The following is a 230,686-nucleotide window of genomic DNA, read 5'->3' on the forward strand; positions in this document are numbered from 1 at the left end:
GATCTCGGATATATCGACTTGGAACAGAGGACTTTGCAAACCATCGACAACCCGTTCGGCACGAGGTTGTTACCTATGTCTTAGGAACAGATTGTTACCTATGTATCCGGGTTGGACATTTTGGAAATGGTGAGAGCGATGGGATTCGAACCCATGACCTACTGATTAAAAGTCAGTTGCTCTACCGGCTGAGCTACGCTCTCTCGAGACGTGGGCGATTGCCCGTCTGAAAGTGGGCGGAACATATTCAGACCTCTCTATCTGGTCAACCGCAAAAATCTTCTTTTCCTGTCTCTTTTCACGTTTTTTGAGTCGCCATTCGACCTACGCATCTAAATGATGATGCCTCCCATTTCCAACCCGACATCCTGTCCGATGAAAAACCCGATCCTCGGCTTTCTCCCTGGCACAAGTTCCGTTATTTCGTTGAGTCGATAACGAGGCGTAGCGAATCCTACATCGATCTTCGAGACGGCCTCTTTTCCAATGCCCGTCAGACAGGTTCTCGGTAAGCTTTGCGCCCACCTATCATCCTTGTCGTCGTGGTCTCCATGAAACGAGAGAATTTATGGCCAATTCTTACAGCCACCTTGCCTACCTTGCGCTCGAACGAGCGATTGTGACGCTTGAGCTTCTTCCGGGGGCAACAGTGACTGAAAGACAGCTTATTGAAATTGCTGGTCTTGGACGCACGCCTGTCCGTGAGGCCATCCAGAAACTCGCTTGGCAGGGGCTCATCTCCGTGCGCCCAAGGGTTGGCCTCGAAATCGCACCTATCCAGGAGAACGATCACGTCCACGTCATGCAGGTTCGCCGTTCGCTGGAGCCTCTTGCGGCGGAACTAGCGGCACAGTACGCGACCGATGAACAGCGAGAAAAGTTGTCGACTTGCGCTGACATCATGAATGGCTGTCTGGGGCAAAATGATCAGCGGGCATTTTTCGCGGCTGACAAGGATTTCGATGAACTCTTGGAAGAGGCTTGTGCCAATCGATTTGTCACGGCCGCTCTTGCGCCTGTCCAAACCCATTCTCGCCGCTTGTGGTTTTCGGCTGGAAACTTCGGCCGCACGGACGCGTCGATTGAATTGCATTTGCACACGATTCACGCGATCAAGGACGGCAAACAAAAAGAAGCAGCGCAAGCCATGACTGCGCTGCTGAATTATCTCGGAGATATTTACTCACAAACGCCGACTGGCAGAGACGAGCGGCAATCTCACGCAAGGTGAAAGAGCCAACGGCTATCCTTAGCCGACGAAGGCACGCTCAATGACAAACTCGGCGGGCTTGCTGTTTGCACCTTCTTCGAGGCCAGCATTTTCAAGCAGCGCCTTGGTATCTTTCAGCATCTCGGCCGATCCGCAAATCATGCCTCGATCCGTTGCTGGATCGAGAGGCGTAAGCCCAAGATCTGAAAAGATCTTACCAGAAGAAATTAGGTCGGTAATACGACCGCGATAGGGGAATTCTTCGCGTGTTACAGTCGCATAATGACGCAACTTATCGCCGACGATTTCCTTCAACAGTTCATCCTCATTGATCTCGCGAATGAGATCGAACCCGTACTGCAGCTCGGCAACGTCGCGCGTGGTGTGGGTTAGGATGACTTCTTCGAACTTTTCGTAAGTTTCCGGATCCCTGATAAGACTTGCAAAAGGCGCGATGCCGGTCCCAGTCGAGAACATATAAAGGCGACGTCCAGGTGTCAGCGCGTCAAGCACCAAGGTGCCAGTCGGCTTCTTGCGCATCAGCACCTGATCGCCAGGTTTAATCGTCTGCAGGTGAGAGGTCAGCGGACCATCCGGCACTTTGATCGAAAAAAATTCAAGCTCTTCCGCCCAGGCGGGACTTGCGATCGAGTAAGCGCGAAAAATGGGCTTGCCCTCGACCATCAGGCCGATCATCGCGAATTCGCCCGAACGGAACCGGAAACCCTGAGGACGGGTCATGGTGAATCGAAAGAGACGATCAGTATAATGCGTCACGTTCAAAACCGTCTCGGCATAAACGTTTGCCGGCGGGGCTGACGTAAATTCATCGGTTTTTGCAGGCGCGTTCATAAAATTCTGGCTCTTTGTCTTTAGGAATGAGAGGCAGTTATTACACTTGGAGCCTTTATGGAAGGCAATCTGTTCCGTTTCGCAGTTGCGAGAGGAAATATGCGTGCGGCCGTGGCAATTCAAGGTCGATCTTCCAGGGGATTGCGCTGGACTGCTTCCTTTTGCGCTAGCGGCTTCGGTTAAAGGATGCATATTAGGCAGGTGCGTAACGAAAGAGCAGACGGATAGACGTCGGGGGATTATGAAGATCTTTAACTACAGACGCGTTCCCTATGCGGAAATGCGCGCCTTCTCTGTGCATATCCTTACGGCGTCCGGCTCTTTCCTGGCATTTCTTGGTGTCGTCGCTGCTGCCGAGAGACGCTTTACTGATATGTTCTGGTGGCTGGGACTGGCGCTTCTAGTCGATGGGATAGATGGTCCTATTGCGCGAAAGGTGAAGGTCAAGGAAGTCCTGCCGAATTGGTCGGGCGACACGCTCGACAATATCATAGACTATGTCACCTATGTCCTATTACCGGCCTTCGCCCTCTACCAGAGCGGGATGATTGGTCAGCCTTGGTCGTTTCTTGCTGCGGGAATGATCGTGGTATCTAGCGCGATCTATTATGCCGATATGGGAATGAAAACCGAAGAATACTTCTTCTCCGGGTTCCCCGTCGTTTGGAATATGGTGATCTTCACGCTGTTTGTTGTGCATGCGAGTGCCACTGCGGCACTCGTCATCGTCACGCTTTCGGTATTCCTCACATTCCTTCCTATCAATTTTCTTCACCCCGTACGCGTGAAGAGGCTGCGTCCTTTGAACCTGACTGTGTTCTTTCTCTGGGCCATTCTGGGGATCTATTCTCTTCTGCAGCATTTTTCGATGCCGTCATGGGCGGCTGTTCTTTTTGTTGCGAGCGGCCTTTATCTTTACTGCATCGGTGCCGTTCTGCAGTTTTTCCCTTCGCTCGGAAAAAGATGACATCTTCGACGAGCCGGTAATAAAAAAATTCAAAGACTTATGATGTGGTTCTCATGCTTGACGTTAGGTTGAGAGCCTATGGACACCCGTTGCGGACAAGCTGCGCGCTGAACGTTTGTGCAGAAGCGGTATTTGCTGTTGTGTTGTGCAACAAACTGCGTATCAATATCTCTCAAGGCTATCCGTGACTGCGAGAGCAGGGCGGGCGTAGGCGGAAGCAACAACAGAAGAACAACCGAGACGGCCACGCTTGAAGTAAAAGTGTAAGGACCGTTTCAACGATGAGGGGAACGTGTCGTCATCGAATATACCGGCATCCGGTGCGTTATTATCGGTCCGGCAGCTGACGAAACTTTTCGGTAGCTTTGCAGCCTGCAATCATATCGATCTGGAAATTGCGCCGGGCGAAATTCACGCTCTTCTCGGCGAAAACGGCGCTGGCAAGTCAACCCTCGTCAAAATGCTGTTCGGCGTTCTAGAGCCGACAGAGGGCGAGATCGTATGGGACGGATCGCCTGTCATGATCGGATCCCCGGCCGACGCGCGGCGTCTCGGTATCGGTATGGTCTTCCAGCATTTTTCACTATTTGAGGCGCTGACCGTTGCTGAAAACATTGCGCTCTCGCTCGACGACTCCATCCCGATCGGGAAGATTGCCGAGGAGGCAGCAAAGCTGTCGCGCGCCTACGGTTTGCCGCTTGATCCCCAAGCGCATGTAGCCGACCTTTCCGTCGGCGAGCGTCAGCGTATCGAAATCGTACGCGCCCTTCTACAAAATCCTAAACTGATCATTCTGGACGAACCGACATCCGTTCTGACCCCGCAGGAAGCTGACCGGCTTTTTGAAACGCTGTTTAAATTGAGGTCAGAGGGACGCTCTGTCCTTTACATCAGTCACCGGCTTGAAGAGGTACAGCGCATCTGCGATCGCGCGACGGTCTTGCGCCATGGTAAAGTGACAGGAGCTTGCGACCCCCGGAAGGAAACGCCGTCATCTCTGGCGCGCATGATGGTGGGCGGCGAGGTGGCGACTGTCTCGCCTAATGGTCTCCTTGAGCAGGGCAAGGTTCTTCTCGAATTGGCTGGTCTTTCCGCGCCAGCGCGCACGCCTTTTGCCGTGCCACTCAGAGACATCAATCTGCGGGTTAAAGGCGGCAGCGTCCTTGCCATTGCCGGGGTAGCGGGCAATGGTCAAAGCGAGTTGTTCGACGCCATTTCTGGTGAATATCCCTCTGCTGTCGATGACGTTGTGTCCATTCGAGGCAAATCTATTGGTACAACAGGCATCAATGAACGACGGCTTCTTGGAGCCTCGTTTGTGCCGGAAGAACGGCATGGACACGCCGCCGTTTCGGTGTTGACCTTATCGGACAATATGGTGTTGTCGCGTCACAAGTCTGATCGGAAAGCCTTTCTGACGGGTGGGCTTTTCAAGATCATCAGACGCAGTGCTGTTACCGCAGCGACACGGCGCGTTTCCCATGTCATGGACGTCCGAAAAAGTGGCGAAAATCCCGCGGCAGGATCTCTGTCGGGCGGCAATTTACAGAAATTCATCATGGGGCGTGAATTGGACAGGCAACCATCGGTCCTTGTCGTCAATCAGCCAACCTGGGGTGTTGATGCCGGCGCTGCCAGTCGCATCCGGCAGGCTTTGGTCGATCTCGCTAAAGCAGGGTCAGCCGTTCTTGTCATCAGTCAGGATCTTGACGAAATCTTCGAGGTGGCGAGCGAGATTGCCGTTATCTCAGAGGGAAAGCTGTCCCAGCCATATAGGGCCGATGAACTTACCCGGGAGAAGATCGGCCTTTTGATGGGGGGCCTTCATGAGGGCAAGCCTGCAGCGGGGACGGCGCATGCGCATTGAACTCGAAAGGCGCCCACAGGTATCGAGGCTTTTTGGTCTCGTATCACCGTTGCTTGCGCTCGGTTTGACCCTTGTCACCGGCGCCATCATGTTTGTTTTGCTTGGTAAGGATCCTCTTGAGGCGCTCAATGCGTTCTTCGTCGCGCCCCTTCTGGAGGTTTGGTCGCTTCACGAGCTGGCAATCAAGGCTGCCCCTCTCATTCTGATCGCAGTGGGACTTTCGGTCTGCTATCGATCGAATAACTGGAATATCGGTGCGGAGGGTCAGTTTACGATGGGCGCGGTCGCAGGCTCGTTCCTGCCGATCGTATTCTACGACTGGCACTCGCCCCTGGTGCTGCCCCTGATGTTGTTGCTCGGAGCTTTGGGCGGAGCTTTGTTTGCCGCGATCCCAGCACTATTGAAAGCACATTTCAACACCAACGAAATCCTCACGTCGCTAATGCTTGTCTACATTGCACAGCTTTTCTTGGATTGGCTGGTGCGCGGTGCATGGCGTGATCCGCAAGGCATGAATTTCCCCGTCTCGCGTGACTTTGCGCCGGAGGCTGTCTTGCCAGCCATATGGGAAGAGTCCGGCAGGGCACACTGGGCCTTTGTGTTCGCCATCGTTGCAGCGATCTTTGTCTGGTTCATGATGCGCTATACCCTCAAGGGGTTTGAGATCGTCGTTCTGGGTCAGTCAGAGCGGGCAGGCCGTTTCGCGGGCTTTTCCTCGCGACGTATGGTCTGGTTTGCATTTCTGTTCTCAGGCGCCTTGGCTGGATTGGCAGGGATTTCCGAAGTCTCCGGCTCGATCGGTCATCTTCAGCCGGCAATATCGCCGGGTTATGGTTTTACGGCGATCATTGTCGCCTTCCTGGGGCGCCTCAATCCGCTTGGCATCATCGCTTCCGGTCTCGTTCTTGCCTTGACCTATCTCGGCGGCGAAGCTGCGCAATTGTCCATCGGCATATCGGATAAGGTCGTTCGTGTTTTTCAAGGATTGCTGCTCTTCTTCGTTCTGTCCTGTGACACGCTGATTTACTACCGCGTACGCATCGTGTGGTCGCGTCTGCGCGGAGGGGCGTCATGAGCATTTTCGAAGCCATTCTCCTGACGGTCATTACCGCTTCTACGCCATTGGTCATCGCGGCTTTGGGAGAGCTCGTGACGGAACGGGCCGGGGTCCTGAACCTCGGTGTCGAAGGCATGATGGTCATGGGGGCCGTTACCGCTTTCATCGGCGCCCAGGAAACAGGGAGCCCCTATATCGGCATTCTATGCGGGATCCTCGGCGGCGCTCTGTTCTCGCTTCTGTTTGCTTTCCTAACGCTGACGCTGATTGCCAATCAGGTTGCCACCGGACTTGCGCTGACGATCCTCGGCATCGGGGCATCGGGAATGATCGGCGAATCGTATGTCGGGTTGCCCGGGATTCGGCTCCCGCCGATCGTCATCCCGTTTTTGTCGGATATTCCGTACATTGGTTCAGCCTTTTTCAAGCAGGACATTATCTTCTACATGTCGATTGCGCTTGTTGTCGGCGTGAACTGGTTTCTGTTTCGCAGCCGGACGGGCCTCAAGATCCGCGCTATCGGCGACAATCATCAGTCGGCACATGCCCTGGGTATCAAGGTTATTCGCACGCGCTACCTTGCCGTTCTTTTTGGCGGGGCCTGCGCCGGTTTGGCGGGTGCGCAGCTTTCTCTGATCTATACGCCGCAGTGGACCGAAAACATGTCAGGCGGACGCGGATGGATTGCACTGGCGCTCGTGGTTTTCAGTTCGTGGCGGCCATGGCGCATACTGCTTGGCGGTTATCTTTTTGGGGCGGTCACGATCCTTCAGCTGCATGCGCAGGCGCTTGGTATCGGGGTTCCCTCGCAATTTCTTTCGATGCTGCCCTACGCGGCAACGATTGTGGTTCTTCTCATCATTTCGCAAAACCGTCGAACCACGTTGATCAACACACCGGCATCACTCGGGCGATCCTTTGTGCCGGACCGATAAACAAACAAACCAACCTCCAAAACTAGGGGATCATGACATGAAGAAAACGGCACTGGCTTTAGCGGCGACAGCTGCGCTTATTCTTGGTTACGGCGGAGCAGCTCAAGCCGCTCCGACCAAGGTCTGCTTCGTCTATGTCGGCGCACGCACGGACGGTGGCTGGACCCAGGCCCACGAGAACGGCCGCTTGCAGGTTCAAAAGGAGTTTGGCGACAAGATCGAGACACCGTTCCTTGAAAACGTCCCGGAAGGCCCCGATGCGGAACGCGCGATCGAGCGTATGGCACGCTCAGGCTGCTCCTTGATCTTCACCACATCCTTTGGCTTCATGGATGCCACCGTGAACGTGGCGAAAAAGTTTCCGAAGGTGAAGTTTGAACATGCGACGGGCTTCAAGTCGGCGCCGAATCTTGCCACCTACAACTCGCGCTTCTACGAAGGCCGCTATATCGCCGGTGTGATCGCCGGCAAGATGTCGAAGAAAGGCGAGGCGGGCTATATCGCGACGTTCCCAATTCCAGAAGTCGTGATGGGAATCAATGCGTTCGAGCAAGGTGCAAAGTCAGTCAATCCAAACTTCAAGATGAAGGTAATCTGGGTCAACACCTGGTTCGATCCCGGCAAGGAAGCCGATGCGGCAAAGGCACTGCTTGATCAGGGCGTGGACATCCTGACGCAACACACCGATACGACCGCACCGATGCAGGTTGCCGAACAGCGCGGTGTGAAAGCGTTTGGACAAGCCTCCGACATGATCAAGGCGGGCCCAAATGTTCAGATGACCGCGATCGTCGATACCTGGGGCAACTATTATGTAAAGCGCGTCAAAGCGCTGCTTGATGGCAACTGGAAGGCTGAGCAGAGCTGGGATGGCCTCAAGGACGGCATTCTGACGATGGCGCCATACACAAACATGCCAGATGACGTGAAGAAGCTTGCCGAAGAAACGGAAGCTAAGATCAAGTCTGGCGAACTGCATCCATTCACCGGTCCGATCAACAAGCAGGACGGTACGCCATGGCTCAAAGCAGGCGAGAAAGCAGATGACGGCACGCTTTTGGGCATGAATTTCTACGTCGAAGGCGTTGACGACAAGCTGCCTAAGTAAGACGAGAATCGACGGGAGAGGGCGCTTTAAAAGCGCCCTTTTTTAATTCAGCGGAAACTAAAAATTCTGATTTACAAAAGTCATACAATATGATTTTTTCTCCTTGGCCGCGCGGAGGCGGCCTGGGAGGAAATCATGAAGTTTAAGACTGCACTTTTGAGTGCCACGATGTTTATTGCTGGCGCACTCGCATCTGCTTCGGCTGCAGACATGACTGTCGGCTTTTCGCAGATTGGTTCTGAATCGGGTTGGCGCGCGGCTGAAACCACGGTGACCAAGCAGGAAGCCAAGAAGCGCGGCATCGACCTTAAGTTTGCCGATGCACAGCAGAAGCAGGAAAACCAGATCAAGGCGATTCGCTCCTTCATCGCTCAGGGTGTCCAGGCGATTCTCATCGCTCCGGTTGTTGAAACCGGCTGGGACGCCGTGCTGAAGGAAGCCAAGGAAGCGAAGATCCCGGTCATACTTCTCGACCGTAACATCAAGGCTCCCGAAGATCTTTACCTGACCGCCGTCACCTCTGACCAGGTGCATGAAGGCAAGGTTGCCGGTGACTGGCTCGTGAAGACGGTTGGCGACAAGAAGTGCAATGTTGTCGAACTACAGGGCACAACAGGCTCCTCACCAGCGATTTCGCGTAAGAAGGGCTTTGAAGAGGCGATTGCAGGCCATTCAAACATCAAGATCATTCGCAGCCAGACCGGTGACTTCACCCGCACGAAGGGTAAGGAAGTCATGGAAAGCTTCTTGAAAGCCGAAAATGGCGGCAAGGACATTTGCGCTCTCTACGCGCATAATGACGACATGGCCGTCGGCGGTATTCAGGCGATCAAGGAAGCCGGCCTTAAGCCAGGCAAGGATATCCTCGTCGTATCGATCGACTCGATCCCCGACATCTTCAAGGCCATGGCTGCTGGCGAAGCTAATGCCACCGTCGAACTGACACCAAACATGGCTGGTCCCGCTTTCGACGCTCTCGATGCCTACTTGAAGGACAAGAAAGAGCCCAAGAAGTGGATCCAGACGGAATCGAAGCTCTACACGCAGGCTGACGATCCGATGAAAGTCTACGAAGCTAAGAAAGACCTGGGCTACTGAGCCAAGAAAAGGTCGGGCCGCATCGCATTCATTGCAATGCGGCCCTCAGCCATGTCAGCGACCATCATGTTCGCAGACGACGTGGCATATTGCGTCCATAGCAGGAAGCGCCTCTTTCATGAGTCACAATTTCGCGAACGTCCTTTCAGCGACGGGGATATGCAAATATTTCCCAGGCGCTGTTGCCTTGGATCATGTCGATTTTCATCTTCGTCGTGGGGAGGTTCACTCTCTCCTTGGAGAAAATGGTGCGGGCAAATCAACCCTGATCAAGTGCATGACGGGCGCCTATCGCCGAGACGGCGGAACGCTTCACCTCGATGACAGTGACATTGATCCTACAGATCCGCATTCCGCACAGAAGCTTGGGATCGGGACGGTCTATCAAGAAGTGAACCTTCTTCCGAACCTAAGCGTCGCTGAAAACCTGTTTATCGGTCGCCAGCCGCGCCGGCTTGGCATGACGAACAACCGCGAAATGAACCGCTTGGCGCGGAGCTTGCTCTCGCAATATGGTCTCGACATCGACGTCACTGCCGAACTGTCGCGCTTTTCTGTCGCCATCCAGCAGGTAATCGCCATCGCGCGCGCGGTCGATCTCTCGGGCAAGGTGCTTATTCTCGACGAGCCGACAGCAAGTCTTGACGCGCAAGAAGTCGCCATGCTTTTCCGCATTATCAGAAACTTGAAGGAAAAGGGCTTAGGCATTGTCTTTATTACCCATTTTCTTGATCAAGTTTACGAGATCAGCGATCGCATAACTGTCTTGCGCAACGGCCGGCTTGTCGGAACGAGAGAGGCTGCAACGCTGCCGCGGACGGATCTTATTTCGATGATGCTTGGACACGATCTGGCTGAAACGGAATCCGTCATACGCCATCGTCACGCCGAAGCGGGGGAAATCCAATATAGCTTCCAGAATTACGGCAAGAAAAACAAAGTCCATCCCTTCGACCTTGAGTTGCGGGCTGGGGAAGTCGTTGGCATTGCAGGGTTGCTCGGCTCCGGGCGGACTGAAACGGCGGAGCTTATCTTCGGGCTCGACAAGGCGGACAGCGGCAAGGCTCTCATCAAGGGCAAGGAGGTTTCTCTTTCCAGTCCGCGTGCCGCCATCCGCGAAGGATTCGGATTTTGCCCGGAAGACAGGAAAGTCGATGGAATTGTCGGCGATCTGTCCGTTCGGGAGAATATCATTCTTGCGCTTCAGGCGCGGCGAGGTTGGACGAGGCCGCTGCCACGCAGCGAGCAGATTGCCATTGCTGATCGGTACATCAAGGCGCTGGATATTCGCACCACCGATCGCGAAAAGCCGATCCGATTGCTTTCAGGCGGCAATCAGCAGAAGGCGATCCTTGGCCGTTGGCTCGCCACCAATCCGAGCTTTCTGATCCTTGATGAGCCGACACGGGGTATCGATGTTGGCGCGCATGCAGAAATCATTCGCTTGATCGAAAATCTCTGCGAGCAAGGCCTGTCTCTGATCGTGATCTCATCCGAATTGCAGGAACTTACAGCCTACAGTTCGCGCATCATTGTTCTTCGCGATCGACGTCATGTTGCAGAGCTTGTGGGCGAGGATGTGACGACGGCGAGAATTGTCGAGGCCATTGCCTCGACACCCGACCGGGCAAAGGAGGCTTGATCAATGGCAATTCTTCGCCGTATTGCGCCGCAGATCATAACGCTCGCGATCATCATCGCGCTGAACTTCATTATGTTTCCGCAGTTTTTTAATCTGGTGGTTCAAAACGACCGTCTTTACGGCAGCTTGATCGACGTGGTGAATCGCGGTGCTCCGGTAGCGCTGCTCGCGATCGGCATGACATTGGTGATCGCAACGCGTGGTATTGATCTCTCGGTTGGGGCGGTCATTGCAATCTGCGGCGCTGTGGCGGCCTCGTCCATCGCGGCCGGCAGTTCCCTGGCCGTAACGCTTCTCATGACGCTCGCGATCGGACTGTTGTGCGGCCTGTGGAACGGTGTTCTTGTTTCCGTGCTCGGAATTCAGCCGATCATCGCAACGCTTGTTTTGATGGTTGCTGGGCGCGGAATTGCGCAAATGATTACGGAAGGTGTAATTCTCACTTTCAATAATGACGCCTTCACCTTCTTGGGCAGCGGCTCGTTCGCCTTTCTGCCGATGCCGGTAATCATTTGGGTCGCCACCGGCATAATCGTTATGGCGCTCGTACGCTGGAGCGCACTTGGGCTGTTGATCGAAGCCACAGGCATCAATTTGCGCGCCAGCCGCCTTGCAGGTGTCGGAACGCCGGTGATCTTGATCGCTGTCTACATGTTGAGCGGTCTTTGCGCAGCCATCGCAGGTATCATCGTGACGGCTGATATCAAAGGCGCGGATGCAAACAATGCGGGACTTTGGCTTGAGCTGGACGCTATTCTGGCAGTCGTGCTGGGCGGTAACTCTCTGTTGGGGGGACGTTTCAGTATTCTCGGTTCCCTAATCGGCGCCATGATCATACAGGCGGTCAACACCGGCATCCTTCTTTCCGGCTTCCCGCCGGAATTCAACCTCGTCATCAAGGCCGTCATCGTGCTTGTCATTCTTTTCGTTCAGTCACCGGCTGTCCAATCGGCGGCAGGCTTCTTCAAGGCGAAGCGCACAACGCCGTCTGCAACAAACGCTTTGACGGAGCAGCGCCCATGAACGCCAGACAGCTTCCCCTTGTGGCCACGCTTGTCATCTTCGTGCTCGCGTATTTTCTTTGTTTTCTTGAATATCCCAACATGCTTTCGACGCGTGTTATAGGCAACCTTTTAACTGATAACGCCTTTCTCGGGATTGCGGCGGTCGGTATGACGTTCGTGATCATTTCCGGCGGCATCGATCTGTCGATCGGTTCGGTCATTGCGTTTACCGGTGTGTTCTTGGCGGTCATTCTGCGCGATACGAGCATCCATCCGCTTCTGGCTTTCGTGCTCGTGCTTCTTGTCACCACGGCTTTCGGCGCGGCCATGGGCGCAACCATTCATTACCTGAAGATGCCGGCCTTCATCGTAACTTTGGCGGGCATGTTTCTGGCGCGTGGTGCCGCATTCGTCCTCTCGATCGATAGCGTGCCGGTCACTCACGAGTACTACGATACGCTGACCTCCATCTACTGGCTGATGCCGGGCGGCGGACGCCTGACATTGATTGGTGCAGTGATGATCCTCGTGTTCATCGTTGGAGCGTTTGTTGCGCACAGAACGCGCTTTGGTACGAATGTTTATGCCCTTGGCGGCGGCGCAAGTACGGCCGAGCTTATGGGAGTTCCTGTCGGCCGCACGACGATCGGTATCTATGCCTTGTCGGGCTTGCTGGCTGGTTTATCAGGAATTGTCTTTTCCCTGTACACTTCGGCAGGCTATTCCTTGGCTGCGGTCGGTGTGGAACTCGATGCTATTGCAGCCGTCGTGATCGGCGGAACGCTTTTGACAGGCGGTGCGGGCTATGTAGCAGGCACTTTTATTGGAATTCTGATCCAAGGTTTGATTCAAACATACATCACCTTTGACGGTACGCTCTCCAGTTGGTGGACGAAGATCGTCATCGGGCTGCTTCTTTTCGCGTTCATTCTTTTACAAAAAGGCATTTTGTTTGCTTCCGGGCTTAAAAGGAAGCATGCCTAGATTTGGGGGGCACTTGCGCAGCAGGTTGTTTGAGACAGGCCACGCTGGCAAGAAGGGCCGGTCGAGTCATGCGCAAGTAGTTGACGAGCTTGGTCGTGAGATCGTCGGCGGTGTGTTTCCCGTAGGAACGCTGCTTCCAGGGGATGCTGAGCTCGTTCAGAGGTTTAAGGTATCACGCACGGTCTTGCGCGAGGCGATGAAGACGCTCGCGGCCAAAGGGATGATCGTTGCCAAAGCGCGCGTTGGCACGCGGGTGACTGAACAGAACATGTGGAACATGTTCGATAGCGATATCATCGTCTGGCACTTCGAAAATGGTGTCACCGAGACGTTTTTAACGCAGCTCTACGATATTCGCCTCGCATTCGAGCCCTTTGCAGCTGCCCTTGCCGCGAAACGAGCCAACACTTCGGATGTGAAATGGTTGACTGAACTGGCAGAGGCCATGGCAGTGCCAGGACATACGCCAGAGAGCCTTGCAATGGCCGACCTTCGCTTCCACCTTGCAATTGCCGAAGCTTCCCGCAATCCCTTCATGCGGACACTCGGAAGTTTGATCGAAGCTGCGTTGATCGGCATGTTTCGAATCAGCACGCCACCTTCGCAAAACGGCTTTTCCAACATTGCGGAGACGCATATGCGCATCGTTCACGCCATCGCAGCGGGAGACGCAGATGGCGCGCGCAGCGCCATGGAGGCTGTGATCATCGATGGCCAGGATCACGTTCACGAGGCTTATGCGGATTTCGTGCAAAGCGCCTAGCTGCTTGTTTCAGGGCTGTTCTCTGTCGATCAGGAATGGCCTCGCTGGGTCTCCTGATAGTGCAGAGCCTTTTCAGGTTGGCGTCGATGCTTTGGCGCGGGAAACTGAACCGCGCAATGAGGCTGTTTTAACGAGTGGGTTGAGCTGCAATTTCGTCTTGGTGCCGCCAAGCTCTTACTGTTAAGAGGCAGACACGCAGTTAGGCGAATTTGGAGCCATCTATGGAACGCACCTGTCTTGCCATCATTCTTGCCGCTGGCGATAGCACCCGAATGCGGTCTTCGAAATCGAAGGTGCTTCATGAAATCGCTGGCAGAGCGATGATTGGCCATGTGGTGGAAGCTGTGGCTCTCGCTGGCGTTTCGACAGTAGCCCTTGTCGTGGGGCGGGATGCCGACGCGGTGCGCAAAGCCGCGGCAACGGCGAATATAGGGGTAGAAAGCTATCTCCAAAAGGAGCGCCTGGGTACAGGGCATGCAGTGCTTGCCGCACGAGAGGCGATCGCACGCGGCTACGACGACATCCTTGTCACCTATGGTGATGTTCCGCTTCAAACAGCGGGACCTTTGACGGCCGCGCGCTCTGCGCTCGCCGATGGCAGCGATGTTGTTGTCATCGGGTTTCATACGGAAAAGCCCACCGGCTACGGTCGTCTCATCGTCAAAGATGGTGAACTGATCGCAATCCGCGAAGAGAAGGACGCCACCGATGCGGAGCGCGCATTAAAATGGTGCAACAGCGGCCTGATGCTCATCAATGGCAAGAAGGCTCTCGACTACTTAACGAGAATTGGGAACGCGAACGCCAAGAGGGAATACTATCTCACCGACGTCGTTGAGATCGCGCGCAGTCTGGGCGGCAAGGTTACGGCCGTTGATGCACCCGAAGCCGAAATGGCGGGATGCAACACCCGAGCAGAACTGGCGTTGATCGAACGGTTTTGGCAAGAGCGCCGCCGCCACGAAATCATGCTCTCCGGTGTCACAATGATTGCTCCCGAAACCGTCTTTCTGAGCTTTGATACGATCATTGGGCAAGATGCGCTCATCGAGCCTAATGTCGTCTTCGGCCCAGGTGTCGTCATTGGTCCTCGCGCAGTCATTCACGCCTTTTCGCATATCGAGGGGGCCAGGGTGGAGGAAAATACTTCGGTTGGCCCGTTCGCGAGGCTGCGTCCCGGCACTGTGCTTAACGAGGGCTCCCGCGTTGGCAATTTCTGCGAGATTAAAAATGCTGATATTGCTGCCGGCGCGAAGATCAATCACCTGACCTATATCGGCGATGCTGAAGTCGGGAGGCAAACCAATATCGGCGCGGGAACCATTACGTGCAATTATGATGGCGTAAACAAGCACAAGACGGTCATTGGCGAAAACGCGTTTATTGGTTCAAACTCATCGCTGGTTGCTCCAGTGACAATAGGCAACGGCGCTTATGTCGCTTCCGGCAGCGTGATCACCGATCACGTTCCCGATGAGGCTCTCGCTTTCGGACGCGCCCGTCAGGAGAACAAGCTTGAAAGGGCACGTCAAATCCGTGAGCGGGCGTTAGCGTTCAAGGCGTCGAGCGCGCCAAAAGGGACGTAGAGCTGACCGCGATAGTAATCTGGCGCAATGTAAAGTGACCGCAATCACGATTGCGGATCGTGATGGAATGATTACCTCTGGCGTAGCGATGACCTTGGAGACGCCATTGTTTCGGCATCCTATCTGCGCAACTCATGAATTTATAAGACTATGAATTTAAGGACATAGACATGTGCGGAATTGTCGGCATCATCGGTGAGAAACCCGTCGCGGCCCGTCTCGTGGATGCACTAAAGCGTCTGGAATATCGCGGCTATGATTCTGCCGGCGTTGCCACGATCCATGACGGGCAACTCGACAGAAGACGCGCCGAAGGAAAGCTCGCCAATCTTGAAGGCCGACTTTCCGCCGAACCGCTAGCCGGCAATATCGGCATCGCACACACCCGCTGGGCCACTCATGGCGTTCCGAACGAGACAAATGCGCATCCGCATTTTGTGGAAGGCGTTGCTGTAGTTCACAACGGCATCATCGAGAACTTTTCCGAACTGCGTGAAGCGCTGACGCATGAAGGCGCCGTGTTCTTGAGCCAGACGGACACGGAAGTCGTCGCGCATCTCGTTGCGAAATATCTGCGTGAAGGCATGACACCGCGAGATGCTATGCTCACCACGTGCAACCGCATCAAAGGCGCCTTTGCACTTGCCGTCATGCTGCGTGACGAGCCCGATATGCTGATGGCGACACGGTCTGGACCTCCGCTTGCTGTGGGATACGGCAAGGGTGAGATGTTCCTCGGTTCGGATGCTATCGCACTTGCCCCGTTTACAAACGAAGTGACCTATCTCGTCGATGGTGATTGCGCTTTCGTGACAAAAAGTGGACTGGAGATTGTTGATCTCAAAGGCAATCCACTGCATCGCGAAAAACAGATCTCCCAAGCGACGGCTTATCTCGTCGACAAGGGCAATCATCGTCATTTCATGGAAAAGGAAATTTATGAGCAGCCGGAAGTCATCTCCCACGCGCTCGCCAATTACGTGAATTTCGCTGACAAGACAGTGGGTGAGAAAGCCCAGGCACTCGACTTCAAGTCACTCACCGGTCTTGCCGTGACTGCCTGCGGCACTGCCTATCTCGCAGGTCTGGTCGGCAAATACTGGTTCGAGCGCTATGCGCGGCTTCCGGTTGAAATCGACGTGGCTTCAGAGTTTCGCTACCGGGAAATGCCGCTATCACCGAGCCAAGCTGCGCTCGTTATTTCTCAATCCGGCGAGACCGCTGATACCCTTGCCTCGCTGCGCTATTGCAAGGAGCTTGGATTAAAGCTTGGCGCGATCGTCAACGTGAGGGAATCAACCATCGCGCGGGAATCCGACGCCGTGTTCCCGATCATGGCGGGTCCTGAAATCGGCGTCGCGTCGACCAAGGCTTTCACCTGCCAGCTTGCGGTGCTTGCCTCGCTCGCAATCGCCGCTGGGAAAGCGAGAGGTCATATCGACCGAGCACGTGAGCGTGAAATGGTTCGGCATCTTGCAGAGATGCCTCGCATCATGAGCAATGTGCTGAATCTGGTCCAGCCTCAAATCGAAAACCTGGCGCGAGAACTGTCGAAATGCCCCGATGTTCTTTACCTCGGACGCGGCACGAGTTTTCCGCTCGCGATGGAAGGCGCGCTTAAACTCAAGGAAATCTCGTATATTCATGCTGAAGGCTATGCCGCAGGGGAGTTGAAGCACGGGCCGATCGCGTTGATCGACGAGAAAATGCCGGTCATCGTCATCGCTCCCTATGACAGGTTCTTCGAAAAGACCGTCTCGAATATGCAGGAAGTCGCTGCGCGGGGTGGCCGTATTATTTTCATTACCGATGAAGCCGGCGCCGCGGCTTCTAGCCTTTCCACCATGGCCAGTATTGTCTTGCCGAATGTGGATGAGATCATCGCACCGATGATCTTCTCACTGCCGATACAGCTTCTTGCCTACCACACTGCAGTTTTTATGGGGACGGATGTGGACCAGCCGCGCAACCTCGCTAAATCGGTTACGGTAGAGTAGGGCAATTCAGTATGCTCTGCTGTGCATTTTGAACCAAGCGGAAACGCCTGGATCTCGAATGATGCGCAAAACCACAGTGAAAGCGTCTTTTTGGACTGTGCGCCGCGAAGATGCTTAGTTTGAGAAAGTAGCCAAGGGAGTTGATCATGCGCGGTGTTATCCACGAGAGCTTCGGCGATCCTGCAAAGGTTTTGAAACTTGGCGAGCGTTCCGTGCCCGAGCCTGCAAGCGGCCAGGTGAGGATAAGAACGATCATGTCGCCGATCCACAATCATGACCTTTGGACGGTGCGCGGCCAATATGGCTACAAGCCTGAACTTCCCGCAGTGGGAGGCAGCGAGGCCGTCGGTATTGTGGATGCTCTGGGAGCTGATGTTACGAACGTCAAGGTCGGTCAGCGCGTCTCGGTCGCTGCCGTGCATGGAACCTGGGCGGAGTTTTTCCTAGCTCCTGCTGCTTTGCTCGTTCCGGTCCCGGACAGTATCGATGACAGCGCGGCGGCCCAAATCATTGCCATGCCGCTTAGTGCCCTGATGCTCATCCACTTCCTGGATGTGAAATCGGGCGCGTGGATTATTCAAAACGCGGCAAATGGAGCTGTCGGCAAGATGGTTGCAGTGCTTGCGGAAGCGATGGGGATCAATGTCATCAATCTTGTGCGTCGGGACGAAGGTGTCGACGAACTCGCTCAGGTAGGTGTGGGCAAGGCAATTTCCACCGCATCGCCCGATTGGAAAGAGAAAGTACAAACGCTGTGCGCATCGGATCCGATTTCTGCGGCAATTGATTCCGTGGGCGGCGAGGCGAGCGGCGAGCTTCTTTCTCTCCTTGGGGAGGGAGGTGCGCTGATCTCATTCGGATCAATGAGCGGTGAACCGATGCAGCTATCGTCGGGGGATCTCATCTTCAAGCAAGCCATCGTGAAAGGGTTCTGGGGCTCGAAAGTAGGCGCGGCACTTTCCGCAACAGACAAAGCCGGCATGATAAGTGAAATTTTCCAAGCGGTGCAGAATGGTAGCCTGAAGCTTACGGTCGATCAAACCTATGCCTTTGGCGAGGCTGCTCAGGCCGCAGCCGCAAGTTTGAGGTCCGGCCGGGGCGGCAAGATTATGCTGCGCCCTTGAAGATCGCGGATGTTTCATGCGTTGCTTGTCGAAGATGACCTCACAAAAAAATCAACAGTGTCTGCAGTTGTGCTGACACTGCAATTCTGTCAGCTTTGCAACGAGGGCAATGAGGGGATGCCTTTATACGGATGCCACGCGAGCAAAGAAATCATCGACGCCTGATGGATCAAAAAGCGCCCCGACTGTCCATTGCGACGCGAATCAGAAACAATTTCCTGACTGGGCTCATCATCTGTGCGCCGATCGCCATTACACTGTGGCTCACATGGTCGGTGGTGCGGTGGGCCGACAGCTGGGTCAAGCCCTACATTCCAGCGCGGTATGACCCGGACAGTTATCTCAATTTTGCTGTTCCGGGCTCCGGTCTGGTCATCGCGTTGATCGCAATCACGGTGATCGGGTTCCTCGGGAAAAACCTGATTGGCCGCAGTATCGTTGAGTTCTCGGAGTCGCTTGTTAACCGCGTACCTTTGGTGCGAAGCATCTACAAAAGTGTCAAGCAGATCTTCGAGACTGTTTTGAAGGAGAGGGGTAACTCCTTCAAGAAAGTCGGGTTGATCGAATATCCAAGTCCTGGTTTGTGGGCGCTGGTCTTTATCGCGACTGACGCTAAGGGCGAGATTGCCACCAAGTTCGAGGCGATGGGACTTGATATGGTCGCGGTGTTTCTCCCGCCAACGCCTGTCCCGACGGCCGGTTTTCTTATCTACGTCCCAAGGGAGAAAATCGTCGTGCTCGACATGACGCCAGAAGAGGCGGCAAAGGTTTTGATCTCCGGTGGTTTGGTATCCCCAGAGGAGCTTGCCTCGAGCAAAGCCGAGGCTGGCAGGGCAAGACCCGTCGCTGCTATCGAACAAGCTAAGGATCCGCTGACATCCTAGACGTTGTCGGCACAATCGCCTTTGTTTTTTGCAAGGCCGGCTTGGTTTTCCAAAGCAAAACGTCGCATAAGCGAATAGTTTTTCCGACAGATACGGGTGGAAAGATTTCAGGTCGTGATGTGAGCGGCGGCTCGAAAGCCGCCGAGGATTTTCGGTGCGACGCCGGTCGTCATGCGCCGGAGAGCTCCTTCGAGCGCTGCATATTAGCTTCGGTTCTTTGCGAGATGCGGGCTGATTAAAAGCAGATCCGCTTCGCTCAACCGATCACTGGCCGTATTGCATTGATGCCAGAAGGGGTAGGCGAGGGGCTGTAGGCTGACATTGTCGAGCCTCTGACGCTCTTCGCTGGAAAGAACCAGATCTGCGGCGGCGAGATTATCTTTGAATTGCTCTTCAGTGCGGCCACCAATGATAAGTGACGTGACTGACTTTCGCCCAAGGAGCCAAGCGAGCGCCACTTGTGCTGCAGAAACGCCGCGGTCCTCGCCGATAGCCACGAGCGCTTCCACGATGTTCCAAAGGCGATCTTCATCGCGGATCGGCGGCTCGGTCCAACCGGCGAATTGGCGTGTACCCTCCGGCGCAGCCTGGTTCCGTCTGTGTTTTCCCGAAAGCAAACCGCCTGCCAATGGGCTCCAAACAAGAACGCCCAGACCTTGATCGATACTGACAGGCAGAAGTTCGCTTTCCGCATCCCGTGCTTCAAGTGTGTAGTGAATCTGTTGACTTACAAACCGCTGGAAGCCATGCCGCTCGCTGACGCCCAGCGCCTTCATGATATGCCAGGCTGCAAAATTGGAGCATCCGATGTAGCGAACCTTCCCCTGCCGCACCAATGTGTCGAGGGCCTCCATCGTCTCCTCGAGAGGCGTAAGACCATCCCACTCGTGCACTTGATAAAGGTCGATTACGTCGGTTTTCAAGCGACGCAGGCTTGCTTCGCAACCCTGAATGAGATGATGGCGGGAAAGCCCGGCATCGTTTGGTCCGGAGCCCATTGGAAACCGCGCTTTGGTCGCGATCAAAAGGCCGTTCTTGCGAGGTCCACCGACTATTTCGCCGAGGATCTCTTCGGAGGCACCTTCGGAATAGACGTCTGCGGTATCGATGAGATTCACGCCCGCATCGATGCAGAGATCAATCAGCCGCCGAGATTCCGATACGCCGAGATCGCCAACTTTTTTTGCCCAGCCCTTGCCGCCAAAGGTCATCGTCCCGATCGTCAATGTCGAAATCTTCAGGCCTGATCGTCCAAGCTGCCGATATTCCATTTTCCTCGTCTCCCAACTTCATGATTGAAACCGATAAGATAGCGGCTATCTATCGACGTCAAGAACGAGACAGCATCAGTACGCTTGTCACAAATTTGTAAAGCGGCCTCTCTAAGGAACGGTCTGAAGCTCTTTTAAGGATAAGCTTATGAAGACCCTCATTGCGACGGCCGCCGTTCTGCTCAGCGCAGTATTTTCGCCTCTGACCGCGATGGCAGAAAATCTGGTTCTCTACACCAGTCAGCCGAATGAGGACGCGCAAGCGACCGTCGACGGCTTCATGGCTGCCAACCCGGAGATCAAGGTTGATTGGGTGCGCGACGGAACGCCGAAGATCATGGCGAAGCTGGAGGCAGAAATAGCCGCCGGAAGTCCCGCTGCGGATGTTTTGCTGATTGCCGATACAGTGACCTTGGAGCGTCTGAAGCAAGAGGGCAAACTCTCGGCTTACAAGTCGCCTGAAGCGGCGCACTTCGATGCAAGCCTTTATGATCGCGACGGCTATTACTACTCGACGAAATTGATCACCACGGGAATTGTTTACAACACTGCAGCGACGATGAAGCCGCAAAGTTGGGAAGACCTCGCCAAGTCGGAGGCAAAAGGCTTGGTAACAATGCCGAGCCCGCTTACATCTGGAGCTGCTTTGATCCATGCTCAAACATTGGCAGCCGTTCCTGGTCTCGGATGGAACTACTACCGGAAGCTCGGCGAAAACGGCGCAGTCGCGGTTGGAGGCAATGGCGCTGTGTTGAAGGCTGTTGCGACCGGTGAAAAGGCTTATGGTATGGTCGTTGACTACCTACCAATCAGGGAGAAGGCAAAAGGCGCTCCGGTGGAGTTCGTCTTTCCTCAAGAAGGCGTTTCCGCTGTGACCGAGCCGGTTGCCATCCTTTCGACTTCAAAAAATATGCCGGCAGCCAAGAAATTCGTTGATTATCTTCTCTCTGAAAAAGGTCAGGAAGGTTTCGTCCAGCTGGGATACATTCCGGCCCGAAACGATACACCCATGCCTGCCGGTTTTCCGCCGCGTAACACGATCAAAGTTCTTCCTATCAATTCAACCGACGCCCTCAAAGATATGAAAGCGGATCTTGAGAAATTCACGTCGATCTACCGATCCAACTAGGCCGAGAGGCGCATGGCGCATCATATCCAGGTAGACAGGCGGCAGCCGCTTTGGCTGCCGTCGCTTATCATTGTCTTCGTTGGTCTGCTCTGCGTCCTACCGCTTGCTCGTCTTGCGGTCGTCGGTATTTCAGCCCTGTGGAATGGCGGGACCGCAGCAATTCTCACCGATCTTGCCGTATGGCAAGCTGTTCGTAACACACTCATTACCGCTTGCCTTGGGACAGGACTCTCATTGGCCATCGGCTGCCTATTCGGATTTCTACTGACACTGACGAACATCCCCAAGAAGGGTCTGCTCAGCTTTCTGTTCGTCCTTCCGATGATGATCCCGCCACAAGTCACGGCGTTGGCATGGGTGCAAATGTTCGGACCATCAAGCGCGCTTCTCAAGATGCTGCATTTGGCGCCGCCGCTTGGCTCGAAACAGCCCCTCTATTCGATTAGCGGCATTTCGCTGCTTTATGGCTTTCAGCACGCCCCGCTCGTCTATCTTGCGTTGCGCGCAACGCTGATGTCATTGCCGCGCGAGGCAATTGAAGCTGCTCGAATTTCGGGCGCTTCCGGTTGGCGTGCTTTCTGCGACATTATCATCCCGCTTGCATTGCCCGGAATTATCGCTGGCGCAGCTATATCTTTCGTTTCCTGCACGGGAAATTTCGGCATCCCTGCGATCCTGGGGATACCGGCTTCGATCTATACACTATCGACGCTGATCTTTACCAAATTCTCTGCATTCACCGGCACAACCTTTGGCGAAGTGGCGTTAATTTCTGCCATGATCGCGGCTATTTCGATCACAGGCCTTTTCGTTCAGGACCGAGCTTTGCGCGGGCGGGACTACCGCATTTTGGGAATAACGGGTTCGATCGCTGCTTTTGATATTGGGCCGTTCAAAAGGCTGGCTGTAAGCGTGCTTGCTCTTCTTCTCGCGTTCATTCTTGTCGGGCCGTTTTTTGCTTTGCTGGCAGCCTCCCTTGTGCCGGCTTACGGCGTGGCGCTGACGTGGCAGTCATTTTCGCTTGGTGCCTATTACGAAGTGATCTTTCGCCAGGCTGTGACAAAGACGGCATTCATCAACTCGCTCGGTCTGGCGGCGGGCGCCGCAATCTGTTTGCTCATCATCAGCGTTTTCACAGCCTATCTTCTCACAAAGCGGCGTGATCGATTTTCTCGCTTCATTGCTGCTTGCATCGAGGTTCCTTATTCGTTGCCCGGAATCGTTGTTGCAATTTCCTTCATTTTGCTTCTTGCGGCGCCGCTTCCGTTCTTCAAGGTGAAACTCTACGGCACGATCTGGATCATCTTTATCGCGTATTTGTCGACCTTCTATGCCGTCAGCCTGAAGCCGGTATTCAGCGCGTTTCGGCAGCTCGATCCTGCTCTCGAAGAAGCAGCGCAACTTGCGGGGGCTGGCATTGGCCGTCGCATGTCGACGATTATCGTACCCTTGATCGCACCGGCGGCAGGCGCGTCGGTCATCCTGGTCTTTTTGATTGCTTGCAACGAGCTCACCGTCTCGGCGCTGCTTTGGTCAGCCGGGACTCAAACGCTTGGCGTTGTCATCTACAATCTCGATGACAGTGGTAGTGCAAACCTCGCATCGGCTCTGTCGGTGCTTGTGGTGATGATGGTTGCAGGCCTAATGCTTGGCCTTGACTATTTGGCACGCTGGCTGCCTCGTGGAGTCGTTCCGTGGAAAAGCTGAGTTTGAGCAACGTCTCCAAACAGTTCGAGTCAGGACGAGCTGCTGTCTCGAACGTTTCTATTGATGTGCGCCCCGGTGCTTTCCTCGCCCTTCTAGGTCCATCTGGCTGCGGCAAGACAACGCTCCTACGCATGATTGCCGGGTTCGATAGCCCCACCAGCGGTGCCATCTATCTCGGCGACCGACTTCTTGCCGACGCGAATCGACTGGTGCCTCCTGAGCATCGCAACATGGCGATGGTCTTTCAATCCTACGCCTTGTGGCCCCACATGACGGTGGCGGATAATGTGGGTTACCCTCTGAAAATACGAGGACTAAGGGGCGAAAACTATAAACGCAGGGTAGCTGCGGCGCTGGATGCAGTTCGCCTTTCCGATTACGGTCACCGTAGGCCCGCCGAACTTTCCGGCGGTCAACGTCAGCGTGTGGCGTTGGCGCGCTGTATTGTCACGACGCCTTCGGTCGTCTTGCTCGATGAGCCGCTGGCAAACCTTGATCGGCACCTTCGCCAGGAGATGGAGGAGACGTTCCGGGATTTTCACCGCCAATCCGGGGCCACGATGATCTATGTAACACATGATCAGGCCGAGGCGATGGCTCTTGCCACGGATGTTGCGATCATGTCGGAAGGACAGATCTTACAGATCGCACCGCCCGCGGATATCTATGCAAAACCGGAGGGAAAGGTGGTTGGGCGGCTGGTTGGAAGAGGCGTGATACTTTCGCTCAGCCTTAAAGGCTTGGAGCCGCGCCTGCTCGACGCACCCACCTTCCAACAGGCGATTCTGTCAGATAATGAGGTCGGATACTTTGCGGATGTCCTCGTGCGTCCTGAACATGTTGCAATTGGCGCTCAGGGAATTGCCGCTGTCGTCGAAGAATGCGTGTTCGAGGGAGAGCGTTATGTTCTTAAAATGCGCGTCTGTCCCGACAAATTTATCCTTGGCTATAGCGATATCTTGTTCAAGCCCGGCGATCAGGTCAATTTGACAATCGAACGGGCTTGGCGGCTTTGACCATTTTCGATTTCAGGTAGATGAGGGCCTTATTGGAATAGAGCGGCCATGTTAACCAAGGCGCTTTCTGGGGATAAATCCCTCGTTTTAGTGGATCATGAAATGAACTCAGCCTCCGAACATTTTGCAGACTGGCCACCAGAGCGAACGGTCTTTCCGCTGAAGTCGATTCAGCTCAAGATCACTGAGACTGGCCATCCTCTCGTTATCCCCAATAGCGTCGCAATCGATGCGCATTGGCATGAGGAGACGAAAGCAAATCCCAGTCTGTTCGATGGGCGCATGCTTTTGATGAGCAGCCTTGTTCTCGAAGACAATCAGCTTTCAGGGGTCGGGCACATCACGCCTTACTCAGCGTTCTTGTGGTGGCGTAAACGGCCACAGCGGCTGGGAGCGGTGCACGTCTTTGCCTATGCCGTGATTGCAAGTTCCGACGGTGCGCTCATCGCCATTCGGATGGCCTCTCATACAGCGAATGCGGGGCAGGTTTACTTCGCTGCTGGCTCGCTCGAGCCAGAAGACGTGCGCGATGGCATTTGCGATCTCTATGCCAATATGTCCCGGGAGGTGAAAGAAGAGACTGGTTTAGATCTAGCGGACGCTCAGGCGGGCGACAGGTTTTACGCGTGCCATCTCAACCACACGGTTCCAATATTCAAGGTCTACCGATTCGATATGACCGCTGATGAAATCGTTTACCGGATCACAAAACACATGGCCGTAGCAGAAGATAAGGAAATCGCCGGCGCCGTTGCCATACGTTCTGCTGATCCAGCGGCCTTTCCTTATAACGTGTCCATGCTTCCGATCATCGATTGGTATTTCTCCGCAGCGAAGTAGCGAAGGCGGGTTGCACTCGGGAAACGGCTCAGGCAGGTTGCGTCAGTGGCAAACGAGAGGAGGCCCCCTTGGCGCGCAGCTACAGCATCTACGACGTCTTTACCGAGGAAAAGCTGAAGGGCAATCCACTCGCAGTCGTGTTCGATGCGGAAGGGCTGAGCACTGAGACGATGCAAGCCATCGCGCGCGAATTCAATCTGTCTGAAACGGTCTTCCTACTTGCTAGCGAGGCTCCTGCGTGTAAAGCGCAACTGCGAATCTTCACGCCATCTGCCGAGTTGCCATTTGCCGGTCATCCGACCGTTGGAACGGCGATTGCGCTTGCCGAGCGCGAGCACGGGGATGTTGAACTCGACGTCGTGTGCATGCTGGAGGAAAAGATCGGGCCAGTGCGATGCGCTGTGAGACTTCGCCCGGGGGAAGTGAGCTTTTCCGAATTTGACCTTCCGAGAAAACCTCAGTCGATAACACTGCCGCTTGATCTTCACGGCATTGCAAATTCGCTCTCGTTAAAATCAAGCGATCTCGGTTTTGAAAATCACGTTCCGTCTCTATGGACTGCTGGCGTGCCTTTCATCATGATTCCCGTGCGGGACCTTGGAGCAGCGGCGCAAATCGAGTTCGATCCGCAAAGTTGGGAGCACACGGCGCCCTTCGTCGATGGCCGCCTTGCTTCAGCCTATGTCTATTGCCGAAGCGGGATACATCATGCGGCAGATTTTCATACGCGTATGTTCACGAGCGACATGGGCCTGATCGAGGACCCCGCGACAGGCTCGGCGGCAGCCGCGTTTTCCGGTGCTGTCGTTCATTTCGACAAGCCGGTCGACGGTCATTATCCGATCTTAATTGAACAGGGTGTGGAAATGGGGCGCGCCTCTTATATTCATCTGCATATCGATCTTGAAGGCGGGCTTATCAATAATGCGCGTATCGGTGGACACGCCTTGAAAGTGGCGGACGGCGTGCTCGACCTTTGAGCCTTCTGCATTCCAGTTATGCGCCGGTTTTTCCAACGGAATGAAGATTTTTTGAGAAGCCCGCTAGACAAGGTCCACGTTCATGTTTATACGCCCCCTCACACCGCGCAGACAAGCACGGACGGGTGATTAGCTCAGTTGGTAGAGCAGCTGACTCTTAATCAGCGGGTCGTAGGTTCGAGCCCTACATCACCCACCAAATCCTCCCACGACGATGAAAAGTGTTTTCAAGCGCGCCGTGGACGCCAAAATATTTGTTACGCCGAAAGCTACATTGATCGTTGCTCATAGGACGAGATAGATTTTCTTCCTCTTCAAATCAGTCCAGCACTCGTTGTACGTTTTCGTGTTGGCGAGACGGTGAATTTTCAGTACTCAAATCAATGTGACCTGTGGCGGGCGAAAGTTATTTGCACTTTCTTGTGCAAAAAACGACCTTGTGAAGGTGAGTATGCTCTAGACCCGACAGGCTTGCAGGATCTCACTTGCTCGGCGCAGCGCAGTAGTCTAGCAGGCGTTTAGACTTTTCTTTTTAAGAATCGTCGAATTCACGCGCTTCAAGATTTTTTCTCGACCGAAGGAACTTTCTGCCATCTCAAGCGTTTAAAAGTGCTTTGTGCTGTGTTCAGTTACATGACGTGGCAGAAGATTGCGCGCGAGAGCTAACTCATTACGTGCGCGCAAGATAGGGCGAATAATCCGCCAGGAATGGAGCAGAGAATGGTTCGGCCGGAAGCGACTCTTCTCGTTGATATGGTTTCCGGAGGCGGAATGACTGAGGGGAAGACGAATGCGGATCGTGATATCTGCATTCTTTACATTGATGACGATGAAGCCCTTGCCAGGTTAATGCGCAAGAACCTTGAGCGCCGCGGCTTCAAGCTGGAGTGGGTCAAAGACGGGGCTAGCGGATTGGCGCGCCTGGCGGAAGGCGGCATAGCGGCTGTTGTTCTGGATCATTTTCTCGACAACGAAACTGGCCTCGATATTTTGCCCAATATCATCGCGATGAAGGATCATCCGCCGGTGATCTATGCGACCGCGTCAGTGGACACTGGCGTTGCAGTGGCCGCATTGAAGGCGGGTGCTGAAGATTACGTTCTGAAGGGCGTATCGCCGGATTATTTCGATCTGGTTATGGCTGCGCTGGAGCAGGGGCTGGAACGAGCACGATTCCGACGTGAAACGGAGCAGGCGCAGGAAGTGATCCGCCAGCAACGCGATCATGCGGAAATGCTTCTTGCTGAGGTCAATCACCGTATCGCCAATAGTTTGGGTCTCGTCGGCGCCTTGATCAGAATGCAAGCCTCCATGACGACTGACCAAGTCGCTATCGATGCGCTGCAGGAAACCCAGATGCGCATCAACGCGATCGCCAGCGTGCATCGCCGCCTTTATACCAACCGTCAGGTAGGAACGGTCCAGATCGACGAGTATTTGGGCAGCCTCCTCAAGGAGATGGAGGCGTCTATGCGTGACGACAAACGACCTCATACGCTAAAATTGACCTCTGATCCTATCAATCTGGCGACTGACAAGGTTATCACTTTGGGTCTTATTGTCAGTGAGCTCGTCACCAACGCGTTTAAATATGCCTATGAGTCGGGCGTGGCCGGGCAGATACGTGTCTCGGTATCGGCGAGAAAGGACAATGTCATCGACGTGAGCGTCGAAGACGATGGTGTCGGTTTTACGCCCGGTGGCCCATCCAAGGGCACAGGCCTTGGCACCAAGATCCTGACGGCGATGGCAGGCAGCCTTAAATCTCAGATCCGCTATGACGGGACCCACAAGGGAACGAAGGCTCTTCTTTCCTTCCCGATGGACTGATATCGTTCTAGCATCTGCGCATCCTCTACCTAGGCCAAACATATTCCCCGCCAAAGTATTTCGTTCTGGAATTGTGCCTTTCTGTCGCCGTTCTTTGCAATAAAAGACGATACCTCCTGACGGACAAATTTCTTGTATCGAGGCTAGCTTGCGTTCAACGTCTGTTTTTCGCCACCTGCTTTTCGCAGTTGTTCTGTGCAGCACCTTCGTCGTCTGCCTCGGTCATGAAGCGACCGCGCAGGCTGATCAGAACCAACAGCCTCAAGCGGGGCAGCAAGCGCAACAACAGGCTCCAGCCGACGGTCAACTGTCGCAAATCTCGGGAGATCTCGAAAAATCGAAGAAGCAGTTCGAGTCGCTGAAAGCAAGCGTTGACGCGAATGGAAGCAATGACGACGCCCTCGTCGATCTCGCGGCTAAAGCGGATGAGCTCTCGCGCAATGTCGCAGCGCTCACCGGCGCACTGAATGGCAGGCTGGAACAAGTTAAAACACGTCTGTCGGCAATCGGCGATCCTCCCAAGGACGGACAGCCGCCGGAGCCAAAATTGGTTTCGGACGAAAGAAATTCCCTGACGTCGGTGCGCTCTCAGATCGGTGCTCTACAGGGAGACGCCGAGAGCTTGTCGGGAGCCGTTGGTCGCCTCAGCAATCAGATAATCGAAACGCGCAGGCGCCTGTTTACGGAAACGCTGTTCCGACAGACCGATGTTTCTCTTCAAGTGCTCGATGACGCCCGCAGTGCCTTTCGCGACGAAGCTCGTGATTTTGGCACCGCGCTTATAAGCTGGTTTCATTTTGTCTGGAAATTTAAGCGGGTAGCCCTGTTTGCCGCACTCGCTTTCTCGCTTGGCGTCGGTGCTGTGATCTTGGTTGGCGGCTACAGGCTTTTTGGGCGATACCTTCAGCAGCAAGACAGGCAGGAGCGACCCTCTTATATGACACGCCTTTCGGTGGCCTTCTGGTCGACCATTGTGCGCGCTGCCTCCATCGGTGCCTTTCTCACGACATCCTACTTTTTTCTTTATAACCTCAATGTTTTGAGACCCGACATCTCTCCAGTCATCGCGGCGCTCTTCGGTTGCATAGGCGCTGTGTATTTTGTGAATCGATTCACAAATGCTGTGTTCGCGCCATACAAACCGCAATGGCGTTTGGTGAGGCTTTCCAATCGCGGCGCGCGTACGATTAGTTTTTGCCTCGTTTCCCTTGCTGCAGTTACCGCGGTCGATTTTTTCCTGAGCAGCATCAGCGAAGCCATGGGCTCGCCTCTCGTGCTGACAGTTATCCGCAGCCTCTTTGCTTCTTTGATTGTTGGTGGAACTCTTTTTGCGGTGTCGTTCGGCAGGCCTATGCTGGCCCGCGATCGCAATCCCGATTCACCCGGACGGCATTGGCCGAAGGGCCTGCGCATTGCTTTGCGGATACTCGGTATCGTGCTCATCGGCGCTGTGCTGACAGGTTACGTAGGACTTGCGCGCTTCATCTCCGTTCAATTGATCATAACAGGCGCCCTCGTTGTGACCATGTATATCGGCATTCTTTCGGGACGGGCGATTTCACAGACAGGTGTTTTTGCTGACACGTTTCTCGGCGAGTTCGTGACGCGACGCTACAACTTGGGTCCTGTCGTCGTCGACCAGATCGGCCTGCTCGTTGGCCTGCTGATTTACGCTGTTGCGCTGATGACGGGCATTCCGCTCATCTTGCTGATGTGGGGTTTCCACATTCAAGATCTTGAGATTTTTGCAATCAAGCTCTTCACGGAGGTCAAAGTCGGGGGCATCAACTTCTCGCTGCTTGGCCTTTTGACCGGAATTCTTGTCTTTGCCGCTGGCTACTTCGCTACCCGGTGGATTCAGCGTTGGCTTGACAACAATATCATGGCGCGCAGTCATGCTGATCTCGGTGTCCGAAACTCGGTGAAAACCGGGATTGGTTACCTTGGGATCGGCATCGTCACGATCATCGCGGTGTCAGCGGCAGGCATTAATCTTTCCAGTTTCGCTCTCGTCGCGTCTGCTTTGTCGGTCGGTATCGGTTTTGGCCTGCAAAATATCGTCTCTAATTTTGTTTCCGGTCTTATTCTGTTGGTGGAGAGGCCTTTCAAGGTGGGTGATCACGTGATCTCAGGAACGGCTGAGGGCATTGTGACGCGCATCTCGGTTCGAGCTACCGAAATCGAGACATTCCGTAAGCAGTCGATCATTGTGCCCAATTCCGACCTGATCAACGGCATGGTCGGCAACTGGACGCATCGAAACAAGGTGGGTCGATCGGAGATTCCTGTTTCGGTTTCCTATGATTCCGATCCGCAAAAGGTCATGGACATTCTCCTGGAGTTGGTTCGGGATATTCCGCAGGTTTTGCGCAATCCGGAGCCGCATGTCGAATTCCTGCGCTTTGGCGCTTACTCGCTCGATTTTGAGCTTCGCTTTATGCTGGCCGATATGGGCGAGGGACTAAAGGTTCGCAATAATCTGCGGATCGCCATTCTCAAGCGCTTTAAGGAAGAAGACATCAAAATGCCCATTCCTCAAAGCGAGGTCCATTTTGATGGCCCTGCGGAGCCGCCTCTTCCGAAGGCGGCGCCATCTGATCCGGCAAAAGCCTGATCATCATTGCTGGTTGAATTTTGCCGTAATCATAGCCAAGGTGAGCCCTCGTCGCGCCGAGCTTTTCGCATGTCGTAAACAGGCATTTGATGACGTCGCGACCACTGCATAGTCGGGCAGATTTCCGGCATTCGCACCGGCTTGTTTGAACAGAGGGAACTTCCATGAAGTCACATGCGCGCGCAGTGGTCATCGGCGGCGGCGTCGTTGGCGTTTCAACGCTCTACCACCTTGCCAAAAAGGGTTGGTCTGACGCTGTTTTGATAGAGCGCAAGGAACTGACCTCCGGCTCGACCTGGCACGCTGCGGGTCTCCTGCCTTTGTTCAACATGAGTTACTCGGTCGGCCAGATCCATAAATATTCTGTGCGGTTCTATCAGGAACTGCAAAAGGAAACCGGGATGAATGTCGGTTTCAGCCAGGTCAGCAATATTCGTCTTGCACGAACGAAAGACCGCTGGGACGAGTTCATGTACTACGCCGGTATTGCAGAAACGATTGGGGTGAAAGTCAACATACTGACGCCAGAGCAGGTCAAGGAAGTCTGGCCCCTCTGCGAAACGGAAGGCCTTTTGGGGGCCATCCAGCATCCTGATGACGGTTATATTCAGCCGGCGGATTTGACGCAGGCTTTGGCCAAGGGGGCGCGCGATCTCGGCGCAACGATCTATCGCCACACCGCTGTCACTGCCATCGAGCAGCAGAAGGATGGCCTGTGGAAGATCACGACCGACAAGGGCGAAATTACCGCCGATCATATCATTTCCTGCACCGGTTCCTTCGCCCGCAAGACGGGGGAAATGGTCGGGATCAACATTCCGGTTGTTCCCGTCGAACATCAGTACATCGTTACCGAACCGCATCCAGCCATCCTTGAGCGCAAAGCAAAGGGACTGCCTGAAATGGGCGTCCTGCGCGAAGCGGACAGCGCTTGGTATATGCGTGAGGAAAATGGCGGCTTGTTGCTTGGTCCCTACGAGCAGGGAGCACCGGCCTGCTACGTCAAAGGCCCTTCGGACGAGAGCGAGTATGAACTGTTCCAGGAGGATCTGGATCGATTGATGCCGCATATCGAAACCGCTATTGCGCGCGTGCCTGCATTCGGCGAAGTCGGCATCAAGAAAGTTTATAACGGTGCGATTGCTTACACCCCGGATGGTAATCCCATTGTTGGACCCGCGCCAGGGCTGAAGAACTTTTGGCTGAACGAAGGCCATTCCTTTGGCATTACTGCAGCGGGCGGCGCCGGCTGGCAGCTTGCTGAGTGGATCGTCGATGGCGAGCCCACCGTCGACATGATGGGCGTCGATCCGCGACGTTTTGGTCCTTATGCGACAGAAGGCTATCTCATCGAAAAAAATGAGGAAGCCTATGCGAACGTCTTCACGACACACTATCCGGATGAGGAGCGCGCAGCCTGCCGTCCATTGAAAACAACGCCTATTTACGACCGTCTGAAAGACCTAGGTGCCGTCTTTGGTTCGGTTTACGGATGGGAGAGACCCAACTGGTTTGCGCCGGAAGGCTACTCTCTTTCCAAGGAGGATCTCGATCTCGGCGCAGACGTTTTGACCAATCACAACTATGCGCCGCCGACCGAAGACGGGCGCATTGTCGAGAAGTGGTCTTTCCGGCGCTCCAACTACTTCCAGCACGTCGGCAACGAGGTCATGAACGTCCAAAAGAATGTAGGCGTTCTCGATATGTCGGCCTTTGCCAAGATGGAGGTATCGGGGCCGGGCGCGCGCGAATGGCTCGAGTCAATTTTCGCGAACAGCATTCCAAAGAAGCGCGGCCGTATTGCGCTCTGCCATATGCTCACCGTGCATGGAGGCGTCAGGGCAGAATTTACGGTCTATGAATGGGCGCCGGGACGCTTCTATCTTGTCTCCGCTGGCGCTTACGAAGCGCATGACCATGATTATCTTCGTAAGCTTGCTCCAACGGATGGGTCGGTCCGCTTGCAGCAAATTACGCAAAAATTTGGTGTTCTTGTGCTCGCCGGTCCGAAATCTCGCGACGTCCTCAAAAAACTGACCCGTACCAGCCTCGAGAATAAGGACTTTCCTTGGCTTTCAGGCAAGGAAATTTCTGTCGGAGCGGCGACGGCCCATGCCCTTCGTGTGAACTTTGTCGGCGAGCTCGGCTGGGAACTTCATCATCCGATTGAGATGCAAGCCTATATTTTCGATAAACTGATGGAGGCGGGCACTGAGTTCGGGATCAAACCTTTCGGTATCCGGGCCATGCTCTCCATGTCCGTCGAAAAGTCTTACCGTTTGATTCCTCGGGAGATGTCGATCGAGTACAATGCCTACGAATCTGCGCTGGATCGTTTCATTAAACCGGAGAAGCAATTCATCGGCCGGGAAGGCCTCCTTGCTTACAAGGAAAAGGGTCTGAAGTGGAACTTCGTTACACTGGTCGTGGACGGAGGTAACGATGTCGATGCACGTGGCTCTGAAGCGATCTACAACGAAGACGGCGAGCTGATCGGCCGTGCAACCAATGGCACCTTTGGCTTCAGAATAAACCGCTCGTTGGCGCTAGCGATGGTTCGACCGGATTATGCGACGGATGGAACTCGGCTGAAGATCAAAATACTTGGTCACCTCTATTCCGCCAGCGTCGTTGCGGAAAGTCCTTATGATCCTGAAAATGCGGCCTTGCGCGCTTAAAGGATATATTAGGCAAAATGCGGCTTCTCAGCCGCATTTTTACTGTCCGAGTAGTTCAATTAATACTTATTCAAGTCACTACTGCTAGCTTTGCCCTGTATCGAGGGGTTCGGAGGTAGTGTCGCCATGGTATTTCTTGGCGTTTCTGGCATGCAATATTCAGGGGGCACGTTTTCATCGGCACGTATTCTGGTGGCCGAGGATTCGAATGTCTTCACATCAATGATCAGTCAGAAGTTGAGGGAGTTTTTTGACATCGAAGTCGAGATCTGCCGCAATTTCGAACAGCTGCAGTTAGCTTACGATAAGTCAACGCAGCCGATTACTCTGGCAATATCAAACATCAATTTGCCGGGCGCGGAAAATGGTGAGGCGCTAGATTATCTTCTGGACCTAAGCATTCCGACCATCGTCTTTACGGGAACGTTCCAGGAAAGTACGCGCGAAAAACTTCTTGCATCCGACATCGTCGACTACGTCATCAAGGACAATGTCTTTGCTGTCGATATGCTCGCCGAATCCGTGTGCCGGTTCCTGACCAATCATCGCCATCATGTGTTGATCGTTGACGACAGTCCGACGGCAAGAGCGCTGCTTTCCAGCCGATTGAAGCGCTACAATTTTCGCGTAAGTGTCGCAGAAAATGGGCAGAAGGCGCTCGGGATATTGAAAGCCAATCCCGATATTGGTTTGATGATCACCGACTACAATATGCCCGATATCGACGGCTTCGAGCTTACCCGCCGGATCCGTGGGTCGCTCGGTTCTCATCAGTTGCGCATCATCGGCGTTTCTTCATCATCCGATCGATTGCTTTCGGCTCGCTTTTTGAAGGCTGGCGGCAATGACTTCATACTACGCCCATTCATCGACGAAGAATTCTACTGCAGGGTGAATCAAAATCTGGATACGCTGCTCCAGATCAGGACGGTACAGAAGACGAAAGCGGTCGCTTAAATCTTAACGGTTGGCCTCTTGAGGCCAACCCAAAGCGCTGCCTTGCAATAGGTCTCGTGGATTTCGCAACCGACTTACCTCATTAGGCTTTGGGAAATGGCTGAACCTTCTTTGCCGATCATTCGCATTGGAACAGGACCTTCACGCTGTCCCTTCCGTGCCGCTCTTTGAGGCAATCGCAATGAGTAGCGATTTCGGCTTTGGCCAGTCAATCGAAGCGCGGCAAGAGTTGCTGTTGATCGAAGACTCGAGGATGTTTTCTCTCGTCCTTCGACATCGCCTTGAGGCTGAACTTGGTCTGTCGGTGACCAGCTGTAGTTCTCTTGAAGAGCTGAATAGGTTGCTGGTCGGAAGGCAAACATCCTACAGGATGGCGATTGTCGACCTAACGCTTCCAGATTGCCCTGATGGAGAAGCGCTTGAGCTGACAAGGCAATATGAGATTCCTTCTATCGTCTTTGCCGCCTCCGTCAATGCCCAGCTTCACAGTCAAGTTCTTCAGAGAAATGTCGTCGATTACGTTGTGAAAGACAATGCGCGAGCGTTCGATGCGCTTGTCGCCTCGGTTCGCCGTGCCTTGACCAATGCTAAAACAAAGCTTCTCGTTGTCGGCATGCCTGGAGAAGCTTTCAATGCATTTGTTGCCGGTCTAAGAGCGCAGCAATACGGGCTTTCTGTCGTGGCGTCCGGCAAGGATGCTGTCAATCGTCTAGCGAAGGAAAGAGATATTGACCTGCTTCTTGTGGTGGGAGACCAGCTGCCTGACATGGATGCTTTCGAGCTCATGAGACAACTGCGAGAACAGAACCCTGTTGATCCCACTCATGTCGTTGGCATGGCAAAGGACGATGCGATCGCCGTCGAATTCCTGCGTGCGGGGGCGAACGAAGTTCTTCACAACGCATTTTCCATCGCGGAAGTCAGGCACCGAATTTCCAATAGTGCCACTATGGCGCGAGAGGTGAGGCGGCTTCGCACCGCTGCTGCGTGCGACTATCTGACAGGTCTCTATAACCGACGCTATTTTTGCGATAATGGCCCAAAGATCGTTGGTGACTGCCTAAGACGGCGGGAACTGAGCTCCATCGCGATTCTGGACATCGATCACTTCAAGAGGCTCAACGATACCTATGGCCACGAAATCGGGGATCTTGTTCTAAAATCTGTTGCGCATCGCCTGTCGCAGCTCTTCCAAAGCACCGGCTACCTACTTTGTCGCTTGGGCGGTGAAGAATTCGCCATATTATTCCCCATGACGAACTCAAAAGATGCGTCGCAATTGTGCGATGATGTTCGTTCGGACATTTCACGGCTGAGGGTGAAGGCCGATGATGAGGAACTGACGGTGACTGTTTCCATCGGTGTGGCGGAAATCTCCATGCACGAGACATTTGAGAACTATCTTCATGCCGCCGACCAGTTCCTTTACATGGCAAAAAACCGAGGCAGGAACACAGTTTTCTCCGACACTCAGATGAATTCGGAAACGCTGCTTTACAGCGCTTAGCACGCTGCACATTCAAAAAATCGGGAGAAAGACGATATTTGCTTTGCGCGAAGCGTCAGGATTGTCCGTTAAATGTCTGACTGACCAGCCGATACGACAGTCAACCTCTCGACGCTCTTGTTCGTTCAAGCGGCCAATGCAGGCCTAATCAATGAGCCTCCCGTTAGCTTACGCTCGGCCCGCTCCTGCTGCGGCGAACGATGATAGAGCTCACGATAGCATTTGGAGAAATGCGAGGCGGATACGAACCCGCAGGCAACAGCCACCTCAACAATTGGCATCGATGATTGCACCAGAAGATGTCGAGCGCGATCTAGTCTGATTTCCAAGTAGTAGCGCGCTGGCGAGCGCCCCATTTCTTGCCGGAAGAGCCGCTCGATCTGGCGTCGCGAAAGATCCACCTCGTCGGCAATGTCCAACAGGGAAAGCGGCTCGGCCAAGTGATTTTCCATCAACTCAATGATCGACAAAACTTTTGCATTTTGAACACCTAGTCGTGCTCTTAGAGGAAGGCGTTGCCGATCATGCGGATTGCGAACCCGATCGGTCAGGTGTTGTTCGCAAATCCGGTTGACGAGGCTATCACCGAAGTCCTGTCCGACCAGGTTAAGCATCATATCCAGCGAGGCTGTACCGCCAGCGCAAGTGTAGAGATTTCCATCGACCTCATAAAGATCGGCATAGACTTCTGCCTGCGGGAAGGCCTCTGAAAACCCTGGAAGGTTTTCCCAGTGAATGGCGCAGCGCTTGCCGTTCAAAAGGCCGGCCTGGGCTAGAACATGTGCGCCGGTGCACAGGCTCCCAACGCCGATGCCGCGATTGTAGCACTCGCGGAGCCATGCACTGGCAGATTTGTTGTTGAATTGTTCGACATCGATACCGGAGCAAACGATCACCATACTGGGTCTCGTTTCTCCGCTAAGACAGCGTCGTTCGTCTGTAAGCGACGTATTGGCCTCTACACCGATGCCACAGGATGAATAAACTTTTTGTCCGTCGATGGAAGCCAGTCGCCAGCGATAGGCCTCGTAGCCCAACATGCGGTTTGCGATTCTCAGAGTGTCGATAGCTGCAGAAAATGGAAGCATGGTGAACTGTGGCACCATGAAGAAAACCAGGGATCGAGTCAGCGTATGCGCTTTTGTCATGATGGACATCCAAGGCTCGGGGAATGGATGACTATTGGTCTCGCGGAATACGTCGTCGAGATATTCCAAAAGCGACATTGCCACGACCATATGCGCAGCGCCAAGTTAAAAACGCGATAGGAAAATGATTTCTGTCAATCAAAGACGGGAATTAGGTCCACCCTGCGCGGAAATATGTGAGGATAAAGAGGCGACTACTTCTGAATTGCCTCTTTATCATCGGGCATGACTTTCAATTATTTCTCCTCAAATGTCGTATCTGCCGCCGAGCGCCAACCGATATCCTTCCGTATTTCATCGGGAATGGCACCCCAGGCTCTATTTTCCTGTCGCAATCTCCACAGATCCAGAAGTTTTCTGGCCAAGCGGAAAAAGAACGTATCTTTGCCAAGTGTCGGATGTAGTTCCAAGCTTATCGTCTTCATAGCCGTCCCTTTCGAATAACGGTTCAGACTGTTGCAGTGTCACTATCCGCCTTAGATTCACATCATTCAAACGAATTGATCTGATGGTTACCATCAGGGAATTTGATCGTTGCGCATTGCTCAATCGCCATTTTGTGATTCAAGAAAAATGATGTATGGTGACGGTTATTCATAAAGATTGAACCGGAAGTCAGATGTCGTATCTCTTGAAGCCACCCCTGCCGTTGCTCGACAACGACATCCTCAAGACATTCTTGGCCATTGCCGATACGGGAAGTTTTTCGACCGCAGCGGAGGTCGTTCATCGAACGCCGTCGGCCGTATCGATGCAGATTAAGCGCCTTGAGGAGCAACTCAAAACGACGCTTTTCTTGCGCGATGCGCGTTCCGTCAGTCTGACAAAGGATGGCGAAGTTCTGCTTTCCTACGCGCGCAATATGCTCGCTTTGTCGAATGAGGCGGTTTCACGATTTCTCGAACCGGAGCTGACCGGCGTCGTACGCTTGGGGGCGCCGGATGATATTGGCGAGAGAATGCTACCCCATATCCTCAGGCGCTTTGCAGACCACTATCCGGCGATCGTCGTAGACGTTACGGTTGATATGAGCACGAACCTGAAAAGACGCTTGGAAGAGCAAAGGCTTGACCTTGCGCTCGTCAACTGCACCCCCAATGTCTTTGCACATGAAGGCGAGCTGTTGCGTGAGGAGCGACTGGTCTGGGCTGGCGCAAAAGGCGGAAAAGCTTACAAGACCGATCCACTACCGATTTCAATTTGGGAAGAAGGCTGCTGTTGGCGGAAAGACGCGCTTTTGCGCCTGGAGCAGGGAAAGCGGGAATATCGCATTGCCTATCTCAGCGCACACACGATGGCACAGCGCGCCGCTGTCATGTCGGACTTGGCAGTGGCGCCATTCCCGCTGTCTTACCTTGGTGACGATATGACGGTTCTTGGTGCGAAAGAAGGGTTACCAGAACTTGCGAGCTTTCATGTTCGGCTTCTGACCGCAGATAGAATGAGCGAGCCGATGCGTGCAGTGGCGGAAAGTATTCGACTGGCGTTCAGCAAAGGACTTCACGTCGCCGCCGCTTAAAACAACTTGTACGCAACTCAATTGGAAACTTTTTGTCGACAAGCGCGTTTATGAAGCGCGGGCGGGGGACTCCGATCCGCTGATGCACATTTTAAGGGATTAGATTCGATGACGACAACAGCGAAGGTCGGTGCAGCGCTTATGTTTCTCCTTGCTCTCAGCTCGTGCGGAAATACCATCCGCGGCATGGGCAAGGATGCAGCCAATACAGTAAATGCGACGCAGGACGCTGGTCGCACGGTCGATCACGCTGCAAAACGCTAATACGTCAGAAGCCCGCCGGTTTTCCGGCGGGCATCTTCGGCAAATTGATCAAATTTTTGCGGTGGGAAATGCCCGCTGAAGGCCGCCGGATTTAGATAATCCCCCACGAAATGCGGCAAAGCTAGGATGTAGGCTGGATTTCGCGACTTCCATGAGTCTGATCTGAAGTCGGCCGGGAGCCTTTTGACCAATCCAAAGACCGAGCTTATCCAGCTTCATAACGTTGATGAATGGCGCCGCTGCTGCTTGATCGAGATAACGGTAAAGGCCCTCGATCAGAGCATCGTCCAATTTGGCATCGTTCATAGTCGCTTGCAGGGAGGCATGATCTTCGTCGGTGCCAAGTGAAAGCTGGGCTGCAATTACGTCTATACTGTCGTGCGGCGCCTTCAATGACTGTTGTGCTGCTTGCATGACTGCCACTCTCAGACAAACTGCTCGATGTAATTCATGATGTCGAATATCCCGTCTGTCCTTTTGGGATCAGCAGGATAGTCGGGGCTGAAACGGAGGAAGGCGCGGGGCCGTTCATCGTGATGATCTGGCTGCTGCCGCGTGAGGCGCGCTCTAAGGCTCTCTGGCAGAAGACTGAGCGTTTCGTCCGTGATGATAGGATCCAGGAACACAGAACCTGGGCCGTAGGCAATTGCCTCACGAGCTGCGGTCGTTATCCCGGCGAGCTTGCAGATTTGGTCGTAATGTTCCGGTGACAGTCCCTGGTGCTGGTAGGCTGACATGCGATGATACATGATGTAGGCCTCTACCCAGTTGCCTGTGTTCATATGCAGGCGGAAAGCCACCTGCTGGCGGATCATCATGAAGCGGTTGATGTCATTGACCAGCTCGCTTCTTTCTTCCAGCGGGCGCTGGCTGTCCTGATAGGCGTGGGACGCGAGATACTCGATGCCCCCTCTATAACTATCCCACTCGAACATGCACTCTTTGTTACCCTGCTGTTGCCGAGGGTCATCTGATATTGCGGTCACTCTCGCAAAGGGCTCAGGCATGAACAAGATATCGCCCTTGTCCAGCGCACGCGTCGTGTAAAGAAAGGCCCAAAAGATGAATGGCGTCGCAGCCGATATGCTTTTTGCCAGAACATCGCGACGAATAATCATGAATTCCGGGAAGACGTGGAACTTGAAAATAAAGTCCAGAAGCGACCGGAAATCACCTTTTGCGTGCCGCGCAGGCGCAGGGATGCGGTAGTAAGGGCCCATGTCGCTGCCGCCAGCGCGCCCGTCTACCAGCATCCACGGTGCCTGGATCATCCCAAGCTCAGGCTGATCTTCCAAAATCCGAAGATAATCGACGACCTTGTGGGGAATGAGGAGGTCGTCGTCCCCAAGAAAAATTGCATAGCGCCCGGCGGCTCTTTGCATGGCAAAAGCGTAGTTTGAAAGAAATCCCGAGTTTTTGTCACGACGGAAAGCCCTCAGTTCGGGAATGTTTCCAAGCGACCTAAGATAGTCTTGTGTAGCGTCGGTCGAGCAATCGTCCACAACGACGATCTCAAACGGAACACCAAGATTACGAAACGCTTCAAGGTGAAAGCGGATATTGCGCTCAAGCAGAAACTGACGGTTGAAAGTTGGAACGCAAATAGAAAGAACCGGCTCATTCATCTGTTATATGCACCTCACGATTGTGCCCGAGCAACTGAGAAATCTTTCTCGCAAGTTAGGAAGTCTAGCTTTCCTGAGGCTGGCCTTAGGGCGATGAATGAACACAAGAGCAAGTGCGAGAGCGAACAGCCTCACGCAAGTCAATCTTGAAATGCTGATCAAAGATTAAGTGGCGATGCCGCCGTCAGTGAGAATAACGGTTCGAGGTCTTCCTGCCGCGGTTTCGAGCAATGGGCGCGGGCAAGTGCCAGCGGGATTTTGGACCTTAGGGTCGAAAGAATAGGGTTACACATGAATATGCTGGCTTCTATGAATGCAAACCCGATTGACGAGTTGATCAACGGCCTTGTCGAGGCCCCTGCGCTTCGCCGCGAAACGCTGGATGGCTCTTTTTGGCATCTTGTCAGCCTGAATAGAGGGGAACTGTCTCCATTTTTTGTTTTGGCTCCCGAAAGTCTCATCGGAAACTTCTTCGATCCAACCGTCGACTGCTGGCAGGTTGTAAACGGCAGGCTCTGCTTTAGCGATCAAAATGGAATTCCGTCTGTCGTCTTCAATGTCGCCAATATGGATGGGGATAAACCGAAGGTGCTTGCCGGGCGAGGGCGGATCGGCGGCGTTTCCGATATCTATCTCCTCATTGCAGCAGATCATCCTGCTCATCCGCTTTTCCAGCCAGGCGCTACGGCGAACGCAGGCATTCAATTCTTGGAGCAGCCAAGCGACGGTCCACGCCGCCCGAATCTTGTTGTCGTTCCGGCAAATTCCAAATCACTTCATCCGCATTGGTTCGAGGGCCTTCAGGAAGATACACGCAATTGGGACTTGTGCGTCGGATACTATGGGCAAGAAATGCCTATCGTTTCCTCTCCCTTCGAATATTTGGTGCATCTTCCAAAGCGGAAGAAATTCCAATTACTGAGCGATCTGTTTTTTGAGGCAAGCCCGCTTTGGAATTATGATTACATATGGCTTCCCGACGACGATCTTCTGTGCAACGGCATTGACGTCAATCGTCTCTTCCATCTCGTGCGCAAGTTTGGCCTCGATTTATCCCAGCCATCCTTGGTTGATGGGCCGAACAGTTTTCCGAATCATCCGATTACGCTGCAGCGCCCCGCCAGCATTTTGCGATATGAAGGCTTCATCGAGATCATGTGCCCGCTTTTCAGCCAGCGGGCCTTGAAGATCTGTGCCGGCTCGATGAAGGATGTTGAGTCCGGATATGGGCTCGATCACCTGTGGCCATCTTTCTTAGGTCGCCCATTTTCGCGTATGGGCATCATAGATGCCGTTGCTGTTGCACACACGAGACCTATCGGCGCCACCTATAATGTAGGCGCGGCAATTGCCGAGCAAGCAGCTCTCTTTCGCTCATACGATTATACGCCGCTGCAATTTGACGGCGTTCGATAATCTTTTTGCCAATGTATCGAGGACGATAACCATCCGGTAACGATGTGGCGCTATCACTGGAGCAGCGGCGGGGACGTCGTTGCCTTTCCGGTTCAGGTAGTGCGTACCGGGGGCGGTCCCCGCCGATTTCGGCTCTTTTTTGAAAGTCGGCAAGCCCCTTTGGGGCGCAAATCCGCCATTTGACTGGCTCCCCACCTCGTTATAGGTCATCGTCGAAAGATGCAGTCCGTCGCTTTGTAACGCGTGATAGGCGGGGCGCACCATCCATGGTTGTCGCTAAATTTTGCTGTATCGAACCTTGTTGGCAGGGAGCGGTTGGTTGGCACGGGCAATCATGTTGCAGGGAACGGGCTCTGACGTCGGGAAAACTGTTCTCGTTGCAGGTCTGTGTCGGCTGGCCTCGAATCGAGGCCTAACTGTGCGCCCCTTCAAGCCGCAAAATATGTCAAACAATGCAGCGGTTAGCGACGATGGTGGAGAGATCGGGCGCGCCCAGTGGCTTCAGGCACGCGCCAGCCGCGTTCCGACATCCGTCCATATGAACCCCGTTCTGCTCAAGCCGCAGTCCGAATATGGCAGCCAGATCATCGTACATGGTCAAGTCTGGGGATATGCAAAGGGGCGTGATTATCAAAGGCTGAAGCCTCAACTCCTCGACTATGTGCTCGAAAGCTATGACCGCCTATCGAAGGATGCGGACCTGGTGATCGTCGAAGGCGCGGGATCACCAGCTGAAATCAACCTGCGAGCTGGCGACATCGCCAATATGGGTTTTGCAACGCGAGCCGATGTTCCCGTCATCCTTGTGGGAGATATAGATCGGGGTGGAGTGATCGCTTCGCTGGTCGGAACGCACGCTATTCTATCCCCCGAGGATAGGCGCATGATTCAAGGCTATATCATCAACAAGTTCCGTGGAGATGTCTCTCTTTTTGCCGACGGCATCGAGGCCGTCAATCGCTTTACCGGATGGCACTGCATGGGAGTGATTCCATGGCTTCCTCCGGCCGGACGGCTTCCTGCGGAGGATTCGGTTGCGCTGGAACGGCATGTGGCCAACAATGGCACTATCAAAATCGCCGTTCCCGTTTTGCCGCGGATCTCAAATTTCGATGATCTTGATCCGCTCGCCCAAGAGCCGGGCGTCGATCTTCAATTCATTCGTGCCGGCGATAGCTTTCCCAAGGATGCAGCGCTCATTATCCTACCCGGTTCAAAGTCGACGATCGCCGATCTTCTTGAATTGAAAAAGCATGGCTGGGATGAAGACATAAAGGCGCATGTTAGACGCGGCGGAAAATTGATCGGGATTTGCGGCGGCTACCAGATGCTCGGCAGGGTCCTGCGTGATCCTTTGGGTCTGGAAGGAGAACCGTCGGAGATCGATGGGCTCGGTCTGCTCGACGTTGAGACCGAGATGGCGCCGGTTAAGACGCTGTCTAACAACACTGCTCTGTCGGTAGAGTATTCTGTGCCGCTTGATGGATATCAGATCCACCTGGGCGTCACGCTCGGGGCCGATTGCGCTCGACCTTCGACTATGATCGATGGACTTCCGGATGGCGCACGTTCAGCCGACGGACGTGTCGTGGGAACTTATCTACACGGTCTTTTCGGCGCTGATGCTTATCGAAAGAAATTGCTCGAAGAGTTTGGATTGGTCGGAGGCGGATTCGACTACCGATCAGCCGTGGATGACGCACTTGACGAGATCGCGTCAGCCTTGCAGCAATATCTGGATGATGCGTGGTTGGACGATCTTTTTACGCAGGCTTGAGCAACGCGCCGCCTTCCAAGGGCATCAAAGCTCGCCGGAAATCTCCCGGCGGCGGCGATCGAGTTCTTCCGTATAACGCCGAAGCGTATGGCTTTCGCTCAACTGACCGACGACCTTTCGTTCAATCAGATTGTTCAACACTGCGAGCGCTTCGCTCTCCGTCTTATCGAAGATCGCCGCAGCCTGCTTTGCGTTCATCTGAGGTGTTAGAAAATCGTTCTTGTAGCGAATGAACTCGCTCAGAGAGCGTTTCGTATCGTCGGTTTCCACCATGTTGGCATAGATTTCTGGGACGAGAACAATCCCGGCATATTTATCAGAATCGTCAACGAGGACGACCCGCTGTGCAGAGCCGATCGGAAAGGCCTCTTTGAAGTCCTGAAGGTTCATCTTGATATTTCCCTTCTTGACGTCCGATCGCATCAGCCTGCCTACCGTGAGGTTACGGATCCAGCCGACGTCATGGGCGCTGCGGATGCTCTCTCCGCGGAGATGGAAGCGCCATGTTGCGAAGGAGTAGCCGAAAGTACCACGAACGACGAGAGACGAGGTTATGACAGAGGCTAGAACCAAGGCAGTAATTGGAAAGTCACCCGTGACCTCAAGGGCCAGAAAGGTCATCGTCATCGGACCGCCAATGATAGCAACGGCGAGCGAACTCATCCCAACGACTGCGTAAACTACGGGCGTCAGGGTTGCATAAGCGAAGTACGGTGCGCCGTACGCAAAGGCCTTGCCAAGCAAAGCCCCCATGAAAAGCGAAGCGAAAAACAAACCGCCACGAAAGCCAGAGCCGATGGAAATGGCAGATGCGAGCGCTTTCATGAAAAACAGTGCGAGGAGAGCCGCCAGCCCAACCTCATGAGCCAGATTGATATGAAGAGCGCCATGGCCGGCGGACATGATCTGTGGCGTGATCAGAGCGAGGAGCCCGATGGCAAGTCCGCCGATTGCCGGACGAAAAGGCTGCGAGATCGAACTCCGACGTGCTAATTCTTCCACCAGCGAGACGCCCTGCATGATCAGAATGCCGACACCGGCGCAGATGGCTCCGAGCACAATGGCAGGGATGTAATCGGGTGGGGCAACCGACCCAAACCCGCCGATATCAATTATGAAGTCGCTTCCGGACAAAAGGTTGGATACCAGTGTCGAAACCAGCGCTGCAACGACGACGGGGGTCAGCGCGGTAATGGTATAGGTACCAATAATCAGTTCGAAGGCGTAAAAGGCGCCTGTGAGCGGTGCACTAAAGGCTGACGCGATGGCGCCTGCTGCCCCGCATCCCACCAGGATCCTGAGATCGGCGCGTCGCAGCTGCAATTTAATACCGAACTTAGAAGCGATTCCGGCAGCAAGCTGTGTATAGCCGGCTTCGAGGCCGACAGATGCGCCAAAGCCGTTCGAGAGCAGATTTTGCACGACCACCAGGATACTGTCCGTCAAGGACAATCGCCCGCCGTGGAGCGCATTTGCCTCGATAGGGTCGACCATCAGCCTCTTTCTCGTCTTGCTCAATATGTAGAGCAAAATGCCAAGGATGATCCCGCCTGCAACGGGTGCCAACATGAGCACGAGTTTGTTGTCAATGTAAGATGAACTCAGTCTTGCATCGTCATCGATGCCAAAGATGAGTTGATGCATCTCACTTGACGCAAGGCTCATCCCCGTTACCACAAGGCCAGAGGTGACGCCAATAAACGCTCCCGCCATGACCATACCGATTTCGGTACGCCTCAGAAGGAGGCGCAGTCGGGTTGGATCGACGGCCGTGCGAAGAGAGCCGAAACGGCTCATGTCTAACCTGAAGAACATCGTTACAGACTTAGCGGAGTGGCGAGATGGTCAAGGACTTCGTTTCTTAAAGCTCCGCATGATGGAAAATTGCGGCGAAAGCCAGACATCAAAAGCCGATTACCTAATTTAAGTGACTGTTATAAGACGACAATTCCTATCGAGAAAAGCTCTTTAAATTTTGGGTCCGGAACCACTGGTTGACTTCGCAGGCAGGCTTGCCTAACCATCTGATCCAGAACGGATGGTTCCGGCTGGGTGACGAGCTTGCCGGATGAAAAGGGAATGCGGAGGGGCCGACCCAATCCAGGGGCCTTTATCGCAGCCGACCCCGCGACTGTAGAGCGGCTAGGGTTTTCTCATCCGGTATTGGAGGGCGGTGTCAACCGACTGCATGGTGCAGCGGCCAACGCGCTAAGATACCGGAAAAGCCACTGGAAGAACGATCTGAATCAACCGGGGCAGGACGCCTCTCAAGTCTACGAATCGTCCGCCTTTTTCATGTCGTTGCCGGGAAGGCGAGGGAAGCCCGCCAGTATGATTGGGCCGGTCCTTCGGCTGGCCCAGTCATACTGATTGCCTCGAGCCAGGAGACCTGCCATGCGTGCCGGGCGAAGCCCTCAAACCGGGATATTGATCCTGAAGCCAGCACGGAGGTTGTCATGGCTGAACGAACGAATATTTCGTCCTGGCGTTTCGCACGTCACGACGTCGAGAGTGCGCAATGAAAGCTTCACCGGCTATCACACTGGTGCTCGGCGGCGCGCGCTCAGGAAAATCCAATTTCGCAGAACGACTGACACTCGAAAGTGGGCAGGAACCACATTATCTGGCGACAGGCCGGGCGTTCGACCAGGAAATGCAGGAGCGCATCGATCTGCATCGAAAAAAGCGCGGTCAATTATGGACAACGCACGAGGAGCCGCTCACCCTCGTCAACCAGCTTTCGAAGATCGACGGCGATGATCGTGCCATCCTCGTAGATTGCCTGACGCTTTGGATCACAAACTTGATGATGGAAGAGCGCGATGTTCCGCAGGAATTTGCGCTCCTTTGCGATCATCTTGTGAAAATGCAGGCGTCGGTCGTACTCGTTTCCAATGAAGTTGGCCTGGGCATCGTGCCCGACAACAAAATGGCACGCGACTTTCGCGATCACGCCGGCCGACTTCACCAGGCCGTCGCAGCGATTGCAGACAAGGTTTATTTTGTAGCGGCCGGTTTGCCGCTGACGATGAAAGGTTGAACGGCATGAGCCAGCAAAAAATTCCAGCCACCGTGATTACGGGTTTCCTTGGAGCTGGAAAGACGACAATGATCCGAAATCTGCTCACGAATGCCGGGGGCAAGCGGATAGCACTCATCATCAACGAGTTCGGCGACCTGGGTGTGGATGGTGACGTCCTGAAGGGGTGTGGCGCCGAAAGCTGCTCCGAAGACGATATCATCGAACTGACGAATGGCTGTATCTGTTGCACTGTCGCTGATGATTTTATCCCAACGATGACAAAGCTTCTGGAACGCGAAAAGCGCCCTGATCATATCATCATCGAAACCTCCGGGCTTGCCCTTCCTCAGCCTCTTGTCGCCGCTTTCAACTGGCCTGACATCCGCAGTGAAGTCACCGTCGATGGCGTCGTGACGGTGGTCGATAGCGCAGCCGTAGCTGCTGGCCGTTTTGCCGATGATCATGAGGCCGTCGAGTCGCGGCGGATGAACGATGACGCGCTCGATCATGAAAGCCCGATCGAAGAACTCTTTGAGGATCAGTTGACCTGCGCAGACCTGATCGTTCTCAACAAGACCGACTTGATCGACGCAAATGGTCTGACGCGGGTGCGCGAGGAAGTTAAGAGCCGTATTACGCGCAAGCCCACAATGATCGAGGCACGTCATGGTGGTGTTCCGGCGAGCGTTTTGCTGGGTCTTCACGTCGGCACGGAAGATGATCTCCAGGCCCGCAAGTCCCATCACGAGCTTGAGCACGAAGACGGAGAGCCGCACGATCACGACGAGTTCGATAGCTTCGTCGTCGAGCTTGGATCAGTCGCTGATCAGGCCGACTTCGTCGCGAAGCTGAAAGAGATTATTGCCGCGCACGATGTCCTTCGCCTAAAAGGCTTCGTTGATATCGCGGGCAAACCGATGCGCCTGCAACTCCAGGCGGTCGGCAGCCGTATCGATCATTATTTTGACCGTCCTTGGCAGTCAGGCGAAAAGCGTGCAACACGCCTCGTCGTCATCGGGCTGCACGACATGGATGAAACCGCGGTCCGGAACGCGATCGAAGCGCTCGTCTGAGCGGAGAAATAGATGCATCTTCTTCTGGCGCAAAAAGGAACCATCGCCGAAGGCGAGGAGGCTGTCGACCTCGGACAGTCGCCTGGTGATGTCCTTTTTCTTTCTGCGGCTGATACGGAACTGGCAGCGGTTGCTGCCGCTTTTGATCCGGATCAATGCGGTTTCTCTTTGCGTCTCGCAAACCTCAACAGTCTGCGCCACCCGATGTCTGTCGACACTTACGTGGAACGAACGGCGCGACATGCGAAGCTGATCGTCGTTCGCGCCCTGGGCGGGGCAAGTTATTTTCGCTACATTCTGGAAGCCCTCTTTGCCTGTGCGCAGCGCAGCGGCGCCCAGATTGCAGTCCTGCCAGGCGACTCCAAGCCGGATGCTGGCGTCGCCCCTTATTCGAGCATGGCCAGCAAGGACGTAGAAGCCTTGTGGGCCTACATGATCGAAGGCGGCGATGAAAACACCCGCGGTTTCCTAGCGTATCTCGGCTCGATCCTGAAGGATGCAGAGCGACCTACGAGTGCCGCGCCGCTGATCAAGGCCGGCATCTGGTGGCCGGGCAGGGGCATCGTCTCTTTTGAGGATTGGGACAAACTTTCACTTGCTGCAAGCGCTGCAAACAACCGCAATTGTCGTTCCGTCGCCGGTATCGCGTTTTACAGAGCACATGTTCAAAGCGGCGCAATGCGCCAGGTCGAAGCGCTCGTCGAGGCACTCCTCGCCGAGGGGCTGCTGCCTCTGCCGATCTTTGCCTATAGCCTCAAAGACAGCTCATGCGTGGACATTCTTCGTGAGGTGCTGCAGCGGGCAAAACCCACCGTCATGATCAACACAACGGCTTTTGCCATTTCGGCGCCTGGAAGGCAGTACAAGCCGACCGTGCTGGACGAGAACGACGCGGTCGTTTTGCAGGCCATCTTCTCCTCGTCCTCGCGAGAGAACTGGCACGAATCATCTCAAGGTCTGTCAGCGCGTGATCTAGGCATGCATGTTGCCTTGCCTGAGGTGGATGGACGGGTCCTGGCGCGGGCCATCTCTTTCAAGGCAGCTGCCCGCTATGACAGTCGTGTTGAAAGCAATATCGTGACCAGTGTCCCGGATCAGGGACGCATGGCCTACACCGCCAAGCTCGCGGCGGCCTGGGCAACGCTGCGTGCCAAAAAACTGGAGCAGCGGAAAATTGGCCTCATCCTCGCCAATTACCCCAATCGCGATGGCCGCCTTGGAAACGGCGTTGGTCTCGATACACCAGCCGCAGCATTTCAGGCGATGCAGGCCATGTTTCAAGCTGGTTATGCATTGAGTGGTCTGCCTGATAATCCCGGCGCACTGATCAATCAGTTGCAAGAAGGGCCTACAAATGCGGATCGCGTTGATAGGAAGATTCGCTGCCGACTACCTATTGCGACTTACCGCGAATTTATTGCCTCTCTGCCGCCCGCCATCATTGCGGAAATCGACGGCCGTTGGGGGCCTGCAGAAAAAGATCCAAATTTTCTAGATGGTGCCTTTCCGCTTTCATTTCTTCAATTCGGTAATCTGCTTGTCGGGGTTCAGCCTCCTCGTGGGTACGAGATTGATCCGAAGGAAAGTTATCATTCGCCGGACCTCGTTCCGCCGCATGCCTATCTTGCCTTTTACGCTTATCTGAGGGGCGTCTTTCAGGCTGATGCTGTGATCCACATGGGCAAGCATGGAAACCTCGAATGGTTGCCGGGAAAAGCCCTCGCTCTTTCCGAGACATGCTACCCAGAGGCCGTGCTTGGCCCAATGCCACATCTTTATCCTTTCATCGTCAATGATCCCGGGGAGGGCACACAAGCAAAACGGCGCTCTTCGGCGGTCATCATCGATCATTTGACGCCGCCTTTGACGCGCGCCGAAAGTTATGGCGCGCTCAAGAACCTAGAATCTCTGGTCGACGAATATTATGATGCCGCCGGCGGCGATCCGCGGCGCTTACGCCTTCTTCAGCGGCAGATTTTAGACTTGGTTGCCGATATCGGCCTAGACCGCGATGCTGGCATCGGCCGTGATGATAGCGAGACTGAATCGCTCCGCAAGCTCGACGCCTATTTATGCGATCTGAAGGAAATGCAGATCCGCGACGGCTTGCACATCTTCGGCGTTTCGCCCGAAGGTCGGTTGTTGACTGATCTATGTTTGGCGCTTGCTCGCGTGCCGCGGGGATCGGGAGAGGGGGCAGATGCCAGTCTGCAGCGCGCGATTGCCCAAGACGCCTTCGCAGATGCGCGAGATTGGAAAGGCGTCTTCGATCCGCTGGACTGCGACATGGCTGCGTCTTGGACGGGCCCTCGGCCGGATATCCTGGCAAAGCAATCCGAGGCGGTCTGGCGTACGGCCGGAGATACAGTCGAACGCATAGAGCTGCTGGCCGCCGAGTTGGTGGCGGGTGAGCTGGAATGCCCCGAGGGTTGGGCCAGGACGCGAGCCGTTCTCAAACGAGTTGAGGAGGAGATTAAGCCGAGCCTTGTCGCCTGCGGTCGGTCCGAAATCGAAGCGCTTCTTCGCGGATTGGATGGACGATCGGTTGCGCCTGGGCCTTCTGGTGCACCGACCCGTGGACGCCCTGACGTTCTGCCAACCGGACGAAATTTCTACTCTGTCGACAGCAGGGCAGTCCCGACCCCGGCAGCTTACGAGCTGGGCCGCAAATCGGCCGAAATGCTCATCCGCCGCTATGTTCAGGACCATGGGGAGTGGCCGGTCTCTTTCGGCCTGACAGCCTGGGGCACCGCGAATATGCGTACCGGCGGAGACGATATTGCGCAGGCGCTTGCCCTCATTGGTGCCAAGCCGGTGTGGGACATGGACTCGCGCCGCGTCACGGGATACGAAATATTGCCGGGCGCTGTGCTTGGAAGGCCAAGAGTCGATGTGACGCTGCGTATCTCCGGGTTTTTCCGTGATGCCTTCCCGGAACAGATCGCGCTTCTTGACCGGGCCATTCGCGCTGTCGGTTCGCTTGATGAGGACGACGGTGAAAACCCGATCGCAATGCGCATGCGCCTTGAGGCGGAGCGCTTACAACAAGCCGGGTTAAGTGAGGGGGAGGCCCGCAAACGCGCCGGCTACAGAATCTTTGGATCTAAACCCGGTGGTTACGGCGCAGGGCTCCAGACACTGATTGACACAGGAACTTGGAAAGATCGCTCTGAGCTGGGAGAGGCTTACCTCGTTGCCGGTTCCTATGCTTACGGAGCATCCGAAGAGGGAGTGGCTGAACGCGGCATTTTTGAAGAGCAGATTCGCTCCCTCCAAGCTGTCGTTCAAAACCAGGATAACCGCGAACACGATATTCTCGACAGCGATGAATATTATCAGTTTGAAGGCGGCATGGCCGTCGCTGCGGAGCGCCTGAAAGGAGATCGGCCAGTGATTTATCACAACGATCACTCGCGGCCGGAAAAGCCAGTGATTCGTTCTTTGGAGGAAGAGATTGGCCGTGTTGTCCGCGGGCGTGTGATCAATCCGAAATGGATCGACGGCGTTCGCCGGCATGGATACAAGGGTGCGTCCGAGATTACCGCAACGGTCGATTATCTGTTCGCCTTTGCCGCCACGACAGGCGCGGTCAGTGACCATCATTTCGAGTCGGTTTATGATGCTTTTGTGCGTGACGAAACCGTTCGCGACTTTATGCTCACCAGCAATCCCGCGGCTTTCCAGGAGATGACTGAGAGGCTATGCGAGGCGATCGATCGTGGCCTTTGGCATCCACGCAGCAACTCGGCGCGTTTTGATCTTGAAGAAGCCTCCGGCCGACAAAGCAGACGTAATGATCTCAAAAATGATCTCAAAACGGAAACAGCCTAGACATGAGCGAAGACGTAATCCCGCCGGCGGATGATGCCCGGCATGCCGAGAAAATGGCAAAAAAGAAAGCCGCTCGTGACAAGATCATGGCGACGAAGACCGAGGAGAAGGGTCTCGTCATCGTCCATACGGGCAAAGGAAAAGGCAAAACATCAGCAGCCTTCGGCATGATCTTTCGGCATATTGCGCATGGCAAACCATGTGCTGTGGTTCAGTTTATCAAGGGAGCGATGTCGACGGGGGAGCGCGATCTGATCGAGCGGCACTTTTCGGATATCTGCCAGTTCCACACCATGGGCGAGGGCTTTACCTGGGAGACGCAGGACCGAGCGCGCGACGTTGCAACGGCAAAGGCCGCCTGGGAGAAAGCGAAAGACCTGATCCGTGACGAGCGCAATTCGATGGTGCTTCTGGACGAAATCAATATTGCGCTGCGCTATGACTACATCGACCTAACAGAGGTCGTCAGCTTCCTGAAAGACGAAAAACCGTACATGACGCATGTGGTCTTAACAGGCCGTAATGCGAAGGAAGAACTGATCGAGATCGCGGACCTCGTTACCGAAATGGAACTGGTGAAGCATCCGTTCCGGTCGGGAATCAAAGGGCAACTCGGCGTGGAGTATTGAGTGATAGGAAGCCAAAAGGTGATTAATGGCTACGCAGGCCCGCGCAGGTAGATCCAGATCGGGTTTGCCGGATCCGCTAACAGTTTAATCGCAAAGGCAATACAGATTGCGACCAGCAACGGTCGGATAAGCCGCGCGCCAATGCGCATGGCAAGACGTGAGCCAACCTGAGCCCCTAAAAACTGACAGATCCCCATGATGAGGCCCAGCTTCCAAAGGATGGAGCCGGTGAACATGAAAACCAGCAATGCGCCTAGGTTCGAGCCAAAGTTTAGAAGCTTCGTGTGCGCTGTAGCCTTCAGGACGCCAAAGCCGGCAAGTGTAACAAAGGCCAGCATAAAGAAGGATCCCGTTCCGGGACCGAAGATACCGTCGTAAAAGCCGATGAGGGGAACGAAAGTCAGTCCGAAGGCAAAAGCGCTCATGCGCCGGTGACGGTCCAAGTCATCGAGGTTGGGTTTGAAGGCAAAATAGACAGCAATTGCAATCAGCAAAGCTGGCATGATTGCGCGCAGCAAGTCGCCTGGCACAAAGGTCGTCAAGGCAGCGCCGAGAGCTCCGCCAATCGCTGCCATCAGGCCCATCGGCAGCTGCGTTTTCAGGTTCACATGGCCTTGCCGCGCATAAGCAATCGTTGCGGAGGCGGAGCCGAAGATCGCTTGTACTTTGTTGGTGCCAAGCGTTTGAACGGGCGGGATACCGGCGATCAGCAGCGCGGGCACTGTGATGAGGCCGCCTCCGCCTGCGATGGAATCTACGAATCCTGCGAAAAAACCAGCAAAGGCAAGGAGCAAGAGAAGATGGGGGGCTATGTCGGCCAAGGCAGCAATCCAATAAAGAGGTACGTGCCTTCTTGCATTTCATGCAAGGTGCTGCAATGCCTGGCAAAAAATTGAAGCCAGTCCGATGGCGTCAACAAGGACCGAAGAATGGAAGTGTCAAGCGATGGACATTCGAGTTCCGCAACGCCGAAGCTCTTTATGCTTGGGGTCGGATGTGAGCGTGGTACAGGCAAAGCTGAAATGGATGAGCTCGTAGCCGAGGTCTTGAAGCGGGCAGGCGTATCGCCTCACGAGATAAAGGCCGTTGCTTCCATTGAGAAGCGTCGCTACGAACCTGCCGTCTGTTGGCTCGCCGATCGCCTCGCTCGCCCTTTATTGACCTTTTCAGCCCAACGGCTTGAGGAGGAAACGCCGCGGCTGATCCACCCCTCAGACCTCGTTTTTGCGCATGTTGGCTGTCACGGTGTGGCCGAAGCGGCAGCTCTGGCGGCTGCCGGCAAAGATGGAAAACTCGTCATCGCGAAAACAAAGTCTGCGCATGCGACGGCGGCTCTTGCCAGTACCCAGTAGTTGCGAGCATTTTTATCGGGGCTATGCTTTCCGCCGACTCGACTTTTGAAAACGCGCCTTCAAGGACAAGCTGCATGCACAAGGTAATTTACGACACGGATCCAGGCGTCGACGACGCAATGGCGCTGTTATTTCTCCATCGCCATCCGGAAATCGACCTGATCGGTATTACGACGGTCTTTGGAAATGCGGCGATTGAAACAACGACCCGTAATGCGCTTTTTCTTAAGCAGCAATGGAGCATTGCCGCGCCGGTGGCAAAGGGTGCGGGCGTTACGTTCGATCGCAAGCGTCGGGGTGCAGCATGGCCGACAATGGTGCACGGTGACAACGGCCTTGGAAATATTGCCGTGCCAGAGTTGATCGATTTACCTCTCGATGCGAGACCGGCGCATCGCTTCATCATCGACACCGTGCGCGCCAATCCGGGAGAAGTGCGCATAGTCGCTGTTGGACGTATGACAAATCTTGCCCTTGCTCTGCACGAAGCCCCTGATATCGCGAGCCTTGTAAAAGACGTCGTGATCATGGGCGGCAATTTTTATTGCCCGGGCAACGTGTCTCCCGTTGCGGAAGCCAATATTCACGGCGATCCAGAAGCGGCCGATCTCGTGATGAAGGCTCCATGGAAGGTGGTCGTGATTGGACTAGACGTCACCTCTGTGACAACGATGAGCCGCAGCGAGCTGCGTGCCTTGGCGGACAAAGGCGATGGCGCCGTTAAAATGCTCGACGAACTCTCTCAGTTCTATATCGACTTTTACGCTCACGCCGTGAAGGACGGCATGATGGTGCACGATAGCTGCGCCTGCGTCTACATTGTGGCCCCCGAGCTCTTCACCACGACTACTGGTGCTGTTCGTGTTGTTTGCGGAGGAATTGCAGACGGTCAGACTATTCTAAAGCCCGATGGCCGGCGATTCCCGCCAAATGCGGATTTCGACAATTTGTCGAGCCAGACCGTTTGCATTGGGATCCAATCTGAGAAGGTTATATCTCTGATCGGTGACACGCTGACGCAAGCCTAATTTTCGTCTATCAAAGAGGCTTAGGTTCTCAAAGATGGAGCCGAATTGCAAAAGCCTCTCTAACCTGCTCTTTGTGTCCGGACGTTCAGAACGTCTGTGAGATTTTGAGGCCGGCGGCGCTGTCGATATTTCATCGGCGTGCCACTGTCCTCTTACACTTTGAGCACCTATGAATTAGACCAGCCGCATGATCGACACGCTGCTATCCACTTTTCCGACATTAGAGCCCGGTAGTGTTTGGCTCGTCGGCGCCGGTCCCGGCGATCCTGGTTTACTGACGCTCATGGCAATGAGCGCGTTGCGGCAGGCAGATGTCATTGTGTACGACGCTCTCGTCGATGAGAACTGCCTGAAGCTTGCAGGATCGGCAGCGGAATTGATCTATGCGGGAAAGAGAGGCGGTACGCCATCACCTCTTCAACGCGATATTTCTATGCAGCTTGTCGAGTTTGCACGGGCAGGAAAACGAGTCCTTCGCCTGAAGGGAGGGGATCCCTTCGTTTTCGGGCGCGGCGGTGAAGAAGCGTTGACACTGGTTGAATATAACATTCCTTTCAGAGTGGTTCCCGGCATCACAGCGGGGATCGGCGGTCTTGCCTACGCCGGCATTCCTGTGACGCATCGCGACGTTAATCACGCCGTGACCTTTCTCACCGGCCATGATTCCTCAGGTCTGGTCCCCGATATGATCGATTGGGCTGCGATCGCGAAAGCTTCACCCGTGATTGTGATGTACATGGTGATGAAGCATCTTGATCATGTCAGCGCAGAACTTATGAAGGCAGGACGTCGATCGGACGAACCGGTTGCGATTGCCGTGAGCGCCACAACAGCAAAGCAGCAGGTTCTCGAAACGACGCTTGGCGGCGTTTCGGCTGCTGCTCGATCTGCTGGGTTGCGCCCGCCCGCCATCGTCGTTGTGGGTGAAGTCGTTCGGCTTCGTTCGTCTCTCGACTGGATGAGTGCTCTTTCCGAGCGCAGGATGCATTCCGGCGATTGGCAAGACCAGCTGAAGGAGGGCCTATGACGGGATTGATGATTGCGGCGCCATCGTCGGGCTCTGGTAAGACAACGATTACTCTGGGCTTGCTGCGAGCCTTAAAGCAGCGCGGCATTGAGCTTGCCCCCGGCAAGGCGGGGCCGGATTACATCGACCCTGCATTCCACGCTGCGGCGAGTGCAACGCCATGCTTGAACTTCGATCCCTGGGGGATGCGGCCAGAGCTGATCACTACAAACGCAGCTTTGCACCGAATGGGCGGGCGTTTGCTGGTAATCGAAGCGATGATGGGGCTGTTCGATGGAGCGACTGACGGTAGCGGCACGGCTGCTGATCTTGCTGCCCTGCTGGGCCTATCGGTTATTCTCGTGGTGGACGCGTCGCGCATGGCGCAGTCCATCGCGCCGCTCGTCAAAGGCTTCGCGGACTATCGGTCCGACATCCACATTGCTGGTGTTATCCTCAACCGCGTTTCAAGCGAGCGACATGAAGGCATGTTGCGGCGTGCGCTCGATGAAATTCACATGCCGATCGTGGCTGTCTTGCCTCCAGACCCGGCTTTGTCGCTGCCTGAACGGCATCTAGGACTTGTCCAGGCTGGAGAGCACGCTGCGTTAGAAAGCTTCATTGAAAAGGCTTCCTCCATCGTGTCGACTCGCTGTGATTTCGAATTCTTGTTAAGGGTTGCTCATCAAGGTCAGGAAAAGCCGTCAGCAGCCAATATCGTCCGCCTTCCGCCGCTGGGCGCAAACATCGCTGTCGCGCGCGATACGGCCTTCTCCTTCTGCTATGAACATATGCTGCTCGGCTGGCGACGCCGTGGCGCAACCATTTCATTCTTTTCTCCTTTGGCTGACGAGGCCCCGGCGCCGAAAGCTGACGCGATCTATCTCCCAGGCGGTTATCCTGAATTGCACGCGCCGGTACTGGCACGGACGGAGACCTTTAAAGGCGGGATGCGACGTGCTGCGGAAGCGGGAACACGCATTTACGGCGAGTGCGGCGGTTATATGGTCCTCGGCGAGGCGCTTATCGATGCAGCCGGAGAAACCCACCCAATGCTCGGTCTTCTGCCGCTAGTGACGAGCTACGAAAAGCGCAAACGTCACCTTGGGTATCGCCGCGTAAAGCCGGTCGACGAGAGTATTTTCGCGACGTCGATGACAGCGCACGAGTTTCACTATTCGACCGTTGTTTCCGAAGGAAAAGCGGATCGACTGTTTTTGGCGCGAGACGCGAGAGATAACGAGTTGGGAGCCGTTGGGCTTCGGCGCGGGCAGGTCGCCGGGTCTTACATGCATCTGCTTGATGTCGAGGTGCCATCACGATGACCGGGCGGATTATACATGGCGGTGGCATCGCGGCCGCTGCAGGCCTATATGGTGGAGAGCCGGCAGACTGGCTCGATCTTTCGACTGGTCTCAATCCCAATCCGCCCAAGCTTCCCGAAATACCGCCATCTGTTTGGCATCGTTTGCCCGACGATGATCTTGTCATGAAGGCTCGTGAAGCGGCACGAGACTACTATCGTTCAGGACCGATCTTGCCTCTTCCCGCGCCAGGAACGCAGTCACTTATTCAGTTGTTGCCGTCACTGATGAGTGACGTCAATCGGCCGGTCGCGATCGTTTCGCCGACCTACGGCGAATATGCGCGGGTTTTTCGGCATGCGGGTTTGCATGTCCACAGCGCATCGACGTTGGAAGACGTGACTGATGACTGCGCCCTTGCCGTCGTCGTCAATCCCAACAATCCAGACGGGCGCGGCGATGGCACCGAGTCGCTGGTGCGGCTTTACAACAGGTTATCTGCAACCAATGGCGTGTTGGTCGTGGATGAAGCATTTGCAGATACGGATCCCGACATCAGCCTGGCGGCACTTGCCGCGGATATGCCGCGTCTTTTGATCTTCCGATCGATTGGGAAGTTTTTTGGTTTGGCTGGGGCAAGAATAGGTTTTGCAATTGCAAGCGCTGAATGCCTCCTACGGCTTGAACGTGGCCTCGGTCCTTGGGCTGTTTCTGGGCCGGCGCTTTACCTTGCTGAGAAGCTCTTGTCCCAAGATCCGATCCCGCTGCGCAACCAGATCGAAGGGCGCAAGTCAGCTCAGTTGAAGGTCCTGGAACGGGCAAGGCTTTCAGTCATTGGCGGTACATCATTGTTTTCTCTGGTTTTGGACGAGCGAGCCGAGGAGATTCACCGTCATCTTTGCCGTCATCAGATCCTGGTACGCAAGTTCGATTACGAGCCGAATTGGCTCCGCTTTGGTCTTGCGCCGGACGAAGCTGGTGATGAGCGGCTTTTCAGGGCACTGACGGAGTTCGCTTAATGAACAACCTCGACGGACATATGCTGGTCCTGTTTTTAGCACTTCTGCTCGACCGGCTGCTTGGCGACCCGCAATGGCTATGGAGCCGCATACCTCACCCGGTCGTGCTCTTCGGAAAAGCTATCTCCATTTGCGATAAGCGCTGGAACCTGCCGTCACTCGACCGAGCCACCCGACGGGCGAGGGGACTACTGGCGATCGGCGTGCTTCTGGCCGGTAGCCTGATTACTGGATATTTGCTCAAGGCTTTTTTCTCGTTGCTCGGGCCGGCTGGTATTTTCGCCGAGACGCTGCTGGTTTGTGTCCTGCTGGCACAAAAAAGTCTTTACGATCATGTCGATGCGGTTGCGCTCGGGTTGAAGCAAGATGGATTGACGGGGGGATGCCACGCCGTGTCAATGATCGTTGGCCGCGATCCTGCTACTCTGGATGAAGCGGGAATATGCAGAGCAGCAATCGAAAGCCTTGCGGAAAACTTTTCAGATGGCGTTGTTGCCCCCGCCTTGTGGTATGTGCTTTTGGGTCTTCCGGGTATCCTTGCCTACAAGATGCTGAACACCGCCGATTCGATGATTGGCCATAAGAACGAGCGCTATATAGATTTTGGCTGGGCATCCGCGCGCTTGGACGATGTGGCTAACTGGCCTGCGGCAAGGCTTTCCATTCTCTTGATCGCCGGCGGGGCTCTGTGCCGTCTCGGACGAGATGCCGGGCGAGAGGCTGTTATGACGGCCCTGAGGGACGGCGGCTTGCATCGCTCGCCAAACTCTGGAAGACCGGAGGCTGCGATGGCGGGCGCCCTCGATTTACAACTGGCAGGGCCGCGCATTTACGGGGGATCGCTCGTGCGCGAACCGATGATCAATGCCGGCGGACGAAATGGTGCGACAGCCGGCGATATCAAACAAGCCCTTGCGGTTTTCAATGCAAGCTGCTCATTGCTCGCCGCAGTCGCGCTTGCGGTATTTGTCGCTTTTCTGTAATGAGCGGGTAACGCGCCTGCGAACAATCCGCCAGGCTGCGCCTCTAGGCTCTCCTCGCCGCACGCCTTCCGGATCGCCTGCCATTGCTGATAGGGCACATCGCTCTTCAAAGTGCTGGCTGCAGATGCCGAGGCCATTGGCTTTTGTGATGGTTTTGCCTAAGAGGGGTTCATTCGTCATTCATGAGGTTTACCCGCGTGACCGCTACATTCGATAAAGTTGCCGATATCATTGCTGAAACAAGCGAAATCGATCGCGCAACAATTACGCCCGAAAGCCATACGATCGATGATCTTGGGATCGACAGCCTCGACTTCCTCGATATCGTTTTTGCAATCGACAAGGAATTCGGCATCAAGATCCCTCTTGAGAAGTGGACTCAAGAAGTCAATGAAGGCAAGGTTTCGACGGAAGAATACTTCGTTTTGAAGAACCTCTGCGCAAAGATTGACGAACTGCGCGCAGCCAAAGGCTGATTTGTTTCATCCTTTTGTCGGTCATCTCACTGCCGACCGACGATTGTTCAGTGCGATGCCGCCGGCCGGATCGGCGGTCTCCTGCTATATTTTGATCTTTGCAGTTGGCGTGGCAGGCCATATCTTTCCGCGAACTGTTTAAGGCCGGCGCTACTTGTGCTGCGACGGAGGGTAAAATGCTGCTGGAATATTTCCAGATGATTGATCGTGTGGAGTCGGTTGATCTCGAGGCAAAGATATTGAGAGCTCGCTCGGTCGTGCCGGCGCAAAGTCCTGTCTTTGAAGGTCATTTTCCAGGCATGCCACTTGTTCCGGGCGTTCTGCTCATCGAAACGATGGCGCAAGCCTCCGGAATGCTCGTGCTTGCGGCAACCAATTTTGTAGCAATGCCATTTTTGATGTCGGTCGACGGCGCAAAAATGCGTACTTTCGTTGAACCTGAGGCTGTACTCGATATCGAAGCTCGTCTCGAACACGATGGTTCCGGCTTTGCTGTCACCAAAGCTAAGATAGAGAGCGGCGGCAAAAAAGTGTGCGATGCGCAGCTTAAGTTAAGGACCCTTCGCTTTGATGAGGTTCCCTTGGGCGATATAGTGCGCAAGCGTGCGGGCGAGGTGGGATTGATGGATGCCATTGCCGCCCAGGGAGTTAAGCAATGACCAAGAACCCGAATGACGTCGTGATAACAGGCATCGGCATCGTGACCTGCCAGGGCGTCGGAAAAGAACCGCATATTGCTTTGTTGAACGGGAACGAGCCGCCAGCCACGGCTATAGAGACCGAGCGGTTTAAACCCTATCCTATCCATCCATTGCCGCAGATCGATTGGTCTCAACAGATCCCCAAGCGCGGCGATCAGCGCCAGATGGAAAATTGGCAGAGGATCGGCGTATTCGCAGCCGGCCTTGCGCTTGACGACGCCGGACTGAAGGACGACGTTGAAGCCTGCGGAACGATGGACATGATTGTCGCGGCTGGCGGCGGTGAGCGAGATGTGAACGTCGACACGCTGATTGTCGACGAAGCGCTCAAGCGCAACGACCGCGAGGTTCTCCTCAACGAGAAACTGACAACCGAGCTTCGCCCGACGCTTTTCCTGGCGCAGCTATCAAATCTACTCGCCGGCAATATTTCGATCGTTCACAAGGTAACAGGTTCCTCACGCACCTTTATGGGCGAGGAAGCGTCCGGCATTTCTGCAGTCGAGACCGCGTTCCATCGCATTCGATCGGGCGAGTCCTCTCATGCGCTGGTAGGGGGAGCATTTTCTGCCGAACGGCTCGATATGGTGTTGCTCTTCGAAGCGATCAACGCGCACGCCTACGGCGAATGGCGTCCGCTTTGGTCGCGCAACGAGGACGGAAAAGGCGGCGGCATCATAATCGGGTCGCTTGGCGCATTTCTGGTCCTTGAGTCCCGCAAGCATGCCGAGGCGCGCAAAGCGCATATTTATGCGACGATTGACACGGTTGAAGGCGATCGCGGCGACAGGGCTGCTGGTCGTTTTGAAACGCGTCTTGAGCGCATGATCCAACCTGCTGCCGAACGATCAAATTTGATCGTTTTTTCGGGTGCCACGGGTATGCCAGAATTGTCAGCCCGTGAGAAAGCCGTTCTGGGGCAGCGGCTGCCTCAGGCTGCTATCCGAGGGTTTGGTGGAGTGACAGGACATGGGCTGGAAGCGCACTTCACCCTTGGCCTTTGTCTTGCTGCACTGGCCGTGGACGGAAAAGCGAAGGTGCCGCCCTTTGATTCCGCACATGAAAAGCCAATGAATTTCGGCGCGCAATCCGCCTTGGTGACGACGGTCGGTCACCAGCGCGGCGAAGGCGTCGCTATTCTATCTGCCGAGGCTTGAGGAAGAAAACCATGTCTCAATCCGCATATCGGGACCATCTTGGCAGGCCGGTTGTTGCCGTAACTGGCGTCGGCGTAATTACATCTCTTGGTCAAGGCTTGAAAGACAATTGGGAGGCGTTGACGTCCGGTCGCTCCGGCATCCATGCTATCACTCGCTTCCCGACAGATAATCTGTCGACGCGCATTGCAGGGACGGTCGATTTCATCGACATTCCAATGCCGAATGCAGTGGAGCGTTCTTTCGCTTTTGCCCGCGAGACGACGATCGAAGCATTGGCAGATGCCAATATATCTGGCGATTTCAATGGGCCGCTTTTTCTAGCCGCGCCGCCGATCGAGCCGGAGTGGAGCGCGCGGTTCGAACTCGCCGATCGTTCGCCGCCGGCTGATCACAGTGGCGATGCCTATGAGCGCTTTTTGGCTACGCTTCGCCAGCGGCCTGATCCGGTCTTTCATGAAGCGGCCTTGTTTGGCGCGATTTCCGAACGTCTTTCCGACAGGTTCGGAACGCGCGGACTTCCCGTCACGCTTTCAACGGCCTGTGCCTCGGGCGCGACCGCTATCCAGCTTGGCATCGAAGCAATACGCCAGGGCCGGACCGATCGTGCTCTTGCTGTCGCGACCGACGGCTCATTGAGTGCTGAAGCCTTGATCCGTTTCTCACTCCTTTCCGCGCTGTCCACACAAAACGATCCGCCTGAAAAGGCCTCAAAGCCGTTCAGCAAAGATCGCGATGGGTTTGTTATTGCGGAAGGCGCAGCAACCCTTGTTCTGGAATCGCTCGAAGCTGCACTGGCTCGTGGTGCAAAGATTATCGGTATCATGAAGGGTGCCGGTGAAAAGGCTGACTCGTTCCATCGAACGCGCTCCTCTCCGGATGGTGGACCGGCTATCGCTACTATTCGCGCCGCATTGACCGATGCCGGTATCTCGGAAAGCGATATCGGATACATCAACGCCCATGGCACCTCCACGCCTGAGAACGACAAGATGGAATACGGCTCCATGTTGTCCGTCTTCGGCGAACAACTCGCCTCAATTCCTCTATCGTCCAACAAGTCGATGATCGGCCATACGCTGACGGCTGCAGGCGCTGTCGAAGCCGTGTTTTCGCTGCAAACGATGCGCACTGGAACCCTGCCGCCGACGATCAATTACAATACGCCGGATCCTGCCATCGTGCTTGACGTCGTTCCGAACGCGAAGCGTAGCAAGGAGGTCTCGGCTGTCCTTTCCAACTCGTTCGGATTTGGCGGACAAAATGCGAGCCTTGTCATGGCCAGGGAACCGGCTTAGATCACCCCCGATAAGAAATGACCGGCGGGCAGGGATAGTTATGCTATCTTTGCCCTTCGTCATATTTCGGAAGACGTTATCAATCACGCCAATCATGGCGAAGGATAAGTTTCATGCGTGCTTTGCAACTCGTTGATGATCGTAAGCTGGAAATCACTGATTTGCCTGAACCGGATGCGCCGGCGCCAGGCGAGGTGACGCTGCGCGTCAAGGCGGTCGCACTCAACCATATCGACGTTTGGGGCTGGCGCGGCATGGCTTTTGCAAAGCGCAAGATGCCCCTCGTGATCGGCGCCGAAGCCTCTGGTGTCGTAGAGAGCATAGGACAAGGTGTATCGAATGTGCTGCCAGGTCAGCTGGTTTCGATATATGGTGCCCGGACATGCGGGCTTTGCCGTCCCTGCCGTGAGGGTCGCGACAATCTTTGCGAACATGTCGGCGGCGTTCACGGCTTTCATCTGGACGGCTTTGCGCAGGAAAAGGTCAACCTGCCTGCACGTCTTCTCGTTCCCGCCCCTCCCGGCGTCGATGCCGTCGGCGCTGCGCTGGCGCCAGTCACATTTGGAACCGTGGAACACATGCTGTTCGACAATGCGAAGCTGGAGCCGGGCGAAACCATTCTCGTTCATGCCGGCGGATCCGGTATTGGCACGGCGGCAATCCAGCTTGCCAAGAAGATCGGCTGTACGGTGATCACGACCGTAGGGTCTGATGATAAAATTGAGAAAGCCAAGGCTCTTGGCGCCGACCACGTCATCAACTATCGGACCGATCGGTTTGAAGGTGTTGTCAGGAAGCTCACGAAAAAGAAGGGTGTCGACGTCGTTTTCGAACATGTCGGTAAGGACACCTGGGCAGGCTCGATGTTGTGCTTGAAGCGCGGCGGGCGCTTGGTGACATGCGGATCGACCTCCGGCGTTTCAACAGAAATGAACCTAATGATGCTGTTTCAGCAGCAGTTGAAATTGCTCGGTTCTTTTGGATGCCGGATGGAAAACATGGCAAATGCCATGCAGAAGATGGGGCGTGGCCTCGTTCATCCCGTCATCGATACCGAAGTAAGCTTCGACGACATCGATCGCGCGCTTGAACGGATGGAAACACGCCAGATTTTCGGCAAGATCGTCCTGCGGATGGATTGAGCCTTGAAGCTTTTTATCACACGGATCGTTCTTTCGCTTGAACACTTCAGGCAATGGTCGATCGCCCAGATTCTCTTCGGATTTCTCAATCTACTGAAGGTCCTGCCGGCAGATGGCGCTATCCGTTTCGCAGATTGGCTGACGCGTCAGATCGGACCGCGTACGTCGCGCCATCGGTTGATGTTGACCAATCTACGAAATGCATTTCCTGAAAAAACCGAGGAAGAACTCGCTCGGATCGCAATGGATAGCTGGGGTAACATGGGCCGGCTTGCCGCCGAATATGTTTTCCTCGACAGACTTTTTGATTTTGATCCCGAGAGTGATAAACCTGGACGCGTTGAAGTGTCGGGAATACCGATCTTTCTCGATCTGCGCGACAACCCAAGGCCGTTTATCGTTTTTACCGGCCATACCGGAAACTTCGAACTTCTGCCGGTCGCCGGCGCGGCCTTCGGCCTCTACGTCACTGTTCTGTTCCGTCCGCCCAATAATCCCTATGTCGCGAAAAAAATCTTTGATTTCAGAAGCGCGCGGATGGGCAAACTCGTTCCCTCTCATGCCGGATCGTCATTTGCGCTGGCCCGGCAACTGGAGGCAGGGCAGGGTGTTGGTGTTCTGGTTGACCAGAAGTTCAGAAAGGGTCTCTCGACGGATTTCTTTGGTCAGCCCGTCAAGACAAACCCGCTCCTGCCCAAGCTCGTGCGCCAGTTTGAATGCGAAGTCTATCCGGCTCGCTGTATTCGCCTACCTGGAAACCGTTACCGTCTCGAAATCGAACCTCGAATCGATCTTCCTCGTGACGCTGCTGGCAATCTCGATCTGGTTGGGTCCGCGCAGATGTTGAACGACAAGGTAGAAAGCTGGGTTCGTGAGCACCCTGAGCAGTGGCTCTGGTATCACGACCGTTGGAATATCAAGCGTCAGCTCAAGCCGTAGATATCGGTAATCTACACCCAACGCATGTGGACGGCTGTGAAAGAACCATTTTGCACGACAACGGTCTTGTGAGCAGGACGGTGGAGTGCGACAACACGATAGCGATTTGATGTTTTTGGGAGATTATGGTGGAGAAGGCAGAAATTGGGCTGATCGGCCTTGCAGTTATGGGGTCAAATCTTGCGCTGAATATTGCTGAAAAAGGCAATAAAATTGCTGTTTTCAACAGAACTCCTGAGAAAACAGATGAATTTTACGAGAGCGCTGGAGATCTGAAGAAGCAGATCATTCCCTGCAAGACCATTGATGAATTCGTAGAGGCTATCCGGCCGCCACGGCCGATCATCATCATGATCAAGGCGGGTGAAGCCGTGGATCAGCAAATGGAAGCATTGCGCCCACATCTCGGCGACGGCGACATCATGATCGATGCAGGGAACGCGAATTTCCGCGATACTATTGCACGATTTGATCGGCTGAAAGACTCCAAGCTCACTTTCATTGGCATGGGTGTTTCCGGTGGCGAGGAAGGCGCAAGACACGGACCGTCGATTATGGTCGGAGGAACGGAAGACTCGTGGAAGCGCGTCGAGAAAGTGCTGACGTCGATTGCCGCCAAGTATAACGGCGAGCCTTGCGTTGCTTGGCTTGGTAACGACGGCGCCGGACATTTTGTCAAAACCATTCATAACGGCATCGAATATGCCGATATGCAAATGATTGGCGAGATCTACGGGATCTTGCGCGATGGCCTTGGAAAAAGCGCAAGCGAAATCTCGAAAATCTTTGGCAGTTGGAACAAAGGTCGTCTGAATTCCTACCTGATCGAAATCACCGAAAAAGTCCTGGCGGCGGAAGATCCTGTTACCAAAACGCCGATGGTCGACATTATTCTGGATAAGGCCGGGCAAAAAGGCACCGGGAAGTGGTCGGTGATCGAAGCGCAGAACATGGGCATTCCGGCGACGGCCATCGAGGCGGCCGTGGCCGCGCGTAGCCTTTCCGCTCTCAAGTCCGAACGCGAAGCCGCACAGAAGATCTTTGGCGCATCCGATTATTCCTTCAGCCTTCCTGATGGATCGAATCTCGAGAAAGACCTCGAACTGGCTTTGTTTGCCGCCAAGATTGGTGCGTATGCGCAGGGATTTGCCGTTATGGCGGAAGCGTCCCGCGAGTTCGGCTGGTCACTCCCGATGCCCGTAATCGCCAAGATCTGGCGAGCAGGCTGCATCATCCGTTCTCAGTTTCTGGATGAAATTACCAAGGCCTTCACAGATGCGCCGGATGCAGCCAATCTGATTGTAACGCCTGCGTTCTCAGCGATGGTGAAGGAATCGGTTCCGGCACTTCGACGCGTCACAGCGGCTGCACTGTCGGCAGGACTACCCGTCCCAGCCCTTGCCTCTGCCTTGACCTATTTCGATGCCTACCGCCAGGGCAGGGGAACGGCTAACCTCATTCAAGCGCAACGGGACTTCTTTGGAGCGCACGGCTTTGACCGCGTCGATGGAAAGGACTTCCATCATGGCCCCTGGGGAAGCGGCGCAGCCACATTCTAAAACATTGGCTGCCACAACTTCAAAAGGAGTTGGGGGTTCTGAGAGAAATGAAAAAGGCTCGCTTTCCAGGCGAGCCTTTTTGATTTTATCGTCTGCGACAGAGAGCTGTCACAGTTCCGATTTGATATCGCCCATCCTGTTCCAGGCATCCAGGCCGGCAATTTTGTAAGCCTCGGCAAGCGTCGGGTAGTTGAATGTGTTCTCCACGAAATATTCGACTGTCCCCTTGAGGTTAAGGACAGCTTGACCGATGTGGACGAGCTCTGTTGCTCCCTCGCCAACGATATGCACGCCAAGCAGGCGCCTTGTCTTGAGCGAGAAGATCAGCTTCAACAGGCCCGTGTCGAGGCCCATGATATGACCACGTGACGTTTCACGAAAACGAGCGATGCCGCATTCGTATGGAATGCCGCGTTCTTTCATTTCCTCTTCCGTCAGGCCGCAGGTTGAAATTTCGGGTACAGCGTAAATTCCATACGGGAAATATTTGGGTGGCTCTTTGGCGACCGCGCCCACCGCAACACGGGCAGCGATACGGCCTTGCTCCATGGAGGTGGAGGCGAGGCTTGGAAAGCCGACGACATCGCCCGCTGCATAGATATTCGGAACTGCGGTCTCAAAGGTTTCTGGATTGACCTTCAACCGGCCGCGACTGTCGGCGTCAAGTCCGGCAGCGGCAAGATTCAAGGTGTCCGTCGCTCCCATGCGCCCCGCAGCAAACAAAACCATGTCGACGGACAGTTTGCGGCCTTTATCTAGCGTGACGTCTATTTTGCCGTCTTCTCGCTTCTCGATCTTCTCCGCCTTGGTTCCGAGCAGAAGCTTCATGTTACGATCGCGAAGCTGATAGGTGAAATCCTCAACGATCTCCTTGTCGATGAAATCCAGCATCGTCGATTTGGGGTCAATCAGAGTGACATTGGTGTCAAGGGCGCTGAAAATCGTTGCATATTCAATACCGATAACGCCAGCACCGATAACGGCCATTGAGCGCGGCAAAACGTCGATGTCCAAGAGTTCGTCGCTGTCGAGGACCGACTTTCCGTCGAATGGGATATAGTCGGGACGGAAAGGTTTCGTTCCCACTGCCAGCAAGATGCTTTCGCCTGAAATCTGGAGGACTTCGCCATCGTCTTTGACGACGGATAGTGTTTTGGGGTCGACAAAGCTCGCCCGTCCACGAAGATGTTGCACGCGATTTCTGGCAAACTGATGTTCCAGAACTTCCACTTCGTGATCGAGCGTAATCAGAAGACGGCGGCGGAGATCCTCAGCGCTGATCTCCTGTTTGACGCGATAGGCACGCCCGTAAAATCCGCGCTCTCGCCATCCGGTAAGGTTGAGCGCCGTCTCGCGCAATGTTTTGGATGGAATGGTGCCGGTGTGAACCGAGACGCCCCCGACCCGTTTTCCCTGTTCGATCACAAGAACCTTCTTGCCAAGCTTGGCCGCCTGGATCGCGCCGCGCCGCCCAGCCGGGCCGCTACCCACGACAACGAGATCATATTGGTTCATCATACACTCCGGCTTGGCATCATAAAGCAACAGCGACATGAAATGTCGTTCGCCTAGCCTTACCCCATCAATGTTGCTGTTTCGTTTAGAGATGCCGAGTTTGCGGCTAAGCCACTTCAGATCAGGTTCATGCCACGAAAACTCGCATGACCATCTTTGCCTATGATGATGTGGTCATGCACGGTAATCCCTAAAACCCGCGCCGTTTCCACTATGGTTTTGGTCATATCGATATCGGCCCGCGAAGGGGTCGGATCGCCGGAGGGATGGTTGTGGACCAAGATGATCGCGGTTGCTGAAAGTTCGAGAGCACGCTTGACGACCTCTCTTGGATAAACCGGCGTATGGTCGACCGTTCCGTAGCCTTGCACCTCGTCGGCAATAAGGGCGTTTTTCTTATCGAGAAACAAGATCCGAAATTGTTCTTTCACCTCGTGCGCCATCGCGGCGTGACAATATTGGAGAACAGAGGACCATGAACTGAGAATATGTCTGCCCTTGATGTCGTGCTTAAGGGACCTCTGAGCAAGTGCACCGATTAACTTGAGGTCGAGAGCAACGTTCTCGCCCACGCCTTTCACTTCCTGCAACAAGGCAATGGGCGCTCCGAGGACTGCCCCTAGCGATCCAAATCTTTGCAGTAGGGCCTTTGCAATCGGTTTTGTGTCGCGGCGCGGAATGAGTCGGAACAACATCAATTCCAGCATCTCGTAGTCGGCGAGCGCCGCGTCTCCCGCATCCCTAAAGCGAGCCCGCAGCCGCTCTCGATGGCCGTGATGATCCTCAACGCTCACTGCTCTGGACGATTTCGCCGGTGCCGCTTTGCCGGTTGGGACATCGTCTGTCAGCTGAAAAGCAAGCCGTTCTGCGTCTTGCAATGCGAAGTCACCACCGCCTGCGGTTTCCTCTACTTTTGTTATGAGGCTTTCTGACGGCTTTGCCATAGCTGCTATCGAGACAAGGAAGGCAGTCCGGGGCGATCAAGGCCTGCCGGGGACAAGGTGAAGATCTCGCATCCATTTGCCGTCACACCGACCGTATGCTCATATTGGGCCGATAGAGACCGATCGCGTGTCACCGCAGTCCATCCGTCGGCCAGAACCTTTACATGTTGCCGTCCAAGATTGATCATCGGCTCAATCGTGAAAATCATTCCCTCGCGAATCTCAGGTCCATCGCTCGCACTCCCGTAATGAAGGATATTGGGAGAATCGTGGAAAATTGATCCTACACCGTGACCGCAAAAGTCGCGCACGACCGAGCAACGTTCCGCTTCTGCATAGGTCTGAATAGCCTGGCCTATGGCACCGGTACGAACGCCTGGCTTTACAACTGCAATACCTCGGAGCAATGACTCGTAGGTAACCTCCAGCAAGCGTTCCGCTGCGCGTTTGATCTCGCCGACCGGATACATGCGGCTTGAGTCTCCATACCAGCCGTCCAAGCTGTAGGTGACGTCCACGTTAACGATATCGCCTTCCTTGAGCGGCTTATCATCCGGAATGCCATGACAAACAACATGGTTGATCGAAGTGCATGTCGACTTCGTATAGCCGCGATAGTTCAACGTGGCTGGATAAGCACCGTGGTCCATGCCGAACTCGAACACAAAGCGATCAATCGCATTTGTCGTAATACCGGGCCGGACAATACCTGCTAACTCATCGAGGCAACGTGCCGTCAACTGACAAGCTTTACGCATGCTTCCAAACGCATCCGGACCATAAAGCCTGATGGCGCCAGTGTTTTTGCTCGGTGCGGTTGCAGCTTCGATGTAGTTAACCATTCTAAAACCTTCACGGACATCACGTCCTTTACATAGATCACCGATGACCGGTTCGTCCATGGGCGCGCTTCGGTTTATTAGAATGGCGCATTGACATATCCCAACTCGGCTGGCATGCCATTTATATCAGAAGAAATGATTGTCGTATGCCTGTGAATGATGAGCATCTTTTTGCGAGCTTTGGCTCGTTGGTCGGTCAAACCGCAAGAGTGTGGCGGCGCGCAGCCGATAAACGCCTACAACCTTTTGGTTTAACAGAGGCGACGTGGCTTCCGCTTCTGTGGATCTCCCGCGCGCACAAGCCGATGCTGCAAAAAGATCTCGCGGCTGTCTTATCTCTCGACAACTCATCTGTCGTGCGCCTTATCGACAATCTGGAAGCTGCAGGGTTAGTCAGACGCCGAGAGGGCGAAGATCGACGCGCAAAGGAAATCTTGCTGACTGATGCTGGTCGGGACGTTGTTGGCAATGTCGAGCGTGTGGTCAACGATCTTCGCAAGGAGATCATGGCTGATTTAGCGAAGCAGGACATTGAAGTGGCAACCAAGTTGCTCGATCAACTCTCTACGCGTTTGGCAAGCATCGCAGAGGAAAACCTGACCTAAACGCGTTTTTCTGCCTATTGCCGTACGGAAATTCAGACCTTCCGGTCTTTACCAAGCCCGCTGCATGCATCGATGTGGCAATGCGAGTTCTCATCGAGTTCAATACATCAATCTAAATCGTAAGTCCCTTCGTAAACCTTATCATTAAGCCTCCATGCTTCACAGCGCGCAACGCTCTCGTCAGGAAGCGTTCACCCCCGCAATAGGACGACAGGGCAGGGATCTCCGACTTTGACGGCAGGCGCAAGCGGGGGTCTGACAACAAGGCAATCTGCAGCCGAAAAGACCTTCATCATGGACGAGTCTTGCCGAGGAAAAGGGGTTGCGACGAGGACATCATCTTCCGTTCTCGTTAGCTGAGCCCTGATGTAATCTTGACGAAGATCGTTTGCTTTGAACAGAGCACCGGCTTTGGCATATGTCATCCGATCTATTCCTGGCAGATGGGCTAGTTTGCAAATGAGTGGCTCTAGAAACAAAAGAGCGCAAACCATCGTCGAAACCGGATTTCCGGGCAAGCCGAGAACATGAATGTGATCGAGACTGCCAACCATGAGCGGCTTACCTGGACGCATTGCGATGCGCCAAAAATCGAGCGTCATCCCGGATGCGACAAGTGCACCTCTGACGAGGTCGTGATCGCCGACAGAGGCTCCTCCAAGCGTAACAAGAATATCCACGCCCGCATCACGCGAACACGACACCGCCTTCTCTATCGCGGCTTTGTTGTCCTCGACGATTCCAAGATCCAGGACATCTGCGCCTGCTTTGCGAGCGAGAGCCGCGACAGCTAACCCACTGGAAGCGATAATCTGGCCGGAGTTTGGAGAACCGCCAGGCGGGACAAGTTCATCGCCGGTCGCAAGAATGCCAACGAGAGGCTTTTTATACACTGAGACTTCGGCGCAGTTCATCCCTGCAGCCACGAGGATCCGGCTGAAATCCATGATGGAACCTGCCGAAAGCACGGTCTCGCCTTCTCGAAAGTCTTGTCCCATTGGACGGATATGTTGGTCTTGTCTGGTCGTACTGCTCGTGCGAACGTAACCGCCATGAACCTCGGCATCTTCCTGCAAAAGAACCGTGTTGGCCCCAGGAGGGACGGGCGCCCCAGTAAAAATACGAACCGCCTCGCCTTGTCCCACGCTGCCACTAAACGCATGCCCAGCCGCTGCTTCCCCAATAAGCTTATATTCGCTTCCGGGCGCCGCCTCACCGTGCACACAGAGCGCGTATCCATCCATCGCCGATGAATTGAAGGGCGGATGCGTTATCCTCGCTTCGAGATCAAAACTCAAAACGCGGCGATCAGCATCGCCGACGGGAATGCGCTCGTGTTCCCGGAGCGGAACTGCACGCGACAGCAGCCGATGCAAGGCTTCCTCGACCGGTAGGAGATCTGCCATTATTCCTTCCCTGTCAGATGGAAATCTCCAGATTTTCCACCAGTCTTCTCCAGAAGTCTTATGCCGCCGATCTCCATCAACCGATCCGCGGCCTTCGCCATGTCATAGATCGTTAGGCAAGCCACGGATACGGCCGTGAGCGCCTCCATCTCAACGCCGGTTCTCCCTGTAAGCTTCGTCGTTGCCCTAATACGTAAGCCCGGCAGCTCATGGTCTGGCGCGATGTCCACCGTGACTTTTGTCAGCATCAGAGGGTGGCACAAGGGAATGAGGTTTGCCGTCTGTTTGGCGGCCATGATACCCGCCAAGCGAGCAGTTGCTATGACATCGCCTTTCTTGGCGTTGCCGCTTTCTATCAGCTCAAGTGTCTGCGCCGCCATGCGCACGTAGCCTTCTGCGCTTGCAAGGCGGACGGTTTCGGCTTTGTCGCCGACATCTACCATGCGAGCCTCACCAGCAGCATTGACATGCGTTAGTTGCGGTCTATCTGCCATATCCTACTCAGCCGCTTGAGACGCTTCGCCAGACAGCAGAACGCGGGTTGCCGCGGCCACGTCCTGCTGGCGCATAAGGCTCTCGCCGACCAAAAATGTCGTTATGCGCGAGGCGGCTAGACGTACGCAGTCCTGATAGGTGAAGATGCCGCTCTCGCCGACAAGAAGGCGATCTCCTGGTACCATTGGCGACAGACGCTCGCTGTTGGCGAGGTCGACCTCAAAGGTTCTGAGATTGCGGTTATTGACACCGATGAGCGGCGAACTGAGGTTTAGCGCGCGCTCCATTTCCTCTTCGTCGTGGACCTCAACCAGAACATCCATTTCAAGCGAAAACGCCTCATCCTGGAGCCGGCGCGCGTCATCATCCGACAAGGCAGCCATGATGATGAGGATGCAATCTGCCCCCCATGCGCGCGCCTCATGCACTTGATAAGTGTCAAACATGAAGTCCTTGCGCAGAGCTGGTAGCCGGCAGGCGGCGCGCGCGGTCGTCAGAAACTCAGGCTTGCCCTGGAAGCTCGGTGTGTCCGTCAAAATGGAAAGGCAGGCGGCCCCACCCTTTTCATAAGCTGCAGCAAGGGCAGGGGGATCGAAGTCCGGCCGAATAAGGCCCTTGGATGGACTTGCCTTCTTGATTTCGGCGATGAGGCCGAATTGGCCCTCGTTATGCCGCGCCATCAAAGTGCGGTAAAAGCCGCGTGGTGGCTCCTGATCTGCTTGTCGAGCCTTCAAATCAGCCAGCGGGACAGATGACTTGGCTGCTGCAATCTCCTCAAGCTTGTAAAGCTCAATTTTTTTAAGAATGTCAGTCATAATCACTCCTATTCAGTATCGTTGGACACCGCAATAAGTTTATCGAGAGCGGCAGCCGTAGCGCCGCTGTCGAGAGATTCGGCTGATAGTATCATCGCTTCATGTAGAGTTTGTGCACGTCCGCCGATAACGAGCGCTGCGGCTGCATTCACGAGTGCTATATCTCGATAAGCATTTCGTTCTCCGGACAGAACGGCGCGCAGCGCTCCTGCATTCACAACGCCGTCACCGCCTTTGATGGCGTCGAGCGCACAAGGCTCGACACCAAAATCGGATGGTGACAATTCAAACTCGCGAATGGCTCCATTTTCGAGAGCAGCGACCTTTGTGATGCCGGTCGTGGTCACCTCATCCAGTCCGCTTCCATGCACGACCCATACACTTTGCGCTCCGAGATCGCGCAGCACTTCGGCGAGAGGCAATATCCATCTGGGAGCAAATACGCCGACAAGCTGCCGCGTCACTCTCGCTGGATTAGCGAGCGGGCCTAGAAGATTGAAGATCGTCCTTGTTCCAAGTTCAACTCGGGACGGACCCACATGCCGCATGGCCGAATGATGAGATTGGGCGAACATGAAGCCGACACCTGCCTCGCGAATGCATCGAGAGATGACATCAGGACCTATATCGAGCTTAACACCTAGAGCTGACAGACTGTCGGCTGCGCCAGATTTCGAGCTCAGCGCCCGGTTGCCGTGCTTGGCAACCGGTAGACCGGCACCGGCGACGATCAAAGACGCCAAAGTCGATATATTGTAGGTGCCACTCGCATCACCACCGGTTCCGACGATGTCTATTGCATTCTCAGGCGCGTCCACAGGAAGCATCTTAGAGCGCATGGTCTTGACGGCTCCGATGATCTCATCGACCGTTTCGCCGCGCACCCGAAGCGCCATTAGAAAACCACCGATCTGCGACGGTGTTGCTTCTCCCGACATCAATATTTCAAATGCCGTCTGCGACTCGTCTCGCGTCAACGCTTCGCCAGAAGCAACTTTCGAAAGCAGTGGCTTTAAGTCGCTCATTTCAGTGTCCTAGCGGGAAGTTGCCTGCTCAAAAGCGGTTTGGTTAACGTTGACCGTGTATTGCGTCTGCAGCTGGTTGACCATTTCCTCCAGCATGTCATTGACGGCGTTGCCCGCAAATTGCTTGATCTGGGCATCCTGGTTCGTCAGTGCATCTGCGGCAGGCTGCGTATTGACGTTGGTGACCTTCAATAGAATTTGGGTTGCGGGATCGGCTCCAACTGCGCTGGCAACCGTGTCGACTGGACCCGAAAACGCGGCCTTGATGGCTTCCTGTCCCAGGACAGGATCATCGGTAGAGCGTGTCACAGCCGTTTTGGTCGTGACATCTATCCCCATTGGCGCGCCGATATCCTGTAGCGACGTTCCCTTTTTCGCCTGCTCCAGAAGATCCTTGGTCTTCTTGGCGAGCTCGGTTTTCTGCTGCTCAGCCGTCCAATCGGCCAGCGCCTTGTCATGAACTTCGGAAATCGTTCGGTCGCGAGCTGGCGTTATATCTCGGACATCGAACCAGAGGTACCCGGTATTTCCCAAAGCCAGCGCAGATGGCTGCGCGCCAATTTCCGTCTTGAAAGCCTCTGCAAGCAGCTGAGGCTTGAGAGGAATGTCTTTGATCTCGTTGCCGTTCTTATCTGCGCCGCTTTGATCAACTGCATCGAGAACAGCGACCTTCAGCTTGAGTTCGGAGGCGATCTGCTCAAGGGATTGGCCGGAAGCTCGCATTTCATCGATACGATCGCGCATTGCCGAAACTTGCTGCGCAGCTTTATCGACGGAGACCTGCTTCCTTACCTCTTCCCGAACCTCGTCCAGCGTCTTCGTGCTCTCGGGCTTGATGTTGGTGACACGCAAGATCACAGGGCCGAAAGAGCCTTGAACAACCGGCGAGGTGCCGCCTTCTTTTGTGATTGCGAAAGCAGGATCGGCAATCGCGGGATCCGGAACTTTATCCTTCGAGAATGTGCCGAGCATCACGTCTGACGATGTCTTGCCCTGATCTTTGACCAGTTGATCGAAAGTGGTGCCAACTTTCAATGCAGCCTCAGCAGCATCTGCCAAATCTTTGTTTGCAAAACTGAGCTGTTCGATCGTCCGGGTTGCCGCTGTCGTGAAATTTGCCTTGCTCTTGTCAAAAGAATCGCGAACCTCGTCATCCGAAACAGTCGAGGCATCAGCGATATCCTCCGGCAGGAGGCGAAGATAGCCAATCTTACGATATTCCGGAGCGCGGTATTTGCTTTTGACGCCTTCGAACCATTTGGCGAGCACGTCTTCTGGAGGAGCCTTGATCGGCTCAATATTGGCATTGGTCAGCAGGAGATAATCAATAGTCCTGCTCTCGCTGCTGTAAAGCTTCAATGCATCAATGACAGTTTTTGATGGGGTAAAGCCACCAGAAACTGCATCGACGATCTGGCTGCGAACCGCCTCTCTCTGGCGTACATCGAGATACGTTTTTTCCGCGATACCTTCATTGCGAAGGCGGCTTGAAAAGAGTTCCTTCTCAAATTTACCGTTCACTTTAAACGCCGGATCTTCACCAATGAGTTGGCCAAGCTTGTCCTTCGACAAACCGAGATTCATATCGGCTGCAAGTTGATCGAGGGAAGCGCCAGCCACGACCTGAGAAAGGGCCATGCGATCGAGACCGAACGCGCGCGCTTGGTCTGGCGCGATCTGCGTCCCAAACTGTTGGCTCATCTGCGCGATCTTTTGGCGATAAGCCAAATAGAATTCATTATTGCTGATTTTCTGGTCGCCCACCGTCACCACTGTGCTTGGGCTTCCGCCGCCCAAAAGATCGCGAGACACGCCCCAGATGCCGAAGGCGAGAATCAATACGGCAAAAAGGAGCTTTGCGACCCAGGTCTGGGCGGCGCGTCGCAAAAAATCAAACATCGACTGCTAACCTCGTTATATCATCGCCTAAAGAAGACGAACATTCGGCGTTCCTTAGAACAAAGCATTGAGGAAATGAAGGCCGTTCGTTCAAAACGTTGAAATCCAAGACATCAAATATCTCTTATTTGGAACCTTTTGTTCCTTGGCTCGTTTCCGATGCATCCATCCTGACAATAGGAGCTCACAATGGCTGAACTGAAAAACGCCGCCGAACAAACAGCTGCGCGCGCCAAGGCGGAACTTGCGGCTGACGATCTCTCTGCTCAAATTGCAGCCTTGCGTGAAGATCTGGCGCGTTTGTCAGACAGCGTTGTCGCTCTGGGTCAGGGCGCAAAAACGGCGGTAATTGATGAAGCGTCGGTGATGACTGAACGTGTTCGCGACAAAGTACGCGAAGAGCCCTTGATGGCATTGGCCATCACCGCGGGCGTGGCTTACCTTTTTGGCCTGCTGAACCGTCACTGAGTGAAACTGCAGAAAAAAAGAAGGGGCCAGGCGGCAAGCCCGGCCCCTTCTTTTTGGAAAACAGTATTCAACGTCTGACGAGACGGGCCACCGCTATGAGTAGGCACGCACCGACAAAGCCCGTGATGAGGTAGCTGAGTTTCCCATCGGACGGCTGTGCATGAAATAGATGGACGAGCAGCCAGTTCGCGACGACCGCTCCGACAATGCCGAGAATGATATTCATAAAGACGCCCATGGGGCTGTTCATGAACTTCTCAGCCAGCCATCCGGCGATACCGCCGATAATGACCGCTCCCAGCCAACCTACGCCAGATCCTTCCATACTAATCCTCCTGACCTCTAATGTGCCCGTCGCATTGAGTGCGACATGAAAACGCCTGAATAACGAACAATTGGCTTCACCGTGCTAAAGAATTGTTTGTCGTCAGCCGCTGCTAACAACAATTGAGATAGCTTCCCCTGAAGGAAAAACAATTGCACGAGCAAGAATGTCTCCTTCAGTTCGGCGGCTTTCTTGAGATTGGCCGCTGGAACGCGGCCGGCTACCTAGGATGAATGTTGCGTTCACGAACCGTTAATCGCGAACGTGCGATTCTTGGAAACATCGAACCAATGCCTAAAGGGCAAAGGGTCAACAAAACGAGATGTTTGTTATGAAGAAAATGTTTTTGTTCTGCATGGCTTTGACGACCCTTGGTGGGTCTATCATGTCGACAGCAATGCCTGCTGCTGCGCAAGAATATGATTGGCGTCGGCCGGGCTATGACAGAGGTCCGCCTCCACGGTATTACGACGGTCCGCGCCGGCATCATCACGATAATGATGGCAGAGCGATCGCTGGTGGACTTGCGGCAGGCGTGATCGGAGGTCTGATCGGCGGCGCAATCATCAACAATAACAGCGGTCCTCGTTATATTGATCCGCCACCCCCGCCGCCGCCACGTTGCTGGTTTGAGGACCGGCGCGTTCCAAACGCTTATGATGGCGGTTGGCATATGGAGAGCATGCGCGTCTGCAATTAAGTCGCCGATGCAATAGGAAGAGATGTTGACGAAGAGGTCGACCCTGATTGGGATCGGCCTCTTTTTTTGATATTGGGTCGGTATTGCACGTCAACATGCTGGATGGCAGTTGACGGTGGCAAGAAGCAGTCTATAAAGCGCCACAGTCGTAGTCGCGCATTTGCAAATCGCGGCGACAAACCGGAAGAGTGTCCGAGTGGTTTAAGGAACCGGTCTTGAAAACCGGCGTGCGGGAAACCGTACCGTGGGTTCGAATCCCACCTCTTCCGCCACAAATCCCAATACATCCTTGTCGCTGATTTTTTCATGAAGCTTTTGAATTGCACCTGCTCGTTGACTCATCGACGACAGTTCCGACTTTAAGAAAAAGCTAACCATAATATTTAAAATTCGATCCAATCTGCGCTTAGTCGTCGTCAGCCGCTCTTTTTCCGTGCATGATTAATTTCTCGTTAGGTGCGAGACGTTAGTCGGAAGAGGCCCGTCGTTGGGTATGCTTTAACTGTAGTCTGAGTGGCGTGGGTAGATGAGAGTAGAGTACGGCGCAGCGTCTTTCGCGACCGGCATTCGTTGGCTGGCGCTATCTGTGATGTGTGTGACGCTTGCGGCATGCGGCACGACAAAAGTCGTCGAAACCCGCCCCAAGCACGGCAAGGAATATTTTTCCGAAAAAGAATATGGCGTGAAAGCCAGCCCGCGCGTCGCGAACGGAAACAATATTCCCAAGGGCGGCGGACGCTACCTTGTCGGCAACCCCTATCAGGTTCGAGGCAAGTGGTATTATCCGAAAGAAGATTTTAGTTACAACAAGACGGGTATTGCTTCCTGGTATGGGTCTGCTTTTCACGGCAGGCTGACAGCAAATGGCGAAGTCTACGATCAGCTGCATCTTTCTGCGGCGCATCCCACATTGCCGCTTCCAAGCTATGCGCGCGTGACTAATTTAGAAAACGGCTCCTCTGTGATCGTCCGTGTAAACGACCGCGGTCCGTATCACGAGGGGCGCATCATCGATCTGTCCAACAAGACGGCTGACTTGCTGGACATGCAGCACAGCGGCACGGGCAGGGTGAGGGTACAATATGTAGGGCGCGCCCAGATGGATGGTCATGACATGCCCTTCCTGATGGCGTCTTATGTGCCCAAGGGCAGCCGCGTCCCCGGCGTTGTGCCTGACGGTCAGATTGCAACCGGCGTGATGGTCGCCTCGAACTCCAAGCGCATTACGGGTGATGAGTTGCAGAGCCTCGAGAGCTACACGCCGCGGCAAAGGATGGTCCCTGGCCCCGTTTCGACAGTTTCGTATGTAAGCCCGTCGCCGCGTCCGCAATACAAGCAACAGCCGGCGCCAGCTCTGCCTCCGGTCGAGCCACGTCCCGTCACCGCACGTGCCGCGCCAAGCGCAGGCGAAATGAACCTTCCGAACCTTGGACCTCAGCTTGCAGGGCGCCCCAGCGGAAAAGTTGTGGCGGCAAAGCCGGCAGCAACCGTCAAAGGATCGAACCGCAGACTGCCTCTTCCAGAAGGTGATGCCTATGTGGAAACGGCAGAATCCGCGCACAGCCTTGGGACACTGGTAGTCAGCCAGCCGGCGCGCGGCAGGTAATGGTGGCCTTTCGCTTGCAAGCGCAGTGCCCTGCTGCATGGGAGGTGCAGAGGTGAAAAGCCTGATCAAACTGGTCTTCGTGCTTGCAGCGATTCCATTTTCAGCATCAGCGGCCGATGGTGCTGGAGGTTTCGCGACGAAAGCTCCACGCGCATACATGATCGAAAGTACGACGAACACGGTCATTTTGGCGAAGAACGAAAATCAGATCTTTGCTCCGGCCTCTCTGTCGAAGTTGATGACGGCCGATTTAGTGTTCGATTCAGTCAAGAGCGGTGCTCTTTCTTTAGATCAGGAATATCCAGTTTCAGAATTCGCCTGGAGAACCGGTGGAGCTCCGTCGCGGACGGCAACCATGTTCGCTGCGCTAAAGTCAAAGATCCGTGTGGACGACCTTATCAAGGGTGTGGTCATCCAAGGCGCCAATGATGCCTGCATCGCCCTGTCGGAAGGGATGAGCGGCACCGAGGCTGCTTTTGCTGCGGCAATGACGCGCCGTGCCAAGGCACTCGATATGACGCAGTCGGTCTTCGGAAACTCAACCGGCCTGCCAGATAACGGCAGGAGCAAGACAACCGCAAAAGATATGGTCAAGCTTGCTGCCGATTTGCAGCAATCCTACCCGGACTTCTATCGCTACTATGCTTTGCCCGACTTTACTTGGAACAAGATATCACAGCGCAACCGCAACCCTCTTCTTGGTCTGGATGCAGGCGTGGACGGCCTTGTCACCGGCTTTGCAGAGGGGGAGGGATACTCGATTGTCGCATCTGCTTCCAGAAACGACCGGCGGGTTATTCTCGTTCTCAGCGGCCTCGCGAGCGATAAAGAAAGAACCGAAGAAGCCAAGCGTGTTTTGGATTGGGGGCTGACCAACTTCGAGACGCGGCAAGTCTTTGCCGCGGGCGAACAGGTTGCAGAAGCCAGCGTCTTTGGCGGTCAAGCCGGAAGCGTTCCGTTAGCGACGAAAGACGCTGTCAGCGTGTATCTTCCGTCTGCAAATCCCGATCGGCTCTCTGCTCAGGTGGTTTACCACTGGCCACTTAAGGCGCCGGTCACCAAAGATACACGGGCCGCGACGCTCCGCATCTTTGCAGGTGGCAAAGCCTTGCGCGAAGTACCTCTCTTTACCGGTTCGGCTGTGGAAGTTGGTTCGCTGACGGATCGAGCATGGGATGCTGTCGTGGAACTGACCGAGAGCTTGTTGTTCTCGTGGCTATGGGATAAGCCAAGCTCAACGTGAAACGTCGACGCGGTGCCGTCCAAAGGCGACAACAGCGCCTCAAAGATCGGTTCTGTTTCCAAATCTCCTGCGGTAAACAGGGGCGGCGGGAGCGTTGGCTCATCTTCCGACCTGGGCGCCCGTTGAACGTTTGTTTGAGAATCCGGCTAAGGTGCCGGCGAATGTGGGGCTTGCTTGATCAGATGGCCCCGTGAAGGCGGATTGCGGTTGGCATCGGATAGAGGTTTATTTGTAACGTTCGAAGGCGGCGAGGGCGCCGGCAAGTCGACGCAGATTCGCCGGCTGGCCGCAAGCTTGGAGCGAGCGGGTGAAACTGTCGTGGTGACCCGAGAACCAGGAGGCTCGCCCGGAGCGGAAGCGGTGCGGCATGTGCTTCTTTCAGGCGCGGCCGAGCCATTCGGGACCCGCATGGAAGCAATCTTGTTTGCTGCTGCACGAAACGATCACGTGGAAGAGGTCATTCGTCCTGCGCTGGAGCGCGGCGACATCGTTTTATGCGATCGGTTTGCTGATTCTTCTCGGGTCTATCAGGGCGTTACTGGCAATTTGCCATCCGCCTTCATCGAATTGCTGCAGCATGTTGCCATCAATGGTGTCAATCCCGACTGCACGCTGATTCTCGATATACCCGCAGAGGTCGGCCTTGCACGCGCCCGCAAGCGTGGCAGCGATCTCGCGGCTGCCCCAGATCGTTTCGAAAAGGAAAAACTGGAAACGCACGAAAAACGGCGAGAGGGATTTCTGGATATAGCAGCGAGAGAGCCGGATCGGTGCCATGTAATCGATGCACTTGACGCGGAGAACGTGATTGCGGCTCAAATCGAACGCATCGTTCTCTCACAGATTGCAGCGCGCGCTTGAGAGTGTTGGGCCTACGATATGAGTGACAACAAACCGGGACTTTTGGATGGCGCGATTGCGCCCTGGGACAACAACAAGCTATTTGGCCATCAGGACGCAGAGACCTTTTTGGCTGAAACTTATAGATCTGGAAAAGGTCATCATGCGATTTTGATCGAGGGGCCACCCGGGATCGGTAAGGCAACCTTGGCCTTTCGCTTCGCAAACCATGTTCTTAGCCATCCGGATCCAGTGTCTGCGCCAGTCTTTTTGGCCGATCCTGATCCTGCCGCGCCGATCAGTCGGCAGATCGCTTCCGGCGCCTCGCATCACCTTTTGCATTTGACGCGGCCCTTCGATGAAAAAACAGGCCGCGCGAAGTCCGCCATCACAGTTGATGAGGTCCGCAGGGCCGGCCGTTTCTTTTCCCAAACCTCGGGCACTGGCAACTGGCGAATTGTGATCATTGATCCGGCCGACGACATGAATCGCAACGCAGCCAATGCGATTCTCAAGATTCTCGAAGAGCCACCCAAACGGGCGATGTTCCTCGTTCTGTCGCATGCGCCAGGCCGATTGCTGCCGACCATTCGTTCGCGTTGCCTGTCACTCAATCTCGCTCCGCTCACAGAGCGCTTCGTTGCTGATGTTCTTGAGCATCTGGGCTTGGGACCGGCCGATCCCAAGTTGTTGGAACTCGCGCAGGGTAGCGCCGGTGAGGCACTCAAGCTGATCAACTATGGCGGTGCCGATATCGTCGCGGCATATCGTGAGGTTTTCTCGAGTCCGGGACCAGCTGCGCGCAAGGCTATGCATCGTCTCGCGGATGCGCTTTCAGGAAAAGACAGCGAAACAATCTTCGATTTCTTTGTCAGCCATATCGGAGACGATCTTATGCAGAAGGCAAGAGCTGCCGCCTACAGTGGCGATGTGTCGAAGGCCGAGCAACTGTCGCGCTTATGGTCAAGCGCAACCGAGCGATTTTTAGTTGCAGATTCCTATAATCTGGATCGCAAACAAACCATCATCGGCATCCTTGGAGACATCCGGTCGGCTGTCGCCTGAAGATTTGGTGGCGGCGTGTCGTTCGAACTCACCACCTCTGGAGCCCATCGGTGAAACTTGATGTTTCGCTTGCCGTCGACATGCGCTAAGAGCGGCGGACACATCGAGATAAGATCAAGAAGCCGGATAGGCAGCCATGACAAACAAGACCCCATATTACATCACCACCGCGATCTCCTATCCCAACGGCAAGCCTCATATCGGCCATGCCTATGAATTGATCGCGACCGATGCGATGGCTCGCTTTCAGCGCCTGGATGGCAAAGACGTCTTCTTCTTGACCGGCACGGATGAGCACGGCCAAAAGATGCAGCAGACTGCGCGCAACGAGGGTGTGACGCCACAGGAACTTGCCGACCGCAATTCAAGTGAATTCCAGTCGATGGCAAAGCTTTTGAATGCCTCCAACGATGACTTCATCCGTACCACGCAAGAGCGTCATCACGAGACATCGCGCAATATCTGGAACCTAATGGCCAAGAATGGCGACATCTACAAGGACAGCTACGCCGGATGGTATTCGGTGCGCGATGAAGCCTATTATCAGGAAGATGAGACAGAAGTGCGCGGCGACGGCGTGCGCTATGGTCCGCAGGGCACGCCTGTCGAATGGGTGCAGGAAGAAAGCTACTTCTTCAAACTATCGGAATATCAGGATAAGCTCCTGAAGCATTATGAGGAAAATCCGGACTTCATCGGACCTACCGAGCGCCGGAACGAGGTTGTTTCGTTCGTGAAGTCGGGCCTGAAGGATCTGTCCATTTCTCGGACAACCTTCGATTGGGGGATAAAGGTCCCGGATGATCCGGCGCATGTAATGTATGTTTGGGTGGATGCGCTGACCAACTACATCACTGCGACGGGCTACATTGAAGACCAGCACGGCCCGCGCGCAAAATATTGGCCGGCAGATCTTCATATCATCGGGAAGGACATCATTCGCTTTCATGCTGTCTACTGGCCGGCCTTCCTGATGTCGGCTGGCCTGCCCTTGCCGAAGCGAGTTTATGCGCACGGCTTCCTGCTCAACAAGGGCGAGAAGATGTCAAAATCCCTGGGCAACGTCGTCGATCCTGTTAACTTGGTTCAGCACTTCGGCCTTGATCAGGTGCGTTACTTCTTCTTGCGCGAAGTATCCTTCGGTCAGGATGGTAGCTACAGCGAAGAAGCGATCGGCACACGGATCAATTCCGATCTCGCCAACGGCATCGGCAACCTTGCAAGCCGCTCGCTCTCCATGATCGTCAAAAATTGCGACGGTAAGATCCCCGAGTGTGGGACGCTGACGCAGGCCGACGAAGCCATGCTTTCTGCCGCGGACGGAATTGCAGCACTGACACGCGAGGAAATGAACAGGCAGGCCATACACCGCGCTCTCGCGGCGATCATCGCTGTCGTCTCAGAGACCGACCGCTATTTCGCGGGAGAGGCTCCGTGGGCGCTGAAGAAAACCGATCCGGCGCGAATGGGCACTGTTCTTTACGTAACGGCAGAGGTCGTGCGCCAGATCGCCATCCTTCTGCAGCCCTTCATGCCGCAGTCGGCAGCAAAGCTTCTCGATCTCGTGGCTGCACCGGAAGACAAAAGAAACTTTGCTGCTTTGGGCGCAGCCGGGCGTCTGGTTGCGGGAACGCCGCTGGAAGCGCCAACGCCAGTCTTTCCACGCTATATCGCGCCGGAGGCGTGACGCATGCTGATCGATACCCACTGCCATCTCGACTTCGCCGACTTCGAGATCGAGCGCGACGATATCATCCGTCGTGCGCACGATGCTGGCGTGACGCAGATGGTGACGATTTCGACGCGTGTCGCCAAGCTCGATGGGCTTCTTGCGCTGACAGAGCGATATCCGTCAGTCTTCTGTTCGGTTGGCACACATCCGAACAATGCCGGCGACGAGCTGGACGTAATGGCCGAGGACTTGGTGCGGCTTGCAAATAGCCACTCAAAGATCGTGGCGATCGGCGAATGCGGCCTCGATTACTTTTATGATACGCAGCGCCCGGAGGACCAAAAAACTGGCTTCAGGCGTCACATCGAAGCTTCGCGGCAGACACAGCTTCCGCTTGTCATCCACAGCCGCAGCGCAGACGAAGATATGGCTTCGATTTTGCGGGAAGAGAGCGGGAAGGGGGCTTTCCCCTTCATCCTTCATTGCTTTTCGGCTGGTCTCGCGCTTGCGCAAACTGGCGTAGAGCTCGGCGGCTATATCTCATTTTCGGGGATTTTGACTTTCCCGAAATCTGAGGAGTTGCGGGAAATTGCAAAAACAATTCCGCACGACAGGCTGCTTGTTGAGACGGACGCACCGTACCTTGCGCCGAAGCGCTGGCGCGGCAAACGCAATGAGCCTTCATATGTCGTCAATACGGCAGAGATCCTGGCGGAAACGCTTGGCCTTTCCTATGCCGAAACGGCCAGGCTGACGACGGACAATGCCTACCGCGTTTTCTCCAGGATGCCGAGGGTCTAGGCTGTGAGCTTTCGCCGGCGCTTCACCATTTTAGGCTGTTCGTCGTCACCAGGCGTGCCGCGCATTACCGGAGATTGGGGTGCATGTAACCCCGAAAACCCGAAAAACCGCCGTCGTCGCGCGGCCTTCCTCATTGAGCAATTCAGCGATGACGGCGTAACAACCGTTGTCATCGATACTGGGCCGGATTTTCGTGAGCAAATGGTAGCGGCAAAGGTCAAACATATTGATGCTGTCCTTTATACACATCCCCATGCCGACCATATTCATGGCATAGATGACCTACGTGGCTATTTCCACGAATCGCATCATCGCGTTCCCATCTATGCAGATCAGTTTACGATGGATCGTATTCGAGAGGCTTTCGGTTATTGCCTCGAGACGCCACAGGGCAGCAATTACCCGCCAATCGTCAAACCAATCATTATTAGCGACATGGACGAGCCTTTGCGTATTGAAGGGGCAGGGGGCACCGTCAACCTTCAGCCGCATGTCCAGCAGCATGGCGATATCCAGTCTCTCGGTTTTCGCATAGGTGACGTCGCTTACTGCAGCGATATCAGCGACTTTCCGGAAGCCTCAATTGGGAAGCTCGCCAATCTGCACACCTTGATAATAGATGCACTTCAGTACCGTTATCATCCCAGTCATCTTTCTCTTGAGCAATCACTTGGCTGGATTGAACGTCTGAAGCCAAACCATGCGATACTCACGCATATGCACACGCCGCTTGACTACGATACCGTGATGGCCGAGACGCCCGATCACGTCGTTCCGGCCTATGACGGACTGGCTTTTGAAATCGAGGTTGACAGCGGCCCATAGTCGATGGGCCACGCTTGGATCAGGCGGTGAGATACGGCCAAACTTCGACGGCGCCGCGGTAAATCATATCGAGCGAAACATAGAGAATGATCGCCAAACCGATGTAAGCGATCCATCTGAAGCGATTGAGAAGACCGGCGATAAAATTCGCAGCGACGCCCATAAGCGCAACTGAAAGCACAAGACCGGCAATCAACACCGACGGATGTTCACGCGCAGCGCCGGCAACAGCCAAGACGTTATCGAGCGACATAGAAATATCAGCCACAACAATTTGCATGGCTGCCTGCATGAACGTCTTGCGAGGCTGGGCAGAGCCATCTGCACCGCTCTCGTGATGACCGCCGCTACGTAACTCGCGCCACATCTTCCAGGAGACCCAAAGAAGCAGCAATCCGCCAGCCAGTAGAAGGCCAATGATAGCAAGAAGATAGACTGCAATGCTCGCGAAAAGGATACGGATAACTGTTGCTGCCAGTATACCAATAATAATTGCTTTGCGACGCTGATCAGGCGCTAATCCAGCAGCCGCCAAACCAATGACCACCGCATTGTCCCCAGCCAGAACCAGATCGATAACGATGACTTGTAACAGTGCCGTGAGACCGGCAGCGGTGAATATATCCATAGTTTCCCCCTGAATTTCAATGCGTGCTAACCGAGCTTCCTACAGCGGTCAACATGAGGCGCCTCAAGCACTTATCAAGCGCGAACGACGACAATCCGTTCTAGCGCTAGAGCAGCTAAGCTCGTCAAGCTGATTGAAATAAGCTTTTGGCACTGAAGATTTGGATGATGAGCAGCGGTTGTGCAATCTTCTTCGAAGCGTCGATGATAAGGCCAAACATAAGGCAGCTCGAAACAGGGCGTGGAGACGTTTGAAGCTACAAAGATCAAAGACGGCACAGTGATAGGAGTTCCATAATCTATCTTATGCGATTTTCTGTTGTAGCCGCAAAGTTGGAATGTCCTGTTTCTGCAAAGTTGGAATGTCACACTCCCCGGGTCTGAATGACGTGTGGGAGATTGCGGATGGGATTGATAGCGATGAGCGAGCGCGATCTGCAGCGGATCGAGATTTTGTCGAAGGTGGTTGCCGGCCGGATGACCATGGTGTCAGCGGCGCATGTGCTTGACCTGAGCGAGCGCCAGGTGCGCCGGCTGCTGGAGCGTATACGGACTGGTGGCGCAGCTTCGATCCGGCACAAGGCGATCGGCCGACCTTCGAACAACCGCATAAGCGACGAGGTTCGCGATTATGCGATGACGCTGGTTCGCGAACGCTATTGGGATTTCGGGCCGACGTTGGCGACGGAGAAGCTGGTTGAGGCCAGGGCATGACCCAGTTCGGGCGTGCGCTCTGTGAGCTAAACATTGAGATTCTTTGTGCAAATTCGAGCCAGGCCAAGGGTCGGGTCGAGCGGATGAACCGGACGCTGCAGGACAGGCTGGTCAAGGAGCTCAGGCTTTCTGGCATCGACACCATGGAGGCTGGCAATGCGTTCTTGCCGGGCTTCATGGAAGGCTACAATGCGCGATTTGCAATCGTCCCTGCCCGCCCGGACAACCTGCACCGGCCGCTTAATCTGGCGCCGGATCGGTTGACGGAGATCCTGTGTAAGCGCGAGCAGCGTTATGTCGGATCGCAGCTGACGTTTTCGTTCGAGCGCCAGCGGATCATGCTGGAGGAGACCGAGGTGACGCGTGGTCTGGTGGGTCGCTATGTCGAGACCTATGCCTATGCGGACGGTCGGCTGGAAGTGCGTTGGAAGGGGCATTCCCTGCCCTACACCGTGTTCGACAAGGATCAGCGGGTGACGCATGCGGCGATCACAGAGAACAAGCGGTTAGGTGATGTTCTTGCCTTTATCAAGGAGCGCCAGGAGCAGCAGGACAAACCGAAGGTGAAGAGCAACAGCGACAAGAATGGCTACGTCAAACGTGCTCGCGGACCGGGCCGGCGGAAGGATTTTGTGAACGATCCGGCGGTGATTGCTCGGCGAAAGGAGGCGCTGTCGCGGCAGCAGGCTGCTGAGTGAGGCGTCTCAAAGCTAAAGCCGAAGAGGTGTGTTTACCACCCGCCCCGATCTGATCTTGCAACTGGGATCAGCCGCTCAGATCGGGGCTGGCCTGTGTGCAGTATGGTGGCCTGGCGGACATTTTTACTTTGCAAACCGGCGGACATTTCAACTCTCCCGCCACATTGTTTAGCGTTGTACATTCTATTTCCAAGTGCGACATGCCCGTAATTTCAATGGCTTCACTTCGAGATGCTGGCGTGTCCAGATGCTACACGCCAATCACCCTCGCCGACCGCCGACGTCTAACTCAAGCGTTTGATGTCAGCGCAAAGGATCAATCAATATCTCTCATCGCGTTCAACCAGATGGTGACGGCGACCGCGCCTGCGTCGGCATGGCCTAGCGCGCGCTCTCCGAGATAGCTGGCTCTTCCAAGACGCGGGTTCATCGTTTTTGTTGCTTCAGCACCTGTCAAGGCTGCATCGATTGCCGCGCTCCAGGCTTCATGAGCGTCGACGCCTTCTCTGAGCTTTTTCCTGAATGTGTCGGCCGCCGGGTAAAGCGCATCTACCATTGTTCTGTCGCCGGGCTTTGCTCCGCCAAGATCGCCGATGGCTTCAACCGCAGCACAGAAGGCTTCGGCAAGTTGATGAGGCGTAGGCTCTTCAGTAGCGGAAAGATTGCGGGCCGCACGCATCAGCGCAGTTGCGTAGAATGGACCTGAGCTCCCGGCGATCGCTTTCCGCACGGCGTTACCTATGACGGTGAGGGATGTTGAAAGGTCGGAAAAGCTTTCGGACGGCAGGGAAAGAATGGCTTCTGCCCCTCGCCGCATGCTCGCGCCGAGGTCTCCGTCTCCCGCAACGCTATCGAGCTCCGTCAAGCGGGCTTCCGCTTCAATCAAGGCTTGGGCGGCCCTGCGAGCAACTCTTTGGGCATAAGCGCCGGCGAAGGTGATCTTGTTGGCTCCATCATGAGCCGTTTGTGCTGCTTCTGTCGCATGGTTGACGTGGACCGGACTTTGATTGACAGGACCGCCTCTCGGCCAAGCCAAAGCATCGGTCGGAGTATCAATGAGATTGAGAACTGTCTCGTCGACTTTCATCAAAGACAGAGAAAACCCCGGCATATCAAGGGCCGACAGGAAGGTACCCGTCCACGCTCTTACGACCGTAAAGTTTTTTTCTCGGAGGATCATCATTGCAGAGCGTGCAATAATCGATAACTCCATGGGCGGCGTTGCACCTAGGCCATTAACAAGGAGTGCCACCCCATCGCCTTCACCAAACTGTCCATCCGCTTCTATGGCTTCAATGACAAGGCGAACCAGATCGTGTGCCGGAGCAATCGACATTCGCCGGACCCCTTGCTCGCCATGGATGCCGAGGCCCACTTCGATCTCGTTTGCCCCGAGGTCGAAGCCAGGTTTACCTACTGACGGCAACGTACAGGCCCCGAGCGATATGCCCATCGAAGCAAGGCTTTCGGCAGCGTCTCGCGCAACTTTAACCACCTCCCCCAGCGAGGCCCCCTGCTCTGCTGCGGCCCCAGCGACCTTGTGAACAAAAATCGTGCCTGCAACGCCGCGACGACTGTTTCTGTCGACCGTTTGGCGTAAGGCGACGTCATCAGCAACAATGACCAGCTCAACGGGAATGCCGTCGGCGCGTGCAAGCTCTGCGGCGAGCCCAAAGTTCAAGCGGTCGCCGGTATAGTTTTTGACGATCAAAAGTGCACCAGCGGGTCCGGAAACGGCCTTGATTGCGGCAAGAACCGCGTCCGTGCTAGGTGAGGTAAACACATCTCCGGCGATAGCGGCCGAGAGCATGCCAGCCCCTACATAGCCCGCATGCGCAGGTTCATGACCGCTGCCACCCCCAGACAGGACCGCGACTTTACGTTGCGCAGGCGCCGGTAGGTCTGAGCGAACGACGATGTTTTCATCCTGCAAGAGCGCAACTCCCGGATTGAGCGCGACAATGCCCTCGAGCATGTCTCTCACCACAGTCGATGGGGAGTTGATCAACTTTTTCATGGCGTCCTCCTCAGTCATGTGAGGGTACTGTCTCGATCTGATGTTCAGCGCCTACCCTCACAAGGTTGGATAGAATAATGGCAATCCCTGATGGAAGGTCAATCGTGAGATACCACATTGCGCGAGCGTCAAACTTGGCCCGCACCGCCAAGATGGCTACCGGACACTCTTTCCGCAAATTCTTGCTCAGCTCTCCTTGATGTTTCATTGCACAGGGCGGTTCATCCGCTGTTTCGAAAATCATGTTCATTTCCTGCGTCTTCGCGATCGAGCTTTCAATCCGCGGCAGATGATTTTCGTGGGAAAACCTGTCATAGAGGCAGCCTTCCATGCCCAAGGAGCAGCCATGCCCCATCGCCTGATTTCACCCCGCACGGCCACCTCAAAGGAACTCGATAGCCTGGTGCATGTCCTTGATGGAGCTGACATCATTATTCACAGCTTGGCGGGCACCATCACCCATTGGTCGATCGGAGCGGAGAGCCTCTACGGCTGGACGCGCGAGGAGGCCGTCGGCGAAAAGGTTTTCGAGCTTCTCGCAACTCAATATCCCAATCCGAGAAATGAGATTCTGGAGGATTTAAAAACGCGGGGGTTCTGGCGCGGAGAGATTGTTCATCGTCATAAAAGCGGTCACGATATCCAGGTCGCAACGCGCTGTGTGCTGGTCAATCTTGCGGATGGACAGCCGGCGGTGATCCAGACCAACAGTGATATCAGCGCACTCAAGAAGGCGGAAGAAGCCGTCCGTGCGCGTGAAGCGCACCTGTCTTCGATCCTTGAAACTGTTCCAGATGCCATGGTGGTCATCGACCAGAAGGGCATCGTCATGTCCTTTAGCAAGGCAGCAGAAAAACTCTTTGGCATGAGTGCCGAACAGATTTGCGGAGAAAATGTCAGCAATCTGATGCCTAGTCCTTATCGAGATGCTCATGACGACTATATCAACCGCTACCTTGAAACGGGCGAAAAGCGGATTATCGGGTATGGTCGGGTGGTTACCGGTCGGCGCGCCGATGGCTCGCTTTTTCCCATGGAGCTTCATGTAGGAGAAGCGACATTTAACGGTGAACGTATTTTCACCGGCTTTGTCCGTGATCTCACAAGCAAAATCAAAATAGAAGAAGATCTCCGTCAGGCTCAGAAGATGGAGGCTGTCGGACAGCTGACTGGCGGCCTTGCCCATGATTTTAACAATCTTCTGACAGTCATTAGCGGGAACCTTGAGATGATCGAGGCAAAGCTGCAGCCAGGCCCTCTGCGAGATATGCTTACTGAGGCGCAAGATGCTGCGGCGGACGGCGCGAAATTGACCGGACAATTGCTCGCGTTCGGCCGTCGCCAGCCCCTTAGCCCAAAGCAGGTCGATCTTGGGCAGCTCATCACGAGCTTCTCAGATCTGCTCAGAAGGACGCTCGGCGAAAACATCAGATTATCGACGGTGCTTTCAGGCTCCCATCTTGAGGCCTTTGTAGATGCATCGCAGCTCCAGAACGCGATTCTCAACATCGCTCTGAATGCTCGCGACGCAATGCCAAAAGGCGGTAGCCTCACAACGGAAATCTCTAGCGTCAGCCTTGATGCGGACTATGCCAAAATGTATCCGGAGGTGCGCAGTGGGAACTTCATCCTCATCTCTGTGACCGATACGGGTTCGGGCATGACCAAGGAGGTCAAGCAGCGCGCAATCGAGCCATTTTTCACCACAAAGCAGGTAGGTTCGGGAACAGGCCTCGGACTGAGCATGGTCTATGGATTCGTCAAGCAATCCGGCGGTCACATCCAGATTTACAGCGAGGAAGACAGAGGTACAACAATCAGAATTTACCTGCCCGCCCTGAGCACGCCGAAGTCAGATCTCTCAGCTCCAGATGCGGAACCTGCTCAAGCTCCCCTTCCCCAGGGAAGCGAGCATATACTCATCGTTGAAGACGATCCTCGGGTCAGGAAGGTGGCAGTGACGCGACTAAGGGACATGGGTTATCATGTTGTGGAAGCAGCTGATGGCGCAGCCGCGCTTCAGATACTAGCCAAGAACCAGGAAATCGCGTTGTTGTTTTCCGACATCGTGTTGGCCGGAGGAATGTCGGGCGACGAGGTGGCGCGGGAGGCTCGCAGACAGCGGCCCGATTTGGCGGTGCTCTTTACTTCCGGATATTCAGAGCCAGCGCTGACGTCACATGAGGTCATTGCTGGCGCTCAGTGGTTGCGCAAACCCTATACGGCGCGCCAGCTCGCCGAAAGGATCAGAAGTCTTCTTGATCACGGATAATGTCCTGCAGCCCGTTGGCGTGATCGGAAATGACAGGTGGTCGAAAGATCCTTCATGCCGCTGGTTCGGATCGGACACAATACAACCTAACGAGGCCGACGTTGACGCTTTAGCAGCGCCACGCAGAAGCTAAAAAAGGAAGTGAAGAAATGAGCATAAGACACAGATGAATTGGACTTTTATGGCCAATGATTGATCTTCTCTCCGCGTCAGGCTGCCTTGCTAAATGTTCTCCTGGAAGCATTGAAATAGACATCGAAAGCAGATGCGACGGCGCGTACCATGAAGCGTGCATCCTGAATGACGATCAACCGACCATCCTCGACAGTCACGACACCGTCCGCAATCAGGCTGGACAATCGTTCATTGCGCTCAAGTAGAAAGCTGTCTTCATAGCCGGCCGCACGGCTCAACTTGCCGACATCAGCTTCAAAATCACACATGAGCCGCTCTATGATTGTGCCGCGCAATTTGTCCTCCTTCGAAAGAAGATATCCCTTCGCTGTTGGCAGATTGCCTGTCGAGACAAGGTCCGAATAGCGACCCAGCGCCACATGGTTCTGATAATAGCCGGACGAAAGGCGGCTGATGGCCGAGGCACCGAGCCCAATAACGTTTTCACAATCATCCGTCGTATAGCCTTGAAAATTCCGGTGCAGCTTTCCTTTGGCTGAAGCAATCGCAAGTCCGTCCTGAGGAAGCGCGAAATGATCAAGGCCTATTCGGATATAGCCCGCAGAGACAAGCTCCGCGGCAATAGCTTCAGCCTGCGCATTCCGTTGATCGGCATTAGGCAAGGTAGCATCGTCGATCAGCCGCTGATGTTTCTTAAAACTGGGAACATGCGCATATCCAAAGACTGCAAAACGCTCGGGCTGCAGTTCAAGCGCCATTCTTGCCGTCTCAAGGCATGACGCCACCGTCTGGAACGGCAGGCCATAGACGAGATCGAAATTCGTGCTTTTGACGCCTTTTGAACGCAGCGCGGTAACGGCATCCTTGGTTTCGTTGAACGTCTGAATGCGATTGATGGCTTTTTGGACTACGGGATCGAAGCTCTGTACACCGAGGCTGACGCGATCAATCCCGTTGTCATGGAGAACATCGATCATATCGCTGGTCAGCGTGCGCGGATCGATTTCAACGGCCACACTCGCATCTTGCTCGAAACGAAACGTCGAGCGCAGCCTTTCCATCAATAAAGAAAACTCGTTCGGCGCAAGGATTGTGGGCGTCCCTCCTCCGAAGTGAATGCTTTTCACTGGAATGCGACCGCCAGCGGCCTTTTGAACGAGCATGATCTCACGGCTCATCACCTCAAGATAATTCCGGATCGGTGCATCTTGCAGCGTGATTGTCGTATGGCATCCGCAGTACCAGCACATGGCTCGACAGAAAGGAATATGCAGATAAATCGAAACAGGTCCTGCATCTGCGGCTTCTTCAAGCGCTGGGGCATAATGATCAGGACCAATGCTTTCCGCAAAGGCTGGAGCTGTTGGATAGCTGGTATAGCGCGGCAATCGTGCTTCGCCGTATTTTGCGATCAATGCCTCTGACATCTTGGTCCCTTCGTTCACCTAAGATGCCATTTCTCATGGTTTGAACACGCGATCCTTGTCATGGATCAATTTAGAGCGTGACATGAAGCCTGACGCCGTCAGAGCAGCCTTTGTTCAGCGAGACTGCTCAGGTCGGATCGACCTTGAGCTCGGAGCAACTTTTACGACCTTCCCGGTATCAAGACGTGCTCTCTTGATTGTTGTTTCTCCTTTGAAAGCCGACAAAGTTAGGTTTGAAGAACAGACCTCTGCTTTTGCAGAAATTGCATCGCCCGGATTTTGCACGTATCTCTTCAGAAACTTTGTTGATCACGGCAACCGACATTATCAGCTGGCGGCGAGACTATCCTGCTCTGCGGACGGCCACTTTGCGAGTTGCTCGGATCGCTGCGCGATCCTCTATAAGGTTCATAAAGCTGCTTTGCAGTCTTAAGGCCTTCCCCAAGTCTGCCCAAACATGGCCCGATGTTACAGTCCGTCGTATCTTAAAGGTCAATCACGCCGGCGAGTTTGGCGCTATCCGGATTTATGCGGCTCAGATTCGAATTGCCCGCCTCTTTTATCCGGACATGGTTCCCGCTCTTTGTGAAATGCGGGACGATGAGATCGAGCACTGCCGCTTATTTCGCGATGCGATGCCTTCTCGTGATATCCGCCCCTGCCGTATCAGGTCTCTTTGGAGCATTGGGGCTATCTCCTGGGATTTTTGACGGCGATATGTGGACGTAACATGATTTGGATCTGTACCGAATCTGTTGAAAGCACTGTCCATTGACATTTCCAAGACCAGTTGTTTTTCCTCGAACGCCATGATCCAGATTTAAACGCCCTCATTTTGTCCATTTAGGAACAAGAGTTAGCACATCTGAGAGAGGCTGAACGCAATCAGCGCCCGTTAGGCATCGGTCGGTCAATGCTGCTGCCCGTCATCGCAGCGTTGACCGATCTCATGATCTGGCTTTTCACATGGGGTGATTCAAGCTGGATGCGCAGGGAGATGGCCCGCGCCACGCAGGACACGGATCGATGAAGCCTAAGCCTCGGGCACGAAAATTGATCGGTAAGTTGATGCCGACCTCAGCCTTGAGAAGACGCGCGTTCCGCAAGCTGTTTCAGCAACAGAGCCGCCAAAGCTGTCCACCCCGTCTGGTGAGAAGCGCCGAGACCTGCACCGGTGTCTCCGTGGAAATACTCAAAGAATAAAATCGCGCTCTCCATACGTCCTTTTTCGCCAGTCGCACATAACGATGGCGGGATAGAATTATTTCCGTTTGGTAGGAAAAGACTCACAATGCGGCTCGCAAGAGCATCGGCCGCTTCCCCCAGATCGATCATCGTGCTGCTTTGGCTGGGAAAAGGCACTTTGAAATCTCTGCCGAAGTAGCTGTCGAATTTGTTGATCGAATCCACGATAAGATAATTGACAGGCATCCAGATCGGCCCGCGCCAATTCGAATTGCCGCCGTAAAGGCCGGTCGGTGCTTCTCCTGGCTGGTAGGCGACCTCTATCAGACCGTCAGCAAAGGATACCCTGCAAGGGTCTGCCAAGTGCGCTTTGGAAAGTGATCTTATACCGAAATCAGAGAGGAACTCGGCTGGGTCGAACGCGCGCGCCAGCAGACATTTTAGTCGATGTCCTCTCAGCAAAGAAAGAAGATAAGTCTGCTCGGCCCCCTCCTCGTCCCAACGCGAGACAAGGGCTGCAAGCTTCGGTCGATGCTTGAGAAACCAAGCCATTCTCGCTTTGAACCCCGGTACCTTGTCGAGCAATTTCTTGTCGATCACCTCGACGGCGAAAAGCGGAATGAGGCCGACCATTGATCGCAATCTGACAGGCGAAGCGACACCGTCACGATCTCTAATGACATCGTAGAAAAATCCGTCCTCGTCATTCCATAACGACTCGCCGCGCCCTTCCGCATCTGACATGGCCCCTGCGATTGACAGGAAATGCTCGAAAAACTTTGTGGCAAGGTCCTCATAGAGCGGCTTTTCCTGCGCCAGTTCCAGCGCCATTGCCATCAAATTCAGCGCATACATGGCCATCCAGGCGGTTCCATCTGCCTGATCGATCGTTGCACCATCCGGCAGAGGTTCGGATCTGTTGAACGGGCTGATATTGTCGAGACCGAGAAAGCCGCCCTGAAAGAGGTTTCGTTCTCCCTCGTCGCGCCGGTTGACCCACCAGGTAAAATTCAACAAGAGTTTATGCAGGGTGCGCTCGAGAAAATCCGTGTCTGGCTCAGCACCGCGCGATTTCTCAGCGCGGTATATCTGAAGGGCTGCCCAGGCATGAACTGGGGGATTTGCGTCCGCAAATTCCCATTCGTAGCCGGGAAGTTGCCCATTTGGATGCATGTACCATTCGCGCATAAGAAGAAGGAGTTGATCCTTGGCAAAACGCGCATCGATATCGGCAATGGCAACGGCGTGAAACGCGAGATCCCAGGCCGCAAACCAGGGGTATTCCCACTTGTCTGGCATCAGCATGACATCAGCGGTGTTGAGGTGCTGCCAATGCTTGTTGCGTCCATAGAGGCGCGCATGCGGCGGGGGTGGCTGCAGCGCATCGCCCTCCAGCCATTGACTGACATCGATATGATAAAATTGCTTCGACCATAGCAGCCCTGCCATCGCCTGGCGGTGCACGAATCGAGCATCATTGTCCAAGCCGCTTTGAACGATGGCGTAGAACTCGTCTGCTTCGTCGATCCGCTGCGTGAGAATGCGGTCGAAATCCTGGAAAGCTGGCTGATCTTTATTGGCATCAGGCCTCCAGCGGACCCGCACGCAGCGCTCCTCCAGGGGCTTCAACTCCATGACAACAATCGCCGCCACCTTGGTGCCAAACGCCCGCCTTACCGCATTGCGATCCCCTTTAACGATATAATCATGAACGCCGTCCTTGAAAGGCCCGGTAGCTTTGCCTTCAAAAAGGAGTGGAATATTTGTCTCATTTTCACAGAAAAACAACTCATGCGGGCCGTCAACCTCAAGGCGTCTCTTTGGTCTGCCCTGACGGGAGGCGACCGCATCGTGATCATCCGCCTCGATTGCAGGTCGATCACCGACATCGTCCCAAGACCAGGTATTCCGCGCCCATAGTTGCGGAATGATCCAGATTTTACGGTTTGAAGGTCCGAAATTTTTGACACTGATGCGCATCAATATGTCATCGGGAGCCGCCTTGGCGTGCTCAATAGTAATGTCGAAATAACCGCCTTCGAAGATACCGGTATCCACCAGCTCATATTCCGGTTCAAGGCGCGACCGAGACAGGCTTGTTGTCACCAAATCCTCATAAGGGAAGGCTTGGTGCGGATAGCGATACAGCATCTTGCCATAGCTGTGGGTAGGTGTAGCGTCTACGTAGTGGTAGACTTCCTTTACATCCTCACCGTGGTTGCCCTGCGGATTGGTGACGCCGAAAAGTCGTTCCTTTAGATGAGTATCGCAGCCGTTCCAAAAGGCCGGCGCAAGGCACCATCGGCCGCCCTCATCGGTGATGCCGCCAATTCCATCTTCTCCCCAGCGATAAGCGCGGCTACGCGCCTCGTCGTAGGTGAAATACTCCCATGCGTCACCATCAGCACTATAATCTTCGCGAACGGTACCCCATTGCCGATCCGACAAATAAGGGCCCCAGCGACGCCAGTTATTGGTTTGATTGGTCGATTGAAGCCGTTGCCCCTCAACGGTGGCTGCCACGCGGGCTTGTAGACTTTCGGGCATGACGCTTCCTTTTAGCGCGACCTGATTGAGACCGCCGCAACAGAGCAGATCGCGCCTGCTGAGGAAAGGGCAGCGATATCCAAAACGCCGCCACTCACGGCAATCTTTAAAGTCCAAAGACCCGCATTCGAACGGACGCCTTTAAGCAGAAACTTAAGGGTTTAAAACGCCAGTCCTATTGCATTGCAGCATCAAGTTGCTTCTGCATGTCCCCGTTTCTCAACTCATCGGCGACGAATGCATCGACATATTCTTTGAACGCAGCATTCTTCGGCATCAGATATGCCTTTTCAAAATGAGTGAATGGAGAAGAGACTTTTGCAGGGCATAATACGCCTGGATGAAGTTTGGATTGCAAATCCACCTCGACGCCGTCCGTGACCATGACGTCGGCCTTATCGGCTGCAATCTGATCGAAGATCTTCCTGTTGTCGGGGAAGATCTCAAGGGAAGCTTTGCCAAGATTTTCATGAGCAAATTTTTCGTTCGTGCCGCCAGGATTGACGATCAAGCGAACTGACGGCTGGTTGATTGCTTCCAGCGTCGTATATTTCTCGCTGTCGTTGCATCTGGCGATCGGCCTCTTACCGTCACTCCCCGTAGAGACCGAAAAATCTCCGACCTTGGCGCGTTCAGGATTGATCGTGATGCCCCCGACAGCAATGTCGAATCTATTGGCACGAAGATCGTCCAGCATCGTCTTCCAAGTGGTCGTGACAAAGACCGGTTTGACACCGATATGTGCAGCAAGTTCCTTGACAACGGCAATGTCCGCACCCGTAAACTCGCCATCAGGACCTTTGTACGTGAAAGGTTTATAATCGCCCGTCGTGCCAATCCGCAGAACCCCACTCTTCTTGATCGTGTCAAGAACCTGTTGATCGGCCGCGTGGGTGTTGACGGCAGAAAAGCCCATCACCGCGAACATCATCGCCATACGAAGCATCTTCATCATGATTCCAGCCCTCCTGGTCATAGTTATCTTCCGCAATCGTGCGGATCACCGTTGCACTAGTCCAGAAGGACCGTGAAAAAGAGCCCAGCAGCGATCATACGGGCGCAAGATCGCCCCTCGCCCACTCCTCGATCGTTTCCGCCATGAAATCGGCAAATCGACCCTCAGCAATCGCCCGACGGATGCCCTGCATCAGTTCCTGGTAGTAAGCCAAGTTATGCCAGGAAAGCAGCATGCCACCAAGTGCCTCATTGGAGCGCACCAGATGGTGAAGATATGCACGAGAATAGTCGCGCGAGGCTGGGCAGGTCGATTGCTCATCGAGTGGCCGCATGTCTTCGGCGTGGCGCGCGTTGCGAATATTCACTTTACCCCGGCGGGTGAAGGCAAGGCCATGTCGACCAGAGCGGGTCGGCATCACGCAATCGAACATATCGATCCCCCGCGATACGGATTTCAAGATATCGTCAGGCGTTCCAACGCCCATCAGATATCTCGGCTTTTCGGCCGGCATGACCGGCAGCGTTATATTCAACATCTCGAGCATGACATGCTGAGGTTCGCCGACAGCAAGTCCGCCTACGGCATATCCCTTCAGATCGAGCTGTTTAAGACCCTCGGCGGAGCGAATGCGTAGAGCCGGCACATCACCTCCCTGGACGATGCCGAACATAGCTTTGCCCGGTTGGTTGCCAAAGGCGACGCGGCATCGTTCAGCCCATCTCAAAGACATTTCCATAGCTCGCTCGATCTCTCGCGGCTCTGCCGGAAGCGCGACGCATTCATCGAGCTGCATCTGAATATCCGAGCCGAGAAGACCCTGGATTTCGATCGACCGCTCCGGCGACATATGATGCAGGCTGCCGTCGACATGGCTCTTGAATGTCACGCCTTGCTCATCAAGTTTGCGTAGGCCCGAAAGCGACATGACCTGGAAGCCGCCTGAATCGGTCAGGATCGGGTATGGCCAGCGGATCAGTTCGTGAAGTCCGCCCAGGCGAGCGACACGCTCGGCGGTGGGACGCAGCATGAGATGGTAGGTATTACCAAGAATGATGTCTGCGCCGGTTTCCCGAACCTGGTCAAGATACATGGCTTTGACCGTTCCTACCGTGCCGACGGGCATGAAGGCAGGTGTGCGGATCACACCGCGTGGCATGGAGACTTCGCCAAGGCGCGCTCCGCCATCCGTTTTTTTAAGCGTAAATTCGAAATTCGTCGGGGCGGCTTCGGTCATGGATCTTTCCGGAAAAGCAGGCTTGAATCGCCATAGGAGTAAAAGCGGTAGCCGGTAGTTATGGCATGCCGATAAGCCTGATGCATTCTATCGAAGCCTGCGAAGGCCGACACGAGCATGAAAAGGGTTGATCGCGGCAGGTGGAAGTTTGTCATCAATATATCGACGGCGCGAAAACGATAGCCGGGCGTAATGAAGATATCCGTTGCTCCGGACCAGGCATTGATCGTCCCGTCCTCGCTCGCTGCACTTTCGATCAACCTCAGCGACGTCGTGCCGACGCAGACGATGCGCCCGCCACGTGCTCTGACAGCGTTGAGCCGCGCGGCGATATCCTCACTGACATAGCCGATCTCGCTATGCATCTTGTGGTCCGAAGTGTCGTCGGCCTTTACCGGAAGAAAAGTGCCAGCTCCCACATGCAGCGTTACGAAATGTCTTTCGATTCCTGCCGCATCGAGTGCCTCGAAAAGACCGGGCGTGAAATGCAACCCGGCTGTGGGCGCGGCGACCGCTCCTTCCTCGCGGGCATAGATCGTTTGATAGTCGACACGATCCCGATCATCTTCGGGGCGCTTGGCCGCGATGTATGGCGGCAGCGGAATATGACCGACCGAAGCAATCGCCTCATCTAGAGCCGGGCCCGAAAGGTCGAAGACAAGTGTTACCTCGCCGCCGTCCGCCTTGTCCGTCACGACGCAATCAAGCGTTCCAAACATACAGGTGGAGCTAGCTCGTGCATCGGTTTCACCGAAGGCAATCCGATCACCGACCTTTATGCGCTTACCCGGTTTGGCAAAGGCCTTCCATTCAGCTGGCCCGGTGCGCATATGAAGCGTTGCTGAAATTCTCTGACCTGGCGCTCCCTCTCGAAAACGAGTTCCTTCGAGTTGAGCCGGGATGACCTTGGTGTCGTTGAAAACCAGCGCGTCCCCTGCCCTTAAAAAGGATGGCAACTCGCGAACAATCGCATCGCGGAGCATTGGCGTGCCATTGGGATCGACAACAAGGAGCCGTGCCGCATCCCGCGGCTCGGCCGGACGCAAGGCAATGTTATCTTCCGGCAGATCGAAATCGAAAAGGTCTACGCGCATATCCGCAGCCACCTCAAATAGGAAAACCCGCCCTACGCGCATGCGAGGGCGGGTCATCTAAACCAAGAGAAATTAAACGTCTGCAGCAACCCGCATCGAAACGATCGAGTCGGGATCGGTCACAGGCTCCCCGCGCTTGATCGTATCCACAACGTCCATGCCTTCAATAACCTGGCCCCAAACAGAATACTGCTTATTGAGCCATGGGGCATCGGTGAAGCAAATGAAGAATTGCGAATTGGCTGAATTGGGGTTCTGCGAACGCGCCATTGAGCAGGTACCGCGAACATGCGGCGTCGCCGAAAATTCGGCTTTCAGGTCCGGCTTGTCCGAGCCGCCCATTCCGGCGCGACCAGGGTTGAAGCTCTCGCCGCCCTTCTTGCCGAACTTCACATCGCCCGTTTGAGCCATGAAATCTGGAATGACACGGTGGAACACGACGCCGTCATAGGCGTTTTCCCGTGCCAGTTCCTTGATGCGTTTAACGTGTTCCGGGGCCACTTCCGGGAGAAGCGCAATGACGACCTTTCCCTTCGTGGTCTCGAGAATGATCGTATTTTCCGGATCCTTGATCTCGGCCATCTTAATCTCCTTCTCCTGGATATTTTACTTCTTGCTGACGGTGACCTTGATCATCCGGTCAGGCTTGCTGACTTCGCCATTGCCGCCTTCGCCGCGCGCGATCTTATCGACGTTTTCCATCCCGGATACAACCTTGCCGACCACGGTATACTGACCGTTCAGGGACGGCGCTTCGTCAAACATGATGAAGAACTGCGAGTTGGCTGAATTTGGATCCTGCGAGCGCGCCATGCCGACCGTGCCACGCACGAAGGGTGTCTTAGAAAACTCAGCCGGCAGATCAGGCAGATCAGAACCACCTGTACCAGCGCGTCGTGCATCGTAGCCCTTCGCCATATTGCCGAATTTGACATCGCCCGTCTGCGCCATGAAGCCGTCGATAACGCGGTGGAAGGCCACGTTGTCATAGGCGCCCTTTTCAGCAAGCGCCTCGATCTGCGCGACATGCTTTGGCGCAAGCTTTGGCAAAAGCTCGATGACAACGGGCCCGCTCTTCAGCTGAATAGTCAGGAGATCGGCAGCCTGGGCAACCGTCGCTGCAGCAAAAGATGCCAGGGCAAAAGCACCAGCGAATGCAAGAGAAGCGATTTTCATGAAAACTCCATTGCGGGCGTCGAACGCCTCAGGATTTACGCTTGGATTGAAGTGCCGCAAGCACAGGCTGCGGTACAAAGGCGCCAACATCGCCGCCCATTGCGGCGATCTGGCGGACTAATGTGGCGGTAATAGGCCGGGAAGCCGTACCCGCTGGCAGAAAAACCGTCTGAACATCGGGCGCCATCTGCCGGTTCATCCCGGCCATCTGCATTTCGTAGTCGAGATCTGTCCCGTCTCTCAAGCCGCGGATCAAAAGGGTAGCGCCGTGAGCGCGCGCAGCATCCACGACAAGATTATCGAAGGATACGACGGAGACGTCGTCGATTTTCTGCGGCAACACCTCCGATAAGGAAGAGCGTATGAGCCTTGCCCTCTCATCAAAAGAAAACAGCGGCGTTTTCCCGGGGTGAACACCGATCGCGACAATCACGTTGGAAGCGACCTGCAAGGCCTGCACAAGCACATCCAGATGCCCGTTTGTCAGAGGATCGAACGATCCCGGATAAAAAGCTGTTGTCATTGGCTTCGCCGTTCAGGTTTTCCGCCTTTTGTCACGGATGACAGCGCATCGCAAGGGACGGCTGACCGCTGAATGGCCGATGAACACTACGTTCAAGGCCGTTTCAGACGCGATTGCTATGATGGGCACCGTAAGATGCAGCCGGAAAGACACCGGCTTCTTGGGAAGAAATGTGGATGCTGATCATTGTTCTCATTGTCGCGGCGTTTTTGGCATTCGTTCTCGAAGCAAGCTGGAGACTTCTGGAAATGCTCTACGACCATCAGTGGGTTAAGCAGGAACTTTCAGACCATGCCCACATTGTCAGAGCTTCAGGAAAGCTGCGTTACGCCGCTGCCGCGGAGTCTGAATGGAAAATGAACAGCACATTCAAGGCTGCTTCAGACCCAAATTAGTAAACAACCCGTCAAGGTCGGCGGAACTAATTTCCAACGACCACGTTCAACAAGCAGTCGTGCAAACGACGCGACTAAAAGGAATTAAACATGTTCGATAAGATCTCGCTGATCAACGCCGTTTGGATGACCGTTATCGCGGGTATGCTTACCGCAACCGTAGCTCTCTACGAGCAGAAGACTGATGCTGCGAAGGTGTACAACACATATAACACCGCACGCGCGTCGATCGTCAGCGAGTACTGAGGCAGTGAACGCCAGCTAATGGAAAGGGATTGCCATGTTCACGATCTTGACCCTTCTAACTGTTCTTATCAGCGTCATGTTCATCGTGTCCGTTGCATCCACGATTTCCGCGTTGCGGCGCGAGGAAGAAGAGGCGAAGTCCTATAAGGAGCGCCATCTGACCTTTTAGTCCGTCAAAATTGAATTGCTTCAGAAAAGGCTGAAAGCGGTCACCGCTTGCGGCCTTTTTCTTTTGGACCGTGCTTTACTCACCCTTCCTGCGCATTGGGTTGCGGCGTGGAGAAAGGCATAAAAAAGGGTCGCAAACAGCTTTGTCTGCGACCCCTTTTAAATTCAAGAAGGTTTGATCTTACGGCTCAGAGCCAGGGCCTTCTGCGGTGTCTGCATCAGGAGCTTGCGAAGCCCCTTCACCTGAGGCTTCTTCCGCAGCAACAGCAACCTCGGGATCTTCCTCCGGCTCGCTGATTCTTTCGACCGAAACAACTCTTTCTTCAGCTGCCGTCGAGAAGATGGTCACACCCTTTGTGGCACGGCTTGCGATACGAATGCCGCCGACCGGCACGCGGATCAGCTGTCCTCCATTGGAAACCAGCATAATCTGGTCGCCGTCATCGACAGGGAAAGCCGCAACAAGTTCGCCAATCTCATTCGTCTTTGATGTATCGGTTGCACGAATACCCTTGCCGCCACGTCCTGAAATACGGAAGTCATAGGAAGACGATCGCTTTCCGAAGCCTTTCTCGGAAAGAGTCAGCACAAACTGCTCGCGCTGCTTCAGCTCCTCATAGCGCTCATCGGACAGTTGTCCCTCTTCGGTGACTTCCTCTCCGACCAGCGCAATGTCTTCCTCGTCGACCCCAATGGCACGTCGCTCAGCCGCAGAGCGTCTGAGATATGCAGCGCGCTCCCATGGTTCGGCATCGACGTGACCAACAATCGTCATGGATATCAGACGATCTTTATCTGCGAGATTGATGCCGCGGACACCGATCGAGTTTCTTCCGGCGAAGACGCGAACATCGCCGACGGGGAATCTGATCGCCTGTCCAAGGGCTGTCGTCAAAAGCACATCATCATGCTCTGTACAGGTTTCGACGGACAGGATCTCATCTCCGTCTTCGTCCAGCTTCATCGCAATTTTGCCGTTGCGGTTCACCTGTACGAAATCTGACAGCTTGTTGCGTCGGACCGTGCCGCGCGTAGTGGAGAACATCACGTCGAGGTTCTCCCAGCTGCTTTCGTCCTCGGGCAGTGGCATGATCGTCGTTATACGTTCGCCTGCTTCTAGCGGCAGCATGTTGATCAAAGCCTTGCCGCGTGATTGCGGCGTGCCAATTGGCAGGCGCCAGACCTTCTCCTTATAGACAATACCACGCGAGGAGAAGAACAGCACCGGCGTGTGTGTATTCGCAACAAATAGCCGGGTAACGAAATCCTCATCGCGGGTGACCATTCCGGAGCGACCCTTGCCGCCGCGGCGCTGAGCACGGTAGGTCGTCAGCGGAACGCGTTTGATATAGCCAAGGTGAGAAACGGTCACGACCATATCTTCGCGGGCGATGAGATCCTCATCGTCCATATCTGGACCACCCTCGATAATTTGCGTACGGCGTGGCGTGCCGAATTCATCACGGATGGATGTCAGCTCGTCCTTGACGATCTGCTGGATGCGCAGACGCGACGAAAGAATTTCAAGGTAATCCTTAATTTCGACGCCGATCTTGTTCAGCTCGTCGCCGATTTCATCCCGGCCGAGCGCTGTCAGACGAGCCAGGCGCAATTCAAGAATTGCGCGCGCCTGCTCTTCGGAAAGATTATAGGTGCCATCGTCATTAATGCGATGGCGTGGGTCGTCAATCAGACGGATTAAGCTTTCGACATCGCTGGCTGGCCAACGACGCGTCATCAACTGTTCACGAGCCGACTGCGGATCTGGCGCATGACGAATAACACGAATGACTTCGTCGATATTTGCCACGGCGATCGCAAGGCCAACCAACACGTGAGCGCGCTCACGAGCCTTCCGCAAGAGAAACTTAGTTCTCCGGCTAACGACCTCTTCGCGGAACGAAACGAACGCGCGCAGCATATCGAGAAGCGTCAGCTGCTCGGGCTTTCCGCCATTAAGGGCAACCATGTTGCAGCCAAAAGATGTCTGCAAAGGTGTGTAGCGATAAAGCTGATTGAGGATGACTTCTGCATTGGCGTCGCGCTTCAGTTCGACGACAACACGATAGCCCTGTCGGTCGCTTTCATCGCGAAGATCGGAAATGCCCTCGATCCGCTTTTCGCGCACCAACTCGGCCATTTTCTCTATCATCGTGGCCTTGTTCACCTGATACGGGATTTCGGTGATGATGATCTGCTCGCGATCGCCGCGCATTGGTTCAATGCTGGCGACACCCCGCATGATGACGGCGCCGCGGCCAGTCTCGTAAGCCGAGCGAATGCCAGAGCGTCCCAAAATCATTGCACCGGTTGGAAAGTCAGGACCGGGAATGATCTGCATGATATCAGGCAGTTCCATCGCCGGGTCGTCGATCAGTGCAATGCACCCGTTGATAACTTCCGACAGATTATGAGGAGGAATATTGGTCGCCATACCAACGGCGATGCCGCCTGCCCCGTTGACCAGCAGGTTCGGAAACTTGGCGGGCAACACGACGGGTTCCGACAGAGTGCCGTCGTAGTTATCGCGGAAGTCGACAGTTTCCTTATCGAGATCATCGAGCAGGGAATGAGCGGCTTTCTGAAGACGGCATTCCGTATAACGCTCAGCTGCTGGAGGGTCGCCGTCGACAGAACCGAAGTTCCCCTGCCCGTCGATGAGCGGCAGACGTAATGACCAATCCTGCGCCATACGCGCCAATGCGTCGTAGATCGCGAGATTGCCATGCGGATGGTATTTACCCATCACATCCCCGGTTACGCGGGCGCATTTTACGTATTTCTTGTTCCAGTCGATGCCAAGCTCCGACATTCCGAACAGAATACGGCGGTGCACGGGCTTCAGACCGTCTCTGACGTCGGGAAGCGCGCGGCTGACGATCACGCTCATGGCGTAATCGAGATAAGACCGCTGCATTTCCTCCATGATGGAGATGGGCTCTATGCCTGGCGGCAGTCTGCCGCCCCCTGGGGGTGTTTGCTCAGTCAAAACAGATACGTCTCTTTCAGAATCGATAACGAATTTATAGCCGAAAGGCTTGGGCAGCGCCAATTTATGCGCATGTTTTGAACAGCTTTTCAGCCTTCAATGTGGCAGATTATCAAAGCTAGGCTTTAAGCTTCTTGCGCGGAATGTCAAATCGCGTATCGAGAGCGTAACTCAAGCAGCCAAAAGGATGTTGTCGGCATGGCAAGCGTCGATCAGCTTATCAATGCGTTCACAACATTGCTGGTCACGATAGACCCCCCTGGCCTTGCGCCTGTCTTCCTGGGTCTGACTGCCGGCATGAGCCGACCGCAACGCCAGCAGGTCGCTGTCAGGGGCACCATAATAGCTTTCGTCATCCTAGCTGCTTTCGCGTTGTTCGGCGCAAGCGTGCTTGGCGTGCTTGGAATATCGATCGGTGCATTTCGAATCGCAGGCGGCCTTTTGCTGTTCTGGATCTCCTTTGAAATGGTTTTTGAAAAGCGTCAGGAGCGAAAGGAAAAGACAAGCGCAGCGGCGATTACGACCGACCACATTCAAAATATTTCGGTCTTTCCCCTCGCAATTCCTCTGATTGCCGGACCGGGCGCAATTTCGGCAACTATCCTATTGTCCGGAACGCTTGCAACGACCGTTGAGCAGCTACAGTTGCTGATTGTCATCGCCGGCAACTTGCTCTTGCTTCTTGCCGCGCTCTTGATCGCCGACCGACTAGACCGTTTCCTAGGCGTGACGGGACGTGCGATCCTGACGCGCCTTCTCGGTGTTGTTCTCGCTGCGCTTGCCGTGCAGTTTGTTGTCGACGGTGTGCATCTTGCATTTGCTGGCCATGTGAATGGATAGCTGTGAGGCCCATTATTCCATCTATAAACTTGGCTCTCAATGCATTTCAGTCAAAGGGCGCCCTTGTCAGCTCAGCCGACATTTCGTCGTGATTGGTTGCTGCGGCGAACGACGCTGCGCCAGAGAGGGCATGATCTAGCCCTCTCCGTTTTCTGGTAAGGCGGCAGCAGTCAGGCTTGCCGCAACAAGCGAAGGGCATTGATCGTTACAAGAACCGTTGCCCCCGTATCGGCGAGGATTGCTGGCCACAGCCCTGTCACGCCAAGGATGGTCGTCACAAGAAAGACCGCCTTGAGTCCGACAGCGATAAGGATGTTCTGGCGGATGTTGCGCATGGCTCGGTTCGAGAGATCAATCATTCGCAAGACGTCGGAAACTCGTCCATGCAGCACAGCCGCATCCGCCGTTTCCAGCGCAACATCGGTGCCGCCGCCCATGGCGATCCCGATATCCGCCGCAGCCAGAGCCGGTGCATCATTGATACCGTCGCCGACCTTTGCAACGACAAACCCTTCGCGTTTGAGTTCGCCAACGATTTTTTGTTTATCCTGCGGCAAGAGCTCTGATCTGACTTCAATTCCGAGCTTGGCGCCGACAGCTTTTGCCGTGCGCTGATTATCACCCGTCAGCATGACGGTCCGCATGCCTTTGGCAGAGAGTTCTTTCAGTGCCGACGCCGCGTCCTCGCGGGGTTCGTCGCGCAGGGCAATGATGCCGGCAACTGAGCCATCAAGGATGAGAACGGAAACGGTTTTGCCTGCGTCGTTGAGACGGACGATTTCCGCTTTTTGCTGTTCGGTTAATGGCATCTGCTCGCTTGCCGCCGAAGGAGAGCCTAAAAACACGGTCTTTCCGGTAACCTTAGCAGCGACGCCCTTTCCACCTATTGCTTTGGCATCCGTTGCGGCAGGAACCTCGATCTGGTCGGCTTCAGCCTTTTTCAAAATGGCAACGGCCAGAGGATGACTAGAGCCAGTCTCCACGGCAGCCGAAAATCTCAGGAGGTCGGCTTCAGCCAAGCCAAAACCGATGACGTCTGTCACTACGGCCTTCCCTTGCGTCAGGGTTCCGGTTTTGTCGAAGGCAATTGCAGTCACCTTCCCAAGATTTTCAAGAACCGCACCTCCCTTGATCAGCAAGCCGCGACGCGCACCGGCCGAGAGCGCCGCAGCGATTGCCGCAGGCGTCGAAATCACCAGTGCACAGGGGCAGCCGATCAGCAGGACGGCAAGACCTTTGTAAATCCATGCGCTCCAGTCGCCCATCCCAAGGAGAGGCGGCAACACGGCCACCAAGGCGGCGACCACGACGACAGCCGGTGTGTACCAGCGCGAAAAGCGATCGATGAACCGCTCTGTAGGCGCTTTCGCTTCTTGCGCCTCTTCCACCAGCTTGATGACGCGCGCAATCGTATTGTCATTGGCTGAAGCAGTGACTTTGACCCGAAGCGCGGCATCGCCGTTCACCGTGCCTGCGAAAACGGCATCGCCCGATGTCTTGCGAACAGGCACGCTTTCACCGGTGACCGGTGCTTCATCGATACCGCTTTCGCCTGATTCAATTATACCGTCAGCAGCAATTCGGTCACCTGGCCGGACGAGAAGGATATCGTCGAGCGCAAGCTTATCTGCCGGGATAGAACGCGTTTTGCCGTTTTCTTCTATCAATGCGGTCTTCGGCACCAGATCGGTTAGGGAACGGATGCTGGCGCGCGCGCGGCCGGCAGCAACCCCTTCCAAAAGTTCGCCCACAAGGAAAAGGAAGACAACGGTCGCGGCCTCCTCGCCTGCATTGATGATGACCGCACCAACTGCCGCGATCGTCATTAGCATTTCGATCGAAAAGGGCGTTCCCATAAGAGCAGCCATGATGGCGCGCCGCGCAATGGGGATCAGGCCAACAAGCATCGCTGCAATGAAAAGCCAGGATTCTGCAGCAGGAACGAGATGCCCGATGACATAGGCTGCAACCAATGCCAGGCCTGAATAAATGGTCAGGCGGCCTTTGCCGCTTCTCCACCATGGGCCGTCCTGAGGCGCGTGACTGTGGCCGTGCAGGCCCTCCAAGTGCTCGTGGGCGGAATTTGGTTTCGACCCCTGTCTATGAATCGTGTAGCCGAGAGCCTTTACCTGCTTTTCAACCGCTTGCGGATCGAGCTCGTTTGCATGGCGAACGGTCATTTTGCCGCTTGTCACGGAGACAGTCACGTCATCAACGGTGTCGAGGCGCCTGACGGCTGTTTCGATCTTCGCCGCACAAGAAGCGCAGTCCATTCCGCCGATCGCAAATCGCGTTTCCTGAAAACCGACACCATCATGCTTCACATCCGAATGCTTCTCATGGGGGGACGCGTGTTGATGGTCGTGATCATCATCATGATGATGCGAGTGATGCTCATGCCCTTCGTGCTGGTGGTGCTCATGCTCATGCTCATGTTCGTGAGCGCTGCAGGCATGATCGTGAGAATCTGAAACAGAGCTCTGCGGCAACGCCGCGACCTCATAGCCGAGGCGGCGTACGCGACGCTCGATATCCAGTAAGTCTGCCGTCGCGTCGTGTTCAATCGACAACGTCTCAGAGGACACAGACACTGAGACCTCTTTGACGCCCGAAACACGGCGCACGGCCGTATCGATTTTCGTTGCGCAGGACGCACAATCCATTCCAGAAACTTTGTATCTGGCGTTCAGGATATCCGACACTTTCAAAGCTCCTTTACAGCTCAGCTATTAGGAGCGGTCTAACCTCTACAGTCGCTATAGATGCAAGAGCAAAAATCACGATATGACGATGAGCGATTTAGGATGCTGAAATTATAAAGAATGGAGCTCGCAACGTGAGTGCCACAAGTTTCGGGAAGACCTAGGCGATCAATCGACGGCACAATAATGAAAAAACCGGGTGAGCCGTCAGCTTACCCGGTGATCATCGCATCCGGCGTAAAAGTATGCCGAGCGTGTCTCAGAAAGGAATGTCGTCGTCGAGGTCCCTTGAGAAGTTGCTTCCCCCGCCGCTGTTTCCACCGCTGCTCCGCCCGCCGGACGGTTGTGACGGCTGACCATAGTCGTCACCATAGCCACCACCGTAATCATTGCCGCCTCGGCCGGAAGACGCGCCGCCGCCTTCACCGCGATTGTCCAGCATTGTTAGTGTCGAGTTGAAACCCTGCAGTACCACTTCGGTGGAATAACGGTCCTGCCCGTTCTGATCCTGCCATTTGCGAGTCTGCAACTGCCCTTCAATGTAGAGCTTCGAGCCCTTTTTGACGTATTGCTCGACAACCTTGGTCAGGCCTTCGTTAAAGACCACGATATTATGCCATTCGGTCTTCTCACGCCGTTCGCCTGAATTGCGGTCGCGCCATGTTTCAGACGTTGCGATGCGCAGATTGGCGATCGGACGACCGTCCTGCGTACGCCGGATTTCCGGATCAGCGCCGACATTGCCAATTAAAATTACCTTGTTCACGCTGCCAGCCATACGTCACCTCGTTTGCCGGCAAGTGCCCGGCATTTTCTTTCCATTGGCTTCATCTTACCCCTGAATTCTCAAGGATGAAACCGCGTCAAAGGCATAGCCTTGAGCTGCAGCCATTCATCCACAAAGAATTCGTTCTTTATTTGTTCTAATTTTTCCATATGATCCCGTCAAGAGAATCGAAAAGCATCCTCGAAACCGCTTTCGGCCTCGACTCACGCAAAAGTGCCATTAAATAAAGGGCTCCCTCAGGATTAAAAGCAGAACAAGATGAGCGAACTGAAGACGATTTCCATCCGCGGCGCCCGTGAGCACAATCTGAAAGGCGTTGACCTCGATCTGCCGCGGAACAAGCTGATCGTGATGACAGGGCTATCGGGATCGGGCAAATCTTCCCTCGCCTTCGATACGATCTACGCGGAAGGCCAGCGACGCTACGTCGAAAGTCTGTCGGCTTATGCGCGTCAGTTTCTGGAAATGATGCAAAAGCCAGATGTCGATCAGATTGACGGGTTGTCGCCTGCCATCTCCATTGAGCAAAAGACGACCTCTCGCAATCCTCGCTCGACGGTCGGCACCGTCACCGAAATCTACGACTACATGCGCCTGCTCTTCGCGCGCGTGGGTGTACCCTATTCTCCAGTCACGGGCCTGCCGATTGAGAGCCAGACCGTCAGCCAGATGGTTGACCGCGTGCTGACCTTTGGTGAAGGCACACGACTTTATATCCTTGCGCCGCTCGTACGCGGCCGGAAAGGCGAGTACAAGAAAGAACTCGCTGACCTCATGAAGAAGGGCTTCCAGCGCGTCAAAATTGATGGCCAGTTCTACGAGATTGCTGAAGCTCCCGCGCTCGACAAGAAGTACAAGCACGACATTGACATCGTCATCGACCGCCTCGTCGTGCGCGAAGATATTGGTTCGCGACTGGCCGATAGTTTTGAAACCGCTTTGAAACTCGCCGACGGCCTCGCCGTCGCGGAATTTGCCGACAAGCCCCTTCCCATGGAAGAAACGGCAGCAGGTGGTTCGGCAAACAAGTCTCTGAACGAAACGCATGAACGCGTCCTGTTTTCCGAGAAATTTGCCTGCCCGGTTTCCGGTTTCACCATTCCCGAAATCGAACCAAGGCTTTTCTCCTTCAACAATCCAGCTGGCGCCTGCCCGACATGCGACGGCCTCGGCAGCCAGCAGAAAATCGACTCCGATCTCATCGTGCCCGAAGCAGATCGAAAGTTGAAGGATGGTGCGATCGCGCCGTGGGCCAAATCGTCCTCGCCTTATTACAACCAGACGCTCGAAGCGCTCGGACGTCACTTCGGCTTCAAGATGACGGCGCGCTGGAACGAGTTGTCGAAAGAAGCGCAAGCAGCAATCCTGCACGGCACGGACGAAAAAATCGAATTTCATTACGCCGACGGTGCGCGCTCCTATACGACGCACAAAAGCTTTGAAGGCATTGTCACCAATCTGGAGCGGCGTTGGAAAGAAACCGACTCCGCCTGGGCGCGAGAAGAAATAGAGCGCTACATGTCGGCGGCCCCCTGCCCGGCCTGTAACGGTTATCGTCTGAAGCCGGAAGCGCTTGCCGTAAAGATTTCCGGTTTGCACATCAGCGAAGTGTCGAACATGTCAATCCGCGTGGCGCGTGATTGGTTCGAGGCGTTGCCGGGTCTTATGTCAACAAAGCAGAATGAAATCGCGCACCGAATCCTGAAGGAAATACGCGACCGTTTGCGTTTCCTCGTCGATGTCGGTCTGGACTACCTCAGCCTGTCTCGCAATTCGGGGACTTTGTCAGGCGGCGAAAGCCAGCGTATTAGGCTTGCCTCTCAGATCGGCTCCGGCCTCACAGGCGTTCTTTATGTTCTGGATGAACCATCGATCGGTCTTCATCAGCGAGACAACGAGCGCCTACTGGATACGTTGAAACATCTGCGCGACATCGGCAATACCGTCATTGTCGTCGAACACGATGAAGACGCAATTCTTGCCGCTGATGATGTGGTTGATATCGGACCAGCTGCTGGCGTTCATGGCGGTCAGGTCGTGGCACACGGCACGCCTGCCGAAATCATGAAGAACCCGAAGTCACTGACCGGAAAATATCTTTCAGGTGAGTTGGGCGTGCCCGTTCCCGAAGTGAGACGCAAGCCCAAGAAGGGCAAGGAAATCAAGGTTGTCGGCGCACGCGGCAACAATCTGAAGAATGTATCTGCCACGATACCGCTCGGGGTTTTCACGGTTGTGACGGGCGTTTCGGGCGGTGGCAAGTCGACATTCCTGATCGAAACACTCTACAAGTCCGCAGCGCGGCGAGTAATGGGTGCGCGCGAAATACCTGCCGAACACGATCGAGTTGATGGCCTGGAGCATATCGACAAGGTCATCGATATCGATCAGTCGCCGATTGGCCGCACGCCAAGGTCGAACCCTGCCACTTACACCGGTGCATTCACGCCGATCCGCGACTGGTTCGCGGGTCTACCTGAAGCAAAGGCACGGGGTTATCAACCTGGACGTTTTTCCTTCAATGTGAAGGGCGGCCGGTGTGAGGCATGTCAAGGTGACGGGGTCATCAAGATCGAAATGCACTTCCTCCCTGATGTGTACGTGACCTGCGACGTCTGTCATGGAAAGCGCTATAACCGCGAAACACTCGATGTAACCTTCAAGAGTAAGTCGATTGCCGATGTGCTCGACATGACGGTCGAGGAAGGCGTCGAGTTCTTTTCCGCAGTACCGGCAGTGCGCGACAAACTGCAGTCGCTGAAGGACGTCGGGCTGGGCTACATCAAGGTCGGACAGCAAGCCAATACTCTCTCCGGCGGCGAAGCGCAGCGCGTGAAACTTGCCAAGGAACTGTCGAAGCGATCCACGGGCCGAACCCTCTACATTCTGGACGAGCCAACGACAGGCCTTCATTTTCATGATGTGGCAAAGCTGTTGGAAATGCTGCACGCTCTCGTCGAACAGGGCAATTCTGTCGTTGTGATCGAGCACAATCTTGAAGTCATTAAAACGGCAGACTGGATCTTGGATTTCGGCCCGGAGGGCGGTGATGGCGGCGGAGAGATCGTGGCCACCGGACGTCCAGAAGATATAGTGAAGGTCGAGCGATCCTATACAGGACGCTTCTTAAGGGAACTCCTGGAGCGTCGACCAATTAGAAAGGTTCAGGCGGCCGAATAAAGATAGCCGAACCCAATGCCTGGGTTCAGCTGATGTTTATGCAAACCGAGAGGGTGAGATGAAGCAATCGGGCGAGATCCGTGTTGGCATTGGCGGCTGGACTTTCGAGCCATGGCGCGCTCACTTCTATCCGGACACGCTGAAACAGAAGGACGAGCTTTCATATGCCAGCGGAAAGCTAAAGATCATTGAGGTCAACGGAACCTATTACAGCTCTCAAAAACCCGAAACATTCGCGAAATGGGCTTCGGATGTTCCGGAGAATTTCATTTTCTCCTTAAAAGCAAGCCGGTTCGTGACTAACCGGAAGGTGCTGGCCGATGCCGGCGAATCCATGACACGGTTCTTGACCCAAGGGATCACAGAGCTCGGCAAACATCTCGGTCCCATCCTGTGGCAGTTTGCACCGACCAAGAAGTTTGAGCCTGACGATTTTGAGGCTTTCCTGAAGCTTCTACCTGGCGCGCAGGACGGTATTGCTTTGCGGCATGTGGTCGAGGTTCGGCATGACAGCTTCAAGGTGCCGGAATTTATTGCGCTTCTCGCCAAGTACGGCGTCGCCCCCGTCTGTGCCGAACATTTCGACTATCCGATGATCGCCGATGTCACAGCTGACTTTGTTTATGCGCGGCTGCAAAAAGGGTCTGATGACATTATAACGTGTTACCCAAAACAGGACCTCGAAGCCTGGGGCGAGCGTCTGAAGCTTTGGTCACGAGGGGAAAGCCCCCGCGATCTCGAGATGATCGATGCAAAGCGCAAGATCGAAAAGCGACCTCGCGACGTCTTTGCTTTCATGATCCACGAAGGCAAAGTCAACGCACCGTTTGGCGCGATGGCTCTTCAGGAATTGGTGTCGAAATAGCGTTTTTCGGCTGCGTGTAGATGCTGCGGCATCGCGTTTCAAAACGGCAGAATGTGCTGCGAAAGGTCTTCAGCCGTCATACCCTTTCCAGCGCGCTTGCCTGCCTCTCCATGCATGTAGACACCGCAGGCAGCGGCTTCGAAAGTTGGAATGCCTTGTGCCAGGAGGCCGCCGATAATGCCGCCGAGCACATCGCCTGAGCCGGCCGTTGCAAGCCATACCGGCGCATTCGCATTAATAAGCGCCCGTCCATCCGGTGCCGCAATAACCGTATCCGCCCCTTTGTAGATAACTACGCTATGCGCACGAGAAGCCGCATGACGGGCCTTTTCGATTTTTCCAAGGGAGGCATCGCTCGCGATATCGGGAAAGAGGCGTGCGAACTCTCCTTCATGCGGCGTTAATACGAGACGTGTCGGACCCTTGGCGAATAGCGCGAAGAGATCTTCTGGTTTGTCTTTGAACGCTGTGATGCCATCTGCATCGAGAACAAGATGCCGATTGGCCAGCAAAGCAACGAATTGGCGTGCTTTTTCTGGTGAGCCAAAACCCGGGCCTAGAACGAAGGTCTTCAATCTTTCATCGGCGAGCCAGTCCTTCAAATCATCCGCGTCCTGTACCGGCTTCAACATAATCGCTGTCAGATGAGACGCGTTTGTAGCGAACGCATCCTGCGGCGACGCGATCGTAACGAGACCCGCACCAGCCTTCAGCCCCGCTAGGGACGACATCCGCGCTGCGCCAGTCTTGGTCGCGTCGCCTGAAAAGACCACCAAATGGCCGCGCCGGTATTTGTGTGTCTCAAGCTGAGCAGTCGGCAGCAGCTCTTCCCAATGTTGCGGAAGGTTTTCGTCTATCGGCTCGCCTTTTGCGGCTTGCAGAATACGTGCTGGGATCCCGATATCAAAAACCTCGAGTTCTCCGCAAAGTTCTCTTCCCGGCATCAGGAGGTGGCCTGGCTTGCGTGTCATGAACGTGATCGTGCGTTCTGCGCGCAATGCCCCTCCTTTGACTGCTCCCGTTAATCCGTCAACTCCTGAAGGCAAATCGATCGCAAGCACGGGGAGAGCCGTTTGTCCGATCCGGTCAAAAACAGCGATTGCCTCTTCCGGCAGTTCTCGCGAGAGCCCTGCGCCGAATAAACCGTCAATGATCACGGTGCCCGGAATGGCTTTGAACGAGGAAAGCGGCATCAAGGGCCCATCCCAATCGGAGAGGGCTCGTGCGGCATCGCCGTGCAGCCTCTTCGGATCTCCCAAATAAAAGACCCGCGCTTCAGCGCCCGCATCATTGAGGTGGCGAGCAGCGACGTATCCGTCGCCACCGTTGTTTCCCGGCCCGCATAGGATCATGAAGCAGGATGCTGAGGGATAATGCCGCAATGCCGATGCGGCGACTGCAGCACCCGCACGCTCCATCAAGCCATAAGACTCGATGCCGGATTGAGCCGCAGCTTTATCGGCGGCAGTCATTTCAGCAGGCGTGAGGAGCATCAGGTTTGAGGGTATTTGCATGCACGCATTGAACCCAAAATCTAAAGGAATAACAACCGCTCAATAAGATATCGTAATGTACAATTTTTGCGCATTTGCCGAATATTAAGGCAATATAATGCCTATTATTTAGCGATTGTCGCCTCAGGCGTGCCGCATACGAGCTAAGAATGTCTTCTTAGAAGGCTTTCGGATGTTTCAGTCCCCTATGGCATCGCTGTGGAAACAATGCGCAAAACAGCGAATGATTCTGGCGTTTTCTCAAAAAAACATCTTCCAAACTGGCACGATACCTGCATCATGTCGGCGGAGCGGGAACACCCGCAATAACGGCAGAAGCGGAGAGCCATTTTCTCATGAAGAAGATCGAAGCGATCATCAAACCCTTCAAGCTCGACGAAGTGAAGGAAGCGCTTCAGGAAGTTGGGCTACAGGGAATTACTGTCACGGAAGCGAAGGGCTTCGGTCGCCAGAAAGGCCATACGGAACTTTACCGAGGTGCCGAATATGTCGTCGACTTTCTACCTAAGGTAAAAGTTGAAGTGGTTCTGGCCGACGAACACGCTGACGCGGTTATCGATGCCATCAGGAAGGCCGCGCAGACCGGCCGCATTGGCGACGGAAAGATCTTCGTTTCCAACGTCGAAGAGGTTATTCGTATTCGTACCGGCGAAACCGGTGTAGACGCCATATAACCGCCGTTTCGGCGCGCGAACAAAAACTGTCAAAATATTCAAAGGGAGTGATGAATGGCGACGGCAAGTGAGATCCTCAAGCAGATCAAGGACAATGATGTAAAGTTCGTCGATCTGCGTTTCACTGATCCCAAGGGCAAGATGCAGCACGTCACGATGGACATATCGTGCGTAGACGAGGATATGTTCGCTGACGGCGTCATGTTCGACGGCTCTTCGATCGGGGGATGGAAGGCGATCAACGAATCCGACATGGTGCTCATGCCGGATACCGAAACTGTCCACATGGACCCGTTCTTCGCGCAGTCCACGATGGTCATCATGTGCGATATTCTGGATCCCGTCTCGGGCGAAGCCTATAACCGCGATCCGCGCGGCACGGCAAAGAAGGCCGAGGCTTATTTGAAGGCCTCAGGTATCGGCGACACCATCTTCGTGGGACCGGAAGCGGAATTCTTTGTTTTTGATGACGTGAAGTATAAGGCCGATCCATACAATACCGGCTTCAAGCTCGACTCGACAGAACTCCCGTCGAATGACGATACTGACTATGAGACAGGCAATCTCGGCCATCGCCCGCGCGTTAAGGGCGGATACTTCCCGGTTCCGCCGGTAGATTCCTGCCAGGACATGCGCTCCGAAATGCTCACGGTCTTGACCGAGATGGGCGTCGTCGTCGAAAAGCATCACCACGAAGTGGCAGCCGCTCAGCATGAGTTGGGCATCAAGTTCGACACGCTCGTGCGCAATGCAGACAAGATGCAGATTTATAAATATGTCGTGCATCAGGTCGCCAATGCTTATGGTAAGACCGCAACATTCATGCCAAAGCCGATTTTCGGAGACAACGGATCGGGCATGCATGTGCACCAGTCGATCTGGAAGGGTGGCAAGCCGACCTTCGCGGGCGATGAGTATGCTGGTCTGTCGGAAACCTGCCTTTACTACATCGGCGGTATTATCAAGCATGCAAAGGCGATCAACGCCTTTACCAACCCGTCGACGAACTCCTATAAACGATTGGTTCCTGGTTACGAGGCACCCGTTCTGCTCGCTTACTCGGCACGCAACCGCTCTGCATCCTGCCGTATCCCGTTCGGCTCCAATCCCAAGGCAAAGCGTGTTGAAGTCCGCTTCCCTGACCCGGCCGCAAATCCGTATCTGGCGTTTGCAGCAATGCTGATGGCCGGTCTTGATGGTATCAAGAACAAGATCCATCCCGGCAAGGCCATGGACAAGGACCTCTACGACTTGCCGCCGAAGGAACTGAAAAAGATCCCGACGGTCTGCGGTTCACTGCGTGAAGCGTTGGAAAGCCTTGATAAGGACCGCAAGTTCCTTACGGCCGGTGGTGTGTTTGATGACGATCAAATCGACGCCTTCATCGAGCTGAAGATGGCGGAGGTCATGCGGTTCGAAATGACGCCGCATCCGGTCGAATACGACATGTACTATTCGGTTTAACGACCTTCAAAAGCCCCGGTTCGCCGGGGCTTTTTTGTGAATAACTGTGTCGAGCAAATGACAAAGACGTGACGAAATGACCGCAAAATCTTGATTTTTGCTCACGAAGTCACCAAATCTTTGTATGAAAGGAAGTCGCACCATGAAACAGAGAGTAGCGAAGTTCAATATTGGCGAAGTGGTTCGGCACAAGGTATTCCCATTCCGCGGCGTCATATTTGATGTCGATCCGGAATTCGCCAATACCGAGGAATGGTGGAACGCCATTCCCGCGGAAGTACGCCCTAGCAAGGATCAGCCCTTCTATCATTTGCTCGCTGAAAACGATGAAAATGAATACGTCGCTTACGTATCCGAGCAAAACCTGATGAAGGATGAAAGTGGCGTGCCGCTGCGTAACGAGCAGGTTTACCAGATCTTCGACCAGGCCCCGACAGGCAAGCTCAAGCCCAAGATGAGTCTTGCCAACTGATCGGCCTTCTGAAACTGGACATGTTCACATAGAAAAACCCGGCAATGCCGGGTTTTTTGTTGCAAGTCAGAGGCAGAATTACTGCGACTTCGCAGCCTTCTGAGCATCTTCGAGCTTCTTGCGGGCTTCTTCGGCCTTCTTCTGCATGCTGTCCTGCAGGCTACGCTGGCTTTCAGCAAGCTTTGACTCGGATACTGGTTCGCCATCATTGGCAGCGCTGAAGCCATCGAGAGAAAGCTTGATTGGGTTCGGCGCACGGCGGAAGTTGATCGACGTGAAGGTAACGTCTGTCCCCTTCTTCAAAGTCGCGACCATTGCGTCCGTCAACGGCATTTCGGCTGTGCACTTGTCAGGAAGGCATACAGCATAATCAAGCTTCTGCGGCTTGCCGCCGTCGATCTGCATCATGATACCGGGAGGAATCAAGCGAGCCGTGGGAACGGAAACCTGAAGAAGCTTACGGTTTACCTTGCCTGTAACGCTGATCAGGCCGACAGCCGTCACAAGCTGGCCACCATTGGCAAGAACCAAGTTCTGCACGACACAGATATCGTTGTCTTCCTGCTTACTGCAAGTCTTGTACCAGCCAAGGCGTGGAGCGCCAGCACCCTGCGGCTGCGCATCCGGGGCGGCATTCTGTGCGAAGGAAGCGGCGGGCGCGGATGCTCCGAATACCACTGCCATAACGGACAGTGCTGCCCGCGTTTTCATTCCAGACTTGAACATCATAACGAATTCCGTCTCCTGATATCCGTTCGGGACAACGATGTGTCATCCTCTCCAACCGGGTCGTTCGACCACCCCACTCTTAAAAGATTGAGGCAAATGCATGGCCCCGACCACTCTGTTTTTCCTGTTACATCGCGATGACGCCAATATCCAGCTTTTCTTAAACCTTTTGACATCTAAGGGACGAAATCCCATGCAAGGCATCGGCCGATGAGGCCATATTGGTCTGGTATACGAATCGAAAGGTTTCGAATGATCCGGGTTGTCGTTCCGCTCGTTCTAGCTCTATTTGCCGGCACTGCCGCGGCAGAGCCTCTGTACGGGATTGCGATGCACGGCCGCCCTGCCCTGCCTGCTGACTACAAAAACTTTCCTTACGTCAATCCAAACGTGAAAAAGGGAGGTCGTATCACCTATGGGGTCGTCGGTACCTTTGACAATCTTAACCCATTCATCTTGAAGAGCATGCGTACGACGGCGCGCGGCATGTGGGATCCTGAATACGGGAATCTCGTTTATGAGACGCTCCTGCGGCGTTCTTCCGATGAACCGTTCACACTCTATGGTCTGTTGGCCGAAAGCGTCGACATGGACGACGACCGGCACTTCATTCAGTTCAATCTCAATCCAAAGGCAAAGTGGGCTGACGGTGTCCCTGTGACTGCCGATGACATCATGTTCAGCTTTGAGCTCCTGCGCGATAAAGGACGCGTGCCGTTTTCAACGAGGCTCAAACTTGTTTCCAAGATGGAGAAAGTCGGAGATCGTAGCGTCCGTTTTTCCTTTAACGAGCAAGCAGACCGGGAAACGCCGCTCTTGTTCGGGTCTTTCCCAATTCTGCCAAAGCATGCTGTCGACGGTGAGAATTTTGATAGAACAACCTTGAAGGCCCCGCTTGGCTCAGGCCCCTATCGCGTTAAGGAAGTGAGACCCGGAGAAAGCATTACCTTCGAGCGCGATCCAAATTATTGGGGTAAGGATCTTCCTTCGAAGGTGGGGTTCGACAATTACGATCAGATCAAGGTCCAGTACTTCCTTCAGGACACTTCGCTTTTCGAGGCCTTCAAGAAAGGCGATATCGATATCTATCCCGATGGCAGTCCAGTTCACTGGGCGACGGCCTACAACTTTCCTGCCGTAGCCTCCGGCACCATCATCAAAGACACGTTTCAGCCCAAGCTGCCGAGCGGTATGCTTGGCTTTGTCTTCAACACGAGAAGACCGGTTTTCAGTAATCTGAAGCTTCGTGAGGCGCTGTCGCTCGCCTTCGACTTCGAATGGGCCAATAAGACGCTGTTTTCAGGATCCTACGTTCGAACTCAAAGCTTTTGGCAGAATTCCGACCTTTCAAGTCTCGGCGTACCAGCAGATGCCCGCGAGCTCGCCTTGCTGGGGCCGATCATAGACCGCATTGAGCCCGATATCCTCAACGGCACCTACCGTCTTCCTGTCAGCGACGGCTCCGGTCGCGACCGCAAGCTCCTTCGCACTGCGCTCGATCTCTTCCATGAAGCGGGATATACGATCAGCAACGGTGTCATGGTCGACAAAAAGGGCACGCCACTGTCTTTCGAGATCATGACCCAGACGGTGGATCAGGAAAAATTGGCAGTGATCTATCAGCGAACACTGCGACTGCTGGGGGTGACGGTTTCCATTCGAACCGTTGACGATTCGCAGTATCAAAGCCGCACCAACAGTTTTGACTACGACGTGATCTTGAAGTCCTATCCGGCTTCTCTGTCACCGGGTAGTGAACAGGTTTCCTACTGGGCTTCTGCCTCACGCGACGTTCAAGGGCGATCAAACTTTGCCGGTACATCGGATCCTGATATCGATACGCTCATCAATCACATCTTGATGGCACGGTCCTCAGAAGACTTCACGGCCGCCGTGCGCTCTTACGACCGCCTGCTTCTTTCCGGCCATTACGTCGTACCGCTCTATCACGTTCCCCAGCAATGGGTCGCGCGCAACAAGCGGATCGGCAGGCCGGATGTATTGCCGCTTTATGGCTATCAGCTACAGGCATGGTGGGACGCCAGCGTTCAGTAGCCAGCAGGGACCTTCGTTATCGTGCGGTCCTGAACGACGTCCCGTCAGCGCAATCGAAGGCTTTAATCGAAGTCTGAAAGCCTATAGATGGAAGCGACACGCAAAAGCCGAACGGACCTGCCATGCAAAGAATCACGATCGACATCGTCTCCGACATCGTATGCCCCTGGTGTTATCTTGGTAAGGCACGGCTTGAGCTCGCTATTGCTGAAGTTCAAGACGATATTAGCGTCGATTTAAACTGGCGGCCCTACCGCCTCAATCCCGACTATCCGAAGGAAGGCGTAGACCAAAAGAAGGCTCTTAACGAAAAGCTGGGAGCCGAACGCGTTGTGCAGGCGCATGAAATGCTGACGCAGCTGGGCCGTGAGGTTGGCATCCATTTCGACTTCGAAGCGATCAAAATTGGCCCCAACACGCTCGATGCGCATCGGCTTGTTTATTGGGCGATGATGGAGGGCCGCGAAGCGCAAGATCGCATCGTCACAGGACTTTTCAAGGCCAACTTTGAAGAGGGACGAAATATCGGCGACGACGACGTTCTCCTCGATATCGCCGAGAAATGTGGTCTCGAGCGCGCCATCATCCAACGCCTGCTTCAGTCAGACGCCGATGCCGATCTCGTTATAGCCGAGATCGATGCCGTGCAGCAAATGGGCGTCAGCGGCGTGCCCTTCATGATCTTTGATCAGCAATACGCCATCAGCGGCGCCCAGACCCCGGATGTCCTTGTCGGCGCACTTCGCGATATAGCCAAGGCGAAGGCAGAGGCTCTCTCCAGTCTGAACTGACTTAGGTCATCGGTCCTCGTCCATCTGGTCGTTGAGCACGCTAATCCAGGGGAAAGCGATCACGGCCAACAACAGGCAGCGCATTGCTAACAAAGTCGCAGCAGGTAAAGGATGGTGTTGAACAACGAAGATGTTCTTTGGCGGCCTGGGAGAGGGCCGGATTTGGCAGCGCTTGCCCGTATGTGCTCTGCATTTCCTCGACCAGAAGAGCCTATGGGCGAGGCCTGGTTTATGGGAGAGACACGTCATATGTTCACAAACCTGATGAACGATATCGATGTGCTATCGGTGAAAGATGTTGAGAAGCCGCTGGAGGAAATTGCAAGCGGCACCGCTTCTTTCGGACAGAGCGCAGAATGGCGCGACTGGTTCCTGTACCTACTTCCTCGCCTGGTGCCGCGCGCGAACGAACAATATGTCTCTTCTCTAAACGAACTGCTTGTTACGGCCCTCATGTCGCAGTATCCCTCTGGCACCATTGCTCCTGCGTATCCGACATTCCAAGAAGATGTCCTGATCACGCTCGGCAGGACGATCATGGACCAGAGCTGTTGGCAAGACGGACGCGTGGTGCTCGGAAGATTGCTTCACAGACACAACAGGTGGCAAAACGGCCGCTGGGGCTGGGATAGAACAAGCGGCGACTTTTCCGCCGGCATGTTCTTTTATCTGAAATATCTGCCGACTGATTACATCCAAGCGTGGATCGAGTCGGTCTTGGAGATCGATTGTCCCTACTGGCGCGCCCAGGTAGTCGTATGGTTTGTTGGAGCGTTTGACGTGCTCATGGGCGAATTCCATCAGCCTTCAGACTTCCCGGACAGTTCCGACGTCCAATGGAATTGGTCCTTTTGCCTCAGAGGCGCGGACACATCCTCTGGCCTAACCCGATACTTTCCAGAAGAGAATTGCTTGACGGTCCTTCAATCGCTGGCTGCAAAGATCGATCCCGAAAATTTCCAGCAGTGGATCGCCGGATTTGCTATCGAGTCTGATCTAAAAGCCGAGCTTAAGGACTTACCGGACTGCTTTCGCGAACTCTATCTGTGATGTAAAGCGCGCCGGCAGCTCGGCTGCCGGCGTCGTTCTATTTGGCCATTTCAGCGAGTTGGGTCATCACCAAGGCGGCAGCCTGCAACCGCTTTTGCGGCGTGGGAAGATCCCGTGTCAGGAAGACGCTGTGATCTGGCCTGATCTTCGCCATCGAACCTTGTTTGGCGATGTAGCTCACCAAGTTCGCGGGATTTGGGAATTCCTTATTCCGGAAGACGACCACAATACCCTTAGGACCCGCTTCGACCTTTTCCACGTTCGCGGTGCGGCACAGCGCTTTGATGTAGACGATTTTCAACAGATGCTGGACTTCGATTGGCATTGGGCCAAACCGGTCGATCATCTCAGCGCCAAAGCCGTCGATTTCCTGGAGATCCGAAAGCTCACCGAGCCGGCGATAAAGCGCCATACGCAAATGAAGATCCGGAACGTAATCTTCCGGAATCATGACAGGCGTTCCAACAGAAATCTGCGGAGACCAGCCCGTATCGACGATTTCATCAATACCCTTCACTTCTGCGACGGCTTCTTCAAGCATCTGCTGGTAGAGCTCAAAACCGACTTCCTTGATATGCCCCGACTGTTCTTCGCCCAGCAGATTGCCGGCGCCTCTGATATCGAGGTCGTGGCTTGCGAGCTGGAAGCCCGCCCCAAGAGTGTCGAGCGACTGAAGGACCTTCAGACGGCGTTCGGCAGTTGCTGTCAGTACCTTGTTTACCGGAAGCGTAAACAGCGCAAAGGCACGCACTTTGGAACGACCGACACGGCCACGCAGCTGATACAGCTGGGCAAGCCCGAACATATCGGCCCGATGGACAATCAGTGTATTGGCGGTCGGGACGTCGAGGCCAGATTCGACGATCGTCGTTGACAGCAGAACGTCGTAGCGCCCCTCGTAAAAGGCATTCATGATGTCTTCCAGCTCGCTGGGAGGCATCTGCCCATGTGCTACGGCAAATTTCAGCTCAGGAACGTCCGAGCGCAAAAAGGCTTCGACATCGGCAAGATCTGCAACCCGCGGACACACGTAGAAGCTCTGGCCGCCGCGGTAGTATTCGCGCATCAATGTCTCGCGAATGACGAGTGAATCGAACGGCGAGATGAACGTACGGACGGCCAGACGGTCGACTGGCGGCGTGGTGATCAGCGAGAGCTCCCGGACACCCGTCATGGCGAGCTGAAGCGTACGCGGGATAGGCGTTGCCGACAGCGTCAGAACATGCACATCGCTTTTCAGTTCCTTCAGCCGTTCCTTATGCTTGACGCCGAAATGCTGCTCTTCGTCGATGATCAGAAGACCGAGATTAGCAAACTGGATGTTGGCGCCCAGCAGAGCATGGGTGCCAACCACGATGTCGACTTTACCCTCGGCGACTTCTTTCTTGGTAAGCGCCAGCTCCTTTGATCCGACGAGCCGCGAGGCTTGCGCCACGCGGATGGGTAATCCGCGAAAACGATCAACGAAAGTTTTGAAATGCTGGCGCGCCAGCAAGGTTGTCGGCACGACGACTGCAACCTGGACACTGTTCATAACAGCAAAGAAGGCAGCGCGGAGCGCTACTTCCGTTTTTCCGAAGCCGACATCGCCGCACACCAGACGATCCATAGGACGGCCGGCTGCCAAGTCATCGCGAACGGCATCGATGGCGTTTTCCTGATCTTCCGTTTCGTCGTAAGGAAAGCGCGCCGCAAACTCGTCGTAAAGCCCTTCGGATGCGGCAAGAACCGGGGCGCGTCGCGTCATGCGCTCCGCAGCAATCCGGATAAGCGCATCGGCCATATCCAGGAGCCGTTTCTTCAGCTTGGCCTTACGCATCTGCCAGGCGCCGCCGCCAAGTTTGTCGAGCGGCACGTCCGTTGATTCGCCGCCATAGCGGGACAGAAGATCGATGTTTTCTACTGGCAGAAACAGCTTCGCCTCGTCGGCATATTGCAGCTCAAGGCACGCATGCGGAGCGCCTGCAGCCTCGATCGTCTTCAACCCGATGAAACGCCCAATCCCGTGTTCGGCGTGCACGACGATGGAACCCTCGTCCAAGCCCGCAACTTCCGAAATGAAATCAGCGGCGCGCTTCCGACGCTTCGAGCGGCGCACCATACGGTCGCCCAGGATATCCTGTTCGCCAATGACGACGAGATCGCCGGTCTCAAAACCCGACTCCAGATTGAGTACAGCTGCGCCCGCCTCGCCACGTGCGAGCTTTTCGATATCGGAAAAGCGCTTGAGCGTCTTGATGCCACCAAGACCATGCTCGCCAAGCACCTGCAGCAGACGCTCGAGGGAGCCTTCAGTCCAGGCGGACAACAGCACCTTTGAACCGGAAGAACGCCGATCGGCCACGTGCTTCACCACCGCATCAAAGACATTCACCCTTTCGGCGTCGTCATTTTGTTCGGTCTGCACACGCGCCCAGCGTTCTCCCGGTCGCGCCTCAACATTGACGACCCGTCGCGCTTCGCCTTCATGCTCGTTGAATGGCGAGATACGGACGGCGTCGCGTGCCTCTAGCATATCCGCAAAGCTCTTGCGATCCAGGTAAAGCTGGCCGGGCGTCACGGGCTTATAGGGCGTGCCCTGTGCCATCTGGGTCTTCGTGTTTTGACCGGCATTCAAGCGCGCTTCGTAATAATCAAAAACCAGCTTTGATCGCTCTCCCGCCGCCTCGCGCGCCGTGTGATCGGTGACGATGCGAAAGCCCGCAAGATAGTCGAAGACAGTGTCGAGCTGCTCGTAAAAAAGCGGCAGCCAATGTTCCATGCCGGGATAGCGGCGGCCTTCCGACACAGCGAGATAAAGCGCATCGTCGCGTGTGGCGGCGCCGAACGCAGAAAGATAGTTCCTACGAAAGCGGCTGATCGTATCCGGCGTCAGCGTTACCTCGCTCATCGGGTTCAGATCCAGCGATCGCAACTGTCCTGTCGTGCGTTGGCTGGCAGGGTCGAAGCTACGAATAGTTTCCAGCGTATCGCCAAAGAAATCGAGCCGAACCGGCTCCTCGGTGCCGGGCAGGAACACATCGAGAATACCGCCGCGAACAGCGTATTCACCAACTTCTCTCACGGTTGAAACGCGCTCGAAGGCATTCCGCTCGAGGCGAGCGGCAACATCGTCCATGCGAACCGTGGAACCTGGCTTCGCCGAAAAGCTCAGGCTGTCGATGATGTCTTTCGGCGCAACCTTCTGCAACATCGCGTTAACGGTTACAAGGACGATGGCTCTATGCGGCTTACGCGCGTGGGCTATTAATCCGGTCAGCGCAGAAAGTCTCCGAGCGGAGACATCTGCGCTGGGCGAAACGCGATCATAGGGAAGGCAATCCCAGGCCGGAAGCGTCAGAACAGGAATTTCGGGGGCGGCGAACGAAAGCATCTGCTCGAAATCAGCCATATGATATCCATCGGACATGACATAGGCCAAGGGTCCACCAGCCCTCGCCAGCTCGGCGAGAATGAAAGGCTCCATACCCGACGGGACATTTCCAATCGTCAGCGGCTCACGCAGAGCTGTGAGCTTACCGGCGTCAAAACCTTTGATCATTCTTATTTCCCGGATGGAGACACTGGTCCCTGATCGGCAGGGCGATAGTCGCAGAGACGCTCGAACATAGGGACGCGAAGACGCTCTGGTACAGGCCATGTGCCCATGACCCAGCGAAGCAGATCGTTATCTTCTTCAGACATGATAAGCTCAAGCTGGTCCAGTTCGGCGTCCGTTAAAGTCGCCAGCTCCCGCTCGGCGAATTGACCGAAAACCAGATCCATCTCTCGAAGACCGCGATGCCAGCAGCGGAAAAGAATCCGTCGGCGGCGCGCATCCAAGCCGGCGCTGGAGAGTGACACACCTGTCATTGCTTTACCTTCTTGTTGAAGCGCCTCTATAGCTCTTGGAAAGCATGTTGTCAGCCTTGCCAAGTTGCTATTCTTCGTCGCATTTTGCCACGATGCGACCCACCATCCTTGATACCCTGTTTTCACCTGTCTCTGCGCTACCAGGCGTCGGGCCGAAAATCGCCGAACTCTTGGTCAAGCTCCTGGGGCGCGAAACTCCCGACGAAACGCGGGTTGTCGATCTGCTGTTCCATGCCCCCTCCTCTCTTGTCGACCGCCGTCACCAACCTGGCATTGCCAGCGCACCTCAGGGCGCCATCGTCACGTTGACAGGACGTGTGGATCGACATCAGCCCTCCCCCAAGGGAAAGACGAACATTCCCTACCGTGTCTTCCTCCATGACGAGACCGGCGAACTTGCCTTGGTCTTTTTCCGTGGCCAAGCGGCATGGTTGGATAAACAACTGCCTGTCGACGAAGAGGTTATGGTTAGCGGCAAGATCGAATGGTTCAATGGCCGCGCGTCGATGGTTCATCCTGATTATATCGTGAAGGTCAGCGACGCCGGAAATCTTCCGCTTGTGGAGCCTGTTTATCCGCTGACAGCTGGGCTTTCTCCCAAAACTCTACGCAAAATAATAGAAGCTGCGCTACCGCGAATTCCCGAGTTCCCGGAATGGGCTGATAAAGAGCTGGTGGCACGCCAGGGTTTTCCATCCGCCGCAGAAGGATTTCGCCAGCTCCACGAGCCCCGAGATCCTGCCGATGTCGACTCGCAAGCACCGGCACGGCGAAGACTTGCCTACGACGAATTTCTGGCCGGTCAGCTTTCCCTCTCGCTTGTGCGTCAACGGCTGCGCAAGGTCGCCGGTACACCTGTAAAGGCCACAGGGATCATTTCACGCGCTATCCTCAATCAATTGCCTTTCTCCCCGACCGCCAGTCAAACGGCTGCCGTCGCTGACATATTAAAGGACATGGCAGGGCAAGATCGCATGCTTCGCCTTCTGCAAGGAGACGTCGGCTCAGGCAAGACGCTGGTTGCATTGCTTTCCATGGCAGCGGTCATTGAGAGCGGCGGGCAGGCCGTTCTGATGGCGCCGACTGAAATTCTTGCACGCCAACATCATGCAACCATCTCAAAGTATGCCGGCAGCCTCGGTATCGGGATCGATGTTCTGACTGGACGAACGAAAGGCCGTGAGCGAGATGACGTGCTGGAACGTATCGCCCTTGGAGAAGCGCAAATTATCATCGGCACGCATGCGCTTTTTCAGGAAAGCGTGAGCTATAAGAATCTGATGCTGGCCGTGGTCGACGAACAGCATCGGTTCGGCGTGCATCAACGCCTTCGGCTGACAGCGAAGGGAATTTCACCACATATGCTGGTCATGACGGCAACTCCTATCCCGCGCACCCTGGTCCTTGCGGCCTTCGGCGATATGGATGTTTCGAAGCTGACGGAAAAGCCGGCTGGCCGAAAGCCGATACAAACAATCACGATCCCCACGGAGCGGATCGGTGAGATCGTCCAGCGCTTGAAGAGTGCACTCGCCGAGGGCCGAAAAGCATACTGGATATGCCCGCTGGTGGAGGAATCCGAGGAATTGGACATCACCTCGGCGGAAGAGCGTTATGCTACACTAACGTCGGCACTAGGACCTGGAATAGGCCTCATCCATGGCAGAATGAGCGGGGCTGAAAAAGATGCCGTGATGATGGCGTTTAAGAACGGCGAAATCAGGCTGCTTGTTGCGACGACTGTGGTCGAGGTCGGTGTGGATGTTCCGGACGCCACGATCATGGTCATCGAGCATGCGGAGCGTTTTGGCCTTGCCCAGCTCCACCAATTGCGCGGGCGCGTTGGCCGCGGCGATGAAGCTTCCACATGTATTCTGCTTTACAAAGGCCCACTCGGCGAAACGGGGCACGCCCGCCTTTCGATCATGCGGGAAACGGAAGATGGCTTTCGCATTGCCGAAGAGGATCTTAAACTCAGAGGCGAAGGCGAAGTTCTGGGAACACGGCAGTCGGGAACGCCGGGGTTCCGGATCGCGAGCATTGAGGCGCATGCCGATCTCCTCGAAATCGCTCGTCGTGACGCAGCCTATTTGATCGACAGAGATCCTGAATTGACGAGCGAGCGCGGCAATGCTGTTCGCACGCTTCTTTATCTCTTCCGTAGAGATGAGGCGATCCGCTTCCTTCATGCAGGTTAAAAAATAAGCGCGGTGAACGCCGCGCTTCATCGTCAATAATGACTTGGCGTAGAGCTACTTTTTCATTCCCGGCATTGTAACACGAAAGACCTGAAACATCGTATCGACGTCAACGCCACCATCTGCCTTATAGGCAGCTCCGACCTGGTAACCGTTCTGAGTCAAAAAGTCGTTGTCGTTGCCGACAAACAGGAAATAGTCGTCTGGCGCTGCTGGATCGAGTGCACTCGCAATGCCCATCGATTCCCACTTTTCAGAAAGATCATTGCGATCATGCGGTTCGCCATTGTGCAACCCAAACCGGCCAAGGTCGGCATTGTCGTTGAGGTCGATGAAAGGCGTCACCGTAGCCGTCTTGACGGTGGGATCAACGACGCCTTTGGGAGCAACCGGTTTCTGACCATCGAAATCGCTGCCCGCAATATCCGTTGCTTTGGAGAGGTCGACGAGGTCGATCTTGCGATAAAGCGAGGTTGCACCTTTAACGCCGTATCCCGCGTTGCTGTCGCGCGCCAGCATTAAAAAGCTCTGGTCGGAAAGGGCAAGGATCTCGCTTTGCGCAGCCACCTTGGTCTTGCCTTCAGTATCTTTAAAGACAGGCAATGGCACGACATATTCATGCACGAGCTTTAGATGAGCGGGGTCGGCCGCGTCATAAACAAGCGCCCTCGTATTGTGGCGCGTCGAGGCTGAATCGCCACCATCCTGGCGGGTAGCCGATTGAAGAAGCGCGATCAGGTACTTTCCATCAGGCGTCATCGACAGGCCCTCGAGCCCTTGGTTGTTCTGACGCCCTGTTTCCGGATCCTTAGGGTCAGGGGCTGCCCCGCCCGGTCCTGGATTGTTCGATGAAAAATTCAGCTGTCCCTTTCGCATGGGCAGCAATGCCTTTGGCGGCTGGGTTGCCGAAAGAAGTTTACCTTCGCCTGAAAAGCGATAGATATATGGCCCATACTCGTCGCTGATAAACATCGTGCCATCAGGCATCAGGACGATACCCTCTGCGTCAATCGATATCTTGCCGTTCGCCGCGAGAGGCAAAGGCGGCATTTCACCGCTTTCCTGTCGAACGCCGTCAGGGTCAAGCCCAGTCATGTTCTGGCCCTCGTCATCCGTTAGAAGAACGAGGCCGGACAGGCTGGCACTGACGCCATTCTGCTCCTGCCCATCGGTTGGCTTTTCTTTCGGCGCGACCGGCATCAGATGCACATCGAGCTTATTGACGCGCGCCTTATAGTCGGTGGTGCCTTCCACGTTATAGCCGCGATCAGGAAGAAGATAGATAATGCCCTTGTAGCCTTGTCCATCCCTTACCCAGCTCTTCTGGTCGATGGCGAGGGCTGACCCCGATCCGAACGTTTCGCCCAAAGCGTCCCTCTGGTTCGCAGGTATGCGCCCGACCGCCACCAAGCCTTGATTGACGTAGGTCTTTCCTCCGGCATCAACCGAGCCTGCGGTAACCACGCCAGGCACAACACCAAACATGAAAGCTGCACCGAGGCAGCGCGCCGAAGCAATCCCCAAACGTCTCATTCAACCATCCTAACAATCAGCAAGAGCTAAACAGCTGCAATCATGCGCCTTATTATGAAGGTTGGACGACAGACAGATGACACTCCGATTAAGGAAGCGACAGACCCACTGGTGCCGTTATAGACATTTTGGTCGTTACGTTTGATGCTGTGCTCGCTGTGTTGACTTGGGGCGTCGGTTTATGCGCACTCGCGTCGCTGAACGGACATCTCAGAGACGATGAGAGAAGCAAGGCGTCCGATTCCTTCATCAATGACTTGTTCGGTTGCGCAGGAGAAGCTGATCCGGAACGTGTTTTCGCCCGATCCATCCGCGAAAAATGCCTTGCCGGGAACGAAGGCGACCTTCACAGTTTCGAGAGACTTCGCAAGCAATTCAGCCGTATCCATTCCAGTTGGAAGCGTCACCCAGAAAAACATCCCGCCTTCTGGTTTTGCCCAGTGGACACCCGGCGGCATGTGGGCTTCCAAAGCCTGCTGCATGGCATCTCTCCGCTGGCGGTAGACTGACTTTATCTTCGCGACCTGATCCTCAAACACGCGCTCCGCAACATGAAAAACCGCCATCTGGTTGATGGTCGATGAATGCAGATCTGCCGCCTGTTTCATCAGGACCAGCTTTCGGATGACCGTCTCATTCGCAACGATGTAGCCGACGCGCAGGCCAGGTGCCAATGTTTTCGAAAAGCTGCCGCAGTAAATCGTTCTCGTCTCTTCAATGCTGCCATTTCTCGCGATGTCCAGCGCGAGGATTGGCGGGATCGGCTCACCATCATAGCGAAGCGACTGATAGGCGGCATCCTCGATGACGGCGATATCGAGTTCGGCAGCAAGATCGAGAACACTTTCGCGTTGTGCTTGAGTGAGCGTCTCGCCTGTGGGATTGGCAAAATCGGAAGAGAGGTAGACAAATCGCGGCTTGCAACCGGCCTGTCTTGGTCCGGCGCGATAGCTTTCCGGAGTTCGATTGCCACTAAGCGTCAGCTGCTCGTAATGAGGCTCATAAGGGTTGAACGCCTGAAGCGCACCGAGATATGTCGGAAAAGTCACCAGCGCCGTATCACCAGGAGACAGAAAAAGCTTGCCGAGATAGTCCAGCCCCTGCTGCGAACCCGATACAATGAAGACGTTTTCAGCCCTGCAAGCAATTCCGATCTTCGCCATCTCACCAGCCAGCCACTCCCGTAACGGCTTGTAACCCTCGCTCACGGAGTACTGAAGCGCTGTTGCGCTTTGTGAACCACTGAAGATCTCGCCGTAGGCCGCCTTGAAAGCATCGTCTGGAAATAGAGCTGGATCGGGTATTCCGCCGGCAAAAGAGACAATATCAGGTCGGTCTAGAAGTTTCAGCAACTCGCGGATTTCCGAGGCGCGCATACGTGATGAGCGTCCTGCAAACATGTTTTCCCAATTCAACATGGTGTTTCCTCGCAATTTTATATCTTTTAGACAGAAGAACACGCAATAAAATTTAAGTCAACAGTGCTGACCTATTTTTTGCTTTTTGCGGCTGAGTGCGAACTGGATGGGGTCGATAAAGCCGGCTAATCCTACTGCACAGAAAAGAAGCTTTGCCTATAAAATATTCCATCTTCTGCTTAAATGCATATCAGATGCATATTCTTTGCACTGCACTATTCAAGCGCCGTCACCTATATAGAGATCACACAAAGCGATTAAGTTTTAAGGAGTTAACAAGATATGAACCCTATTCGCGCCGCAAAGAACTGGATCAACTACCGCCGCACGCTGGCTGAACTCGGCGGCCTTTCCAACCAGGCACTCGCAGACATCGGTTTGACCCGCTATGAAATCCGCAACGTAGCTGCACGTTCGTTCCGCTGAGTACGCATTCCTTCCGAATGAATTCTCGTTCACGGCGCCCTTTGGGCGCCGTTCGTTTTTTAGGCCTACTCTTCTGAATGCGACTTGCAACGGTTTGCGCCCGTTATTTTCATTACCCGGACAAGCTGACGGCATTTAAGAACTATATGGCGTTTTGGAAGCACATCGTTGGCGTGACGTGCTGATTGTCGACGCCATCAAACATGGTTGATCGCGCAGACAATATTGTCAGCTGACTTGAACCGCTTTCCTCCGCGCGCGTTTTCTCTCTCGCCCTGAAAAGAAGGAAGAGCCCGTTGAAACGCAACGACGATATTGCCCCTATTTCAGAAAACTATACCGCAACGACGCCAAAGAAAACAGCAAAAGCAACTCAAGAGCCCCCAGCGATTGCCCACTCGGATGTTGAGATCCCGCGTCAGATTTCCGAACATGGTGTTATCGGTAACCTCTCAACGGCGGCTCTCGTCGCACGAGACGGTACGATCGATTTCATGTGCTGGCCCGACTTCGATAGTCCTTCTATTTTTGCCGCGCTACTCGATCCCCAAAAAGGCGGCGCTTTCGAACTTGCGCCAGTGATCGACAATGTTCGAGTGGTGCAGATGTATGTCCCAGACAGCAATGTTCTTTTAACGCGCTTTCTCGGCGATGAATGCAGCGCGGAGATCATCGACTTCATGCCAACGCCATCAGCCGATGGCCACACGCGAAAGCATGTGATCAGAAGGCTGAAAGCAACGCGCGGACGGGTGCAATGCAAAATGCGGTGCACCCCGCACTTCGATTATGCGCGAGACTTAGGCAGGACGCGTTTGGAAAAGGGTAAGGCGGTATTTCTGGATGGCACGGCAGAGCCGCTTCGGCTCGTGACGGAAACGCCATTACGCAAAATCGAAGGCGGAGTGGCGGCAGATTTTGAGCTGGCCGCAGGAGATCATCTCGATTTTGTCTTTGAAAATGACGAAGGCCCGCTGCTGACAGATCAGCAGATCACGGAGCTGCTTGTCGAAACGAACAGCTTCTGGCAAAGCTGGGCGAACAAATCCTCTTACAAAGGCCGCTGGCGGAGTGCCGTGACCCGTTCGGCGTTAGCGTTGAAACTCATGACGTCGCACCGCTACGGATCGATTGTTGCGGCCGTCACGTTCGGTCTGCCCGAGTCGGTGGGCGGTATTCGCAATTGGGATTATCGGGCGACCTGGATCAGGGATGCATCCTTCACGGTTTATGCCCTCATGCGGCTGGACTATCAGGAGGAGGCCATCGCCTTCAACCGATGGGTTGGCGAAAGAGCGCGGGCCAGCGAAGACGGCAGCCTCAAGATCATGTACAAGATCGACGGTTCCGACGAGCATCGGGAATCCTCCCTCGACCACCTCGCCGGCTATGGCGGCGCTCGTCCGATTCGTATTGGAAACGACGCTGCTGGGCAGCTTCAGCTCGATATTTACGGCGAACTTCTCGACTCTATTTACATCAGCAACAAATACGGCGAAGCGATTTCGCACGCTGGCTGGCTTGGTGTCATGCGCGTGGTCGACTACGTCTGCAAGCATTGGCAAGACCCTGATGCGGGGCTATGGGAAGTTCGCAGCGAGGCTCGGCAGCACCTCCATTCGCGATTGATGTGCTGGGTAGCCGTCGACCGCGCGATAAGGCTTGCCGAAAAGCGATCTCTGGCTGCTCCTTTTGAACAGTGGTTCAAAGCGCGCAACGACATCAGCGACAGCATCTGGAACGATTTCTGGAATCCCGATCTCGGCCGATTCGTAAAGGCGAAAGGCGATACAGGCATTGACGGCGCGATGCTGATGATGCCCCTCGTGCGCTTTGTCAGCGCGACCGATCCAGCCTGGCTTGCAACCCTGGATGCGATAGGAGAGGCGCTTGCTGACGATTGCCTGGTCATGCGTTATCTCGATGAAGACGGTTTGAGCGGAAAAGAAGGTTCATTTGCAGCATGTTCCTTCTGGTATGTCGAATGCCTCGCCCGCGCCGGACGACTTCAAGACGCGCGGATCAACTTCGAGAAGCTCTTGCTTTACGCCAACCATCTGCAGCTTTATCCCGAAGAACTGGATACAAGGGGTGAGTTCTTGGGAAACTTCCCGCAAGCCTTCACGCATCTTGCTTTAATCAGCGCAGCTTTTTATCTGGATCGCGCCTTAGATCGCAAACACACTGAATGGCGGGCTTGAGCAACGGGTGTTCTTTCACTATCGCTGATCACCGGAAAACGCGCACCATATGCGGTGTTGTCATTTTTGAGATGACACATGACCGCATTCAAGAAGAACGAGGATTAGAGATTGGCTTCAGAGACATACCCAGGTCTTGAAAAGACGTATGCGGCATTCTTGTTTGATATGGATGGAACGATCCTGAACTCACTCGTCGCGGCGGAGCGTGTGTGGGGCAAGTGGGCCGAGCGCCATGGCCTCGATGTGCAGGCCTTTCTTCCAACGATGCATGGCAAGCGCGGCATTGACACGATCTCTGCCTTGAATTTGCCGGGCGTCGATGCGCGAGCTGAAGCAGAGCAAATTTCCCGCGATGAGATTGACGATGTCGAAGGCGTTGTTCAAATCGAGGGTTCGATTGAATTTCTTTCCAGTCTGCCGCCTGAACGTTGGGCGATCGTTACCTCTTCCCCTCTTCTACTGGCAAAGCGCCGTCTGGAGGCAGCGGGGCTGCCAATTCCACGCTTTTTCGTCACAGCAGAGGACGTCGAGGTAGGCAAGCCCAACCCTCAATGCTTCATCCTCGGTGCAGAGCGGCTCGGCGTCAGCCCGTCGGAATGCCTCGTGTTTGAAGATACCGAAGCGGGCATCAAGGCTGGTGAGGCAGCAGGAGCCGATGTTATGGTCGTAACAGCGACACAACATCACGCTTTCGAAACCAGCCATCCCACGCTGCAGAGCTACCGGGGTCTCAAGCCCTCCATTACCGAAGACGGCCGCCTGACGATCGTCACGTCTCGATAAAAATGTGAGGGCCGTCTTGTTGTAATGGCTGGGTTCCAAGACAGCGCTTCGCGTGCTAATCACCGCGCCATGAAACACACGGCTCCTTATTCTCCTATTCATGTGGTCGGCGGCGGTCTCGCCGGCTCTGAATCTGCGTGGCAGATCGCAGAAAGCGGCGTGCCGGTCATTCTCCATGAAATGCGTGGTGTCCGCGGCACCGAGGCGCACAAAAGCGACGGCCTTGCCGAACTCGTATGTTCGAACTCGTTTCGGTCCGACGACGCGACGAGCAATGCCGTTGGCGTTATCCATGCTGAGATGCGGCTGGCCGGATCGATCATCATGGCTTGTGCGGACAAGCATCAGGTGCCGGCTGGCGGCGCTCTTGCTGTAGATCGGGATGCGTTTTCCGAAGAGGTGACCAACGCGATCCACACCCACCCGCTCATCACAGTGGTCAGGGAGGAAGTGACGGGGCTTCCGCCGCGTGAATGGGATCTGGCTATTCTTGCAACAGGGCCTTTGACCTCGCCGGCATTGGCCGCGGCTATCCAGGCTGAAACGGGAGAGGATGCCTTGGCCTTTTTCGATGCCATCGCGCCGATTGTGCACAAAGACACGATCGACATGGATATCTGCTGGTATCAGTCGCGTTACGACAAGGTAGGCCCAGGCGGCAACGGCAAAGATTACATCAATTGCCCGATGGACGAAGCGCAATATAACGCTTTCGTCGATGCCCTTATTGCTGGCGACACGGTCGGCTTCAAGGAATGGGAAGGTACGCCCTACTTTGACGGTTGCCTGCCAATCGAAGTCATGGCGGAGCGCGGGCGGGAGACGCTGCGCCACGGACCGATGAAGCCGATGGGATTGACCAATGCACATAATCCCACCGTTAAGGCATATGCCGTGGTTCAACTGCGGCAAGATAATGCGCTTGGCACGCTCTACAACATGGTTGGTTTTCAGACAAAGTTGAAATATGGCGCACAAGCGGAAATCTTCCGGATGATTCCTGGATTAGAAAACGCGGAGTTTGCGAGATTGGGGGGCTTGCACCGCAACACCTATATCAACTCTCCGACACTGCTTGACCGTTCGCTACAGCTGAAGTCCCGTCAAGGTCTTCGCTTCGCCGGTCAAATCACTGGCTGCGAGGGCTATGTCGAAAGCGCGAGTGTCGGGTTACTCGCAGGCCGCTTTGCTGCCGCCGATCGGAAGGGAGAAGCGGTAAAGCTTCCGCCGCCGACCACGGCGCTGGGAGCGTTGCTCAATCACATCACCGGCGGTCACCTCGTGTCTGACGACGAGCCCGGCAAACGCTCCTTTCAGCCTATGAATATCAATTTCGGCCTGTTCCCCGAACTGGCTCCCGGATCGATCGTCAAGCCTGAAGGCGTTAAGCGGTTCCGCGGCAAAGACAAAACCATCATGAAACGCCAGTTGATTGCGCGTCGCGCTCTTAATGACTGCGCAGCGTGGCTTTCCGTTCCCTCACCACTCGCAGAAAGCGCATGAGAAAAGTGGACTGCGAGCTGATGCTCGCGGTCCATCTCCCGATGATTTACTGAGCGTCGGCGGCCGAAGCTGCCGGCAATTCGCGGTCAGGCTCCGCCACATAGTTTCCCAACAACCATAGCGAAACCTCGGAAGCATGGGCCGGAGAAGAAAACTCGAACGTACCGCTTTGGTGCGGAGCGTCGAGAAACTCGATCCTGAGCCCCTGCCCCGTATCAGATGCTGAGACCCGAACGTGCCCCGGCTCGATAATATGACAGGAATAGTGCTTCTGCATGCTGCGCATGAACCCTGTTCGATCATCATGAAGCCGCAAAAAGATCGCTTCGCCATCTCTGGTCGATTGTAGGGCTCTCACCGCTTCGTTGGGATAAGCGCGGTTGAACTGCAAAATTGCATTGCCGACATCAAGCAAGCCTTCATCCCGGTTCTGCCGCACCAGCCGGCGGGCAACAATGGAGAGGGCAAGGATGAGCCCCACAAGGGCAAACCAGACAATCACGCCGATATTCACGCCAAAGTTCCAATCCGTTTTCGAACGAGCTTCATAGCAAGCCTGTATATAGATTTGCTTTGTTCTGGAGTAGTCGCAGCCGTTTGGGCGTCTACGACGCCTAAACTAAAGCTTTATCCCGCCAGCCTTGCGCGAATTTGATGCCATGCCTATGGACGGCACATTGCTGGACAAAAACCCTCGTAAAGAGAGAAGCTGCGTGCTTTCCGCCAAATATGCCACGAGCTAGAATCTGTTCCGCATCGAGCTGCGCAGTAAACGCAATTGTCGGCGCCACTGGGCTGGCTGAAACGATCTGTCAAAAAGATCCGCGCCAAGTTTCTGCGCTTTAAGCAAAATCGGTTCAGCGAGGCTCACTGGCAGGAAAGCCGGAAACACCTCACGGGACAAATGCGACTGCCGTGCCTTTGCGAGATGATCTCGGCCGAGACCCGCAAAAGCCTCGATAGCGGCGGAAATACGCGTCCTATCCTGCCGCGCCAGGAAACCCTCACGATCAAGGCCGGTGGCAGCCAAGATTTCGGCAGGAAGGTAAACCTGCCCTCTGTGGCTGTGAAGAGGCATGAGTAGCAAAAGGCCGGCAATAGCCTGGGCAACGCCTGCATGACCAGCAGCGTCGGATGATTGCGCGGCTCCTATCGGTGAGAGAACGAGGCTGCAAAGCTGAATGAGGGCTGACGCCGTTTCACCGGCATATCCTTCAAGAGCGGCACGGCTTTCCATCGGATCGTCGTAAAGGTCGAAAATACGCGCCTCGATCATGTTGACGAGAACGTTGCTTGGAAGGCTATGGATCTCGATGGTCCGAAGCAAGGCGGCGGCAACCGGATTTGCCTGCGTCGATCCATGAGGATTGCCCTCCAAGAGATCTCGCCAATACTGCATGCGCACCTCGCCTGGCAGCGGTTCATGCACCAGGTCTCTGATCCGCGCCAATTCGGCGTTAAAGGCATAGAGCGCTGCAAGCGAATGGCGCACCGGTTCAGGTGAGAGAAGACACGCAAGATATCGATCGCGATCAAGATCGCGCAGCATCGACAGGCAGGTGTCCTGCGCCATTTCGATTGCGTCAGTCATGCATCAACCGCAATCAGGGCAGCTGCAACCGCGCGCTCTTCAGCAAGGAGAATGTTGAAGGTGCGCACCGCCGCGCCTGTGTTCATGGGATCGGCAGAGATTCCGACGGAGCGGAATGCAGCCTTTAAATCCGCAGGTAGCGGCCGGGTATCAATTCCCGTTCCGACAAGCAGGATTTCGATGCCAGCGGCTTCCTCAATCACCCGCGTAAAGTTCTCTTCGCTGAAAAGGTCCGCTTGGTTCATCTCCCAACCGTAAATGCCCGAAGGCAGGCAAAGAAGAGAGCCACGATGCGACATGTCGGCAAAACGAAAACCGCCGTTGCCATAAGCATCGATGGGAGCGCGCCCCGGATAGTGCGCGTCGCGAATGATCATACCATTATTCATTATCACGCTGCCGTATTGTTGGCTGTCATTTCGCCAGCCCTGTCGCCGTCTTGCCTGCGTCCGAACTTAAACATGATCATGACCGGGGCCGCGATATAGATAGAAGAAAAAGTGCCAACCACGATCCCAAACAGCATGGTCAATGCAAAAGGACGAATGGCGGCGCCGCCGACGATGGCAAGAGCGGTCAAGGCCAAACCCGTCACAACCGAAGTGAGAACGGTCCGCGACAGAGTTTGGTTGATCGATGTGTCGATCAGCAGCGGAAGTGGCATCGTCTTGAAGCGCTTCAGATTGGTGCGCATTCGATCGTAGATAACGACCGTGTCATTGAGCGAATAGCACATGACCGTCAGCAGTGCAGCTACCGCAGGAAGATCAAAAGGCATGCGCGTGATCAGGAAGAACCCAAAGATCAAAACAACATCGTGAAGCGTGGCGACAAGAGCACCAATCGCAAAGCGCCAGCCAAAGCGCGCCAGAATGTAGATCAGGATTGCAGCCAAAGCGGAAACGATGGCGATACTCGCCATACGCCCGGCTTCACCGGACACCGACGGCCCGGCGACCTCGACGCGCGCGATATCGTAATCTGACGACAGTTCGTCACGCAGCAAGGTGAGAGCCGATTGCTCGCCGTTTTCGCCGGCGTCCTGAGATGGCACACGAATGAAGGCGTGTGCAGGATTCATCGAACGCGTTGCGGTAACTTCGCCAAGATTGAGTTCCTGAAGACGCTCGGCGATATTAGATGGATCCGCATTGCCATTCTTGGCAACGACCTCCACGGCAGCTCCGCCCGCAAAATCCACCCCAAGGTTTAAGCCTGCAAATGCCAGTCCTGCCATTGCAGCAATTGCGATGAAGGCCGAGACCGAAAAGACGTATCGGCGAATGCCCATGAAGCGGACATCGGCATTCGAAAGAAAATCTCTGGCAAGACCGCGAGGCAACCTCTTGGAATTTCGCCCACGCCGACGCACCCACATGCCGACCAGAGCCTGCGTCAATGTAAAGGTGGTAAAGAGAATGGCCGCAACACCAGCCAAAAGCACGTAGGCAAAGCCACCAATCGCATCACTCCCCAGCAGCAGCAGCAAGAGAGCGCCAAGTGCAATCGTCACATTTGAATCGACGATACTCGTGCGCGCGCCGTCGAAGGCTGCCTCAGCAGCATCCGACAGAGGCCGGCCAGCCTTTGCTTCCTCGCGCATCCTCTCGAAAATCAGAACATTGGTATCGACAGCAATGCCAATAACAAGCGCCACCCCTGCAAGTCCTGGCAAACTCATGAGCGTCCCGAAGGCACTTAAAACGCCCAAGACGAGCAGCAGGACGTAAGCCAGCGATGCAGCTGCAACGGCGCCGAGGCGGCGATAAAAGAACACCATCAAGGATGTTACCAGGACGATGGCGAGAATGCCGGCGGACATGACGTAGATTACGGAACGCTGCGCGAAGGCTTGGCTGACGGTGCGCTCTTCTACAGGGGTAAGGGTGGCAGGCATCGAGCCGGCCTGCAACATCGACGCGAGATCGCCGAGGCCCTGCTCGGTGAAGTTAACCGGAACTTGTACTGTGCCGTTGATGATCTGACGTTCGACCGGTACGACGGCCATGACCTGATCATCAAGGATAATAGCGAGCCGACGCCCAATCGCGCTCTGCGTCAAATCACTGAGACGTTTTACGCCATTCTGGTCGAGGCTAAATGTGAGCGACGCTGTTTTTGCCTTGAGGTCGAAGCTCGGCCTGACCCCAACCAGATCATTATTCGTGGCAATTGCCGACCGTTCAACAAGATAAGGGACCGGCGGATCGTCGATCGAATAAAGAACTTCCGAGCCGGCGGGCCACCGGCCATTGAGCGCGTCCTGGCCACTCATGCTTTCGTCGATGAAGCGGATAGATATTTTTGCGGGCTGGGTGAGAATGTTTTTTAGGCGCTCTACGTCAGCATTGCCGAAAACATCGATCGCAATGCGATCGTCGCCTTGGCGACGCACACCGAAAGCATTATCGCCCAACGCGATGATGCGGCGTTCGACGCTACCAAGCGATGCCCGGGTCGCAGCAGCGACGCCGGCATCAATGGCTTTTTCGGAAATGACGAGCCGCAGCTCAGCGCCTTCACCGCGCTGAAATGCTATATCCCCACTTCGTGAGAGGGCCGAAAGAAGTTCGGCAGCCGCATCGATTTTTGCCGGATCTGTGATTGTCACAGTGACCACTCGGTCATTGCCGGCCAAATTCGTATAGCGGATGGATGCCTCGCGAAGTTTAGCGCGAACGGAGGCAACCGCTTCCTCAAGTTTGCTGCGAATAATATCGGAGCGCTCGACCTTAAAGACGAGCTGAGTGCCGCCTTGCAGGTCGACACCGACCATCATGCCTGGCGGCCACCAACCGTTTGCCGTGGTTTGGCGCCATATGGGCGAGAAAAAGCCAGCAATGAGAACGACGGCAGCAGTAAGACCGGCCAGCCAGATCAGAAGTCTCTTCCAAATGGGAAAAGGGTACATATGTCCTCGATACCAATCCGACCAAGCCGGTACGTTAATGCGTATTACGCAGCGTCAGCCTTAACTGGCTCGCCCTTCACCCGCACGTCTGAAATGCCGCTGCGAAGAACGCGAACGCGAACGCCTTCGGCGATTTCGACTTCGATTTCCTTGTCGTCGACAACCTTGGTGACCTTACCCACGATCCCGCCAGAGGTGACAACCTGATCGCCGCGTCTGATCGCCTTCAGCGTCTCCTCGCGCTTGCGCGCCTGCTGGCGCTGTGGGCGGATCAAGAGGAAGTACCAGACAACCATCAAAGGCACGAAGAGGATAATCATTTCGAAACCAGATCCGCCGAAGCTTCCGGCTGTATCGGTTGCGGTCTGGGCAAATGCCGGGGTGATAAACATTAAGAACTCCTAGGCTATGTACGGCGAGAATTAACGCCGGTCATTTCTTTCAGGTGGCCGGGACTATAATTGCGCTCGGGTTGAATGCAACAGAAACAGCTTGAGGCCGTACCGTTTCCCCCTGCTGGCGTACTTTCGGTGTCGCAGCCAGCATGCTAATGCACCAATGGTTCGCTCGACGAAAGTGATTTTGCCGAAATATACATGCCTTTAGTCAAACGCTTACAGCGAACTGAGCCCCTTTTTTACCGCGCGCGGCGCCCAAAGCCATTTAGCTCTATTGAAGTAACGCTTCGGCAGGCACCCTCTGACGACTTCCGCTGACCTTGCCGCAACCAAATGTGCGCGGCAGCCGAGCAGAGCATCGAGCAAGCTTCTTAACGAACGCAGGAGACCATCATGAGTAAAGAGAAGAAGGACGCCATTCTCAAGGAATTGCGCCGGTTGTCCATTGCTGTCGAACGGCTCGCCGGACCTGCGCCGGCAATTAACGACATCAAGGCGGCTGATTGCTTTGTCTGGGCTCCCGCACGTCGTCACTTGCAGCCTGTCATGCGTCCCAACCGCGTTCCGTTAAAGCTGATCAAAGGCGTTGATCACGTCAGAGACATCCTACATGACAACACGACGCGCTTTGCCGAAGGTTTTGCAGCCAACAATGTTTTGTTGTGGGGTGCAAGGGGGATGGGAAAATCTTCGCTCGTCAAAGCTGCTCACGAAGATGTCAGACGAGAAACCGGCGTCTCTTTAAAGCTGATAGAGGTACATCGCGAGGATATTTCCAGCCTACCGCTCCTTCTCGATCTCTTAAAGGAAGAGCCGCATCGATTTATCGTATTCTGTGATGATTTGTCCTTCGACCATGACGACACGGCCTACAAGTCACTGAAAGCTGCTCTCGATGGAGGAATCGAAGGTCGTCCCGACAATGTTCTGTTCTACGCTACGTCAAACCGCCGCCATCTTCTTCCGCGTCACATGATGGAAAATGAGCAATCGACAGCCATCAACCCCTCTGAAGCGGTCGAAGAAAAAGTTTCTTTATCCGATCGTTTCGGCCTCTGGCTTGGCTTCCACAAATGCAGCCAGGAAGACTATCTTTCGATGATCGATGCTTACGCAGATTATTTGAAGCTTCCTGTCGATCAAAAGGCCTTGCACGCCGAAGCTTTAGAATGGGCGACTACACGAGGTGCTCGCTCTGGGCGTGTTGCATGGCAATTTACGCAGGATATCGCCGGGCGACTTCGCATCCCTTTTGCTACAGAATAACCCGCATATGGATCAAGCCGGCCAACAAAGCACTTCAGCCGGCTTGAGACTGTAGCGAGTGTCAGCTTTTGAGCTTGGCGTTGCAGAGGCTGTAATAGCCACCGCCTTTTTGAATCCACTTCAAGCCGCTCAGCGTGTTGGCCGCCTTATTTTCCTTATATGAATCGACGCAGGTGTGCATGCGGGCTTTTGCTGGCTTCTCGCTCGCATATTTGGACGAGATTGCCGAAGGAAAAGTTACGCCGGCAGGCGCGGTCATCGTCGGTTTCGCAGGCTCTGTACTCGGTGTCTTCGCGATCTCGGGATCGGTAGCGGCAGCAGCAGCCGTGCTGCTGTCTGCCGGAGCACCCGCAGCGGCATCAGTACCGCACTGCGCCTTGCGGAAATCGTTCCACTTCATGTCCTTCGCAGAACCGTCAGCTTGTGCCGCTTTGTACTTGGCGCTGCACTCTTTCATCGTCAATGCCGCTGATGGCGTCGCGAAGATGAGAGCACCCAGCACAGAACTCGAAGCTAGAATGACGAAATTTTTAAGCATAGCGTTTCCTCCTTCAAAACAATCAAAGCGATTAGGATATTCGTCCACCCTCAAGAATTGTCAAGAACAAAATAGCAACATCATTAGACAGCGACTGACCTCCCCACTGTGTTGTGAAGACTGACGCGCTTTCAACGGCATTGCAAACAAGCGCGCTTTTGAACGCAAAACAACCGGAAAAGTTGAACATAGGCGATCCTCCGCAACTTGGCACGGTCCTTGCTGGACTAGGTAAGTCAATGGTTTCAAGGGAGCCAACGTGTCGTGAAACGAGACAACCTCGCTTTTTCTCCTATCGGCGTGGCGCTTCATAGCCGCGGAAAATATAGAGTGGTGACATCGGTCCATGGCGTTGCAGAAACGCTTTTGGAAGATTGGCCGATCGACGATGGCGAAGACTTTGCCGACGCGATTATCTGCTGCGTCAATGCCTTACATCGCAAAGCATCGCCGCAGGCGGTTCGTGCGGCGTTTGTCAGAGCCGCTCGCGAAGCGAACGTCATGGTATTGGAGTCTGTTGGAGCTGCGCGGCAGTCCTAATGTCATGATGGGCAAATGGCTCGATCTGCTGCACGCCGGATCAGGTGAGCATTCAAAAGACGTTTATAGGGACAGCCTTTCTGGACAAAACGTGCAGTCCAGCGCCCTAAGCGGCTACCGGTTTCGAGACGGAAACAGAAAGGTCATCTGTGTGAAAACGAGACATCAAGCAACTTGCTGTAGCGCGAAATTCAATTAACCGGTTGGCCTCGTCGATTCTCTGAACAAGCTAACATAGACCTCGACCGCCTTCTCAATTTCGGCAACGAGAGCGTCGTTGGACGCCGCCTCCGTCCAAAAGCCAGTCTGCCGCAGCCATTCTGCGTCATCCTGTAGCCGCGCAATCATCGCTTCCACATGCTGAATTCTTTGCTCGGGCTTCATGCAGTGCTCCAGGTTTCTAACGACCCTCAGGATCTCGACACTGGCGGATCGCCTTTTACGGATCTTGACAAATGGTTTCGCGTCGTCGGCACATCTGCACGAGAATATGCATGCCTCGCCAAATCAGCGCCTCGGCGTGCTCAGCTGAAAGATCGATCGCACGCGTGCTGCAATATCTTCAGCAAGAATCTGATCTGCAGAGTTGTCGTCATAGGCAATGCTTGCTACCGCAAAGGAACTAACCGCGATGACGGAGCCATCATCGACTGACGCGGCATCGACGCTGACATGAGCGACATTCCTGTTCTTTTGAATGCCTTGTTTCTTTTCCACGCTGGCAATGCGGATTGTCAAGATGACACGTGGATAGACCTGCTGCCTGACCGTGGCGTTGATCGCAGCGTTGACGCGATCTCCGACCCCGAGCATCAATTCCGAAGCAATGCCTGGACCTGCGGTAACGAGCGCATTGCGAACGTCATATACCGGGCCGGTCTCGGCCTTCTCAAAGCCAATACATCCCGCCAATGAGAAGAGAGCTGGCACGGCCAAGCAATAGCTAAACTTTCGCAACCCCATACGCCCTCCCTGAAGTTCGCGTCAAGTTTGGGCATTCCGGTCAAGAAAGCAAGACGTATCAGCGGCTTATTGTCTGGAAAACGTCAGCGGCAGCCTTGAATTCTGCAAATCGCCAAGCCCGTCTTTTCTCAGCCTCCTCGTCCGACCCCCATTGCTCGATCGTCCAATCTTCATCGAGATGGGCAAGGTTCCACACGTCTTGCATCGAAATAAAACCGCCGGCAAAGGCAAGCGCCAGCAAAGCAGAACCCGTCAGCGTGGTCATTGTGTGAAGGGCTGCAAGTTGGAAGGCGTCATCGTAACGGGCCAATCTCGACGCAAATGCGGAAATTGCCTCAGCAGGTTGGTTATGATGAATCACACCCTCGATCAGGATGAAGCGCGCACCGAACTCGCTTGCCGCCCAATCCAAAACAGGGTCCCAACGCTCACGCTGTCGCTCAACGAGTGCCTCCGGACCATCGGCACGATAGCAAAGCAAGTCGCTCGTCGAAAAACGAATGATGTCTTCGAGGACGGCTTGGCGATCATTCGCAACGCCATCGATTGCCGTATTGACCAAGCGCGTCACCGGCATAGAGGAAGGATCGATCTCCTCGCCCTGTTCTCGCCACTCGAAAGCAATGAGATCTGCGAGAAGCGAACTTGGGACTTTCAACAATTGCCGGGCAGGCGTCCGGATCGGCTTTCCATCGAGTTCGATCCGAAACTCTTCCTCCATTGAACCCGCCACCGTGACAGCGCTGTAGAACTTCTTTGGCAGCGCCTTTTTCATCTGGATTTGTGCGCGCCGAATAGGGTCCGGATGGCTCAGGCCCTCGGAAAGGTCGTTCAACAGATCGCGCATAATAACCCCTTGTCAGATGTAAGCGAGAATATCGCTGGGCTGTTCGGCGATTGCATCTGCTCCCGCCTCCTTGAGAGCAGCCGTACTCGCATAGCCCCATGCCACGCCGACTGCCTGTGCTCCAGCAGCCTTTGCCATCAGCATGTCATAGATGGCATCGCCGATAACGATCGCTTCAGATGGCTGAACGCCGACTTCATCGCAGCATTCCGTTACCATAGCTGGGTGAGGCTTAGAAGGACAGTCATCGGCGGTTCGCGAGACCACAAAGTGTGGTTTGAAACCGTGTACCTGGAGCACTTGTTCCAATCCACGCCGGGACTTTCCGGTGACCGCGCCGATCAGAACATCCTCACGCGCTGCGAGGCTGTCGATTACCGCAGAGATATTGTCATAGAGGCGAACCTCCCTGCCCGGCTCCGCCCGCACCTCGGCGTAAATGGCCTTGTAATAAGCGGCCATGGATATCGAGTCCTCATCGACATGAACGCGGCCGAGAAGGCGCGCAATAGTGAGGTCCAAGGTCAATCCGATGATCGATTTCGTGTCGCTTACATCAGGCAGATGATGGCCAAACTGAGCGAAGGTTCTGACCATGACTTCATGAATAAGACCAGCACTGTCAACAAGGGTGCCGTCGCAATCGAAAAGCGCAAGCTTCATTCCTCGTCGAAACTCCCGGCCGCATTCTCATCAAATCCAAGAAGGTTCCAGGTCTGCACCATATGGGGCGGCAAAGGTGCAGTCACCCGCAGCCGACCGCCGGAGGGATGCGGAATGTCGATGTGGCGCGCGTGCAGATGAAGCCGCTTTTGAACGCCTCCAGGAAAATCCCAGTTCGGATCATCGATGAAATATTTGGGATCGCCGATGATAGGGTGACCTATATGCAAAGCATGCACGCGAAGCTGATGCGTTCTGCCGGTATATGGCTCCATCTCCAGCCAGGCAAATCGATGTGCAGCCGTTTCGACAATGCGATAGTAGGAGATCGCGTGGTCTGCTCCTTCTTCTCCGTGCTTGGCCGTCCGCATGCGATCGCCATCCGGTGTCGCTTCCTTCACAAGCCAGGTCGAAATGCGATCCTCGCGCTTGCGAGGCACGCCCTTGACGAGCGACCAGTACGTCTTCTTCGTGTCGCGCTCGCGAAAGGCGGCCGTTAGTTTTTGCGCTGCACCACGCGTACGCGCAATAACAAGAACGCCAGAGGTATCGCGGTCCAGGCGATGAACCAGCCTCGGCTTTTCGCCGCGCTGGTTTGTCCACGCCTCCAGCATTTTATCGATATGACGATTGACGCCCGATCCGCCCTGCACAGCCAGGCCTGCAGGTTTGTTGAGGACGATCACCTTCTCGTCTTCGTGCAACACCATCCGCGACAAAAGCTCGCCGTCGCCGGAATGCTTCAGGTCTCTCGAGGCAATAGGCCCGGCTTTCGCTTTAGCATCCACATCGAGCGGCGGCACACGGACCATCTGCCCCGGCTGCACCCGCGCATCCGCCTTCACTCGTCCGCCATCCACACGAATTTGCCCAGAACGCAGAAGCTTCTGTAGGGGACCAAAGCCAAGGCCTGGATAATGGATTTTGAACCAGCGATCGAGCCGCATCCCCGCTTCGTCGGGTTCGACTTGGATATGCTCAATTCCTGCCATACATGTTCTTTCGTAACGGAATAACGCTCGAGGCTTTGATTTTGCCTCGGCTTTAGAACATTTCGACTGAAAACGGAAATTCTAATCGCGGACGCAGCTGCGATAGATGGATCGCTGACCTTGTCGGCAATGCCAATAGAGTTGTGATCTGCGCAAAGATTGCGTTCTCCCATCTATTTTCTGCAACTCGTTAAATTCGAAACGATTCTTTTAGGATTTCGATTAGTTGCTCTGGTGTATATTCATTCCATGACCGATCTGCCTGGACCCATATCGGCGACCACGGCCGCCGCCGCTTTTGAAAGCCTCCGAATTCCCCTGCGGAAGCCTAATATCATTGCGGCGAAAGAAGCGCGCCGGGTCGCCGAGCACCAAGCAAGTGACGGCGAAGCAGAGCCGGATGCAGAACCGAATATGGTTATTCACTCGGCAGAAGTGGCACTCAATCTTCTCGATCTCGGCTTTCATCACCCGGAACAAAACTTCCGCCACGCTCAGGACGCCTACGAAAACGACTAGGCTTTTTCCGCTCGGCGACGAATTTTTGTTCGACGGCGACATTTCCCTCTTGCCAAGACAGCTGTGCCATCGATAATTGCCCATAACCTGTTGGGAGAATCCGGGCGTTTTTTTGCGGCCGGTGCCGAAGGAGCAACCGCCCCGGAAACTCTCAGGCCGAAGGACCAGCAGGTGGCAGACGGAACTCTGGAGAGAAACGCGAAAGCGTTCGCCGAAGGGATAACAATCTCAGGCAAGAAAGACAGAGGGGGCTCATCGGAAGGCGAATTCTGCCTTCCTGAAAGAGCTCGCGCCTATTTTGGGCGTCTTACCGGAGATGTCGCTTGACCGAAACAGTCGATCTTAGAAAGACACCCTTGCATGAACTGCATCTTTCGCTGGGCGCGAGAATGGTGCCTTTTGCAGGCTATGAGATGCCGGTGCAATATCCTGCAGGGGTCATGAAAGAGCATTTGCACACGCGATCGCAAGCCGGCCTTTTCGATGTCTCTCACATGGGCCAGGTGATCGTAAGAGCGAAATCGGGCCGGTATGAAGATGCCGCGCTCGCCCTGGAGAGCCTGGTTCCCGTCGATATATTGGGTCTGTCACAAGGCCGTCAGCGTTACGGCTTCTTTACCGATGACCAGGGTGGCATCCTTGACGATCTGATGATCGCACATGTCAACGATCATCTGTTCGTTGTCGTCAATGCCTCGTGCAAGACGGCGGATGTAGAGCATCTCGAACAGCATATTGGCGATGTTTGCGAGATCAAAATTCTGGATCGAGCCTTGATTGCATTGCAGGGCCCCCGCGCCGTTTTCGTCCTTGCCGAACTTTGGGCCGATATCGCCGCAATGAAATTCATGGATGTCGCTCAATGCAGGCTGCACGACGTAGCATGTCTCGTGTCGCGTTCGGGCTATACCGGCGAAGATGGATTTGAAATCTCGATACCCGTTCACAAAGCAACAGAGATTGTTTCGCTTCTGCTTGAGCATCCGGATGTTTCTCCAATTGGGCTCGGTGCGCGGGACAGTCTTCGGCTTGAGGCAGGCCTTTGCCTTTACGGCAATGATATCGACACCGCGACGTCTCCCATCGAAGCGGGTCTCGAATGGGCTATCCAGAAAACCAGGAGAACAGGTGGTACCCGCGCTGGTGGATTTCCGGGTGCAGAGCGAATTCTCAATGAACTCTCGAATGGCGCATCGCGCCGGCGCATCGGTCTGAAGCCTGAAGGAAAGGCACCTGTGCGCTCGCACGCCAAACTTTATGCGGACATGGAAGGGTCAACACTTCTTGGCGAGGTCACGTCGGGTGGCTTCGGCCCCAGTGCTGAAAGTCCCGTTGCCATGGGTTATCTGCCGACGGAGTTTTCCAAGCCGGGAACGCAGGTTTTCGCGGAAGTCCGCGGAAAATACCTCCCGTTAGTCGTGACCGCCCTGCCCTTCGTAACCCAGACCTACAAGCGATAACCAAGTTCAAGCTTCTTTTGTCCGCAGCATGATCAGCGGGCGAAAAACCCATTATCCCGGAGAGGAATAAAACATGCTGAAATATACCAAAGAACACGAATGGTTGAAGCTTGAAGGCGACGTCGCGACCGTCGGCATTACGGCATACGCTGCCGATCAGCTTGGCGATCTCGTGTTTGTCGAGCTGCCTGAAGTTGGCTCAACCTTCACCAAGGATGCAGATGCCGCCACGGTTGAATCAGTCAAGGCAGCTTCTGACGTTTACTGTCCGCTCGACGGCGAGATCCTGGAAGTCAATCAGGCAATTGTTGATGATCCATCGCTCGTCAATTCCGACCCGCTCGGTTCTGGATGGTTCTTCAAGTTGAAGCTCAAGACTCTCTCCGATGCCGACGATCTTCTCGACGAGGCAGCCTACAAGGAGCTCACCGCGTAATGACAACGCCGACCGAGTTCCAATTCACGGACTATCAGCCCTACGACTTTGCCAATCGCCGCCATATCGGACCCTCGCCGTCCGAAATGGCGGACATGCTCAAAGTCATTGGCTATTCAAGCCTTGATGCCATGATCGATGACACGGTTCCTTCCTCTATCCGCCAGAAGGAACCGCTGGCTTTCGGTCCAGCCATGACAGAGCGTGAGGCGCTTGATCGCCTGCGCGAGACTGCAAACAAGAACAAGCTTCTCGTTTCGCTCATCGGACAGGGATATTACGGCACCATCACGCCCCCCGTCATCCAGCGCACAATCCTCGAAAATCCTGCTTGGTACACGGCTTACACACCTTATCAGCCGGAAATCTCGCAAGGTCGCCTTGAAGCTCTGATCAACTATCAGACCATGGTCTGTGACCTGACCGGTCTTGACGTCGCCAATTCCTCCCTACTCGACGAGGCGACAGCTGCAGCCGAAGCCATGGCTATGGCCGAACGCGTCTCCAAGTCCAAGGCAACGGCGTTTTTCGTGGACGCAGATTGCCACCCGCAAACGATCTCCCTGATCCAGACCCGAGCCGAGCCGCTCGGCTGGACGGTTATCGTCGGTAATCCTTTTACGGATCTGGATCCCGTCGATGTGTTCGGCGCGATCTTCCAGTATCCGGGCACGTACGGACATGTCCGCGATTTCACGGGGCTCATCTCCCGCTTGCACCAGACGGGTGCAATTGCCATCATGGCCGCGGATATCCTGTCTTTGACTCTCCTCAAGCCGCCTGGCGAAATGGGCGCCGACATTGCCGTTGGGTCCACGCAGCGTTTCGGCGTACCGGTTGGTTATGGCGGTCCGCATGCTGCCTACATGGCGGTCAAGGACATGCATAAGCGTTCGATGCCGGGCCGCCTTGTCGGCGTGTCCGTCGATGCGCGCGGCAACCGTGCCTATCGTTTGTCGCTACAAACGCGCGAGCAACACATCCGCCGCGAAAAGGCTACATCCAACATCTGCACCGCGCAGGTGCTGCTGGCCGTCATGGCTTCGATGTATGCAGTCTTCCACGGCCCGCGCGGGCTTCAGGCAATCGCGCAGCAGGTCCACCAAAAGGCCGTGCTTCTGGCGAAAGGGCTTGAGAAGCTCGGCTACAAGGTCGAACCTGAAACCTTCTTCGACACCATCACGGTCGATGTCGGCCATATGCAGGGCGTCATTTTGCGCTCTGCCGTTGCCGAAGGCGTGAACCTTCGCAAGATCGGTGAAACCCGCATCGGGATCAGCCTTGATGAAAGGACCCGACCTGCGACGCTGGAGGCTGTCTGGCGCGCGTTCGGCGGAAACTTCAACATTGGCGATTTCGATCTTGATTATCGTCTACCGAAAGATCTCCTGCGAACGAGCGAATACCTTTCGCATCCGATCTTCCACATGAACCGCGCCGAAAGTGAAATGACGCGCTACATCCGCCGTCTGTCGGATCGAGATCTTGCACTTGACCGCGCGATGATCCCGCTCGGTTCCTGCACGATGAAGCTGAACGCGACTGCGGAAATGCTACCCATCACCTGGCCGGAATTCTCCGACATTCACCCGTTCGTGCCCGCCGATCAGGCGCTCGGCTACCGCGAAATGATCGAGGATCTGACGCAAAAGCTCTGCGATATCACCGGCTATGACGCATTTTCGATGCAGCCAAATTCCGGCGCACAGGGAGAGTATGCAGGACTTCTGACGATCCGCGCCTATCACCTTGCCCGAGGCGAAGGACACCGCGATGTCTGCCTCATTCCCACCTCTGCACATGGCACCAATCCTGCCTCAGCGCAGATGGTCGGCATGAAGGTGGTGCCCGTTAAGGCGAAGGAAAACGGCGACGTCGATATGGACGACTTCCGTGCCAAGGCCGAACAACATGCAGCCAACCTCTCCTGCTGCATGATCACCTATCCTTCGACCCATGGCGTCTTTGAAGAAACGGTCAAGGAGATCTGCGATCTGGTTCACCAGCATGGCGGACAGGTCTACCTTGATGGCGCCAATATGAACGCAATGGTCGGTTTGGCTCGCCCGGGCGACATTGGCTCAGATGTGTCGCATCTTAACCTGCATAAGACCTTCTGCATTCCGCATGGCGGTGGCGGTCCAGGCATGGGTCCAATCGGCGTCAAGGCGCATCTTGCTCCCTATCTTCCAGGGCACGTATCGACCGATGGACGCTCTGGTGCAGTCTCGGCCGCAGCCTTCGGCTCTGCGTCGATCCTGCCGATTTCGTGGAGCTACGTCTTGATGATGGGCGGTGCAGGCCTCACCCAGGCAACGAAGGTTGCAATTCTCAACGCCAACTATATCGCCGCCAGACTGAAGGGCGCTTATGAGGTGTTGTACAAGTCGAAAAGCGGTCGTGTTGCCCATGAATGCATCATAGACACACGTCCGCTCGCCGATAGCGCAGGCGTCACCGTTGATGACGTGGCAAAGCGCCTGATCGATTGCGGCTTCCATGCGCCGACAATGAGCTGGCCGGTGCCCGGAACGCTGATGATTGAGCCCACGGAGTCTGAAACCAAAGCTGAACTTGATCGCTTCTGCGAAGCCATGTTGGCCATTCGCGAAGAAGCCCGAGCGATCGAAGACGGCCGCTCAGACCGAACCAATAACCCACTCAAGAATGCCCCTCACACAGTGGAAGACCTCGTCGGCGAATGGGACAGACCCTACAGCCGCGAACAGGCTTGCTATCCACCGGGCGCGTTCCGGGTTGACAAGTACTGGTCGCCGGTCAACCGCGTCGACAACGTCTATGGAGACAGGAACCTCATCTGCACCTGCCCTCCCGTCGAAACTTACGCGGAAGCGGCAGAGTAATGAAATTGGAGCGCCCCGAATCGGGGCGCTTCTTCCACACTCGCTCAACAACAGAATGCTTCAAGTCGAGATCGAACGCTTACAAGCCAAGGTTTAGAGAAGCGAGTAAGCCGCCGCGCCCAATGCAAAAATGCCGAACCCTATCAAAAGGTAGTTCGTCACCGTGGCAACCTTGTGGGTGAAATCGTCAGACAGACGGTCTCTTGCCAAACTGACCAGCCCGCTGAGAGAAAACCACCAGAACAAAGATCCCCCAAAAACACCTGCTACAATCACTGCGGAGCTGAATCTGCGCGTCTCGTCGGTTAGACCTAGACCTGCGAACAAGGCGCCAAAGGAAAGGATGGTGGCAGGATTGGAAATAGTCAGAAAAAAAGTCGCTGCTGTTGTTCGCACAAAACCAGAAGCGCCTATGTCGGCAGCTTTTATTTCGCCCTTCCTCAGCCCGTGAATGCCGAGCCACAGCAGAAGCAAACCGCCACCGATTGCAAGCGGCAGACGTGCCGCAGACATTGTTTGCGAAAAAGCAGCGAGACCCGCAACTGCGACCAAGGCATAGGTCGCATCGCCAACAGCTGTCCCAAGACCACCCGAAAATCCGGCCCAAAATCCTTTTTCAAGCGACCTGTTGATACAGAGCGTTCCTATGGGACCTAGCGGCGCGGTAATTATGACGCCTAGCAAAGCGCCCTTTAGGAAAAGAAGAAGCATGAATAAGATGAATTGAAGCCCAGCGAGTAATCGGAAGGTTGATGTAGGGCTCTATTTCATTTTTCCGATAGCTCCACAACTGGAACCGTCATCGAATCCAAACGACAGGCTTGGACTGACTCTGCAGTCCACAAGCCGTCTCATCCACTCGCGCTTCCTTAAGCACTCTCAGCCGCACCCGCGCCTGTTCGTTCGGCCGCCAGTTTTGCAAGATCAGCAGGCTTCAGTTCGACCGACTCGCCGCAGCCACAAGCTGACGTCTGATTGGGGTTGGTAAAGATAAAGCCGGAACGAAGCTTCGTGGTTTCAAACCCCATCTCCGTCCCCAGGAGATAAAGAACAGCCGATGGCTCAATCCATACTTTTGCACCATCCCACTCGATCAGGTCGTCTTTCGAGTTGGGTTCCGTGACGAGATCAACGGTATACTCCATACCGGCACAGCCGCCCTTCTTGATCCCCACACGAACGCCTTTTGCATCAGCATCGGAATTGGCGACGATCTCTTTGACACGATTAGCGGCAGCCTGCGTCATTGTCATTACTGCAAAGCCCATTGGCTCATTCTCCTTCCGCAACCGGATGAAAGGTCCGGCGTGAACGATTCAGATGTAAACGTCGCCAGCGCTCCGTTCAATAGGATGCAGCGGCTCTTTCTTCTCGAATGTCGCTAGTCCTTAGTACCAGCCAACGGCAACTTGCGCTTCTTCCGACATGCGATCAGGTGTCCACGGTGGATCAAAAGTCAGATCGACCGTCACTCCGGACACGCCCTCAACAGCACCAACCGCATTCTCAACCCATCCCGGCATCTCGCCCGCAACGGGGCATCCGGGAGCGGTCAGTGTCATCACGATCTTCACCATCCGATCGTCTTCGATATCGATCTTGTAAACGAGACCGAGTTCAAAAATATCAGCAGGAATTTCAGGATCGTAGACCGTCTTCAACGCGCTGACGATATCATCGCTCAGTCTTGCCAGCTCTTCTTGCGGAATGCTGGAATTGACAATGCCATCACGGGCGTCGGTCTTCTGTTCGCTTTCATCCAGGCTCATGGTTGTTCCTTAGGCAAAGAAGCTGCGCGCATAATCAAGTGCGTCGGCAAGCGCGTCGACCTCTTCGCGCGTGTTGTAAAGGCCGAATGATGCACGGCATGTGGAGGTCACGCCGAAACGTTTCAAGAGCGGCATGGCGCAATGTGTGCCGGCACGAACTGCAACACCCCGACGATCTATCAACGTCGATATGTCGTGCGCGTGAATGCCAGCAAGCTCGAAGGAAAAGATTGCCCCTTTGCCCGGCGCAGTGCCGATCATCCGGAGAGAGTTGATTGCACTCAACCGTTCCTGAGCATAAGCACCGATCTCCGCCTCGTGGCGTGCTATCGCATCTCGTCCAAGTTTGTCGATATAGTCGAGGGCATAGCCAAGACCAATGGCCTGGACGATCGGTGGCGTTCCCGCCTCGAACCGGTGGGGCGGCTCGTTGTAAGTCACCGCCTCTTCGGAAACGTCGAAGATCATTTCGCCGCCGCCCTGGAACGGCCGCATCTCGTGAAGCCGTTCCTTGCGCCCGAAAAGGACCCCAATCCCTGACGGACCATAGAGTTTATGCCCCGTCATTACATACCAATCGCAGCCTATATCCTGCACATCGACGGGCATATGAACGGCGCCCTGACTTCCGTCGATCAAAACGGGAATGCCACGCGCTTTGGCAATTTTGCAGACTTCCTTCACCGGTACGATCGTGCCCAAAGCGTTGGACATATGCGTTAGGGCGATCAGCTTGGTGCGATCCGTCAGCCTTTTCTCGAATTCTTCGATATGGAATGCCCCATCGTCATCAACCGGCACCCAGACTAGCTTTGCACCCTGGCGCTCACGGAGGAAATGCCATGGGACGATGTTGGAGTGATGCTCCATGATCGATAGAACGATCTCATCGCCCTCGCTGATCCGCGGCATGGCCCAGCCGTAGGCAACGGTGTTGATCGCTTCGGTGGAGTTTTTCGTGAACACAATGTCATCGACGGACGGTGCATTCAGAAAGCGGCGAACTTTTTCGCGCGCTGCTTCATAGGCTTCCGTGGCGGCATTGGACAGGTAATGTAGGCCGCGATGCACATTGGCGTATTCATGCGAATAAGCGTGCGCAATGGCATCGATGACGACCTGCGGTTTTTGCGCCGAAGCACCGTTGTCGAGATAAACAAGAGGCCGGCCATGCACCTTTTCCGACAGGATCGGAAAATCGCGCCTGATAGCCTCGACGTCGTATCGCTGAACTAACGTCACACCGTCACTCGTCATAGCTGATGAACTCCATGAGCGATCCATCAGGATCACGAAAATAGAGACTGGTGCCTTCGCCTCTCGCACCATTGCGGCGGACCGGCCCCAACTCAATGCTGACACCTTCCGATTCAAGGTGCGCTTTGGCATCCTCAATCGGACCATCCCACGAAAAGCAAAGGTCGCTGTTGCCCGGCGCAACTGGAATGCGCGCAACAGGAGATGCAACGTGACCGGGCCCGTGCACATTCAGCTGTTGGCCACCGAGCCGAAAGACATACCCGCCTGTCTCCGTCTCAACCGCCTGCGCCCCAATAACGCGGGTATAGAAGTCCCGCGCTCGCTGCCAATCGCAGACGTGGATCACGCAGTGGTCGAGACGAGTTGGCACCTTAGGCATGCCGCTCCAGCCAATCGCTGATGACAGTCTCAAGTGCCTCGACCAAAGGCTCGTCCTCAAGCTCTTCGACGATTTCAGCAACGAAAGCGTTAACCAGCATTGCACGAGCTCTGCTTTCCGGAATGCCGCGCGCCATGAGGTAATAAAGATGATTATCATCGATATCGGCGACGGTGGCGCCGTGTCCGCACTGCACATCGTCGGCAAAAATCTCCAATTCCGGCTTGGCCGAAAAATCGGCTTCGTCCGACATCAGGAGCGTGTTGCATGCCATACGTGCATCTGTTTTCTGCGCATCCGGCGCAACGCGGATCATGCCCTGAAAAACACCCTTTGCACGATCGAACACCACATTTCGAATGATATCCGTCGAGCCGGTGTTTGGCACATTGTGACCAAGAACCATCGTCAGATCGGTATGAGTGTCGCCACCCAAGAGATTGATCCCGCGCAAAGCAAGGTCAACATTCTCTCCGCTAATCGAAATATGCAGCTCCTGTCGAACCAACTTGCCGCCGGCATTGATCACGAAAAGTCTAAGCTTCGAGTCGGCCTTCAGTTCCACGCGAAGTTGGCCAAGATGCGTATCATCGGCAGCCTGCTGCTGGAGAATGATATAAGTCACATCTGCGCCTTCGCTTACGACGACGTCGCTGACATGGCTCACCAAGGCTGCATGATCGGTCACTGCCTGGTGACGTTCGATGAAAACACCTTTCGTGCCGGCGCCGAAAGTTACCGGCATGCGAGTGTGGATCTGTCCGCCCGAATGCAGAAACTGCACTTCAACCGGCGCTTTGAGATCAACGCCATCATCGGCGTCAATGACAATTCCATCTCGCACAAAGCTGCCGTTGAGCCGTCCAATGGCATCATCCTTGCCGAGCGCGTTCAGCCGCTGGGCAGCAATTCCCCCGGAAAGGCTTTCTGCATAAGAACTTACGGTCACACCCTTCAGCTTTACAGGGATCTGAGGTTGTCCTTGCCGTGAAGTGAAAACTTCAGCCCCTTCAACGAGCGGCAGCACCTTTTTGCTGCCGACGTCGCCCTCCATGGGTGGTATCGAACGCAAGAGGTTTTTGAGGTCGGTGTAATGCCATGCCTCCACTTTTCGAGTGGGCAAGCCATCGTTCTTCAAATCGTCTAGCAACCGGTCGCGCAGAGCGATTACCGCCCCATCGCCCGGCAGGTCGCCGATCTGCTGGTTAAAAGCCTCGATGAGTGCCGCTTCTGCAGCAGTCATCCGGCCAGTTGTCTGCATATTCATCGAAGTCATCCTTTCCGGGGTGGTCGTTGCCCTGCGTCATGCTCTTGATCGAGCATTTAGAGGGCTCAGGCGGCAGCCCCGATGATGTCAGCGTAGCCATTTGCTTCGAGTTCATGCGCAAGTGTCTTGTCGCCTGACTTGATGACCTGCCCCTTGTAGAGGACATGCACCGTATCCGGCACGATATAGTCCAGGAGGCGCTGATAATGCGTGATAACGATGACGGCGCGGTCGGGCGAACGCAATGCATTGACGCCATCGGCAACGATCTTCAGCGCATCGATGTCCAAACCGGAATCGGTCTCATCCAGCACGCAAAGGCTTGGCTCGAGGAGAGCCATCTGAAGGATTTCGGCGCGCTTTTTCTCGCCGCCCGAAAAGCCCACATTCAAAGGCCGCTTCAGCATGTCCGGATTGATCTGCAGCTTAGCAGCCGCATCCTTGACGCGCCGCATGAAATCAGGCGTCAGGAGTTCGTCTTCGCCGCGCGCCTTCCGCTGCTCGTTCATCGCCACTTTGAGGAACTGCATTGTTGCAACGCCTGGAATCTCGACCGGATACTGAAAGGCAAGAAAAATGCCTTTGGCAGCGCGCTCGGCCGCATCCAGCTCAAGAATGCTCTCGCCGTTGTAAAGGATATCGCCTTCGGTAACTTCGTAGTCTTCGCGACCCGAAAGGATGTAGGAGAGGGTCGACTTTCCAGATCCATTTGGACCCATGATGGCAGCGACTTCTCCCGCCTTGACGGTAAGATTGAGGCCGCGAATGATTTCGGTACCGTCTTCGGCGATGCGGGCGTGCAGGTTTCTGATTTCAAGCATAGGTTTTTCCGTAAAAACAGTGTGAGGCGGCCTTCGACAAAGCCGCACGAATTTGGTTGATCAGCCGACGCTGCCTTCGAGCGAGATGGAGATGAGCTTTTGCGCTTCAACGGCAAATTCCATCGGCAGCTCCTGAAGAACTTCCTTGACGAAACCATTGACGATCAAAGCAATGGCAGCTTCTTCCGGAATCCCGCGCTGCAGGCAGTAAAACAGCTGATCTTCAGAGATCTTGGATGTCGTTGCTTCGTGTTCGAACTGCGCTGAAGCATTCTTTGCTTCGATGTAAGGCACGGTATGTGCACCGCACTTATCACCGATCAGGAGCGAGTCGCACTGGGTGAAATTGCGTGCATTGGTCGCGCGCCGATGCGCTGAAACCTGACCACGATAGGTATTCTGCGACACGCCGGCCGCAATACCCTTGGAGATAATGCGGCTCGATGTATTCTTGCCGAGATGGATCATCTTCGTGCCGGAATCGACCTGCTGATGACCATTCGACACGGCGATCGAGTAGAACTCGCCACGGCTATCGTCACCGCGCAAAATGCAGCTCGGATACTTCCATGTAATGGCTGAACCGGTTTCCACCTGCGTCCAGGAGATCTTCGACCGCGCGCCGCGGCAATCGCCACGCTTCGTCACAAAGTTGTAGATACCGCCCTTGCCGTCCTTGTCGCCGGGATACCAGTTCTGCACGGTCGAGTATTTGATTTCGGCATCGTCAAGCGCGACCAGTTCGACGACGGCGGCATGGAGTTGGTTCTCATCGCGCTGAGGCGCAGTGCAGCCTTCTAGATAAGAGACGTACGCGCCTTCCTCAGCGATAATCAACGTCCGTTCAAACTGACCGGTGTTCTTCTCATTGATGCGGAAATATGTCGACAGTTCCATCGGGCAACGAACGCCTTTCGGAATGAAGACGAAGGAGCCGTCGGTAAAGACCGCCGAGTTCAGCGTCGCGTAGTAATTATCGGTCGTCGGAACGACGGAGCCAATATATTGACGCACCAGATCCGGATGTTCGCGGACGGCTTCGGAGATTGACATGAAAATCACGCCGGCCTTTTTCAGCTCTTCCTTGAACGTCGTCACAACCGAGACGGAATCGAAAACGGCATCGACCGCGACACGCGGTTTTTCGACGCCGGCAAGGATTTCCTGCTCGCGCAGCGGAATCCCCAACTTCTCATAAACCTTCAAAAGCTCAGGATCGACTTCCTCAAGGGAGCGTGGCCCCGATGTACTCTTCGGTGCGGCATAGTAATAAATGTCATTGAAGTCGATCTTCGGGTAATCGACACGCGCCCAGACGGGCTCTTCCATCGTCAGCCAACGCCGATAAGCCTCAAGACGCCATTCCAGCATCCATTCCGGCTCCTGCTTCTTGGCGGAGATGAAGCGTACAATATCTTCAGATAGGCCCTTGGGGGCCTTATCGGTCTCGATCAGAGTTTCGAAACCATACTTATACTGATCGACGTCAATCTCGCGGACGCGATCAACCGTTTCCTGGACGGCAGGCATGTCATTCTCCAATCTCGCCGGATAAAGGGCCGGCAGCTTGCATCACTGGCACGTTGTCGGTGCCCTATATGTAAGACGCCAAAAGGGGTTTTTCAGCCCACATGGCAAGCGGATTTTCTCAATTTCCGCAATTTCTGAAGCGGTCAGGCCGCCGCGCCCGCCGGCTTTCGCCGACCTGCAATCTTGGCAAAAGCGGCCAATGCCGCGTCGATGTGTTCCGCGTCGGTCGAAAAGCCAAGCGAGATCCTAAGCGCACCGAGACGGGCGTCACATCCCATTGCGCTGAGGACATGGCTTTCTCCAACCTTGCCCGAGGAGCATGCTGACCCCGCAGAGACGGAAATCCCTTCCAAATCGAATGCGATCTGTCCCGTTTCCGACTTCAAACCGGGTAGGCTGAAGAACGTCGTATTGGGCAAACGCTCGGTATCTTCCCCATGAATTATCACGTCGGGCGCCGCTCTGCGCATCCCGTCTTCCAGACGCGCTCTCAATTCGTGTAGCCTATGACCGGCCTTACTCATCTCTTCGCGCGCCGCCTCTGCCGCCGCGCCGAAGCCGGCCAAGGCGGCAACATTTTCAGTTCCTGACCGGTGACCTTTTTCCTGGCCTCCGCCGTGTATCAGCGGTTTCGGCATCAGGATTTCACCGCGCGAAACGAGCGCACCTGCCCCCTTGGGACCACCAATCTTGTGCGCGGAGATAATCAGAAAATCGACCGCCAGATCTTCGATATCAACAACAAGGCGACCAGCCGCCTGGACGGCATCGACAACCATGAGGCCGCCGTGAAGTTTGACAAGCGCAGCGGCTTCCTTCACTGGCTGGACGATGCCGGTTTCGTTATTGGCAGCCATAATAGCGACCATCGGCAGCCCCAACGAACGGTCGTGCGATGAAAGCAAACGAGCAAGACCATCAAGATCAACGACGCCCTTGGAGGTGACCGGTATCTCTGTCATCTGCTGCGGCGAAAACTGACCACCTTCGCGCACTGCCGGATGTTCAATCGCGCTGAAATAAAGATGGCCGATTGCAAGCGTTTTGCGACCCATTCGAAAATCCGGCGTCAAAACCATATTTGCCGCCTCTGTCGCGCTCGCAGTAAACACAATGTTGGCTGGCTGCGCACCAACCAAAGCGGCAACCTGACGCCGTGCTGCCTCTACGATGGCGCGCGCCGCGCGGCCTTCGCCATGAACCGAGTTCGGATTACCAATCAAATCGAGCGCCCTGGTCGTGGCATCCCGCGCCCGCGGGTGCAGCGGCGAGGTCGCATTCCAATCGAGATAGACACGCGGCGCGAGCATCCGGCCAGACCCTATTTCCTACTCGGCAGGCGTGACGGCTCATTTTTCTTGAAATTTCCGCCGGGCTTGCCGTATGAGACGTTCACACTGCGTAATCGCACGCAAGTTTCGAATTGTTCTAAACTGCGTTTTAGAAAAGCTGACAGCATTCGTCAAGTCTTGCGCATGAAGAACGGGATAAAAGCCGGAGTTCAGATGCCCGAAATAATTTTCAACGGCCCCGCCGGCCGCCTTGAAGGTCGATATCAGCCCTCTAAGGAAAAAAGCGCTCCAATCGCGCTCATTTTGCATCCGCATCCGCAGTTCGGCGGCACGATGAACAATCAGATCGTGTACCAACTCTTCTACATGTTTCAAAAGCGCGGCTTTACGACCTTGCGCTTCAACTTCCGCGGTATAGGCCGCAGCCAAGGCGAGTTCGATCACGGTGCCGGTGAACTTTCTGATGCTGCCTCTGCCCTTGATTGGGTCCAGGCTCTTCATCCTGATTCGAAAAACTGCTGGGTCGCCGGCTATTCGTTTGGCTCATGGATCGGAATGCAGCTCTTGATGCGCCGTCCGGAGATTGAGGGCTTCATTTCGGTCGCACCGCAGCCAAATACCTACGACTTTTCGTTTCTGGCCCCCTGCCCCTCTTCCGGCCTGATCATCAATGGTGAAGCCGATAAAGTCGCACCTGAAAAGGATGTGAACGGCCTGGTAGAAAAACTGAAGACCCAAAAGGGCATCTTGATCACGCATCGCACAGTGCCAGGCGCCAACCACTTCTTTAACGGGAAGGTGGATGAGTTGATGCTCGAATGTGAAGATTATCTCGATCGACGCTTGAACGGCGAGCTCGTGCCTGAACCTGCGGCAAAGCGCATTCGCTAAAAGCGAACTTTCAGAAAGGCGGTCGCAAGATCGCCTTTTTTGTTGGGCACGCGCTTCACTCGTTCCATCTTAGCGGCATATGAGGTGAACCCAACGTGACTATGACGTTGATGGCCGTATGTCGGCTGCGGTGACTTCGAAAACTGGCGCTTCAACGTCATCGAACCAGCGCATCCCTCTTGGACGAAAGCCGGTCTTAGCCAATACACGCTGCGACGCAGCGTTCTTCGGATGGGCAAAGGCGATCAGCCGCGCCGATATCGAACGTGCAAAAACCAGCTGACTAGGGATCTTGCTATTTCGGTTGCAAAGCCCTTGTTCCAAGCATCTTCGCAAAGAGCATAACCCAGCTCGTAATCCGTTGACACTGCATCAGGCGAGATCCCAGCGCGGCCGATAAACCTTCCCGTCGCGCGTTCGATAAGCTTGTATTTCGTGGTGCCAAAAGTTTGATGCTCCGCAAACCAGCCAGCAAGGCGAAGCTGGCACTTCTCAATGCTCCAAGGAGCCCGGTCTGCCATAAATTGCGTGGTTGCCATGCTCGAGTGCAGACTTTGGATAAGATCCGCATCACCTCTATCCCACATCACCAGCATCAGCCGTTCAGTTTCGAGGATGGTCTCAGTCATGCTTTTGCCAAAACGCCACCGCTGACTGGTTCTTTTACGCCAGTGGTCGAAGGAAAAGTGAGGGGCAGCCCTTCCAGCGACCTCACCGCCAGATAGGCCCAAGCCTCAGCTTCCATGGCGTCACCGTTCAGACCAAGATCATCGGCGGTAACCGTATCGGCTCCTTGCCTATCGGCAAGTTCGCATAGGTCGTGCATGATCATCCGGTTGTGACGTCCACCGCCGCAAATGACATACAGACGCGGAGGCTGCGGAAGATAGGAGGCGGATTTCAAAATTGACGCGGCAGCAACATGGGCAAGCGTTCTGGCGCCATCAGCGATCTCCAGGCTCTGTTTTTCCGGTGGCGCAAAATCATGGCGATCAAGCGAGCGTCGCTGATTGCCTGAAAAGAAAGGATGACTGAGATATTCCTGCACAAGATCATGTTTGACGCCGCCTTTGCAGCCAATCATTCCGCAATCGTCGTAGAACATGTCCGTATGCATTTCGACCCATTGATCGATCAAGTTGTTACCAGGCCCGCTATCGAACGCGATCATCGTACCATCCTGCCCGCAATAGGTCAGATTGGATATCCCGCCGATATTGACGAAACAGATCGGCAATTCAGCATCCTCGAGGCTCCGGGCAAGTCCTGAGTGATAGACCGGCACCAAAGGCGCGCCCTGTCCCCCATGCGCCATATCATTGGCCCGCATGTCATAAACGACGTCAATACCAGTTTCCTTCGCAAGAAGCGGACCATCTCCGATTTGGATGGTCAGCCCCTCATTCGGTCTATGCAAGACAGTCTGTCCATGAAATCCAATGACATCGACTTCCGAGGCATCGATATCTTTGTCTTTCAGAAACTGCTTGACCGCTTCTGCGTGGAGAAGCGTTAGTTCGCGCTCGATCTGCGCCAACTCTTCTGGGCGCTGCTTTCTATCTCGCAGGGGCTTTGCCAGTTCCAGCGCGCGTTTTAGCGATGAACGAAATGAGGCATCATAGGGAACGCCGAAAGATGGCCCCTGCTCGATAACAGCATCTCCATCCGTGCGTAAAAGTGCGACATCGATGCCGTCCATCGACGTGCCGCTCATCAGCCCGATCGCGGTTCTTGTTTTTGTCATGATGGGCCTCCCAAAAAACCACCGGCCGAATAGTGCATAGAGCTTGAAACAGTGCTAAACGCCCCGCGTCGGTTCAATAAGACTAGATAGCACCGCACTGAAAAGAGACGAAGCCATGACCGAATTTAAATCCGATTTCCTGCGCATTTTGAAAGAGCGCGGCTTTATTCATCAAATTTCTGATGAAACCGGCCTTGATGATCTCTTCGCAAAGGAAACGGTCACGGCCTATATCGGCTTTGATCCTACGGCGCCGTCCCTGCATGTCGGTAGCCTGACACAGATCGTCATGCTGCACTGGCTGCAGAAGACAGGGCATCGCGCGATCTCGCTGATGGGTGGCGGCACTGGTATGGTGGGCGATCCGTCGTTCAAGGAAGAAGCACGAAAGCTTATGACGATCGATATGATCGAAGAAAATATTTCGTCCTTGAAGCGAGTGTTCTCGAATTACCTTGATTATGACAACGGACAGAACAAGGCATTGATGATCAACAATGCCGAGTGGCTTCGGCCGCTGAATTACCTTGAGTTCCTGCGTGATGTTGGCCGTCATTTCTCAGTCAATCGCATGCTTTCTTTTGACAGCGTGAAAACGCGTCTCGATCGTGAGCAGTCACTGTCGTTTCTCGAATTCAATTACATGATCCTTCAAGCTTACGACTTCGTGGAGCTGAACAAGCGCTACGATGTACGTTTGCAGATGGGCGGCTCCGATCAATGGGGCAATATTGTCAACGGCATTGACTTGGGTCACCGCATGGGGACGCCGCAGCTCTATGCTCTGACGTCTCCTCTCTTGACGACGTCCTCAGGCGCGAAGATGGGCAAGTCGGTATCAGGCGCTGTGTGGCTGAATGCTGACCTGATGCCCGTCTATGATTTCTGGCAGTATTGGCGAAATACCGAAGACGCCGACGTTGTGCGCTTTCTCAAGCTCTTTACGACGCTGCCGATGGCGGAAATAGAAAAGCTTGCCGCACTGGGCGGATCTGAAATCAACGAAGCCAAAAAGCTTCTGGCGACCGAAGTCACTGCTATGCTGCATGGACGCCAGGCTGCTGAGGAAGCCGCAGAGACTGCGCGCAAGACCTTCGAGGAAGGAGCCCTCGCCGATAACCTCCCGTCAATTTCGGTAACTAAAGCCGAACTGGAAGCCGGTATCGGCCTTCTGTCCCTCGTCGTGCGGGCAGGCTTGGCTGCCTCGAACGGCGAGGCTCGGCGCCACGTTCAAGGCGGTGCCGTGCGGATCAACGATGTTGCGGTTTCAGACGAGAGAAAAGCGATTGGTACGGCAGAGGTCAGCGCCGACGGCGTGATCAAGCTTTCTCTCGGCAAAAAGAAACATATCCTAGTAAGACCAGAGTAAGGCCTGATCAGAATGGATCGAACTCAGGCCGGCTCGCTGCCGGCCATTTTCATTGAAACTCGAAGATATTTCGGAAAACACCCGGCGCGATGATCGACAACGGATTGATCTGAAGGTTTGGTTTGTCGAACTTACCGGTGAGACGGAAGGTAATACCGATCAAACCGCGGTCACTGCCATTGCCGAGAATGAAACCGATCACCGGCAGTTCCGCAAAGAGGCGGTTCAATCCATAGGCAGGCATAAAGGTGCCGGTCATGTCCATGTTGCCGCGCGCATCGCGGATGACACCTTGGAAAACAGCGCCCACCTGATCGCCCCGGACGACGCCATTTTCAACGGCAACGATCCCGTCCCGCGAATAGACACGGGCAAATCCTCTTTGAAAACGCTGCGCGGACGTATCGATATCCCGTTTCACCGCCGAATTCAGGCTTTGCTGATTTTGGCCAACGGGCGTGCTGACGATCGACTTCAACCTCTGCTCGTTCACCAGCGTGAAACGACGAAGATCGATCGCGCCATCCCAATCCTTGCCGCTACCAGGCCTGATCGTGAGGTTCAGCAGACCGCCTTGGACATGCTGGTAAAGATCGGCAAAGCGCGCGACGGAACCGGCATCGCCGCTTGTGAGGCGAATAGCACCATCATCGACCGTCTGCCCAACGAAGGCTTGACCGCTCGACGTTACGCTCGTGAAGTTCACCGTCTTTACGCGGCTGCCCGAGGCAACGTAAGTCGCATTGAGGTTTGCGAGCCTCTCGTCGTTGAACCCTGCCACCTTGTCCAGTTTAGCGTGGACGGTAACCGTGGGCGACGCGGAACTGCCGCCGTCGTCATCGCCGCCATCCTTGTCCGATTTGAGGCGGGCAAGAATCGGGCGGAGATCGGCGCTGTCGCCGGCAACCGTCACGTCGAAGCTCGATTTGCTGCGCTTCACCGACACGGCGAAATCGTCGAGGCTGGAGAGCTTGACCTGATCAAAATCAGCCGAGGTCAAGCTGCCTTTGTTGATCGACAGGTTTCCGCTCGCGCCGAAACCCTCCCCTCGAAGCTTGAAGTTCTTCAGCTGTATGTTGTCTGCAGCGCCGGAAAGTTCAAAGGTCGCGTTTGCGTTAATGCCGCTTCCCTTAGACCAGCCGATCCAGGGTAGCTTCACTGTCGCTTGGCCAAGGTCGACGGTGACATTCTGGCGGTTGTCATCGAGCTTATCGAGTTCGACCTTGATATCGCCGTCGATCATGTCGGCCAAGCCAGGAATAATCTTGTTTCTCTGCTGATCGCTCAAGCTGGCAATAATGACCTGCTGCGCCTGGATGTTCGCTGTTTTGCTGACTGGCTGCGTAATTTCGATATCGGCAGGAATTCCGTCAATTTGCGCCTTCGCGTCGAGGAAAACCTTGTCTGGATCTGCCGTCAACTTACCGTTGACGCGACTGATCGTACGTCCCGAGATCTGTTTGTTGATATCGACATTCGTCAAATCAAGGGTCGCATTCCAGACCGGCTCAGGCGGATTTTGCGATTGGATCAAACCAAAGCGGGCGCTCACCTGTGCAGCCACCTGCCCTTTGAGATCCGCCGGTGTCAGATCTGCACGTTGCAAAACCTGCAAAGGTTTGTATGTCAGCAGCTCGCCGACGGAATCTGCAGAACCCGTTATAGGAAGATTGATTTCCGCCATCAGCGGCTTCTCGTAGGTTGAAGGCAGGATGAATGTGCCCTGGCCTACCGCGACGGAGCGTCCAGATGCAAAGAAAGATGTCCCGCTCTGCAACGCGACCGTGAGCTTGGGACCGCTGAGGTCGAAATGCGCTGAGGTATCCCTGATTGGGGGAATATCGCCTGTGACGTTCATTCTGGTGTCAGAAACGTCGAACGCGATGTGGATCTGCTTCTCGTCGAGGTGCAAGCCTTTGGTCACAGCTTCGTCGAGCATGCCAAAAGGGATGAAGACAGACAGGGAGGCGTTGGTGACAGTGCCGCCGAAAAGATTGTGAAGTGTCCAATCGCGGGCCTTCGGAGCCATCCAGAATGGCCAAAGCTGCTTGACGGCGGTGGTTTGCAATTTCTCGGATTGCCCGACAAAGCTAATTTCGGGCGAGACATCTGCAAATTTCACGTGAAGAGAACCGTAAAACGAACCAGCTGCACTCGCCACGGCCATCTTCGAAAACTGGAGCTCTCGCGATTCGGAAAGAAATTGTCCTGTCGCCTGAATATCAAAGCCGAGCGGCTGTTCTCCCGATCCGATCGGTGCGGCCACGCCGCCGCTGACCAGAAGATCGATACCGAATCCCTTTCCGGCTGAAGGGTCTATTTGATCGAGATCGATGATCGCGCCGTTCAACGGAATGCTGCTCGCGGCCAACTGAAGATTGGAGCGTTCGATCTCCAGCGACTTCTTCTCGAAATTATAGCCGAGGTTTATTTTTCCGCTCGTCAGTTCTTGCTGATCCCCGTCCATATAGAGAAAGCCCGACTTGATATCGGCCGATGCCGTCAGGACAGGCTGTATACCGTCGATCGCACGCGCAGCAGAAACGGTCAGGTCGGCAGAAGCCTGCACTCCCTGACGGATCTCTCCTTGCTCATTCCTCTTGAGCGCGAAGGGAGCGAGATCGGTATCGGTCATATGCGCAACCAGCCGCGTAACGTGATCGCCGCTCGTTAGGGCTTCCACGGAAAGACGGGCAACCTTCCCGTTGATCGCGATATCGCCATCAAGCTGAAGCGAGCCTGCGCCAATACGGCGGAAGGTGAGATCATCGATCCTGATCGATAAAGGCCCATTAGCCGTATCTGCAAGTTTGATGTCGATCCCGGAAAGTTCAACCGCGCTGGTATTGCTCTTGGAAACGAAATTATGAAGGATATCAAGATGTGCAAAGGTCTCTTCCAGCGCTTGCGGCAGCGAGTCGACCCGCAGGTCAGTCAGCTTGACGGGATTGCCGGCCGGTAGAAGACCTGTGTCGAGAGCTATATCATCGGCTGATATGCTCGAGACCGCCACATTGCCCTTCAGCAGTTTCAATGGATCGAGAACCATGCGCAGCGAGCCTGTCGTGGACAGGTGCCGACCGCTTTGCAAGTCGGTCATGCTGACATCGCGAGCTTCCAAGGCCAATTGCAATTGCGACGTGAAGCGAATGCCAGTCGATCCAATCTGTGCACTATAGCGCGGCCCCACAACGTCGTTCAGTGCGGTTTGCGCTCTGCTGGTCAGGCTTCTGTCAAACATGCCTGACTCGATAACGCCAACGAGCCCGACAACAAGAACGAGCAGTAAGGACAGAACGCCAACAAAAGCGCGGATAGTTCTGCGCCTAGCAACACGATGCGGCGGGCAGTGAACGATCAGCGGGTCTTCGGCCTTTGCCGATGGGAGATCGTGCAATGCGACGATGTCCTTCTTACGAAAGGTCACTTTTTCGCCGCGTATTGCCGACATGCGCTCGTGTATGCCTCTTCAAACGAAATGGCGGCCGAACTCTGGCCCGCCGCTGATAGAACAATATATAGCTATCGTTAAACTGTGACCCATAAAGAGGGCAAAAGAAAGGTTTCTCCATGGCAGATATTGGCATCGGCACCCCGGCTCCGGATTTTGACCTGCCCCGCGATGGCGGCGACCGCGTCAAGCTCGGTGATTTCCAGGGCAAGCCGCTGGTTCTTTATTTTTATCCTAAAGACGACACCTCTGGATGCACGACTGAGGCGATCAATTTTACAGCTTTGAGCAATGAATTTGCCAAGGTGGGAGCGACGGTCGTCGGCGTATCGCCAGACTCCCCAAGTTGCCACGATAAATTCAAGAAAAAACATTCGCTTTCGGTAATCCTCGCCTCGGATGAAGACAAGAAAATGCTGGAAGCATATGGCGTGTGGAAAGAAAAGAGCATGTATGGGCGGACCTATATGGGCGTCGAGCGCACAACCTTTCTCATCGGGCCAGATGGGAAAATTGCCGTTATCTGGAACAAGGTGAAAGTGCCCGGTCATGCAGAGGCCGTGCTGGAAGCAGTCCGGTCGCTGGGGAATGCCTGAGCCCATGAAAATCAGATCGCTGCGCGGCGGAGCCGTGGCAGCGATCTCCTCACCCGATCTGGGCGTCAAAACCGCGCTCGCGCAACAGACCGCAACACTCTGGCAGGAACGGCGCCTGTCCTTGCGCTCACCGATGGACCAGAGCGTTCCAGATCGTCCAGGGCGGCCGGAAAAGCCGGACCTCATTCCGCCGACGAAAGTCGAGCGACGCTCCCTTCATAGCCTGAAAGGACGAATTGCGCTGCTCCACGCCATCGCTCATATCGAACTGAATGCAGTCGATCTTGCGCTCGATATTGTTGCTCGATTTGCGACCGAGGCTGTGCCGAACTCGTTTTTCGACGGCTGGATGCAAGTTGCATTCGAAGAGGCCAAACATTTCAATATGGTCAGGCAGAGATTGAACCAGCTTGGTGCCGATTACGGCGACCTGCCGGCTCATGACGGGTTGTGGCAGGCCGCTCATGCGACGCGAAACGACTTGACGGCAAGGCTTGCCGTCGTCCCCTTGATCCTTGAAGCAAGGGGCCTTGATGTTACGCCTGCCCTACAGGCGAAAATGCGCGACAGCGGAGATCTCGAAAGCGCAGCGGTGCTCGACGTCATCTACAATGACGAAAAAGGCCATGTTGCCATTGGCGCGAAGTGGTTCCGTTTCCTTTGCGCCCGCGAAAAACGCGACCCTGCCCGCACCTTCCAAGAACTCGTTCGCGAGAATTTCCGTGGTCCATTGAAGGCGCCGTTCAATGATATTGCGCGAGCCGAGGCTGGACTAACCCCTTCTTTCTATCGCTCTTTGACTGCCGTGAGCCATGCCTAGCGGCGGATAATACCTCTCTTCCTAACGCGCCGTTAACCTTAACATTGTGTAATCACTCTATCGAATCGCGATATGTCGGTGGAGCGATCAGCGGTGAAAAAGAACCAGCATAACCGCCTCTTCGGCAAACAAAAAGAAGAGCATCTGCTCATTCTGGCCAGCGGCGACAACGTCCGGCATATGACGTTTCGGCCGTGGATGGCGGTCGGCGCAATCAGCATGGCCGCGATTTTATTCGTGTCCTACCTGCTCGCCACATCCTATCTTGTCCTGCGGGACGATCTGATTGGCGCGACTATGGCGCGCCAAGCTCGCATGCAGTACGATTATGAAGACCGCATTTCTGCGTTAAGGGCGCAGGTTGACCGGATCACTTCCCGCCAACTCCTTGATCAGCAACTTGTAGAAGACAAGGTCGACAAACTGATCGAGCAGCAAGAAGCTTTGACCGCTAGAGCCGGAAAACTGACCGCTGCATTCAGTCAATCCTCTTCATCCTCGCCAAAGAACGAAAATATTCCTGCAGCGTCTCAGGAAAAACAGAGCTCTCTTTCTCTTGATGGATTGAAAAACATCATTCCTCTTGGCAGCAAACAAGGTGAAAACGTATCGGCCTCACAGACATCGACATCGCAAAATGAGACCGTTGGCGATCGATCTGATCGGCTGTTTACGCATATGACACTTTCGCTCAAAGCGGTTGAAGACGATCAACGAGCAAAGCTGGCAAGCATGGCGCAAGCGGCTGGAAGCGCCGCCGATACGATTTCGGCAGTTATCGGCCGTTTTAACCTTCCGCTGCCCAATGCGTCTGAAGATGCCGATCCCGTTGGCGGCCCCTTCATAGAGGCCCAGACGGGCGACGATTTCGGCCTGTCTCTATCCCAGCTCGATCTCGCTCTCGATCGTTTCGAACGTGCTCGTGCCTTGGTCAACGCGACACCTTTTGCCAATCCAGCCGTGGGCAAAGAGATAACCAGCCCCTTTGGCAATCGGCGCGATCCCTTTCTGGGGCGCCTGGCTTTACATTCAGGTATCGACTTTCGTTTCGCCCCCGGCGAGCCCGTGCGACCCACCGCCCCTGGACGTGTGACCGTCGCTGGATGGACGGGAGGCTATGGTAACATGGTGGAAGTCGAGCACGGCAACGGTATCGTCACACGCTACGGCCACCTCGCTCAAATCCTGGTCAAGTTGGGCGACACAGTCGGGAGAAATACCGCAATTGGTCTGGCTGGAAGCACCGGAAGGTCGACCGGAACGCATCTGCATTATGAGATCCGAGAAAATGGTAGCCCGGTTGATCCAATTTATTTCATCAATGCCGGATTGAAGCTGAATAAGTACATTGAATAAGCAATAATCTTTAGCTTCTAGAGCAAAATTAACGGTTCGAGCGCCTATATCGGCGCCGTTTCTTGACTTATGGGCAGTTTCCTACTATGTCGCGCTGCATTGCGGCATGCAATCCCGCCGACTCGACCTGAGATCGGCTAACCTAGACGGAAACAGATTTCCCTTTGACGACATTTGCTGATCTTGGCCTGAGCCAAAAAGTGCTATCCGCTGTTACCGATGCCGGCTACACGACGCCGACACCAATTCAGGCTGGAGCGATTCCATTCGCTCTTCAGCGACGTGATATTTGCGGCATTGCGCAAACGGGAACGGGCAAGACTGCATCTTTCGTCCTGCCGATGTTATCGCTGCTTGAACAGGGACGCGCTCGCGCTCGTATGCCGCGCACTCTGATCCTGGAGCCGACGCGAGAACTTGCCGCTCAGGTCGCCGAAAATTTTGAGAAATACGGTAAGAATCATCGTTTGAACGTGGCCCTCCTGATTGGCGGCGTTTCCTTCGAGGATCAGGATCGCAAACTGGAACGTGGCGCGGACGTGCTAATCTGCACACCAGGCCGCCTGTTGGACCACTGCGAGCGCGGCAAGCTCCTGATGAGCGGCGTCGAAATCCTCGTTATTGATGAAGCCGACCGTATGCTCGACATGGGCTTCATCCCAGATATTGAGAGAATTGCGAAACTCATTCCCTTTACGCGACAGACCCTGTTTTTCTCGGCAACAATGCCGCCCGAAATACAGAAACTCGCCGATCGCTTTTTGCAGAACCCTGAGCGCATCGAAGTTGCGAAGCCCTCTTCGACGGCTAAGACCGTGACGCAGCGTTTCGTTGCCTCGCACGGCAAGGATTACGAAAAGCGCGCTGTCTTGCGCGATCTGATCCGCGCTCAGACAGAGCTGAAAAACGCGATTATCTTCTGCAATAGGAAAAAAGACGTATCGGATCTTTTTCGCTCCTTGCAACGCCATGGATTTTCCGTTGGTGCGCTTCATGGCGATATGGATCAGCGCTCGCGTACGGCGATGTTGCATAATTTTAAAGAGGGCAACCTCCAGCTTCTCGTTGCATCGGATGTCGCTGCTCGTGGTCTCGACATTCCTGACGTCAGCCATGTTTTCAATTTCGACGTTCCCATTCATGCTGAAGACTATGTGCACCGCATCGGTCGCACGGGCCGTGCCGGACGTTCTGGTGCAGCCTTCACTATCGTGACACGCCATGATCAAAAATATGCCGATGTGATCGAAAAGCTCATCGGTGAAAAGATCGAATGGTCCGCTGGCGATCTTTCCTCGCTTCCCGCACCGGAACAAAGCCACGATGAAGAGCGTTCCCGGCGCAAAGGCCGTGATCGCGGTAAAGATCGCGAGCGCGGCAAACCGCGAGCGGTTCACAAAAGTGATAATGACGTCGAGGATAATGACGTTCAGCCGAAACAGGGATCAAAAGGAATCGAAAGCGTGAAGCACGAACGCAAACAGGATAATCGGCAGCAAAATGGCGCGCGTGGCGCTCGTCCTTATCCTGCGAACGATGACAATCGCGAGCGTCGCCGTCATCGTGATCACGACGACGGTCCGACACCTGTCGGTTTTGGCGACGATATCCCCGCGTTCATGCTGATTGTCGCAAACGCAAAGGTATGATGCGCGGGTGGGTAAACCCGGCATCGATTTTCCCGGTCTTGGTGTTGGGATGGTCATCCTGAACCAACGCCGGGTTTTGCTTTACAGGCGGTTGAACGCGCCGGAAGCAGGTTTCTGGAACATTGTTGGCGGAAAAGTGGACCTCATGGAACCCGCTAGCGATGCCGCTCGTCGTGAAGCGCAGGAAGAAACCGGTTTGCAGATCCGGGAAGTTCAGTTCCTTGGCGTTAGCGAACAACAGCTCGTCGATGATCGCCAACACTGGGTTTCAATGCTTTATCCCGCTAATGACTACAGGGGCGAGCCTTCGCTCACCGAACCAGACAAGCTTTCAGACTTTGGCTGGTTTGCTAAACATGAGCTGCCTCAGCCCTTGTCAGTCTTCGCCAAGGCGGCACTCGGTCTACTAAGTTCCGAATTGTTTTAGTCGAAAGCTATCGACTCTGTTGGGACGCGCCTCACCCCCTATCATTGAAGATGATTTGATAACTCAGGCGCTTCGGCTGGCGGCTTCGTACGCAAGTCCTACCCATTTCGCCAGCTCGTCGTCGTCATCCAAGGCCGCATCCGGAATGCTCCAATACGGCATGGCAACTGGCTGTCCTTTCTTGCCCAGATACGTCCATCGTTGCGCGCCAGCCGATGCGAAAGATTGCTCGGTCTGCTTGTCGGCCTTCAGCAAAATTTCATCATGATATTCGATCGCGAGAATGCGGCCGTCATAGTAGATCCCTTTCCCGCCAAACATCCTCCTGATGGACACGGGTCCAAGGGATCGAAACATGTCCTGGATTGCATCGTTGTCCATGCATCAGTTCCTCAATAGCCCGCCTTCAGCAAGAACAGCTGCCGGCGTATCAACATCAACAACGGCCGCCTCGCCAATGTCGACGAAACGGATATCGATCCCTTTGCCCTGAAGGATCGATTTTGCTCCCTGATCCCCCCGAAGCGAGGCCATCTCGCAATAAAGACCCCGCGGAATGATGACGGGATTGCCGGGATGATCCCCGTGTGCTGCACGTGTGACCGCCATTCCTCCCGACTGGCGAAAGTCGTCGATCAACAAGTCGAGATGCGCAGCATTAACACGCGGCATGTCCGCAAGAAGCACTAAGATACCAGAAGCCATTGTGGTGCGAGGCTCGGCGAAGCCTGTCACGAGCGAACTCGCCATGCCGCTCCGGTAGTCAGGATTATGCACCAAGTTGATTGGAAGGTCTGTAAGAACAGCTTCAATCTCGGCACGCCGATGACCAGTCACCACAGTGACAGGCAGCGATCTGCTTTCGAGCGCGTTGATCGCCATATGGCGAACGAGCGGAACGCCATTGAACTCTGCGAGAAGCTTATGCGAACCGCCCGCGCCCATACGGCTTGAGACGCCAGCCGCCAGCAACAATGTGGCGACCTGCAGCTCACTCGCTTCTTTTTTCCGTTCGCTTACCATTGTGAGACGCAGCTCTGCTCGGGAACGAGTTCACAGCATACGGTAATCGCGGTTCATATAAAAAAGCGCTGGCCTTCTGTCATCAAACCGCACCGCAACAACCTCACCAAACAGAATATGGTGGGTCGACATCTGCTTGATTCCGGTCACCCTGCAATCAAATGCAGCAAGTGAATCCATCAGAATGGGAGCGCCAGTCATGAGCGTTTCGAACTGACCAGTTGCAAAGCGCTCGTCGTTCGGCAGTTGCAATTTTCCCGAAAAGGCGTCGGCCACGGCCTGATGATGTGCACCAAGCGTATTCAAGCCGAAATACCCCGTACGAAAGAAGATTTGATTGCGGGGATTGGTATTATTGAGACAAACGAGTACGCAAGGAGGCCGATCGGAGACTGAACAGGCCGCCGTGATCGTGACGCCTCGCCTCTCGCTTCCATCGGCTGTCGTCACAAGCTGAACATGCCCACCGAAATGGCTCATTGCCTCGCGATAAAGGTTTGAATCGACCGTCTCTGTCGTCAATGAATAGCCTCCCAAGGCTTGCACTCATCGGCAATTCGCCAATATGTCTTTAGATAGGCACTTTCACGCGATAAGCGCTGAAAAATAGATCATTTATTTGTTTTTCTTTGACCATTTGACGCGGGTCGATAAAAGGACAGAGTTGACCCCGGAGGATTTCGCTCTTTCATGAGAATTGTGCATGCCCCAGTAATGTTATTGGCGATGCTGATATGCGTTTGTCAGGCGCAGGCGGCGGGCATGGTGATTGGCGTCGTTGCCCCGAAATCCGGCAACTTCGCAACATTGGGCTCCCAGATCATCAATGGTGCGGACCAACAGATCCGCGCTGACGGCAATAAGATGGTCTTGGTCGATGAGACATGTGAAGACAATAGTGGGGCTGCCGTTGCCGAAACGCTGATTAAGGAAAAGGTTGCCGTGGCAATCGGTTTCCTGTGCAGCGAAACCCTTGAAGGCGCATTGCCTCGGCTAAAGGATGCCGCCATACCAGCCATCACTGTATCGGTGCGTTCGCGCATCCTCATGGAAGACGCGCTGAAGAACAACTGGCCGCTTCTACGTCTTGCCCCGACCGATGCCGATGAAGCAAAGAAGATTATTGAAATCATCATGCGCGACTGGGCATCGTCGCCCACAGCGCTCGTCGATGACGGCACAGTCCATGCCCGTGAGCTCGTTGATGCTATCCGCAACGCATTGGAAGCACGCGGCCTTAAACCAATCGTGACGGATAATTTCAGGCCGGGACAAGATCAGCAAATCGGGCTGGTCCGTCGCCTGAAGAGGGCTGGCGCAAGCAAGGTCTTCGTTGCGGGAGACCGTCGCGATATATCCATCATCGTGAGGGACGCGAAATCTGAGAAGCTTTCGCTCGATTTCCTAAGTGGCGATGCTATGCGCGCTGCCGATCAGCCCGTGCCACTCGCAGATGGTTTTCGTGCCGTGGTATTGCCCGATGGCGATGCTGTTGCGACCGCAAAAGACTTTGTATCCGCTCTTCGTGCGCAAGGTTTAGAGCCAGAAGGATATACTCTTGCGGCAGCGTCAGCCGCGACGCTCGCCTCACAGGCTGCGGCAAAAGGTGGGATGTCCCTGTTGACATCAATGATCGGGGCTTCCTTTCACACCCCCCTGGGAGAGATCCGCTTCGCCGCCAACCATGAGCTGTCGGACAATCCTTATCAGCTGATGGAATGGCAAGACGGTGCATTCAAGCCGGTTCAAGAACCCACTCAATAGTCAGCCAAAGACGGTCTAAGACGACCAGTATGGAGATATCACAATGACCCTTCCAATCCGCATCGCTCCATCTATTCTTGCTGCAGATTTTGCCAAATTGGGTGAAGAAGTCAGGGACGTCAGCGCCGCAGGAGCCGACTGGATCCATCTTGACGTGATGGATGGTCATTTCGTGCCCAATATCTCTTTTGGTGCCGATGTCATCAAATCGCTTCGTCCATACACGTCGGCGGTTTTCGACTGCCACCTGATGATTGCCCCGGCTGATCCCTATTTAGAAGCTTTCGCCAAGGCAGGCTGCGACCGGATCACCGTTCACGCTGAAGCAGGTCCTCATCTGCATCGCTCATTGCAGACGATCCGTAGTCTCGGCAAACTCGCGGGTGTATCGCTCAATCCCGCGACACCTTTATCCGCTATTGAAAACATCCTTGATGATATCGACCTCCTTCTGATCATGTCCGTCAATCCTGGCTTCGGCGGCCAGAAATTCATACCCGCGATGGAAGACAAGATTGCGCGAGCCAAAGAAATGATCGGCGAACGGACAATTGAGATCGAGGTTGATGGTGGCGTGAGCGCAGAAACGGCGCCGATGATCGCCCGTGCGGGCGCCAATGTACTCGTGGCAGGATCCGCGATCTTCAAAGGTGGTTCTTTCGCCGCATATAGACAAGCGGTTGGTGCTTTGCGCCACGCCGCTGAGAATGCGCGATGACGGCGAACTGCAAGCGGCTCGGAGTTTCAATCCGCAGATATGGGCGAGCATAAGTAGAATCGATTTGCTTGAGGCAAGAGCTGCTGATGACGGAGAAGCATGATCTCGCGGCCTTGGTCGCAGATGCGTTGAGATTGCCGCGCGTCTTTGCTACAGGGGCCGCATAATCTCGTTAAATGAAAGAACGATTATGATCCCGCGCTATTCACGACCCGAAATGGTCACTATCTGGTCGCCCGAGACGAAGTTTCGGATCTGGTTTGAAATCGAAGCTCACGCGTGTGATGCACTCGCTGAACTTGGCGTTATTCCGAAATCGGCAGCGGAGACGATCTGGGCCAAGGGCGGCGAAGCCAATTTCGATGTGCAGCGGATCGACGAGATCGAAGCGGTCACAAAACATGATGTCATTGCATTCCTGACGCATCTTGCGGAAATCGTGGGTCCGGACGCGCGGTTCGTGCATCAGGGCATGACATCGTCGGATGTTCTCGACACCTGCTTCAACGTACAGCTGGTCAAGGCAACTGACCTTCTTCTGGCAGATCTCGATCGTTTGCTTGCGGCACTGAAAACCCGCGCTTTCGAACACAAGGATACGGTCACGATCGGACGGTCGCACGGCATCCATGCCGAACCAACCACATTCGGTGTCAAGCTCGCACTGGCCTATGCCGAATTTGAGCGCTGCCGCCAGCGCCTGATCGCCGCTCGCGAGGAAGTTGCGACCTGCGCCATTTCAGGTGCCGTCGGCACGTTTGCGAACATTGATCCACGTGTCGAAGAACATGTCGCTCACGCCATGGGCCTGAAACCTGAACCGGTATCGACGCAGGTTATTCCGCGCGACAGGCACGCCATGTATTTTGCCACGCTCGGCGTCATAGCTTCCTCTATCGAGCGGCTGGCCACGGAAATCCGCCATTTGCAGAGAACTGAGGTCCTGGAAGCGGAGGAATATTTCTCACCAGGCCAAAAAGGCTCTTCCGCCATGCCGCATAAGCGCAATCCGGTCTTGACCGAGAACCTGACTGGCTTGGCACGTATGGTGCGCTCTTACGCCATGCCGGCAATGGAGAATGTTGCGCTTTGGCATGAACGCGATATCTCGCATTCTTCCGTTGAAAGAATGATCGGCCCGGACGCCACCGTGACGCTTGACTTTGCGCTCTCCCGTCTTGCCGGCGTGATCGAAAAGCTGCTTGTCTATCCAGAGAACATGACGAAGAACCTCGACAAATTCCGGGGTCTCGTCCATTCGCAGCGAGTTCTCCTGGCTCTGACGCAAGCAGGCGTCTCCCGTGAAGATGCCTACCGCCTCGTGCAGCGCAACGCCATGAAGGTCTGGGAGCAAGGGAAGGATTTCCTTCAGGAGCTTTTGGCCGATCCCGAAGTGCGCGCCGCCCTGTCGGAGGACGCCATCCGCGAAAAGTTCGACCTTGGTTATCATACCAAGCATGTGGACACGATTTTCAAAAGAGTGTTCGGCACGGCCTAACGACAAGACATCGCATCGCGCGGGTCGCTACAAGACACCTCGTCTCGGCGGCCTGCCCATTGCGCAGCAACGGCGGTTCACCCTTCTAGCGAGTTGCGACCGCTCAGCCATCGGCAGGCGCTGCCCTTGACATACAGGCCAATCCTCCACACATGCGGGCCGTCATGAAAGTCTCAGAAGCAGAAATCCTTATCGTTCCTGGCTACACGAATTCCGGACCGGACCACTGGCAAACACGCTGGGAGTCGCGGATCAGTACGGCGCGCAGGGTCGAACAAGCGGAGTGGTCCAAGCCCGTCAGAGAAGAATGGGTGGCCCGCGTTGCCGAGGAGGTAAACGCTTCCAGCCGTCCTGTTGTACTGGTCGCCCATTCCTTGGGTATTCCATCAGTCGTGCACGCCGTACCGCAATTTCAAAAGAAGGTCGCCGGCGCTTTCTTCGTCGCACCGCCCGATGTCGCAAATCCACAGATCCGGCCTAAACACTTGATGACATTCGGGCCTTATCCGCGCGATCCCCTCCCTTTCCCCTCGATTGTCATCGCCAGCCGCAACGACCCCTTCGGAACTTACGAGCATGCCGATGATATTGCTGCAGCATGGGGCTCGATGATCGTCGATGCTGGCGAGGCTGGTCATCTCAACGCAGACTCAGGCCATGGCCCATGGCCGGAAGGCGGAATGGTATTTGCGCAGTTTATGAGCCGCCTCAAGCCCTGACGACGTTGACGCTCGCCAGTAACACAATCCTGACACGAAGATGAACAGGGCGGCCATGCTCCGTTCAGCACTCCTTGTCTACTGTGGAACCAAACGTCAGGAACGGCGTTTCTTGTCCGCTTAACCCAAGGAGAAGACTGATGAAAAAGATAATCGTTGCTGCTCTGCTTGCTCTTGGTTCTCTGGCCGCGACCGCCGCGCCATCTATGGCAGACACGGTCATTATCAGGGATGGTTACGGTCCGCGCCATGACTACCGTCCGTGGCATCATCCACGTGGCTGGGAACGTGCTCGGGAAGCACGCCGCCACAGCTGCCGCACGAAGACGGTGCGCGTTTATCGCGACGGTCGCTATATCACCAAAACGACGCGCGTCTGCCGTTAACATAATCCTTATCTGATGTTCTTTCGAGGACGGGTCTGCGATGCGGCCCGTCTTCGTCTGTTTCAGGGCGGCAACTGCTTAAAACCTCGCTATATTGACGACACAAAAGACTGTATCCTCTGCTGTGAGATGTTCGTGCGATTCCCGGCACGAGCGCAAAGTGGGCCATACCCAGGGAATAACGAGAGGTGGATTGTGAAAGCCGCTCTTTTCCTTTATGGGGACGCCAAGAGCCCAAACAATATGCGCCACCTCAAGAGCGCCAAAGACAGAGAACAATACCAATGAACCGTCGCCGCCGTATTTACGAAGGCAAGGCAAAGATTCTGTATGAGGGCCCGGAGCCGGGCACGCTGATTCAGTTTTTTAAAGATGACGCCACCGCCTTCAACAAGAAGAAACACGAAGTCATTGATGGCAAGGGCGTTCTAAACAATCGTATTTCGGAATACATCTTCAGTCATTTGAACAAGATTGGTATTCCGACCCACTTCATCCGCCGTCTCAACATGCGCGAGCAGTTGATCAAAGAAGTGGAGATGATTCCGCTTGAGGTGGTTGTCCGCAACGTAGCCGCTGGCTCGTTGTCCGAACGGCTGGGAATTGAAGAAGGTGTGGTTCTGCCGCGCTCCATCATTGAGTTCTATTACAAGTCGGATGCTCTGGATGACCCAATGGTTTCCGAAGAGCACATTACGGCTTTCGGTTGGGCAAACCCGGCCGAACTTGATGACATCATGGCCTTGGCAATCAGGGTCAACGACTTCATGACCGGCCTTTTCCTGGGCGTCGGTATCCAGTTGGTGGACTTCAAGATCGAGTGCGGTCGCCTTTTTGAAGGCGATATGATGCGCATCATCCTGGCGGATGAGATCTCGCCGGACTCCTGCCGCCTCTGGGACATCGAAACGCACGAAAAAATGGACAAGGATCGGTTTCGCCGTGACATGGGAGGCTTGTTGGAGGCCTATTCCGAAGTTGCGCGCCGATTGGGTATCATCAATGAAAACGAGCCCGTGCGCGGCACAGGGCCTGTTTTGGTCAAGTAACGGGGCTTTAAACACAGTGATCAAGGCACGCGTCACCGTCACGCTGAAAAATGGCGTTCTCGATCCTCAAGGTAAAGCAATTGAAGGAGCGCTCGGCTCCCTCGGTTTCGAGGGTGTCGGACACGTTCGTCAAGGCAAGGTTTTTGATGTCGAACTTCACACCACCGATCGCGCCAAGGCTGAAGCCGACCTGAAGGCGATGTGCGAGAAGCTTCTGGCGAACACGGTTATCGAAAACTATTCGGTTTCTCTGGATTAATGGCAGTATCGGGATTGGCTTATAAACAAGCCAATCTCATTTTTCGAAACGATCATGCGCATGGGCCTTCTGCTCAACTGCAGAAACGCATTTGCGCCAGAAGGTTGAAGCGAACTATGAAATCTGCAGTCGTCCAGCTACCCGGCCTGAACCGTGACAGAGACATGATCACGGCGCTGACGAAAATTTCCGGACAATCCCCAGTCACCGTCTGGCAGACGGAGACTGAGATCCCTGATGTCGATTTGATCGTCATTCCCGGCGGCTTTTCTTACGGCGACTATCTGCGGTGTGGCGCGATTGCTGCCCGCATGCCGGTGATGCGCGCCATCATTGAGAAGGCTGCAAAAGGCGTCAAGGTGCTTGGCGTCTGCAATGGCTTCCAGATCCTGCTCGAAGCCGGCCTTCTTCCGGGCGCACTGATGCGCAACGCATCTCTCAAGTTCGTTTGCCGCGAGATCAAGCTCGAGGTGGTCAACGCCGAAACCGATTTTACACGGGCGTACTCACAAGGCCAGGTCATACGCTGCCCGGTGGCACATCACGACGGCAATTACTTTGCCGATGCTGAAACACTGGCAAAGATCGAAGGCAACGGCCAGGTCCTCTTCCGCTATGCGGAAGGCACAAATCCCAACGGCTCTATCAACGACATTGCCGCAGTATTGAACGACAAGGGCAATATTCTTGGAATGATGCCGCACCCGGAAAATTTGATCGAAGCCGCACACGGGGGCTCCGACGGGCGCGCCTTGTTTGCTTCAGCTCTCGACGTCATCGCTGCCTAACAGACATCTCATTTCATTTTGGAGCGACGCGTCATGCGCCTTGGTTCTTTAGCTTCTATGCGCAGTGTTCTCCTACTCGCACTTCTTGGTGCGGCATTGGCGGCATGCCAGTCGAAGCCCACGGCGCCTACTCCCGATCGCAATGCGCTTTCCATAATGGAGCGTGTTGCCGTCAGCGCGAACTCGTGCTGGTTCAAGTCGGGCGACGCAACGTTTGCCTCCTATCGGCTTGCACCCGAACTAAATTCGTTCACGGGACGGCCGCGGATCCTCGTGGTCCACAAGGGTAGTCCCGAGAGCCGCCCACTTCTTGTTGTTCAAGCGGAAGGCAGCCCCGCGAAACTGGATGCATTCGGCCCCATGATGACCGGTCCCGCATCCTCACGTATTTCCAGCGATGTCGTTCGCTGGGCAAACGGCAACAAGAGCTGCAACTGACGTCTTCCTGACCGCCAAGCACTGGCTTCTCGGCAAACGGAAGTCTTTGGTCGACTGGCCAGATGCATCCGAACGCAGTTTTTTTCCATTGTCATCTTAGGGTCAGCGGCATCATGCTAGCCCTCCGTTCAGTCAATGAAAAATGACTTTTGAACTTCGCGTGCGGCGTCCGAAACTGAGATTCCTAAGTCCTTCAGCTGCGATGTCGATAGTTGCCGTAGAGCGCGACGCTGCTCGCGTTTTTGCTGCCACAAACAATAGCTCTTCCGCATAGCTTCGCAGAAGACAATCGCCTTCTGAAAGAAGGCCGATTTCCTAATCTGCAAAAATGATACAATAGAGACATTTTGTGAACTTCGATCCAAATTGCCAATTGTCATTTCTATCACCCCGTAGATTGTACCTGTAAGAGCAATAATCTTGACCGAACGGCAGTGACAATATAATCATTGCAACCATGACAAGTTGGCTTCCTGATATTTCAAACGGTTCCGGCCCCCTATATCTGCGCATTGCAGACTGCATCGAGGCTGCCATTGCTAGCGGCGCACTGCCTGCGGGCACAAAGCTTCCGCCGCAGCGGAACTTGGCCTATGACATCGGGGTAACGATTGGCACGATTGGACGCGCTTATGCGCTTGTTCACGAAAGGGGTCTTGTTGAGGGCGAAGTCGGTCGCGGCACATACGTAATCGATCGCAGCGAGAGACGGCCGGACAATCAGAACGATCCCGTTACAGCAGCACTGAGCGGCACGCGTCTGAGCGAGCCGCCTCAGAACAAGATTCGTTTCGACACAACTTCGGCACCTGACATTGGACAGGGTCAATCCATCAGCCAGATCCTGGCAGATATTGGACTCGAGCTTCCGGCGGAAATTTCCTCATACTCGCGCGTTTTTCCCGTTTCATGGTCGCAAGCCGGTGCGCGATGGCTGGCACGAGCGGGATGGTCCCCTGCTCCCGAGAACGTCGTGCCAACACTTGGCGCCCACGCGGCTGCCATTGCCATCATCACGGCAGTCTCCTCTCCCGGTGATAAGATTGTTTTCGAAGATCTAACTTATACGCAGGTCAGCCGAAGCGCCCGTCTTCTTGGTCGGCGGACGATCACGGTACAATCGGATGAGAACGGTGTGTTGCCCGATGATTTCGAGAAGCTTTGTCAGCAGCAACACCCAAAGCTTGCCTTCCTTATGCCGACAGCTCACAACCCGACCTTGGCAATCATGCCTGAAGAGCGAAGGCGAGCGATCGCGGATATCGCTCGCCGGCATGGCGTATGGCTGATCGAGGACGACGTCTACGGCGGAATGACGACGGATGAAAATCCTCTTCTAACAGCGCTCGCGCCCGACAGGACCTTTCTTGTCGGCGGTCTGTCCAAATCCGTCGCCGCCGGTGTGCGTGGTGGTTGGGTGGCGTGCCCCGCTCATTTTGCAAAGCGGATCAAGACAACGCATAAAATGGTCACAGGTGGATTGCCCTTCATCTTGGCAGAAGTTTGCGCGCGGCTTGTCTTGACCGGCAAGGCCGCTGAGATCCGTAATAAGGTCGCAACCGAACTTGCCCGCCGTGAGGCCTTTGTCAGGTCTCAGCTTGAAGGCTTCGAGTTCCGCTCCAACCCGCGCGTTCCCTTTCTCTGGTTGAAGGTTCCAGACCCCTGGCTTTCCGGAACGTTCAAGAAAGCGGCATTCGATGATGATGTGCTGATCGATGACGAAGATGAATATAAGGCTTCACGGAGCGAAAACGTCTATCATCGCGTAAGAATAAGTTTTTCGTCGCAACGCGACACCTTGGGCCTCGCGCCAGGGATCTCCGTGATCAGGCGCCTTCTTGAGAACGGCTCGTCCGGCTACGATGCGGAAATCTGAGGTTATTTCTGTTCGGTGCGACGTTTCAGAAAATGAGTACCGGAGACAAAAGGCACCATTGAAAGCGGTAATCCCTTTTCACATGCTGATGGGTGGGTTAAAGACAGCCAAAAGCGCGCCAGGCACGGGATTTCTATACGCTCATGACCATTTCAAACAGCATTCAGATCACGCCGGAACTTATTGCTTCACACGGGCTGAAGCCGGATGAGTACCAGCGAATCCTCGATCTGATCGGACGCGAGCCAAGCTTTACGGAACTCGGCATCTTCTCGGCCATGTGGAACGAACACTGCTCCTATAAATCCTCAAAAAAGTGGCTGAGGACATTGCCGACGAAGGGTGCCCGCGTCATCCAGGGGCCAGGTGAAAATGCTGGGGTTGTCGACATCGACGACGGCGACTGCGTCGTCTTCAAGATGGAAAGCCATAACCATCCGTCCTACATCGAACCCTATCAGGGTGCTGCGACGGGTGTGGGTGGCATTTTGCGTGATGTCTTCACAATGGGCGCTCGGCCAATCGCTGCCATGAACGCCCTTCGCTTCGGTGAGCCGGATCACCCCAAAACGCGCCATCTCGTCTCGGGTGTCGTCGCCGGCGTCGGCGGCTACGGCAATTCTTTCGGCGTTCCGACAGTGGGCGGTGAAGTAGAATTCGACGCCCGCTACAACGGCAACATTCTCGTCAACGCGTTTGCGGCGGGTCTCGCAAAGAGTGACGCTATTTTCTATTCGAAAGCGGAAGGCATCGGGCTTCCTGTCGTTTATCTCGGCGCAAAGACGGGCCGTGATGGCGTTGGGGGCGCCACGATGGCTTCGGCTGAGTTTGACGAATCGATTGAGGAAAAGCGTCCTACGGTTCAGGTAGGCGATCCCTTTACCGAAAAATGTCTTCTGGAAGCTTGCCTCGAATTGATGAAGACCGGTGCAGTCATCGCGATCCAGGATATGGGTGCAGCAGGACTGACATGCTCAGCTGTGGAAATGGGTGCAAAAGGCGACCTCGGGATTCTTCTTGATCTCGATAAGGTGCCGGTCCGCGAAGAGCGAATGACGGCTTATGAGATGATGCTGTCCGAAAGCCAGGAGCGCATGTTGATGGTGTTGCGCCCGGAAAAAGAAGACGAGGCCAAGGCAATCTTCGTGAAGTGGGGACTGGATTTTGCCATTGTCGGCAGGACCACAGATGATCTGCGCTTCCGGGTACTTCACCAAAGTGAAGAAGTGGCAAACCTGCCCATCAAGGATCTTGGCGATCAGGCACCTGAATATGACCGGCCGTGGCGCGAACCTGCGAAGCGTGCGCCGCTACCGGACAATCTGGTTGCAGCCCCGCAGGATTACAACAAAGCGATCTTGAGCCTTGTGGGCTCGGCCAATCAATCGAGCCGCCGCTGGGTCTATGAGCAATATGATACCTTGATCCAGGGCAACTCGCTCCAGCTTCCGGGCGGCGATGCCGGCGTGGTGCGCGTCGAAGACCATCCGCGCAAGGCACTTGCTTTCTCATCGGATGTTACCCCGCGCTATGTCGAGGCCGATCCTTTCGAAGGCGGCAAGCAAGCTGTCGCCGAGTGCTGGCGCAATATCACCGCAACAGGCGCTGAGCCACTCGCCGCCACCGACAACCTGAACTTCGGCAATCCGGAAAAGCCCGAGATCATGGGGCAGTTCGTCGAGGCCGTGAAGGGTATTGGAGCTGCCTGCAAGGCGCTGGATTTCCCGATCGTTTCCGGCAACGTTTCGCTCTACAACGAGACGAACGGCATCGCCATTCTGCCAACGCCAACAATCGCCGGGGTCGGTCTGTTGCCGGATTGGAAGTTCATGGCAAAGATTGGCGGCGCGAGTGAAGGCGACCATGTCATCCTCGTAGGTGGCGATGGTTCTCATCTTGGCTGCTCGATTTATCTTCGTGACATCTTGGGCAGCAGCGATGGCCCTCCGCCGCATGTCGATCTGTTCGCCGAGCGGCGCAATGGCGACTTCGTGCGATCTGCCATACGCAATGGTCAGGTGACGGCCTGCCACGACATTTCCTCCGGCGGACTTGCACTGGCGCTCGCCGAAATGGCGATGTCTTCAGGCAAAGGCATGTCGATCAGCCTTAAGGACTGCAAGGGCGCGCCTCATGCTTTGCTGTTCGGCGAGGATCAGGCCCGTTACGTCATTGCCGTACCGGCCGATGTTGCCAACTTCCTGTGCGCCAACGCAGAAGGCGCGGGCGTTCCCTTCCGTGAGTTGGGCAGGGTTGCTGGCCAGTCCGTGGTGATCGACGACATCGTATCGCTCGGCATTCAGCAATTGCGCGAGGCCCATGAATCATGGTTCCCTCAATTCATGGAAGGCGGCCAGCTGGTCGCCGCGCAATAAGAATAGGGAGTTTCGCTGATGCCAATGAAGCCCGGCGATATCGAAGACATGATTAAGGCGGCCATTCCCGGTGCAAAGGTGACCATTCGCGATCTTGCTGGCGATGGAGATCATTACGCAGCTGAGGTCGTCGCCGAAGCGTTCCGGGGCAAGACCAGGGTTCAGCAGCATCAGATGGTTTACGATGCGTTGAAGGGCAATATGGGCGGCGTTCTTCACGCCCTCGCCTTGCAAACCTCGGCACCTGCTGATTAATCTCAGTTTCTGAACGGCCGCGACGAAGAAGCATACTTGTTCTATGACGAACCAATGAGCGTCTCGCTGCGGTAATTTTGTCAAACATATGTGGACTTACTTTAGTAGCATGCTATTTAAGCCCAACGATTGAAACTGCAGGCCTTTACCCTGCATGTGGAAAGGATCAAATCCATGAGCGGCATTCACGATTTCATCGACAACGAGGTTAAGAGCAACGACGTCGTCCTTTTCATGAAGGGCACCCCGCAGTTTCCGCAATGCGGATTCTCGGGCCAGGTGGTTCAGATCCTCGATCATCTCGGCGTTGACTATAAAGGTGTCAACGTTCTTGCCGATGCTGATTTGCGCCAAGGTATCAAAGACTACTCAAACTGGCCGACTATTCCCCAGCTCTATGTAAAGGGTGAATTCATCGGCGGTTGTGACATCGTACGTGAGATGTTCCAGGCAGGTGAACTGCAGCAGCATCTACAGTCGAACGGCGTGACTGTACGCGCCGCTTAGGGGTCACCGGGCTTCTGCCCGGTTTCTACCGTCTGAAATTGAATGAGGCCAGGGCGCTGTGACGAACAGCGCCTTGCCTGTTTGTGGGAATTTCCTTGTGACAGATTCGTTAAGGGCTGTACCGTCCACACGCACGCCCATGGGCAAGCGCGAGTTCGTGGCGCTCGCCGCATTCTTGATGGCCATCAATTCACTCGCCATCGATATCATGCTTCCTGCCCTGCAGCAGATAGGTCAGGCTCTGGGGGTAGAGAGCGAAAATCACCGACAGTTCGTGGTGTCGTCGTATCTTTTTGGATTTGGACTGGCGCAGCTTTTTTACGGGCCGATTTCTGACAGGTTTGGCAGACGTATTCCCCTCCTGGTTGGCATGTTGATCTACATCTGCTCAGCGCTTGGAAGCACGGTCATCCCGACCTTTGAAGGCTTGCTGATCCTCCGGTTCATTCAGGGTATCGGCGCAGCGGGCACGCGTGTGGTCACGGTTTCGATCGTTCGAGACATTTATGGCGGCCGGCAGATGGCTGAGGTGATGTCTCTCATCATGATGGTATTCATGATCGTACCCGTGATAGCCCCAGGCAGCGGCCAGGTGATCATGCTGTTCGGCAGCTGGCATTTGATCTTTGCGTTCATAGCGGTCATGGCGACCATAATCATGATCTGGGCCTATCTGCGGCTGCCCGAGACGTTGCGGCCTGAAAACGCCCGTCCCTTTACGCCGAGCTCGGTCTTAAGTGCCTTCAAACTCGTCCTGACAAACCGGATCGCGCTTTGCTACACGCTGGCCAGCACCTTCCTTTTTGGTGCGATGTTTGGCTTCATCAATTCGGCGCAGCAAATTTACGTCGGTATCTACCATCTGGGTAATTACTTTCCGCTGGCGTTCGCGGGTGTCGCGATTTTTATGTCCATGTCCTCATTCCTGAACTCGCGTTTGGTCGGACGGTTTGGCATGCGGCGTCTTTCGCATTCAGCTCTGTTGGGATTTATCACCGTCACAACGATTTGGTTGATCGCATTGATGGCGGGACCAAAGCCGTTACCCTTTCCTTTCTTCATCTTCTTCTTCGGATTGACGATGTTCCACTTCGGGTATCTGGGCTCGAATTTCAATTCGCTGGCTATGGAACCGCTCGGACACGTCGCGGGAACGGCATCTTCGGTGCTCGGCTTCATGAGTACGGTGGGCGGCGCCGCAATCGGGGCCATGATCGGTCAGTTCTTCAACGGCACCGCGGTGCCGCTCGTCTCCGGGTTCTTCTCAGTTTCCATCATTGGCCTGATCTTCGTGTTGATCGCGGAGAAGGGTCGTCTTTTTCAGCCGCACAACAAGCCGGTATGAGAAAGCCGTAAAGGCAGGTTCTTCATGACACTTCAACATAAGCCTCATGTCGAAAATCAGGGGGCGCGCCTCATCGGCATGGGCTTCGGTGAGTTCGTCATCACAATTGCAATCATGACGGCAAGCGTCGCCATGGCAATCGACAGCATGGTGCCTGCCCTACCCGCGATTGGTCACGCCCTGGGTGTCCAAAATCCCAATGACGGTCAGTGGGTTATCGGCGTGTTCTTCCTTGGATTTGGCGTTTCGCAGATCGTGTTCGGCAGTTTGGCCGATGCCTTCGGTCGTCGCCGTGTGCTGCTTGCGGGTATGGCGGTCTACGCACTTGCAATGTTCGCTGCCGCGGCCACGACGAGCTTTTCCATGCTCCTGATCATGCGCTTCGTTCAGGGTATAGGCGGAGCAGCTGTTAGAATCACGACTATGGCCTTGGTTCGAGACTGTTTCGGCGGCCGCGAAATGGCGCGCGTGATGTCTTATGTCATGATCGTATTCATGATCGTGCCGATCATTGCACCATCGGTCGGCCAGTTCGTGATCAGCTATGCGAACTGGCATTGGATCTTCCTCATCCTCGGCATCGTCGGAGCCATTCTTTTTCTCTGGGCGCTCGCGCGGCTTAAAGAATCGCTGACAAAGGAAGAACGGTTGCCCTTGTCGTTCGGCTCTGTGCGCGATGGCTTCAAAACAGTCCTGACCAACAGAACAACCTGCGGCTACATGATCGGCCTGACAATGTTCATTGGGGTGATCAGCGCCTATGTTGTGTCCGTCCAACAAGTCTTCGGCGAACTCTATCAACTGGGCGAAAAATTGCCGCTGGCCTTCGCAGCCACGGCAGGCGGCATCGCGGTTGCCAATTTTGCCAATGGCTTTTTTGTTCGCAGCTTCGGCATGCGCCGTATCTCACACGCTGCAATGATCTTGTTTACAATCATGGCGGCTGTTGGCTTGATTATCTCGCTCGGACGCCAACCAAATTTCGCGTTTGCGTTCGTTCTATTCAGCTTGATGCTGATGATGTTTGCCATGATCACCACAAACTTCACGGCGATCAGCCTGGAGCCGATGGGTAATCTCGCTGGAACTGCGACAGCAATTACCGGATTCGTTTCCACCACAGGCGGGGCTGTTATTGGCGGAGCGATCGGGCAGATGTTCAATGGGACTACTCAGCCATTGTTTGGCGGATTTCTGGTCTGCGGCCTGGTGACGATCATCTTTGTCTTATGGGCTGAACGGGGCCGGCTCTTTACACATCCTGCAGATGATCCGCAGCTCGACCCTGGCAGCGCTCACATCTGAAGCGCTGTTCGACGATCGAAGAGTTTCCGTCTAAATGGAACCCGAATACGGCGGCGCATTCAGTGAGGAGCACCGCCGAACTTCCTTCATCGTCCGAAATAGCTATTAATCGCTACCGCGCTTGCTGCACGAGTGTCAGAAAGTAAAGACGTCGCGGCGTAGGATCTGCCAGGACGTCGGGTCTGTTGCCAGCAGCAATCCCCCATCCACATGATGGGGCCGGTAGGATGATTGATCGAAGCGCGCCGCATAGGCGCCCGCCTCGATCGAGATCAGCGTTCCGGCGAGATGATCCCAGGGCATAAGCTTGGCATACATCAGATAATGAACATGACCGGACGCAAAAGCGCGGTATTCATGCGCTGCGCAGCGGTAATTCGTCAGGAATCGGACTTTGGCAAGGTTGCTCAGGATTTCAGCTCGCTTGGCCTGCGCCACAAAGCCTGTCGATGCCATCCCCACCATTTGATCGAGGGGGACGGGCTTTGCGACGGACAACCTGTTTGAAGATCCGCCAGGCCTTCTAAGCCATGCGCCGCTGCCTTTTTCTGCCATCACCCAATCGTCGCCCATTGGGTCGTAGATTATGCCAGCGATCGTCTCGCCATTGCGAACGACAGATGCCATCACGCCGAAAGCGGGGATACCAGAAGCGAAATTGAAGGTGCCGTCGACGGGGTCGACGATGATCGCAAACTCTGCCTCGCGGAGACGCTCCAGCAATCCGGGCTCGGCAGCGACCGATTCTTCGCCCACGAAAAGTGCATCCGGCCAGTGAGCCGAAACCTCAGCCTTGATCAAACGCTCCGCCTGCTCATCTGCCTCGGTGACAAGATCTGTGGCCTCGCTTTTAGAGCGGACGTCCCCAGCTCCCAAGTGCCTGAACCGCGGCAGGATCTCCTGAGCGGCCGCACGGCGCAAAATATCCGCCAGCCTGTCGATATCGAAAGAAGCGCTCACGGCAATCTCCCTGTTGAACTAGCCTAGCAGGCACTCATACGGCCGATGATAGCATCGCGCACCAGCGACCAGGTTGTTTCACTGCTGGCAACCAGCAAGCCACCTGCAGTTTCCCACGCACTATAGGGTGTGCCATCGTATTTTGCCGCATGACCACCAGCTTCTTGGGTAATCAGGACGCCGGCAAGATGATCCCACGGCATCATCTTGATATGGCTGGTGAAGTCGAGCCGGCCAGAGGACGTCAGCCAATATTCATAAGCCGAGCAATTGAAAGAAAAGCTCATGCGCAACTTCGACATGTTTGCACAGATGCGCGACCGATCTGGTTCGTCCATATAGGCCCAGGCCATACAGCCGATCATTTGATCAAGCGATTTCGACTTGGCGGTTGTCACCTTACGCTCGGCACCGTCCTGCCTCGACAGAAATGCCCCTGCCCCTTTGATTGCAGTGACGCTATCGCCTTGAAGCGGATCGTACAGGATGCCGCCAACAGTTTCGCCTTTTTCAACGATCGCCAAGATCATGCCAAACACTGGAAAGCCGCCAGCGAAGTTCAGAGTGCCGTCCACAGGATCGATGACGAAGGCAAGGTCGGCATCCTTTAGCGCTGCGATAACCGAGCGATCGGCATCGTAAGCCTCTTCTCCGACGATCAGCGCAGCAGGAAAGCGCTCCTGAAGGAAAGCGGTAATGCGTTTTTCTGAGAGAAGATCGGCCTGCGTGACCAAATCGATTGCTGACGTTTTCTCTGCAATGTCGTCGGCTTCCAGGTTCCGAAATCGAGGAACGATTTCAGCCTGAGCCGCCTCCGCCAGGCAGTCCTTCAACATGATGATATCTTTGTCAGTAATGCGGGCCATGAAAAATCCGTATTGGTGGGCGGGCGCCCAAAGTGATGTTGGACGATCAGTCGTCCAATACCGGAGAGGAAGAAGGTGTCGCGCCGAGGGCGGCGAAATCAAACAGTTTAGGATCGAGCAAATGAGAGGAATTGACATGCGAAAGCGCGCGCAGCATCACGTCTTTGCGACCGGGCATTCGCTGCTCCATATCGGAAAGCATTGCCTTCATGGCATTACGCTGAAGACCATCCTGAGATCCGCATAGATCGCATGGAATGATCGGAAACTGCATGGCTGCGGCAAACTTTGCCATGTCATCTTCTGCGCAATAAGCCAAGGGCCTCAAGACCATCAGGTCGCCTTCGTCATTCAGAAGCTTTGCTGGCATCGCGGCAAGCCGTCCGCCATGAAACAAGTTCATGAAGAAGGTCTCGAGAATGTCTTCGCGATGATGGCCAAGTACCAAAGCATCGCATCCCTCTTCACGGGCTATTCGATAAAGATTGCCGCGCCGAAGCCGCGAGCACAGAGAGCAATAGGTCGCGCCTTCAGGAACTTTTTCTTTTACGATCGAATATGTATCCCGGTATTCGATGCGGTGTTCGACGCCGATTCGCTGCAGATAATCAGGTAGAACATGCTTTGGAAAGTTCGGCTGCCCCTGATCGAGATTGCAGGCAATAAGCTCAACTGGCAGCAGTCCACGCCATTTCAGATCAAGAAGCAAGGCAAGCAAGCCGTAAGAATCTTTACCGCCGGAAAGGCCGACCAGCCAGCGCTTTTGGCCCCGTAACATCGCAAAGTCTTCCAGGGCTTGGCGAACCTGCCGCAGCAGCCGTTTGCGCAGCTTGTTAAACGAAACCGACCGCGGTGCATCGGCAAATAGGGCAAGGCCAATCTGGCCTTCTTCCTCATGGTCGATAACATCCTTTAGGGATGCGGCAACATTCATGTTTTCATTCCATCAATTCAGAGAGCCCAAGATCTCTGGTTGCGCGGCTAACGGCGCCGATAGAAGCGCTGTGGCCCCACCGACGTCAGTGGCAGAGGCTGTAGCAGACTTCGTCAGAAGCGCACAGGGACCATCTCGCTCAATCGCCGAATATCGACCAACCGGTACGCGCAGCAAGCAACTCAAGCGCAACTGAGCCCAGAAGTGAGTTGCCCACCTTGTTGAGCCCTGGTGACCATACGGCAATGGAAGCGATCCCTGGGGCAACCGCCAGGATGCCTCCTCCGACACCGCTCTTGCCAGGAAGCCCGACATTATAGGCGAAATCGCCAGATCCATCATAATGCCCGCACATCAGCATCAGGGCGTTGATGCGGCGGGCACGTTTTGGCGATACGACGGAATGTCCTGTCAAAGGATTGCTGCCGCGCGCCGCCAGAAAGAGACCGGCATGCGCCAACTGCTCGCAACTCATGGAAAGCGCGCATTGATGAAAGTAAACGCCGAGCACGTGGTCGACGGGGTGCTGAATGTTGCGGTAGGATTTCATGAAATTCGCAAGAGCGAAGTTTCTGAAGCCCGTTGCCGTTTCCGAACGTGCGATGGTCTGATCAATCGTGACTGATTCATCGTCAGCCAGATAGCGGACAAAGCGAAGTAACTCGCCGATCGCTTCGCGCGGCTCGTGGCCCGCCATAACGACATCGGTCACAGCAATCGCCCCGGCGTTGATGAAGGGATTGCGGGGAATGCCCGCCTCGTGCTCCAATTGCACGATGGAATTAAAGGCAGAGCCAGACGGTTCGCGCCCGACGCGCTTCCACAGGCCTTCACCGATCTTGCCAAGTGCAAGTGTCAGCGTAAAGACCTTGGAAATGCTCTGGATCGAAAATGCGACATCTGCATCGCCGACGCAATATATCTTCCCGTCGACTGTCAGGACGGCCATGCCGAATTGTCTGGGATCAACCTTGGCAAGCTCCGGAATGTAATCGGCTACTTTACCCTCGCCGATCCTCGGCTGAATTTCCCTGTATATGCTGTAAAGGATGTCCTGCAGATCCGCCATGATCCCTCCACATAGACGAAAGGCCGCCTCGAGAGGCGGCCTTTGACATTGCGAAAAACGCCTCTTCCCGAATTAACGGGAGTAGAATTCGACCACCAGCTGCGGTTCCATCACAACGGCGTATGGAACGTCGCTGAGCGAAGGAACGCGAGTGAAGGTAGCAACCATTTTGTTGTGATCGACTTCGATATATTCCGGGACATCGCGCTCGGCGAGGCTCACGGCTTCCAGAACCGAAACGAGTTGCTTCGACTTCTGACGAACTTCGATGACGTCGCCGGCCTTGCAACGGTAGGAACCGATGTTGACCCGAACGCCGTTCACGGTCACGTGACCATGGTTGACGAACTGACGGGCGGCCCAGATGGTCGGCACGAACTTGGCGCGATACACGATCGCATCAAGACGCGATTCCAGCAGACCAATCAGGTTCTCGGAGGTATCGCCCTTGCGGCGGTTAGCCTCATCGAAGATCGAGCGGAACTGCTTCTCGCGCAGGTCACCATAGTAACCTTTCAGCTTCTGCTTGGCACGCAGCTGCACACCGAAGTCAGAAAGCTTGCCCTTGCGGCGCTGACCGTGCTGGCCCGGACCATATTCGCGGCGATTGACTGGAGACTTAGGACGACCCCAGATATTTTCGCCCATACGGCGGTCAATTTTATACTTAGACGATTCGCGCTTGCTCATCGTATTTCCTTTCAGAATGTTAGGACGGTTTGTTGCCAAACCGCGCGAAGGAAACACGCCCTCCTTTAGCTTTCTTTCGAAAGCCCGACAGGACCGTCCGGTTACGCGAACCGGCCAACTCCACGGGACATGTCAAATGAAACACCGGACATTGCTGCCCGGTGTTGCAGGGGTCTTACGGGCACAGACAAAAAATGTCAATGCCGATCACAGCAGCGATTTACTTCATGCCAAGTTTTTGAACCGGCAGCCCAAGAGCATCCCTGATAGTGTAGAAGAGATCGGTCTGGTCTGTCAGTCCCGTGACGTTTGCCGCGTACGGGCCATAGGCGGCAATACGCAGCTGAGCTCCGGTATGCCCCTGGTCACTTGCATCGTCGGAGTTTCCGTAACTGACGGCCATGACTGCCCCGTCCTTTGTCATGAGCGCTTGCGTCAAACCGGGCGCTTTGGCGTCGGCTTCGACGATCTGGCTCGCATGGGCATGATCTGCCGTCACGATCACAAGCGTATTTCCATCGGCCTTTGCAAACTTGAGAGCCTCCTGAACAGCTTCGTCGAGATCAACCGTCTCGCCGATTTGCCCGCATGGATTGGCGGCATGATCCTGCTTATCGATAGACGCGCCTTCGACTTGAAGAAAGAAACCCTTTTCATTCGTCTTCAGAAGATCGATCGCCTTTTTCGTCATCTGCGCGAGCGTTGGGATTGCCGATGTGCGCTTTTCATTTGGCTTACAAGTTACCGGCTCTTTCTCGACGTTGCCGTAATGACTTGCCTGCGGCCCTTGCCAACGCACCGGCATATTGCCGTCAGCGAACAAACCTAAAACCGGCTGGGCATCGCTTGCCTTTTGGACATTCAGCAACTCGTCAGCGGTCGTTACGATTTTGTAGCCGCGCGCTTCGGCTTGTTCGCGAAGCGTCTTGTCCTTCCAGTCTCCTGCGCGGGCCGTTTCGCTGAAGCTTTTGGCCCCGCCCCCCAAAGTCACATCGGCACGGGCGTTGATCAGTTGTTCCGTGATCGATCCCTTACCGCCGTTTTCCAGAGCGTTCGTGGGGCATTTTTCTGCCGTTGCAACCGGTCCGTAGCATTTGCGCTGTGTGACATGCGCGATCTGTACCGCAGGCGTTGCGTCTTGAAGTTCCGCAGTCGAGACATTGCCCGTGCCGATGCCGGCCGCTTTAGCAAGCTCGATCAAGGTAGGATGTGCCGCTTCATGAATGTCGACGCCGATAGCACCGTTATACGTCTTCACACCGGTCGCCCAGGCCGTGCCCGATGCCGCGGAGTCGGTGACATAGGTCGGCTTTCCCGTCTTCTTGTCAAGGGAATAATGAGTGTACTGACCTGTGATCGGCAATGCATCAATCCCAGTGAAGAAACCGCCCGCTCCCATGGCGTAGTTGCGCGCCACGGTGATTTCCGAATCGCCCATTCCGTCGCCGATAAGAAGGATGACATTTTTCGGCTTCGCATCCGAAATAGAAGCCTTCAACGCTTCCGTGATGTCTCCGGTCAAACGACGGGCACCGCCAGGTTGCGACAACTCCCCTTTTGCGGAACGATCCAGGAGATTGACGGCATCTTGCGCATGCACAGCAAACCCAACTGCTGTTGACAACAGCAGCGCAGCAGCAATGCGTGCAGTGATGGTCTTATGAATAGTCGATCGCATGGCGAACCTCTCTGTCAGTGCGTTCGCGCCTACCCCAGGCGCGAGGCTCTTATCGCCATGGGTGATGAAACTTATGTGACAAGACAACCTGGAATAGGCTCACGTGCCGCTAAAGGATCGGCGAATACGATGAGCTGGCTTTCAGCATGGCGTCACTCGGCAGCTGTGCGTGCACCGACCTCGTCCGGTGCAGTCGCATCACCAGGCGCCGTCTGGCATCCTATGTCCGGGAACGCAACGATCCGCAGTCCTGCGAAATCATTATGGACAACAACGGTTCCGTGTTCCTCGAAGTAGCTGAGCAGGCGGCGCGCGCGGCGGGCGGAGTGCGTCCCATAGGCCCGCGCAATACGCGCATCCGACGGGCAAGGCTCGCTGCAGATCGCGGCCTTAGCCAGCATCAAAAAGACGCCCTGCAAGTCCTCGGTGATCGAATTAGAAAGCGACAGTACGGTTTGCCACTCCGGTCTTTCCCCTGTGGCCTCATCGACGCCCGCACGTGCAATTGCAGCACGGCGACGAAAATCGGAAAGCGATATGGCGCCTCCTGGCACGCGGCGCATCCTAAGGCGAACAAGAAAATCCTGGTAGAGAACCGCATCCGTTCGGAATGCCGACGAAGGGTCGTCCAAAATTTCTGCGAGCACCGCAGCAAGCCGCTCCTCCCGCTCTTCGGGGGTAAAGTCCGGCTGGCTCGGTCGTACTTCTGACGCGCCAGAAGGGCCTGATGCAGCAGGTGTCGATTTGGACAGCTCTGCCAAGATGTCGCTGGTTGGCCTTGGAGCGGGCGCAACGCGCCGAACGATCGGCCGCTGCAGCTCCTCCGGATCAGGCGTGAAGATAAGGTCTTCAACATCCACCGGCGCGTCCGGCAAGGGCATAAGTTTTGGGCTTGATGACCGTGCCGAGGTTTCTACCGCGCCGATCTGGATTGGCAGCGGACGACGCGACAAAGCCGGACCGAGCGCGACAAAATTGCCGCGCTTGAGATCTCGGAACATTTCGGCCTGACGCCGATCCATTCCCAGAAGATCAGCTGCTCGCGCCATATCGATGTCGAGGAAGGTTCGTCCCATCAGAAAATTCGAAGCTTCTGCCGCGACATTCTTGGCAAGCTTTGCAAGACGCTGCGTGGCGATGACGCCCGCCAGGCCGCGCTTACGGCCGCGGCACATCAGATTGGTCATAGCGCCAAGGGAGAGCTTGCGCGAATCTTCCGACACATCCCCGCCAACCGAAGGCGCAAAAAGTTGCGCCTCGTCGACGACAACCAGAACGGGGTACCAGTAGTCTCGGTCTGCGTCGAACATGCCGTTCAAAAACGCGCCGGCCGCCCGCATCTGCTGCTCGACATCGAGGCCTTCCAGCGTCAGGACGCAGGACACCCGATGCTGGCGAATACGTCCGGCAATTCCGGCCAACTCGGCTTCGGTGCGCTCACCATCGACCACAACATGACCAAACCGATCACTGAGAGTGACGAAATCGCCCTCTGGATCGATGATCACCTGCTGTACCCATTGAGCGGATTGCTCAAGCAGGCGACGTAACAGATGAGATTTTCCCGATCCGGAGTTTCCCTGTACCAGCAACCGCGTTGCAAGCAGTTCCTCGATATCAAGTGTCGCCGGGCTGCCACCGGTCGCCAGGCCCATATCGATGCCGATCTGCACTGCACTACCTCATCATATTGTCTACTTGCGGTGACACGAAAGCGTCACCAGAGCCATTAGCAGAGATTTAATCTTGTTTCGCCGCCTGGAAAAGGAAATGCAAAGTCTCTTGTGGATAGCGGGGACTAGATCGTTTTCAGCCCAAAACCTTGCAACAGCCGGCGTGTGGAGAAGTCTGGATTACGCGACGTGAAGAAGGCGTGGTCGAAACCATCTGGATGTTCGGCCCCTTCGATTTGCGGCACTTTGCGCCGCGCCTGCCTTGCAATCGCTTCCGCAGGATCAAGCCAGTCCACCGGCCAGGGCGCAAGACGCCTGAAGACGTTGGCGAGGAAAGGATAATGTGTGCAGGCCAGAACAACGATGTCGGTACGCGCTCCATCACGCTCGACGAAGCATTCCGCAATTTCTGCGCCTATCGCTTCGTCGGAAACGATGTCCCCTCGTATGTAAGCTTCTGCCATACGCGCAAGATGGACAGACCCGATCAGTTCGACATGACACTGCTGTGCAAAAGACTGGATCAGTTCGTGCGTATAGGCGCGTCGAACGGTTCCGGGCGTTGCAAGAACCGATACCAAACCGGAGCGCGTTCTTTCCGCGGCAGGCTTGATTGCCGGCACCGTGCCGACGAAGGTCATGTGGGGAAATGCCGCACGAAGATCTGCGCCGACAAGCGTGAACGCAGTATTGCAGGCGATGATGCAGATTTCAGGATCGTACCGTTCCAGCAGCGTTGCAAAGAGCTTGATAATCCGTTCTTGCAATGCTTGCTCTTCCCAACTTCCGTATGGAAAGCCCGCATCGTCAGCGACATAGATGAAACTGCGCTCTGGAATGAGGACACGCACCTCCCTCAGGACGGTCAATCCGCCAATGCCGGAATCGAAAACGAGGACCGGCTTTGGATCACTTCCATGCGCCATCATCGTCCCGCGTTTGTTTACCTGTGGTCTCAACACGCGGGTAACGCCGTTGGAAGCGATCAAGCGAGGTGATGACACCTCGTAGAACGCTGATTTCCTGCTCCGTAAAGGCACGCCTCGAAAGCACTGCCCGCAAATTATCTATCATCTTCGGCTTCTTTTGAAGGGGGTGAAAGTAACCCCTCGCGTCAAGCGCGTCTTCAAGCTGATCGAAAAGCCCGAAAAGTTGCTCCTTCGTCGATTGTCGCTGCTCGGTCGCCTGAAACGGAACGGCAGCCAGATCGTCCATGCCTGACTTCATCCATTCATAGGACATCAGCAGAACAGCTTGCGCTATATTGAGCGAAGCAAAGGCTGGATTGACGGGAAATGTAACGATCTCGTCGGCAAGAGCGACTTCTTCGTTGGTCAACCCCCACCTTTCTCGGCCATAGAGTATTCCGGTTTTCTCACCGGCGACGAATTTGCCGCGCAGGGTCTGAGCCGCAATGACGGGTGAACGCACCGGCTTATAGCCATCACGCTGGCGTGCGGTTGTGGCATAAACGAAATTCAGATCGGCGATTGCTGCTTCAAGCGTATCGAACACGAGCGTTGTCTCGATCACATGATGGGCATTCGACGCGGCTGCCGTTGCCTTTTCGTTTGGCCAGCCGTCGCGCGGGTTGACGAGACGAAGCTCGGCAAGGCCGAAATTGGCCATAGCGCGTGCCACCATGCCAATATTTTCACCCATTTGCGGCTCGACGAGAATGACGACCGGCCCTTCGGCCAGAAGTTGACGCTCGCTATTCGTGCCTGCCATCGGTTCTTCCTCGTGTTGAATGCGGCGGCAATAACGCCCTTGGTCCGAAACGGCAAGTATCAAGACGATGGATAGAGCCTTGCCAGCGTTGTTCCGACCATTTCCAGCGCCAGCCGCGCTCCACCCTCGGAGAGAGACACATCTTGCGGTCTATGCTCGATCGTCTTGCGATTGATGAAGAAACAGTCGGAGCCCTGAGAGGCCGACCTGTCAAGACGTTCGATAATGGCGTCGATGGTGTCCCGATCTTCTTCGCGCATATGGTAGGTCCGCGCGGTGAGCCGCGCCCAATACGTGCATGAAAGCAGGATCGCCAGCGTCTGTCTGATATGACCTGGGCGCGTGACTATCGACCAGGATGAGCCAAGCGGTTGGACCGCTGCCGTAAGGTCTCGATAGGCGCTGTCGAGTGCTTGTGAATAAAGCACGAGAGATGAGCGAGTCTCCTTTGCGCCGAGGCCAACCAGAAGCGCCCGAAGCGCATGGAACCACTTCCCCAATGCCTGATCGACATTTTCACGGGTCCGCGCTGGAAAGACAAAAAAGGCGACGAGAGTACCTGCGATCGCGCCTATTCCTGTTTCCTCAACGCGCAGCAGCAAGAGATCGAGCGTCAACCCGCCAGTCATCGCATAGGCGAGACAAAGAGTAATCGAGACAAAAAACGTCATGGTCGCATAGGAAATCTGCAAAAAGTAGAACGCGAGAAAGATGCAGACGGTCGCAAGGGGTAGCGCAATCACAAGCAAATGCTGCGTGAGCTGCGCAAGAAACAGGCCGGCGACAATACCGAGGAGCGTCCCGAGAGATCGCTGAATAGCTTTCATTGCTGTGTCGCCGCGCGAGGTCGTATTGACGAAGACCAAGAACGAGGCAAGCACGGCCCAAAACCATCGTTCGCGGGACAAAAGAAGGCCAAATATCATTGCAAGCGCAGCGGCCAAGGTTATCTGGAGCGCCCTTTGCAAATGCGGATTGGTCCATGATAGATGGACCGGCTCACTGGTTGCTGACGCAGTCGCCCTGTCAAGATGACTAAATTTGTTGGTTCTTCCCTCCTTGATGACGCGGATCAGCAGGTTCCGTGTTTCCGCAAGCCTGCGCATACTCCATGCTTTGGCAGCCTCCTCGCTTGCGCTATGCAACAATTTGCCACTGAAGATACCGCTGACAGTTTCGCGCGACGGAGGTTTTTCCTGGCTGAGGACAATGGCGCTTTCGGCGGCAAGATGAAGATCGAAAAGCATGATGGCAATCTCTGCCGCCTCGCCTTTGCCCTCATCGAATAGTCCGCTGTCGGGACGTGGTACCAAACTCTGCGCCATCAACACAGCATCCTTCAGCCGTTCTTCCAGACGCAAAAGCTCCTCGCGGTCTTCCTGCGAAATGCAGTCAGAACCGCCAAGTCCGTAAAGTTTTACCAAGATCCGGTTGACGCGGCTGTTCACACTTTCTAGCGCCACCAGCAAATCGCGCCGCCAATCATCGGCAAGAAGAAAGGCGCGGACCAGATGATTGACCAAAGACGAAACAATACAGCCGAGCGATGCCAAAGGCAGTTCTGCCAAACCTGGATGAAAATAAGCGCCCATGAAATAGGAAAGAAAGGCGAACATACCGATCGCGTGCCCACGAACGCCATAAATGCGGGCGGCTGACGCAAGAAAAGCGACCAGCAGAAAAATAAGGTCAGACACATAACGATGCGGCTCAAGAAGCGAAGCGACCCAAACTGCTGTGATGCTCGCCAGGCAAGCATAGAGCCTGGTCACAGCTTGCGCTGACATTCCCTTGTCACGGACAGCAACGCCACCTTGTATCGACAAGAGGATCGCCAGGGCATAGCTCGCCGTCGGCAAAGGCACGGCAAGAAATTGGGTTCCGAGAAGCACCAGGAATGATAGAACGACGGCCAACGTCACTCTGCTGGCAAGTCTGAGCCGCGTTAATGCAGGATCATTGGCGACCAACCAGTCACGAAAATTGAAATGGCCTATCCAGCTCAATGAGCGGCGGGGCCTGACGCTCCCCTTCGATGGCTGCCTGTCGATGCGACGCACATCCCGCAAACATCCATCCTATCATTGACCTTTGGCAATAAGATCCATTGTCTGCTTGAGATGGTTCGGCGGCTGGCCTGGATCACCTTCCGTAATGATATCGTCGATCACCCATTTCCCGTCTTGCTGAATGACCTCGAAACGATCGGTGGTGATCTGATTCTTGTCGGTGCCGTCATCCATGCAGGACGATTTCTTGAACGTGACGACAACCTCCGTCACACCGTTGGCAGGTGGCTGAGGGGCAAGCTTAACATCGGTGATCGGGCATGCGTCCTGTCCATTGACGATCACGTCGTAATTGAACGGGGAAATACCGTCTTCATCTTCGGCAGGATTTGCAGCCGCTGCCTTGTAGCGCGTGATGAAATCCTTGCTGTAGAGGCTCGACAATCGGCTCTCGTCGAAAATATCGATCCAGTCGGCGTCTGCCCCAGACCAATTCTTGACCGTCGCGTCCATCACAGCTTTAACAGGTGTCGTCGCATCATCAGCATGGGCAATAGCGGGCAGCAAAAGGCAACCGGCAAGAATCAAAGCAATCTTCTTCATCATCCAATATCCGCTTCGCAAATTTGGCGAGAGACTAGCCATTTTATGCGGCTTGGCAATGCCTTCAAAAATAACCGAAGCACTCCTTGCGGCTTTGCCTTGCCGCATCTCAATGCTATAGCGCTCTTGATTTTTTTGAAATCAAATCGGGCTTTTGCCCTCAAGTTCAAGTTAACGAGGCAGATACATGACCAAGATCAAAGTCGCAAACCCCGTCGCCGATCTCGACGGCGATGAAATGACTCGCATCATCTGGCAGCTCATCAAGGACAAGCTGATCCATCCGTATCTCGACCTCGATATCGACTACTACGATCTGTCAGTCGAAAACCGCGATGCTACCAATGACAAGGTCACTGTCGACGCAGCGAACGCAATCAAGAAGTATGGCGTTGGCATCAAGTGCGCGACCATCACCCCGGATGAAGCCCGCGTGCAGGAGTTCGGTCTCAAGGAAATGTGGAAGAGCCCGAACGGCACGATCCGCAACATCCTTGGCGGCGTCATTTTCCGCGAGCCGATCATTTGCCGCAATGTTCCTCGCCTCGTTCCGGGCTGGACACAGCCGATCGTCGTCGGCCGCCACGCCTTTGGCGACCAATACCGCGCCACGGATTTCAAATTCCCGGGCAAGGGCAAGCTGACAATCAAATTTGTCGGCGAAGATGGTCAGGTGATTGAGAAGGAAGTCTTCAACGCACCGGGCGCCGGCGTCGCCATGGCAATGTACAACCTCGATGAATCGATCCGCGAGTTCGCCCGCGCGTCCATGATGTACGGCCTGATGCGCAAGTGGCCCGTATACCTGTCAACCAAGAACACGATTTTGAAGGCCTATGACGGTCGTTTCAAAGATCTCTTCCAGGAAATCTATGAAACGGAATTCAAGGCTCAGTTCGATGAAGCCGGTATCACCTACGAACATCGCCTGATCGACGATATGGTCGCTTCCGCCCTGAAGTGGTCTGGCGGTTATGTCTGGGCCTGCAAGAACTACGACGGCGATGTTCAGTCGGACACCGTAGCACAGGGCTTTGGATCGCTCGGTCTCATGACCTCCGTTCTGCTGACGCCGGATGGAAAGACTGTTGAAGCCGAAGCCGCGCACGGTACGGTTACACGTCACTACCGCCAGCACCAGAAGGGCCAGGAAACCTCCACGAACTCGATTGCATCCATCTTCGCATGGACCCGCGGTCTTGCTCACCGCGCCAAGCTGGACGACAACGCGGAACTTGCAAGGTTCGCATCGACACTTGAGAAGGTTTGCGTCGATACGGTTGAGGCAGGCTATATGACCAAGGACTTGGCTCTCCTGATCGGTCCAGATCAGCCATGGCTGTCGACAACCGCCTTCCTCGACAAGATTGACGAGAACCTACAAAAAGCGATGGGCGCCTAAGGCGACCACCACTGATGGCTTTGGAACGGCGGGATTTTCCCGCCGTTTTTTTGTTGTCGCGGTTATGTTTCTCTCTGGTATCTTCCAGCCGAGATTTGGAGGAGGATCACGGATGTCAGCAGAGCTTGTTCTTTACACCAATCCGATGTCGCGAGGCTGCATCGCACGTTGGTTGCTGGAGGAAACGGGACTTGATTATCGGGTGGAAATGGTTGGCTTCGGCCAGGCAATGAGAAACCCGGACTACCTCGCAATCAATCCAATGGGAAAGGTTCCTGCTCTTGTTCATGGGTCAGCGGTTGTGACCGAAGTTGCGGCGATCTGCGCCTATATCGCAGACACCTTTCCCGACTTGCGGCTTGGTCCCGAAGGAAATGAAGAACGCGCCCGTTACTTTCGCTGGATGTTCTTTGCTGCCGGTCCTCTGGAATCTGCCGTTCTCAATCGTGCTCTGGGATGGGAGGTCCCGCCCGAAAAAAGCAGAATGGCGGCCTACGGCAACTACACCACGACCATCGATGCGCTCGATAAGGCGATCGGTTCATCTGCTTACATTACCGGTGATCGATTCACTGCTGCAGATGTTTATGTTGGATCTCATATCATCTGGGGCTTACGATTTGGCTCGATAGACAACCGGACTTCGTTCAAAGCCTATGCCGAAAGACTTTCAAGGCGCGAAGCATTCAAACGTCAAAATGAGTTGGATGCCAAAGCGGGAGCGGCGATGGGATGTCGAGCGGAGGCTGATCCTTGCAGAGCATCAGCTCCTCGAAATGATGAAGGGCGGCTCGAGGCCGCCCTTTCTTATTATTTCTTCGGAACCTTGGGAACCGCACCTTTCTTGGCAGAAGCCTTAGGCTCGGGCTTTTCGTCCGTCGTCTTTGTAGCCGACGACTTTGTCGCCTTAGGACGGGTTTTCAACTCGCCGTCGCTGTCCTGCTCGGCTTCAGGATGAATAACCTCTGCTTCCGGCTTTGGCCTAATAGGAGCCGTCTCCGGAATGCATTCGAGAACAAGACCGGTCTTACCGTCGTCCGTCGGTCCTACGGACACGCGAACGACACCACCCTTCTTCAGCTTGCCGAACAAGATCTCATTGGCAAGCGGCTTCTTGATGTTCTCCTGGATGACGCGCGCAAGAGGCCGAGCGCCCATCTTCTCGTCGTAACCCTTTTCCGAAAGCCATGCGATCGCTTCTTCCGAAAGATCGAACGTAACGTTCCTCTCAGACAGCTGCGCTTCGAGCTGCATGATGAACTTCTGCACGACCTTGTGAATAACGGTCGTCGGTAGAGGTGCAAACGGAATGATTGCATCAAGCCGGTTGCGGAACTCCGGTGTGAACAAGCGGTTCAATGCCTCTTCATCTTCCCCGGTCCGCCGCGAAGATCCAAACCCGATTGCCGCCTTCGCCATCTCGGACGCACCAGCATTCGTCGTCATGATCAAAATGACGTTCCGGAAATCGATCTTCTTGCCGTTGTGATCCGTCAAGGTGCCGTGATCCATAACCTGCAACAGAATGTTGTAGATATCCGGATGAGCCTTCTCGATCTCGTCAAGCAGCACCACGGAATGTGGATGCTGATCGACGCCGTCTGTCAGAAGACCGCCCTGGTCGAACCCAACATAGCCGGGAGGCGCTCCAAGAAGGCGCGACACGGTGTGTCGTTCCATATACTCGGACATATCGAAACGCAGCATTTCGACGCCTAGAGACGAGGCAAGCTGCTTGGCAACTTCGGTCTTGCCTACGCCGGTCGGGCCGGAGAAGACATAAGCACCAATCGGCTTGTTGGGTTCACGAAGACCCGCTCTTGCAAGCTTGATGGACGTTGACAAGGCTTCGATCGCATTGTCCTGACCATAAACCACTGAACGCAGTTCTTGCTCGAGATTGGCGAGAACCTGCTCGTCATCCTTCGAAACGGTCTTCGGAGGAATGCGTGCCATGGTCGCAATCGTTGCTTCGATCTCACGTTCGGTGATCAGCTTACGCCGCTTTGACGGTGGCAGGAGCATTTGCGCTGCGCCTGTTTCATCGATGACGTCAATTGCCTTGTCGGGCAACTTTCTGTCGGAGATATAGCGGGCGGACAGTTCGACGGCCGTCTTGATCGCCTCGTTGGAGTAACGCAGGTGGTGATACTCCTCGAAGTAAGGCTTCAGGCCCTTCATGATTTCGATAGCATCGTCGATTGAAGGCTCGTTGACATCGATTTTTTGGAAACGACGAACAAGCGCATGGTCCTTCTCAAAGAACTGCCGATATTCCTTATAGGTCGTCGACCCAATGCAACGGATCGCGCCGGACGAAAGCGCTGGCTTCAAAAGGTTCGATGCATCCATTGCACCACCCGATGTCGCGCCAGCGCCGATAACCGTGTGGATTTCATCGATGAAGAGAACGGCACCAGGATAGTCTTCGAGTTCCTTGACCACCTGCTTGAGGCGCTCTTCGAAATCACCGCGGTAGCGGGTCCCAGCGAGCAATGTGCCCATGTCCAGCGAGAAAATCGTGGCGTTGGCCAACGCTTCCGGAACTTTGCCCTCGACGATGCGCTTCGCAAGACCTTCAGCGATGGCCGTTTTGCCGACGCCTGGATCACCGACGTAAAGCGGATTGTTTTTGGAGCGGCGGCACAGCACCTGAATAGTGCGGTTCACTTCCGAATGACGCCCGATGAGCGGATCGATCCGGCCGGTCTTGGCCTTCTCGTTCAGATTGACGCAATATGCCTTCAAAGCGTCAGGCTGCTTCTTCACGCCGCCATCGTCGGGTTCGCCCCCGCGAGACCCCGTCGCCTTGCTTTCAGACTCGCCTTCGTCAGAACCGCGTGGCGGACGAACGTCAGACGACCCTGGGCGCTTGCCAATTCCGTGGGAGATGTAATTGACTGCGTCGTAGCGCGTCATCTCCTGTTCCTGCAGGAAATACGCAGCATGGCTTTCGCGTTCGGCAAAGATAGCAACAAGCACGTTGGCGCCGGTTACTTCTTCCCGTCCGGATGACTGGACATGAATGACAGCACGCTGAATGACGCGCTGGAATCCAGATGTCGGCTTTGAGTCTTCATCATAGCCGGTGACGAGATTGGAGAGCTCGTTATCGACATATTCTGTGATCGTACGGCGCAATGCGTCGAGATCGACATTGCACGCTCCCATAACGGCGGCAGCATCGGCATCGTCGATCAGGGCGAGCAGCAAATGCTCAAGCGTCGCATATTCATGATGCCGCTCATTGGCAAAGGTCAGTGCCTGATGGAGCGCCTTTTCTAGACTAGGCGAGAAAGTTGGCACGTTTCAATCCTCACTTCTTTTCCATGACGCATTGCAGCGGATGTTGATGTTGCCGGGCAAAGTCCATTACCTGGCTCACCTTGGTCTCCGCCACCTCATACGTAAATACCCCGCATTCACCGATGCCGTGGTTGTGAACATGCAGCATGATACGCGTAGCTGCCTCGTGATCCTTCTGGAAAAAGCGCTCCAGAATATGGATGACGAAATCCATCGGTGTGTAATCGTCGTTAAGAAGCAAAACGCGATACATGCTTGGCTTCTTCGTCTTCGGTCTTGTGCGGGTAATGACCGAAGTGCCCCGATTGGCGTTATCTCCGTTCCTTTCGCTGTCCTTTTGCATCCGGACCGGCGTGGCGATCATTTCCTGTCTTCCCTTGCTATCCGACGAAACCTTACAAGCCGGCATTTCGACGAATATTCCATAGTTAACTAAGTTCGTGATTGTCTGATTTTAAGCCCCTTCGCGGCGACTGCAAACACTATTCCAACAAACCACACGCATTCCTTTCTCATGGAACACGCGAAACTCGGTTCGATTTTTTGTGAAAGAAAAAGACCGACTACAGATGCGTTGCCGGCCGGCCATTTTCAAGAGGTGTCGAGGTAACGCCACTGCCATCGCTCAATGTTTCCTCTCAAGCACATCTTAGCGATGCATTAAGCGCCAACCAGCCGGTTAGGTTCCAGCCTGCATCATCAAGATCTATGCCTCCAATCGTTGGCATCACCATCTTTCTCCAGCGACTAAAGTGAGAATAGCCTTGAAAGAGCATTAGTCAACGACAAGGGCTGCCCCTGCCTGCGGCGTAAAATCTCAGTCGGCTTTTTCTCCATTTAACCGCCGGCCAGTACCATTGCCCTAATGAAGAAGATCGACAGGCACTTTTGCTCCATTGTCCGAAAGCCGCCTCATCAGCGCATGATGGAGGAATAGGTTCATGTCCGCGGAGTCGTGAGGATCGGCCGTATAGCCCAGTTCTTTCGCAAGCGTTCGTCTCTCTTGAAAGCTCGCTTCCATACCAAGCGCCTTCATGAGATCCACGATGGAATGGCGCCAATCAAAAGCCTCTCCACTTTTCTTCACGGCAGCATCGAGGATTGGTTCGATGTCGATAGGCTGCGTCGGAACGGGTTGAGGCGTCGGTGTAACGGCAGGCGGTGCGGGAGGGATGGGTATAGGAGCGATCGACAAGGTAGACGGCTCAAGCGAAAGAGGTAGGTGTACCTGAGCCGACCCATATCTACTTGCTGGCGTGGGGTGGGCCTCGCCGAAGATCGCAAGCTTGATTTTCTCGAATACGCCCATCTACGTCCTCCATCGGCTTTGCCTGAAGGGCTAGATGGACCATACGACGGCCACGTCTAGGTTTGGACGCGGATAAAACGCATCTTATCAAAGATCGACGTCAAGAATTGCCATGGAAAAGTTGTAGGAACGATCGCCGTCTTCGTCATCGATATAAACGACGCCCAAAAACTCTTCGCCAAGGTAGACTTCTGCCGAATCATTCTTCCGCGGACGGGCCTTCACAACGACCTGAGGATTGAAAGTACGTTTGAAGTAGGCATCGAGCTTCTTGATTTCCTCGGGCTTCACAATTGTCTCCTGGCTGTGTGTTTCGCGCCGCTTCTTGCATACGAAGCCGAGCGCTGTAAAGGTTGTGTTCCGCTCATCCACCAGTAGTCCTCCTTGAAGGACGCGGTAGGTTTAAGCTAGCGCTTCGGCTGAAGTCGTCCATGCCACGCGAACATGATATCATTTAAAGCGCCTGTCGGGCGCTGCATTCAAATGTCGGCGCCGATGACTTGATCCATAACACGGGAGGGTTCCGAGCAACCTGCTTCACCAACGACTTTGGCAGGAACTCCCGCCACAGTCGTTTTCGGCGGAACGGGCTTCAGGACCACAGAACCGGCCGCCACGCGAGAGCAATGACCAATCTGGATGTTGCCCAAGATCTTTGCACCCGCACCGATGAGAACGCCGCTATCGATCTTCGGATGACGATCTGCGCCTTCCTTGCCTGTCCCGCCTAAGGTTACGCCATGAAGGATTGAAACATTGTCGCCAATCACGGCTGTTTCGCCCACAACAAGGCCAGTTGCATGGTCCAGGAATATTCCGCGGCCAATCTTTGCAGCAGGATTAATGTCGGTCTGGAATACGCCAGACGATCTACTCTGCAGATAGAGCGCCATATCACGGCGGCCTTTATTCAAAAGCCAGTGAGCAAGGCGATGGGTTTGCAATGCGTGGAAACCCTTGAAGTAAAGAATAGCTTCGATGAACCGCAAGCAAGCAGGATCACGATCGTAAACCGCCTGAATATCGACCCGCAGAATAGTGCTCCATTCCGGCCAATCCTCAAGCATTTCATTGAACGTCTGACGCAAGAGATGCGCCTGCAAATCATGATGGTCGAGGCGCTCGCAGATGCGATGAATAACACAGTCTTCCAGTGACCGATGATTGAGAACGGTCGCATAGAGGAAGCTTCCCAAAACAGGCTCGCTCTCAGCGGCGACACGCGCCTCATCACGCACACTGTTCCAGATGGGGTCCATCGTCTTTAACGACGTGCTTGGCTCGACTGCGCGGGCATCAACATATACAGCCATGAAAGACGTCCTCGTCTCCTTGTAGGAAATTCATTATATAGGGCTTGGCGCACTTAACACAAACATGCGCCGAAACAATCTTGTAAAGGTATTTATTCCTTTAAAGCCGGCAGAGGCTGCTGGAGCCGAAGTGCAGAGAAAACATGCGTCTGGATCAAGATGGTACCCGCACTTCCTCTGCCAAGACAGAGTATTACCCAGCCGCCACATCAGCATAGAAGTCCAAGACGGCTTGTTTGAAGACTCGGTCACCAACAGCCAGCATATGATCACGCCCTGGAATATCGAGAGCCTTTGCATTGGGCATCAAGGCTGCAAGTTCTTGCGCTGATCCGGCGATATCATCTTTTGTGCCAACGCCAATCAGCGTGGGGATATCGATCGTTCCCATGTCGGTTCGCGAAACGAGGTCACGCGAACCACGGATACAAGCAGACAAGGCTTCACGATCGCTTTTGGTCTGCTCAGCGAACATGCGGAACATCCGGCCTCTTTCATGAGTGACATCGGCAAGCGAGGGGGCGATCAAGGCATCGGCAATAGGGTCCCAATCCCCCACTCCGTCCGTCATTCCGATCCCCAGACCACCGAGCACCAATGAGCGAACGCGGTCGGGCCGCGAAAGGACGGCAAATACCGAAATCCTGGCACCCATCGAATATCCCATCAGGTTGGCTTCAGAAATGCCGAGATGATCAAGCAACGCAATGGCATCGGCGGCCATCTTCCAAGGACGATAGGCTTCAAAATCGCGTGGCTTGTCGCTCCCACCATGTCCACGGTTGTCGATCCCGATTACACGGTATCCGGCATCCCCCAAAACCTTCAACCATCCCGGATAGACCCAATTAACATTCGCCGTTGAGGCAAATCCATGGATCAGAAGCACCGGGGGTCCGCTTGGATTCCCAGCGTCGAAAAACGCCAGCTCAAGCTCATCATGGCGAAAGCGAGAAAATTCCGGGGTGTTGAGGTTCATGGCATTATGTCCTTTTGCGCCGGACCATAATCGACGTCCCCTGCTAGGTGAAGCTGCTCTGCATAAAACTTCCCTTATCGTGCGATGCCTCTACACATTTGCGATGAAAGCTTTATAACCCGCGCCAAGGTTTGACATCATCGGAGATTGAAATGGCCGGCCATAGTATTCCGCATTTTCAAAATGACGGCGGGCATCGTGTTGTTGAAGTGGGCGTGAAGGAATTCATGTGCACGGGCGCGTCCGTGCCGTTCGATCATCCGCATATTTTCATCGATATGGGCGACGACAATGAAAAGGTCTGTTCCTATTGCTCGACGCTTTACCGGTTTAACCCGGCCCTGAAAGCCAGTCAGACAAATCCGCCCGGCTGCGTCTTCAACGTCCACGCTGCCTGATTTCGAGCCTTGATGCTCCATGACAAAGGAAAAAGCCGTTATTGTCGGCGCGGGAATCGCCGGGCTGACTGCAGCGCTTTCACTCGCACGTCATGGGATTGCCAGCGAGGTACATGAAAAATCCCCTTCGCTTAGTGAGGTCGGCGCCGGGTTGCAGCTTTCACCCAACGCCTCCTCGATGCTTGATGGCCTTGGTCTTCTCGAGCGTCTCAGCCAATATTGGAACGAGCCAGAGGCTATAAGGCTGGTCTCTGGCTATTCCCTTAGAGAACACGCATCCGTTCCAGTTGGCAATTATGCAAGACAACGCTGGGGTGCTCCATATGTCGTCCTCCACCGCGCCGATCTTCAGCAAGTCCTGCTTGAGGCGGTGGAAAATGAAAAACTTTGCAGGCTCCATCTGAACTCCCGGATATCGGAAGACGATATCGCAGCGCTATCATCCGACGCAAAGCTGGTTATCGGCGCCGATGGAGTCTGGTCGAAAGTGAGCAGCGCAGTTGCCGATAGCCCAAAGGCTCGCTTCTCAGGAAACGTCGCCTACCGCTTCACAATCCCCGAAGAAAAGTCCCAAGGTCTTCTCAACGGAAAAGCCGTAACGGCCTTTCTAGGATCGAATGCTCACCTTGTATCCTATCCACTCGGGAAAGAACGCGGCATCAACGTCGTTGCGATTACTGCCGGCAATCCGAGTTCTGAAAACTGGCAGGTGGAGATGACGCCGGATCGCCGCAACGCGATGTTGGCGCGGTTCGCAGGTTGGCATCCTGGCATCAAGGTACTTCTGGAAAAGGCTGAGCATGTCACCTATTGGCCACTTTATGAGAGACTGGCCGGCTCCTGGCATGATCATCGCAACGTCGTCCTAATTGGAGATGCCGCGCATGCCATGATGCCCTTCGCAGCCCAGGGTGCCGCCATGGCAATTGAAGACGCGGTCGAGCTGGCTCGTCTTGTTGCAGCCAGACCGGCATCAGAAGCATTGACGCGTTTTACAATGCGGCGCACGCCACGCATTAAGAAACTGCGTCAACGCGCCAGTCTCAACCGGTTTGCCTATCATGCAAGCGGACCGATCAAATTGGCGCGGAACATCGTTTTCTCGTTGAAATCGCCTGAAAGTCTGGCAGGCGATCTCGACTGGATTTATGGCTACCGCGCGTCTAATACCGATCCTTATTCCGTGACTTCATAAACGGATGTCATCGGCACTCGGCCTCAGCCAGCATCAGATCTCTCTGACGGCCGCGAACCCCCGTTCGAGGTCAGCCTTTAGATCAGCGACATCCTCAAGACCGATCTGCAACCTTATGACAGGTCCTTCTTTTGGTGCCTTAGCGATCTTGCGATCGGAGAGGTTGACCGCGACGGCCAAGCTCTCGTAACCGCCCCATGACCAGCCAAGCCCGAAGATTTTCAGGGCGTCCAGGAAAGCGTGAGACGCAGCCTTGAATTTCGATGGTTCAGATACGGGAAGCACGATCGAAAAAATGCCGCTCGCGCCTTTGAAATCGCGCTTCCAAATGTCATGCGAAGGAAAGCTCGGTAGCGCCGGATGGAGAACCTTTGCGACATCCTCTCTGCCCTCCAGCCATTGCGCGAGCGACAGAGCGCTTGCCTGGTGACGTTCTAGGCGGACACCCATCGTCCTTAACCCGCGCAGGATCTGGTAGGCATCATCAGGTGCCGCGCAAATACCAAGGGTGATGCTGGCTTCCTTAAGTCGATCCCAATGCGCTGCATTGGCCGACACTGACCCCATTAAGACATCGGAATGGCCTGATGGGTATTTTGTAGAAGCATGAATCGAAATATCGACGCCGTAATCGAGCGGCTTGAAGTAAAGCGGCGTCGCCCAGGTATTGTCGATACCGACGACGAGACCATGTTTGTGCGCAACGGCAGTAATTGCAGGCACGTCCTGCATCTCGAATGTATTTGAGCCGGGCGCCTCCAAGAGAACAAAGCGCGTGTTGGCCTTGATCAGGCTTTCTATTCCAACGCCGATTGCCGGGTCATAGTAGTCCGTCTCAACACCCATGCGTTTCAGCATCGTGTCGCAGAAATTTCGCGTCGGGGAATAGACACTGTCGGTTACCAGAAGGTGATCACCGGACGACAGGAATGCCAGTAGCGGAACGGTAACGGCAGCGAGGCCCGAGGGAACGAGGATCGTACCCGCCGATCCCTCCAGAGCATCGATCGCCTCGCACAGAGCGTCGGTCGTCGGCGTGCCTCTCGTGCCGTAGGTATATTTCTGCGACCGCGTTTCCATCGCTGCAGCGTTCGGAAACAGAACCGTTGATGCATGCACCACAGGTGGATTGACGAAGCCATGAAAGTCCGAAGGATCATTTCCCAAATGGGCTAAACGCGTGTTGGGACCGGCGCTGACGAGGTGATCTTTTTCTTTCATGTATTTCTAGCTTCTGTCTTTTGAACTCTGATAGGGGCGCACTCTTCGCCCCTCCACTCCCAAGGGTCAAGCCCGAGAAGACGGCTGTTCGGGCCTTTGTTCTTAACCGTCAGATATATCAGTATAAATGCGGCGGAATTTTCAGCAGAAAATGCGCATTTCGAATGCAAATGCCGTCAAAATCGCCATCGACATACGTGCGTGATGATTTTTCACGCAATATTCAGCGCTGACACTTGACCGTGATGGTATTTGCGACTGTGATAGAAAACTCGCGCCGGGAGGGTGTCGAGAGAAAAATGACGTCGCTGGCGTCGGCACACGATCGAAAACAATTACAACAGACACGAATGGGAAAGAAATGAAGATCAAGCTTTTGTCAGCCGCGCTCGCAGCAGCGGGCTTTGCTTTCGGGGCATCGGGAGCATCGGCGTCGACATTGTCAGACGTCAAGGCAAAGGGGTTCATTCAGTGTGGCGTGAACACAGGTTTGGCTGGATTTGCCGCTCCTGACTCGTCCGGCAACTGGACAGGTTTCGACGTTGATTTCTGCCGCGCACTGTCGTCGGCTATTTTTGGCGACCCGACAAAGGTTAAATTTACCCCGACATCGGCAAAAGACCGTTTCCCCGCCTTGCAATCGGGCGAAATCGACGTTCTGGCGCGTAACACGACCTGGACGATCAACCGTGACACAGCCCTTGGCTTCAACTTCCGGTTCATCAACTATTACGACGGTCAGGGCTTCATGGTTCGCAAGAGCCTGAACGTCAAGTCGGCACTGGAATTGTCTGGCGCTGCGATCTGCGTTCAGCAAGGTACGACTACTGAGCTGAATCTTGCCGACTACTTCAAGGCAAACAACCTTCAGTACAATCCTGTGGTTTTCGAGAAGCTGGAAGAAGTCAACGCAGCCTACGATGCAGGCCGTTGCGACGTCGATACGACGGACCAGTCCGGTCTTTATGCCACGCGTCTCGTCCTGAAGAACCCGGACGAACATGTGATCCTGCCTGAAATCATCTCAAAGGAACCACTCGGACCGGCTGTACGTCAGGGCGATGATCAGTGGTTCGATATCGTGAGCTGGGTCGGTTACGCCATGGTTCAGGCTGAGGAATTCGGCATCACCCAGGCTAACGTCGATCAGATGAAGAACTCCGAGAACCCGGATATCAAGCGCTTCCTCGGCACTGAGGCCGATACGCGCATCGGCACAGATCTCGGTCTTTCCAACGACTGGGCCTATAACATCGTCAAGGGCGTCGGCAATTACGGCGAAGTCTTCGAGCGCAATATCGGCCAGGGGAGCCCCCTGAAGATTGCACGCGGTCTCAATGCCCTTTGGAACAAGGGCGGCCTGCAATATTCGCCGCCTGTTCGCTGATACAGTATCGGGAGGGCCGAAAGCCCTCCCCACCCTATAACAAAAAAGCCTGTAAAAGCGGGCGACGGGGAAAACGACCGAATGAGCGATTATTCGATAAACACGTCGAAAGGCGGGTTTGATTTAAAGTCTGCGATCTACGACCCGAAGATCCGTGGTGTGTTCTTCCAGGTTGTCGCAGTGGTGGTCCTCGCCTTCATCGTCGGGACTATTTACTACAATCTCTCGCAAAACCTTGAACGATCCGGAACCAGCGCTGGGTTTGGATTTTTGAACGGGCGCGCCGGCTTCCCGATCGGACAAACGCTGATCGAATACACGAGCGATTCCACCTACGCCCGCGCCTTATTGGTCGGGATTATCAATACGATCCTGATCGCTGTCTGCGGCATTATCACGGCAACCATCATTGGTTTCATTATCGGGATTGCGAGACTTTCAAAGAACTGGCTGATTGCCAAACTCGCCCTCGTTTACGTGGAAGTTTTCCGCAACATACCTCCGTTGCTGGTCATCTTCTTCTGGTACAAGGGTGTGCTGTCCGTTCTTCCGGCGCCACGCGATTCCGTTGCCTTGCCATTTGCAAGCTTTTTGAACAATCGCGGTCTATTCTTTCCGAAGCCAATCTTCGCACCTGGTTTTTATGCAGTATTGATCACATTGTTGGTTGGCATAGTGGCAACGATTTTTGTTGCCCGCTGGGCTCATAAGCGCCAGGCGGCGACCGGTCAGCCCTTTCATACAATTTGGGCAGGCTTTGGCCTGATTTTGGGTCTGCCAATTATCGCCTTCTTCGTTCTAGGAATGCCGATCAGCTTTGATTATCCGGTGGCGGGCAAGTTCAACCTGACGGGAGGTTCGATCGTAGGTCCCGAATTTATCTCGCTTTATCTGTCGCTATCGTTCTACACAGCGGCGTTCATCGCCGAGATTGTACGGAGCGGCATTCGCGGCGTGCCCAAGGGACAGACGGAAGCGGCGAGTGCACTTGGTCTTCAACCGAGTTCGACAACCCGTCTTGTGGTCGTGCCGCAGGCACTGCGCATCATCATCCCTCCCCTTGCGAGCCAGTATCTCAATCTTACGAAAAACTCCTCGCTTGCGGTGGCCATTGGTTTTGCCGATCTTGTCTCTGTGGGCAATACGATCCTCAATCAGTCCGGACAATCCGTCAAAATTGTCGCAATCTGGATGGTGGTTTATCTTGCGCTCAGCATTGCAACATCGCTTCTGATGAACTGGTTTAACCGCAAGATGGCATTGGTGGAGAGATAACATGACCAGATCCACCAATGCCTTTGTGACGCGCACCATCATCACCCCTTCCCCACCTCCGGCCGGCGAACGAGGGCTAGGCGCCTGGTTGCGGCGCAATCTTTTCGCAACACCAAAAGATATCGTTCTGACGATCCTCGCGCTTGCGCTTCTAGGATACATCGTCCCGCACCTGCTCAACTGGCTTTTCCTTCAGGCGGTGTGGGATGGAACGGACCGCACCTTTTGCGCCACTAAGGTCCAGGGCGGCACCCAGCCTGACGGTTGGAACGGCGCGTGCTGGGCTTTCGTCAAAGCGAAATACGACCAGATGCTGTTTGGGCGATATCCTATCACGGAACGTTGGCGCCCAACGCTTGTCGCCATTCTTTTCGTGCTGACCCTTGTGCCACTTCTTATTCCGAAGGTTCCCTTCAAGGGTTTGAACGCAGCCCTTCTTCTGCTCGTGCTGCCGTTTATTTCCTTCTGGTTGCTCTATGGCGGCTTCGGCCTTCAGATCGTGGAGACGCCGCTCTGGGGCGGGCTCATGGTCACCTTGATCCTGTCATTTGTTGGAATTGCCGCGTCGTTGCCGCTTGGCATTTTGCTGGCGCTGGGGCGACGTTCCGATCTGCCGGCGATAAGGCTTATCTGCGTAACCTTTATCGAAATCGTGCGCGGTATCCCGCTGATCACCGTTCTGTTCATGGCCAGCGTCATGCTGCCTCTCTTCCTGCCGACCGGCTGGACGATCGACAAATTCCTGCGGGCGCTTGTCGGTGTTTCAATCTTCACCTCCGCATACATGGCAGAGGTCATTCGAGGTGGGCTCCAGGCAATACCGAAAGGGCAGTTCGAAGGAGCCGATGCACTTGGTCTCAGCTACTGGCAAAAGACGAGGCTCATCATCCTGCCGCAGGCGATCAAGCTGGTTGTACCGAGCATCGTCAATACGTTCATCGGAACGTTCAAGGACACGTCGCTCGTTTCGATCATCGGCATGTATGACCTCCTCGGCATTGTGCAATTCAACTTCACGGACGCCACTTGGGCGACAGCCGTCACTCCGATGACTGGTCTTGTCTTCGCTGGCTTCGTCTTTTGGCTTTTCTGCTTCGGCATGTCGCGTTATTCCAGCTTTATGGAGCGCCATCTCGACACCGGACATAAGCGATAATTAGGGAAAAATGGGCATGGCTGAAGTACAGCAGAAAAAACTTGCGGTCTCATCGACGGATGTCGCCGTCGAGATCACGAACATGAACAAGTGGTATGGCGACTTTCATGTCCTGCGCGACATCAATCTAAAGGTTATGCGCGGCGAACGTATCGTCATCGCCGGCCCCTCGGGCTCCGGCAAATCCACGATGATCCGCTGCATCAATCGCCTAGAAGAGCACCAGAAGGGCACCATTGTCGTTGATGGCATCGAGTTGACCAACGACTTGAAAAAGATCGACGAGGTGCGCCGCGAGGTCGGCATGGTGTTCCAGCACTTCAACCTTTTCCCGCATCTGACCATTCTGGAAAACTGCACCTTGGCACCCATCTGGGTCCGCAAGATGCCGAAGAAGGAAGCTGAAGAAGTTGCGATGCACTATCTGAAGCGCGTCAAGATTCCGGAACAGGCGAACAAGTATCCCGGGCAGCTTTCGGGTGGTCAGCAGCAGCGTGTGGCGATCGCGCGCTCGCTCTGCATGAAGCCGAAAATCATGCTGTTTGACGAACCGACGTCGGCACTTGACCCGGAAATGGTCAAGGAAGTTCTTGATACAATGGTCAGTCTAGCCGAGGAAGGTATGACCATGCTGTGCGTGACACACGAAATGGGCTTTGCGCGCCAGGTCGCAAATCGCGTTATCTTCATGGATCAGGGCCAGATCGTCGAGCAGAATTCACCAGCCGAATTCTTCGACAATCCGCAACATGAGCGCACCAAACTCTTCCTCAGCCAAATACTTCACTGATGAATAAGACAGCGCAGCCTGTTTCCTGAGTGAGATAGGCTGCAGCGTTTTCTATTGCCTGCTTGGTTTTTTGGACGGAGCTCCGTTACAACGCAAAAGCCCAACTGACCGTCGACTTTTAGTTGCCGTGCAACATGAGGTCGAAGCGATCAGTCGGGCTTTTCTATCTCGATACGCAAAACCTATTCGAGGAAGGTCATTGGGTTAACTGGCGTTGCATCCTTACGAACTTCGAAGTGAAGCTGCGGCTGCTTTACGTCGCCGCTCATTCCCGAGACGGCCAAAGTCTGGCCGCGCTGAATTTTCTGGCCACGAGTTACGTTAAGGCTGTCGGCATTGCCATACACCGTGACCGTACCATCGTCGTGCCGCAGCAAAACCGTATTGCCAAGTTGCTTCAGACCGTTGCCGGCATAGATGACAACACCGTTTTCCGCTGCCTTGATCGGCGTTCCCTGAGGCACCGAAATATCGATCCCTTCGTTGCGAGAGCCGTTCACGTTGGTACCGTAGCCTGCGATGACAGCGCCGCGTACCGGCCAGCGGTACTTACCGATGCCACTTGCTTCAGGCGCAGCAGAAGCGACGTCGGACTTCTTTTCGGCATCTTCCACGCTCTGTGTGGCAGCTGGCGCCTTGTAAGGCTGCGGCTGAGAGACGGCCGCTTGCTTTGTGGCTGCGGCGGTATCTTCGGTCGCAGTTGCCGCAGCCTTTGCATCCGCCTTCACGGGAATAGCAGCCGTTTTGACGGCATCAGCCGGGATTGTTCCGCTTGGTATCTTCAGATCCTGACCAACGCGAAGCGATGCCGTGTTGAGATTGTTTGCCTTCTTGATCTCTTCGACACTTGAGCCGGTTGCCTTGGCAATCTTAGCTATAGAATCGCCAGGCTTGACAACATACGTTCCGCTAGGTCCCTTCGGCGCCTTTCCGTCGCCAGAGGCGACCTTGCCGGCCGTACCTTCAGCAGAAAGCGAAGCCTTATCACGCGCCGAAGTACCGGCCGGGAGCACCGCAACCTTCTGCTCAGGCATTTTCGGAGCAGGCGGCATTTTCTCGTTCGACGAAAGGTCAGCGCCTTCCGCAGATGCCTTAGCTAGGCTTCCACCCTTGTAAGTCGGAATAAGCAGGCTCTGCCCAGGCTGGGCAGCTGCGGCACTTTTCAGGCCATTGACGCGCAACAACTCCTTCTCGGGCACGCCGTAGCGACGCGCAATCACGGCGACGCTTTCGCCTGGTCGCATCGTGACCGACGGTGCATTCTCTGCAGACCAGCCGTTTTCCTTCGGCAAGCTGCCGGTCGTCAACTTATCCCCGGCTGACGCACGCGGCGGCGCGAGCATCGACTGTGACTTTCCACGCGGCTGCGCGGCAGGGAACGGCTGAGCAAGCGCGACCTCGCGCTTGGAACTTACACGCGGCGATGCCGCAGGTGACGGGGGCGGCAGATCCGATCGCTGGATCATTGTTGGCGCAGCCGCCATCCGAGCCCTCGAGGGCGGCGTCTGAGGATAAGGCTGACTGACGCTTGCAGTAGCCCCATAGCTCGGCTGCACGGCTCCCCCTTGCATATCCCCTTGCGGCACCGGATCGCCGGCTCTTGGAATGGAGCCCGTCGCCATGCGATCTGTACTCGAAGAACTGGAAGAACCCAAAAGCCCGCCGAAACGCGTGACATCGGAACTGCAGCCCGTGGCGGCGCTCGCGAGGAAAATCGCAACCAGAGCCTTGCTGACGCAATTTCCGAACTTCGGCGAAACACTTAAACCCATGACTCGACCCACTTAATGAACGCTACCTTCTTGGCGTTTATTAAAGCGCGTTAGTCTTACTACTCAGTTAAAGCCCTGCAATTAAGGATGGTTTTTTGAGGTTTTGATAACCATGAATCCGACGCAATGCCGAGGCTACGCGCGGCGTTTCAACCGCACTCAAAGCTGAGCAGAAAGCTGCGGTACGATGGGCTGGTATGGTACTTCGAAAAGTTCTTCGCGTTCAAACCGACTGCCGGTTTTCGTCAGCCTGACAAGGCGACACTGATTCTCGCCGACGATGAGCGGGGCAATCATCGAGCCGCCGGAAACCAACTGGTCCGCGTAAAACCGCGGCATTGATTCGAAGGCAGCCGTAACCAGAATTCGATCGAAGGTTCCCTCGCCCGGCATTCCTGCACTGCCGTCAGCATGCCTGATGATGACGTTGCGAATGCTCAACTGCTCCATCCGTCGCTGCGCGTTCGCCACCAACGTCTTGTACCGATCGACGGTAAGAACGCGTTCAGCGATCCGTGCCATCACGGCCGCTGTAAAGCCGCTGCCCGTCCCGACCTCTAGGACTCTTTGGCCGCGTTTCAATCTCAAGTGGTGCAAAGTGCGCACCGCCGTATCAACGCCTTCAAGGAAGGAGCCGCATTCGATGGGGATCGTCCTTCGGGAATAGGCATTCTCAACAAATTGCGGAGGTACGAAAAGCGATCTCGGCGTTTGCTCGACAGACGTCAGGAGATCAATATCAGAAATGCCCTCTGCCCGCAGTCGCAAAACAAGTGCGGCAAAACCCTCTTTCTCCAACAAACGATTCTTTGACACGCTCTACTCCGCCAGCGCCTGTTGAAGGCGGTCCTGCACGGCATAATCTGTCAGGTCGAGTTTGAGAGGGGTGACGGAGATGAAATTGTTCCGCAGAGCACCAATATCCATGCCAGGTCGCAAAGCGCCTTCACGTGCCCCGAATTTAAGCCAGTAATACGGTAGACCACGCCCATCCGAGCGAGCCTCCACCTGCAGGTTAAAAGCAAGCTTGCCCTGCGCAGTGACCTCCACGCCGCTGACGTCTTGCGGCGCACAACTTGGAAAATTGATGTTTAAAAATGTACCATCCGGCAAATCGATACCGATCAGCTTCCGAAGCAAAGAGGGAGCATGCGATTCAGCTACCTCCCAAGGCACAACCCTTGTCTCATGGTCGTAGACGTAGGCCTGGCTCAAAGCAATCGAGCGAATGCCATTCATCGTGCCTTCGATTGCACCGGCCACTGTTCCAGAATAGGTCACATCATCGGCCACGTTCGAACCTGAATTCACCCCGGACAAAATAAGATCCGGCTTTCGATCGAGAACCTGTCGAATTGCCATGATCACGCAATCTGTCGGCGTTCCTCTCAGCGCAAAACGTTTCTCGCCAATCTGCCGCAACCGCAGTGGCTCTGAAAGGCTGAGGGAATGAGCAAGGCCGCTTTGATCAGTTTCGGGCGCGACGACCCACACATCGTCCGACAAAAAATGCGCAATCCTTTCGAGCGCGGCGAGCCCGTCCGCATGGATCCCGTCGTCATTCGTCAGCAAAATGCGCATGTATCAGGACGCTCGTTCGATCTTTGTCACTCCGCCCATATAAGGCAGAAGAGCGTCAGGCACAGTCACCGAACCATCTTCATTCAGATAATTTTCCAGAACGGCGATGAGAGCGCGTCCGACAGCGGTGCCAGAGCCATTGAGGGTATGCACAAACTTGTTCGATTTGTCTTCTTTATCGCGGTAGCGAGCATTCATGCGGCGTCCCTGAAAATCGCCACAGACCGAACAAGAGGAAATTTCGCGGTACGTATTCTGCCCAGGCAACCATACTTCCAGATCGTAGGTCTTGCGCGACGCAAACCCCATGTCGCCGGTACAAAGTGCTATCGTCCTGAAATGCAGACCAAGCCTTTTCAAAACTTCTTCCGCACAAGCGGTCATGCGCTCATGCTCGTCTATTGCGCCTTCCTGATCGGTAATGGAAACGAGTTCACATTTCCAGAACTGGTGCTGACGCAGCATTCCGCGGGTATCGCGGCCTGCTGACCCGGCTTCCGAGCGGAAAGACGGAGTCAGTGCTGTGAAGCGGAGCGGGAGCTTGTCTTGGTCAAGAATTTCACCAGACACAAGATTGGTGAGCGTGACTTCCGCAGTTGGAATTAGCCAGCGCCCGTCGGTCGTTCGAAACAGATCTTCAGCAAATTTTGGCAGCTGCGCCGTACCATAGACCGCCTCGTCACGGACCATCAGAGGAGAACTCACCTCCGTATAGCCATGCTCCCTCGTATGAAGATCAATCATAAATTGACCAAGAGCGCGTTCCAGTCGCGCCAGCGGACCGGTCAGAACTGTAAAGCGCGATCCGGAAAGCTTTGCCGCACGCTCGAAATTCATGAAGCCAAGCGCTTCTCCAATCTCGAAGTGTTCCTTCGCCGGGTGATTCCAACGCGGCTTTTCACCAAGGCTTCGCACCACGACGTTGTCATGCTCGTCTTTCCCATCGGGCACGTCGTCGAACGGGATGTTTGGCAACCTTGAGAGAACGTCGTTTAGCGCTTCGGTCGCGCTGCGCTCATCTTCTTCGGCCGCTGGCAAAAGTACCTTGAGATCTGCAACTTCCGCCTTCAGCCGATCAGCACGCTCTGTATCACGAGCCGCCATAGCAGCGCCGATTTCCTTGGATGCCGCATTTCTTCGCGACAGCATGTCCTGTACTTTTTGGACCGCAGAACGCCGCTGCTCATCAAGCGTTATCAGTTCCGAGGATTGCGCTTCAGCGCCGCGTCGCGCCAAGGCTTTGTCCAAAGCGGCCGGGTTATCGCGAATCCACTTAATGTCGAGCATAGTCGCTCCAAATCGTTAAAACTGAACAACGGCAATCGAGACGCACGCGCCAGGGGTATCGCGACGCATGGGCGTCTTCAGACATCGTCAGACTTGACGACATCCGCCGCGCCCGCCTGACGTTCCGCTTCCTCGCGGGCCCGCTGACGCTCCACGAGTCGTGCCGCGTGAATGGCGATTTCGTAGAGAATGATGGTCGGAATCGCAAGACCGATCTGCGACATCGGATCGGGCGGCGTCAGGACAGCGGCGACCACGAAAGCGAGCACGATCGCGTATTTTCTCTTTTCCGCGAGCCACTGAGATGTGAGGAGCCCGACACGCGCGAGAAGAGTCGTCACCACGGGCAACTGAAAAACGAAACCGAAGGACAGAACGAGAGTTGTGATCAGACTGAGATATTCCGAAACCTTCGGAAGTAGCGAAATTGCCACTTCGCCGTTTTCCGGCTTCTGCTGCATGGTCAGGAAGAACCACATGACCATGGGCGTAAAGAAGAAATAGACCAGCGCTGCGCCCATCAGAAAAAGGATCGGCGAGGCAATCAGAAACGGAAGAAAGGCCGAACGTTCGTTCTTATAAAGACCTGGCGCCACGAATTTATAAATCTGTGCGGCAATGATCGGGAAAGAAATCACGAGTGCGCCGAACATAGCCACCTTCACCTGGGTGAAGAAGAACTCCTGTGGCGCCGTGTAGATCAACTGGGCATTAGCAATGTCGAGTTTAGCCCAGACCACTGCCCACTTATAAGGATAGACCAACACGTTGAAGATCTGCTTGGCGAAAAAGAAGCAGATGATGAATGCAGCAAAAAACGCAGCAATCGACCAGATTAGCCGCGTTCGCAATTCCATCAGATGTTCAATAAGCGGCTGAGGTTTATCTTCGTAGTCGCCGCTCATGCCTCATCCTTCTTTTCGGCAGTCTTATTGCTCGCATCTAACTTGACAGTACGAGGTTTTCTGGTTTTCGCAGGAGCTTCTGCCGCAGTCGCTTCAACTTGTTTACGGATCGCCCCTGTGCGTTTGGGCTTATCTGCAAGCTGCGCAACAGCAGATTCACCAATGGCTGCTTTTCCCGGAGCGCGCTTTGGCTTTGGAGCACTTGGCGCCTCGTTGCTTTCCGCGGTCGCTGGCTTTGGCTTGCGGACAGCTTTGGTTTTCGCTGCCGGTACTAGGGCGGCGGGAGCCGAAGTGGCGGGCGCAGCGTGGACGACAACTGCCTGCGGCGTTGAACTGGCTGATGCAGACGTTGAGCTTGGAGTCGCAACGGCCTCGGACGGAGCTGATGACGTCGTCAGAGGCGCAGTCTCTGCCGGTTCAGACGATACCGCCTCGGAGGAGATCGCCGACAATGGAGTGGTTTTCAGGTCTTCAGCAATCTGGTCTGGCGCATCCGCGCGGGTTGCCTTTTGCAAATCCGCTTTGATGTCATTGCCCATTTGTCTGAGCGGATTCATCGCTTCGCGGAGAGTATGCGCTGGATTGAGTTTTTGCGCGTCGGTCAAAGTCTGCCGAAGCTCATCCATGTCAGCCTCGCGCAGAGCTTCGTCGAACTGAGCGCGGAAATCCGACGCGACGCGCTTGGCACGCTGCGTCATTTTACCGAAAGCACGAAGCATTGGCGGCAGATCTTTGGGACCGACCACAACAATCAGCACAACTGCGATAATGAGCAGTTCGCTCCAACCAATATCAAACATTCAGCACTCCTGAACGGGAAGCGGGGCAAGCCGCCCATTCCCGGAGTTAATTATTTGGTTTCGTCTGGCTTGTGGTCGACCGTCTTTGAGGCCGTTTCAGGCGTTTCGTCGTCGCTCATACCCTTCTTGAAGCTCCGGATGCCCTTTGCCACGTCACCCATGAGTTCAGGTATCTTGCCTCGTCCGCCAAACAAAACGAGCACAATGACCAAAACGATCAGCCAGTGCCATATACTCAATCCGCCCATAACCAACTCCTGCTGCTACTTAAATCGATGTAAGAACGGACGATCCCAGTTCCAATATCGATGTCCCCTTCGTTTAAAGCTAAATGTCACGTCAACAATGCAAATGACAAGACAGAAGATTACCCGAAGCCGCCATATCTAATTGTTTTTCTTTTAAGTGGCAAAAGAAAGACGGGTTTTTACTCTTCGGTGCCTCCCTTAGGCGCAAGCAATCCGAGTTCTTCCAGATCAAGCTGCGTTATTGGATCCTCATCCTCGCTCAACTCGTCGTTCATCGATGGGCTGGGAATATTGAAGTTTGAGGGAATGCGTCCTGCGAGCAGTCCTGCCCCTTTCAATTCTTCCAAGCCCGGAAGATCGCGCAGCTCTTCCAATCCAAAGTGATCAAGGAAGTCACGCGTCGTGCCAAAAGTAACCGGGCGCCCGGGCGTGCGCCGACGCCCTCTGAAACGTACCCAACCCGCCTCCATGAGGACATCCAGCGTTCCACGAGAAGTTTGAACACCTCTGATGTCCTCGATTTCCGCACGTGTGACGGGCTGGTGATAGGCGATAATCGCGAGCACTTCCAGCGCGGCACGGGACAGCTTACGTACCTCGTTTTCATCGCGTCGGATGACGAAGGAAAGATCAGCCGCTGTTCGAAACGCCCATGCATCCTCGACACGTACGAGATTGACGCCGCGTGTCGCGTAGTCCGCCCTCAGTTTTTCCATCAATCGGGTGACATCAACATCTCGCGGCAGTCTTGCTGCGAGAAAGGCTTCAGACACAGGTTGGGCCGAGGCAAATACGAGAGCCTCAGCGATGCGCTCGGCCTCCTCCAGCCGTGGCTCCAGCGCATTTTCAGCATCATCGAACAAATCATCGGAAGGTTCGCTCATAGCTCTCCCTCGCGAAGATCGACCGAAGCCCGATTAGGCCCGGAACGCATATATATCGGCTGGAATGCGGCGTCCTGGCGTATCTCTAGCTTGCCTTCGCGAACAAGCTCAAGTGATGCCGCAAATGCACTTGCCGTTGCAGTGACCCTATCTTCCGGCGTTGACAAGTATCGAAGCAAATATTGATCGAGCGCCGTCCATTCCGGAATATCCCCGAGAATTTTCGTTAAAAGCTCGCGCGCATCGGTCAGGGACCAGACATTTCGTCGCGCAATGGTTACCTGCGTGACCGCCTGCCGTTGGCGTAGATGAGCGTAAGCTGTTAGGAGATCATAGAGACTGGCTTCAAAAGCAGAACGCGCGCGATCGGGAATATGCTCCGGCGCACCGCGCGGCAAGATGTCTCGGCCCAATCTCGTCCTATTGATTAGGCGCTCTGCTGCAAGCCGCATGGCTTCCAAACGTTTGAGACGAAAGGCAAGCGAAGCGGCCATTTCCTCGCCGGAAGGTTCGTCATCTTTGCTTTGCTGCGGGATCAGCAGACGCGATTTGAGATAAGCAAGCCATGCCGCCATCACGAGATAGTCGGCTGCGAGCTCGATACGGATCTTACGGGCAGTTTCAACGAATTTCAGATATTGCTCCGCCAAAGCGAGCACGGAAATGCGTGACAAATCCACTCTCTGACTGCGCGCCAGATGCAACAAAAGATCGAGCGGCCCTTCGAAACCGGCGACGTCTATGAGGAGCGCAGGCTCATGCGAGGCTCTCTCTGGCTCATCAGCCGGCCATGGCGTCTCGGAAGGGACTATCGCCAAATTCCCAATCCTTTGCCTTACGCCAGAGGCATCAAACGTGTGAACTCTTCCCGCAGCACTTGCTCATCGTCGGGCTGCGCGGTCGGGAAACCGGCCAGCACAGCCTCTGCCCTGCGCAGTGATGCGCCCGCAAGCCGCGGCGCATGGGCAGTGACCTGCCGCATCTCGTCCATATCGCCGTTGCAATGCAAAACGATGTCGCATCCGGCAGCGATGATGTTGCGTGCCCTGTCTCCGATCGTTCCAGCAAGAGCATTCATGGACGTATCATCGGAGAGCAATAACCCATCAAATCCGATCCTCCCTCGGATAATCTGGTCGATCACCTTCGAAGAGGTCGTGGCTGGGTTGTCCGGATCCACAGCTGTGAAAACAACATGGCATGTCATACCCATCAGCATGTCACGCATCGCAACGAACGGCACGAAATCATGTGCCTCAAGTTCGCTTAGAGACACATCGACAACGGGCAGTTCATGATGCGAATCGACGAAACCTCTGCCATGACCCGGCATATGTTTCATAACGGGCATCACACCGCCGGCCGCAAGCCCCTCTGCAGCTGCCTTACCCATTGACGTGACGGTAGCTGGATCGTTTCCATAAGCACGATCGCCGATCACGTTGCTGCTTCCCGCAATCGGAACATCCAAAACGGGAAGGCAATCGATGTTGATACCGAACTCCAACAAATCGAACGCATGCAAGCGCGACATAAGCCAGGCAGCACGTAACCCAGCCGTACGATCGCGCCGATAAAGCTCACCAAGATCATGCCCAGAAGGATATCTCTGGGAAACGATCGGCGGACGTATCCTCTGAACACGACCACCTTCCTGATCGATCAAGACTGGCGCGTGCCAGCCGACGCTTTCGCGCAACGCAGACACCAAATCGGCGATCTGCGACGCTTCTGAGATGTTTCGACCAAACAGGATGAAACCCCAAGGACGCTCGCCTCGGAAAAAATCGCGTTCTGCGGCAGTTAGCGATAGACCGCTGCAGCCCAATATCATTGCTTTCGATTCTGTCATGGCTCGATCATAAGAGCCATTCACGCAAAAGCGAAGGCCGCAGAAGAGGCCATAAACAAAAAAGAACGGCGGCTTAAAGCCGCCGTCGTTAGCGTTATTTTTGAGAAAGCTTTACTTCGAAATCAGGCACGTTCCGCCGGCCGCGCGATACTTCACACAGATATCGGCCGCTTCGTCTTTGGAATTCGCCTGAATGCGCAAGCGGTAATAAGTCCCCTTGCCCGCAATATCGACCTTCCGAATTTCATATGGCTTGCCAGCAATGACACTTCCAAACTTGTTCGAAAGGTTTGCGTAAGAACGCTTCGCCTCATCCTCGGACGGAAGCGAGGCGATTTGCACGCCATAGCCACCGGATGCGGCAGAGGCGGCGGCCGGTGCATGTGCTACGGTCGGAGCAGCTGCCGCAACCTCTTTCGCCGGTTGCGCCGGCTTGGCAGCAGGCGCTACCGGGCGCGTCGAAGGAGTCGGCGCCGCATCCTTGACCGGCGCGCTTTGAACCCGATTGAGCGGAGGGCTTACATTGGCGGGATCGGCCGCTGCAACCTTCGCAAGCGGTGACTCGCTCGGCGTCTGTGGAGCCAGGCCAACGGGCTGATTTGCAGGAGCCATAGCGCCGCCATTTGATGCCACCTCAGTCGTGCCGCCAGATGCAGCTTGCGGAACTTGACCGACACGCTGTGACTGGACCGCGCGGACTGGCGGTGCATCATCTGCCGAGGACGAATCATCCCGAGGCACGAGCGTCCCGTCAGGCTTGACGATCATCGTTCTGACTTTGCGCGCCGCCATTGAAGAAGATCGGTCTGCTTGTGCGGCAGGTCCCCCCTGGGAAACCTGGCTAGGCAACAGTCGTGGATCCTCGGTATCGCCAACCGGCGTACCGCTCGCACCGTCGCCGCTATCATCTTCAGGCGAAACTTCCGGCGTCAGTGTTTTCTGAACAACATCTACCGGCTGCTCGTCGCTCGTGACCAAAGCCTTCTGCTTTGGCGCAGGCGCAGCCGCGCCTCCAACGCTGTCGTAAACAGCCTTGTCCTGGTTTGGCACGGTCTTGCCGCCTGGATTATCCGGGACGACTTTCACCGGGTCCTTGTCAGCGAGAATGACTTTTGGTTCCCCGCCCAGACCGAGGCTTCCCTTCGCCAGGAATGAATAGCCGCCGTAAGCAATACCGCCGATCATCACAATAGAGGCAGCAGCTGCGAGCATGCGCTTCATTGAACGCGCGCGATGCTTGTCTTCTGCATGGCTTGCCGATTCGATCTGCAGATGCGAGACGTTCTCGTTCCGCCTGACAGGCTCCGCTACGGAGCGCCGGAAGTCTTCTTCGAGAGCCTTTTCAAAATCGTCATAACCTGCGGCCGTTTCTTGGACCTTAGGCTTGACCTGAGAAGGAGCATCCTTCTTCAGCCAATCAGGTGCGACGCCCTGCTGAACTGGGGTCTTCTCCTTCACCGGCGTTGCGGCAAGCAGACTGGCAATTTCAGAATCAACATCGAAATCAAAGTCGTTCGCGACGGGCACCGGCTCATGCTGCTCGACTGGCGGCAGCGTCGGCACGTGCATCTCGACCGCCTCCGGATGATGATCCGCATCACCAATCATCGAGGGGTCGAAAGGTAGGTCATCTTCTGCAAAGTCTGGTTCTGGCTTTGGAGACACATAATCCGCCTGATTGCGATCGATTTGCTGCGGCGCGGCCGGCGCGACTTGCGGCTTCGCAGCGACCGGCGCTTCTCGCACCGGAGCTGGGGCAACCGTTGGAGCTGCGGGCGCGGGGTCAGCAAAATCCAGGTCGGCGAGCTCGAGCTCAATACCCTCAAGATCCAGTTCAAAATCATGACCAGAAAATGGATCGTCGGAAACAGGCTCCGCCTTCGGCGCCGCGGTCGAAACGCCGCGCGATGTCGCCGGAATAGGAAACGCGGCCACCGGCGATGCAATCTCATCAGCGAGATTTACAGGGACTTCGCTCTCTCCCTGCCCTGACGAGCGACGCGAAACCGGAAATTTTGAAACATCGTTCAAAAGGTCATCGATATCGAAAGAAAAAGCACTTCCTGCATCAGCAGCGACCGGCTCTTTGCGAACATCCCCGCCGATGTGATCGGAGAAGTCAAAACGATCGACGACCGGCTCTGGCGAATGAATTTCCGCAACGGGCACAAAGGAAGCCGCCGTGGCCACTCCGTCCGTCTTCGGTTGAGCCTCGATCGCCCGCTGGGTATCAACTTCTGCGTGAGACTGGGTGACGGGAGGAGGCGTCGGCTCCGTGGAGGTGGAATCAGGTGCCGGAGAGCGAACAGGCTGTGTTTCCTGTCGAACAGAGGGTTCTACAGGGACACCAGAAGCACGATTAAAATTCGCGAGCGGCAACCTTATCGTGGCCGCCGACCATTGAGGCGCCTTCTGATTCGCCGCCGGTGCAGCTGCCGCAGCACCTCCAATGGACATTTCGAGCTCTTCAATCAAATCCCGCGCACCAGAAGAGTGCGACGCAGGAGCCGTTGAATAAGCGGCAGGCTCATGAGGTCCGCGGTAAACAGGAGCCTCCACATGAGCCTCTTCCGCAACCGAAGGAACAACCTGCTCGGTTGGGACAGAATCGCGCTCGGGGCTTTGCTGATTAACATCTGCCGCAGGCGGCAAGTGTTCGACCTGCGCGGCCGATGTCTCAGCCGGCGCAGCTGCCTGCACAGGCGCATGAACAACCTCTACCGGCCGAGGCGCGTCATAGCGCTCGAACTCACGAAGCAACTCATCTTCGAGATCGAAGGCAGGCTCCTGCTTCGGCGCATCTGCCACCGTATTGGCGGCAACACGCGGCTCAAAGCCTACGATGCGCGCCAGTTCAGCCAACGGATCATCGTCGGAGAAGAGATCCGTGTTTTTCCGCGTATCGTACGCCAAATGTTTGTCAGCCATACCCATCCCACTCGAATATGCACAAAGCCATGCCAGCGCATTGTGGGTAAATGGTGACGCTACCGCATTTCGTCGGGCGCATCTGTGCCCGTGATTGCTAGGCCGGCCTTGAGGACCGACGCGACGGCGTACACCAGACCCAGTCTGGCAATGCTTGATTTTCGGCTCTTATCGTTAACAAACCGTAAGTCGATTTGATCTTTACCTTTATTCCAGTGTGCATGGAAGGCGCTGGCCAGATCGTAAAGGTAGAAAGCAAGGCGATGTGGCTCTTGGGAAACTGCCGCAGCCTCGACAACGCGAGGGAATTCCGCAACTTTTGCGATTAACTGCAATTCGGACGGATCGGAGATCTGATCAACCGCCTTTGCAAGTTCGGCAGGCTCCGGCTGTAGATCGGGGAAGGCTTCCCTTGCCTGCCGGAAGACGGACATGCAGCGCGCATGCGCGTATTGCACGTAAAATACCGGATTGTCCTTCGACTGCTCGGTGACTTTTGCAAAATCGAAATCCAAAGGTTCCGAACTTTTGCGGTAGAGCATCATAAAACGTACCGAATCGCGTCCGACTTCGTCCACGACCTCGCGCAAGGTCACAAAGTCACCTGACCGCTTTGACATTTTCACCGGCTCGCCATCTCTGAACAGCTTGACGAGTTGGCATAAAAGCACCGTCAGCTTGGCTTTACCGTCAGAAACACCGCGCGCGACCGCCTCCAATCGCTTGACGTAACCACCATGATCGGCGCCAAGGACGTAAATCATCTCTTCGAAGCCACGGTCGAATTTGTTCTTGAAGTAAGCGACATCGGCAGCAAAATAGGTGTAGGAGCCGTCCGACTTGATGAGGGGCCGATCGATATCGTCGCCCACTTCGGTCGACCGGAACAATGTCTGCTCGCGATCTTCCCAATCCTCCGGCAACTGTCCCTTTGGCGGCGGTAGCGCGCCCTTGTAGACATAGCCTTTGAACGTCAAATCATTGATGGCCGTGCGGATAGCAGCCGCACCATTGGAATGAAGCGTGCGTTCCGAAAAGAAAACGTCGTGCTTGACGTTGAGCGCTGCCAGATCGTCCCTGATCATCACCATCATGGCATCGATGGCGCGATCCTTGACGATCGGCATCCATTCTTCTTCCGGCATATTGTGAAGCCTCGG

General features: G+C 55.0%; 199 protein-coding genes, 3 tRNA genes, 5 pseudogenes and 2 riboswitches (1 of these 209 cut by a window edge). Of the genes and pseudogenes, 114 read left to right on the forward strand and 93 right to left on the reverse strand.

Annotation, left to right across the window (positions count from 1 at the left end):
- Window positions 1-127: 127 nt before the first annotated feature.
- Window positions 128-203: transfer RNA gene (locus tag VQ830_RS03230), tRNA-Lys, on the reverse strand.
- Window positions 204-568: 365 nt separating this feature from the next.
- Between VQ830_RS03230 and VQ830_RS03235 the strand changes: the two genes are divergently transcribed.
- Complete coding sequence (locus VQ830_RS03235) at window positions 569-1,231, forward strand: GntR family transcriptional regulator (protein WP_337266640.1); 663 nt, start codon at window positions 569-571, stop codon at window positions 1,229-1,231.
- Window positions 1,232-1,249: 18 nt separating this feature from the next.
- Here VQ830_RS03235 and VQ830_RS03240 read toward each other — a convergent pair whose 3' ends face one another.
- Window positions 1,250-2,062: a ferredoxin--NADP reductase gene (locus VQ830_RS03240; RefSeq protein ID WP_337266641.1), complete on the reverse strand. Its 813-nt coding sequence runs from the start codon at window positions 2,060-2,062 to the stop codon at window positions 1,250-1,252.
- 241 nt (window positions 2,063-2,303) lie between these two features.
- Between VQ830_RS03240 and pcsA the strand changes: the two genes are divergently transcribed.
- From pcsA to VQ830_RS03310, 14 genes are all read left to right on the forward strand, one after another.
- Window positions 2,304-3,029 carry a phosphatidylcholine synthase gene (gene pcsA, locus VQ830_RS03245; protein WP_337266642.1) on the forward strand — a complete coding sequence of 242 codons (726 nt, stop codon included), beginning with the start codon at window positions 2,304-2,306 and terminating at the stop codon, window positions 3,027-3,029.
- Window positions 3,030-3,321: 292 nt separating this feature from the next.
- On the forward strand, window positions 3,322-4,896 hold the full coding sequence (locus VQ830_RS03250) for an ABC transporter ATP-binding protein (protein WP_337266643.1): 1,575 nt from the start codon (window positions 3,322-3,324) through the stop codon (window positions 4,894-4,896).
- Window positions 4,886-5,971 carry an ABC transporter permease gene (locus VQ830_RS03255; protein ID WP_337266644.1) on the forward strand — a complete coding sequence of 362 codons (1,086 nt, stop codon included), beginning with the start codon at window positions 4,886-4,888 and terminating at the stop codon, window positions 5,969-5,971. Before VQ830_RS03250 ends, VQ830_RS03255 begins: the two co-directional genes overlap by 11 nt.
- Entirely contained in the window at window positions 5,968-6,888 is a 921-nt protein-coding gene (locus VQ830_RS03260) for an ABC transporter permease (RefSeq protein ID WP_337266645.1), read from the forward strand. The genes VQ830_RS03255 and VQ830_RS03260 overlap by 4 nt, the downstream gene beginning before the upstream one ends.
- Window positions 6,889-6,925: 37 nt before the next feature.
- A complete protein-coding gene (locus tag VQ830_RS03265) occupies window positions 6,926-7,996 on the forward strand; it encodes a BMP family ABC transporter substrate-binding protein (protein ID WP_337266646.1) in 1,071 nt (356 codons plus the stop codon).
- A gap of 135 nt (window positions 7,997-8,131) precedes the next feature.
- Window positions 8,132-9,094: a galactofuranose ABC transporter, galactofuranose-binding protein YtfQ gene (ytfQ, locus tag VQ830_RS03270; protein WP_337266647.1), complete on the forward strand. Its 963-nt coding sequence runs from the start codon at window positions 8,132-8,134 to the stop codon at window positions 9,092-9,094.
- A 118-nt stretch (window positions 9,095-9,212) separates the two neighbouring features.
- On the forward strand, window positions 9,213-10,736 hold the full coding sequence (gene ytfR, locus VQ830_RS03275; RefSeq protein WP_337266648.1) for a galactofuranose ABC transporter, ATP-binding protein YtfR: 1,524 nt from the start codon (window positions 9,213-9,215) through the stop codon (window positions 10,734-10,736).
- Between the two features lie 3 nt (window positions 10,737-10,739).
- Window positions 10,740-11,759, forward strand: a complete 1,020-nt coding sequence (locus VQ830_RS03280) for an ABC transporter permease (RefSeq protein ID WP_337266649.1) — start codon at window positions 10,740-10,742, stop codon at window positions 11,757-11,759.
- Window positions 11,756-12,724: a galactofuranose ABC transporter, permease protein YjfF gene (gene yjfF / locus VQ830_RS03285; RefSeq protein ID WP_337266650.1), complete on the forward strand. Its 969-nt coding sequence runs from the start codon at window positions 11,756-11,758 to the stop codon at window positions 12,722-12,724. Before VQ830_RS03280 ends, yjfF begins: the two co-directional genes overlap by 4 nt.
- Window positions 12,725-12,737: 13 nt before the next feature.
- On the forward strand, window positions 12,738-13,487 hold the full coding sequence (locus VQ830_RS03290) for a FadR/GntR family transcriptional regulator (protein WP_337266651.1): 750 nt from the start codon (window positions 12,738-12,740) through the stop codon (window positions 13,485-13,487).
- 221 nt (window positions 13,488-13,708) lie between these two features.
- On the forward strand, window positions 13,709-15,073 hold the full coding sequence (glmU, locus tag VQ830_RS03295; RefSeq protein WP_337266652.1) for a bifunctional UDP-N-acetylglucosamine diphosphorylase/glucosamine-1-phosphate N-acetyltransferase GlmU: 1,365 nt from the start codon (window positions 13,709-13,711) through the stop codon (window positions 15,071-15,073).
- A 170-nt stretch (window positions 15,074-15,243) separates the two neighbouring features.
- On the forward strand, window positions 15,244-17,070 hold the full coding sequence (gene glmS / locus VQ830_RS03300; protein WP_337266653.1) for a glutamine--fructose-6-phosphate transaminase (isomerizing): 1,827 nt from the start codon (window positions 15,244-15,246) through the stop codon (window positions 17,068-17,070).
- A gap of 146 nt (window positions 17,071-17,216) precedes the next feature.
- Complete coding sequence (locus tag VQ830_RS03305; RefSeq protein ID WP_337266654.1) at window positions 17,217-18,194, forward strand: zinc-binding dehydrogenase; 978 nt, start codon at window positions 17,217-17,219, stop codon at window positions 18,192-18,194.
- A 164-nt stretch (window positions 18,195-18,358) separates the two neighbouring features.
- Entirely contained in the window at window positions 18,359-19,078 is a 720-nt protein-coding gene (locus VQ830_RS03310) for a DUF502 domain-containing protein (protein ID WP_337266655.1), read from the forward strand.
- Between the two features lie 203 nt (window positions 19,079-19,281).
- Here VQ830_RS03310 and VQ830_RS03315 read toward each other — a convergent pair whose 3' ends face one another.
- Window positions 19,282-20,349 carry an aldo/keto reductase gene (locus VQ830_RS03315; RefSeq protein ID WP_337266656.1) on the reverse strand — a complete coding sequence of 356 codons (1,068 nt, stop codon included), beginning with the start codon at window positions 20,347-20,349 and terminating at the stop codon, window positions 19,282-19,284.
- A 148-nt stretch (window positions 20,350-20,497) separates the two neighbouring features.
- Here VQ830_RS03315 and VQ830_RS03320 point away from each other — a divergent pair, with 148 nt between their 5' ends.
- From VQ830_RS03320 to VQ830_RS03370, 11 genes are all read left to right on the forward strand, one after another.
- Window positions 20,498-21,478, forward strand: a complete 981-nt coding sequence (locus tag VQ830_RS03320) for an ABC transporter substrate-binding protein (protein ID WP_337266657.1) — start codon at window positions 20,498-20,500, stop codon at window positions 21,476-21,478.
- 12 nt (window positions 21,479-21,490) lie between these two features.
- Entirely contained in the window at window positions 21,491-23,185 is a 1,695-nt protein-coding gene (locus VQ830_RS03325) for an ABC transporter permease (protein ID WP_337266658.1), read from the forward strand.
- Window positions 23,173-24,201: an ABC transporter ATP-binding protein gene (locus VQ830_RS03330; protein ID WP_337266659.1), complete on the forward strand. Its 1,029-nt coding sequence runs from the start codon at window positions 23,173-23,175 to the stop codon at window positions 24,199-24,201. The genes VQ830_RS03325 and VQ830_RS03330 overlap by 13 nt, the downstream gene beginning before the upstream one ends.
- 102 nt (window positions 24,202-24,303) lie before the next feature.
- Window positions 24,304-25,041: an NUDIX hydrolase gene (locus VQ830_RS03335; RefSeq protein WP_337266660.1), complete on the forward strand. Its 738-nt coding sequence runs from the start codon at window positions 24,304-24,306 to the stop codon at window positions 25,039-25,041.
- Between the two features lie 68 nt (window positions 25,042-25,109).
- Window positions 25,110-26,021, forward strand: coding sequence for a PhzF family phenazine biosynthesis protein (locus tag VQ830_RS03340; protein ID WP_337266661.1), 912 nt, complete (start codon window positions 25,110-25,112; stop codon window positions 26,019-26,021).
- Between the two features lie 123 nt (window positions 26,022-26,144).
- Window positions 26,145-26,220: transfer RNA gene (locus VQ830_RS03345), tRNA-Lys, on the forward strand.
- Between the two features lie 572 nt (window positions 26,221-26,792).
- Complete coding sequence (locus VQ830_RS03350; protein WP_337266662.1) at window positions 26,793-27,851, forward strand: sensor histidine kinase; 1,059 nt, start codon at window positions 26,793-26,795, stop codon at window positions 27,849-27,851.
- A 148-nt stretch (window positions 27,852-27,999) separates the two neighbouring features.
- Entirely contained in the window at window positions 28,000-30,465 is a 2,466-nt protein-coding gene (locus VQ830_RS03355) for a mechanosensitive ion channel family protein (RefSeq protein WP_438617158.1), read from the forward strand.
- Window positions 30,466-30,629: 164 nt separating this feature from the next.
- Complete coding sequence (locus tag VQ830_RS03360) at window positions 30,630-33,143, forward strand: GcvT family protein (RefSeq protein WP_337266663.1); 2,514 nt, start codon at window positions 30,630-30,632, stop codon at window positions 33,141-33,143.
- Window positions 33,144-33,269: 126 nt separating this feature from the next.
- A complete protein-coding gene (locus VQ830_RS03365; RefSeq protein ID WP_337266664.1) occupies window positions 33,270-34,100 on the forward strand; it encodes a response regulator in 831 nt (276 codons plus the stop codon).
- 181 nt (window positions 34,101-34,281) lie between these two features.
- Complete coding sequence (locus VQ830_RS03370; RefSeq protein WP_337266665.1) at window positions 34,282-35,607, forward strand: GGDEF domain-containing response regulator; 1,326 nt, start codon at window positions 34,282-34,284, stop codon at window positions 35,605-35,607.
- Between the two features lie 125 nt (window positions 35,608-35,732).
- Here VQ830_RS03370 and VQ830_RS03375 read toward each other — a convergent pair whose 3' ends face one another.
- Complete coding sequence (locus VQ830_RS03375; RefSeq protein WP_337266666.1) at window positions 35,733-36,755, reverse strand: GlxA family transcriptional regulator; 1,023 nt, start codon at window positions 36,753-36,755, stop codon at window positions 35,733-35,735.
- Between the two features lie 619 nt (window positions 36,756-37,374).
- Between VQ830_RS03375 and VQ830_RS03380 the strand changes: the two genes are divergently transcribed.
- Both VQ830_RS03380 and VQ830_RS03385 read left to right on the forward strand, forming a co-directional pair.
- Window positions 37,375-38,274 (forward strand): LysR family transcriptional regulator, encoded by a 900-nt coding sequence (locus tag VQ830_RS03380; protein ID WP_337266667.1) that lies wholly within the window; start codon window positions 37,375-37,377, stop codon window positions 38,272-38,274.
- 108 nt (window positions 38,275-38,382) lie between these two features.
- Window positions 38,383-38,538 (forward strand): entericidin domain-containing protein, encoded by a 156-nt coding sequence (locus VQ830_RS03385; RefSeq protein WP_337266668.1) that lies wholly within the window; start codon window positions 38,383-38,385, stop codon window positions 38,536-38,538.
- Between the two features lie 48 nt (window positions 38,539-38,586).
- Here the strand turns inward: VQ830_RS03385 and VQ830_RS03390 are convergent, their stop codons facing one another.
- Together VQ830_RS03390 and VQ830_RS03395 are read right to left on the reverse strand one after the other, a co-directional pair.
- Window positions 38,587-38,952, reverse strand: a complete 366-nt coding sequence (locus VQ830_RS03390; protein ID WP_337266669.1) for a hypothetical protein — start codon at window positions 38,950-38,952, stop codon at window positions 38,587-38,589.
- 11 nt (window positions 38,953-38,963) lie between these two features.
- On the reverse strand, window positions 38,964-40,163 hold the full coding sequence (locus VQ830_RS03395; RefSeq protein ID WP_337266670.1) for a glycosyltransferase family 2 protein: 1,200 nt from the start codon (window positions 40,161-40,163) through the stop codon (window positions 38,964-38,966).
- A 291-nt stretch (window positions 40,164-40,454) separates the two neighbouring features.
- Between VQ830_RS03395 and VQ830_RS03400 the strand changes: the two genes are divergently transcribed.
- Together VQ830_RS03400 and VQ830_RS03405 are read left to right on the forward strand one after the other, a co-directional pair.
- Window positions 40,455-41,579 (forward strand): DUF707 domain-containing protein, encoded by a 1,125-nt coding sequence (locus tag VQ830_RS03400; protein ID WP_337266671.1) that lies wholly within the window; start codon window positions 40,455-40,457, stop codon window positions 41,577-41,579.
- Between the two features lie 319 nt (window positions 41,580-41,898).
- A complete protein-coding gene (locus VQ830_RS03405) occupies window positions 41,899-43,356 on the forward strand; it encodes a cobyric acid synthase (RefSeq protein WP_337266672.1) in 1,458 nt (485 codons plus the stop codon).
- A gap of 24 nt (window positions 43,357-43,380) precedes the next feature.
- Here the strand turns inward: VQ830_RS03405 and VQ830_RS03410 are convergent, their stop codons facing one another.
- The gene (locus VQ830_RS03410; protein ID WP_337266673.1) at window positions 43,381-45,171 is read right to left on the reverse strand and encodes a chloride channel protein; all 1,791 of its coding nucleotides are present in this window, start codon (window positions 45,169-45,171) and stop codon (window positions 43,381-43,383) included.
- Window positions 45,172-45,378: 207 nt separating this feature from the next.
- A riboswitch (cobalamin riboswitch) is annotated at window positions 45,379-45,767 on the forward strand.
- Window positions 45,768-45,874: 107 nt separating this feature from the next.
- Here VQ830_RS03410 and cobU point away from each other — a divergent pair.
- Genes cobU through cobO form a run of 4 tightly spaced genes read left to right on the forward strand, consistent with a single transcriptional unit; the run spans window position 45,875 to window position 51,911 of the window.
- Window positions 45,875-46,396 (forward strand): bifunctional adenosylcobinamide kinase/adenosylcobinamide-phosphate guanylyltransferase, encoded by a 522-nt coding sequence (cobU, locus tag VQ830_RS03415; RefSeq protein WP_337266674.1) that lies wholly within the window; start codon window positions 45,875-45,877, stop codon window positions 46,394-46,396.
- Window positions 46,397-46,401: 5 nt separating this feature from the next.
- The gene (gene cobW / locus VQ830_RS03420; RefSeq protein ID WP_337266675.1) at window positions 46,402-47,451 is read left to right on the forward strand and encodes a cobalamin biosynthesis protein CobW; all 1,050 of its coding nucleotides are present in this window, start codon (window positions 46,402-46,404) and stop codon (window positions 47,449-47,451) included.
- A gap of 12 nt (window positions 47,452-47,463) precedes the next feature.
- Window positions 47,464-51,282 (forward strand): cobaltochelatase subunit CobN, encoded by a 3,819-nt coding sequence (gene cobN / locus VQ830_RS03425; RefSeq protein WP_337266676.1) that lies wholly within the window; start codon window positions 47,464-47,466, stop codon window positions 51,280-51,282.
- 2 nt (window positions 51,283-51,284) lie between these two features.
- Window positions 51,285-51,911, forward strand: a complete 627-nt coding sequence (gene cobO, locus VQ830_RS03430) for a cob(I)yrinic acid a,c-diamide adenosyltransferase (RefSeq protein ID WP_337266677.1) — start codon at window positions 51,285-51,287, stop codon at window positions 51,909-51,911.
- A 29-nt stretch (window positions 51,912-51,940) separates the two neighbouring features.
- On the opposite strand, the gene VQ830_RS03435 is transcribed toward cobO, so the two are convergent.
- Window positions 51,941-52,732 carry a TSUP family transporter gene (locus tag VQ830_RS03435; protein WP_337266678.1) on the reverse strand — a complete coding sequence of 264 codons (792 nt, stop codon included), beginning with the start codon at window positions 52,730-52,732 and terminating at the stop codon, window positions 51,941-51,943.
- A gap of 108 nt (window positions 52,733-52,840) precedes the next feature.
- Between VQ830_RS03435 and VQ830_RS03440 the strand changes: the two genes are divergently transcribed.
- The 13 genes from VQ830_RS03440 to gnd all read left to right on the forward strand — a co-directional run bounded on the left by VQ830_RS03440 (window position 52,841) and on the right by gnd (window position 65,875).
- The gene (locus VQ830_RS03440; RefSeq protein ID WP_337266679.1) at window positions 52,841-53,263 is read left to right on the forward strand and encodes a cobalamin biosynthesis protein; all 423 of its coding nucleotides are present in this window, start codon (window positions 52,841-52,843) and stop codon (window positions 53,261-53,263) included.
- Between the two features lie 74 nt (window positions 53,264-53,337).
- Window positions 53,338-54,291, forward strand: a complete 954-nt coding sequence (locus VQ830_RS03445; RefSeq protein WP_337266680.1) for a nucleoside hydrolase — start codon at window positions 53,338-53,340, stop codon at window positions 54,289-54,291.
- A gap of 187 nt (window positions 54,292-54,478) precedes the next feature.
- A complete protein-coding gene (gene cobA, locus VQ830_RS03450; protein ID WP_337266681.1) occupies window positions 54,479-55,318 on the forward strand; it encodes a uroporphyrinogen-III C-methyltransferase in 840 nt (279 codons plus the stop codon).
- The gene (locus VQ830_RS03455; protein ID WP_337266682.1) at window positions 55,315-56,622 is read left to right on the forward strand and encodes a cobyrinic acid a,c-diamide synthase CobB; all 1,308 of its coding nucleotides are present in this window, start codon (window positions 55,315-55,317) and stop codon (window positions 56,620-56,622) included. The genes cobA and VQ830_RS03455 overlap by 4 nt, the downstream gene beginning before the upstream one ends.
- A complete protein-coding gene (gene cobD / locus VQ830_RS03460; RefSeq protein WP_337266683.1) occupies window positions 56,619-57,620 on the forward strand; it encodes a threonine-phosphate decarboxylase CobD in 1,002 nt (333 codons plus the stop codon). Before VQ830_RS03455 ends, cobD begins: the two co-directional genes overlap by 4 nt.
- Window positions 57,620-58,603 carry an adenosylcobinamide-phosphate synthase CbiB gene (gene cbiB, locus VQ830_RS03465; RefSeq protein WP_337266684.1) on the forward strand — a complete coding sequence of 328 codons (984 nt, stop codon included), beginning with the start codon at window positions 57,620-57,622 and terminating at the stop codon, window positions 58,601-58,603. The genes cobD and cbiB overlap by 1 nt, the downstream gene beginning before the upstream one ends.
- A gap of 197 nt (window positions 58,604-58,800) precedes the next feature.
- Window positions 58,801-59,079: an acyl carrier protein gene (locus VQ830_RS03470; RefSeq protein ID WP_337266685.1), complete on the forward strand. Its 279-nt coding sequence runs from the start codon at window positions 58,801-58,803 to the stop codon at window positions 59,077-59,079.
- Window positions 59,080-59,255: 176 nt separating this feature from the next.
- Window positions 59,256-59,738, forward strand: coding sequence for a 3-hydroxyacyl-ACP dehydratase FabZ family protein (locus tag VQ830_RS03475; protein ID WP_337266686.1), 483 nt, complete (start codon window positions 59,256-59,258; stop codon window positions 59,736-59,738).
- A complete protein-coding gene (locus tag VQ830_RS03480) occupies window positions 59,735-60,937 on the forward strand; it encodes a beta-ketoacyl-ACP synthase (protein ID WP_337266687.1) in 1,203 nt (400 codons plus the stop codon). Before VQ830_RS03475 ends, VQ830_RS03480 begins: the two co-directional genes overlap by 4 nt.
- 11 nt (window positions 60,938-60,948) lie before the next feature.
- Window positions 60,949-62,235, forward strand: coding sequence for a beta-ketoacyl-ACP synthase (locus tag VQ830_RS03485; RefSeq protein ID WP_337266688.1), 1,287 nt, complete (start codon window positions 60,949-60,951; stop codon window positions 62,233-62,235).
- Window positions 62,236-62,348: 113 nt separating this feature from the next.
- The gene (locus VQ830_RS03490) at window positions 62,349-63,377 is read left to right on the forward strand and encodes a zinc-binding dehydrogenase (protein WP_337266689.1); all 1,029 of its coding nucleotides are present in this window, start codon (window positions 62,349-62,351) and stop codon (window positions 63,375-63,377) included.
- A gap of 3 nt (window positions 63,378-63,380) precedes the next feature.
- Complete coding sequence (locus VQ830_RS03495; protein ID WP_337266690.1) at window positions 63,381-64,316, forward strand: lipid A biosynthesis lauroyl acyltransferase; 936 nt, start codon at window positions 63,381-63,383, stop codon at window positions 64,314-64,316.
- A 128-nt stretch (window positions 64,317-64,444) separates the two neighbouring features.
- Window positions 64,445-65,875, forward strand: a complete 1,431-nt coding sequence (gnd, locus tag VQ830_RS03500; RefSeq protein WP_337266691.1) for an NADP-dependent phosphogluconate dehydrogenase — start codon at window positions 64,445-64,447, stop codon at window positions 65,873-65,875.
- A 108-nt stretch (window positions 65,876-65,983) separates the two neighbouring features.
- Here the strand turns inward: gnd and sthA are convergent, their stop codons facing one another.
- The 3 genes from sthA to map all read right to left on the reverse strand — a co-directional run bounded on the left by sthA (window position 65,984) and on the right by map (window position 69,176).
- A complete protein-coding gene (gene sthA, locus VQ830_RS03505) occupies window positions 65,984-67,390 on the reverse strand; it encodes a Si-specific NAD(P)(+) transhydrogenase (protein ID WP_337267119.1) in 1,407 nt (468 codons plus the stop codon).
- 116 nt (window positions 67,391-67,506) lie between these two features.
- Window positions 67,507-68,334 (reverse strand): RadC family protein, encoded by an 828-nt coding sequence (radC, locus tag VQ830_RS03510; protein ID WP_337266692.1) that lies wholly within the window; start codon window positions 68,332-68,334, stop codon window positions 67,507-67,509.
- A gap of 5 nt (window positions 68,335-68,339) precedes the next feature.
- Window positions 68,340-69,176: a type I methionyl aminopeptidase gene (map, locus tag VQ830_RS03515; RefSeq protein ID WP_337266693.1), complete on the reverse strand. Its 837-nt coding sequence runs from the start codon at window positions 69,174-69,176 to the stop codon at window positions 68,340-68,342.
- Between the two features lie 146 nt (window positions 69,177-69,322).
- On the opposite strand from map, the gene VQ830_RS03520 reads away from it, so the two are divergent.
- Window positions 69,323-69,781, forward strand: coding sequence for a MarR family winged helix-turn-helix transcriptional regulator (locus tag VQ830_RS03520; RefSeq protein WP_337266694.1), 459 nt, complete (start codon window positions 69,323-69,325; stop codon window positions 69,779-69,781).
- A gap of 191 nt (window positions 69,782-69,972) precedes the next feature.
- Here VQ830_RS03520 and VQ830_RS03525 read toward each other — a convergent pair whose 3' ends face one another.
- The 5 genes from VQ830_RS03525 to VQ830_RS03545 are packed head-to-tail and all read right to left on the reverse strand — an operon-like array spanning window position 69,973 to window position 75,421.
- A complete protein-coding gene (locus tag VQ830_RS03525) occupies window positions 69,973-71,187 on the reverse strand; it encodes a molybdopterin molybdotransferase MoeA (RefSeq protein WP_337266695.1) in 1,215 nt (404 codons plus the stop codon).
- Complete coding sequence (moaC, locus tag VQ830_RS03530; protein ID WP_337266696.1) at window positions 71,187-71,681, reverse strand: cyclic pyranopterin monophosphate synthase MoaC; 495 nt, start codon at window positions 71,679-71,681, stop codon at window positions 71,187-71,189. Before moaC ends, VQ830_RS03525 begins: the two co-directional genes overlap by 1 nt.
- Before the next feature lie 3 nt (window positions 71,682-71,684).
- Entirely contained in the window at window positions 71,685-72,497 is an 813-nt protein-coding gene (gene trpC, locus VQ830_RS03535) for an indole-3-glycerol phosphate synthase TrpC (RefSeq protein ID WP_337266697.1), read from the reverse strand.
- 8 nt (window positions 72,498-72,505) lie between these two features.
- Complete coding sequence (trpD, locus tag VQ830_RS03540; protein ID WP_337266698.1) at window positions 72,506-73,522, reverse strand: anthranilate phosphoribosyltransferase; 1,017 nt, start codon at window positions 73,520-73,522, stop codon at window positions 72,506-72,508.
- A 9-nt stretch (window positions 73,523-73,531) separates the two neighbouring features.
- Window positions 73,532-75,421: a peptidylprolyl isomerase gene (locus tag VQ830_RS03545; RefSeq protein ID WP_337266699.1), complete on the reverse strand. Its 1,890-nt coding sequence runs from the start codon at window positions 75,419-75,421 to the stop codon at window positions 73,532-73,534.
- Window positions 75,422-75,610: 189 nt separating this feature from the next.
- Between VQ830_RS03545 and VQ830_RS03550 the strand changes: the two genes are divergently transcribed.
- Complete coding sequence (locus VQ830_RS03550; RefSeq protein WP_337266700.1) at window positions 75,611-75,889, forward strand: hypothetical protein; 279 nt, start codon at window positions 75,611-75,613, stop codon at window positions 75,887-75,889.
- Between the two features lie 67 nt (window positions 75,890-75,956).
- Here VQ830_RS03550 and VQ830_RS03555 read toward each other — a convergent pair whose 3' ends face one another.
- The gene (locus tag VQ830_RS03555; RefSeq protein WP_337266701.1) at window positions 75,957-76,214 is read right to left on the reverse strand and encodes a GlsB/YeaQ/YmgE family stress response membrane protein; all 258 of its coding nucleotides are present in this window, start codon (window positions 76,212-76,214) and stop codon (window positions 75,957-75,959) included.
- 331 nt (window positions 76,215-76,545) lie between these two features.
- On the opposite strand from VQ830_RS03555, the gene VQ830_RS03560 reads away from it, so the two are divergent.
- The 9 genes from VQ830_RS03560 to VQ830_RS03600 all read left to right on the forward strand — a co-directional run bounded on the left by VQ830_RS03560 (window position 76,546) and on the right by VQ830_RS03600 (window position 84,966).
- Window positions 76,546-76,914: a hypothetical protein gene (locus VQ830_RS03560; RefSeq protein WP_337266702.1), complete on the forward strand. Its 369-nt coding sequence runs from the start codon at window positions 76,546-76,548 to the stop codon at window positions 76,912-76,914.
- Window positions 76,915-77,096: 182 nt separating this feature from the next.
- Window positions 77,097-77,186: transfer RNA gene (locus VQ830_RS03565), tRNA-Ser, on the forward strand.
- Between the two features lie 254 nt (window positions 77,187-77,440).
- The gene (locus tag VQ830_RS03570; RefSeq protein WP_337266703.1) at window positions 77,441-78,520 is read left to right on the forward strand and encodes a septal ring lytic transglycosylase RlpA family protein; all 1,080 of its coding nucleotides are present in this window, start codon (window positions 77,441-77,443) and stop codon (window positions 78,518-78,520) included.
- A 37-nt stretch (window positions 78,521-78,557) separates the two neighbouring features.
- Complete coding sequence (locus VQ830_RS03575; protein WP_337266704.1) at window positions 78,558-79,763, forward strand: D-alanyl-D-alanine carboxypeptidase family protein; 1,206 nt, start codon at window positions 78,558-78,560, stop codon at window positions 79,761-79,763.
- A gap of 207 nt (window positions 79,764-79,970) precedes the next feature.
- Window positions 79,971-80,624 carry a dTMP kinase gene (tmk, locus tag VQ830_RS03580; RefSeq protein ID WP_337266705.1) on the forward strand — a complete coding sequence of 218 codons (654 nt, stop codon included), beginning with the start codon at window positions 79,971-79,973 and terminating at the stop codon, window positions 80,622-80,624.
- Window positions 80,625-80,642: 18 nt separating this feature from the next.
- Window positions 80,643-81,668 carry a DNA polymerase III subunit delta' gene (locus VQ830_RS03585; RefSeq protein WP_337266706.1) on the forward strand — a complete coding sequence of 342 codons (1,026 nt, stop codon included), beginning with the start codon at window positions 80,643-80,645 and terminating at the stop codon, window positions 81,666-81,668.
- Between the two features lie 136 nt (window positions 81,669-81,804).
- Window positions 81,805-83,355 (forward strand): methionine--tRNA ligase, encoded by a 1,551-nt coding sequence (metG, locus tag VQ830_RS03590; protein WP_337266707.1) that lies wholly within the window; start codon window positions 81,805-81,807, stop codon window positions 83,353-83,355.
- Between the two features lie 3 nt (window positions 83,356-83,358).
- Window positions 83,359-84,141 (forward strand): TatD family hydrolase, encoded by a 783-nt coding sequence (locus tag VQ830_RS03595; protein WP_337266708.1) that lies wholly within the window; start codon window positions 83,359-83,361, stop codon window positions 84,139-84,141.
- A gap of 3 nt (window positions 84,142-84,144) precedes the next feature.
- Window positions 84,145-84,966: an MBL fold metallo-hydrolase gene (locus VQ830_RS03600; protein WP_337266709.1), complete on the forward strand. Its 822-nt coding sequence runs from the start codon at window positions 84,145-84,147 to the stop codon at window positions 84,964-84,966.
- A 19-nt stretch (window positions 84,967-84,985) separates the two neighbouring features.
- Here the strand turns inward: VQ830_RS03600 and VQ830_RS03605 are convergent, their stop codons facing one another.
- Window positions 84,986-85,594, reverse strand: a complete 609-nt coding sequence (locus tag VQ830_RS03605) for a TerC family protein (protein ID WP_337266710.1) — start codon at window positions 85,592-85,594, stop codon at window positions 84,986-84,988.
- A 404-nt stretch (window positions 85,595-85,998) separates the two neighbouring features.
- Here VQ830_RS03605 and VQ830_RS03610 point away from each other — a divergent pair.
- Window positions 85,999-87,005 (forward strand): annotated as a pseudogene (locus VQ830_RS03610) (helix-turn-helix domain-containing protein).
- Between the two features lie 316 nt (window positions 87,006-87,321).
- On the opposite strand, the gene dhaL reads toward VQ830_RS03610, so the two are convergent.
- Window positions 87,322-89,022 (reverse strand): dihydroxyacetone kinase subunit DhaL, encoded by a 1,701-nt coding sequence (gene dhaL / locus VQ830_RS03615; RefSeq protein ID WP_337266711.1) that lies wholly within the window; start codon window positions 89,020-89,022, stop codon window positions 87,322-87,324.
- 346 nt (window positions 89,023-89,368) lie between these two features.
- Between dhaL and VQ830_RS03620 the strand changes: the two genes are divergently transcribed.
- Window positions 89,369-91,294, forward strand: a complete 1,926-nt coding sequence (locus VQ830_RS03620) for a hybrid sensor histidine kinase/response regulator (protein ID WP_337266712.1) — start codon at window positions 89,369-89,371, stop codon at window positions 91,292-91,294.
- A gap of 209 nt (window positions 91,295-91,503) precedes the next feature.
- Here VQ830_RS03620 and hemN read toward each other — a convergent pair whose 3' ends face one another.
- Window positions 91,504-92,856 (reverse strand): oxygen-independent coproporphyrinogen III oxidase, encoded by a 1,353-nt coding sequence (gene hemN / locus VQ830_RS03625; protein ID WP_337266713.1) that lies wholly within the window; start codon window positions 92,854-92,856, stop codon window positions 91,504-91,506.
- A gap of 416 nt (window positions 92,857-93,272) precedes the next feature.
- Between hemN and VQ830_RS03630 the strand changes: the two are divergent.
- Window positions 93,273-93,886, forward strand: a pseudogene (locus tag VQ830_RS03630) (demethoxyubiquinone hydroxylase family protein).
- Between the two features lie 47 nt (window positions 93,887-93,933).
- On the opposite strand, the gene VQ830_RS03635 reads toward VQ830_RS03630, so the two are convergent.
- The 7 genes from VQ830_RS03635 to coaD all read right to left on the reverse strand — a co-directional run bounded on the left by VQ830_RS03635 (window position 93,934) and on the right by coaD (window position 101,573).
- Window positions 93,934-96,588 (reverse strand): MGH1-like glycoside hydrolase domain-containing protein, encoded by a 2,655-nt coding sequence (locus tag VQ830_RS03635; protein WP_337266714.1) that lies wholly within the window; start codon window positions 96,586-96,588, stop codon window positions 93,934-93,936.
- A gap of 175 nt (window positions 96,589-96,763) precedes the next feature.
- Window positions 96,764-97,543, reverse strand: coding sequence for a transporter substrate-binding domain-containing protein (locus VQ830_RS03640; protein ID WP_337266715.1), 780 nt, complete (start codon window positions 97,541-97,543; stop codon window positions 96,764-96,766).
- A gap of 94 nt (window positions 97,544-97,637) precedes the next feature.
- A complete protein-coding gene (gene tgt, locus VQ830_RS03645) occupies window positions 97,638-98,780 on the reverse strand; it encodes a tRNA guanosine(34) transglycosylase Tgt (protein ID WP_337266716.1) in 1,143 nt (380 codons plus the stop codon).
- Window positions 98,777-99,874, reverse strand: a complete 1,098-nt coding sequence (queA, locus tag VQ830_RS03650) for a tRNA preQ1(34) S-adenosylmethionine ribosyltransferase-isomerase QueA (RefSeq protein ID WP_337266717.1) — start codon at window positions 99,872-99,874, stop codon at window positions 98,777-98,779. The genes tgt and queA overlap by 4 nt, the downstream gene beginning before the upstream one ends.
- A 72-nt stretch (window positions 99,875-99,946) precedes the next feature.
- Window positions 99,947-100,456 carry a peptidylprolyl isomerase gene (locus VQ830_RS03655; RefSeq protein ID WP_337266718.1) on the reverse strand — a complete coding sequence of 170 codons (510 nt, stop codon included), beginning with the start codon at window positions 100,454-100,456 and terminating at the stop codon, window positions 99,947-99,949.
- A gap of 24 nt (window positions 100,457-100,480) precedes the next feature.
- Window positions 100,481-101,050 carry a peptidylprolyl isomerase gene (locus tag VQ830_RS03660; RefSeq protein WP_337266719.1) on the reverse strand — a complete coding sequence of 190 codons (570 nt, stop codon included), beginning with the start codon at window positions 101,048-101,050 and terminating at the stop codon, window positions 100,481-100,483.
- A gap of 28 nt (window positions 101,051-101,078) precedes the next feature.
- On the reverse strand, window positions 101,079-101,573 hold the full coding sequence (gene coaD / locus VQ830_RS03665; protein WP_337266720.1) for a pantetheine-phosphate adenylyltransferase: 495 nt from the start codon (window positions 101,571-101,573) through the stop codon (window positions 101,079-101,081).
- Window positions 101,574-101,749: 176 nt separating this feature from the next.
- On the opposite strand from coaD, the gene VQ830_RS03670 reads away from it, so the two are divergent.
- The 3 genes from VQ830_RS03670 (at window position 101,750) to VQ830_RS03680 (ending at window position 102,383) form a co-directional block, all read left to right on the forward strand.
- A complete protein-coding gene (locus VQ830_RS03670; protein WP_337266721.1) occupies window positions 101,750-101,968 on the forward strand; it encodes a hypothetical protein in 219 nt (72 codons plus the stop codon).
- 90 nt (window positions 101,969-102,058) lie between these two features.
- Entirely contained in the window at window positions 102,059-102,214 is a 156-nt protein-coding gene (locus tag VQ830_RS03675) for a hypothetical protein (RefSeq protein WP_337266722.1), read from the forward strand.
- A 34-nt stretch (window positions 102,215-102,248) separates the two neighbouring features.
- A complete protein-coding gene (locus tag VQ830_RS03680; RefSeq protein WP_337266723.1) occupies window positions 102,249-102,383 on the forward strand; it encodes a hypothetical protein in 135 nt (44 codons plus the stop codon).
- Between the two features lie 180 nt (window positions 102,384-102,563).
- On the opposite strand, the gene gyrA is transcribed toward VQ830_RS03680, so the two are convergent.
- Window positions 102,564-105,371: a DNA gyrase subunit A gene (gyrA, locus tag VQ830_RS03685; protein WP_337266724.1), complete on the reverse strand. Its 2,808-nt coding sequence runs from the start codon at window positions 105,369-105,371 to the stop codon at window positions 102,564-102,566.
- 198 nt (window positions 105,372-105,569) lie between these two features.
- Here gyrA and VQ830_RS03690 point away from each other — a divergent pair, with 198 nt between their 5' ends.
- Window positions 105,570-106,211 carry a MarC family protein gene (locus tag VQ830_RS03690; protein WP_337266725.1) on the forward strand — a complete coding sequence of 214 codons (642 nt, stop codon included), beginning with the start codon at window positions 105,570-105,572 and terminating at the stop codon, window positions 106,209-106,211.
- Window positions 106,212-106,381: 170 nt separating this feature from the next.
- On the opposite strand, the gene VQ830_RS03695 is transcribed toward VQ830_RS03690, so the two are convergent.
- Window positions 106,382-108,904 carry a heavy metal translocating P-type ATPase gene (locus tag VQ830_RS03695; protein WP_438617311.1) on the reverse strand — a complete coding sequence of 841 codons (2,523 nt, stop codon included), beginning with the start codon at window positions 108,902-108,904 and terminating at the stop codon, window positions 106,382-106,384.
- A gap of 268 nt (window positions 108,905-109,172) precedes the next feature.
- Entirely contained in the window at window positions 109,173-109,691 is a 519-nt protein-coding gene (locus VQ830_RS03700; RefSeq protein ID WP_337266727.1) for a single-stranded DNA-binding protein, read from the reverse strand.
- A 267-nt stretch (window positions 109,692-109,958) separates the two neighbouring features.
- Here VQ830_RS03700 and uvrA point away from each other — a divergent pair, with 267 nt between their 5' ends.
- Both uvrA and VQ830_RS03710 read left to right on the forward strand, forming a co-directional pair.
- Window positions 109,959-112,880 carry an excinuclease ABC subunit UvrA gene (uvrA, locus tag VQ830_RS03705; RefSeq protein ID WP_337266728.1) on the forward strand — a complete coding sequence of 974 codons (2,922 nt, stop codon included), beginning with the start codon at window positions 109,959-109,961 and terminating at the stop codon, window positions 112,878-112,880.
- Between the two features lie 58 nt (window positions 112,881-112,938).
- A complete protein-coding gene (locus tag VQ830_RS03710) occupies window positions 112,939-113,745 on the forward strand; it encodes a DUF72 domain-containing protein (protein ID WP_337266729.1) in 807 nt (268 codons plus the stop codon).
- A 38-nt stretch (window positions 113,746-113,783) separates the two neighbouring features.
- On the opposite strand, the gene VQ830_RS03715 is transcribed toward VQ830_RS03710, so the two are convergent.
- A complete protein-coding gene (locus VQ830_RS03715) occupies window positions 113,784-115,259 on the reverse strand; it encodes an NAD(P)H-hydrate dehydratase (protein WP_337266730.1) in 1,476 nt (491 codons plus the stop codon).
- A 335-nt stretch (window positions 115,260-115,594) separates the two neighbouring features.
- Between VQ830_RS03715 and VQ830_RS03720 the strand changes: the two genes are divergently transcribed.
- The 3 genes from VQ830_RS03720 (at window position 115,595) to hspQ (ending at window position 117,869) form a co-directional block, all read left to right on the forward strand.
- Window positions 115,595-115,933, forward strand: a complete 339-nt coding sequence (locus tag VQ830_RS03720) for a P-II family nitrogen regulator (RefSeq protein ID WP_337266731.1) — start codon at window positions 115,595-115,597, stop codon at window positions 115,931-115,933.
- 54 nt (window positions 115,934-115,987) lie between these two features.
- On the forward strand, window positions 115,988-117,397 hold the full coding sequence (gene glnA, locus VQ830_RS03725) for a type I glutamate--ammonia ligase (protein ID WP_337266732.1): 1,410 nt from the start codon (window positions 115,988-115,990) through the stop codon (window positions 117,395-117,397).
- Between the two features lie 142 nt (window positions 117,398-117,539).
- Window positions 117,540-117,869, forward strand: coding sequence for a heat shock protein HspQ (gene hspQ, locus VQ830_RS03730; protein WP_337266733.1), 330 nt, complete (start codon window positions 117,540-117,542; stop codon window positions 117,867-117,869).
- Window positions 117,870-117,947: 78 nt separating this feature from the next.
- On the opposite strand, the gene VQ830_RS03735 is transcribed toward hspQ, so the two are convergent.
- On the reverse strand, window positions 117,948-118,598 hold the full coding sequence (locus tag VQ830_RS03735) for an invasion associated locus B family protein (protein ID WP_337266734.1): 651 nt from the start codon (window positions 118,596-118,598) through the stop codon (window positions 117,948-117,950).
- Between the two features lie 252 nt (window positions 118,599-118,850).
- Between VQ830_RS03735 and VQ830_RS03740 the strand changes: the two genes are divergently transcribed.
- From VQ830_RS03740 to VQ830_RS03750, 3 genes are all read left to right on the forward strand, one after another.
- Window positions 118,851-120,653 (forward strand): extracellular solute-binding protein, encoded by a 1,803-nt coding sequence (locus VQ830_RS03740; protein WP_337266735.1) that lies wholly within the window; start codon window positions 118,851-118,853, stop codon window positions 120,651-120,653.
- A gap of 122 nt (window positions 120,654-120,775) precedes the next feature.
- Window positions 120,776-121,444, forward strand: coding sequence for a DsbA family oxidoreductase (locus VQ830_RS03745; protein ID WP_337266736.1), 669 nt, complete (start codon window positions 120,776-120,778; stop codon window positions 121,442-121,444).
- A gap of 111 nt (window positions 121,445-121,555) precedes the next feature.
- Window positions 121,556-122,494 (forward strand): hypothetical protein, encoded by a 939-nt coding sequence (locus tag VQ830_RS03750; protein ID WP_337266737.1) that lies wholly within the window; start codon window positions 121,556-121,558, stop codon window positions 122,492-122,494.
- Between the two features lie 37 nt (window positions 122,495-122,531).
- On the opposite strand, the gene mfd is transcribed toward VQ830_RS03750, so the two are convergent.
- Together mfd and VQ830_RS03760 are read right to left on the reverse strand one after the other, a co-directional pair.
- On the reverse strand, window positions 122,532-126,035 hold the full coding sequence (gene mfd, locus VQ830_RS03755) for a transcription-repair coupling factor (protein WP_337266738.1): 3,504 nt from the start codon (window positions 126,033-126,035) through the stop codon (window positions 122,532-122,534).
- Window positions 126,036-126,037: 2 nt separating this feature from the next.
- Window positions 126,038-126,346 (reverse strand): FAD assembly factor SdhE, encoded by a 309-nt coding sequence (locus tag VQ830_RS03760; protein ID WP_337266739.1) that lies wholly within the window; start codon window positions 126,344-126,346, stop codon window positions 126,038-126,040.
- Window positions 126,347-126,438: 92 nt separating this feature from the next.
- On the opposite strand from VQ830_RS03760, the gene recG reads away from it, so the two are divergent.
- Entirely contained in the window at window positions 126,439-128,544 is a 2,106-nt protein-coding gene (gene recG, locus VQ830_RS03765) for an ATP-dependent DNA helicase RecG (RefSeq protein WP_337266740.1), read from the forward strand.
- Window positions 128,545-128,598: 54 nt separating this feature from the next.
- Here recG and VQ830_RS03770 read toward each other — a convergent pair whose 3' ends face one another.
- Together VQ830_RS03770 and VQ830_RS03775 are read right to left on the reverse strand one after the other, a co-directional pair.
- Window positions 128,599-130,077 (reverse strand): esterase-like activity of phytase family protein, encoded by a 1,479-nt coding sequence (locus tag VQ830_RS03770; RefSeq protein WP_438617185.1) that lies wholly within the window; start codon window positions 130,075-130,077, stop codon window positions 128,599-128,601.
- A gap of 179 nt (window positions 130,078-130,256) precedes the next feature.
- Complete coding sequence (locus VQ830_RS03775) at window positions 130,257-131,495, reverse strand: aminotransferase-like domain-containing protein (protein ID WP_337266741.1); 1,239 nt, start codon at window positions 131,493-131,495, stop codon at window positions 130,257-130,259.
- 282 nt (window positions 131,496-131,777) lie between these two features.
- Between VQ830_RS03775 and VQ830_RS03780 the strand changes: the two genes are divergently transcribed.
- The 4 genes from VQ830_RS03780 to trmFO all read left to right on the forward strand — a co-directional run bounded on the left by VQ830_RS03780 (window position 131,778) and on the right by trmFO (window position 136,411).
- On the forward strand, window positions 131,778-131,921 hold the full coding sequence (locus VQ830_RS03780) for a DUF1127 domain-containing protein (protein ID WP_337266742.1): 144 nt from the start codon (window positions 131,778-131,780) through the stop codon (window positions 131,919-131,921).
- A gap of 296 nt (window positions 131,922-132,217) precedes the next feature.
- The gene (locus tag VQ830_RS03785; protein WP_337266743.1) at window positions 132,218-134,122 is read left to right on the forward strand and encodes a glycoside hydrolase family 15 protein; all 1,905 of its coding nucleotides are present in this window, start codon (window positions 132,218-132,220) and stop codon (window positions 134,120-134,122) included.
- Between the two features lie 111 nt (window positions 134,123-134,233).
- The gene (locus VQ830_RS03790; RefSeq protein ID WP_337266744.1) at window positions 134,234-134,908 is read left to right on the forward strand and encodes an HAD family hydrolase; all 675 of its coding nucleotides are present in this window, start codon (window positions 134,234-134,236) and stop codon (window positions 134,906-134,908) included.
- Window positions 134,909-134,977: 69 nt separating this feature from the next.
- Window positions 134,978-136,411 carry a methylenetetrahydrofolate--tRNA-(uracil(54)-C(5))-methyltransferase (FADH(2)-oxidizing) TrmFO gene (trmFO, locus tag VQ830_RS03795; RefSeq protein WP_337266745.1) on the forward strand — a complete coding sequence of 478 codons (1,434 nt, stop codon included), beginning with the start codon at window positions 134,978-134,980 and terminating at the stop codon, window positions 136,409-136,411.
- A gap of 46 nt (window positions 136,412-136,457) precedes the next feature.
- On the opposite strand, the gene VQ830_RS03800 is transcribed toward trmFO, so the two are convergent.
- The 5 genes from VQ830_RS03800 to yajC all read right to left on the reverse strand — a co-directional run bounded on the left by VQ830_RS03800 (window position 136,458) and on the right by yajC (window position 141,305).
- Window positions 136,458-136,919, reverse strand: coding sequence for a hypothetical protein (locus tag VQ830_RS03800; protein ID WP_337267121.1), 462 nt, complete (start codon window positions 136,917-136,919; stop codon window positions 136,458-136,460).
- A gap of 231 nt (window positions 136,920-137,150) precedes the next feature.
- Window positions 137,151-138,002, reverse strand: coding sequence for a phytoene/squalene synthase family protein (locus VQ830_RS03805; protein WP_337266746.1), 852 nt, complete (start codon window positions 138,000-138,002; stop codon window positions 137,151-137,153).
- Window positions 137,999-138,391 carry an Mth938-like domain-containing protein gene (locus tag VQ830_RS03810; protein ID WP_337266747.1) on the reverse strand — a complete coding sequence of 131 codons (393 nt, stop codon included), beginning with the start codon at window positions 138,389-138,391 and terminating at the stop codon, window positions 137,999-138,001. The genes VQ830_RS03805 and VQ830_RS03810 overlap by 4 nt, the downstream gene beginning before the upstream one ends.
- A gap of 2 nt (window positions 138,392-138,393) precedes the next feature.
- Entirely contained in the window at window positions 138,394-140,913 is a 2,520-nt protein-coding gene (gene secD, locus VQ830_RS03815; protein WP_337266748.1) for a protein translocase subunit SecD, read from the reverse strand.
- Between the two features lie 44 nt (window positions 140,914-140,957).
- Entirely contained in the window at window positions 140,958-141,305 is a 348-nt protein-coding gene (gene yajC, locus VQ830_RS03820; protein ID WP_337266749.1) for a preprotein translocase subunit YajC, read from the reverse strand.
- Between the two features lie 399 nt (window positions 141,306-141,704).
- Here yajC and VQ830_RS03825 point away from each other — a divergent pair, with 399 nt between their 5' ends.
- Complete coding sequence (locus VQ830_RS03825) at window positions 141,705-142,577, forward strand: ATP-binding protein (RefSeq protein WP_337266750.1); 873 nt, start codon at window positions 141,705-141,707, stop codon at window positions 142,575-142,577.
- A gap of 61 nt (window positions 142,578-142,638) precedes the next feature.
- Here VQ830_RS03825 and VQ830_RS03830 read toward each other — a convergent pair whose 3' ends face one another.
- Complete coding sequence (locus tag VQ830_RS03830) at window positions 142,639-143,115, reverse strand: hypothetical protein (RefSeq protein WP_337266751.1); 477 nt, start codon at window positions 143,113-143,115, stop codon at window positions 142,639-142,641.
- Window positions 143,116-143,379: 264 nt separating this feature from the next.
- Here VQ830_RS03830 and VQ830_RS03835 point away from each other — a divergent pair, with 264 nt between their 5' ends.
- Entirely contained in the window at window positions 143,380-143,655 is a 276-nt protein-coding gene (locus VQ830_RS03835; RefSeq protein WP_337266752.1) for a DUF982 domain-containing protein, read from the forward strand.
- A gap of 195 nt (window positions 143,656-143,850) precedes the next feature.
- On the opposite strand, the gene VQ830_RS03840 is transcribed toward VQ830_RS03835, so the two are convergent.
- The 5 genes from VQ830_RS03840 to VQ830_RS03860 all read right to left on the reverse strand — a co-directional run bounded on the left by VQ830_RS03840 (window position 143,851) and on the right by VQ830_RS03860 (window position 147,120).
- Window positions 143,851-144,039 carry a hypothetical protein gene (locus VQ830_RS03840; protein WP_337266753.1) on the reverse strand — a complete coding sequence of 63 codons (189 nt, stop codon included), beginning with the start codon at window positions 144,037-144,039 and terminating at the stop codon, window positions 143,851-143,853.
- Window positions 144,040-144,162: 123 nt separating this feature from the next.
- Entirely contained in the window at window positions 144,163-144,618 is a 456-nt protein-coding gene (locus VQ830_RS03845) for a hypothetical protein (protein WP_337266754.1), read from the reverse strand.
- A gap of 58 nt (window positions 144,619-144,676) precedes the next feature.
- Window positions 144,677-145,465, reverse strand: coding sequence for an ATP12 family chaperone protein (locus VQ830_RS03850; RefSeq protein ID WP_337266755.1), 789 nt, complete (start codon window positions 145,463-145,465; stop codon window positions 144,677-144,679).
- A 12-nt stretch (window positions 145,466-145,477) separates the two neighbouring features.
- Window positions 145,478-146,128: an HAD-IA family hydrolase gene (locus VQ830_RS03855; RefSeq protein WP_337266756.1), complete on the reverse strand. Its 651-nt coding sequence runs from the start codon at window positions 146,126-146,128 to the stop codon at window positions 145,478-145,480.
- Window positions 146,125-147,120 carry an RluA family pseudouridine synthase gene (locus tag VQ830_RS03860; RefSeq protein ID WP_337266757.1) on the reverse strand — a complete coding sequence of 332 codons (996 nt, stop codon included), beginning with the start codon at window positions 147,118-147,120 and terminating at the stop codon, window positions 146,125-146,127. Before VQ830_RS03860 ends, VQ830_RS03855 begins: the two co-directional genes overlap by 4 nt.
- A 159-nt stretch (window positions 147,121-147,279) precedes the next feature.
- Between VQ830_RS03860 and VQ830_RS03865 the strand changes: the two genes are divergently transcribed.
- The 4 genes from VQ830_RS03865 (at window position 147,280) to gcvP (ending at window position 152,399) form a co-directional block, all read left to right on the forward strand.
- The gene (locus VQ830_RS03865; protein WP_337266758.1) at window positions 147,280-147,639 is read left to right on the forward strand and encodes a hypothetical protein; all 360 of its coding nucleotides are present in this window, start codon (window positions 147,280-147,282) and stop codon (window positions 147,637-147,639) included.
- 81 nt (window positions 147,640-147,720) lie between these two features.
- Window positions 147,721-147,816: riboswitch (glycine riboswitch) on the forward strand.
- Window positions 147,817-147,962: 146 nt separating this feature from the next.
- Entirely contained in the window at window positions 147,963-149,099 is a 1,137-nt protein-coding gene (gene gcvT, locus VQ830_RS03870) for a glycine cleavage system aminomethyltransferase GcvT (RefSeq protein ID WP_337266759.1), read from the forward strand.
- A 73-nt stretch (window positions 149,100-149,172) separates the two neighbouring features.
- Entirely contained in the window at window positions 149,173-149,535 is a 363-nt protein-coding gene (gene gcvH, locus VQ830_RS03875; protein WP_337266760.1) for a glycine cleavage system protein GcvH, read from the forward strand.
- Complete coding sequence (gene gcvP / locus VQ830_RS03880) at window positions 149,535-152,399, forward strand: aminomethyl-transferring glycine dehydrogenase (RefSeq protein ID WP_337266761.1); 2,865 nt, start codon at window positions 149,535-149,537, stop codon at window positions 152,397-152,399. Before gcvH ends, gcvP begins: the two co-directional genes overlap by 1 nt.
- A 93-nt stretch (window positions 152,400-152,492) precedes the next feature.
- Here gcvP and VQ830_RS03885 read toward each other — a convergent pair whose 3' ends face one another.
- From VQ830_RS03885 to VQ830_RS03925, 9 genes are all read right to left on the reverse strand, one after another.
- Entirely contained in the window at window positions 152,493-153,110 is a 618-nt protein-coding gene (locus tag VQ830_RS03885) for a LysE family transporter (RefSeq protein WP_337266762.1), read from the reverse strand.
- Window positions 153,111-153,268: 158 nt separating this feature from the next.
- The gene (gene sufA, locus VQ830_RS03890; RefSeq protein ID WP_337266763.1) at window positions 153,269-153,667 is read right to left on the reverse strand and encodes a Fe-S cluster assembly scaffold SufA; all 399 of its coding nucleotides are present in this window, start codon (window positions 153,665-153,667) and stop codon (window positions 153,269-153,271) included.
- Between the two features lie 120 nt (window positions 153,668-153,787).
- The gene (locus VQ830_RS03895; protein WP_337266764.1) at window positions 153,788-154,168 is read right to left on the reverse strand and encodes an SUF system Fe-S cluster assembly protein; all 381 of its coding nucleotides are present in this window, start codon (window positions 154,166-154,168) and stop codon (window positions 153,788-153,790) included.
- Window positions 154,169-154,177: 9 nt separating this feature from the next.
- The gene (locus VQ830_RS03900; RefSeq protein WP_337266765.1) at window positions 154,178-155,425 is read right to left on the reverse strand and encodes a cysteine desulfurase; all 1,248 of its coding nucleotides are present in this window, start codon (window positions 155,423-155,425) and stop codon (window positions 154,178-154,180) included.
- Window positions 155,415-155,807, reverse strand: coding sequence for a VOC family protein (locus VQ830_RS03905; RefSeq protein ID WP_337266766.1), 393 nt, complete (start codon window positions 155,805-155,807; stop codon window positions 155,415-155,417). The genes VQ830_RS03900 and VQ830_RS03905 overlap by 11 nt, the downstream gene beginning before the upstream one ends.
- Window positions 155,800-157,074, reverse strand: coding sequence for a Fe-S cluster assembly protein SufD (gene sufD, locus VQ830_RS03910; RefSeq protein WP_337266767.1), 1,275 nt, complete (start codon window positions 157,072-157,074; stop codon window positions 155,800-155,802). Before sufD ends, VQ830_RS03905 begins: the two co-directional genes overlap by 8 nt.
- 65 nt (window positions 157,075-157,139) lie before the next feature.
- The gene (gene sufC, locus VQ830_RS03915) at window positions 157,140-157,895 is read right to left on the reverse strand and encodes a Fe-S cluster assembly ATPase SufC (RefSeq protein WP_337266768.1); all 756 of its coding nucleotides are present in this window, start codon (window positions 157,893-157,895) and stop codon (window positions 157,140-157,142) included.
- 60 nt (window positions 157,896-157,955) lie between these two features.
- A complete protein-coding gene (sufB, locus tag VQ830_RS03920; RefSeq protein ID WP_337266769.1) occupies window positions 157,956-159,425 on the reverse strand; it encodes a Fe-S cluster assembly protein SufB in 1,470 nt (489 codons plus the stop codon).
- A gap of 143 nt (window positions 159,426-159,568) precedes the next feature.
- The gene (locus tag VQ830_RS03925; protein WP_337266770.1) at window positions 159,569-160,735 is read right to left on the reverse strand and encodes a cysteine desulfurase family protein; all 1,167 of its coding nucleotides are present in this window, start codon (window positions 160,733-160,735) and stop codon (window positions 159,569-159,571) included.
- A 195-nt stretch (window positions 160,736-160,930) separates the two neighbouring features.
- Here VQ830_RS03925 and VQ830_RS03930 point away from each other — a divergent pair, with 195 nt between their 5' ends.
- A complete protein-coding gene (locus VQ830_RS03930) occupies window positions 160,931-161,608 on the forward strand; it encodes an alpha/beta hydrolase (RefSeq protein ID WP_337266771.1) in 678 nt (225 codons plus the stop codon).
- 245 nt (window positions 161,609-161,853) lie between these two features.
- Here the strand turns inward: VQ830_RS03930 and VQ830_RS03935 are convergent, their stop codons facing one another.
- Window positions 161,854-162,237 (reverse strand): GNAT family N-acetyltransferase, encoded by a 384-nt coding sequence (locus VQ830_RS03935; RefSeq protein WP_337266772.1) that lies wholly within the window; start codon window positions 162,235-162,237, stop codon window positions 161,854-161,856.
- Entirely contained in the window at window positions 162,234-163,352 is a 1,119-nt protein-coding gene (locus VQ830_RS03940) for an anhydro-N-acetylmuramic acid kinase (RefSeq protein ID WP_337266773.1), read from the reverse strand. The genes VQ830_RS03935 and VQ830_RS03940 overlap by 4 nt, the downstream gene beginning before the upstream one ends.
- Window positions 163,353-163,467: 115 nt before the next feature.
- On the opposite strand from VQ830_RS03940, the gene tyrS reads away from it, so the two are divergent.
- Window positions 163,468-164,721: a tyrosine--tRNA ligase gene (gene tyrS, locus VQ830_RS03945; protein WP_337266774.1), complete on the forward strand. Its 1,254-nt coding sequence runs from the start codon at window positions 163,468-163,470 to the stop codon at window positions 164,719-164,721.
- Between the two features lie 49 nt (window positions 164,722-164,770).
- On the opposite strand, the gene VQ830_RS03950 is transcribed toward tyrS, so the two are convergent.
- On the reverse strand, window positions 164,771-168,172 hold the full coding sequence (locus VQ830_RS03950) for a YhdP family protein (RefSeq protein ID WP_337266775.1): 3,402 nt from the start codon (window positions 168,170-168,172) through the stop codon (window positions 164,771-164,773).
- 119 nt (window positions 168,173-168,291) lie between these two features.
- On the opposite strand from VQ830_RS03950, the gene VQ830_RS03955 reads away from it, so the two are divergent.
- The 5 genes from VQ830_RS03955 (at window position 168,292) to VQ830_RS03975 (ending at window position 173,020) form a co-directional block, all read left to right on the forward strand.
- Window positions 168,292-168,768 carry a peroxiredoxin gene (locus VQ830_RS03955; RefSeq protein WP_337266776.1) on the forward strand — a complete coding sequence of 159 codons (477 nt, stop codon included), beginning with the start codon at window positions 168,292-168,294 and terminating at the stop codon, window positions 168,766-168,768.
- Window positions 168,769-168,772: 4 nt separating this feature from the next.
- Window positions 168,773-169,588: a ferritin-like domain-containing protein gene (locus VQ830_RS03960; protein WP_438617197.1), complete on the forward strand. Its 816-nt coding sequence runs from the start codon at window positions 168,773-168,775 to the stop codon at window positions 169,586-169,588.
- Window positions 169,589-169,681: 93 nt separating this feature from the next.
- Complete coding sequence (locus tag VQ830_RS03965; protein ID WP_438617199.1) at window positions 169,682-170,944, forward strand: M23 family metallopeptidase; 1,263 nt, start codon at window positions 169,682-169,684, stop codon at window positions 170,942-170,944.
- 164 nt (window positions 170,945-171,108) lie between these two features.
- Window positions 171,109-172,593: a DEAD/DEAH box helicase gene (locus tag VQ830_RS03970; protein WP_337266779.1), complete on the forward strand. Its 1,485-nt coding sequence runs from the start codon at window positions 171,109-171,111 to the stop codon at window positions 172,591-172,593.
- A 7-nt stretch (window positions 172,594-172,600) separates the two neighbouring features.
- Window positions 172,601-173,020, forward strand: a complete 420-nt coding sequence (locus tag VQ830_RS03975) for an NUDIX domain-containing protein (RefSeq protein WP_337266780.1) — start codon at window positions 172,601-172,603, stop codon at window positions 173,018-173,020.
- Between the two features lie 63 nt (window positions 173,021-173,083).
- On the opposite strand, the gene VQ830_RS03980 is transcribed toward VQ830_RS03975, so the two are convergent.
- The 3 genes from VQ830_RS03980 to VQ830_RS03990 are packed head-to-tail and all read right to left on the reverse strand — an operon-like array spanning window position 173,084 to window position 174,523.
- On the reverse strand, window positions 173,084-173,401 hold the full coding sequence (locus tag VQ830_RS03980; RefSeq protein ID WP_337266781.1) for a TfoX/Sxy family protein: 318 nt from the start codon (window positions 173,399-173,401) through the stop codon (window positions 173,084-173,086).
- A gap of 3 nt (window positions 173,402-173,404) precedes the next feature.
- Window positions 173,405-174,043 (reverse strand): nucleotidyltransferase family protein, encoded by a 639-nt coding sequence (locus VQ830_RS03985; protein WP_337266782.1) that lies wholly within the window; start codon window positions 174,041-174,043, stop codon window positions 173,405-173,407.
- Between the two features lie 30 nt (window positions 174,044-174,073).
- Window positions 174,074-174,523 carry a flavin reductase family protein gene (locus VQ830_RS03990; protein WP_337267122.1) on the reverse strand — a complete coding sequence of 150 codons (450 nt, stop codon included), beginning with the start codon at window positions 174,521-174,523 and terminating at the stop codon, window positions 174,074-174,076.
- A gap of 210 nt (window positions 174,524-174,733) precedes the next feature.
- On the opposite strand from VQ830_RS03990, the gene VQ830_RS03995 reads away from it, so the two are divergent.
- From VQ830_RS03995 to VQ830_RS04035, 9 genes are all read left to right on the forward strand, one after another.
- Window positions 174,734-175,807 carry an ABC transporter substrate-binding protein gene (locus tag VQ830_RS03995; RefSeq protein WP_438617202.1) on the forward strand — a complete coding sequence of 358 codons (1,074 nt, stop codon included), beginning with the start codon at window positions 174,734-174,736 and terminating at the stop codon, window positions 175,805-175,807.
- Window positions 175,808-175,850: 43 nt separating this feature from the next.
- Window positions 175,851-176,525: a ribulose-phosphate 3-epimerase gene (gene rpe / locus VQ830_RS04000; protein WP_337266783.1), complete on the forward strand. Its 675-nt coding sequence runs from the start codon at window positions 175,851-175,853 to the stop codon at window positions 176,523-176,525.
- A gap of 190 nt (window positions 176,526-176,715) precedes the next feature.
- A complete protein-coding gene (purB, locus tag VQ830_RS04005; protein WP_337266784.1) occupies window positions 176,716-178,023 on the forward strand; it encodes an adenylosuccinate lyase in 1,308 nt (435 codons plus the stop codon).
- A 164-nt stretch (window positions 178,024-178,187) separates the two neighbouring features.
- Entirely contained in the window at window positions 178,188-178,742 is a 555-nt protein-coding gene (locus VQ830_RS04010) for an RBBP9/YdeN family alpha/beta hydrolase (RefSeq protein ID WP_337266785.1), read from the forward strand.
- A 140-nt stretch (window positions 178,743-178,882) separates the two neighbouring features.
- A complete protein-coding gene (locus tag VQ830_RS04015) occupies window positions 178,883-179,128 on the forward strand; it encodes a hypothetical protein (RefSeq protein ID WP_337266786.1) in 246 nt (81 codons plus the stop codon).
- 284 nt (window positions 179,129-179,412) lie between these two features.
- Window positions 179,413-180,177 (forward strand): phosphoribosylaminoimidazolesuccinocarboxamide synthase, encoded by a 765-nt coding sequence (purC, locus tag VQ830_RS04020; RefSeq protein WP_337266787.1) that lies wholly within the window; start codon window positions 179,413-179,415, stop codon window positions 180,175-180,177.
- 16 nt (window positions 180,178-180,193) lie between these two features.
- The gene (gene purS, locus VQ830_RS04025) at window positions 180,194-180,436 is read left to right on the forward strand and encodes a phosphoribosylformylglycinamidine synthase subunit PurS (RefSeq protein WP_337266788.1); all 243 of its coding nucleotides are present in this window, start codon (window positions 180,194-180,196) and stop codon (window positions 180,434-180,436) included.
- Between the two features lie 116 nt (window positions 180,437-180,552).
- Window positions 180,553-181,224: a phosphoribosylformylglycinamidine synthase subunit PurQ gene (purQ, locus tag VQ830_RS04030; protein ID WP_337266789.1), complete on the forward strand. Its 672-nt coding sequence runs from the start codon at window positions 180,553-180,555 to the stop codon at window positions 181,222-181,224.
- A 33-nt stretch (window positions 181,225-181,257) separates the two neighbouring features.
- The gene (locus tag VQ830_RS04035; protein WP_337266790.1) at window positions 181,258-181,662 is read left to right on the forward strand and encodes a hypothetical protein; all 405 of its coding nucleotides are present in this window, start codon (window positions 181,258-181,260) and stop codon (window positions 181,660-181,662) included.
- A gap of 128 nt (window positions 181,663-181,790) precedes the next feature.
- Here the strand turns inward: VQ830_RS04035 and VQ830_RS04040 are convergent.
- Window positions 181,791-181,916: pseudogene (locus VQ830_RS04040) on the reverse strand (DUF1127 domain-containing protein); the annotation flags it as partial.
- A gap of 203 nt (window positions 181,917-182,119) precedes the next feature.
- On the opposite strand from VQ830_RS04040, the gene VQ830_RS04045 reads away from it, so the two are divergent.
- The 6 genes from VQ830_RS04045 to VQ830_RS04070 all read left to right on the forward strand — a co-directional run bounded on the left by VQ830_RS04045 (window position 182,120) and on the right by VQ830_RS04070 (window position 189,325).
- Window positions 182,120-183,538 (forward strand): aminotransferase-like domain-containing protein, encoded by a 1,419-nt coding sequence (locus VQ830_RS04045; RefSeq protein ID WP_337266791.1) that lies wholly within the window; start codon window positions 182,120-182,122, stop codon window positions 183,536-183,538.
- A gap of 143 nt (window positions 183,539-183,681) precedes the next feature.
- The gene (gene purL, locus VQ830_RS04050) at window positions 183,682-185,913 is read left to right on the forward strand and encodes a phosphoribosylformylglycinamidine synthase subunit PurL (RefSeq protein WP_337266792.1); all 2,232 of its coding nucleotides are present in this window, start codon (window positions 183,682-183,684) and stop codon (window positions 185,911-185,913) included.
- Window positions 185,914-185,931: 18 nt separating this feature from the next.
- Window positions 185,932-186,168, forward strand: coding sequence for a BolA/IbaG family iron-sulfur metabolism protein (locus VQ830_RS04055; protein WP_337266793.1), 237 nt, complete (start codon window positions 185,932-185,934; stop codon window positions 186,166-186,168).
- Between the two features lie 174 nt (window positions 186,169-186,342).
- A complete protein-coding gene (gene grxD / locus VQ830_RS04060) occupies window positions 186,343-186,675 on the forward strand; it encodes a Grx4 family monothiol glutaredoxin (protein ID WP_337266794.1) in 333 nt (110 codons plus the stop codon).
- A 139-nt stretch (window positions 186,676-186,814) separates the two neighbouring features.
- Entirely contained in the window at window positions 186,815-188,020 is a 1,206-nt protein-coding gene (locus tag VQ830_RS04065; protein ID WP_337267124.1) for a multidrug effflux MFS transporter, read from the forward strand.
- 24 nt (window positions 188,021-188,044) lie between these two features.
- Window positions 188,045-189,325: a multidrug effflux MFS transporter gene (locus tag VQ830_RS04070; RefSeq protein WP_337266795.1), complete on the forward strand. Its 1,281-nt coding sequence runs from the start codon at window positions 188,045-188,047 to the stop codon at window positions 189,323-189,325.
- A 135-nt stretch (window positions 189,326-189,460) separates the two neighbouring features.
- Here the strand turns inward: VQ830_RS04070 and VQ830_RS04075 are convergent, their stop codons facing one another.
- From VQ830_RS04075 to VQ830_RS04125, 11 genes and pseudogenes are all read right to left on the reverse strand, one after another.
- Window positions 189,461-190,285: an inositol monophosphatase family protein gene (locus tag VQ830_RS04075; RefSeq protein ID WP_337266796.1), complete on the reverse strand. Its 825-nt coding sequence runs from the start codon at window positions 190,283-190,285 to the stop codon at window positions 189,461-189,463.
- A 23-nt stretch (window positions 190,286-190,308) separates the two neighbouring features.
- Window positions 190,309-191,151, reverse strand: a complete 843-nt coding sequence (locus VQ830_RS04080; RefSeq protein WP_337266797.1) for an inositol monophosphatase family protein — start codon at window positions 191,149-191,151, stop codon at window positions 190,309-190,311.
- 46 nt (window positions 191,152-191,197) lie between these two features.
- Window positions 191,198-192,085: a tRNA 2-thiocytidine(32) synthetase TtcA gene (gene ttcA / locus VQ830_RS04085; RefSeq protein WP_337266798.1), complete on the reverse strand. Its 888-nt coding sequence runs from the start codon at window positions 192,083-192,085 to the stop codon at window positions 191,198-191,200.
- 139 nt (window positions 192,086-192,224) lie between these two features.
- Entirely contained in the window at window positions 192,225-193,154 is a 930-nt protein-coding gene (locus tag VQ830_RS04090; RefSeq protein WP_337266799.1) for a glutaminase, read from the reverse strand.
- 72 nt (window positions 193,155-193,226) lie between these two features.
- A complete protein-coding gene (gene rpsD, locus VQ830_RS04095) occupies window positions 193,227-193,844 on the reverse strand; it encodes a 30S ribosomal protein S4 (RefSeq protein ID WP_337266800.1) in 618 nt (205 codons plus the stop codon).
- Between the two features lie 220 nt (window positions 193,845-194,064).
- Window positions 194,065-195,506 (reverse strand): annotated as a pseudogene (gene phoA, locus VQ830_RS04100) (alkaline phosphatase).
- A gap of 168 nt (window positions 195,507-195,674) precedes the next feature.
- Window positions 195,675-197,195 (reverse strand): helicase HerA domain-containing protein, encoded by a 1,521-nt coding sequence (locus VQ830_RS04105; protein WP_337266802.1) that lies wholly within the window; start codon window positions 197,193-197,195, stop codon window positions 195,675-195,677.
- A gap of 125 nt (window positions 197,196-197,320) precedes the next feature.
- On the reverse strand, window positions 197,321-198,121 hold the full coding sequence (murI, locus tag VQ830_RS04110; RefSeq protein WP_438617211.1) for a glutamate racemase: 801 nt from the start codon (window positions 198,119-198,121) through the stop codon (window positions 197,321-197,323).
- Window positions 198,105-198,926 carry an RNA methyltransferase gene (locus VQ830_RS04115; RefSeq protein WP_337266804.1) on the reverse strand — a complete coding sequence of 274 codons (822 nt, stop codon included), beginning with the start codon at window positions 198,924-198,926 and terminating at the stop codon, window positions 198,105-198,107. Before VQ830_RS04115 ends, murI begins: the two co-directional genes overlap by 17 nt.
- 59 nt (window positions 198,927-198,985) lie before the next feature.
- Window positions 198,986-200,932: an FUSC family protein gene (locus VQ830_RS04120; protein ID WP_438617314.1), complete on the reverse strand. Its 1,947-nt coding sequence runs from the start codon at window positions 200,930-200,932 to the stop codon at window positions 198,986-198,988.
- A 75-nt stretch (window positions 200,933-201,007) separates the two neighbouring features.
- The gene (locus VQ830_RS04125) at window positions 201,008-201,538 is read right to left on the reverse strand and encodes a hypothetical protein (protein ID WP_337267126.1); all 531 of its coding nucleotides are present in this window, start codon (window positions 201,536-201,538) and stop codon (window positions 201,008-201,010) included.
- Window positions 201,539-201,725: 187 nt separating this feature from the next.
- Between VQ830_RS04125 and VQ830_RS04130 the strand changes: the two genes are divergently transcribed.
- Complete coding sequence (locus tag VQ830_RS04130; protein WP_337266805.1) at window positions 201,726-202,940, forward strand: NADP-dependent isocitrate dehydrogenase; 1,215 nt, start codon at window positions 201,726-201,728, stop codon at window positions 202,938-202,940.
- 112 nt (window positions 202,941-203,052) lie between these two features.
- Window positions 203,053-203,670, forward strand: a pseudogene (locus tag VQ830_RS04135) (glutathione S-transferase family protein); the annotation flags it as partial.
- A gap of 80 nt (window positions 203,671-203,750) precedes the next feature.
- On the opposite strand, the gene clpA reads toward VQ830_RS04135, so the two are convergent.
- From clpA to VQ830_RS04165, 6 genes are all read right to left on the reverse strand, one after another.
- The gene (clpA, locus tag VQ830_RS04140; RefSeq protein WP_337266806.1) at window positions 203,751-206,246 is read right to left on the reverse strand and encodes an ATP-dependent Clp protease ATP-binding subunit ClpA; all 2,496 of its coding nucleotides are present in this window, start codon (window positions 206,244-206,246) and stop codon (window positions 203,751-203,753) included.
- 10 nt (window positions 206,247-206,256) lie between these two features.
- The gene (clpS, locus tag VQ830_RS04145; RefSeq protein WP_337266807.1) at window positions 206,257-206,610 is read right to left on the reverse strand and encodes an ATP-dependent Clp protease adapter ClpS; all 354 of its coding nucleotides are present in this window, start codon (window positions 206,608-206,610) and stop codon (window positions 206,257-206,259) included.
- Between the two features lie 498 nt (window positions 206,611-207,108).
- Window positions 207,109-207,555 (reverse strand): DUF3597 domain-containing protein, encoded by a 447-nt coding sequence (locus VQ830_RS04150; protein WP_337266808.1) that lies wholly within the window; start codon window positions 207,553-207,555, stop codon window positions 207,109-207,111.
- Between the two features lie 87 nt (window positions 207,556-207,642).
- Window positions 207,643-207,846, reverse strand: coding sequence for a DUF3126 family protein (locus VQ830_RS04155; RefSeq protein ID WP_015339784.1), 204 nt, complete (start codon window positions 207,844-207,846; stop codon window positions 207,643-207,645).
- Window positions 207,847-208,034: 188 nt separating this feature from the next.
- Window positions 208,035-208,868, reverse strand: coding sequence for a serine O-acetyltransferase (gene cysE / locus VQ830_RS04160; RefSeq protein WP_337266809.1), 834 nt, complete (start codon window positions 208,866-208,868; stop codon window positions 208,035-208,037).
- 193 nt (window positions 208,869-209,061) lie between these two features.
- Entirely contained in the window at window positions 209,062-209,847 is a 786-nt protein-coding gene (locus VQ830_RS04165) for an alpha/beta fold hydrolase (protein WP_337266810.1), read from the reverse strand.
- 152 nt (window positions 209,848-209,999) lie between these two features.
- Here VQ830_RS04165 and VQ830_RS04170 point away from each other — a divergent pair, with 152 nt between their 5' ends.
- Both VQ830_RS04170 and VQ830_RS04175 read left to right on the forward strand, forming a co-directional pair.
- Window positions 210,000-210,245, forward strand: a complete 246-nt coding sequence (locus VQ830_RS04170; RefSeq protein ID WP_337266811.1) for a zinc-finger domain-containing protein — start codon at window positions 210,000-210,002, stop codon at window positions 210,243-210,245.
- A gap of 19 nt (window positions 210,246-210,264) precedes the next feature.
- Window positions 210,265-211,440 carry an FAD-dependent monooxygenase gene (locus VQ830_RS04175; RefSeq protein WP_337266812.1) on the forward strand — a complete coding sequence of 392 codons (1,176 nt, stop codon included), beginning with the start codon at window positions 210,265-210,267 and terminating at the stop codon, window positions 211,438-211,440.
- A 33-nt stretch (window positions 211,441-211,473) separates the two neighbouring features.
- Here VQ830_RS04175 and VQ830_RS04180 read toward each other — a convergent pair whose 3' ends face one another.
- Window positions 211,474-212,661 carry a cystathionine beta-lyase gene (locus VQ830_RS04180; RefSeq protein WP_337266813.1) on the reverse strand — a complete coding sequence of 396 codons (1,188 nt, stop codon included), beginning with the start codon at window positions 212,659-212,661 and terminating at the stop codon, window positions 211,474-211,476.
- 361 nt (window positions 212,662-213,022) lie between these two features.
- Here VQ830_RS04180 and VQ830_RS04185 point away from each other — a divergent pair, with 361 nt between their 5' ends.
- The 4 genes from VQ830_RS04185 (at window position 213,023) to VQ830_RS04200 (ending at window position 217,269) form a co-directional block, all read left to right on the forward strand.
- Entirely contained in the window at window positions 213,023-214,048 is a 1,026-nt protein-coding gene (locus tag VQ830_RS04185) for an amino acid ABC transporter substrate-binding protein (protein WP_337266814.1), read from the forward strand.
- Window positions 214,049-214,129: 81 nt separating this feature from the next.
- Entirely contained in the window at window positions 214,130-215,323 is a 1,194-nt protein-coding gene (locus tag VQ830_RS04190; RefSeq protein WP_337266815.1) for an amino acid ABC transporter permease, read from the forward strand.
- Between the two features lies 1 nt (window position 215,324).
- Window positions 215,325-216,479, forward strand: a complete 1,155-nt coding sequence (locus VQ830_RS04195; RefSeq protein WP_337266816.1) for an amino acid ABC transporter permease — start codon at window positions 215,325-215,327, stop codon at window positions 216,477-216,479.
- 16 nt (window positions 216,480-216,495) lie between these two features.
- Window positions 216,496-217,269, forward strand: coding sequence for an amino acid ABC transporter ATP-binding protein (locus VQ830_RS04200; RefSeq protein WP_337266817.1), 774 nt, complete (start codon window positions 216,496-216,498; stop codon window positions 217,267-217,269).
- A gap of 182 nt (window positions 217,270-217,451) precedes the next feature.
- Here VQ830_RS04200 and VQ830_RS04205 read toward each other — a convergent pair whose 3' ends face one another.
- The 12 genes from VQ830_RS04205 to argS form a co-directional block, all read right to left on the reverse strand.
- On the reverse strand, window positions 217,452-219,041 hold the full coding sequence (locus VQ830_RS04205; protein WP_337266818.1) for a peptidoglycan DD-metalloendopeptidase family protein: 1,590 nt from the start codon (window positions 219,039-219,041) through the stop codon (window positions 217,452-217,454).
- Between the two features lie 159 nt (window positions 219,042-219,200).
- Window positions 219,201-219,857: a protein-L-isoaspartate(D-aspartate) O-methyltransferase gene (locus tag VQ830_RS04210; protein ID WP_337266819.1), complete on the reverse strand. Its 657-nt coding sequence runs from the start codon at window positions 219,855-219,857 to the stop codon at window positions 219,201-219,203.
- A gap of 3 nt (window positions 219,858-219,860) precedes the next feature.
- Window positions 219,861-220,622, reverse strand: coding sequence for a 5'/3'-nucleotidase SurE (gene surE / locus VQ830_RS04215; RefSeq protein ID WP_337266820.1), 762 nt, complete (start codon window positions 220,620-220,622; stop codon window positions 219,861-219,863).
- Window positions 220,623-220,625: 3 nt separating this feature from the next.
- A complete protein-coding gene (serS, locus tag VQ830_RS04220) occupies window positions 220,626-221,909 on the reverse strand; it encodes a serine--tRNA ligase (RefSeq protein ID WP_337266821.1) in 1,284 nt (427 codons plus the stop codon).
- 77 nt (window positions 221,910-221,986) lie between these two features.
- On the reverse strand, window positions 221,987-222,814 hold the full coding sequence (gene tatC, locus VQ830_RS04225) for a twin-arginine translocase subunit TatC (protein WP_337266822.1): 828 nt from the start codon (window positions 222,812-222,814) through the stop codon (window positions 221,987-221,989).
- Complete coding sequence (tatB, locus tag VQ830_RS04230; protein ID WP_337266823.1) at window positions 222,811-223,614, reverse strand: Sec-independent protein translocase protein TatB; 804 nt, start codon at window positions 223,612-223,614, stop codon at window positions 222,811-222,813. Before tatB ends, tatC begins: the two co-directional genes overlap by 4 nt.
- Window positions 223,615-223,664: 50 nt before the next feature.
- The gene (locus VQ830_RS04235) at window positions 223,665-223,862 is read right to left on the reverse strand and encodes a twin-arginine translocase TatA/TatE family subunit (protein WP_337266824.1); all 198 of its coding nucleotides are present in this window, start codon (window positions 223,860-223,862) and stop codon (window positions 223,665-223,667) included.
- Between the two features lie 179 nt (window positions 223,863-224,041).
- Window positions 224,042-224,746 (reverse strand): SMC-Scp complex subunit ScpB, encoded by a 705-nt coding sequence (gene scpB / locus VQ830_RS04240; RefSeq protein WP_337266825.1) that lies wholly within the window; start codon window positions 224,744-224,746, stop codon window positions 224,042-224,044.
- A complete protein-coding gene (locus VQ830_RS04245; RefSeq protein ID WP_337266826.1) occupies window positions 224,743-225,564 on the reverse strand; it encodes a segregation and condensation protein A in 822 nt (273 codons plus the stop codon). Before VQ830_RS04245 ends, scpB begins: the two co-directional genes overlap by 4 nt.
- Window positions 225,565-225,581: 17 nt before the next feature.
- On the reverse strand, window positions 225,582-226,598 hold the full coding sequence (nagZ, locus tag VQ830_RS04250) for a beta-N-acetylhexosaminidase (RefSeq protein WP_337266827.1): 1,017 nt from the start codon (window positions 226,596-226,598) through the stop codon (window positions 225,582-225,584).
- Between the two features lie 111 nt (window positions 226,599-226,709).
- Complete coding sequence (locus VQ830_RS04255) at window positions 226,710-229,526, reverse strand: SPOR domain-containing protein (RefSeq protein ID WP_337266828.1); 2,817 nt, start codon at window positions 229,524-229,526, stop codon at window positions 226,710-226,712.
- Between the two features lie 59 nt (window positions 229,527-229,585).
- Window positions 229,586-230,686, reverse strand: partial view of an arginine--tRNA ligase gene (gene argS, locus VQ830_RS04260; protein WP_337266829.1) — the 3' portion only. The gene runs 657 nt beyond the window's last position; only the last 1,101 of its 1,758 coding nucleotides appear in the window; its start codon lies beyond the right edge, outside the window; its stop codon occupies window positions 229,586-229,588.

This window comes from Oryzifoliimicrobium ureilyticum, from assembly GCF_037199735.1.
Classification (GTDB): domain Bacteria; phylum Pseudomonadota; class Alphaproteobacteria; order Rhizobiales; family Rhizobiaceae; genus Rhizobium; species Rhizobium ureilyticus.

Bases quoted from the DNA above. Each gene is read 5' to 3' on its own strand.
- VQ830_RS03235 (WP_337266640.1), top strand. From the start codon at position 569: ATGGCCAATTCTTACAGCCACCTTGCCTACCTTGCGCTCGAACGAGCG.
- VQ830_RS03240 (WP_337266641.1), bottom strand. From the start codon at position 2,062: ATGAACGCGCCTGCAAAAACCGATGAATTTACGTCAGCCCCGCCGGCA.
- pcsA (WP_337266642.1), top strand. From the start codon at position 2,304: ATGAAGATCTTTAACTACAGACGCGTTCCCTATGCGGAAATGCGCGCC.
- VQ830_RS03255 (WP_337266644.1), top strand. From the start codon at position 4,886: ATGCGCATTGAACTCGAAAGGCGCCCACAGGTATCGAGGCTTTTTGGT.
- VQ830_RS03260 (WP_337266645.1), top strand. From the start codon at position 5,968: ATGAGCATTTTCGAAGCCATTCTCCTGACGGTCATTACCGCTTCTACG.
- VQ830_RS03265 (WP_337266646.1), top strand. From the start codon at position 6,926: ATGAAGAAAACGGCACTGGCTTTAGCGGCGACAGCTGCGCTTATTCTT.
- ytfQ (WP_337266647.1), top strand. From the start codon at position 8,132: ATGAAGTTTAAGACTGCACTTTTGAGTGCCACGATGTTTATTGCTGGC.
- ytfR (WP_337266648.1), top strand. From the start codon at position 9,213: ATGAGTCACAATTTCGCGAACGTCCTTTCAGCGACGGGGATATGCAAA.
- VQ830_RS03280 (WP_337266649.1), top strand. From the start codon at position 10,740: ATGGCAATTCTTCGCCGTATTGCGCCGCAGATCATAACGCTCGCGATC.
- yjfF (WP_337266650.1), top strand. From the start codon at position 11,756: ATGAACGCCAGACAGCTTCCCCTTGTGGCCACGCTTGTCATCTTCGTG.
- glmU (WP_337266652.1), top strand. From the start codon at position 13,709: ATGGAACGCACCTGTCTTGCCATCATTCTTGCCGCTGGCGATAGCACC.
- glmS (WP_337266653.1), top strand. From the start codon at position 15,244: ATGTGCGGAATTGTCGGCATCATCGGTGAGAAACCCGTCGCGGCCCGT.
- VQ830_RS03305 (WP_337266654.1), top strand. From the start codon at position 17,217: ATGCGCGGTGTTATCCACGAGAGCTTCGGCGATCCTGCAAAGGTTTTG.
- VQ830_RS03310 (WP_337266655.1), top strand. From the start codon at position 18,359: ATGGATCAAAAAGCGCCCCGACTGTCCATTGCGACGCGAATCAGAAAC.
- VQ830_RS03315 (WP_337266656.1), bottom strand. From the start codon at position 20,349: ATGGAATATCGGCAGCTTGGACGATCAGGCCTGAAGATTTCGACATTG.
- VQ830_RS03320 (WP_337266657.1), top strand. From the start codon at position 20,498: ATGAAGACCCTCATTGCGACGGCCGCCGTTCTGCTCAGCGCAGTATTT.
- VQ830_RS03325 (WP_337266658.1), top strand. From the start codon at position 21,491: ATGGCGCATCATATCCAGGTAGACAGGCGGCAGCCGCTTTGGCTGCCG.
- VQ830_RS03335 (WP_337266660.1), top strand. From the start codon at position 24,304: ATGAACTCAGCCTCCGAACATTTTGCAGACTGGCCACCAGAGCGAACG.
- VQ830_RS03350 (WP_337266662.1), top strand. From the start codon at position 26,793: ATGACTGAGGGGAAGACGAATGCGGATCGTGATATCTGCATTCTTTAC.
- VQ830_RS03360 (WP_337266663.1), top strand. From the start codon at position 30,630: ATGAAGTCACATGCGCGCGCAGTGGTCATCGGCGGCGGCGTCGTTGGC.
- VQ830_RS03365 (WP_337266664.1), top strand. From the start codon at position 33,270: ATGGTATTTCTTGGCGTTTCTGGCATGCAATATTCAGGGGGCACGTTT.
- VQ830_RS03370 (WP_337266665.1), top strand. From the start codon at position 34,282: ATGAGTAGCGATTTCGGCTTTGGCCAGTCAATCGAAGCGCGGCAAGAG.
- VQ830_RS03375 (WP_337266666.1), bottom strand. From the start codon at position 36,755: ATGACAAAAGCGCATACGCTGACTCGATCCCTGGTTTTCTTCATGGTG.
- VQ830_RS03380 (WP_337266667.1), top strand. From the start codon at position 37,375: ATGTCGTATCTCTTGAAGCCACCCCTGCCGTTGCTCGACAACGACATC.
- VQ830_RS03385 (WP_337266668.1), top strand. From the start codon at position 38,383: ATGACGACAACAGCGAAGGTCGGTGCAGCGCTTATGTTTCTCCTTGCT.
- VQ830_RS03390 (WP_337266669.1), bottom strand. From the start codon at position 38,952: ATGCAAGCAGCACAACAGTCATTGAAGGCGCCGCACGACAGTATAGAC.
- VQ830_RS03395 (WP_337266670.1), bottom strand. From the start codon at position 40,163: ATGAATGAGCCGGTTCTTTCTATTTGCGTTCCAACTTTCAACCGTCAG.
- VQ830_RS03400 (WP_337266671.1), top strand. From the start codon at position 40,455: ATGAATATGCTGGCTTCTATGAATGCAAACCCGATTGACGAGTTGATC.
- VQ830_RS03410 (WP_337266673.1), bottom strand. From the start codon at position 45,171: ATGTTCTTCAGGTTAGACATGAGCCGTTTCGGCTCTCTTCGCACGGCC.
- cobU (WP_337266674.1), top strand. From the start codon at position 45,875: ATGAAAGCTTCACCGGCTATCACACTGGTGCTCGGCGGCGCGCGCTCA.
- cobW (WP_337266675.1), top strand. From the start codon at position 46,402: ATGAGCCAGCAAAAAATTCCAGCCACCGTGATTACGGGTTTCCTTGGA.
- cobN (WP_337266676.1), top strand. From the start codon at position 47,464: ATGCATCTTCTTCTGGCGCAAAAAGGAACCATCGCCGAAGGCGAGGAG.
- cobO (WP_337266677.1), top strand. From the start codon at position 51,285: ATGAGCGAAGACGTAATCCCGCCGGCGGATGATGCCCGGCATGCCGAG.
- VQ830_RS03440 (WP_337266679.1), top strand. From the start codon at position 52,841: ATGGAAGTGTCAAGCGATGGACATTCGAGTTCCGCAACGCCGAAGCTC.
- VQ830_RS03445 (WP_337266680.1), top strand. From the start codon at position 53,338: ATGCACAAGGTAATTTACGACACGGATCCAGGCGTCGACGACGCAATG.
- cobA (WP_337266681.1), top strand. From the start codon at position 54,479: ATGATCGACACGCTGCTATCCACTTTTCCGACATTAGAGCCCGGTAGT.
- VQ830_RS03455 (WP_337266682.1), top strand. From the start codon at position 55,315: ATGACGGGATTGATGATTGCGGCGCCATCGTCGGGCTCTGGTAAGACA.
- cobD (WP_337266683.1), top strand. From the start codon at position 56,619: ATGACCGGGCGGATTATACATGGCGGTGGCATCGCGGCCGCTGCAGGC.
- cbiB (WP_337266684.1), top strand. From the start codon at position 57,620: ATGAACAACCTCGACGGACATATGCTGGTCCTGTTTTTAGCACTTCTG.
- VQ830_RS03475 (WP_337266686.1), top strand. From the start codon at position 59,256: ATGCTGCTGGAATATTTCCAGATGATTGATCGTGTGGAGTCGGTTGAT.
- VQ830_RS03480 (WP_337266687.1), top strand. From the start codon at position 59,735: ATGACCAAGAACCCGAATGACGTCGTGATAACAGGCATCGGCATCGTG.
- VQ830_RS03485 (WP_337266688.1), top strand. From the start codon at position 60,949: ATGTCTCAATCCGCATATCGGGACCATCTTGGCAGGCCGGTTGTTGCC.
- VQ830_RS03490 (WP_337266689.1), top strand. From the start codon at position 62,349: ATGCGTGCTTTGCAACTCGTTGATGATCGTAAGCTGGAAATCACTGAT.
- sthA (WP_337267119.1), bottom strand. From the start codon at position 67,390: ATGAACCAATATGATCTCGTTGTCGTGGGTAGCGGCCCGGCTGGGCGG.
- radC (WP_337266692.1), bottom strand. From the start codon at position 68,334: ATGGCAAAGCCGTCAGAAAGCCTCATAACAAAAGTAGAGGAAACCGCA.
- map (WP_337266693.1), bottom strand. From the start codon at position 69,176: ATGGTTAACTACATCGAAGCTGCAACCGCACCGAGCAAAAACACTGGC.
- VQ830_RS03520 (WP_337266694.1), top strand. From the start codon at position 69,323: ATGCCTGTGAATGATGAGCATCTTTTTGCGAGCTTTGGCTCGTTGGTC.
- VQ830_RS03525 (WP_337266695.1), bottom strand. From the start codon at position 71,187: ATGGCAGATCTCCTACCGGTCGAGGAAGCCTTGCATCGGCTGCTGTCG.
- moaC (WP_337266696.1), bottom strand. From the start codon at position 71,681: ATGGCAGATAGACCGCAACTAACGCATGTCAATGCTGCTGGTGAGGCT.
- trpC (WP_337266697.1), bottom strand. From the start codon at position 72,497: ATGACTGACATTCTTAAAAAAATTGAGCTTTACAAGCTTGAGGAGATT.
- trpD (WP_337266698.1), bottom strand. From the start codon at position 73,522: ATGAGCGACTTAAAGCCACTGCTTTCGAAAGTTGCTTCTGGCGAAGCG.
- VQ830_RS03545 (WP_337266699.1), bottom strand. From the start codon at position 75,421: ATGTTTGATTTTTTGCGACGCGCCGCCCAGACCTGGGTCGCAAAGCTC.
- VQ830_RS03550 (WP_337266700.1), top strand. From the start codon at position 75,611: ATGGCTGAACTGAAAAACGCCGCCGAACAAACAGCTGCGCGCGCCAAG.
- VQ830_RS03555 (WP_337266701.1), bottom strand. From the start codon at position 76,214: ATGGAAGGATCTGGCGTAGGTTGGCTGGGAGCGGTCATTATCGGCGGT.
- VQ830_RS03560 (WP_337266702.1), top strand. From the start codon at position 76,546: ATGAAGAAAATGTTTTTGTTCTGCATGGCTTTGACGACCCTTGGTGGG.
- VQ830_RS03570 (WP_337266703.1), top strand. From the start codon at position 77,441: ATGAGAGTAGAGTACGGCGCAGCGTCTTTCGCGACCGGCATTCGTTGG.
- VQ830_RS03575 (WP_337266704.1), top strand. From the start codon at position 78,558: ATGGGAGGTGCAGAGGTGAAAAGCCTGATCAAACTGGTCTTCGTGCTT.
- VQ830_RS03585 (WP_337266706.1), top strand. From the start codon at position 80,643: ATGAGTGACAACAAACCGGGACTTTTGGATGGCGCGATTGCGCCCTGG.
- metG (WP_337266707.1), top strand. From the start codon at position 81,805: ATGACAAACAAGACCCCATATTACATCACCACCGCGATCTCCTATCCC.
- VQ830_RS03595 (WP_337266708.1), top strand. From the start codon at position 83,359: ATGCTGATCGATACCCACTGCCATCTCGACTTCGCCGACTTCGAGATC.
- VQ830_RS03605 (WP_337266710.1), bottom strand. From the start codon at position 85,594: ATGGATATATTCACCGCTGCCGGTCTCACGGCACTGTTACAAGTCATC.
- dhaL (WP_337266711.1), bottom strand. From the start codon at position 89,022: ATGAAAAAGTTGATCAACTCCCCATCGACTGTGGTGAGAGACATGCTC.
- VQ830_RS03620 (WP_337266712.1), top strand. From the start codon at position 89,369: ATGCCCCATCGCCTGATTTCACCCCGCACGGCCACCTCAAAGGAACTC.
- hemN (WP_337266713.1), bottom strand. From the start codon at position 92,856: ATGTCAGAGGCATTGATCGCAAAATACGGCGAAGCACGATTGCCGCGC.
- VQ830_RS03635 (WP_337266714.1), bottom strand. From the start codon at position 96,588: ATGCCCGAAAGTCTACAAGCCCGCGTGGCAGCCACCGTTGAGGGGCAA.
- VQ830_RS03640 (WP_337266715.1), bottom strand. From the start codon at position 97,543: ATGATGAAGATGCTTCGTATGGCGATGATGTTCGCGGTGATGGGCTTT.
- tgt (WP_337266716.1), bottom strand. From the start codon at position 98,780: ATGACCGAAGCCGCCCCGACGAATTTCGAATTTACGCTTAAAAAAACG.
- queA (WP_337266717.1), bottom strand. From the start codon at position 99,874: ATGCGCGTAGACCTTTTCGATTTCGATCTGCCGGAAGATAACATTGCC.
- VQ830_RS03655 (WP_337266718.1), bottom strand. From the start codon at position 100,456: ATGGCCGAGATCAAGGATCCGGAAAATACGATCATTCTCGAGACCACG.
- VQ830_RS03660 (WP_337266719.1), bottom strand. From the start codon at position 101,050: ATGAAAATCGCTTCTCTTGCATTCGCTGGTGCTTTTGCCCTGGCATCT.
- coaD (WP_337266720.1), bottom strand. From the start codon at position 101,573: ATGACAACAGCTTTTTATCCGGGATCGTTCGATCCTCTGACAAACGGG.
- VQ830_RS03670 (WP_337266721.1), top strand. From the start codon at position 101,750: ATGCTGATCATTGTTCTCATTGTCGCGGCGTTTTTGGCATTCGTTCTC.
- VQ830_RS03675 (WP_337266722.1), top strand. From the start codon at position 102,059: ATGTTCGATAAGATCTCGCTGATCAACGCCGTTTGGATGACCGTTATC.
- VQ830_RS03680 (WP_337266723.1), top strand. From the start codon at position 102,249: ATGTTCACGATCTTGACCCTTCTAACTGTTCTTATCAGCGTCATGTTC.
- VQ830_RS03690 (WP_337266725.1), top strand. From the start codon at position 105,570: ATGGCAAGCGTCGATCAGCTTATCAATGCGTTCACAACATTGCTGGTC.
- VQ830_RS03700 (WP_337266727.1), bottom strand. From the start codon at position 109,691: ATGGCTGGCAGCGTGAACAAGGTAATTTTAATTGGCAATGTCGGCGCT.
- uvrA (WP_337266728.1), top strand. From the start codon at position 109,959: ATGAGCGAACTGAAGACGATTTCCATCCGCGGCGCCCGTGAGCACAAT.
- VQ830_RS03710 (WP_337266729.1), top strand. From the start codon at position 112,939: ATGAAGCAATCGGGCGAGATCCGTGTTGGCATTGGCGGCTGGACTTTC.
- VQ830_RS03715 (WP_337266730.1), bottom strand. From the start codon at position 115,259: ATGCAAATACCCTCAAACCTGATGCTCCTCACGCCTGCTGAAATGACT.
- VQ830_RS03720 (WP_337266731.1), top strand. From the start codon at position 115,595: ATGAAGAAGATCGAAGCGATCATCAAACCCTTCAAGCTCGACGAAGTG.
- glnA (WP_337266732.1), top strand. From the start codon at position 115,988: ATGGCGACGGCAAGTGAGATCCTCAAGCAGATCAAGGACAATGATGTA.
- hspQ (WP_337266733.1), top strand. From the start codon at position 117,540: ATGAAACAGAGAGTAGCGAAGTTCAATATTGGCGAAGTGGTTCGGCAC.
- VQ830_RS03735 (WP_337266734.1), bottom strand. From the start codon at position 118,598: ATGATGTTCAAGTCTGGAATGAAAACGCGGGCAGCACTGTCCGTTATG.
- VQ830_RS03740 (WP_337266735.1), top strand. From the start codon at position 118,851: ATGATCCGGGTTGTCGTTCCGCTCGTTCTAGCTCTATTTGCCGGCACT.
- VQ830_RS03745 (WP_337266736.1), top strand. From the start codon at position 120,776: ATGCAAAGAATCACGATCGACATCGTCTCCGACATCGTATGCCCCTGG.
- VQ830_RS03750 (WP_337266737.1), top strand. From the start codon at position 121,556: ATGGTGTTGAACAACGAAGATGTTCTTTGGCGGCCTGGGAGAGGGCCG.
- mfd (WP_337266738.1), bottom strand. From the start codon at position 126,035: ATGATCAAAGGTTTTGACGCCGGTAAGCTCACAGCTCTGCGTGAGCCG.
- VQ830_RS03760 (WP_337266739.1), bottom strand. From the start codon at position 126,346: ATGACAGGTGTGTCACTCTCCAGCGCCGGCTTGGATGCGCGCCGCCGA.
- recG (WP_337266740.1), top strand. From the start codon at position 126,439: ATGCGACCCACCATCCTTGATACCCTGTTTTCACCTGTCTCTGCGCTA.
- VQ830_RS03770 (WP_438617185.1), bottom strand. From the start codon at position 130,077: ATGAGACGTTTGGGGATTGCTTCGGCGCGCTGCCTCGGTGCAGCTTTC.
- VQ830_RS03775 (WP_337266741.1), bottom strand. From the start codon at position 131,495: ATGTTGAATTGGGAAAACATGTTTGCAGGACGCTCATCACGTATGCGC.
- VQ830_RS03780 (WP_337266742.1), top strand. From the start codon at position 131,778: ATGAACCCTATTCGCGCCGCAAAGAACTGGATCAACTACCGCCGCACG.
- trmFO (WP_337266745.1), top strand. From the start codon at position 134,978: ATGAAACACACGGCTCCTTATTCTCCTATTCATGTGGTCGGCGGCGGT.
- VQ830_RS03805 (WP_337266746.1), bottom strand. From the start codon at position 138,002: ATGACTGACGCAATCGAAATGGCGCAGGACACCTGCCTGTCGATGCTG.
- VQ830_RS03810 (WP_337266747.1), bottom strand. From the start codon at position 138,391: ATGAATAATGGTATGATCATTCGCGACGCGCACTATCCGGGGCGCGCT.
- secD (WP_337266748.1), bottom strand. From the start codon at position 140,913: ATGTACCCTTTTCCCATTTGGAAGAGACTTCTGATCTGGCTGGCCGGT.
- yajC (WP_337266749.1), bottom strand. From the start codon at position 141,305: ATGTTTATCACCCCGGCATTTGCCCAGACCGCAACCGATACAGCCGGA.
- VQ830_RS03825 (WP_337266750.1), top strand. From the start codon at position 141,705: ATGAGTAAAGAGAAGAAGGACGCCATTCTCAAGGAATTGCGCCGGTTG.
- VQ830_RS03830 (WP_337266751.1), bottom strand. From the start codon at position 143,115: ATGCTTAAAAATTTCGTCATTCTAGCTTCGAGTTCTGTGCTGGGTGCT.
- VQ830_RS03840 (WP_337266753.1), bottom strand. From the start codon at position 144,039: ATGAAGCCCGAGCAAAGAATTCAGCATGTGGAAGCGATGATTGCGCGG.
- VQ830_RS03845 (WP_337266754.1), bottom strand. From the start codon at position 144,618: ATGGGGTTGCGAAAGTTTAGCTATTGCTTGGCCGTGCCAGCTCTCTTC.
- VQ830_RS03850 (WP_337266755.1), bottom strand. From the start codon at position 145,465: ATGCGCGATCTGTTGAACGACCTTTCCGAGGGCCTGAGCCATCCGGAC.
- VQ830_RS03855 (WP_337266756.1), bottom strand. From the start codon at position 146,128: ATGAAGCTTGCGCTTTTCGATTGCGACGGCACCCTTGTTGACAGTGCT.
- VQ830_RS03860 (WP_337266757.1), bottom strand. From the start codon at position 147,120: ATGGCAGGAATTGAGCATATCCAAGTCGAACCCGACGAAGCGGGGATG.
- gcvH (WP_337266760.1), top strand. From the start codon at position 149,173: ATGCTGAAATATACCAAAGAACACGAATGGTTGAAGCTTGAAGGCGAC.
- gcvP (WP_337266761.1), top strand. From the start codon at position 149,535: ATGACAACGCCGACCGAGTTCCAATTCACGGACTATCAGCCCTACGAC.
- VQ830_RS03885 (WP_337266762.1), bottom strand. From the start codon at position 153,110: ATGCTTCTTCTTTTCCTAAAGGGCGCTTTGCTAGGCGTCATAATTACC.
- sufA (WP_337266763.1), bottom strand. From the start codon at position 153,667: ATGGGCTTTGCAGTAATGACAATGACGCAGGCTGCCGCTAATCGTGTC.
- VQ830_RS03895 (WP_337266764.1), bottom strand. From the start codon at position 154,168: ATGAGCCTGGATGAAAGCGAACAGAAGACCGACGCCCGTGATGGCATT.
- VQ830_RS03900 (WP_337266765.1), bottom strand. From the start codon at position 155,425: ATGACGAGTGACGGTGTGACGTTAGTTCAGCGATACGACGTCGAGGCT.
- VQ830_RS03905 (WP_337266766.1), bottom strand. From the start codon at position 155,807: ATGCCTAAGGTGCCAACTCGTCTCGACCACTGCGTGATCCACGTCTGC.
- sufD (WP_337266767.1), bottom strand. From the start codon at position 157,074: ATGAATATGCAGACAACTGGCCGGATGACTGCTGCAGAAGCGGCACTC.
- sufC (WP_337266768.1), bottom strand. From the start codon at position 157,895: ATGCTTGAAATCAGAAACCTGCACGCCCGCATCGCCGAAGACGGTACC.
- sufB (WP_337266769.1), bottom strand. From the start codon at position 159,425: ATGCCTGCCGTCCAGGAAACGGTTGATCGCGTCCGCGAGATTGACGTC.
- VQ830_RS03925 (WP_337266770.1), bottom strand. From the start codon at position 160,735: ATGCTCGCGCCGCGTGTCTATCTCGATTGGAATGCGACCTCGCCGCTG.
- VQ830_RS03930 (WP_337266771.1), top strand. From the start codon at position 160,931: ATGCCCGAAATAATTTTCAACGGCCCCGCCGGCCGCCTTGAAGGTCGA.
- VQ830_RS03935 (WP_337266772.1), bottom strand. From the start codon at position 162,237: ATGACTGAGACCATCCTCGAAACTGAACGGCTGATGCTGGTGATGTGG.
- VQ830_RS03940 (WP_337266773.1), bottom strand. From the start codon at position 163,352: ATGACAAAAACAAGAACCGCGATCGGGCTGATGAGCGGCACGTCGATG.
- tyrS (WP_337266774.1), top strand. From the start codon at position 163,468: ATGACCGAATTTAAATCCGATTTCCTGCGCATTTTGAAAGAGCGCGGC.
- VQ830_RS03950 (WP_337266775.1), bottom strand. From the start codon at position 168,172: ATGTCGGCAATACGCGGCGAAAAAGTGACCTTTCGTAAGAAGGACATC.
- VQ830_RS03955 (WP_337266776.1), top strand. From the start codon at position 168,292: ATGGCAGATATTGGCATCGGCACCCCGGCTCCGGATTTTGACCTGCCC.
- VQ830_RS03960 (WP_438617197.1), top strand. From the start codon at position 168,773: ATGAAAATCAGATCGCTGCGCGGCGGAGCCGTGGCAGCGATCTCCTCA.
- VQ830_RS03980 (WP_337266781.1), bottom strand. From the start codon at position 173,401: ATGGACAACGATGCAATCCAGGACATGTTTCGATCCCTTGGACCCGTG.
- VQ830_RS03985 (WP_337266782.1), bottom strand. From the start codon at position 174,043: ATGGTAAGCGAACGGAAAAAAGAAGCGAGTGAGCTGCAGGTCGCCACA.
- VQ830_RS03990 (WP_337267122.1), bottom strand. From the start codon at position 174,523: ATGAGCCATTTCGGTGGGCATGTTCAGCTTGTGACGACAGCCGATGGA.
- VQ830_RS03995 (WP_438617202.1), top strand. From the start codon at position 174,734: ATGAGAATTGTGCATGCCCCAGTAATGTTATTGGCGATGCTGATATGC.
- rpe (WP_337266783.1), top strand. From the start codon at position 175,851: ATGACCCTTCCAATCCGCATCGCTCCATCTATTCTTGCTGCAGATTTT.
- purB (WP_337266784.1), top strand. From the start codon at position 176,716: ATGATCCCGCGCTATTCACGACCCGAAATGGTCACTATCTGGTCGCCC.
- VQ830_RS04010 (WP_337266785.1), top strand. From the start codon at position 178,188: ATGAAAGTCTCAGAAGCAGAAATCCTTATCGTTCCTGGCTACACGAAT.
- VQ830_RS04015 (WP_337266786.1), top strand. From the start codon at position 178,883: ATGAAAAAGATAATCGTTGCTGCTCTGCTTGCTCTTGGTTCTCTGGCC.
- purC (WP_337266787.1), top strand. From the start codon at position 179,413: ATGAACCGTCGCCGCCGTATTTACGAAGGCAAGGCAAAGATTCTGTAT.
- purQ (WP_337266789.1), top strand. From the start codon at position 180,553: ATGAAATCTGCAGTCGTCCAGCTACCCGGCCTGAACCGTGACAGAGAC.
- VQ830_RS04035 (WP_337266790.1), top strand. From the start codon at position 181,258: ATGCGCCTTGGTTCTTTAGCTTCTATGCGCAGTGTTCTCCTACTCGCA.
- VQ830_RS04045 (WP_337266791.1), top strand. From the start codon at position 182,120: ATGACAAGTTGGCTTCCTGATATTTCAAACGGTTCCGGCCCCCTATAT.
- purL (WP_337266792.1), top strand. From the start codon at position 183,682: ATGACCATTTCAAACAGCATTCAGATCACGCCGGAACTTATTGCTTCA.
- VQ830_RS04055 (WP_337266793.1), top strand. From the start codon at position 185,932: ATGCCAATGAAGCCCGGCGATATCGAAGACATGATTAAGGCGGCCATT.
- grxD (WP_337266794.1), top strand. From the start codon at position 186,343: ATGAGCGGCATTCACGATTTCATCGACAACGAGGTTAAGAGCAACGAC.
- VQ830_RS04065 (WP_337267124.1), top strand. From the start codon at position 186,815: ATGGGCAAGCGCGAGTTCGTGGCGCTCGCCGCATTCTTGATGGCCATC.
- VQ830_RS04070 (WP_337266795.1), top strand. From the start codon at position 188,045: ATGACACTTCAACATAAGCCTCATGTCGAAAATCAGGGGGCGCGCCTC.
- VQ830_RS04080 (WP_337266797.1), bottom strand. From the start codon at position 191,151: ATGGCCCGCATTACTGACAAAGATATCATCATGTTGAAGGACTGCCTG.
- ttcA (WP_337266798.1), bottom strand. From the start codon at position 192,085: ATGAATGTTGCCGCATCCCTAAAGGATGTTATCGACCATGAGGAAGAA.
- VQ830_RS04090 (WP_337266799.1), bottom strand. From the start codon at position 193,154: ATGGCGGATCTGCAGGACATCCTTTACAGCATATACAGGGAAATTCAG.
- rpsD (WP_337266800.1), bottom strand. From the start codon at position 193,844: ATGAGCAAGCGCGAATCGTCTAAGTATAAAATTGACCGCCGTATGGGC.
- murI (WP_438617211.1), bottom strand. From the start codon at position 198,121: ATGGCGCATGGAAGTGATCCAAAGCCGGTCCTCGTTTTCGATTCCGGC.
- VQ830_RS04115 (WP_337266804.1), bottom strand. From the start codon at position 198,926: ATGGCAGGCACGAATAGCGAGCGTCAACTTCTGGCCGAAGGGCCGGTC.
- VQ830_RS04125 (WP_337267126.1), bottom strand. From the start codon at position 201,538: ATGAAGAAGATTGCTTTGATTCTTGCCGGTTGCCTTTTGCTGCCCGCT.
- VQ830_RS04130 (WP_337266805.1), top strand. From the start codon at position 201,726: ATGACCAAGATCAAAGTCGCAAACCCCGTCGCCGATCTCGACGGCGAT.
- clpS (WP_337266807.1), bottom strand. From the start codon at position 206,610: ATGATCGCCACGCCGGTCCGGATGCAAAAGGACAGCGAAAGGAACGGA.
- VQ830_RS04150 (WP_337266808.1), bottom strand. From the start codon at position 207,555: ATGGGCGTATTCGAGAAAATCAAGCTTGCGATCTTCGGCGAGGCCCAC.
- cysE (WP_337266809.1), bottom strand. From the start codon at position 208,868: ATGGCTGTATATGTTGATGCCCGCGCAGTCGAGCCAAGCACGTCGTTA.
- VQ830_RS04165 (WP_337266810.1), bottom strand. From the start codon at position 209,847: ATGAACCTCAACACCCCGGAATTTTCTCGCTTTCGCCATGATGAGCTT.
- VQ830_RS04170 (WP_337266811.1), top strand. From the start codon at position 210,000: ATGGCCGGCCATAGTATTCCGCATTTTCAAAATGACGGCGGGCATCGT.
- VQ830_RS04175 (WP_337266812.1), top strand. From the start codon at position 210,265: ATGACAAAGGAAAAAGCCGTTATTGTCGGCGCGGGAATCGCCGGGCTG.
- VQ830_RS04180 (WP_337266813.1), bottom strand. From the start codon at position 212,661: ATGAAAGAAAAAGATCACCTCGTCAGCGCCGGTCCCAACACGCGTTTA.
- VQ830_RS04185 (WP_337266814.1), top strand. From the start codon at position 213,023: ATGAAGATCAAGCTTTTGTCAGCCGCGCTCGCAGCAGCGGGCTTTGCT.
- VQ830_RS04190 (WP_337266815.1), top strand. From the start codon at position 214,130: ATGAGCGATTATTCGATAAACACGTCGAAAGGCGGGTTTGATTTAAAG.
- VQ830_RS04195 (WP_337266816.1), top strand. From the start codon at position 215,325: ATGACCAGATCCACCAATGCCTTTGTGACGCGCACCATCATCACCCCT.
- VQ830_RS04200 (WP_337266817.1), top strand. From the start codon at position 216,496: ATGGCTGAAGTACAGCAGAAAAAACTTGCGGTCTCATCGACGGATGTC.
- VQ830_RS04205 (WP_337266818.1), bottom strand. From the start codon at position 219,041: ATGGGTTTAAGTGTTTCGCCGAAGTTCGGAAATTGCGTCAGCAAGGCT.
- surE (WP_337266820.1), bottom strand. From the start codon at position 220,622: ATGCGCATTTTGCTGACGAATGACGACGGGATCCATGCGGACGGGCTC.
- serS (WP_337266821.1), bottom strand. From the start codon at position 221,909: ATGCTCGACATTAAGTGGATTCGCGATAACCCGGCCGCTTTGGACAAA.
- tatC (WP_337266822.1), bottom strand. From the start codon at position 222,814: ATGAGCGGCGACTACGAAGATAAACCTCAGCCGCTTATTGAACATCTG.
- tatB (WP_337266823.1), bottom strand. From the start codon at position 223,614: ATGTTTGATATTGGTTGGAGCGAACTGCTCATTATCGCAGTTGTGCTG.
- VQ830_RS04235 (WP_337266824.1), bottom strand. From the start codon at position 223,862: ATGGGCGGATTGAGTATATGGCACTGGCTGATCGTTTTGGTCATTGTG.
- scpB (WP_337266825.1), bottom strand. From the start codon at position 224,746: ATGAGCGAACCTTCCGATGATTTGTTCGATGATGCTGAAAATGCGCTG.
- nagZ (WP_337266827.1), bottom strand. From the start codon at position 226,598: ATGACAGAATCGAAAGCAATGATATTGGGCTGCAGCGGTCTATCGCTA.
- VQ830_RS04255 (WP_337266828.1), bottom strand. From the start codon at position 229,526: ATGGCTGACAAACATTTGGCGTACGATACGCGGAAAAACACGGATCTC.